Below are 224,237 nucleotides of genomic sequence, written 5' to 3' on the forward strand. Positions count from 1 at the left end.
GGTGCGGATGGCGCGCGACCAGCCGTCCGCATGCTCGATGCGCACGCCGAATTTCGCGAAGGTGCGGTCCAGCAGCGGAAAGTTGGCCGGCGCGCTGTTGCGCACGATCACGTCGCCGTCGGTGATGGCGCCGAGCGCCAAAAAAGTCGTGATCTCATGGAAGTCTTCGTCGAAGCGGAACTCGCCGCCGGTGAGCGCGCCGCCGCCGTGCACCGTCACGCGCGAGGTGCCGATGCCCTCGATGCGCACGCCGATCATCGCCATGAAGCGGCAGAACTCCTGCACGTGCGGCTCCGAGGCGGCATTGGTGAGCGTCGAGGTGCCGTCGGCCGCGGCCGCGCACAGCACGAAGTTCTCGGTGGTGGTGACCGAGGCGTAGTCGAGCCAGTGGTCGGTGGGCGTCAGGCGCCCGTCGCTGTGCACGAGCAGCGAGCCTTCGGTGCGCTCCACCTGGCCGCCGAAGCGCTGGAACACCTCCACATGCGGATCGATCTCGCGCACGCCCAGCGTGCAGCCCTTGACGTTGTCTTCGAGTCGCGCCACGCCAAAGCGCGCCAGCAGCGGCGGCACCAGCATGATCGACGAGCGCATCTCCTCGGGGAGGCGATGCAGCGCCGCGTCGAACGCGGTTTCGCGGTGGTGCAGCGCGAGCGTGCCGGTCGCGTGGTCCATCTGCACGTCGCTGCCGAGGGTGCGGAAGATGTCCAGGATCTTGCGCACGTCGGTGATGTCGGGCACGCCGAGCAGCCGCAGCGGCTCGTTGGTGAGCAAGGTGGCGCAGAGCACCGGCAGCACGGCGTTCTTGTTGGCGGAGGGGGTGATGCGGCCGCGAAGCGGCGTGCCGCCGTGCACGATGAGGTTGGACATGGAGGTGCGGGGAAACGGAAACGAGGGAATCGAGAGGAATCGAGGAGAGAAGTCGCGGAACGTCCGCAACCGGGTGCCGGGACTTTACCGTCGGCGGATGGCGCTTACGGACGGGGAAGTTGTAAGAACTTGCCGGGGCCGACGGTGCCGGGCGCCCGATTGTCCATGCATGTGAACAGTCATGCCATGAATAGCGGCTGTTGATCTTGCTCGCAAGTCCATACCATTCAGGTCATTGGACAACCGAAAGGATTGAAATGAGCAAACCCGAATTCTTCATCACCCCCGGATATGGAAAGCAATTCCTCGACAGATTGCATTACTCGCAAGCCGTCAGGATCGGCAATCGCGTCGAAACATCAGGGCAAGGCGGCTGGAGCGACGATCTGCAATTCCCTAAATCGCTTGAAGATGAAATTGCGCAGGCGTTCAAGAATGTCGAGCGGACGCTGGCAACTGCCGGCGCCAGTTGGGAGCATGTCGTTCACATCAATTCATACCACGTCGGCGGATTTCCGCCGGTGGTCAATGAAACGATGGCCAGACTTTATCGTCAGTACATGCCGAACCACGCGCCCATCTGGACGGAGTTGGATGTCGCGTCCCTCGCGCATCCGGACATGCATATCGAAATTCGCGTCACCGCAATTATTCCGTAATGGGCAGATCAACTCCGAATTTCTGAACCACCCAATCGGCGAACGCCTTCAACCTGGCATTCTGGTGCCGATTGGGGGGATAAAGAATATGAAAGGGCATTGCGGGCCTTGACCAATCCTCCAGAACCGCCACCAATTCACCCGAATCCAGATAAGGCTGGACGATGCGCCTGAAATGCTGCCCGACGCCCAGGCCCGCCAGCAGCATTTCCTTCAGGCCATTGCCTTCGTTGGTCGAGAAAACGCAATTGCCGATTTCAAATCGCTCGGCGCCGCGCTCGAAGATCAAAAGCTCCGGTTTTCCTGTCGAAAAAAAATAACACGCGGCAGCGTGATTCAATTGAAGATCGTTTGGGGAAGAGGGAATTCCCTTGCGATCCAGATAAGCTGGCGCGGCGCAGGTGACATATTGAAGTTCAGTCACCCTTCGCCCAACCATTGCTATATCGTCGAGCCTGCCGGCACGAATTACGCAATCCACGCCCTCTTCCACGATATTCAATGGCCGGTCGCTGATTCCGACTGCGATGGTAATTTCTGGATATTCGCTATGAAATTCCGGCAACTCGGGAATCAGCAAGCTGTTGGCGAATGCCGCTGGCGCATCTATTCTCAGATGCCCGCTCGGCTTGACTTTTTTACCCCGCACCGCGCTTTCGACCGAATCCATTTCGGCGATCCAGCGCATGGCGTGTCCGTAATACTCGAGGCCGTCCGATGTGGGGGTCACCGCGCGTGTGGTCCGCTGCATCAATTTGATATTCAGATGCTTTTCAAGATCGGTAATCAATTTGCTGACCGTCGAGCGCGGAAGCGCCAATTGATCCGCGGTGCGGCTGAAGGAGCCCGTGTCCACGACCCGCACGAAAGCCCGCATTGCCAGGAGTTGGTTCATTGAAATCTATTCATTCGAGCGGATAAAAAGCTGGCTCCATTGTCTATGCATGTGCGCAATGGCGGCAAGAAGCCATCGCCGCCGAGGACGCGTCGGCACGGAAACTGCAGCGCGCCTTGACCATGCCTTCCATCACCCGCTCCCTTCTCGCAGCGCTTGGCGCCGTCGCCCTCCTCGCCATATCCACGCCCTCCCCGGCCCAGGACACCTACCCCAACCGCCCCGTCAAGGTCATCGTCGCGCTGCCGGCCGGCGGCAGCGTGGACATGGTGGCGCGGCTGGTCAGCCAGCAGCTCGCGGCCGACCTGGGCCAGCCCTTCGTGGTCGACAACAAGGCCGGCGCCTCCGGCCAGATCGGCACGCCGCTGGTCGCCCGCGCGGCGCCCGACGGCTACACGCTCATGGTGTCGCCCGCCTCGTTCCTCACCACCAACAAGAGCATCTTCAGGACGCTGCCCTACAACCCCGAGGCCGACTTCGCCCCCGTCACCAAGCTGGTCAACCAGGCCATGGTGCTGGTGGTGCGCGACAAGGCGCGCTTCGCGAGCGTTGCCGACGTGCTGGCCGCGGCCAAGGCCAACCCCGGCAAGCTGACCTACGCGTCCTCGGGCGACGGCAGCCCGCAGCACCTGGCGGGCCTCATGTTCGAGAGCCGCACCGGCACGCGGCTGCTGCACATCCCCTACAAGGGCGGCGCGCCGGCCATCACCGACCTCATCGGCGGCGTCGTGGACATGGTGTTCGCCCCGCTCCCCGAAGCGCTGCCGCACATCCGCGGCGGCAAGCTGCACGCGGTCGGTGTGCTGAGCGAGAAGCGCGCGGTGTCGGCGCCCGAGATTCCGACGCTGCGAGAAGGTGGCGTCGACGGCGTGGTGCTGTCGGCGTGGATCGGCCTGCTGGCCCCGGCGAAGACGCCGCGGCCGATCCTGGAGCGGCTGGACAAGTCCGTGAAGGCACTGCTGATGCGGGGCGATGCAAGGGCGAGGCTGCTGGAAGTGGGGATGGAGCCAGCGCCGGACGACGCCAAGCCGCTGGGGCAGGTCATTGCGGAGGAGATCCGGGTGCATGCGGAGCTGGTGAAGGCCGCGGGGCTGGTGCCGCAGTAAGGCTGCATGCCGAGCGTGAAGGACGCGCTCTCGCTATTGCGAACAGTGATCGGCATCTGCATGGGCATAGCTCTTGCGTCGGCTGGTCATGTCTTCCATCGCTTCCCCCTCACGCCGACGCGCGCTTCAATCCCTGGCTGCCGGCGCCGCATCGCTCGCGCTGCCGGCCTTTGCCCAATGGCCCGATAAACCGGTTCGCATCGTCGTCACCTTTCCGGCCGGTGGCTCGAGCGACATCCTCGCCCGCGTCATGGCCGAGCAACTCGGCAAGAAGCTCGGCCAGGCCTTCGTGGTCGACAACAGGCCGGGCGCAGGCGGCACCATCGGCGGCGCGCAGGTCGCGGCCGCGCCGGCCGACGGCTACACGCTCATGCTGTCGAACACGACACCCATCGCGCTCGGGCCCTTCGCGCTCGAAAAGCAACCCTACGACCCCGTCCTGGCTTTCACGCACATCGCCTATCTGGGCTCGGCACCGCTGGTGATCATGGCCAGCAAGTCCGCGGGCATTGCAAGCTATGCGCAGCTCGATGCCCGTGCGCGCAAGGAAGGGCTGCTGAACTTCGGCTCCGGAGGCCCCGGCTCGGTCGGCCACATCCATGGCGAGTTGATCCGCAAGACGACAGGCATTCCCATGGTCCATGTGCCCTACCGCGGCGGAGCACCGATGACGACGGACCTGATCGCGAACGTGATTCCGGTCGCCATCGACGTCGTTACCGCGTATGTGCCGTTTTTCAGGAGCGGCCAGTTGGTTCCGCTGGCGGTGACGGGCAACGCCCGGTCGCCGCTCATTCCCGAAACGCCGACCGTCGCCGAACTGGGTCAGCCACAACTGGTGCTCGAGAACTTCTTTGGCCTGAGCGCGCCGGCGGGCCTGCCGCCCGATATCGTCGCCAGGCTCAACGCCGCCTGCAACGAGATCCTGGTCATGCCGCAGGTGTCGAGCAAGCTGCTCGAGCTGGGCATCGTCGGAAAGCCTGGACCGGTCGATCGCTTCGAAGAGCTGGTCAAGGCGCAAGTGGGCATTCTTGGGTCGACGGTCAGGGGGGCGAGCATCAGGCTGTGATGTCCGGCACGCTGCGGCTCTTGGCAGAGGAAGCTCAGCGGGTCGTCACAGGCAACTGCAACTGCAACGGTGTGGAGGGGCGCTGGCCCAGGGGCCAGTTCCACAGGCGCCCTTGCCTGTCGATCGCGATCGTGTCTTCCAATCCGGCCGCGACGTGCGCAACGTCCTCCATTGCCAGGCGCGGCTGAACGCCTTCGGGTCCGCCCCAGATATACAGGCTGCCATCGGGCCGCAAGGCCAGCGAATGGCGGCTGCCGGTTGCGATGGCCGCCGCGCCTTCGAAGATCACGCCCCATCGATCGGCCTTGTCACCCAGGCCATGACCGGCCAGCGGGCCAAAGCGATTGCCACCGGTGCCCAGGACCGCGCCGTCGGTGCGGCGATGCAGCGCGTGGCCCGTATGGCCGACCACTTCGCTCGCCTGCTCGGCCACTGCGGTCCAGCCGGGTTGCTCGGCCAGCCGTCCGTCGCCGTACTGGCCGCGGTGCGCGAGGCCACGCGCGTAAAGGCGGCCACCGGGGGCGATGTAGTAGTCGGCGCCATCCCCTACCCAGGTGTGCAGGGCGGCGTCGGCACTGCGGCTCCATGCGGTTTCGCCGACCCGGCGTTGCCACAGGCTGCCATCGCAGCGGATCGCCAGCAGGCCACTGTCGCCGGCCGAGATCAGCGCCACGTCGTCCAGCAGAAGATCGACGCGCGCCGAACCCAGCGGCCACGTCACCGCGCGCTGCTTCTCGTCGATTGCATAGCCGTGCGACTTGCTTACCGCGACATGGCTGGCTCCGTGCAACACGACCCTTGGTTTTTCCTGTGGACTCCGCCACTCATGGACGCGGCCGTCCAGCAATGCCAGCTTGTGGTCGTAGTACCCGGCCAGCCGGGCGCGATGCTGCGCGGCTTCTGCGCCGACTGGCGACATCTGCGCGCAGCTGGCGGCTGCAGGATTGGCCACCAGTACGGTGCAGGCAGCAGCCAGGCTCAGCAACGCACGCCAGTGTTCGGCCACGCTTTTGCAGAACAGTGATCGTTGGGGCGCGCTCGTGTGCGCGACCCGGCGCAGAAGCTCATGTTCGCAGCTGCACAAAAAGACGTGAGATGTGTTTTTCATCGGAATGAAGGAAGCAATTGACAAGGCGTTGTTAACGATCGCTTGCGTAGTTCACAAACCCGTGGTCGCCGCCGCTCTGTATTCGACTCCATATCAAGCCAAGCGCATCGGGCGATTGTTTTAACAGTGAGCCTTTGATCGTGGAAATAGCTGCTTGACTCTGAAGCGGCTCCAGGGTTCTTAATCCCTTGGCGCGCAATTTTGCGAACGCACTGAATCCAAACAGGGAAACCAAACAAATGACCAGCTGCTCACAACACCCCGGCGAACACACTCATCAGCATGGACCGTCGTGCGGCCACACCGCCATCACGCACGGCGACCATGTCGACTATCTGCATGACGGCCATTTGCACCACATGCACGATGGCCACGTTGACGAGCACACCCTTGAGGTCACGGCCGCGAATCCCGATCAATGCACGCCGAACCATCGCTGCGCGGGTCATGAGGCGGGACATGTTCACGGTCCCGACTGCGGCCATGAAGCCGTGCCGCATGGCGATCACATCGACTACCTGGTTGACGGCCACCTTCATCATCCACACGGGGACCATTGCGATGATCACGGCACGGTTAAGCTTGCCCGCTAAGCCGCTTCTTCCCGATTGATCTGTGCCCGCCTCGTGCGGGCTTTTTCTTGCCTTGTGGTGTCGATGCAGCAAAGGCTGCACAGCGCCTTGGAGTGACGGGCTCCTTCCTGGGTTCGCCCATTTCAGTCTCCATCGGCGGGGCGCACGCCACCTGGCGCACCGAGCACCGCGCGATGCAAGCGGTCCGGCACGTAGCGATCGGCCTGAATGTCGGGGGTCACGCCATGCGAGAACACTTCGTCGGTGATCGGCAGGAAATTCTGGTTCCATGCAGTCCACTGTTGGCGCAGCCGCTCGAAGACTTCCGGCTCGCGATCGCGCAGGTTGGCGCGCTCTCGCAGGTCGACGGCCACGTCGAACAGGAACTCGTTGTCGTTGATCTTGAGGTACTTCCAATCGCCGTCGCGCACGGCGCGCTGCGACTGCTCCTTGTAGCGCCAGTAGAGCTGTCGCGGATGCGCGGGCGTGCTGCCCTCCAGCACCGGCAGGATGTTCTCTCCATCGCTGGCATAGCCAGGATGCGCGGCCGCGCCCGCAGCCGCGAGCAAGGTCGGCAGCCAGTCCATCGAGATGGTCACCTGTGTCTGAACCTGCGGCGAAATCCGCTCGCGCCAACGCAGCAGCGTCGGCACGCGCAACCCGCCTTCGAGCAGTTCGGTCTTCTGGCCCGTGAAGGGCCAATTCTTGGAAAAACGCTCGCCGCCGTTGTCGCTGGTGAAGACGACGATCGTGTTGTCGCCCAGGCCGTTCTGCTCGAGCGTCGCCAGCACTTGTCCGACCGCCGCATCGAGCGCGCCGACGATCTTTCCGTAGGTCTCCAGGTTGCCGCCGTCGTAGTGAAAGAGATCCTTGAGCCCGCGCGAGACGTGCTCGTCCTCCGGCCCCTCCCAGGGCCAGTGCGGCGCCGTGAAATGCAGCGAAAGAAAGAAGGGCCTGTCGGGCGTTTCTGCACGCTCACGCGTAGGCCGCGGCCTCGTCGGCCAGGATCTGGGTGTAGTAGCCGGTGCGTTCGACCGGCACCTCACCCTCATAGAGGTCGCGCGGCAGGTGGTCGCCGACGCCCGACTTGTGCGTGAAGTAGTCGACGGCGCCGCCCAGGTTGCCGAAGAAGCGGTCGTAGCCACTGCGCTGCGGGCCGTATTCGGGGGGCCGGCCCAGGTGCCATTTGCCGATCAGGGCGGTGTCATAGCCCGCCGCCTTGAGCAGCGAAGGCAGCGTCGGGTGCTCGGGCGGCAGGCCGAGGCCCTTGCCGCTGGTGGCGATCGGCTCCTCCAGCCCTCCTCGCAGCCGGTACTGGTAACGCCCGGTGATCAGCGCAAAGCGTGTCGCCGAGCAAACGGCCGAGTTCGCGTAGGCCTGGGTGAAGCGCACACCCTCCACGGCCAGGCCGTCCAGATGCGGGGTCGCGAAGCCGGTCTGGCCGTAGACGCCGAGATCCGCGTAGCCGAGGTCGTCCGCCAGGATGAAGACGATATTGGGGGTCTTGTTGTTCATCTCGACAGGCCTCACTGCCTGGCGGCCAAGCCTGCCGCATTGGTGGGCGCCCAGAAATTCTCGAGCTGAAGTTCCTTGAGCGCACGCGCCAGGAAGCTCGGATCGGCCCAGGCGCGGGCATCGAATGTCTGGCGGATGATGCCGACCTTCTTCGCGCCGTCGATCACGTCGGCGTAGTGCGAGACGAAGCCGTCGTCCAGCAGCGGCGAGTAGCGCTCCTTGAGCGAGGCGCCCTCGAAGTCGCTGCTGAACAGCGCAACGGGATGGCCGCTGATCTCGCCAAAGCGGGCGAACAGCGCATCGCGCTTGCTGTTGTCGGACGCCGACTGCGCCTGTTTCACGATCACCTTGATCAACCGCGTGAGGGCCTCGGGATGTTGCCTGGCGAACGCGTCGGTTGCGATCACGCCCGAGTTGATGCCGTAGATCGGCCCCTTGCCGCGTGTACTGACCGGGATCTCGGCCGTGCGCGCGATCTTGAGCAACTGGAGGTCGGAGCCGCCGAAGGTCGCGTCGATGTCCTTGCTGACCACCGCCGCCTTCGAGGTCGGCCAATCGAGGTTGGTGAAGCGCACGTCCCTCTCGGTCAGGCCGGCATCTTCGAGCAGGCGGTTGAACGACAGCTGATAGGCCGTGCCGCGCAGCACCGCGACGCGTTTGCCTTTCAGATCCTTGAAGCTTCGGATGTTGCTGCCCAGCGCGGTCGCCAGATAGCTGTTGCTGTTGCGCCCGCCCGAGGCGACGAGCCGCGTCTTCAGGCCGTTGGCACGACCGATCACGCCGGCCAGGTCTCCCAGGAACACGACATCGAGTTGCCCCGTTGCCAGGGCTTCGTTGATGGCGGGACCCGCGCCCTTGAAGAACTTCCATTCGATCTTCACGCCGTCCTTCTCGAACTCGGCCTCCAGCGCCTTCTGGGCATAGACCAGCGACACCGGCCCGGCGCCGGCAAAGGACTTGCCCTGGCTGCCCTGTTCGGGGGCTGCCAGCCGGATCACCTTGGGCAGGTCGGCCGCCGATGCCAGGCTGGTGCCAAGCACGCCGGCGAGCACCGCGGCGGCAATGAACGACCTGCGGCCGCGGAAAGGAAATGAAGTGCGCATGGATGCTCCGTTTGGAAAAATCTGGAAAAAATCAGATGGCGAACAGCACGGACTCCGCGCTGCGCGACGCAGGCACGAGCGCCGGCGCCTCGGTCGGCTGTCCCGAGAATTCGGCGAGCACGCGCTCCTTGATCTCGGCGAAAGCCTGGCTCGCCCGGTTGCGCGGATGCGCGAGCGGCACCGGAACGATGCGGCGGATGCGTCCCGGGCGAGGCTCCATCACGACCACCTTGTCGCCCAGGAACACGGCCTCCTCCACGTCGTGCGTGACCAAAATGGTGGTGATGCCTTCGGCCTGCCAGATGCGCAGCAGCTCCTGCTGCAGGTGAGCGCGCGTCATCGCGTCGAGCGCGCCGAAGGGTTCGTCGAGCAGCAGTACCTCGGGCCGGTTGACCAGGGCTCGCGCGATTGCCACGCGCTGCGACATCCCGCCCGAGAGCTGATGCGGAAACGCTTTCTCGAAGCCCTGCAGCCCCACCAGCTCGATGTGCTCCTGCACCTGCACGCGCTTCTGCGCCTCGGTCAACGGCGCATTGAGCAGGCTCAGCGCGATGTTGTCCTCGACGTTGAGCCACGGAAACAGCCTGTGCTCCTGGAACACGATGCCGCGCTCCAGGCTGGTGCCGAGGATGCGGTCGCCGTCGAGCAGCAGTTCCCCCTGGTAATCGCCCTCCAGGCCGACCAGCAGCCGCAGCAGCGTCGACTTGCCGCATCCGCTGGTGCCGACGATGCTGACGAATTCGCCCGGTGCGATGCTCAGCGAGATGTCGCTGAGCACGGGCAGCGGCGTGCCCTCCACCTCGTACTGCTTGTGGAGATGCCGGATGTCCAGCGTTCCTGCGTGAGCCACGTTCGTGTTCCTTGGGTTGTCAGAATTGCGCGACCAAGCGGCCGCGCCAGGCGAGCAGGCGGGTCTCGATGCGGGTGGCGATCCAGTTGAGCGTGAAGCCGGTGAGCCCGACCACGACCACGCCGAAGATCACCAGGTCCATGTGGAAATGCTCGCGCCCGTCGATCATGGTGTTGCCGATTCCCTTGCCCGAGACCAGCAGGTACTCGGCGCCCAGCGTTGCAAGCCAGGCATAGATCAGCGCCAGGTGTATGCCCGCGAAGATCGACGGAGAAGCGCTGGGCAGGACCACGCGTGTGAGCATTTGCCAGCGACTGAACTTCAGCGCCCGCGCAACTTCGATCAGTTCGCGCGGCACGCTGCGGATGCCTTCGTGGGTGTTGAGCACCACGGGAAAGAAAGCGGCCAGCGAGAGAAAGGCCACCTTGGCGGCATCGCCCAGGCCGAACCAGACCGAGATCAGCGGGATCCAGGCGAACAGCGAGATCTGCTTGAGCGTGTGAAAGCTCGGCCCGAGCGCCCGCTCCGCCAGCCGCGACAGGCCGAGCAGGCCACCGCCCACCAAGCCCGCCGTCACGCCGATGGCGAAGCCGGCCAGGTCGCGCCACAGGCTCGAACCCAGCGCCTCCCAAAGCTCGCCGCTCGCCGTGTAGCTCACCGCGCGCTGCCACACCGCCTCGGGCGATACCAGGAAGGCCGCATTGCCCCAGCCGAGGCGCGCGGCGGTCCACCACAGCGCGAGCAGAAGCAATGGCACGACCCAGCCGCGCAGGGCCTTAGGCACGGGGTGTGCACGGCGCGCCTGCACCGCAGGTGCCGTTGGTGCAATGTGTTCACTCATGCGCTCTTCCTCAGAATCCGGGGCGTTGCCAGCGCGTGAGGCGCTTCTCGATCAGCGCGAAGATCTTGTCGAGTGCAAAGCCGACGGCACCGACCACCACGACGGCGGCCAGCACCACGTCGAGCTGGAACAACTGGCGGCCATAGACGATCAGGAAACCGATGCCCTCGCTGGAGGCCAACAATTCGACCACGACCAGCGCGAGCCAGGCATGCGTGAAGCCATAGCGCACGCCGTTCCAGATCGGCGCAAAGGCCGAGGGCAGCACCACCTTGCGCAGCAGTTGCCAGCGCGAGAACCGGAGCACGCGCGCCACCTCGATGTAGCGCGTGGGTACGCCTTGAATGCCCTTGTAGGTATTGAGCACCACCGGCACCAGTGCGGCCTTGGCGATGAGAAAGACCTTGAGCGATTCGTCGATACCCACCAGCAGCATCAACAGCGGCAGCCAACCCAGCACCGGCACCTGGCTGAATGCCTTGAAGAGGGGATAGGCGTAGTCCTTGAAGAGCGGCGACAACCCCATGGCCACGCCCAGCGCAAACCCTGCACTCAGCCCCAACGCGAAACCCGCGAACACGCGCGTCAAACTGACCTGCAGGTGACCCCATATCTCGCCGGTGCCGAACAGATCGACCAGCGTGCGCCAGACGACGGCGGGCGCCGGCAGCACCTGCGGCGCGATCCATTCAAAGTGCGCGCCGAGTTGCCACAGCAGCAACACCAGCAGCGGAAAGAGCCAGGCGATCCAGCGTGACGAGGCGACATACCGCGCCGGTGCGCGCAGCCATTGCGCCAGCGAAGCGGCATGCGGTGGGTTGGCGGCGGCAAGCTTGACCAGAGGAAGTTCGGCAGAAGGTACGGCCATTGGGCTTGGGGAACGATTGATCTTGAATGGCGGCGTGCACCTACCCGATGTGGGCGAGCAACCGGGGGTTGGTCAACGCTCAGGCGCTATGTGATGCATGCATCGCATCGAATGGCATCGGAGACAGACGGCCTGCGCCGCTGCTTTCAATGCGTGTTGTTGTAGCCCAGACATCGACGCGCTCGACCCGCAGCCAATTGCAGGCGCGAAAAGCAGCGCGTGAGTTGAAGTTCTTGATGCATTGCGATGAAGAGCGAATTTTGATTCGCCGGCAACGCATTCAGAACGAATCAAATTTCATTTTGATATAGCCGATTCAACCGATGCGCCGTTGCATACATACATATGTGACGCACGAGGTCGGGTGACCATGAGCGCGGGCTGGCTTGTCTCGGCCACCTATGTCGTCCACGCGAATTAGCGCCTTTGGTCGTGCCGCCGAGCGTTACGTCGCATGCAAGGTTTAGCGCGGTGCGTCCCTTAATCGCTCGTGCTGATCAACTCAGGCGCTGTGAAAAGAGTCGCCGAGCGAGGCTTCGTCCCAGTTGGCGCATTCACGTTTCCTCTGTTTGCCTGTTCTTCATCAACGTACAACGCAATGGCCTTGGATCTGGCTCTATGGCTGTTCGCCGCTGGAATACTCATGACGCAGCAACGAGAGTTGCACCAGGTCGTGATGCTCCCCCCACCAGAAGCCGGCCTGCCGCTGGAGCCCTTCTTCGACGAAGCCCAGTCGCCGCAGAAGCTTCAGCGAGGCTGCGTTTTCCGGATGGACCTGTGCTTCGATGCGATTCAACGCCATCGATTCGAACCCCCAAGGCAAAGCGGCAACTAGCGCCTCGGTCATCAGGCCTTCGCCCCAGGCATCGCGTGCGAGTTCGTAGCCCACGGTGCAGCTTTTCCAGTTCCTGTTCCATCGGAACAGGCCGCATGTTCCGATGAGGCGACGGTCTTGCTTGCGTTCGATCGCCCATCTGGTTCCCAGGACCGGTGGTTGCCGCCAACCCGCGAAGGTCTGCACCATCTTCTCGGCTTCCGCCAGGCTCGCGATCGGATCGTTGCCGAACCAGCGCATGGCCTCGCGGTCACCGTGGATGGCGAGCAAGGAGGCTGCGTCGGTCGGGACGATCTCGCGCAGCGTGAGGCGGAGGGTTGTCAGGGATGGGAAGGTCTCGGCTGGTGCGTCTGCGGTATTGGCGTTCGTCATGACAGGTTGCTCCCAATTTTTTGTTTGATCGACACGACGGCTTCTGCCGTCATCCACGGTGGCATCTACAAGTTGTTCCGCAAGAACGCGAGCATCTTCCGCCAGGAATCCTCACGCGCACGGGCCGTGCCGACTGGCGAGCCGCCGAGGTCTTGGTCTTCACCGGATACAGGATGCTTGAATCGCGTCGACATGGTGGAGACGTTCGGCCAGCCCAGACTGTGGCCGGCGTCGGCGTAAGACAAGTGTTCGACAGAATGGGTGAACCCTTTCCGCTTGAAGCGAGCCATTGCGAATTCGCTCAGTGGCGCAGAAGGCCAGATCTTGTCGTCCTGTGCGCTGATCAACAGCACGGGCCCGTTGATGTTCTCCACGCGGATGGAGGTCGCTTCCACGAGCGCCTCATCCCGAAGCGGAATGAGAAACCAGTCAAAGCTGTCGGGGTCGACGCGGCCTTGCGAAACGGCGAGGTTCCACTCTTCCAGGGGCATGACATCGGCATGCGGCACGTCCTTGCCATCCATCGTCCAGGCCGAGTGCCCGCTCGCCGGATAGGCGGGCCCGACGATGCCGCTTGCGACGTACGCCACCACGGCACGCACAGAGGGAAAGGTCGCCCCCAACAGAAGCGCCAACTCCCCGCCTCGGGACGCGCCACTCACGGCGATCCGATCGGGGTCGACCTTTTCCTGTTGTGCCAGCCATCCAAGCGCATTGTCGAAATACTCCAGAGGAATCCGGTCCAGCGTGGGCGGAAGGCCCTCGATGCCGAAGTAAGCCAGAGCCAACGCAACGTACCCATGCGATGCCAACAGCGCGGCCATTTCCGCTGACCATTGCACGCCCCCGCCGGACCCGCCCACGACCAGAGCCGCGGGATGACGGCCCGGTGCTTTCGGCTCGAACAAACTGCCCACGACTCCCGCCTCGCGTACCTTGCGCATTGCTACGGAGTCGTCGAAGTAACGTCTGCGGAATGCATGCGTGACAGGCTCCGCCGATTCGCTCTCGATGACAAGCAAGACGGCCATGGGGTCGTCCGCGCACCGATCTGAAAATGGCACCGCCGACGCTGGTTGCGATGAGCGGGACCAGAACAATCCCATCGCATCTACGCCCGTGTAGTCACCAGACACGGGGGCATCGCGCGCCAGATCCACATCGCCTGTGGTTGCTGCGTGAAAGCTCGCGCGAGAGGCGAGCACCGTTCCTTCGGCACCAGCGCTCAGCGCCCGCAGTGTTATCTGCTGCCCGGGCGTCAACCCATGCACGGTGATGTGCAAGGCTTCGTCCAACAGGCATTCAGCAGGGAGTGGGCCGAAGGAGATGGAAGGCATTGGGATTGTTGTGCGGTGCTGCAGATGTCTGATTTCTCTGCTGTGGATGAAGAGCTTTTCCTTGCGGGATTCTGCCGCACCATTCCCCCAGCACAGCGTCTTCTCACCCGCCTCAATAGACTGTTCCCATGCCCCAACCCAACACCCCCTTCAGCGACGCATCCGCCCTCCGCGACTACGCCGAAAAAACCGCGCGCATCGTTCCCGGCCTGCACGACTTGCAAACAATGCCTGCTCTGCTCGTCGCAGAGCGCGCACCCGAATCGGCCCACGTGCTGGTCATCGGTGCCGGTGGCGGCATGGAATTGGCGGCGCTTGCACAGGCGCGTCCGCAATGGCAATTTGTCGGCGTCGATCCGTCGCAACCCATGCTCGACTTGGCGGCAACGGCACTCGGCCCGCTTGCCGCGCGAGCCCAGTTGCACCTTGGCTATACCGACACGGCACCCGTCGGTCCATTCGATGCCGCGACGTGTCTTCTGACGATGCACTTCGTGCCCGTCGAAGAAAGAAAATCGACGCTGAAGGAAATCCATCGCCGCCTGAAGCCCGGTGCGCCGTTCGTCATGGCGCACCTCAGTTTTCCCCAGGCGGAGGAGGAGCGGGCGCTGTGGCTTTCGCGCTATGCGGCTTTCGCCATCGCTTCAGGCGTCGATCCGGAGAACGCGCGCAAGGCAGCATCCACCATCGGTTCGACCCTGCCGTTGCTCGGCCCTGAGCAAGAGGAGGAGTTGCTTCGAGAGGCCGCCTTCACGAACGTTCGGCTGTTCTATGCCGGCATGGCTTTCACGGGCTGGGTGGCGCAAGCCTGAGAAGACTTTCCGCAGCCCAGCGTCGACCATCTCAGGCAAATGAGCGACGGTATTTGACGAGACCTTTCCTTTTCGAAGTGTCAAAGCCGCATCTTTCAAAAAAACCGGGGTGAAGGAGCGTCAGATCTCGATGATGAGTTCGATGCGCACTGCGTGCTCGAAATAGTTGAGGAAAACTTCGTCTCCTCCACTGCGGCTCAGGGTTTCGCGGAGCGAAGTCTTGGACAGACTTGCTCGCATGCGGTGCGCTCGCATCTCGTTCCAAAGGATATGGAGATTGAGACTCTGACGATCGTCGTCTGGGACTACGAAGATTTCTTGTTCATTCGGTGCAAGAAATCGCCACCTGCAATTCGGGTTGGATTTCGGCCGCGCTTCCATCCTGGCGATTTCCTCTTCCGAAACAACGAAGTCGGCCGTCCTAGCCTCATCTTCGGCTGAAGCATCGTCGTCGTCGTCGTCGTCGTCGTCGTCGTCGTCGTCCAGGGAACCGTTTGGGGAGGACTCCGTTCCCTCCTCGAACGAGAAGACGAGGTGATCGCCCTTGCGCAATTCATGCGTCATTTCCCAGATCAAGAAATCGAAGGAGCCGTCGGGCCGACGCTTTCCGCCACCCGTGACAGTGAGCAGGGAACAAGCCGGTCCCCAAATGTCGGCGTGAACGTCGGCGGAAAACATCCACACATCGTTCGAACCGACGGTGCAAAGATGAATGCCGTTTTTGGTGATGCGCAGTACTGGCATTGAGGTCTAACGTGACGTAGTCATTGAACACCTTGTAGATTCACCACAGGTCTCCACAAAGCGGATGCGCGCCCCGTCCATTCGCTTCAAGGCACATACACCATGTAGATGCGAAACGCGAAGCCACCAGCGGCCTGTAGATGGTTGGCTTCATTGGTCATGCATTTGACTTGACGGAGTGAATCGGAGGCAGGCAATGAGCGTCAACCATGACTACATCGCGTAGTTGCAACCGCGTCAACGCGGCGCGGAGTTCTGCAAACGCTGCTGAACGGATTGCTTGGCGCGTGCGTTCATTTGCTGAAACTCCTCCAGCAACTTGTCGCAGGACAATTTCTGCGCCTCGCAAAGTGACGTTGTTTCTATGGAGACATCACCGTTCTCGGCGATCTTGATTCCGCGCCGGACCACGGCCGGATGCGCGTAGTGGCCCACGGGTGTAAAGGACCATTGCGTATAGGCAGGAGCAGCCTCCCTGATGATGGTCCACCTGTCTGGCTCTGTGACCGTTACCGAAGAGCCCGGCTTCTCCTTGAGTACCCGCATTGCCTCGGCGACGCTCGCATAGCCGATGACTGTTGTCCTCTTCTGCGTGTCGGCGCCCGATACGTCAGCAGGTTGCGACTGAACATCCGCACCAGCGACAAGCAACGCGCCTGCGAATATCGCGCCGAGCGCAGATCGAGATGAGGAGCGTGATCCGACTGCTCTGGCGTCAGTGAAATGACTTCTTCTCAATGAAAACTCCTTTCATGCTCACTTCGGCCCACCGCAAAGACTTCAAAAGTCGAATGATGCTCAAGGTCTGCTCCAGAAGACGAGTTGACTCGAAGAATGTCAGTTCAGGCCGATGAAATCGAAGCTTCGATTTTTCTCTTCAACCGCTGGCCAGCGAGAAGAAGAATCTTCGCGAATCGCTCATCGCTGACTGGGTCTGCCAGCCCCAACAGCACCCTCCAGTTTGCGAGAGATAAAAGGTACTCGCCCCACCTCATTCGTTCCACGACCCGGGCCACCATTCTTTGCTCGCCGCCCTGGATGTCGTAGAGCCGTGCGCAAAGACAGATCTTCGGTCTCCAGCCCAGCGGCAGCGCGGCGAAATCAAGGGAGAAGTCGGTAAAGCCGCCGCGGGAGTGACTTTCAACGGCGATGTCCACACACACATCGCCATTGCCCGGGTTTGCGACACCGGCCGCGTCCGCATACCCGAACGATTCGCCGAGGACGGCGAGAAGGCTCGGACGCAGTTCCTTGCCTTGCCGCAGCCCCGCTTCCAAGTGGCGCCACACATCCCGACGCGGCACCACGCGCACCACGCCGAGGTGAAGCTTGATCGGAGGACGGCGGCGGAACGAGAACATCTTGGGACGTGGTTGAAGTCAATCGATCGACGCCGGGCCCGGATGCCGCTCGCTGCGTGCGTCCGGATCGTAGACGTTTCGAATCTTCCCGCAAGCTTGACCCAGGTCAAGCGCCAACCCCCTCCCCCATGGCTAGCATCGAAGACAACACGAGGAGACACCGTGGAACTCGAGATACCGGAAATGCTGGCCGCTGTGCTGCAGGGTCAGGTCGGCGCGCAGTCGCCGCTTGGCTTGCAGTTGAGCGGATACGGCGCCGGCAACGGCGTGCGCATCGTCTCCAGCCAGCATTTCGACGGCCACTCGCTCAACCTGCTTTTCCAACTCGGCATGGCCGCCGGTGCGCGCGACCTGGTGTTCCAGCTGCTCGCGCTGGACAACCTCAACGGCGAACCGTTCGCGCGGCCTATTCCGAGCCTGGAGCTGATGGTCCCGGCGCTGATCGAATGGCTGCGCCGCGACCTCATCGACGGCTGGCTCTATCAGCGCGGCAAGGACGGCGCGCTGCTTCCCTGGCTGGTGCACACGGTGCGCCTGGTGAAGCCGACGGACGGCGAGGCCTATGTGCTGGTGGGCCTGCTGGCCAACACGCTGCAGGCGGCCGGCCGCGAGCCGCCCACCGAGCCGCGGCTGCGCTTCTCGGGCATGACCTGGGGGCTGAGCTTCTACGCGGAAGACCTGCCCGGCCGCACGCTGGCCGGCCTCTTCGCCGACCACGGCTTTCACAAGGAGTGCGCCGAGTTCAAGCGCGAGTACGACAAGCAGCTCGCATGCTTCACGCGGCTGCAGCCGCAGTTCGGCGCCCAGTTCAGCGTCGACGGCTGCGTCTGGACGGCCGGCGAAGGCCCGCGGGCCGGCATGTCGTGCCACCGGATGCCCGAAAGCGCGACCGTGCGCTGCGTGAACGACGAAGAGCTGCTGCGGCGCCGCTTCGACCTGGCCGCCGACGCGCACTACTGGCGCGAGAGCGGCGTGGCCAGCGGGTTCGACCGCATTCCGCAGCACTGCTACCTGCACCTGTTCCACCTCGACTGGCACCGCAACGTCTGGGTCCACGCGCAGCATGTGCAGGCGTACACGTACCAGCCCAACCTGCGCGAGCGGTTGGTGCTGCCGCAGGCGCATCGCGACCTGATCGACATCCTCACGGCCGACCGCAGCTTTCTCGTGGAAGACGTGGTGCCCGGCAAGTCGGGCGGCACCACCATCCTGTGCAAGGGCGCGCCGGGCCTGGGCAAGACGCTCACGGCCGAGGTCTATGCCGAGGTGGTCGGCAAGCCGCTGTATCGCGTGCATTCGGGCCAACTGGGCGTGACGGCCAACTCGGTGGAAGCGAGCCTCACGAAGATCCTGCAGCGCGCCGCGCGGTGGGATTGCGTGCTGCTGCTCGACGAGGCCGACGTGTACATCCGCCGCCGCGACAACGACCTGCAGCACAACGCGATCGTGGCGGAGTTCTTGCGCACGCTCGAATACTTCAGCGGCCTGCTCTTCATGACCACCAACCGTGACGGCGACATCGACGAGGCGATCCTGTCGCGCTGCATCGCGGTCATCGACTACCAGCCGCCGGGCCCCGACGACGCGCGGCGCCTGTGGTCCACGCTGTCGGCGCAACTGGGCGTGGAGCTGCCGGGCGCGGTGATCGACAGGCTGGTGGCCGACTACGCCGGTGCGAGCGGGCGCGACATCAAGGAGCTGCTCAAGCTCACGAGCAAGTACTGCCGTCGCAAGGAACTGCCGCTGTCGACGCAGGCGTTCGCGCAATGCGCCGTGTTTCGCGGCATCGCCTGCGCGTCGCAAACCGGCGCGCGGACGAGGAACGACGAATGATCGATGCCGGCAGCCTGCTGGGTGGCGCGCTCACCGGCCGCCTGGCCTTCCGGCCGGGCGCCCTGCCCGCGTCGGACCCGTTGCCGCCGGGGCGCCACGGCCTCTCGTTCGCCGAAGGACGCGAGGCCGTGCTGGTGGTGCCCGAGGGCTTGCCGCTCGATGCACCGCTGCCGCTGCTGGTGATGTTCCACGGCGCGGGCGGCGAGGCCAACCGGGTGCTGCCGCATTTCGTGGCGCATGCGCGGGCCCGCGGATTTCTTCTGCTCGCGCCGCAATCGATGTACCCGACGTGGGACATCGTGGTCGGCGGGCACGGGCCCGACCTGGAGCGGCTCGACGGCGCGCTCTTGACGGTCGCCGGGCACTTTCGCATCGACCCCATGCGCCTCGCGTTCGCGGGCTTCTCCGATGGCGGCAGCTACGCCCTTTCGCTGGGCGTGACCAACGGTGATGTGGCGAGCCATGTGATCGGCTTGTCGGCGGGCTTCATGAATGCTTTCACGCAGACCGGAAAGCCGCGGGTGTTTCTGGCACACGGCCGCGCCGACAGCCAGTTGCCCATCGAGACCAGTGCCCATCCGCATGCACGGCGGCTGCTGGAGAGCGGGCACGACCTGACGCTTCAGCCCTTCGATGGCGACCACGTCATCGTGCCGTGGGTCGTTGCGCGGGCGGTCGAATTTTTTATGGGACGGCAGGAACCGTAGCGCCCGCCTGCTCCTGGCATTGCACCTCGCGCAGCCGCTGGTGCGCATCGCCATCCCACACGATGGGCTGCTGGTTCTTCGCACGCAGGTAGTGGTGCGTGAACACGGCCAGATAGGCCTCCAGCGTTTGCTCGGCGATGTGTTCGCCCGCCAGGCTCATGCACAGGGCCGCCACTTCGCTCGTGCAGAAATGGTCGTCGCGGCCGGAGCGGCGCAGCTTGTATTGCGATATCTGCTCGGGCTCCAGGCTCAGCACCGGCAGCGCATCGAGGTACGGGCTTCGGCTGAACATCTTGCGGGCCTCGCCCCAGGTGCCGTCCAGCAGGATGAAGAGCGGGCGTTTCACTGTCGCACCATCTAGCGATTCGAGCGGCGGCGGCACGGTGTGCACCACGCGCTCGGGCGCCGCATATTGGCCGGGAAACACCACATAGGGTTGCCACTTCGGGTCGGCCAGCAAGGCCAGCAGCGCGGGATCGGTCTCGGTGCGCGCCCAGCCGAAGGCGAAGGTGTCGGGTACCACATCGGCGATCAGCCAACCCGTGTTGCTCGGCTTGAGCGGCTCGATGTCGGCCATGAGCAGGCACACGCCCGCACGCGTGGTCACCGACGGGCGCAAGGCGCACATGCAATGGCTGGGCAGCAGCCGGCAGCCCGCGCAGCGCTCGCGCTTGAAGCCGCCGCGGGCCAGGAAGGGCTTGGCGCTGCGCGCCAGGCGTGCGGCGCGAAGGAGAGAGACGGCGTGAGGCATGCCGCGATTGTCGACCCGAGGCCGGCCCGCACCGGATGCGCCGTCGCCGGCGCTCACTTGCTCACGACCAGCGGCTTCCCCTTCTCGACCAGATAGGTCGCGAGTTCCGCCGCGTTGCCGCTGCCGACGTTCTTCGCCGAGTGGACCGTACCCGCGGGAATGAACAGCGAGTCGCCGACCTTGAGCGTGATCGGCGGCTTGCCCTCGAACTGGTACTGCACCGTGCCTTCGAGCACATAGGCGATCTCTTCGCCGGGGTGCGAGTGAAAGCCGAAGGCAGCGCCCTGCGCGAAATCGACGCGCACCTGGATCGCTTCGCGGCCGGGATCGGCCAGGTCGTGCTTCAGCGATTGGGTTCGCCCGATGCCCGGAGGTTGCTGCGCGAATGCGAAATGCGGGGCCAGGGTGCTGCCGGCGAGCAGCAGCATCGCGGCCATCGTTTGGAACTTGAACGTCTTCGTCATGGGAGTCTTTCGGTGTGAGGAGTGGATGACGAAGGCGATTCTTCGGGCGGCGCACCCGGCTTTCCGCGCACACCGTATGCCTGTGTATCCGGGCATGCTTTCGCGACAATAAATTTCACGGGCCGCGTGGTGCGCACGCGCATTGATCGACCGCTCGACTGTTTCGTGCGCGGCGCCGTGGCCCCTTGTTGCGGGCGAAGTACGCGCCTAGCATGCAGCCCATCCACCACCATGCGCTTGCCAGGAGAGACCATGCAGCTTCACACCGCACGCATCTTTGTCCGCGACCTTGCCGATGCCTCTCGCTTTTATGAAGAGGTACTTGGCCTGCAACTGAAGGTCGATGGGCGCGAGCAGGGCTTCTGCGTATTCGATGCCGGACCGATGAGCCTGGTGGTCGAGCGTGTCGAGGACGATGCGCCGGAAGAAGACCGGGTACTGGTCGGACGATTCACCGGGCTGTCTTTCGACGTGGAAGACATCCAGTCGAAGTACAAGGAACTTTCGTCGCTCGGCGTGGACTTCAGCGGGCTTCCGGAGCGGCAGCAATGGGGCGGTGTTCTTGCAACGCTTCGCGATCCTGCGGGCAATGAGCTTCAGTTGGTGGAGCAGCCTCGGGGGCAGTGATGAATAAGCGCCGTTTGGTGCGGCCTTTCCCCTTCAGACGAAAGTTGAGGCTGCACTGAGCCGACGCTCGATCACGATTCAAGGTCGACGGGGCTTGCGGAGCATGGGCGTGACGAGCGGTGCCGAACCCATCTGGATCTCGCCTGTCACTTCGAAACCATGGTGCCGGTAGAACGGAATGTTCTGCGGCTTCGAAGCCTCCAGATAGGCCAGCGATCCTTCATGGTCGCAACGGGCGAGCGCGTGGCGCATCAACGCTGCCCCGATGCCTTTTCCCTGTGCGTTCGGCTCGACGCCGATTTGCGGCAAATACCAATGGGGTTCTCGAGGATGCGATTGCTCCATCTTTTCGAAGGTGGCCAGCAGATCGTCCATGTGCTCAGGCTTTGCAGTGTCGCGGAACACCTTTTCGAGCGCCCTGCCGTTCGGCTCCACGCCCGGAGGCAACCAGAGTGCAGCGCCCCGGAAGTCCGCGGACACATAGGCCGTGCCATGCTGGAAACTGCTGCCCGCGAATTCGCCGGTGGCCACGGGCATGGCCAAGAGATAGTCGTGCGGCGAAGGCCACGCAAATCGCGCAGGCGGGTCTGTGAGGAACGCGGCCACGATCGTTGAGACGACGCGCGGAATCTCATCGGACGTGGCACTGCGGATCTCGATCGACGGCTGGATCATTTCGTTCTCCTCTTGCGAAAACGCGGGCATCACCCCCACTGTAAGACTTGGGTCGCCGCTCAAACGGTAGATCCACCCCGTGCCGATGGCCGTAGGAACAAGCCGTGGTGGTGCGACCGCCATCGTTGTACTGCGAGGGGAGCGATTTCGGCGACGGGATGGTATGCGGGCAAGTTCACCGCCGCCGGTCTTCTGCCATATCGGGGCTTGCAACGGACCTCGCGATTACGCCGAAAACCGAGTGGCTCCATCTCATTTTTCGCGCTGTTCGAAAGTACGCGGGCCTGCGAACAATTGTGACCGTTCGTTTCTTCCCCGCCACGTACTCACCACTCCTCGTCAATGAAATACCTGCTCGCCCTTGCCGCCCTGACCGTCACGCTGGTCGCCTCGGCGCAGGAGAAGATCCTGATCGGCCAGTCGGCGCCTGTCACCGGCCCCGCGGCCGCGGCCGGCACGGCGTTCGTCGGCGGCGCCCGGCTCTACATCGACCAGGTGAACCGTGCGGGTGGTGTGAAGGGGCGCCTTGTCGAACTGCGCACGCTGGACGACATGTACGTGCCCGAGCGTGCGGCCGCGAACGCCAAGACCTTGGTCGATGCGGGCGCGATCAGCCTCTTCGGTTTCGTGAACACGCCGGCCTCTGTGGCCGGTGCGCAGGTTGCCGTCGAGAACCGGGTGCCGTTCATCGCACCGGCCACCGGCGTGAGCAGCCTGCGGCAGCCCGGCAACGACTACGTCTTCAATGTGCGCAGCAGCTTCAAGGACGAGACGAGCCACATCGTCTCGCACCTGCAGGTGCTGGGCATCAAGCGGATCGGGTTCTTCTCGCTGGAGATTCCCGAATCCAAGGTGATGTTCGACCACATGGGCGGGCTGCTCGGCAAGGGTGGGCAGAAGTTCTTCACCGCCGTCAACCAGCCGCCCGGCAAGGTCGACCTGAAGAAGGCGGCCGAAGAACTCAAGCCGAAGGAAGTGCAGGCCATCGTGATGTTCTGCCCCGGAAAGATGTGCGCGGACCTAGTCAGCGAAATCCGCAAGCAAGGCGGCGCGCCGACCTTCTACACCATCTCCTCGGCAGGCGACGTGTTCGGCGAACTGGCTGCCCAGGGCGTGAGCATCGCGGTGACACAGGTCATGCCCTACCCATGGACCGTGGGTGCGTTCCCGATCGTCGCCAAGTACCAGCAGGCGATGAAGGCCGCCGACGACACCCGCATCGGCTACTGGAGCCTGGAGGGCTACATCAGCGCCCAGGTGCTGGTCGAAGGGCTGCGCCGGATCAACGGCACGCCTTCGCGCGCATCGATGCTGGCGGCCATGCAGAACCTCGGCCATCTCAACCTGGGCGGCTTCGACCTCACGATCGACCAGAACGATCGCGGCGGCTCGCACTTCACGGACCTGACGCTGGCGCGCAGCGGGGGCAAGTACATCCGCTGAGCGCGGGGCGGGGCGCGATCGGTTAGCGGCGCCAAGCCCGCAAGCATCCGGGCGACACGACGGCCTTGGCGAGCCGTCGATCGCACGCCCGCGCCGACAGGCAGCGCCCCGCACACCGCCGCGATTGAAATTTATTGTTGGCCAACGCAGCCCAGATACAGAGGCATACGAAAGCCGATCGGCAAGCCGCCTTCGCATCGAAGAATCGCGCCATCCCTTCGGAGAGCGCGCGGCAACTGGTTGACGACTGCACCTCCGGAGTGTCTCAACACACACTTCCAGGAGTTCCCGATGACCGCTTCCTCCCCGCTGCTTCGCCGCTCGTTCCTCGCCAAGACCGCGCTCGGCGTCGCCGCCGTCCAGATGACTTCGATGGTGCCCGCCTTCGCCCAATCCGCCGGCACCGCCGTTGGCAGCGCGAGGCGCCTCGAGCCGCTCAAGCGCATCGAGGCCAACAGCCTGAGCGTCGGCTATTACGAAGCCGGCCCGGCGAATGGCGCGCCGGTGATTCTTCTTCACGGCTGGCCCTACGACATCCACATGTTCGTGGACGTCGCGCCGCAACTGGCCGCCGCGGGCTTCCGCGTGATCGTGCCGTACCTGCGCGGCTACGGCGCCACCCGCTTTCTCTCGGCCGACACGCCGCGCAACGGGCAGCAGTCGGTGGTTGCCGTGGACATCATCGCGCTCATGGATGCGCTGAAGATCCAGACGGCCACGGTCGCGGGTTGCGACTGGGGCGCGCGCACCGCCTGCATCATGGCCGCGCTGTGGCCCGAGCGCGTGAAGGCGCTGGTGTCGGTCAGCGGCTATCTCATCGGCAGCCAGGAGGCCGGCAAGGCGCCGCTGCCGCCCGCGGCCGAGCTGCAGTGGTGGTACCAGTACTACTTCGCGACCGAGCGCGGCCGCGCCGGCTACGAGAAGAACCGCCACGACTTCGCCAAGCTCATCTGGCAGATCGCATCGCCGAAATGGAACTTCGATGCGGCCACCTTCGATCGCAGCGCCGTCGCCTTCGAGAACCCCGACCACGTGGCCATCACGGTCCACAACTACCGCTGGCGCCTCGGCCTCGCCGACGGCGAGGCGAAGTACCAGGCACTGGAAGACCGGCTCGCCAAGGCGCCGGTGATCGGCGTACCGACCATCACGCTGGAAGGCGACGCCAACGGCGCGCCGCATCCCGAGCCGAGCGCGTACGCAAAGAAGTTCTCTGGGCGCTACGAGCACCGGCTGGCAAGCGGCGGCATCGGCCACAACCTGCCGCAGGAAGCGCCCGAGGTGTTCGCGAAGGCCGTGATCGACGTCGCCCGCTTCTGAGTCACCGGCCATCGGCAACCCCTTCGCAGGAAGAACGAACATGTGGAACATGGATCAGGCCTACATCGACGGCGCCTTCGTGCCCGTGCAGGGCACCGAACGGCTGGACATCGCCAACCCCGCCACCGAGCAATCGATCGGCACGGTGACGCTGGCCAACCGCGACGATGCCAGGCGGGCGATCGCCGCCGCGAACCGCGCGCAGCCGGGCATGGCAAGCAGCACCAGAGCCGAGCGCATCGAGATGCTCAGGCGCCTCGAAGCCGCGGTGCTGGCGCGCACCGACGAAATCCGCGACGCCACCATCGAGGAATACGGCGGCCCGCTGTCGCGCTCGCAATGGGTCAGCAACTACGCCTCGCAGTGCTTCGCCAGCACCGCGCAGGTGCTGCGCGACTACGCCTTCGAACGCCGGCTGGGCGAAGCCACGGTGGTGATGGAACCAGTGGGCGTGTCCGGCCTCATCGCGCCGTGGAACAGCGCCGCGGGCAGCATCTGCAGCAAGCTGGCTTCGGCGATTGCCGCGGGCTGCGCATCGGTCGTCAAGCCGAGCGAATTGGGACCGCTGCAGGCGCAGGTGGTGACACAGGCGCTGCATGACGCGGCGCTGCCGGCCGGCGCGGTGAACGTGCTGCTCGGGCGCGGCGCAAATGTGGGCGACGAGATCGCCACCAGCGCGGGCATCGCGAAGATTTCGTTCACCGGTTCCACGCAGACCGGAAAGCTCATCGCGCGCGCGGGCCTGGACACGATGAAGCGCGTGAGCCTGGCGCTCTCGGGCAAGTCGGCCACCGTGGTGCTGGACGACGCCGACCTGCCGACCGTGCTGCCGATGGCGATGAACGCCGCCTTCATGAACAACGGCCAGGCCTGTGTGGCCGGCACGCGCCTGCTGATTCCGAAGACGCGCATGGCCGACGCCATCGAGCGCATTCGGGCGATCGTCGCCTCGATGCGCGTGGGCGATCCGCGCGACCCTGCCACCGCGGTCGGGCCGCTCGCGAGCAAGGCGCAGTTCGAGCGCGTGCAGCGCTTCATCCGCCGCGGGCTGGCGGAAGGCGCGACCCTCGTGGCCGGCGGCGAGGGTCGGCCTGAAGGCCTGGACAAAGGCTGGTTCGTGCGGCCCACGGTCTTCGCGGGCGTACACAACGACATGGAGATCGCGCGCGAGGAAATCTTCGGGCCGGTGCTGTCGGTGATCGGCTATGGCGACGAGGCCGAGGCCATCGCGATCGCGAACGACTCGCCGTACGGCCTGCAGGCCTACGTGTTCTCGTCGCAGCCGCAGCGCGCGCTGCGCGTGGCCGCGCAACTGCGCGCCGGCTCGGTGCTGGTGAACCGCATCGCGCCCGAGCTGATCGCGCCCTTCGGCGGCGTCAGGCAGTCGGGCATCGGCAGGGAGTTCGGCGTCTTCGGGATGGAAGCGTTCCTGGAGCCGAAGACCATTGCCGCAGCGGATGGCCCGGCGCCTACATGAGTTGCCGCCCTGCGGTCAGACCAGCCGCAGCTCGCGCGGCGCCACGCCCTCGAACACCCGCCCGAGCTGCGCGGGCGAGAGCCCGTACATCCGCCTGAACAAGCCGCCGAACACCGCCCGGTATTCGTTGAGCACCGGGTAGTCGCGGTTCTGGAACAGCGTGGCCTGCGTCAGTGCCTGCTGCTCGCCGACGATGCGCCCGCCCGCCTCGGCCGAGAGGCCGCCGCCGAGCACCCAATAGACGGTGCCGTGGCCATGGTCGGTGCCGCGGTTGCCGTTCTCGCGGAAGGTGCGGCCGAATTCGCTGATGACGACCACCACGGTCTGGCGCCAGGAGTCCTCGCCCAACTCCTCTGCGAAGCCGGCGACGCCGCGGCCCAGTTCTTCGAATCGGTTGGCGAGGTAGCCGGTGGCGGCGCCCTGCCCCACGTGCGTGTCCCAGCCGCCGACGTCGACAAAGCCCAGGTCGAAGCGGTCGCGCATCAGCACGGCCATGCGGCGCGCGACGAGCTCGAAGCCCTTGGCGCTCATCGCATTGCGGCTGGCCGCGTCCATCTCGGCCTGCACCGCGCGCATGACTTCGTCGCGCACCTGAAAGCCTTCGGCCACCGGCTGCGCGAGCGATGTGTTGCGGTACATGGCCGCGATGATCTGGCTCTGCCTCGCATCGATGCCCGGGCGCGCATTGCCTGCGAGCGCCATGTTGGCGGCCTTGGCGTCGCCGCGCAGGGAGATGGGCAACTGGTCGGTGAAGGCGATGGGCGACACGTCGGTCACCGGGCCGCCGCCGAGCACGCCGGCCAGGCGGTTGAGAAAACCCGAGCGGTAGTCGCGGCGCTTGTCGAGTGCCTGGCCGAGCTCGATGCTGTCCTGCGTTTCGAAGTGGCTGCGCGTGAGGTCGTCGGTGCCCGCGAAGGCGATGAACGAGGCCTGCTTCTGCTGGAAGAGCGGCATCACGCTCTGCGCAAGCGCCGGGTGCAGGCCCCAGTTGCCATCGAGCGGCAGCGCGCCGTTGGGCTGGCCCGGTCGCGCGATGGCGATGTTCGGGCGCGAGGCGTAATAGAAGTCGCTGGCGGTCGGCACGAGCAGGCTGGTGCAGTCGTAGGCGCCGCGCAGGAACACGACGAGCAGCTTGGCGCCCTCGGCGGCGGGCGCGGCGATCAATTGGCCGGCGGCGCCCGCGAGCGGGGCGGCGGCGATCAGCTTCAGGAGTTCTCGGCGTTGCATGGCGTGGTCCTTTCTGCTCAACGACGCATCAGCTCGGGCGATGCGAGCAGGAAGGTGTTCCATTCCTGCGGGGTCTTCGCTTGCGCGAGCGCTTCGCGCGTATCGGTGCTCAGCCCGACCTGCATCGCGCGGACCGCACTCGATTCGGCCAGTGGCGGAAACGCGGGCTTCTCCAGCGGCGCCTTGTCGTCGGCGCGGAACAACACGGCCCCGTTCGCTCCGATGGCCCGCGCGATTTCGAAGCGCGTGTTCATCTGCCCCGCACTCGCCCATGCGGCCTCGTTGAGTGGATAGCCGTCGGGCGTCTCGTGCCCATACAGCGGCTCGCCCATGCGGTTGATCCAGTTGAGCATCGGGTTCACGTTGAGCACCACGCGGTCGTCGTACGCGAGCCGCACGCCGGCCATCACGTAATGCACCGGGTCGCGGAACTTGCGGCCGAGCGAAGCGGCGAACTCGGGCGATTCGAACAGCGCCTTCAATGTGATTGCGATGTCGCCATCGCTGCGCGTGAAGGCGGCAGCCATGCGGTCGATCAGCGCGGGTGACGGCTCGTCGGCGACGAAGTACACCGCGAGCTTGCGCGAGATGAGGCGCGCGGTGGCGGGCGCGCGCGCCAAGCGGTCCAGCGCCTCGTCGGCTTCCGCGAGACCACGCGCCTGTATCGGCTGGCCCAGCAACGTCTTGGCACCGTAGTCGTGCCGGTTCGGGTTGAACTCGAAGAGCCCCTTGCGCACATAGTCCGCACGCACCGCGGGCCGGATGTTCGGCGGCGCCGCGTCGAGCGGCTGCTGGCTCACGCCCACGCCGGTGAGCACGCGTGCGAGCTCCTGCACATCGGCCTGCGAATAGCCGCCGCCCACGCCCAGCGTGTGCAGCTCCATCAGCTCGCGCGCGTAGTTCTCGTTGATGCGGTTGGCGGCGTTCTGCGCGTTGTCCAGGTAGCGCAGCATCGCGGGGTGGTGCAGCGTGGCGCCGAGCAGGTCGCGGAACTTGCCGAGCGCATGCGGGCGGATCGCGTTCTCTTCGTAGTCGCCGACCAGCGCGCGGATGTTGTCCTTGCGCAGGTTGACGTTGAAGTGGTTCATCCAGAACCAGGTCATCTGCTCCTGCAGCTGGTTGGGCGAGTACAGCGCGCGCAGCACGAAGCGTTGCTGCGCCTCGCGGGCGAGCCGGGTCAGTTCCTGCTGGTAGGCCTGTCGCGCGGCCTTCTTCTGCTCTTCGTCGGGCAATGCATCGGCGGCCTTGCGCTGGGCGTCGAGGCCGATGACGAGCTGGTCGAGCGGTGTGCGCGAGATCGTCATTGCATCGATCTGCGCCTGCGCCGCGGGCGGCAGCGGCGCCGGGCGCGGATTCAACTGATCGCGCATCCACAGCGCGAGGCCGCGTTGCGCGAGCTGCGCTTCGCTGCCGGTGTTGGCGCCCCAGCTCACCCGGTCGAGCCAGCGCAGGCGCGTGGCTTCATCGGCCGGCGCGGACGGCAGCGAGACCGAGACGAGTGCCCGGCCGCTGTCAGGTGCGGTTGCGCAGGCCGCCAGCAACGCCAGGGCACACGCGCCGAGCGCCATCGACGCCCTGCGGAACGGCCACGAGTCGGCGACTGCCACCGGCGTCACTCCCTGCGCATGTCGTGGCGGCGAACATCGTCCACGGCGTGCTGCGCCGCATTGAGCGCCACGTCGACGTGCGCCAGGCCGCGCTGCTGGAACGACCGCGAGCGCGGATCGTCTTCTTCGCGCGCCACATCCGAGCGCACCTTGCGCAGCAGATCGATGGCCGCATGCAGCCGGCCTTCGCGCGGCAGCCAGACATCGGTCGGCTCGCGCCATTCGATGGGCTTGCCGTCGAGCCACGCGGCGCGCTGCAGATCGCCGATGGCCGCGCGGATCTCGTCGTGCACCACGAGTTCGTCCTGCGAGACCTGCCCGTCTTCGGGACGGCGATGGTCCACCTGCCAGGCGGCCGTGCGCAGGTCGGACAGTGCGTGCAGGTAGAACGGGTGCTTGCCGTATTCGTCGGCCAGGGCCGGCAGGGACACCGCGGCCATCAGCGCAAGCGCGGCGAACAGGTTTTTCTTCTTCATGGGACTCCTTGGGGGCAGTGACGAGGATGCTCCTCTCAACTGCCGCACCCCGCCCCGAGTTGACGCTCTTTACTTTCGTAACGCCGCGCAAAGAAGGCGCCCGCGCGCCCCGCGGTCAGGCCACGGACAGGGTCGGTGGGGCAGCGCCGGCGATCTGCTTGAGCGCCCGCTCGAACACCTCGACCGGCTGGCCGCCGGAGATCAGGTGCTGGTCGTTGATGATGATCGCGGGCACCGAGTGGATGCCGGCATCGGTGTACATGCGCTCGCGCTCGCGGGTCTCGGCGGCGTACTCGTCGCTCGCCAGAATTTCGCGGGCCCGTGCCGCATCGAGGCCCGCTTCGGTCGCCGCGCGCACGAGCACCTCGGGGTCCGAAGGGTTCTGGCTGTCGGTGAAGTAGGCCTTGAGCAGCAGCTTCTTGAGCGCCGCCTGCTTGGCCGGGCTCTCGAGCTCGGCCCAGTGCAGCAGCCGGTGTGCGTTGAAGGTGTTGTAGACCCGGGGCCGGCCCTCGGGGCTGAACTCGAAGCCGACGGCCGCGCCGCGCTGGCGGATCATTTCGCGCGCCTCTGCCTGCTGCTCCCGCGAGGAGCCGTACTTCTGGTTCAGGTGCTCGAACGTGTCCTGCCCTTCGGGCGGCATCTGCGGATTCAGCTCGAAGGGCTGGAAGTGCAGTTCCGCGGTGACCTCCGGTGCCACCCTCTTGAGCGCCGCCTCGAGCGAACTCAGGCCAACGGCGCACCAGGGGCAAGACACATCGGAGACGAAATCGATCTTGAGGTGGGATGAAGAGGTGGTCATGGCGCCATTCTTCATGGCGCCACAACCCTTGGTGCGGGCAAGGTTTTCGGGCGTCAGGCCGAGACGACCTTGCCCAGCCGCGCGTCCGACAGCGTCTGCTCGCGGAGGCGCTCGTATTCGGCCTTGTCCACCGGCACCGCGTTCGGATCACCCAGATCGCGCATGTGGATGCGGTAGGTCTCCCGCGCGCTCATCGCTGCAAGGGCCGCAAGGATGGTCACCGCGAAGGTGATCGCGCCCACGGTGAACCACACATTGGTCGAGCCCGGAGGCGCCACGGCGGCGAACAGCGCCGGCAGCAGCGCGGTGAAGGTGGTGCCGATGTTCTGCGAGATGGCCATGGCCGACACGCGGTTGCGGGTGCGGAACAGCTCCGGATAGAAGCTCGGGAAGGTCGCGTTGTAGCCCTGGTACACGATGCCCCACATCAGGAGCGACATGCAGATCGCGAGCGGCACGTTCTTGATGCTGATGGCGTACAGGTACACGAACGACAGCAGCCCCGAGGCCAGCGCGCCCACGATGATCGGCGGCTTGCGGCCGATGCGGTCCGAGAGGTTGCCCACGAACGGGATCACCAGCACCGCGAGGATGTTGCCGAGCACCGGAATCCACAGGTACACGTCTTTCTGGAAGCCGATGCCGTAGGCCGCCTGCACCGCATAGGCCGCGCCGAACACGGTGGCCACCACAGGAATCACGTTCATCAGCGCCATGCAGACCACGCGCAGCATGTCGGCCCAGCTGTCGGTGAAGGCCTGCACGATGGGCGACTTCGCCACTTCGCCCTTCTTGTCGACTTCGGCGAAAGCGGGCGTCTCGTCGACCTCGCGGCGGATGATGTAGCCGGCCACGATCACGAGGAAGCTCAAGAGGAACGGAATGCGCCAGCCCCACGAATTGAAGGCGTCTTCGGGCATGTAGTGCGCGAGCGGCAGGAACACCGCGGCCGCCAGAATCTGGCCGGCCTGCACGCCCTGCAGCGTGAAGCTCGCGAAGAAGCCGCGGCGCCCGAAGGGTGCGTGCTCCAGGATCATCGAACTCGCGCCCGAGATCTCGCCAGCCACCGCGAAGCCCTGGATGAGCCGCAGGATCACGAGCAGCACCGGTGCCAGGAGGCCGACCTGGTCATAGGTGGGCAAGAGGCCCACGGCCACGGTCGAGAAGCCCATCAGGAACATGCACAGCACCAGCACTTGCTTGCGCCCGTGCGTGTCGCCCCAGTGGCCGAGCACGAAGGCGCCGATGGGGCGCGCGACGTAGCCCACGCCGTAGGTCGCGAGCGACGCGACGATCGCGGTCGTCGGGTCGCCCTTCGGAAAGAAGATCTGCGGAAAGATCAGCGCCGCCGCGGTGGCGTAGATGAAGAAGTCGTAGTACTCCAGCGCCGAGCCGATCCAGCCGCTTGCGGCGGCTTTCTTCGACTGGTGCCTGCCTTGGGGCTCTTTGGCTGTTGTAGTGGCCATGGGGTTGTCTCCAGTGATGTCCAGTGGTGAGTCAGTGTCGAACGGGGAAAGAAATCAGTCCTGCGCCTGCGAGGCCATGCGCGCGGGTGCGTTGAGCGCACCGTAGGCGTCGTAGGCGCCGATGCGCTGCGCGACCTCGAAGAACAGGCCGCCTTCGAAGCTCTCGGTGTAGATGTGCAGGTAGTCGCCGGCCGCCGAGCGGTCGAACAGCACGCCCGCGGCGCGCATGCGTTCCAGCAGCTCGGGCGCGAGGTCGATGCGCGTGGCGAGGTCGTCGTGGTAGTTGTCCGAAATCGGCACGAAGCGCGTGCCGTTGGCGCGCAGCTTCGCGGCCGTCTCGAAGATGTCGTCGCAGTTCAGCGCGATGTGGTGCACCGCGCCGCCGCCGGTCACGCTGAGCGTGCGCGCGGTGCGGGTGCGCTGGCTCAGCGACACGTTGAGCACCAGGCGCACGCTGCGCTCCGCGTTGGCGACGCCGCGGCTGCGGATCAGGCCGAAGGGGTCGGCGAGTTCGAGGCTTTCGCCGGGCTCCAGGCCGAGCACGGCGCGCGTGAAGAGCACCCAGGTGTCGAGCTGGTCTACCGCAAGGCCGAGGGCGACGTGGTCGATCTGCTGGAGGCCCGCATCGTTGCCGGCGGTGGGCGCCTCCTCTTCGAGGATGAAGTCGGCTTCGTACAGGCCGTTCGCACCCAGCGACTCCGCCACGAAATGAATGAGGTTGCCGCCCGGCGCAACGACCGCAGGCACGCGCAGCTCGTTCGGGCCGACCGGGCTGTCGTGGCGCTTGGAACGCATCGCGGTCGCGCGCTCCACTGCTGCAAGCGGATCGGCGCAGCGCACGCCCAGCGCGCACACCGAGGTGCCGTGCGCCTCGAAGCGGTCGCGCGCAAAGGAGTCGGGCTGCGCATTCACGATGAAGTTGATCTCGCCCTGGCGGTACAGCGTCACCGCCTTGGAGCGGTGCTTGCCGATGCGGCGAAAGCCGAGTTGCCGCACCAGCGTGTCGAGCGTGAGCGCCGAGGCTTCGTCCGCCGCGAACTCGATGAACGACAGGCCGGAGAGCGCGGCCACAGGCGGCGGATTGAAGAGTTCCACACGCTGCTGCGGCTGCACCGCGGCGAGCCGCTGGCGCGCTTCGCTCTCCAGGTACAGCAGCGAGCGCATCGCATCGACGGCGGTGCGGCGGTTCGGCGTCTCGCGAAAGATGTCGTTGAAGATTTCCAGCGACAGCGGCCCGGTGTAGCCCGCGCGCAGCACCTGCGTGAAGAACCCGGTCACGTCGAAATCGCCCTGCCCCGGAAACGAGCGATGGTGCCGCGCCCACTGCAGCACATCCATCGCGAGCAGCGGCGCATCGGCCATCTGCAAAAAGAAGATCTTCTCGCCCGGAATGTCGGCGATGCCCGCCGGGTCGTCCTTCAGCGACAGCGTGTGGAAGCTGTCTAGGATCAACCCGAGGTGCGGGTGATCCGCCTGCTTCACGATGTTCCAGGCCTGCCCGTAGAGCGAGGTGTGGCGGCCCCAGGCCAGCGCCTCGAAGCCCACGCGCAGGTTGCGGCGCGCGGCACGCTCGGCCAGTTCGTGCAACTGCGCGGCGGCGAGAGCCGGGTCGTCCATGGCCAGCGGCGAGGTGTTCGAGCAGCACAGCACCATCGGCGCGCCCATCGCCTCCATCAGGTCGAACTTGCGCTCGGCGCGCTCCAGGCTGCGGCGGAACTGCGGCTCGGGCATGCCTTCGAAATCGCGGAAAGGCTGGTAGAGGTCGATAGCCAGGCCGAGGTCGGCCACGATGCCGCGCAGCTCGGTGGCCGTGCCCTTGAAGTTGATGAAGTCGGCTTCGAACAGCTCGATGCCGTCGAACCCGGCGGCCGCGACCGCTTCGAGCTTCTGGCGAAGGGTGCCGCTGAGCGAGACCGTGGCGATGGAGCGATGCATGGGAGTGGACTTTAGGAACCCAGGCCCTGCGCCACAACCAATTCGGGCCTCTTCGGGGCGATTAACGAACGCCTTCGTTCATTAATCGCACGAAATACGGGATTCACCTAGGTCCGAGCCGCCTTCGCCGGCGCTCAGAGGCTGCGCCAGTAATCGATCAGCAGTTGCGCGAATTCGGCCGGCCGCTCCACGGCGCTCAGGTGCGCGGCATCGAGGGTCGCCAGGCGCGCGCCGGGAATCGCCGCGGCCATGGCCCGCGACATGTCCATCGGCGTGGCTTCGTCCTGCAGGCCGCCGACCACCAGCGTGGGCACGGCGATGCGGTGGTTGCTCTCGCGGAAATCGATGGCGGCGACCGCGTTGCAGCTCTCGATGTAGCCCTGTGCGTCGGTCGCGACCAGCACGTCGTGCAGCGACTTGGCCGCGGCCGCGCCTTCGGGCGTTGCCGCATAGGCGGGCGTGAGCCAGCGCGCCACGGCGCCCGACGCGATCGCGCCGATGCCCTTCGCCGCCACCGTCTCGGCCCGCGCGCGCCACGGCGCCTGGTCGGGATAGTGAGCGGACGAATTGGCGATCACCACGGTCTTTAGCAGTTCGGGGTGCCGCACCGCCAGCGCCTGCGCGGTCATGCCGCCCATCGAAAGGCCGACGAAGTGCACCGGCTCACCGCCCGCCTCGCGCTGGATCAGTTCGGCCGCGTCCTGCGCCAGCGTCTCGATGCGCAAGGCGCCCGGCACCACCTCGGAGCCGCCGTGGTTGCGGTGGTCGTAGCGAATCACGGTGTGCGCGCGCGCAAGCTGCGCGGCCACGCCGTCCCACATGCGCAGGCTGCAGCCCAGCGCGTGGCTGAGCACGACGAAGGGGCCTTCGCCTTCGCGAACGACATTCAGGCGGATGGTCATGGTGCGGTTTCCTTTTTACGGATCTTTTTACGAATGCTTTGGAGGTTGAAGACGCGGGAGCCAGAGGAACGCGATGGCCAGCAGCACGGCACCCGCCACCAGCATCGGCACGACCATGGGCCATGCGCCATGGGAGTAACCGGTATCGACAAACAGCGCGGCGATTTGTCCCACGCAGAACGCGACCATCATCATGCCGAAGCCTGACCACGACACGGCCCGCCCCGCAAGATGCGGCAGGTCGCCCACCGCGCCCGCTTGTCCGCAGGGCTGATGGATGCCATGGCCGAGGCAGTACACGGCGTGGCCCACCAGCAGCGGCACGGCACTGAGCGGCATGAGCCAGCAGCCCAGCGCCTGGATGACCGCGCCCGTCATGCTGAGCGATGCGCCCAGCCGCACGGTGCGCACCGGTCCGTAGCGCCGCAGCAGCGTGCGGCACATGGTGGTGCTGAAGATGTAGACCAGCGAGCCGCCCGCCGGGATCCACCCGTACCACGCGGGCGACCAGCCGAGATAGCCGATGTAGACCATCGGCGAGAGCAGCAGAAAGCAGAAGAGCCCGCCGTAAGTCGTCGCGGCCACCGAGGCCCAGGCGCGGAACGAGCGGCTTGCGAACACCGCGCGCGTGCTGCCGCGCGGCGCGGACGATTCGCCGGTGAGCGGCTTGCGCGTTTCGCCGAACGAGCGCCAGCACATCGCAAACAGCAGCGAGGCATACACCGCCATCGCCACCATCACCCAGCGCCAGCCCGCGCCCTGCACGAGCCATGCGCCGAGCAGCGGCGCGATCAACCCGACCACGCCAAGCCCCGTGAGGCCGCGTGCCATCACATGCGGGCCCTCGTGCGCCGGGTAAAGGTCGCGCACCGCCGCGCGCGAGCACACGAGGATCGCGGCCATCGAAAAACCCTGCAGCGTGCGCCAGCCCGCGAGCAGCGCCACGCTGCCCGCGAACGCGCCGCCGAACGCGGCGATCGCGTAGCAGGCAAGCCCGGTGAGCAGCACAGGGCGGCGGCCGAAGCGATCGGCGAGCGGGCCGCAGAGCAACTGCGCAAAGCCGAAGGCCAGCACGAACAGCGTGAGGCTGGTGCTGGCCGAGCCGAGCTCCTTCGCGATGGCGGGGAGCGCCGGCAGGTAGCTGTCGGTGGCGACGGGCTGCGCTGCCAGGAGCAGCGGCAGCATCAAGGTGAAGCTGACGTCGAGGCGGCCCTTCGGGGCGACCGGCGCGCTCACTGCGCAGGCGTCGCAGGCGATGCGGGGACCGCGGGCAGCAGCCCCTTCTCGCGCAGGATGTTCGTGGCGATGCCGAACGCATGGTTGGCCACCGGCACGCCGCAGTAGATGGCGGCCATCATGATCACTTCCTTGATGTCCTCGGGTGTCAGGCGCGATTCGGGCGGGCCGTCGAGCGCGGCGCGCACGTGCATCGCGAATTCTTCGTACGCGTGGATGCCCAGCATCATCGACAGCACCATGTAGCGGCGCGTCTTGTCGCCCAGCGCGGGGCGACCCCAGATGTCGTTCCATGCATGGCGCGTGATGAGTTCCTGGAACTCGGCGTTGAAGCCGTTGCGGTTGGCGAGCGACTTGTCGACCCAGGCATCGCCGAGGACGCGGCGGCGGTTAAGGAGGCCATCTTCGTAGTCGTTGCTCGAAGCTTCGGGGGCGGTCATTGCGAGAGTTCCTTGTCTTTGAGTTGGGCTTGCAGCGCCTTCACTTCCGCCAGCGCGGTCTGGCCCGCGCCGATGGCGAGCGCAGGGTCGAACCATTCGTCGGCCGCATCGCGCGGCAGCTCGGCGCGCAGCCGGTCGATGTTGGCGCGCATGCGCGCGGCGTCCACCTGCAGGCCGGGCAGCGCGCCGGCCATGGCGCGCACGCTGCCGTGCGCCGACATCAAGAGCTGCGGCCATTCAGCCAGCTCGGCCTGCCAGGCGCCGAGCGCGCGTTCGTGTTGCTGCGGCATCGCGCCGAGCAAGGCGGCCACGCGTTGCGGTGCACGGTGCGCGGCGGCGATGGCGACCATCGAGGCCACGGGGTTGCGCTTGTGCGGCATCGCCGACGAACCGCCGCGGCCGGGTTCGCTGGGCTCGGCGACTTCCGCGACTTCGTACTGGCCGAGCAGCGCGATGTCGACGGCGATCTTGCCGAGGCTGCCTGTCATGAGCCCGAGCTCGCAGCCGAGCGCCACCCATTCGTCGCGCTGCGTGTGCCAGGTGGCGCCGGGGTCGCCCAGGCCCAGTTCCTTGGCCATGCGCTTGCGCACCGCGGCGCCCTGCCCCTTCATCTGCGCGAGCGTGCCGACGGCGCCGCCCAATTGCAATTGCAGCGCGTGCTTCGCCGCATCACGCAAGCGGATGCGGCTGCGCACCAGCGGCGCGGCCCAGCCTGCGCACTTGAAGCCGAAGCTGGTCACCGAGGCCGGCTGCATCAGCGTGCGCGCGAGCATCGGCGTCTCGGCGTGCTGCGTGGCAAGGCGCAGCAGCGCATCGGCGGCCTTGGCCAGGTCGGTCTCGATGAGCGTCACCGCCTCGCGCGTGACCAGTGCCATCGCGCTGTCGATCACGTCCTGGCTGGTGCTGCCGAAGTGCACGAAGGGCGCGGCCTCGGCATTGAAGAGGCCCACGGCTTCGCGCAGCGCCTTGACCAGCGGAATCGCCACGCTGCCCGCGCGGCCGCTCTCGCGCACGATCTTGGCCACGTCGAACAGCTCGACCTTGCAGCTGCCGACGATGGAGTGCGCGGCGCTCTCGGGGATCAGCCCTTCGGCCGCCTGCGCACGCGCGAGCGCGGCTTCGAAACGCAGCATGGCGTCGACGAACGCGCGGTCGCTGAAGGCGCCGAGCGTTTCGGATGTGGAGAGGAAGCCTTCGAAAATGCTCATGCGGGGACCTGGGTGTTCATCGTCAATATTTCAGTTGGGCCACGGCGCGCAATTCCTCGGGGGAGGCGGTGCCGAAGCCGAAGAATTCGAGGTAGGCCGGGATCATCTCGAACAGCATGTCGGTGCCGACCTGCACCGCGCAGCCCTTGGCCCTGGCGGCCTGCAGCAGCGGCGTGTATTCGGTCTTCATGACGACCTCGCCGACGAAAGTTTGGGGGTCGATGCGGTCCACGTCGAAGGGCAAGGGGTCGCTGTCCTTCATGCCGAGCGGCGTGGCGTTGACGACCACGTCGTAGCCCGCCGGGTCCTTCGAGCCGGTGCTGACCTTCATCTGCGGGTAGTGCTCGCGCAGCCGCGCGGCCAGCGCCTCGGCCGACGCATCGCTCATGTCGAACAGCATCAACTCCGCAGCGCCCGCGGCGGCGATCGACGCCGCGATGGCCGAGCCCACGCCGCCCGTGCCCGACACCAGCACCCGCGTGCCCTTGAAGAGCCGGCCCTTGCGCTCCACGCCGCGCACGAAGCCCGCACCATCGAACTGATCGCCGAGCAGCGTGCCGTCGGCGCGCTTGAGGATCGCGTTGCATGCGCCCGCGACGCGCGCCGTCGGCGTCACCTCATCGACCAGCCCCATCGTCGTGACCTTGTGCGGCATCGTGACCAGCGCACCGCGGAGGTTCGAGAACCTGAACACCTGCGGCAGCGTGGCCGCGTAGTCTTCGGGCTTCACGCCCATCGGCACCACCACTGCATCGATGCCCTGCTTGTCGAACCAGGGGTTGTAGATCATCGGCGCCTTGAAGGCCTCGGTCGGATAGCCGAGGTGGGCGATGAGGGTTGTCTTGCCGGAAATCATGGGTGAATGGAGGCTGTGGTTGTTGCTCCCTCTTCCGCGTGGCGGGAGAGGGAGCAAGAGACGAGGCGAAGCGATGACGTCATTTCAGGCGACGCTGGGCGAGTGATAGCGCAAGGGGTTCGCGATCTCGGCCTGCATCGCCGGCGGATAGACGATTTCGCGCAGGAAGTTGGCATCGGCCTGCAGCGCATCTGCCGCATCCAAGTGGCCGAAGTAGCGCAGGTAGTGCGGCATCTGCTGGATCAACATCTCGAAGCCGGCCTGCGCATTGAGCCCGCGCGCACGCGCCGCACGCACCAGCGGCGTGGGCTGGTTGCGCAAGAGGATGTCGAACAGCGCCGCGTGGCTTTCCATGCGCGACACGTCGAGCGGCAGCGCATCGCCCTCGACCAGGCCGAGCGGCGTGGCGTTGATCACGAGGTCGTAGCCTTCGGGCGCGTTGCTCTCCACCGCGACCACGGTCGCATCGAAGAAGGCATCGAGCTTGGCCGCCACGCCCGCCGCCTTGCCGGCCGCCGTGTCGAAGAAGGCGATGTGTTCCGCGCCGTTCACCGTGCCGCCCTCGGCCAGCGCCACGCCGATGGCCGCGGCGCTCACGCCCGCGCCGAGGATCAGCACGCGCTTGCCGCGGAAGGGAATGTTGCAGTGGTCGAGGGCGCCGATGAGGCCTTCGCCGTCAAACAGGTCGCCCTCGAGTTGATCGCCCTCGGTGCGGCGCACCACGTTGACCGAGCCCGCCACGCGGCCGAAGAGGCCGCAGCCGTCGAGCAGGTCGACCACCAGCGGCTTGTGCGGCGGCGCGATCACCATGCCGCGCACGTTGCGCGCGAGAAATGCCGACTTGAAGAACACCGCGAAGTCGCGCACCGGCACCTGCATCGGCAGCAGCACCGCGTCGATGCCGAAGCGCTCGAAGGTGGCGTTGAACATGCGCGGCAGCCGCACATTGCGAACCGGATCGCCCGGGATCAGGTAAGCCTGGGTGCTGCCGCTGATGGAATGGCTCATGTGCTTGCTTTCCGTTCGGAAATCGCTCTTTGGGAGGCCGGATGCCGAGCTTTATAGTCCCTTCGGCCCTTTTCCACAGCGCCAGGAAAGGCAAAACGATCGATCATCGATCTTTGAAATTCGATAATCGTTCAAACCAAGGGTTTTCACTGCCCACGAACGCAACTTGCCAGCGATCCACCGGCGGCACACTTCCGACCATGAGCAAAGAGAGCAAGGACAGCAAGGACGACTCACCCGCACCCGCGGGCCTGGACAAGCGCGACTGGATCGCTGGCTTGGAGCGCGGCGTGAGCATCATCGAGGCCTTCGACGACGCGAACCCGCGCCTCACCGCCAGCCAGGCCGGCCAGCGCACGAACATGACGCGCACCGCCGCGCGCCGCTACCTGCTCACCTTGCAGCACATGGGCTACGTGGCGAGCGACGGCAAGCTGTTCTGGCTCACGCCGCGCGTGCTGCGGCTGGGCCGCTCGTACCTCGAATCGGCCCGGCTGCCGCGCGTGGTGCAGCCCTTCCTGCAGCGGGTGGCGGCCGGCACCAACGAGATCGCGTACCTCAGCGTGATGGACGGCGACGAGGTCGTCTACATCGCGCGCAACGGCCCGAACCGCAGCATGAGCACCGGCTATGTGCTGGGCGCGCGCGTGCCGGCGCAGGTCACGGCCTCGGGCATGTTGATGCTCGCGCTGCGCAGCGATGCCGAGCTGAACGAGTGGCTGGCGACGCGGCAGCTCACCGTGTTCACCTCGCACACCATCGCGAGCATGGAGCGCATGAAGCTCGAATTGGCGCGCATCCGCGCACAGGGCTGGGCGCTGTCGGAGCAGCAGCTCGACCTCAATTCACGCGGCATCGCGGTGCCGCTGCGCGACCGGCACGGCACGCTGGTGGGGGCGCTGAACATCACGATGCCGATGGGCCACGAGAGCTCCGAGGACGCAGTGGCGCGCGTGCTGCCGGTGCTGCGCGAGACGGCGCAGGCGATGCGCAACCTGATCTGAAGCGGGCCGCTCGCGCGCTGGCGATGCCTGCGCTGTCGATGCGGCCTCACCTCACCACTTCACCCGCACACCCGCCGCCGCGTTGATCGAGCTGCCTACGCGCGCGTCGCCACCAGAAGCCCACTGCTTGCCGAGTTCGCCGTAGAGGCTCGTGCGCTGGCTCACCGACAACGTGAAGCCCGCGGCCAGCTCGGTGCTGGTGCCGCCGATCGGCGCACCCACCGGCGTGATCGCCGCCGGGTTCACGAAGCGCGCAACGTCGTTGCCCTTGGCGCTGCGATAGACGTTCAGGCGCGCATACGGCTGCAGCGTGCCGGCGCCGGTCGCGAAGCTGCCCTTGATGCGCACGCCCGCACGGCCGATCCAGCCGCTGTCGGCGTCCTGCTGCACCAGCGCGCCCGGGATGGACACGTCATCCAGCCGCAGCCGCTGGTGGATCAACTGCAGTTGCGGTTCCACCGACCAGCCGCCCGAGCCGATCGCGAAGGCCTTGCCCACCTCGATCGATGCCAGGAAGCTGTTGCCCTTGCCCTCGACGCCGCCGCTCAACAGCGGTTGCACCGTGTAGCGGTGCCGGCCGGCCTGCAGCACCGCGTCGGCATAGAAGCCGTCTTCGGTGGCGAAGGTGCCGTAGAGGCCCAGGTACTGGCTGCGCAGGTCGTTGCGGCCGGTGGCGGAATTCAGCAGGCCGCTGCCGACGCCGCGCACGCGGGTGTCGCCGTCGAGCTGGCCCACGTAGATGCCGGCGCGCCAGTCCGGGTTGGCCCACAGGTCGGTGCCGGCCTGCAGCCCGGTCACGCGGCCCTCGCTGTGCGGCGAGACGGTGCCGCCCTGGCGGATGTCCATGTCGGTGGAGATCAGCCGGCCCCAGGCGCGGCGGTAGCTGCCGTCAGTGCCCGACGAAGTGCTGCTTGCACCGCCGCGCACATCGTCGTCGCCCACGCGCTGACTGCGGCTCGCGAGCATGCCCAGGTTGCTCTGGCGCAGCTGGTTCGGCAGCGCCGCGAACAGCGAGGCTTCGGCGCGGTAGGCCGGAAGGCCCAGCCCTGCGCCCGGCGTGCCCGGGTCGGCCTGGGTCCGCAGATACCAGTTCTCGCCGCCACCGCTGGCGTCGCCCGCGTGCAGCCGGTACTCGAAGGCGCCGGCATCGACATGCCCGCCTGCGAGCACGAAGGCGTCCTTGGTGGTCTGCGCGGTGGTGGTCGCGCCGTTGCGCGCGCTCACCACCTCGATGCCCGCGCCGCTGGTGCGCGCACCCAGGCCGCCGATGTTGGCGATCTGCACGCTGGTCTTGCCGCTGGCCGCGCCGCCATCGATCACCAGCCGGTCCGATGGCCCCGCGCCGCCGTTGAGCACGGTGCCCAGCTTCAGCACGCCGTTGTTGCCGACGTAGTTGCCTTTGACCGTCAACGTGGTGCCGGGCGTAGCGCCCGCCAGTGCCACGGTGCCGCTGTTGGCGAGGCCCGCCACGGTCTGGCTGAAGCCCGCGAGGTTCAGCGTGGCGCCGCTGGCCACCACGGCGCTGGAAGCCGCGCTGAAGGCGTTGGCAGCGCCGGCCTTGAGCGTGCCCGCGGCCACGCGCGTCTCGCCGCTGTAGCTGGCCGTGCCCGCGAGCGTGAGCGTGCCCGCGCCGACCTTGACCAGCGAACCGCCGGCACCGGTGATGGCGCCCGAGATCGTGCTGTCGCCGCCGATCGCGCCGGTGGTGAGCGCCTTCGCGCCGAGCACCACATCGCCCGCGCCGCCGAGCGCGCCGATGCTCGCGCCGGTGGTGGCCAGGTCGATGCGCACCTGCGCGCCGGCCGCGTTGGTCACCGTGGCGCTGGCGGCATTCGCGCCGTCCTGCAGCCGCAGCGTGCCCTGGTTGGCGATGGCGAGCTTGCCCGCATCGGCCTTGCCGCCGAACTGCAGCGCCGCGCCCGAGGCGATGCTCACCGCGCCCGTGCCCAGTGCGCCGCTGGTGTCGGTGGCGAGCGTGCCCGCATCGACCAGCGTGCCACCGCTGTAGCTGTTGGCGCTGGCCAGCGTCAGCGTGCCCGCGCCGATCTTGCGCAGCTTGCCGGTGCCGCTCATCACGCCCGCGTAGATGCCGGCGGTCTTGTCCTGGTCGAACGCGACCTCGGCGTTGTTGACGATGGCGCCCTGCAGGCTGGTGGCGCTGCCCTGCAGCACGCCGCCCTTGACGGTGGTGCCGCCGGTGTAGGTGTTGGCTCCGCCGAGGATCAGCCGGCCCGCGTCTTCCTTCGAGATGCCGCCCGTCCCCGAGAGCGCGACATTCATCGTGGCAGTCATGTTCGCGCCCGCGGCCGTGCCGTCGCCCACGCGAATCACGGAGTTCGCGTTGTCCAGCGTGATGCCGTCGCCCTGCACCGTGTAGCCGTCGACCGCGAACTGCGCGCCCGCGATGCGCACCGCCCCGCCGCCGCCATCGACCGTGACGGTGCCGGCCTTGCCGCCGAACACCGCGAACTGGTTCTGCGCCCAGTTGGCGTTGAGCTTGCCGTCCATGTCGGTCCAGCCATCCTGCGAGGGTTGCGGGCTGCCCACGCGCCAGGTGCCGCTGCCGCCGGCCACCTGGCCGTCGTTGTATTTGCTGCTGTCGCCGCCATCCCAGAAGTTGAGCGACAGCCCCGCGCGGTTGACCAGGTTGACCTGGTTCGCCACCGAGGTCTGCACCTGCAGGTCGGCCAGCTTGGCGCCGGCCGGCGCGGTGCCGATGTCCAGCCCGTTATCGGTGAATGTGCCGCCGTAGCTCATGAGCCGGTACAGGCCCGGCCCGAAGGTACCGCCCGCCGACTGCGCGATGTTCAGCGTGCCGTCGAGTTGCAGGTTGCCGGTGACGTTGATCAGGTCGTTGAGCGCGCCGCCGGGCACGCCGGCCTGGCCGAGTTCGTAGTTGAGCGTGGAGCCCCCGGCCAGCGTGAGCGCGCCGAGCGTCAGCGTGCCGGGGCTGTTGCCCGCGGCGAGGATGCCTCCCTTGGCGATGGTGACCGCGCCCGCGATGCTGCCGCTGCCCGCGAGCGTGGCGCCCGACTGCACCTGCACGGCGCCCGTGCCGGTGCCGCTGCCGCTCGTGTTGTTCACGCGCAGCGTGCCGGCCGCCACCGTGGTGGCGCCGGTGTAGGTGTTGGCGCCTGTCAGCACGAGCGTGCCGGCGCCGACCTTGACGACCGAGCCGCCGGTGCCGCTGATGCTGCCCGACAGGGTGTTGTCGCCGCCGCTGGCGCCGAGCGTGAGCGCCTTGGCGCCCAGCACGGTCTCGCCCGCGCCGCTGAGTGCGCCGAAGCTCACGCCGGTGGTCGCCTGGTCGATGCGCACCTGTGCGCCGGCCTGGTTGATCACCGTGGCCTTGTCGGCCGAGGCGTCGCCGGCAAAGTCCAGCACCCCGCCCGCTGCGTTGGTGATGGTCGATGTGCCAGCGCTCGACTTGTCCTGCAAGCGCACCGTGCCCTGGTTGCCGATGGCGGTGGTGCCGGCATCGAAGCCGCCACCCAGTTGCAGCGTGGCGCCCGTGGCCACGTTCGCCGCGCCGCTGCCCAGCGCGCCGGTGACGTCGGTGGCCAGCGTGCCGGCATCGACGAAGGTGCCGCCGGCATGGCTGTTGGCGCTGCCCAGCACCAGCGTGCCGCTGCCGATCTTGCGCAGCTTGCCGGTGCCGCTCATCGTGCCCGCGTAGGTGCCGGCGGTCGTGCCCTGGTCGAACGCGACTTCGGCGTTGTTGACGATGTCGCCTTGCAGGCTCGCCGCGCCGCCCTGCAGCACGCCGGCCTTGACGGTGGTGCCGCCGGTGTAGGTGTTGGTGCCGCCCAGCACCAGCGTGCCCACGTCTTCCTTCACGAGTCCGCCTGTGCCGGTGAGCGCGACATTCAGCGTCGCACTGCGCGTGGTGTCGGTGCCCGAGCCATCGCCCACGCGCACCACCGTGCCCGAGGCGCCGAGTTCGATCGCGTCGCCCTGCAGCACATAGCCGTCGGCCGCGAACTGCGCGCCGGTGATGCGCACCGTGCCGCCCGCGTTGCTGACGTTGACGGTGCCGCCCGTGCCGCCGAACACCGCGAACTGGTCCTGCACCCAGGCCGCGTTGATCTTGCCGTCGGCGCCAGTCCAGCCGTCGCCCGGCACGCCCACGCGCCAGGTGCCCGAGCCGCCGGCGATCTTGCCGTCGTTGTACTTGCCGGCGTCGCCGCCGTCCCAGAAGTTCAGCGCGAGGCCCGCGCGATTGACCAGGTTGATCTGCTGGGCCACCGAGGTCTGCATCTGAAGGTCCTTGGACGCGACCGGCGCGCTGCCGATGTCCAGGCCGTTGTCGGTGAGCGTGCCGGTGTAGTCGATCAGGCGGTAGATGCCCGCGCCGAACACGCCGCCCTTGGACTGCGCAACGTTGAGCGTGCCGTCGAGCTGCAGGTTGCCGTTGACCTTGACCAGGTCGTTGAGCGCACCGCCGGCGGTGCCGGCCTGGCCCAGGTCGTAGTCGAGCACCGCGCCGGCGGCGAGATTCAGGCTGCCCGTCGTGAGCGTGCCGGCACCGCCGTTGCCGGCCGACAGGATGCCGCCCTTGGCGATCGTTACCGTGCCCGCCACTGCGCCGGTGCCGGCCAACGTTGCGCCGCCCTGGACCTGCACCGCACCGGTGCCGGTTGCGCTGCCGCCCGCGTTGTTCGCGGCGAGCGTGCCGGCCGCCACCGTGGTGCCGCCGGTGTAGGTGTTGGCGCCGCTCAACGTGAGCGTGCCGCTGCCGACCTTGACGACCGAGCCGCCCGTGCCGCTGATCGCGCCCGACACCGTCGTGCTGGTGTTCAGCCCACCCGTCGTCAGCGCCTTCGATCCCAGCAGCACATTGCCCGCGCCTTCGAGCGAGCCGATCGACAGGCCCGCATTGGTGAGGCTGTCGATGCCCAGTTGCGCACCCGCGTTGTTGACCACGGTGGCCTGGTCGGCGCTCGTGCGGTCGGAGAAGCTGATCGCCCCGCCGCTCTCGTTGACCAGCCGCGCCTGCCCGGCGCTCGCGTCGTCGAGCAGGTCGATGCGCCCGCCGTCGAAGTTCGTGATCTGCGCCTTGCCCGCGCTCGCGTTGAACCACAGCGTGGTCAGGCCGCCGCGGTTCTCGATCACCGCGTTGCCCGCGCTGGAGGTGTCGCGGAACTCGACCGCGGCGCCCTTGTTCGTCGTGATGGTCGCGTTGCCGGCCGAGCTGCTGTCGCGGAACGCGACGAAGCCGCCGTTGTCGGTCGGCGCACCGCCGCGCGCGGCCGCGGTGATGGCGAGCTTGCCCGCTTCGGCCGTGTTGGCGAAGGCCAGCGATGCGTTGTCCGCCACCGATACCGGTCCGGCGCCCAGCGCGCCCGTGACCAGCGCCTCGAGCGAGCCCGAGGCGACTTCGGTGCCGCCGGCGTAGAAATTGGCGGCGCCCAGTTGCAAGGTGCCCGCGCCGGTTTTACGGAGGCTCCCCGCGCCGGTGACCACGCCATTCAATGCCAGCGTGCGGATCGGGTCGATGTCGAAGGTGTCGACGCCTGCGCCCAGGCTCACGACACGCGTGCTGGCGGTGTCGCCGGTCACGCGCAGCGTGGCGCCGCCTTCGAGCGCGAGGCCGCCCGCGGCCGTGCCGAGGTTGGCGTCGGAGGCGATCTGCAGGATGCCTGCTTTGACCAGCGTGCCGCCGCTGTAGCTGTTGATGCCGTCCAGCACCAGCGTGCCCAGGTCTTCCTTGACCACGCCACCGGTGCCAGTGAGCTCCGAGGCGATCGTGGCCGTCATGCCCGCGCCGGCCGCGGTGCCGTCGCCCACGCGCACGGTGGTCGCTGCGTTGGCCAGCTCGATGGCATCGCCCTGCACGCGGTAGCCGTCGGTGGCGAACTGCGCGCCGGTGATGAGCACCCTGCCGCCGAGTCCGTCGACGCTGACGGTGCCGGCCTTGCCGCCGAACACCGCGAACTGCCCCTGCGCCCAGGCGGCGTTGATCTTGCCGTCGACGCCCGTCCAGCCGTCGCCGGGCGTGCCCACGCGCCAGGTGCCGCTGCCGCCGGCCACCTGGCCATCGTTGTACTTCGTGCTGTCGCCGCCGTCCCAGAAGTTGAGCGACAGGCCCGCGCGGTTGACCAGATTGACCTGCTGCGCGACCGAGGTCTGCACCTGCAGGTCGCTCACGGCGCCCGGCGCGATGCCGATGTCCAGGCCGTTGTCGGTCAGACCGCCCGTGTAGCTGATGAGCCGGAACAGGCCCGCGCCGAAGGTGCCGCCCGCGGACTGCGCCACGTTGAGCGTGCCGTCCAGTTGCAGGTTGCCGTTGACCTTCACCAAGTCGTTGAGCGGACCGCCCACGGTGTTGGCCTGGCCCAGTTCGTAGTTCAGCACCGCGCCGTCGGCCAGGTTCAGGCCGCCCAGGGTCAGCGTGCCGGGGCTGTTGCCCGCGGACAGGATGCCGCCCTTGGCGATGCTCACGGTGCCCGCGATGCTGCCGTTGCCGGCCAGCATCGCGTTGCCCAGGATCTGCACCGCGCCCGTGCCGGTCGCGCTGCCGCTGGCGTTGTTCACGTTCAGCGTGCCGGCTGCGATCGTGGTGCCGCCGGTGTAGGTATTGGCACCGCTCAATGTGAGCGTGCCGGCGCCGACCTTGACGATCGAGCCGCCCGTGCCCGAGCCCGGCGGCGTGAAGATGCTGCCCTTGTCGCTGACGGTGCCCGAGATCGTGTCGCTGTTGCCGAGGCCACCGAGCGAGAGCTGCGTGGCGCCCAGCACCACGGCGCCCGCGCCGGAGAGCGAGCCGAGCTCCACCGCGGGCTTGCCGCCCGTCGCGCCCGACACGTCGAACGTGGCGCCCGCTGCGTTGGTGACCGAAGCATTCGTGCCCGTCGCGGTATCGACAAAGCGCACAACGCCGCCGGCCGTGTTGGCGATCTGCGCGCCGCCGGCCGTGGACTTCTGGCTGAAGACAAGCAGGCTGTTGTTGCCGTTCGTGATCGTTGCCGTCCCGGCGCTGGCGTTCTCGAAGAAGTTGATCGCGCCGCCGGCGTTCGCGATGGTCGATGCACCGGCGCTCGAATCGCCGCTGAACTGCAGGCCGTTTGCGCCCGGCGCCTGCCAGCCCGTGCCGTTGAGCGTGATCTTCGAGGCGGCGGCCGTGGCGCTCTGCGAGAACGACAGCGTGTTGCCGCTGTCCGTGCTCGCGGCGCGGCCCACGGTGTATTCGTTGCTGCCGGCGCTCGCCGTGCCGAGCAACGACAGGAGCGTGCCATTGCCCTGCTGCTGCACTGCGCCGCTGCCCAGCACGCCACTCGCGGTGGTGGTGATGCTCGCGCCGTCTTTCAGCAGCGTGCCGCCGCTGTAGCTGTTGGCCGCCACAAGGCCGAATGTGCCGCCCTTGCCGGTGATGGTGAGCAGGCCAGTGCCGGTAATGGGGCCGCCCACGCCGTACAGGCTGTTCGACAGATCGATGGTGCCGCCGCCCGCGCCCAGCGAGAGCGCGCGCATGCTGAAGAACGGCGCGGAACCCGTGGCGATGCGCAGGGTGCCGCCGTCCAGCGCCAGGCCCGTGCCGTACGCGCCGAGGTTGGCGTCGGCCGAGATCTGCAGGATGCCGCCGTTGACCGTCGTGCCGCCGCTGTAGCTGTTGGTGCCGGTCAGCACCAGGGTGCCGCCCTCTTCCTTGACCAACCGGCCCGTGCCGCCGATCGCCGCGTTGATGGTCGCGGTCATGCCCGCGCTCGCGGCGGTGCCGTCGCCCACGCGCACCATGGTGTTCGCTGCGCTGATGGTGAGCGGGTCGCCGTTGACCACGTAGCCGTCGACCGCGAACTGCGCGCCGCCGATGCGCACCGCGCCGCCCGCGCTCTTGTTGTCGACCGTGACGGTGCCGGCACTGCCGCTGAAGATCGCAAAACCGTCCTGCTGCCAGCCCGCGTTGAGCGTGCCGTCGACGCCGGTCCAGCTCGTGGTCGAGCCACCCGCGCGCCAGGTGCCGCTGCCGCCGGCGATCTTGCCGTCGTTGAAGTTCGCCGGGTTGCCGCCATCCCACAGGTTGAGCGTCGCGCCGTCGAAGTTGATCAGGTTCACCTGGTTGGCAATGCTGGTCTGCACCTGCAGGTTCTTCGCGGCCGTCGGCGCGATGCCGATGTTCAGGCCGTTGTCGGTCAGCGTGCCGGTGTAGTCGATCAGCCGGTACAGGCCCGCGCCGAACTTGCCGCCGGCGGTTTCGCTCACGTTGAGCGTTCCGTCAAGTTGCAGGTTGCCGTTGACGCTGATCAGGTCGTTCAGCGCACCGCCCGACACGCCGGCCTGGCCGAGGTCGTAGTTCAGGATGGAGCCCGAGGCCAGGTTCAGGCCGCCGACGGTCAGCGTGCCCGCGCTGCCGTTGCCCGGCAACACAATGCCGTCGCCCACGCTCACAGTGCCTGCGATGCTGCCGTTGCCGGTGAGCGCTCCGCCCGCCTGCACCAGCACGGCACCACTGCCGGTGGCGCTGCCGGCCGGATTGATGACCCCGAGCGTGGTGCCCGAGACGGTCGTGCCGCCGCTGTACGTGTTGGCGCCGGCCAGCGCCACCGCCCCCGGGCCGCTCAGCGCGAGCGCGCCGCCGCCGTCGATCGTGCCGACCAGCGCCAGCGGATTCGAGCCGTCCACGTTGAGCGTCGTGCCGGCGCCCAATGTCAGGGCGTTGCCCAGCAGGGTACCCGGCACGTTGGCGCGCAGGTTCGCGTTGCCGGTCACCGCGAGTGCGCCTTGGCCCAGCGCGAAGTTATTGCCGACGTTCAGCGTGCCGCTCTTGAGCGTGGTTCCACCGGTCCAGAAGTTGGCGTTGGTCAGCGTCAGCGTGCCGCTGCCGCTGTACGAGAGGGGGCCGGCGCCCGTAATGACCCCGCCGAGTCCGATGTTGTTCGCGCCGCCGATGTCCAGGCCCGCGTTGAGCACCACCGCGTTGCCCAGGTTCACGTCCGCGCTCGCGTCGAGCGCGGCGTTGCCGTTCACCGTCAGCGTGCCCAGGCCCAGCGAGGTGTTGGTGCCCACGCGCAGCGCGCCGCTCTGCAGGTTGACTCCGCCGAAGAAGGTGTTCGCACTACCGAGCGTGAGGCGGCCCGTGCCGTTTTTCGTCAGCCCGCGCAGGCCGCCGATCGCGCCGTTGAGCGCGAGGTCGTTGCTGCCGCCGATGGTGAGCGCCGCGTTGAGGTTGAGGTTGTTGGTCAGGCTGACCGTCTTGTTCGAATCGAGCGAGCTCGCACCGCTGACCGTGACGCTGCCGAGGCCCAGCGCGGAATCGTTGCCCACGGTGAGCGCACCACCGCCGATGTTGAAGCCGCCGGTGAAGGTGCTCGCACCGTTGAGCGTGAGGCTCGGCGCACCGGCCAGGCTGATGCCCCCCGCGCCGCTGATGGCTCCGTTGAGCGTGAGCGCGCCGCCGCTGCCGCCAGCCCCGAAGTTCAGGGTGCTGTTGAGCACCACGTTGTTGGCGAGCGCGACGCCGGCCGCGCCGGTCAGCACGGAGGCGCCGTTGATGGTGAGGTCGCCAGTGCCGAGCGCCGTGTTGCTGCCCACGTCCAGCCTGCCGCCGCCCAGCGTCGTGCCGCCGCCATAGGTGTTGCTGGCGGCCAGTGCAAGGTTGCTGCCGTTCACCGTCAGGCTGCCAGCCCCCGAGATGGCATTGCCGAAGGTCAGCGTGCCCGTCCCGTCGAGCGTCAGCGCGCCGTTGAGGTGCACCTGGTTGTTGAGCGTGCCGGTGAAACCGGTGTTGAGCGCGACATTGCCGCCGACCAGGAACAGGCCCGTGCCGAGCGCACTCGCATTGCCCAGCGTCACGCCGCCGCCGTTGAGCGCAAAGCCACCGCTGAAGTTGTTGATGCCGTTCAGCGTGAGCGTGCCGGTGCCGTTCTTGATGAGGCCGGCGGCGCCACTGACGGTGCCGCCCAGCGTGAGGTCGTTGGCGCCCTGCACGAAAAGGCCGCCCGTGAGATTCACGTTCTGGGCCAGCGTGAGGCCGTTCACCGCAGCCTGGATCGCGCCGCCGTTGCCCGTCAGCGTGCCGGTGCCGAAGGCGCCTGCGTCGTCGAAGATCGCGACGCCGCCATAGAGCAAGGCGCTGCCGCTGGCGACCGCACCGTTCAGCGTCCAGGTGCCGCTGTCGACCTGGAGGTTCTCGAAGTTCAGGTACTGGCTGGCCGCGATCGTGCCCGATCCGGCGTTGCCCGAGCCGGGACCGAAGGCCACGTTGCGCAGCGTCAGCGTGTCGGTCCCGCCCGCGCCCGCGTCCACCGTGCCGCCCGCGGCAAAGCCGAGCGACGTGCCTGCCGGTGTCGGCACCGCGAGGCCGGGCAGCGGAACGCCTCCGCTGCTCACGCTCGAGCCGGTCACCGCGATGAAGGTATCGCTGCTCGCGCCGGCGCCCAGCGAGACGCTGCCGTTGATCGTGCCCGCATTGACGAAGCGGTTGCCGCCGGTGGCCGCGCCCTCGAACGCGATGCGGCCGGTGATCGTGCCCGTTTTCGCGTTCGTGAAATCGACGTTCCCGCCGCCGTAGATCCCGATGGCCATGCCGTTGGCCGGGGTCAGGAGTCCGAGCGGCGCCAGTCCGATCGCGCCCGCGTTGTTGACCGTGGTCTTGCCCTGGTTGGCAATCACCATCGCGGCGCCGTTCAGGCTGAAGGTGCCGTCGAAGGTGCCTTCGATCGAGCCCTCGTTGTTCACCGCCAGCGCCCCGCTCCCGGGCGTGAGGAGATTGCCCATGGCCAGCGCGCGCGCCAGGACCAGCGAACCGGCGGCATTGGCGTCGATGGCGCTCAGGTTGGTGAGCGTGACGCCCGTGCCGCCCAGCGTCATCGCGGTGCCGCCCGGCAGCGTGCTCATGATCGCGCCGGGCTGCACCGTGACATAGAGACCGTTCGCGTTGCTGAAGAAACTGTTCGGGTTCGGCGGCAGCAGGATCGGCACGCCGGTGCAGCTGACAGCGTCCCCATCCGCCGGCGCAGCGGGTGCGCACGCGCTCCACGCGGGCAAGGTCATGGCGAAGCCGGTGGCGGCAAGCAACGGCCCTGCGAGGCGTGCCGCGCGACCCGCGCGCCGGCTGGTGCTTCGCTTGCCGCGCGCACACGTCGCTTCAGAAACAGCTACCCATGCGCCGATCGCGGCGTTCCAGATCGTCTTGTACGCAGTATTCATCGACGGTTCTCCTCCGTAGGCAGCGTGCAGAAAGCGCTGCAGTAACAATCCAATGCAGCCGGGAACCCTGGCGCGCCGCGGCGCTGCCTGTCGTACTGCTTTTCATGGGGTCCCCTCCTGCCATGCCATCGCAAGGAGCGCATGGCATGCGCGGCATCGCTGCGCTGCCGCTTCGAGCGAAATTCTCAAGCTCGGCTCTCTTATTTGCACCTTACATTTTCTTGCAGCGGAGCCTGTTGGCACCTACGGAAACCAGTGGTTTTGCCGACGGAAAACAGGCCGGACACGCGCGTGGTTCCAGGCTTGCGGTGGTGTGGCAATGCGGCGTCGACGCGAGCGCGCATGCGGGGCAGAGGCCCGCCGGATCATTCAGGCGGCGGTGCTCAAAGCGCGATGCGCACGTTCCCCTGGAAGCTGTAGCCCTCGCCGCGCACCGCGACGATCGGCAGCTTCTCGCCACTGGCCTGCTCGGCCTTGCGACGCAGCCGCGAGACCGTGACGTCGAGGTTGCGTTCGTAGGCCTCCAGCCCGGGACGCCCCATCGCAGCAAGCAGCGTGGCCCGGTCCACCACCTCACGCGGCCGCTCGATCAGGCACTGAACGAGCCGCGCTTCCGCGCTGGACAACTGCACGCGCTGGCCGGCCGGCGACAGCAGCAGCCAGGTGGTGCCGTGATAGCGCCAAGGCGCCTGCGCCGTGGCTTCGTCGGCTGCAAGGGCATCGGGCTCGCGCGTGCCTTGTCCCTGCACTTCCTGGCTGCGCTGCAGCAGGTTGTGCAGCACCATCTCGAGCTCGCGCAGGTTCACCGGCTTGACCAGGTAGTAGTCGGCGCCGAGTCCGAGGCCATGCAGCCGATCGTTCGCCATGCCGCGCGCGGTCAGCATCACGATGCGCATGGCACTGCGCGATCGCAGCCGGGCCAGCACGCTGAATCCGTCTTCGCCCGGCAGGTTGACATCGCACACCACGGCATCGAAATCCTGTCGTGCCAGTTCCGCGTCGAGCCCCTCGGCGCTCTCCAGTCCGCGGGCCAGCATGCCGACGCCGCGCAGGTACCGCAGCAGCGTGTCGCGCAGATCGTCGTCGTCCTCGATGACCAGCACGCGGGCCGGGGTGCCCATCATCTGCAGCCTCCCTGGTCGAGCGCTACCGCGTCATGGGTACCCCGGGCTTCCGATTCCTCGGCACTTCCAAGAAGCGGCAGGGTCAGGGTCAGCACGGCGCCCTTGCCGGCTCCGTTGGAGGCGGCCACGCTGCCACCATGAACCGTGGCGACGCGGTGCACCATGTGCAGGCCCAACCCGATGCCGGGAATCCGCCGTGTACCGGCCGCGCGATAGAAGCGCTCGAAGACGTGCGACAGGTCATGCGGCATGAAACCGGGGCCTTCGTCGCACACCTGGATGTACACGCCCGGCACCGTGTCCTCGCCTTTTTTCGGAATGCCGTCGGCATGGCCGCGCCGGATTCCGGCCCTCACCACGATCGGCGAATGTGGCGGCGCATATTTGATGGCGTTGGTCAGGAGGTTGTCCAGCGCGATGTGCAACAGCGTCTCGTCCGCCAGCACCGGCAATTCGCGCGCACCTAGATGCAATGAAATACGCCCGCCACCGATGCCTTCGCTGTGCTCCTCGATCTTCTCGCGGAGGAATCCGGCGAGCTCGACCGGAACCAGGCACAGGTTGTCGCTGGACGCATCGAGCCATTCGTCGGCCAGCAGGGTGTCCACCAGATCGCGCATGCGAAGGACGGTGCGGCTGATCTTCTCGGCTTCCTTCTTGACCTCTTCGCGGACCAGGCCGAGCCGGTCGTCGGCGAGGATCTGCGCCGCGCCGCCGATCGTGCCCAGTGGCGTGCGGAACTCGTGCGACACCATGGCCAGCAGGCCGCGCTGCTCGCGCAGCGCCAGCGCCAGCTGGTCGTGCGTGCGCTGGTGCTTCGTGATCTCCTGGCGCAGATCGAGGGTGCGCTCGTTCACACGCTGTGCCAGCCGCGCGCGGTGCCGGCGGGACAGCGACAGCGCCCGCCGCTCGCGATGGCGCACACGCCAGCCCAGCGCGAAGAAGAAAGCCATGATGTGCAGGATGCTGCCGATCGCATAGCTGGACTGGGTGGCCAGCGTGTAGGGCACCCACTGCAGGTTCTTCGCAAAGTGCACCACGCCCATCAGGAGGTAGATGGCATAGCCGACCAATCCCGGCCAGGCCTGGATGTTCCGGCGCAGCGCAACGGCGCACATCGGCACGATGCAGGCCGCGAACACCACCCACATCAGGTTCAGCGGCCGCGCGATGCGCCCGTACCAGCCCGCCATGGCGAGCGCACAGGCCGCAAGGCAAACCAGCGTCATCACCTGGAAAACGCGGTTCATGCGCGGGAACTGCCGCTCCATGTCCAGCAGCACGCGGGCGAATCCGAATGCGGCGGCGCTGTGCAGGCAGACCGCGAAGTTGTGCAGGCGAACGGCGGCCAGCGGGTGGTTTTGCAGCCACAGGGACGCCGGCAGGCCCTCCGAACTTCCGAACACCAGTGCGAGCGTGAGGAGATAACCGGCGTAGGCAATGAATCGCCGGTCGGGCAAGGCGATGCCCATCATCAGGCTGACCACCGCCATCAGCAGGACCATGCCGGCGACGGCCGCATCGACGTAGTCCAGCTCCTGCTGCACCACGGCCTGCTCCCGCAGCGGCGATACGCCGCCGGCGAGGGTCAGCGAGCGGTCGCCCGCCAGCCGCACCCAGACCCAGCGCGGTTCGGTATCGGGCAGGTCGGGCAGGCGCACGGCAGGGATCGACCAGGGCAGCTCGCGCGTGGAGGCGGCGCGCATCCCGCCAAGCGCGCGGTGCGTGAAACCGCCGCTCGCGCCGTCTGCGTCGTCTGTGCCGTCGGGCCACCACACGTCGATGTAGTCGGCGTACGGCGCATTCAGCCGCAGCCACCAGCCGCCCTCGAGCGGATGCGCAATCTGTTCGGGCGAGGCCTGGATCTGGAAGCGCACCCACCAGGCGCCCCTGGCATAGCCGCCGTTGAAGACGCCCTCGACAGTCTTGAATTGCTGCTGATGGGAAGCCGATGCCACCTGTTCGCGCGTCAACAGACCGGTGGCGTCGTGAAAGGCCTGCGAGCGTCCGTCGAGGCTGCGCGCGCGGAAGCTCGATGTCGCATCGAGCCTCAGCGGCTCCAGTTGCTCCCGTTGCTCCGCATGGCCCGGCACGGGCAGGCATGCCAGCAGGAACAGGGCGAGCCCCGCCATCGCGCGGATCGCAGCGAGCCGCAACCCGAGATTTGTCAAGCAAAGCGCGATGAACAAAGTTGCCGTCCGAGTCCTCGAAAGTGCCGTTGCGGCGCCATCTACGGCGCCGTCTGCGTCGCCGCTTCGCACCGGATTCTGGTGCGTGGCCGCGGAGTTTGCACCTTACTTTTTCTTTCATCCCGCGCTGACAGCATTCCGACAGCATCGACCGGGCAGGATGCAAGCTTTCGCATCAAAAGACGGAGACACACCATGCCCGAGAACTTCCTGAACGACCAGTCCACGCGCCGCCCATGGCTTCAGGGCGGCTCCGCCCTCGCCTTGGGCGGCCTGCTGCCCTCCCTGGCCTCGGCCCAGGACGCCTGGCCCAGCAAGTCGGTGCGCTTCGTCGTGCCCTTCGCACCGGGCGGCAGTTCGGAGATCGTTGCGCGCTCCACCGCCGCCGAACTCTCGCGCACGCTCGGCCAGAGCGTCTTCGTGGACAACAAGCCGGGCGCGGCCGGCAACATCGCGATGAGCGAAGTGGCACGCTCCACCGACCAGCACACGCTGATCCTCGGCCACATCGGCACGCTGGCGGTGAACCCGTACATCTTCGCCAAGCTGCCCTACGACGCGAACAAGGACTTCAAGCCCGTGAGCCTGCTGGCCAAGGTGCCGAGCCTGTACGTGGTGCACCCCGATGTGCCGGCGAAGAACCTGAAGGAGTTCATCGCCTATGCCAAGTCCAAGCCCGGCAAGCTGAGCTACGGCTCCGCGGGCAACGGCAGCGCGGGCCACCTGGCCTTCGAGTACCTGAAGATGACCGCCGACGTGTTCATGCTGCACGTGCCCTACCGCGGCACCGGCCCGATGGTCACCGACCTGCTCTCGGGCCGGCTCGATGCCTCGGCCATTGGCGCGGCGGCGATCATTCCGTTCATCAAGGCCGGCAAGGTGCGCTGCATCGCGACCGGCTCAGCCAAGCGCCTCGCGCAACTGCCCGATGTGCCGACCGTCGCCGAGCAAGGCTTCCCCGGCTTCGAGATGACGCAGTGGTACGGCATGCTCGCGCCCGCCAACATCGCGCCCGCGAACCTGGCCAAGCTTTCGGCCGAGACGATGAAGGCGGTGAAGTCGCCCGACTCGATGCAGCGGCTCACGGCCGATGCAGCCGAGGCCGTCGGCGGCACGCCGGAGCAGTTCGCGCAGTTCATCGCGGCGGAACAGGCGCGCTGGCAGAAGGTGATCGCAAGGGCAAACATCAAGCCGGACTGAGCGTTCAAGGCCCTAGCATCGGCGCCATGCGCATTCTGCTGGCCGAAGACGAACACACCCTGGGCACCTGGCTCTGCAAGGCGCTGGAGCATGCGGGCATCCAGGTCGAATGGGTGGACGACGGCCGGCTCGCGGACCGCGCGCTGCAGCAGCGAGACCACGATGCGCTGGTGCTCGACCTGGGCCTGCCCGGCATGGACGGCCACACCGTGCTGCAGCGGCTGCGCGAACGCGACCAGCGGCTGCCGGCGCTGATCCTCACGGCGCGCGATTCGCTGAACGAGCGCGTCGCCTCGCTCAACGCGGGCGCGGACGACTTCCTCGCCAAGCCCTTTGCGCTGGCCGAACTCGAAGCGCGGCTGCATGCGCTGGTGCGGCGTGCGCGCGGCGTGGAGCATCCGCGGCTGGCCTGCGGGCCGCTGATGTACGACAGCGCGCGCCGGCATTTCGTGCTGAACGGCGAAGCGCTGGCGCTCTCGCCGCGCGAGCAGGCGGTGCTGCGCGCGCTGGTGCAGCGCAGCGGCGAGCCGTTGTCGAAGCAGCAGATTCTGGAACGCGTGTTCTCCGACGATGAGGAGGTGCACCCCGAAGCGGTCGAGGTGTTCGTCTATCGCCTGCGCAAGCGGCTCGATGGCACCGGTGTGCGCATCGTCACGCTGCGCGGCCTGGGCTACGTGCTGGAAGCGGACTAGGTGCGCGCGATGCCGAGCTTCCTGCGCCGCGCGAGCCTCTGGCAGCGGCTCGCGCTGCTGCTGTTCCCCGCCCTCTTGGTGGTGACGGGCCTCGAACTCTGGATGACGCGGCACGACGCGCTCGCCGCAGCCAACGCGGCCTACGACCGCTCGCTGCTGGGCGCGCTCAAATCCATCGACGCCAACATCTCCACAGCGTCGGGCGGCCTCTCGGTCGAGCTGCCGTACACGATGTTCGAGTTCTTCGAGCTCACGGCGAGCGGCCAGGTGTTCTTTCGGGTGGCGACTTCCGACGGGCTCGTCGAACTCGGCAGCGCCGACCTGCCCGCGCCGCCCGCCGAACTGAAGATGGGCGTGCCGGCCTTCTACGACGCGACCTACTTCGGGGAAGCCGTGCGGCTCGCGGCCTACCGGCGCGACCTGGACCGTGCGCCGGCCGGCAGCACCGGGCGCAGCGTGCTGATCCAAGTCGGCGAGAGCACGCGCTCGCGGCAGGAGTTCACGGCGCGCTTCGTGCGCAGCGCCGCGTTGCGCGACGGGCTGGTGCTCGCGTTGCTGCTGTGCGGCACCGCGATCGCGCTCGCCGCGGCGCTGCGGCCCTTGTCGCGGCTCGCGCGCGAAGTGGAGGCGCGCACGCCCGACGACCTGACGCGCATCGCCGCGACCGACCTGCCCGCCGAAGTGCGACCGCTGGTGGATGCGGTCAACCAGCAGATGTCGCGCACGCAGGACCTCGTGACGCAGCAGCGGCAGTTTCTGGACGACGCCTCTCACCAGTTGCGCACGCACCTCACCACGCTGCAGATGCAGGCCGACTACGCGAGGCGCGAGGAAGACCCCGCGCAGGTGCGCGCCGCGCTCGATGCGCTCGGCATCGAGATCGGCCGCGCCACGCGCAGCGCACAGCAACTGCTTGCGCTCGGCCGCAGCGACACGGTGGCGGTGGAGCCGGCCGAGTTCGACCTCGCGGCGCTGCTGCGCGAAGTGGCGGTCGACCTGTTGCCGCTCGCGCGCGCCAAGCGCATCGACCTGGGCATCCATGCGCCCGCGCCCGAGTTCTTCGCGGTCGCGGACCGCGGGCTGCTGCGCGAGGCCTTGAGCAACCTCGTGGCGAACGCGATCACCTACACGCCCGCCGAAGGAACCATTACCCTCTTTGCTGCGGGCGATGCCGCGGGCTGGAGCCTCAACGTCGAGGACAACGGCCCGGGCTTGAGCGACGAAGAACGCGCCGCGCTGGGCCAGCGCTTTCGCCGCGGCGCGCGCGCGGGCAAGGGCGGCTTCGGTCTCGGGCTGGCGATTGCGCGGTCGATCGCGCAGCGGCATCGGGGCGAACTGCGGCTCGAAGCGCGGGAAGCCGGCACAGGGCTGCATGCGATCATCTGGTGGCCCCGGCCGGCGGCCAGCTAGCGGCGCACACCCCATGCAGTCTCCCTTCTTCACCCGACGCGTTGCGCTTCGCGCGTTGCCCGCGCTGCTCGTGCCCGGCATCGCCACGGCGCAGGCCGGCGACCCCTCGCTGGCCGCGGCCGATTGCGTGATTCCCGCCAAGGCCGGCGGCGGCTTCGACCTCACCTGCACCCTCGCGCGCGATGCGCTGCAGGCGGTGCGCCCTTCGCGCCCGCCGCTGGGCCAGCGCTACCTGCCGGGCGGCATCGGCGCCGTCGCCTTCGACCGCATCGCCACCGGTCAGCTCGGCGGTGCGGGCACGCTGGTCGCGTTCTCCAGCGGCTCGCTGCTCAACCTGGCGCAGGGCCGCTTCGGCCCGCATCCGCCGTCGGCCGTGCGCTGGATCGCCACGCTCGGCACCGACTACGGCGTGATCGCCGTGCACCGCGACTCGCCCTACAAGCGCCTGCAGGACCTGGTCGCCGCGCTGCGGCAAGACCCTTCGCGCATGACCTTCGGCGCGGGCGGCACGGTCGGCAGCCAGGACTGGGTGAAGGCCGCGCTGCTGGTGCGCGCCGCGGGCCGCGACCACAAGGCGATGCGTTTTGTCTCCTTCGAAGGCGGCGGCGATGCGCTGGGCGCGCTGCAGGGCAAGCATGTCGATGTGTTCCCCGGCGATGCAGCCGAGGCGTTGCAGGCCATTGCGGGCGGCGCGGCGGTGCGCCTGCTGGCCGTGCTGTCGGAAGCGCGGCTGGGCGGCGCGCTCACCGGCGTGCCGACCGCGCGCGAGCAAGGCGTGGACATCGTCTGGCCGACCGTGCGCGGCCTGTACCTGAGCGCGAATGTGCCCGAAGCTTCTGTGCGCGCCTGGACCGCCGCATTCGCCGAAGCCACGGCCGCGCCGGGCTACGCGGCGCTGCGCGAGCGGCACAGCCTTTATCCTTTCGCGCTCACCGGCGCCGCGCTCGACGACTACGTGCAGGCCCGCATCAAGACCTACCAGGCGCTCGCGGACGAGCTCGGATTGCGCCGCTGGAAGCCCTGAGCACACGAAGCAGCATCTCCATGACCGAAGACGACATCACCCAACACATCATCGACATGCTCGGCGGCGGCCACTTCCAGGTCGCCGATGACAACACCTTCTTCTTTCATGGTGCGGACAACAAGTTTCCCTTCGCGACCATCGTCACGAAGGACCACGAATCCGACAACGCGTCGAAGCTGGACCGGCCGGGCGTCTTTCGCCTGAACATCGGCGTCGGCAAGGAGAGCTTTCGCGCGCTGTTCGGAGAGCAGGAACCGACAGGCATCGACTACGCCGCAACCGACCGGCTGATGCCGCATCCGGTCTACGGAAAGATGTATTGGGTCAGCGTGATCAACCCGAGCGACAGGACCTTCGACGCGGTGAAGCCGTTGATCGCCGAAGCCCGCAACCTCGCGGCCGCGCGAGACAAAACCAGGTAACCCGTCAGCGGCCGACCCTTGGTGCGCTCACGCCAAGGGGCGAGACAGCGATCTTCTCCGTAGCGGTTTCGGGGTGGATTCCGTCAAGACGCATGGCGCAGGCCTACAGCGGCGCGCAGGTTCCGCCGCTTACAACTGCAGGGACACGAATACGGAGCCTGCGCCATGAGCCTGCAACACACGATCGACACCTTCGAGGCGCGCGATGCCTCGCCGTCCCGCGCCGGCTCCGAACGGTACTGGGCACCGTGCCTTGCCGTGGCGCTGGTGGCAATGTCTCTCTTCTACGTGACGTTGAAAGACCTGGTGCACGAGAGCGCGGCTCGCGCGCCGGCCCCGCCGCCTGCGATCATGCCCGCCTATGTCGAGGCCACCCAATCGGCCGGCCGCCTCGGGTTACCGGATTCGGTGAAGCGTTCATCAGTCGAGCCGGCCATGCCGGTGTTCCAGCGCGCATCGCCGGCGAATGCGAACTTCGAAGCTTCCGCCGAGCCCGCCAAGGCAGCACCCGCCGTCACCGTGGTGAGCAAGTGCGTCATGCCCGAGGGCGATGCGATCTATTCCGACGGCCCCTGCCCCGAGGGAGCCAGCGCGAGCACGCTGCGGCTGCCGCGCGACCTGCACGCATCGGCCAGCCAGTGAGCGCAGTCAGGCGGCAGGGAGCGGGAACTCCTCCGCGCTGAAGACCGTGTGGAAAACGGTCCCGTCGAACATGTCGAAAAGTGCCTTGGAAGCTTCGCGGCTTTCGTAGCGAACGGGTGAATCGAGCGCCCGCGCGATGTCTTCGCGGGTCGCGTAGCGGATGGACAGCACCATCGCCAGTTCCGGATCGCCCACATCGCTTTCCAGCTGGCGCAGCACGCGCACTTCGAGCGCGCCGGGGAAGCGGGTCCACAGCGGCACGAGCGTCTCGTGCACATGGCGGTTGAAAGCCTGCTCCATGCCGGGCTTGACCTGCCCTTTGAAAAACGCGCAGCGGATGAACATGATTTTTCGTTTCCTTGATTGAGTTCGATGGATGTGAGTCGGTGCGCGTTCAGGACTTCTCAGCCGCGGGCATAACCGTCGAACTGCCGCATCATGGCCGCGGTGTCCTCGGGCCCGAGGCCGGCCGCCACGAAGGTGCGATGCAGCTCCGAGACGGTTCCCGCGAGCGGCAACGGCAGCCGTTGGCCCTGCGCAAAACCCTGGACCGCTTCGAGGTCCTTGAGCATGTTGTCGATGCGGCCGGTGGGCGTGTAGTCGCGCGCGGCCATCTTGGGACCGAACTCGCGCAGGATCTGGCTGTCGGCGCGGCCACCCGCGAGGGCCGCGGGCAGCTTCGAGGCATCGACGCCGCCGGCTTCGGCGATTCGCACCGCCTCGGCCACGGCCTGGAAGCCGATGGCGCAAAGCAGTTGGTTGACCAGCTTGGTGGTCTGGCCGGCGCCGCTCTCGCCCATGTGGGTGTAGTTGGCGCAGAGGCTGTCCATGACGGCGCGGGCGCGCGTCACGTCCTCGGTGCTGCCGCCCGCCATCACCGTCAGTTGCCCGAGCAGCGCCTTGGGCGCGCCGCCCGAGAGCGGCGCATCCACGAATCCCATGCCGGTGCGTTCGCGCAGCGTCTGCGCGAGCCGGCGCGTGGACGGCGGATCGATGGACGACATGTCGATCACCAGGCGCTGCGCGTCCGCCGGTGCATCGGCCACGCCGTTCTCACCGAAGAGTGCGCGTTCGACCACGGCGGCCGCGTTGAGGCTCGTGATCACGAAATCGCTCGCAGCCGCTGCATCGGCCGCTGTCGGCGCGGCGTGAGCGCCCTGCGCTTGCAGCGCTTGGACCTTGGCCTTGTCGAGATCGAACACGCTCACCGCGTGCCCGCATTCGAGCAATCGGCGCGCAATGGCCGAGCCCATGATGCCGACGCCGATCACGGCGATGCGCTGGCGGTTGAATGTCATGGTCAGAGGCTGGCGGTGATGCCGCCGTCGACGTAGAGGATGTGGCCGTTGACGAAGCTCGAGGCATCCGAGGCCAGGAAGATGGCCGCGCCGCCCAGCTCCTGCACATCGCCCCAGCGGCCGGCCGGCGTGCGGCCCGAGAGCCATGCGGTGAAGGCTTCGTCGTTCACCAGCGCTTCGGTGAGCTCGGTCTTGAAGTAGCCGGGGCCGAGGCCATTGACCTGGATGCCGTGCTTGCCCAGGTCGATGGCCATGCCCTTGGTGAGCATCTTCACCGCGCCCTTGGTGGCGGCGTAGGGCGCGATGTTGGGCCGACCCAGTTCGCTCTGCACCGAGCACACGTTGATGATCTTGCCGCGCTGCCGCTCGATCATTCGCTGCGCCACGAAGCGGCCGACGAGGAACACGCTGTCGATGTTGGTGGTGGTGATCTTGTGCCAGGCATCGATCGGAAATTCGGCGAAGGGGCCGCGGTGCTGCATGCCGGCGTTGTTGACGAGGATCTCGATCGGGCCGATCTCCGCTTCGATGCGGGCCACGCCGGCTTCCACGGCAGCTGCGTCGGTGACGTCGAAGGACACGGCCTCGGCCGCCACGCCCTGGGCGCGCAGCGCATCGCGGGCCACAGTGAGCGAGGCGGCGTCGCGCGCATTGAGCACGACGCGCGCGCCGGCCGCACCGAGTGCCGCCGCCAGCGCGAAGCCGATGCCCTTGCTGGAGCCGGTGATGAGGGCGATGCGCCCGGACAGGTCGAACAGTTTCAAGAAAAGCTCCTTGCGAAGGAAAGCGGATGCGGGATTGGTGCGTGACAGCTTTTTTAAGTTACCGGTATCTTCAAAAGCCGTCAATGGGTGAAACCTGCATTCCATCTCTCGTTCTGGGCCTCTAGAGTTACCGATACCTTATTTGCAGTTGCACCGCAGGAGAACCGTTTGACCGCTGCCACCTCATCCCCGCATGTGCTGATGCCCGGCACCTACCCCGAATGGGACATGGCGCCCCTGCGGTCGCAGTACACGCTGCATCGCCTGTGGGAGGCGCCCGACCGGCAGGCCTTCATCGCCGAACACGCGCCGAACATCCGCGCGGTGGCCACGCGCGGCGAACTGGGCGCGAACGCCGAACTCATCGCCGCCCTGCCCGCCCTGGAGCTGATCGCCTGCTACGGCGTCGGCACCGACGGCATCGACCTCGCCGCCTGCCGCGCGCGCGGCATCCGCGTGACCAACACGCCCGACGTGCTCAACGGCGACGTGGCCGACCTCGCTGTCGGGCTCACGCTGGCGCTGCAGCGGCGCATTCCGGCAGGCGATGCCTTCGTGCGCAGCGGTGCCTGGGCCAACGGCGGCATGCCGCTGACCACGCGCGTCTTCGGCCAGCGCGTCGGCATCGCGGGATTCGGGCGCATCGGCAGTGCCATCGCGCGGCGGCTGTCGGGCTTCGAGGTCGAGCTTGGCTACTTCAGCCGCACCCCGAAGACAGACAGCCCGCACCTCCACTTCGCCAGCCTGACGGCCATGGCCGACTGGTGCGATGTGCTGATCGTCATCCTGCCCGGCGGCGAGGCCACGCGCGGCATCGTCAACGCCGAAGTGCTGCAGGCGCTGGGCCCCGCCGGCTGGCTCGTGAACGTGTCGCGCGGCACCACCGTCGACGAGGGCGCGATGCTGCAGGCGCTCGAAGAGAAATCCATTGCGGGCGCGGCGCTCGACGTATTCCTCAACGAGCCGCGCATCGACCCGCGCTTCGCGGCGCTCGACAACGTGGTGCTGCATCCGCACCATGGCAGCGGCACCGAACAGACGCGCCGCGCCATGGGCGAGCTGGTGCGCCGCAACCTGCAGGCGCACTTCGGCGGTCTGCCTCTCATCACCCCCGTCGCCTGAAGGAAAAATTCCATGCGTATGCGTTGTATGTGTCTCGTGATCCATGCCCCGGACGACCTCCGGCTCGACGAACAGGACGCCGGCGAAATCGGCCCGGGCCAGGTGCTGGTGAAGGTCGGCATGGGCGGCATCTGCGGCTCCGACCTGCACTACTTTCACAACGGCGGCTTCGGCACCGTGCGCATCAAGGAGCCGATGGTGCTGGGCCATGAAGTGGCGGGCACCGTGGTCGCTGTGGCGCCGGGCGTGGAGAGCGTGCGCATCGGCGACAAGGTCGCCATCAACCCGAGCCGGCCGTGCGGCGCCTGCAAGTTCTGCCTCGAAGGCCTGCCCAACCAGTGCCTGGAGATGCGCTTCTACGGCAGCGCGATGCGCACGCCGCACGTGCAGGGGGCGTTCCGCAACATGCTGCTGTGCGAGGCCACGCAATGCGTGAAGGTGGCCGACCATGTGCCGCTTCGCCTCGCGGCATTGGCCGAGCCGTTTTCGGTGGGGCTGCACGCGGTGTCGCGGGCCGGTTCATTGCTGGGCAAGCGCGTGCTGGTGTCAGGCTGCGGCCCCATCGGCGTGCTGGCGATCGCGGCGGCGCGCGTGCACGGCGCTGCCGAAATCGTGGCGACCGACGTGGTCGACGAGCCGCTCGCGATCGCACGCGCCATCGGCGCCGACGGTACTGTCAACGTCGCACAGGACAAGACCTGGGTGTCGCGCTACGCGGCCGACAAGGGCACGTTCGACGTGATGCTCGAATGCTCGGGCAACGAGCGCGCGCTGCGCGACGGGCTCGAAGTGATGCGCCCGCGCGGCATCGTCGTTCAGTTGGGCCTGGGCGGCGACGTGAGCATTCCGCAGAACATGGTGGTGGCCAAGGAGCTGAGCATCTGCGGCTCCTTCCGCTTTCATGCGGAGTTCGCGCTCGCGGTGCAGCTCATCAACGAAGGACGGATCGACCTGTCGCCGGTGGTCTCGCACACCTTCCCGATGTTGAAGGCGCGCGAAGCCTTCGAGCTGGCGAGCGACCGGAAGCAGGCGATGAAGGTGCTGATCGATTTTGCGGACGTGGGGGAAGCCGCAACCGCCTGAGCTTGCCCTGGAGCGGCCTCAGGAACTCTCGCGCTGGGTGATCTGGAACGGGATCATCACCGTCTCCGGCGGCGGGCGATGGCCGTCGACGGCGCCATCCATCACGCGCAGCAGCAGCTCGCCGGCCGCCTTGCCCAGGCCCACGCAATCCACCGCCACGGTGGTGATGCGCGGATGGCAGGCGCGCGCGACCTCGAAGTCGCCGAAGCCCGCGATCGCGATGCGGCCCGGCACACTCCAGCCGCGGCGTTGGCACTCCATCAAGGCCCCGAACGCCGAGAGGTCGGACACGCAGAGCACCGCGTCCACGTCGGGCCACTGGCGGATCAACTGCGCCACCGCTTCGCCGCCCTGCGCCATCGAGATGGGCGGCTGGCCGAAGCTGATCACGCGGCCGTCTGGCAGACCGAGTTCGCGGATCGCCTGCGCGTAGCCGCGCTGCCGGTCGGCACCGCGCGTGTCGCGGTTCGAGGTGCCGCCGATGAACGCGATGCGCCGGTAGCCCTGGCCATGCAGGTGCCGCACCATGGCGCCGGCCGCCTCCGCATTCGAGAAGCCGACCGTGTGCTCCACCGGTTGGTCGGGCAGGTCCCAGGTCTCGACCACCGGCACGCCGGCCGCTTGCAGCATGGCGCGCGCGGCCGGGGTGTGCGAGCCGCCGGTGAGGATCACGCCTTCGGGCCGGCGCGCGAGCATGGCGCGCAGCAGGCGCTCTTCGTTCTCCACGCGGTAGTCGGTGTAGCCGAGCAGCACCTGCAGGCCGCGCGCTTCCACGGCCGCGGTGATGCCCTGCGCGGTTTCTGAAAAATTGGAGTTGTTGAGCGACGGAATCAGCACCGCGATGAAGCCCGAGCGCTTGCTCGAGAAGGTGCGCGCCGTCTGGTCGATCACATAGCCCATGTCCTCGCAGGCCTGCAGGATGCGCTGGCGCAGCGCCTCGGAGGTTGCGCGGTCGCTGCCCGCGCTGCGGTTGAGTGCGCGCGACACCGTCATCTTCGAGACGCCGACGCGCGCGGCCACGTCGGCCATCGTTGCCGGGCGGGACGGGGGAGCGGGGACTTTGGTCGGGGGCAAGTTGCTCTCTCTGGAATGGGGTCTGAGGATATGCGAGGGATGCGAATGAGTCGGCAGATACCGATAACCAAAAATCCGCTTCCTTGATTCGATCCTCCGACCTCTGAAATTGCGGAAATTCTAGAGTGATGAACGGCTGCATCCGTGTCCGGGAAAAGCCTAGGTTACCGGTATCACTTTCGATGCCAGACTTCGGCCATGACCATCGAAGTCCTCGACGCCCGTTTCGCATCCGTGGCCCATGGCTCACCCCCAATCGAACGCCTGTGCACCGGGGCCGCATGGAGCGAAGGCCCCGTGTGGATGCACGAGGACGACTCGGTGCTCTGGAGCGACATCCCCAACAACCGCATGTTGCGATGGCACGCCGAGAGCGGCATGACCGTGTGGCGCGAAGGCGTGGAGTTCACCAACGGCCACACGCGCGAGGCCGACGGCGCCCTGCTCCATTGCTCGCACGGCCGGCGCGCCATCGTGCGCACGCGCTTCGGCCCCGGCCTCGTGCCATTGGCCGACGAAGTGGTGGTCGACCGCTACCAGGGCCGGCGCCTCAACTCGCCGAACGACGTTGTCGTGAAGCGCGACGGCAGCATCTGGTTCACCGATCCGCCCTACGGCATCGTCTCGGACCATGAAGGCCACAAGGCCGAGAGCGAGCTGGGCCGCAACCATGTCTTTCGCTTCGACCCAGCCACCGGCGCACTGCGCTCGGTGAGCGACTTCATCGAGGAGCCGAACGGCCTGGCCTTCTCGCCCGACGAAAGCATTCTTTATGTGAGCGACACCTCGGCCGCGCTGCGCACCGACGGCTCGGGCCACCACCACATCGTCGCGTTCGATGTGATCGGCGGGCAGGACCTCGCCAACCCGCGCGTGTTCGCGGTAGTGAACCCGGGGCTCTCCGACGGCTTTCGCATCGACGTGCACGGCTTCCTCTATACGAGTAGCGCCGACAGCGTGCAGGTCTACCACCCCGACGGCACGCGCATGGCACGCATCGCCGTGCCGGAAAAGGTGGGCAACCTCAGCTTCGGCGGCAGCGACGGCAACGTGCTCTACGTGTGCGCCTCCACCTCGCTCTATCGCATCCACCTCCACACACGCGGAGCGACACGCCCATGAACGCGCCCCTGCTGCAATTCCAGTCCCTCTGCAAACGCTTCGGCGGCACGCAGGCCGTGGACAACGTGACGCTCGATGTGCGCGCCGGCGAAATCCTCGCGCTGCTCGGCGAGAACGGCGCGGGCAAGTCCACGCTCATCAAGCTGCTCGCGGGCATCTATCCCGCGGACCAGGGCGAAATTCTTTTCGACGGCCAGCCGCAAGCCGCATGGCGGCGCACCGACCGGCGGGAGCAACCCGTCGCCTTCATTCACCAGGACCTGGGCCTCGTCGAATGGATGACCGTGGCGGAGAACGTGGGCCTGGGCACCGGCTACCCGCGCCGCTTCGGGCTCATCGACTGGTCCGCCGCGAACGACACCGCGCGCCGGGTGATGGCGCGCGTGGGCTGCGACATCGACCCCGGCCGCCGCGTGTTCTCGCTCACGCGGGCCGAGAAATCGTTGCTCGCCATCGGCCGCGCGCTCGAAGTCAAGGCGCGCCTGCTGGTGCTCGACGAACCCTCGGCCAGCCTGCCGATGAGCGACGTGGAACGCATGTTCAGCGTGCTGCGCGAACTGCGCCGCCAAGGCATGGCGATGCTCTACGTGTCGCACCGGCTCGACGAAGTGATGGCCATCTCCGACCGCGCGGCCGTGATGCGCGACGGCAAGCTGGTGGCGGTGAAGACCACGGCGCACACCAACGAAGGCGAGCTGGTCGGGCTGATCGTCGGCAAGGCGCTGTCGGCCTCGGTGCCCAAGGCGAACGTTCCGGCAGACAGCGCGCCGGTGCTGCAACTGGACGGCGCGGCCAGCGGCAATGCCGGCCCGCTGAACCTCTCTGTGCGCCGCGGCGAAGTGCTGGGGCTCGTCGGCCTGCGCGGCGCGGGACACGAGGCCATCAGCCGCGCGATCTTCGGGCGCGAGCCGCTGTCGGCCGGCCGCATGCGGCTCCTGGGCAACGACTGCGCGTTCACCTGCCCCGCCGATGCCATTCGCGCCGGCGTGGCCTACGTCGCAGGCGAGCGCCTTGAAGAAAACCTCGCCGGCTCGATGACGGTGCTGGAGAACCTGTTCCCCAACGCCGCGCTGCATGGCGATCGCGGCCTGGCCTTCGACCGCCCGCGCCGCGAGAACGACAGTGCGCTCGCATTGATCCGCCGCTTCGACATCAACCCGCCCGCGCCGTCGGCCGAGGTCCAGCAGCTCTCGGGCGGCAACCAGCAGAAGGTGGTGCTGGCGCGCTGGTTTCACCTCGACAAACCGCTCGTGGTGCTCGAAGAGCCCACGGCGGGCGTCGATGTCGGCGCCAAGCGGCAGATCTACGGCGTGCTGCGCGAGCGCGCGGAGGCCGGCACCGCGCTGGTGGTGGTCTCCACCGACTTCGAGGAAATCGCGACCGTGTGCACCCGCGTGCTCGTCTTCCGCGACGGGCTGATCGCCGCCGAACTGACGGGCGATGCGATCACGGTGGAAAAACTTTTGGCATTGGCAGCAGGCGCCGTCGTGGCGCACGAGGAAATTTCCGCATGAGCAGTTCGATCAAATCCACCGCCCTCGAGCCCGACAAGTCGCTCGACGGCGAGGCCGCTTCCCTCGCACAGCGCATCGGCCGCGCGATGCCGGTCTATGGCCTCGTGGCGCTGATGGTGGGGCTCGCCCTGCTGTTCTCGCTGCTGCTGCCCGACACCTTTCCGACGCTGTTCAACCTGCGCGCGATCCTGGCGGACAAGTCTGTGATCGCGCTGTTGGCGCTCGCCGCGACCATTCCGATGATCACCGGCAAGATCGACCTCACCGTGGGCTACGGCATCGTGCTGTGGCACATCCTGGCGATCAGCCTGCAGACGCAACTCGGTCTGCCCTGGCCGGCGGCGGTGCTCATCGTGTTGCTGTGCGCGGCCTTGTTCGGCGTGCTCAACGGCCTGCTGGTCGAGCTCGCGCAGATCGACTCCTTCATTGCCACGCTGGGCACCGGCACCGTGATCTATGCGGTCGCGATGTGGCACAGCGGCGGACGCCAGGTGGTGGGCGACCTGCCCGACGGCTTCGTCGGCATCGCGGGCGGCAGCCTGCTGGGCCTGCCCATCGGCGCGTTCTACGTGCTCGCGGTGAGCGTCACGCTCTGGGTCGTTACCGAGTTCACGCCGCTGGGGCGGGCCCTGTATGTGATCGGCGCCAACCCGAAGGCGGCGCAGCTCAACGGCATCGCGGTGCGCAAGCACGTGATGGGCGCCTTCGTCGCCTCGGGCCTGCTCTCGGGCTTTGCGGGCGTGCTGCTCGCCTCGCGCCTGCAGATCGGGCAGGCCAGCGTGGGACTCGAATTCTTGCTGCCGGCGCTGGTCGGCGCCTTCCTCGGCTCCACCACCATCCGGCCGGGCCGGGTGAACGTGTGGGGCACGCTGGTGGGCGTGGCGATTCTTGCGATCGGCATCTCGGGCATTCAGCAGTTCGGCGGCGCCTTCTATGTCGAGCCGCTGTTCAACGGGCTCACGCTGCTGGTGTCCATCGGCATCGCGGGCTGGGCACAGCAGCGGCGCAACCGCTCGATCAAGCGACGCATCGCCGAGCGCCAGCTCGACCATGCGCAACAACCGGTTCCCTCAACGCCGTCGAAGTGACGGTTCACCGCAACGACTGGAGACAAGCATGAAAAAGAAGAGTGAGAAGAGTGTGGTTCCCGCGCGCGCCGTCGCGGCCGCCGTGCTGGCGCTGTGCGCCGCCGCGCTGGCACCCAAGGCGATGGCCGACGACTTCCTGGATGCCGCCAAGAAGAAGGTCGAGATCGCCACCATGACCAAGGAGAAGTGGGACGGCCCCACCACCGGCCCCAAGGCCGCCGCGGGCAAGACCATCGTCTTCGTCGCGGGCGACATGAAGAACGGCGGCATCGTGGGCGTGAGCAAGGGCGTGGAGGAAGCGGCGCGCGCCATCGGCTGGACGGTGCGCGTCATCGACGGCCAGGGCACGGTCAGCGGGCGCACCGCGGCACTCAACCAGGCGCTGGCCGTCAAGCCCGCGGGCATCGTGGTCGGCGGCTTCGACACCACCGAGCAGAAGGCGGCGTTCGCTGGCGCGGCCAAGTCGGGCATTCCGCTGGTCGGCTGGCACTCGGGCGAGCAGCCCGGGCCGAACGACAAGGCCGGCCTCTACGCCAACGTGACCACCGTGACCGACGACGTGGCCGACGTCGCCGCCTCGTGGGTGGTGGCCGATTCGGGCGGTAAGGCCGGCGTGGTGATCTTCACCGACTCGCAGTACGCCATTGCGCTCTACAAGGCGCGCGCCATGGAGGCGGTCATCAAGAAGTGCGGCGGCTGCACCGTGCTGAGCTTCGAGGACAGCCCGATCTCCGAAAGCTCCACGCGCATGCCGCAGCTCACCACTTCGCTGCTGCAGCGCTTCGGTGACAAGTGGACGCACTCGCTGGCCATCAACGACCTGTACTTCGACTTCATGGGCCCCTCGCTCACCGCGGCGGGCAAGAAGGGCGACGGATCGCCCAAGGCGGTGTCGGCCGGCGACGGCTCCGAGGCCGCCTACCAGCGCATCCGCACGCAGCGCTACCAGGCCGGCACGGTGCCCGAGCCGCTCAACATGCAGGGCTGGCAGATCGTCGACGAACTGAACCGCGCGTTCGCCAAGGAGAAGTGGTCGGGCTATGTGCCCAAGGTGCACCTGGTGACGACGGGCAACGTGGGCAAGGACGGCGGGCCGAAGAACGTGTTCGATCCGGACAACGGCTACCGCGCGCAGTACAAGGCGGTGTGGGTGCCCGCGCCGAAGTAGGCGCCATCGGTGGTGGCGGAAAGGGCCACGCCGCCAGCGAAGCTTTCGCTTCGCAAGGTCTGCAGGCCGCGCTCAGGCCGCTTTCAGGAACACGTCGTGGTCGGGCGCGAAGTTGGCGTGCAGCGGCAGCATCGCCCCGCCGAGCGCACAGGCCTGCGCGCCTACCCTGCCACCATGCAACTGCGGAGGCCATAGCCCTTCCCAGTTGCATTGCGCGAGCGCGGCGCGCGTCTGATCGAGCAGCGCCTGCAGCAATGCGCGCGACATGGAACCGTCCATCACCACGTCGGCCAGATCGAGCACCGCGGTGCTGCTGACGATGGCGTGCGCCAGTGCCAGCGATGCGGAGCCGAGCCAGGCCTGCGTCGCGGCGGCAAAAGGCGGCTGCAGCGCGCGGTCGTCGTAGGCAGCGGTGGGATCGAGCCCTTCGCCTTGCAGGCGCTGCTCCAGCTCCCACAGCGAGGCCTCGGCCATCACCTGCGGCGGCAGTGCGCCATCGGCTCGCACCGACTGCATCGGCAACGAAGCCAGCGCGCCCGCGTTGCTGTGCGCGCCCGTGTGCAGGTGCGAGTTGATGACCAGTCCGCCGCCCACGAAGGTATCGACGAAGATGTAGAGAAAGCTCTTCAGGTCGTGCCCGCGTCCGCCGACCAGTTCGGCCACGCAGGCGGCTACCGTGTCGCGCGCGAAGCTCACCGGCACCTCGGTGCGCGCCCGCACTTCGGCCAGCAGGTCCATCTGGTTCCACTCGTCCGACTGCGCCTTCGAGAGGCCCAGCGTGCGATGCCAACCGCCGAGCAGGAACGGCGCGGCCAGGCCCACGCCGACATTGCGCGCGGCCAGCGGGCCGAGCCCATCACGCAGCCGATGGATGTGCTCGGCAATCGCCGGCAGCAGCGCATTCGCATCGGGGAAGTCGTAGCTCATCGCATGGCGCTCGCGCACCTGCGCGGTGAAGTCGATCAGCAGCCACTCCGCGCCGCGCCGCCCCACCTTGATGCCGACGGCGAAGGCGCCATCGGGGTTGAGCGCCAGCGGCACCGAGGGCTGCCCGATGCGCCCGCGCACCCGGCTCTGCTTGACGATGAGTTGGTCTTCCTCGAGCCGCGCAGTGATGAGCCCGATGGTCTGCGCGCTCAGTCCGGTCAGCCGCGCGAGGTCGGCCTTAGGCAGGCTCGTGTGAACGCGCAGCGCCTGCAGCACCACGCGCTCGTTGAACTGGCGCATGCCGACCTGGTTGGAGCCGCGCGGACGCAGCAGGTCGGGCGGACGCGCAGAAGAAACTTCTGCATCAGGCATGCGTCTCCGCGGGCAGTTGGTCGGCAGTCATGGCACCGGTCATCACGGCCACCGTGTCGCTCATGCTGATCTTCTTGGGGTTGAGCACCGCCGCGCGCTTGCCCAGCCGCGCGACGTGAATGCGATCGGCCACCTCGAACACGTGCGGCATGTTGTGGCTGATGAGCACCACCGGCAGGCCGCGGTCGCGCACGCGGCGGATGAGCTCGAGCACCATGTTGCCCTCCTTCACGCCGAGCGCCGCGGTCGGCTCGTCCATGATGACCACGTGCCGCGCAAAGGCCGCGCTGCGCGCGACCGCCACGCACTGGCGCTGTCCGCCCGAGAGGGTTTCGACCGCCTGCGTCATCGACTGGATGCCGACCTTCAGGTCCGCCATGCGCGCTGCGCTTTCCTGCAGCATCTTCTTCTTGTCGAGCATGCGCAGCACGTTGCCGAGGAACCCGGGGCGACGCAGTTCGCGGCCCAGGAACAGGTTTTCGTAGATGGTCATCGCAGGCGCGACGGCCAGGTCTTGGTAGACCGTCTCGATGCCCGCACGCCGCGCATCGAGCGGATTGCGAAAGTGCACCGGCGCGCCGTCGAGCAGGATCTCGCCCTCGTCGGGAATGGTCGCGCCCGAGAGCGCCTTGATGAGCGAGGACTTGCCCGCGCCGTTGTCGCCGATCACCGCGAGGATTTCGCCCTCGCGCAGTTCGAAGTCGACACCATCGAGCGCGGTGACCTGGCCGTAGCGCTTCACGAGGCCCTTGGCCTGCATGACGATCTTTGGGTTGGCTACGGTGTTCATCAACGTGCTCCCTTGCGCGAGAGTTGATCGGCCGCCACCGCAAGAATCACGAGCACGCCCGTCACCAGCACCTGGTAGATCGACGACACGCCCATCAGCGTGAGCCCGTTGCGGAACACGCCCACGATCAGCACGCCGATCAGCGAGCCCAGCACGATGCCGCGGCCGCCGAAGAGGCTGGTGCCGCCGAGCACCACAGCCGTGATGGCGTCGAGGTTCTCGGTCTGCCCGGCGTTGGGGTCGCCCACGCCGGTGCGCGCCACCGACAGCAGCGAGGCGATGCCATACAGCACGCCCGCCGCCACGTACACGCCCAGCAGCACGCGCTGCGTCGGAATGCCCACGAGGCGCGTGGCCTCGGCGTTGTTGCCCACCGCATAGATGTGGCGGCCCGCACCCGTCTCGCGCAGAACGAACCACGCGAGCCCGTAGAGCGCCACCATCAGCACCGAGCCCCACGCCACTTCGGCGCTGCCGATGGCGAAGGTGGTGCCCAGACCGGTGAGGCCGGCGGGCAGGTCGGTGATGGTCTGCGACGACGAATAGAGCTGCGTGATCGCGAACGCGATGTTCAGCGTGCCCAGCGTCACGATGAAGGGCGGCAGCTTGATGCGCGTGACCAGCAAGCCATTGATGAGCCCGAAGAGCGTCGTCACGCCGATGCCGCAAAGAATGGCGATCGGCACGGGCATGCCGAGCTCGGTCGCGAACTTGGTCATGATGATCCCGCCCAGCGCCATCACCATGCCGCACGACAGGTCGATGCCGGCCGTGAGGATGATCAGCGTCTGGCCGATGGCGATCACGCCGACCACCATCACCTGCTGCAGGATGAGCGACAGGTTCTCGCCGGTCAGGAACCGGTCGGACTGCGTCGCGAAGAAGATGCATGCGCCGAGCAGGGCCAGCCACGGCCCCAGGGCGCCCCACGGAATGTGGTGCGTTGCTGCTGCGGATTTCGCCATCGATGTGTTCTCTCTGGGACTACCCGCCGCTTACTTCTTGCCCCAGCACAGTTCGGCGCCGGTCTTGGTGTCCTTGCTGTCGACGCCCGCCACGCTCTTGCCGGCGATCAGCGTCACGCCGGTGTCGACGTAGCCCGAGGCCTTCTTGCCGGTCTTGGCGAACTCGACGCCCGCGGCCACGCCCATGGCGGCCATCTTCAGCGGGTACTGCTGCGAGGTCGCGGCGATGATGCCGGCGTTGGTGTCCTTGATGCCTTGGCAGCCGCCGTCGACCGAGACGATCAGCACGCCCTTCTCCTTGCCCGCGCGCTTGAGCGCGTTGTAGGCACCGGCCGCGGCGGGTTCGTTGATGGTGTAGACCAGGTTCACTTCGGGCGCTTTCTGCAGGCAGTTTTCCATCACGGTCTGCGCCTTGGCCTGGTCGCCGAAGCTGTCGGCCATGCAGACGATTTCGGGCGCCTTCGAGAGCTCGTTCGACTTCGCATCGTTGGCCGCGAGACCGAAGCCCTTCATGAAGCCGTTGTGGCGCTGCGCGCCCACCGGGTGGCCCGGCAGCAGGTCGAGCGCGACGATCTTGGGCGTCTTGCCGGCCATCGCGGCCTTGGCGTATTCGCCGATCAGGACGCCGGCGGTGTAGTTGTTGGTGGCGAAGAGCGCATCGGTCGCATCCGGCGGATCGGCCGGGCTGTCGAGCGCGATCACCATGATCCCCTTGTCGCGCGCCTTCTTGATCGCCGGCACGATCGCCTTGGCGTCGCTCGGCGTGATGAGGATGGTCTTGGCGCCGGCCGCGATCATGTTTTCCATCGCGGTGATCTGGCCCGCGTTGTCTCCGTCGGCCTTGCCCGCGCCGGAGAGCAGCTTGGCGCCGAGCTTCTTGGCTTCTTCCTGCGCGCCCTCTTTCATCTTCACGAAGAAGGGGTTGGTTTCGGTCTTGGTGACGAGGCCGATGACCGGCTCGCCGGCAGCGAAGGCCGTGGATGCGGCGACGGAAAGGATGGCGAGGGCCAGGGTGGAGCGGCGGCGGCTGCGCGAACTGAACATGGTTGGTCTCCTTGGCAGGCAATGCGCCTGTGGCTTGTTGAACGGGGCCAACTATGTTTCAGGGAGCCGACTAAATCAAGTGCTTGTAGTTATCGGAAACCCGCACTCGCGGCGCACCGCGAACAGCCGCTCGCCGCTCAGCCTTGCACTGTCAAGCCGCTTCGTTCGACCTGCTCCAGCTTCACCACGCGCCATGCGCAAAGGCTGCCCACCACAGCCAACACCGCCGCCGCGGTGAACATCGCCCGATAGCCAAATTCCTGCGCCACGGCCCCACCAAGCAGCACACCCAGAACCCCGCCGAACCCATAACCGATCACCGTAAAGAGCGCCTGCCCTCTCCCCCGCAACCGCCCCGGAAAGCGCCGCGACACCACGGCGATGCACGTCGTGTGATGCGCCGCGAAGCTCAGCGCGTGCAGCCATTGCGCGACGACCAGCGCGCCAATGAAGCCACCCAGCCCCGCGGTGAGCCCCAACCGCGCGACCGCGGCGATGCTGCACACCAGCATCCACCGCGGCATCGGCAACAAGCCGATGAGGCGGCCCTGCAAAAAGAACCACACGATCTCCGCCACCACCGACAGCGCCCACAGGAGGCCGATGGTGCTCTTGCCGTAGCCGATGGAGTCGAGGTACAGCGAGAAGAAGGCGTACACAGAGAAGTGCGACATCACCTGGAAGAACAGCGACGCGAAGAACCACCGCACCACCGGGTTGCGCAGCACGGGGCCGATGGGCTCCTTGATGGCGTCGTGCGCAGCCACGGGCTCGCGCACGTCGGGCAGCTTCATCGTCGCGATGAGCACGATGGCCAGCGTGCCGGCCGCCCAGGCCGGAAAGTGCTTCATGCCGAAGCGCTCGAACCACTCGCCCGCGAAAAACACCGTGACGAGGAAGCCGGCCGAACCGCAGAGCCGGATGCGCCCATAGCGACCCCAGTCGCCGGCCACCAACTGCGCCATGGCCGCTTCGGTGAGCGACATCATCGAGCTGGTGTGGGTGAACATCACGAGCAGCACCAGCGCAAGCCACCACGCGCCGCCGTGCCACCAGAGTCCGAACGAGCTGACCAGCGCCACGGCCGCGCTGAAGCGCAGCAGCATCACGCGGTGGCCGGTGTGGTCGCTGAGCGCGCCCCAGGCATAGGGCGCAAACACGCGCGTGACCGACTGCACCGAGGCCAGGAGGCTGATCGTGAAGATCGGCAGCCCCAGGTCCTTGAGCCACAGCGGCAGGTACGGATTGAAGAAACCGATGTGCGCGAAATAGCTGGCCGACAGACCAGCGAATGCCAGCAGGTGGCCGCGCTGAGCGACCACGGGTGGCAGGGCGGACACTAGAGGAAAGACGCCTGCGGGGACGCGGCTTCGGTCTTCTGGGCGTCGGTCTGCACGTCGCCGCATTGGGCGCGGTTGCGCAGCACGTGCTCCATCACCACCAGCGCGAGCATCGCCTCGGCAATCGGCGTGGCGCGGATGCCCACGCAGGGGTCGTGGCGGCCCTTGGTGACCACCTCGACGGGGTTGTTGTTGACGTCGATGGACTGGCGCGGGCTGATGATCGAGCTGGTGGGCTTGATCGCGATGCTCACCTCGAGGTCCTGCCCCGAGCTGATGCCGCCGAGGATGCCGCCCGCGTTGTTGGTGACGAAGCCGGTCGGCGTGATCGAGTCGCCATGCGTGGTGCCGCGCTGGGTGACGCTGTCGAAGCCCGCGCCGATTTCCACTGCCTTCACCGCGTTGATGCCCATCATCGCGTAGGCGATTTCGGCATCGAGCTTGTCGAAGAGCGGTTCGCCAAGGCCGATGGGCACGTTCGTCGCGGTGACGCGGATGCGCGCGCCGCACGAATCGCCGGCCTTGCGCAGGCGGTCCATGTAGTCCTCCAGCGCGCTCACGTCGGCGATGGGGGCGAAGAAGGGGTTGTGGGGCACGTGGTCCCAGCTCTCGAAGGGAATCGCGATTTCGCCGATCTGCGTCATGCAGCCGCGAAACACCATGCCGTATTTTTCGGCCAGCCACTTCTTGGCGACCGCGCCGGCCGCCACCATGGGCGCCGTGAGCCGCGCCGAAGAGCGCCCGCCGCCGCGCGGATCGCGGATGCCGTATTTCTTCCAGTAGGTGAAGTCGGCGTGGCCGGGGCGGAACTGCTGGGCGATCTGCCCGTAGTCCTTGCTGCGCTGGTCGGTGTTCTGGATCAGGAGGGCGATGGGTGTGCCGGTGGTCTTGCCTTCGTACACGCCGGAGAGGATCTGCACCGCGTCGGGTTCGTTGCGCTGCGTGACGTGACGGCTGGTGCCGGGGCGGCGGCGGTCCAGATCGCCCTGGATGTCGGCCTCGCTCAATGCCATGCCCGGGGGGCAGCCGTCGATGACGCAGCCGATGGCCGGGCCGTGCGATTCGCCGAAATTGGTGACCGCGAAAAGTGTTCCGAAAGTGTTGCCGCTCATGGCCGGGATTATCCCTACAAAGCGGCCGCCCCTCAGTTGGCCGTGCTTTCGGACGCGCCTTCGAGGCGCTTGGCGAGCGTGCCCAGCTGCAGCTCGATGGAGAACAGCCGCTCGTTCAGCACGGCCGTCTGCAGGCGGATGGCCTCGACGATGGCCTTGGTCTGCGGGTCGGTGGTGTTCTCGGCCAGCTCCGCCAGGTCGTGCAGCTTCTTGCGCAGTTCGTTGCTCATGGAAGGCTCCGGTGGTCTCGTCGTGGAAGCCCCAGTATGGGTGTTCGTCAGCGCTCCGGCAATGCGGCGGCACCCGGTGTCTGAGGGGCATTGGCCCCCCCTGCCCCGCGCAACCGGAAGGCGACGAGCCCGGCCACGACCAGCAGCACGGCCGCGCAGATGCCGGCCGTCAGGCGCAGGCCGTGCAGCAGCGCGGCGCGGCCCGCGTCGAGCAGTTCGGCGCCCGCGCTCCCGGAGAGCTGGGCCGCCAATGCGACCGCGCCGCCCAGCGTGCTGCGCGCCGCTTCGACCTCGGCCGCACCCGCCAGCCCCACGGGCACCGCGTCGGCCATGGTGCTGCGATAGATCGCCGCGCCGATGCTGCCGAGGATCGCGATGCCCAGCGCCCCGCCGAATTCGGAACTGGTTTCCGAAATGGCCGAAGCCACGCCGGCCCGCTCGGGCGGCGCGCTGCCCACGACCACGTCGGTCGCGAGCGTGAACACCGGCGCGAGGCCGAGCGAGGAGATGACCGCGCTGGCCACCAGCCAGGCGAGCCCACCTTGCGCGGAGGACGCGGGTAACACGACGAGCATCGCGAACCCCAGCGCCGCCACTGCCAGTCCGCCGCCCATCACGTAGGCCGGCCGCATGCGCCGCACGAGCGCCGACACGACCATCGACCCCACGATGAAAGCCCCCGCCCCCGGCACGCTCCAGAGCCCCGCATGCAGCGGCGACAAGCCGAGCACAAGTTGCAGGTACTGCGCGTTGTAGAGAAAGAGCCCGAACATCACGAAGCACGCCAGCATGTAGGCCGCGAGCGAGACGGTGAAGGCCGGCAGGCGAAAGAGCTGCAGGTCGATCATCGGATTCGCGAGCCGCTTCTGCCGCCGCGCGAAGACCCAGCCGAGCACGACACCCACCGCGATCGACAGCGCCGGCACCACGTCGGGCCCGTGCTCGGCGATCTGCTTGATGCCGTAGATGACGGCCAGCACCGCACCCAGCGACAGCGCCACGCTGGGCAGGTCGAGCCGCGCCGCCTCAGGGTCGCGGTATTCGGGCAAAAGGATCGGCCCGAGCACCAGCAGCAGCAGCATCACCGGCACGCCGATGAGGAACACCGAGCCCCATGGAAAGAACTGCAGCAGCACTCCGCCCACCACCGGGCCGATGACGGCGCCGGCCGAATAGCTCGATATCCACACGCCGATGGCCACGGTGCGCTGCGCCGGATCTAGGAACATGTTGCGGATCAGCGAGAGCGTCGACGGCGCAAGCGTCGCCCCCGCCACGCCGAGCAGCGCGCGCGTGGCGATGAGCATGTTCGCGCTGGTGGAGAACGCCGCCAGCACCGACGCGATGCCGAACGCGGCAGCGCCGATCAGCAGCAGCCGGCGCCGTCCGATGCGGTCGCCCAGCGTGCCCATGGTGACCAGCAGGCCCGCCACGAAAAAGCCGTAGATGTCGACGATCCAGAGCAACTGCGACGCCGTGGGCTTGAGCTCCTCGCTGATCGCCGGAATCGCGAGGTTCAGCACCGTGAGGTCCATCGAATAGAGCATGCACGGCAGCGCGATGACGGCCAGGCCGGTCCATTCGCGCACCGTGGCGCGGGCGGGCGTTGCCGCGCTCATGGGGCGGCGCTGCCGTGCAGCCAACGGTCGAGCTTGACGAGCGCGCCGCTCCAGCCTTGTTCGTGCGCGTTGCGCGCGGGCTGGTCGAAGAACTGCTCATGCATGAGCACGAGTTCGCAGCCGTCGCTGTTGCCGTCGCCGTCGGGCTCGATCTGCACCGTGACGCGCGATTCGCGCTCGGGCGTGCTGCGCCAGGCCCAACTGAAGACGAGCTTGCGGTTCGGCACGATCTCCAGATAGGTGCCGCTCACGTCGTGCGTCTCGCCGTCATCGGCCAGCATCGTCACGCGAAAGCGGCCGCCAACGCGCAGGTCGATTTCCACGAGCGGCACCGAGACGATCTCGCCCGGGCCGAACCAGAGCTTCAGCGCTTGCGGGTCGGTCCAGGCGCGCCACACTTTGTCGGGTGCGACGCGGTAGTGCCGGCGGAGGGTGAGCGAGGGGCGCTCTTGTTCTTCGGTGTCTCGGTCGGCAGGTTTTGCCATTCGGTCTCCTCCTGGTGGTAGAGAAAGCGCGCCAGTGCATCGAGGCGCCCGGTCCAGAATTTCTCGTAGCGCGACAGCCACACGGCGGCCTCTTGCATGGGCCGGGGCGAGAGTTCGCAGCGCACGATGCGGCCCTCTTTCGTGCGCGAGATGAGGCCGGCGTTCTCGAGCACGCGCAGGTGCTTCATGAAGCCGGTCAGCGACATGCCGTGTGGCTCGGCAAGCTCTGTCACGCTGAGGCTGCGCTCGCCCAGGGTTTCGAGCACGGTGCGGCGCGTGGAATCGGACAGCGCGGCGAAGACGGCGTCGAGGGTCGCGGCTTCAGGAGGGGCGGTTGGGTGAACCATGCGGTTGAGTATGGAAAGCGCCCACCAAGGCGTCAAGGATTGACCCCAGCCGTGAGAGCGCGCGGAGATCAGCGCGCAGAAAGTCACGGATGCCTTCGCCCACAAACCAAAGACCTCGGCTCAGGAACGCTTTATGCGTGCTGCGGCGCAACACAACCACCCTGCGAAGGAGCGCCCCATGCTGGACCGTACCGCCACCCAGTTCTCCCACGTCAAGCCCGGTGACACAGAGTTCGTCTCGGGGGGCCTGCGCGATTTCTTCCTCTACCGCGACCTGGGCGTGGCCGAGGCCACCAACGGCAAGGTCATCGCGCATCTGGTCAAGGCCAACATGGCACCGGAAACGGGCACCGGCTGGCACCGCCACGAGGCGGACTTCCAGATCGTCATCATGCTCAAGGGCTGGGCCCGCTTCATGTACGAGGACAAGGAAACGCTGGTCGAGGCCGGCGACGTGGTGCACCAGCGGCCCGGCATCCGGCACTTCCTGTTCGACTATTCGCCCGACATGGAGTACCTGGAGATCGTCTCGCCGGCGGACTTCAAGAGCATCGACGTCGAGCCGGTGTGCGAGATTCCGCCGCCCACGCCCTGGCCCTGAAAACGCACTGTTGGGCGCCGGGAAGGGCGCCGATAAACTCCTCGCGTCTCACAAAAACCGACAACAACCGAGGAGAGAGAACTTGCGTATTCATACTGCCCGCCTGACGGCCGGCTTGCTGCTCGCGTGCGCCCTTGCGGCCACCAACACCGGCAACGCCGCATCACCGACCACTTCAACGGCTCCGGCCACTGCCTCTACAGCGAACTCGCTGGAAGCCGAGCAGGAAGCCGCCTTCAAGGCCGCCAAGGCCGTGCAGAAGGCCGGCCCCGCCGACATTCCCTTGCGCGACCAGGCCCACTTGAAGCTGCCGGCCGGCTACATCTGGGTGCCGACGCCCGCGGCCGCGCAGCTCATGCACAGCATGGGCAACCGCACCGACGACACGTTCATCGGCGCGATCTTCCCCGCCAACGACGACGCCGACTGGATGGCCGTCGTCAAGTTCGTGAAAGAGGGCTACATCAAGGACGACGACGCGAAGGACTGGAACGCCGACGACCTGCTGAAAAGCCTAAAGGAAGGCACCGAGGCCGCGAACGAAGAGCGCGCCAAGCGCGGCATCCCGGGCATCGAGGTCACGGGCTGGGCGCAGAAGCCGCAGTACGAGGCCGGGACGCACCGCCTCGTGTGGTCGGCCCTCTCGAAGAAGAAGGGCTCCACAGGAGACAACCAGGGCGTCAACTACAACACCTATGCGCTGGGCCGCGAGGGCTACCTGAGCCTGAACCTCATCACCAACGCCAAGGACCTGGACACCTACAAGCCCGACGCCGCCAAGCTCTTGGCCGCGCTGCAGTACGACGACGGCAAGAAGTACGCGGACTTCAACTCGTCCACCGACAAGGTCGCGGCCTATGGCCTCGCCGCGCTGGTGGCCGGTGTTGCGGTCAAGAAGCTGGGCTTGTTCGCGCTCGCGCTGGCGTTCCTGGCCAAGTTCGCGAAGATCGCGGTCGTGGCCGGCGGCGCTGCGATCTGGGGCATCGCGAAGGTCTTCAAGAAGAAGACCCCCGAGGCCTGACAAGCGCCGAAGCGTCGGTGCCAGGCATGGCGAAGCTGCTGCCGTCAGGCCGCAGCCTGCCCGGCGGATGAACCTCAGCGGCCCGTGAAACGCGGCGCCCGTTTCGCGACAAACGCCGCCACGCCTTCCCGCGCATCCGCACTGCCCGCGCGTTCGTGCAGCAGCTTCTGCTCCATCGCGAAATGCGCTTCGATCGGCCGGCTCGGCGCACCGCTGCACAGGGCCTTGATGCCCGCGAACGTCGCGCTCGCACCAGCGGCCAGCCGCATGACCAGCGCCTCGGCTGCAGCAGCGAGCTCCGCATCCGGATACACCGCATCGACTGCACCCGTCGCGAGACAGCGCTGGCTGTCGATGGGATCGCTCAGCATCAGCCATTGCTGCGCCCGCACCGGCCCCACGCGGCGCGACAGGAAGTACGAGGCGCCCGCATCGGGCGAGAGGCCGATGGCCGCATAGCCCGTGCGCAGCTTCATCGACTCCGCCGCCAGCACGAAATCCCCGCACAGCGCGAGCCCCACGCCCGCGCCGCCCGCCGGACCATTCACCGCAATGACCAGCGGCGCCGGGCTCGTCACCAGGCGCAGCAACGCGGGATGAAGCCCGTCGAGAATTTCATTCACCAGTTCGGGCAAGCGCTCGCCGGCCGCGACGAACTCGTCGATGTCGCCGCCCGCGCAAAAGGCCTTGCCCTCGCCCGTCACCAAAATGGCACGCGGCTTCTGTTCGAGCACCTCGTCGATGGCGCGGACCAGCACGCGCAGGCTGGTCGATGTCAGCGCGTTCGCGCTGCCGGGCCGCTTCAGCACGATGCGGCCGACGTCGTCGCGTACGCCCCAGGCGATGCCTTCGACGGTGTCCATATCAGATGCCGGTCAAGCCGCCGGTGCACATCAGCGTCTGACCGCTCACATAGTCCGACTCGGGCGCGCACAGCAGATACACGGCACCGGCTGCTTCCTCGGGTGTGCCGCCGCGGCCGAGCGGAATCGACTGCTCCATCATCGCGAGTAGCCCGGGGTTCACGCCGACCTTGATCTCGCGGCCCTCGATGTTGGCCGTGGCCGCATCGGCGGTGCTCGCGGTCAGTCGGGTCTGGATGAAGCCGAACGCCACGCAATTGACCGTGACGTTCATGCGCCCCCATTCCTTGGCGAGCGTCTGCGTCATGCCGACGATGCCGGCCTTGGCGGTCGAGTAGTTGGTTTGCCCGGCATTGCCGAAGAGCCCGGCCACCGACGAGATGTTGACCACCTTGCGCACAACGCGCTGGCCGGCCTCGCCCTCGGCTTTGGAGAGCGCGCGGATCACCGGCTGCGCTGCGCGCAGGATGCGGAACGGCGCGGTGAGGTGCACGTCGATCATCGCGTACCACTGCTCGTCGGTCATCTTCTGAACGACGCTGTCCCAGGTGTAGCCGGCGTTGTTCACGACGATGTCGAGGCCCTTGTATTCGCTCACCGCGGTGCCGACGAAGCGCTCGGCGAAGTCCGGTGCCGAGACGCTGCCGACGCAGGCCACGGCCTGCCCGCCCGCGGCGCGGATGGCCTCGACGGTTTCTTCGGCAGGTTCGGCATCGAGGTCGTTGACCACGATGCGCGCGCCTTCGGAAGCGAGCTTGAGCGCGATCGCACGGCCGATGCCGCGGCCCGAGCCGGTGATGAGGGCGACCTTGCCTTCGAGCTTGAGTGTCATATTGATTTTTTCTTTCGTTGGAATGGATCGGTCAGCGCAGCGCCACCAGCGCTTCGCCGGCGATGCGGGCCTGGCCGTACTGGTTGGCACTCAGCACCTCGACGCGCACGCAGCGCTCGCCGTTGTGTTCGAGCTTCTCGACCACGCGGCCGGTGCAGCGCACCGCATGGCCGATGTGGGTGATGCCCTGAAAGCGCACGTCGAAGCGGCGCAGTTGCGACTGCGGCGCCCACTGCGTGACGAGGCGGCCCAGCCATGCCATGCCCAGCATGCCCTGCGCGAACACGTCGGGCATGCCGGCCTTGCGCGCGAAGTCGGTGTCGATGTGGATCGGGTTGTGGTCGCCCGAGGCGCCCGCGAAGAGCGCGAGCGTGGTGCGGTTGACTGGCGGCAGTTGCAATGCGGGCAACTCGTCGCCGATCTGGACGTTGTCGTAGGTGATGGTGGTCATCGTGCGTTCCTTCGTCAGTGGCGGCAGACGATCACCGTGCGCAGTTCGGCCACGAGCTCGTCGCGCTGGTTGGTGGCGCGCGAGGTCTTCACGACGAATTCGAGCGCGCCGTTCTTCTTGTCGTAGATGTCGCTGATGGTGGAGCGCACCGTCACCGTGTCGCCCACGCACGCCGGCCGGTGGTAGCTGAAGCTCTGCTCGCCGTGCAGCAGCTTCGACAGCGGGATCTGCAGGTCGTCGAGCATCCGGCCCGAGGCGCCCGAATCCAGTTCGGCTGCGAACAGGAATGTCGGCGGCGCGGGCAGGTCGGGGTAGCCCGCATCGCGTGCGGCGGCGGCATCGGTGTAGACCGGATCGGTCTCGCCGATGGCCTTGGCGAAGAACTGCAGCCGCGTGCGCTCGATGGGGAGCACCGAGGCGGGCAGCTCGTGGCCGATCCATTTCTTGTCGATCATGTTCTGCCTTGTCCTCAGACGCGTTCGTACAGCGTGACCACGCACGCGCCGCCCAACCCGAGGTTGTGCTGCAGCGCCATCCGCGCACCTTCGACCTGCCGTTTGTCTGCCGTGCCGCGCAGCTGCTGAACCAGCTCCGTGCATTGCGCAAGCCCCGTCGCCCCGAGCGGGTGCCCCTTCGACAGCAGCCCGCCCGAGGGATTGGTCACCACCTTGCCGCCATAGGTGTTGTCGCCATCGACCACGAACTTCTCCGCGCCGCCGGCCGGGCAGAGGCCCAGCGCCTCGTAGCTGATGAGCTCGTTGTGCGCGAAGCAGTCGTGCAGCTCGACCACCTGGATGTCCTGCGGCCCGACGCCGGCCGCGTCGTACACCTTCTGCGCGGCTTCCTGCGCCATGCTGAAGCCGACGACCTCGCGCATGTCGCGGCTCTCGAAGGTCACGGGGCGGTCGGTGGTCATGGCCTGCGCCTTGATGCGCACGCTGCGGTCCAGGCCGTGGCGTTCGGCAAAACGCGGCGAGCACACGATGGCCGCGGCCGCGCCGCAGGTGGGCGGGCAGGCCATGAGCCGCGTCATCACGCCGGGCCACATGACGGGGGCAGCCATCACCTCGTCTTCAGTGACGACGGTGCGGAACAGCGCCACCGGGTTGTTCGACGCATGGCGGCTGGCCTTGGCGCGGATCTTCGCGAAGGTGGACATCTGCGTGCCGTACTGCTGCATGTGCGCGAGCCCCGCGCCGCCGAAGTAGCGCAGCGCAAGCGGCACCTGCTCGTTGCCGACCAACTCGTCGGTGATGCTCTCGAAATTGTCGAAGGGGCTCGGCCGGTCGTTGAACACCGCGCCCAGCGCGCCGGGGCTCATGTGCTCGAAGCCGAGCGCGAGCACGCAGTCGGCGGCGCCGCTGGCCACGGCCTGGCGTGCGAGGAAGAGCGCGGTCGAGCCGGTCGAACAGTTGTTGTTGACATTGACGACCGGGATGCCCGTCATGCCCACCTCGTACAGCGCGCGCTGGCCGGCGGTGGAGTCGCCGTACACATAGCCCACGTAGGCCTGCTGGATCAGCTCGTAGCCGATGCCCGCATCCTTGAGCGCAGCATTCGTCGCGTGCGCCGCCATCTGCGGATAGGGCTGGTTCGCGCCCGGCTTGGTGAAGGGGATCATGCCGACCCCGACCACATAGACGTCTTGACTCATGAAGGTCTCCTTGATGTTCGGATTGGAAAAATGCTTTGGAAAATCTCAGGCCACGCTGCGTTGGCGGTCGCGCCAGAACGGTTCGCGCAGCTTGGTCTTGAGCACCTTGCCCGCGCCCGAGAGCGGCAGCGCATCGACGATGGCCACGCTGCGCGGGCACTTGTAGCCCGCGATCAGTGTCTTGCAGTGCGCGATGAGCTCGTCGTCGCGAATACCCTGCCCCGGCTTGAGCACCAGCGCCGCGTGCACCGCCTCGCCCCACTCCTCGCTCGGGATGCCGATGACCGCGCAGGCCGCCACTGCGGGGTGCTGGGTGATCGCGTTCTCGACCTCGGCCGAATAGATGTTCTCGCCGCCGCTGATGATCATGTCCTTGAGCCGGTCGACCACGAAGACGTAGCCGTCGCTGTCCATGTAGGCGCCGTCGCCGGTGTGCATCCAGCCGTCGCGCACGGCGGCGGCCGTTTGCTCGGGCTTGTTCCAGTAGCCCTGCATCACGTTGGGGCCGCGCACCGCGATCTCGCCCACGGTGCCGCGCGGCACCTCGGCGCCGTCGGCATCGACGATGCGTACCTCGGTGCAGTAGCTCGCACGGCCGGCCGCGCGCAGCTTGCCGAACTTCCGGCCCTCGGCCGTGTGGTTGCGCGCAGGGTTGATGGTGGCCAGCGGCGAGAGCTCGGTCATGCCGTAGGCCTGCACGAAGTCCACGCCCGGGAAGGCATCCATCGCGCGGTTGAGCACCGCCTCGGAGATGGGCGATGCGCCATAGGTGATGCACTTCAGGCTCGACAGGTCGCGCGGCTCCCGCATCGCGGGGTGGTCCACCAGCATCTGGATCATGGTGGGCACCAGCAGGATGTGAGTGACGCGGTCTTTCTCGACGGCGTTGAGCACGCCCTCGGGGCTGAACATCGGGATGATCGAATGCGTGTTGCCTTCGAGCCAGTGCGGCGTGGCCAGGCCCATGTCGGCCAGGTGGAACATCGGCGCGGCGTGCAGGTAGCAGCCGCCGGACGGCGCCAGGCGCTCGGCATGCAGGGCAAGGCCGGAACTGCCCATGTTGGTGTGGCTGAGCATCACGCCCTTGGGGAAACCGGTGGTGCCGCCGGTGTAGAAGATGCCGGCCAGGTCTTCGTCGCGGCGCGCCGCGTCGGGCACGGGTGCCGCAGTGTCGAGCAGCGCTTCGTAGCTGTGCATGCGCGCGGGCAACGCGCCGTCGCCGCAGTAGATGACCTCGCGCAGGCTCGTTGCCTGCTCCCGCATCTGCTCGACCATGGGGCGGAAGGTCTCGTCGACCAGCAGGATGGTCGAGCCCGAGTCTTCCAGCGAATAGAGGATTTCCGCGGCCGACCAGCGGATGTTGCAGGGGTTGAGCACCCCGCCGCCCCAGGGCACGGCCATCTGGTATTCGAGGTAGCGGGCCGAATTGAGCGAGAGCATCGCCACGCGGTCGCCCGTCTGCATGCCCAGCTTCTGCAGCGCGCCCGCCAGGCGCGCGACGCGTTCTCCGTATTCGCGAAAGCTGAGGGTGCGGCCGGCAAATTGCACGGCTGGTTTGTCGGGGTGCTGCTGCAGGCTGCGGTGCAGCGGCTGGGTCATGTACATGGCGATGTCTCCGTCTCTCTTTTGGTGTTGCCGGATGGTAGAAATCCGGCCCCCGCCCGGCGATTGCGCTTCGCTTCGATCGCATTGCAGAAAACGTCAATCGACACGGTGGCATGCTTGGTGTCTGATCGCTGCGTCCCTATGCTGCAACCACCCGTCACCATTCCGATCGCCTTCGTCCTGGGCATGCTGTCGGGCATTCGAGCCCGGGGTGCCGATGCGCCCGTCGACATCGGCATCGCGCTGGAAGACGCCGGCATTGCGCCGTCGCTGCTCGAAGAAACCGCATCGCGCGTGACCGCCGAGCAGTATGTGGCCCTGTTCGCCCTGCTGATGAAGCGGCTGGACGACGAGGCCCTGTGCTTTCTCACGCGGCGCCTGCGCTGCGGCAGCTTCGCGCTGATGCTGCGCTCCACGCTGGGCGCACCCACCTTCGAAGTGGCGCTGCGGCGCGTGGCGCACACCTTCAGCCTGTTGCAGGACGACCTCTCGCTGGTACTGCTGCACGAGGGCCCGCTCGCGGGCTTCGGCCTGCGGCTGAACAACCTGCAGGCGCCGCACCAGAACTTCCTGCACGAGCTGATGCTTCGTGTGTACTGGCGGCTCTTCGCGTGGCTGCATGGAGGCCGGCTGGTGGCACGGCGTTTCGATTTCGGCTTCGAGCTGCCGCCGTACGCCGACGGCTACGCCAAGGTGTTTCCCGGCCCGCTGCAGTTCGGCCAGCCGCTGACGGCCATGTGGTTCGACGCGAGCGCACTCGCCACGCCGATGCATCGCGACGCGCACGCGATGCAGGTCTTCCTTTCGGCCTCGCCGGCCAACGTGATCCTGCCCCGGCTGGCCGAGCAGGCCGTGAGTGCGAAGGTGCGCGCGGTGCTGCAGCAGAACCGGCCCGCGTGGGCCGATCTCGCGACCACGGCGAACAGCCTGCACATGTCGGTCAGCACGCTGCAGCGCCATCTGGCGACGGAAGGTACGTCGTTCCAGTCGCTGAAGGACCAGCTGCGGCGCGACGTGGCCATCGTGCGGCTCAACACCAGCAGCGTGCCGCTCGCGGCGTTGGCCGAGGAGCTGGGCTTTGCCGACAGCGCAGCCTTCCAGCGGGCCTTCAAGACGTGGACCGGCGGTGCGCCGGGGTCGTACCGATCGGCCGCGGCGCGCGCGGCGCCTCGGGCAGGCAACAGCCCGCCCGCCGGCTCAGGCTAGTAAGAAACAACCATGCCGCTGACCAGCAACGCCGCGAACAGCGCGAACACGCCGCGCCACGATGCCGGGCGCGCCTCGACCCAGCGGTAGAGCAAGGCCGCCGCCGCCACGGAAAGTCCGAAGGTCGCCACCATGCCCAGCAGGTCGACCCACGGCCCGTGCGGCGCGAGGTTCGCGACGAGGGCATTCATCGCGAGAAGCACCGGAAAGTGGATGAGGAACAGCGAGTACGACATGCGCCCCAGGCGCTGCAACGGCACCGCTGCCAACGGCCACTTCGCAGGCGACAGCCAATGTCTGTGCTGCGCGAGTGCGATCAGCAGCGCCGTGACAAGCGCCGTCGCGATGCGGCTGCGCCATTCGATCGCCAGCGCGCCCGCGCCGACCAATACCAGCAGCGCCACTGCGCCCTGCCAGGTGCTGGCACGCGTCGCGCGGCCGATCCAGAACACCAGCATGCCGAGCCCGTAGGCGCCGAAGAAATACAGCGCGGTGTCGTCGAGGGCGGCGTTCCGGTTGAAGAGCACCAGCGAGGCCACGGCCAGCGCGAGCACCAGCAGCACGGGCATCCATCGCGACGACGGATGCACGACGCCCGGTGCGGGCGGGCTCAACATGGCCGGAAGGCCGACCAGCATCAATGCGAGCGCGAACAACTGGAAGTCGATGGCCACGTACCAGACGCCGGTGGAGAGCGATTCGTAGCCCAGCAGGTCCTGCAGCAGAAACCCGTGCGCGAAAAGCTGCCCGATGCTCGGCGATGCCGGCACCACGTCTTCATCGAGCCATGGCCGCACCAGCGCGGCCACCAGCACGCAGACGGTGAGCGCGGCCAGGTACGGCATCACCAGCCGTCCATAGCGCTGCAGGATGCGCGCGATAGGCCGGTCGACGCGCAAGAGGCCGTCGGGCGCAAGGCTCGCCGCCGCGAGGAATCCGGCGATCACGAGGAACACCTGCACCGCGAGCCGGCCGTCGTCCGCCAACCAGCCGAAGAAATCGGGCGCGAGCCCGTAGGCGCCCGCCGGCATCGGTCCGTAGCGCGAGAGGTGATGCCCCACGATCACCGCGCAGGCGATGCCTTTCGCGGCGTCGAGCAGCGGCATGCGCCCCGGCGACGGAGGCGCGATGGCGGAAGCCATGGTCAGCCGAGGCTCAGAGTGCGAGCCGCTGCCGTGCTTCCTGGTATTCGCGCTTGAGCTTGTCGATGAACGCCGCGGCGCTGGCCACTTCGGTCACGGCGCCGATGCCCTGGCCCGAGCCCCAGATGTCTTTCCAGGCCTTGGCCTTGCTGCCATCGCCGCTCGCGAAGTTCATGGTCTTGAGATCGCCTTCGGGCAGGTTCGCCGGGTCCATGCCCGCCGCAACGATGCTGGGCGCGAGGTAGTTGCCGTGCACGCCGGTGAAGAGGTTCGAATAGACGATGTCGTCCGAGTTGCCGTCGACGATGGCCTGCTTGTACTCGTCGCTCGCACGCGCCTCTTCGGTGGCGATGAAGGCAGTGCCGATGTAGGCGAAGTCCGCGCCCATGGCCTGCGCCGCGAGCACTGCACCGCCGGAAGCGATGGAGCCCGACAGCGCGATCGGGCCGTCGAACCACTGGCGGATTTCCTGCACCAGCGCGAACGGGCTCTTCACGCCCGCATGGCCGCCGGCGCCCGCGGCCACGGCGATGATGCCGTCGGCGCCCTTTTCGATCGCCTTCTGGGCGAACTTGTTGTTGATGATGTCGTGCAGCGTCACGCCGCCGTAGCTGTGCACCGCGTCGTTCACGTCGGTGCGTGCGCCCAGCGAGGTGATGACGATCGGCACCTTGTACTTCACGACCATCTCCATGTCGTGCTCGAGGCGGTCGTTGCTCTTGTGCACGATCTGGTTGATGGCGAACGGCGCGGCGGGCTTGTCGGGATTGGCCTTGTTGTAGGCCGCGAGTTCTTCGGTGATCTCGATCAGCCACTCTTCGAGTTGCGCCGCGGGGCGTGCGTTGAGTGCGGGCATCGAGCCGACCACGCCGGCCTTGCATTGCGCGATCACGAGCTTGGGGTTGCTGATGATGAACAGCGGCGAGCCGATGATCGGCAGCGGCAGGTTCGCGAGGACGGGGGGCAGCTTGGACATGTTTGTTGTCTCCGGGAATGGGTTCGGTTTTATAAGAGAGGAAGGCCCGTGCCGCCGGTCAGGTGGGCGACACGGAACGCAGCTCAGAACGCGTCGAGCGCCAGGCCCGTGACGCTCTCGGCGCCATCGACGATGCTGTCGCGGATGCCCGGCGCCTTGTTGAGGATGTGCTCGGCGTAGAAACGCGCGGTCGCGATCTTGGCGAGCATGAAATCGGTGTCGAAGCTGCGCGAGGCGAGGTCTTCCGCAATGATCAGCGAGCGCGCAAGCTGCCAGCCGGCCACGAGGTTGCCCGCGAACATCAGGTACGGCACGCTGCCCGAGAACACCGCGTTCGGCGATGCCTTGGTCTGACCCGCGACGAAGTCGACCACTTCGATGAAGGCTTCGCGTGCGGCTTTCAGGCGCTTGTGCACGGACGCGGCGGCAGCGCTCTCGCTCTTGGCCAGTTCGGCTTCGGTCTTCTCGATCTGTGCCGCAATCGCCTTGGCGGTCTGGCCGCCGTCGCGCGCGGTCTTGCGGCCCACGAGGTCGTTGGCCTGGATCGCGGTGGTGCCTTCGTAGATCGTGAGGATCTTCGCGTCGCGGTAGTACTGCGCCGCGCCCGTCTCCTCGATGAAGCCCATGCCGCCGTGCACCTGCACGCCGAGCGAGGTCACTTCGAGGCTCATCTCGGTGCTGTAGCCCTTGACCAGCGGCACCATGAATTCGTAGAAGGCCTGGTTCTGCTTGCGCGCGTCCGCATCGGGGTGGTGATGCGCGGCGTCGTACGCGGCGGCGGCCACCGAGGCCATCGCGCGGCAGCCTTCGGTGTAGGCGCGCATCGTCATCAGCATGCGCTTGACGTCGGGGTGGTGAATGATCGGCGCGCTGGCGTTGATCGAACCATCGACCGGGCGGCTCTGCACGCGGTCCTTGGCGTAGGCCACGGCGTGCTGATAGGCGCGCTCGGCGATCGCGATGCCCTGCATGCCCACGGCGTAGCGGGCCGAGTTCATCATGATGAACATGTACTCGAGGCCGCGGTTCTCCTGGCCGACGAGGTAGCCCACGGCACCGCCGTTGTCGCCGTACTGCAGCACGGCAGTCGGCGAGGCCTTGATGCCCATCTTGTGTTCGATGCTCACGCAGTGCACATCGTTGCGCTCGCCGAGGGCACCGTCCTTGCCGACCATGAACTTGGGCACCACGAACAGACTGATCCCCTTCACGCCTTCGGGCGCGCCGGTCACGCGGGCCAGCACGAGGTGCACGATGTTCTCGGCCATGTCGTGCTCACCGTAGGTGATGAAGATCTTGGTGCCGAACACCTTGTAGGTGCCGTCGGGCTGCGGCTCGGCGCGGCTGCGCACCATCGCGAGGTCGCTGCCGGCCTGCGGCTCGGTGAGGTTCATCGTGCCGGTCCACTGGCCGCTCACGAGCTTTTCGAGGTACACGGCCTTGAGCTCGTCGGAGCCGGCTGTGAGCAGTGCTTCGATGGCGCCATCGCTCAGGAGCGGGCACAGCGCGAAGCTCATGTTGGCCGAGTTGAGCATCTCGCCGCAGGCCGCACCGATGGTCTTCGGAAGGCCCTGGCCGCCGAAGTCCGCCGGATGCTGAAGACCTTGCCAGCCACCCGAGACGTACTGCGCGAAAGCGTCCTTGAAGCCCGGCGTGGTGGTGACTTCACCGCCCTTGAACGACGAGGGATTGCGGTCGCCTTCGATGTTCAACGGCGCGACCACGTCCTGGTTGAAGCGCGCGCATTCCTCGAGCACGGCCTGTGCTGTTTCGAGGCCGGCGTCCTCGAAGCCCGGCAGCTTGGCGATCTCGCCGATGTTGGCCAGGTGCTCGATGTCGAACAGCATGTCCTTGAGGGGGGCGGTGTAGCTCATGTCTTGTCTCCAGATACAGCGGATACGAAAAGGGCATCGCGAACGATGCCCTCCGGCTCAATGCGGCGATTCGGTCAGAGCGCCTTGACCAGCTCGGGCACAGCCACGAACAGGTCAGCCACGAGGCCGTAGTCGGCCACCGAGAAGATCGGCGCTTCCTCGTCCTTGTTGATCGCCACGATCACCTTGGAGTCCTTCATGCCGGCCAGATGCTGGATCGCGCCCGAGATACCGGCTGCGATGTACAGCTGCGGCGCGACGATCTTGCCGGTCTGGCCCACTTGCCAGTCGTTCGGGGCGTAGCCCGCATCGACGGCTGCGCGGCTGGCGCCCAGGCCCGCGTTGAGCTTGTCGGCCAGCGGTGCCATCACTTCGGTGAACTTCTCGGCGCTGCCGAGGGCACGGCCACCGGAGACGATGATCTTGGCGGCGGTCAGTTCGGGGCGTTCGCTCTTGGTGACTTCGCGGCCGACGAAGCTGCTCTTGCCGCTGTCTGCGACGCCTTCGGCGGTTTCGACGGTTGCGCTGCCACCCGTGGCGGCTGCGGCATCGAAGCCGGTCGTGCGCACGGTGATCACCTTGGTGGCATCGCTGCTCTGCACGGTAGCGATGGCGTTGCCGGCGTAGATCGGGCGCTCGAATGTGTCGGGGCTGTCCACCTTGGTGATGTCGCTGATCTGCGCCACATCGAGCTTGGCGGCCACGCGCGGGGCGACGTTCTTTCCGTTGGCGGTCGAGGGGAACAGGATGTGGCTGTAGTTGGCTGCGATCGCGAGGACTTGAGCCGCCACGTTCTCGGCGAGGTTCTCGGCAAGGCTCGGGCTGTCGGCGGCGATGACCTTGGTCACGCCAGCGATCTGGGCTGCAGCCTTGGCGGCTTCAGCTGCATTGGCGCCGGCCACGAGGATGTGCACGTCGCCGCCGCAGGCCAGCGCTGCGGTCACGGTATTCAAGGTAGCCGGCTTGATGCTGGCGTGGTCGTGTTCGGCAATAACAAGTGCGGTCATGTTCAGATCACCTTCGCTTCGTTCTTCAGTTTGTCCACCAGCGTCGCCACGTCAGGCACCTTGATGCCGGCACCGCGCTTGGGAGGCTCGCTGACCTTCAGGGTCTTCAGGCGGGGCTTTACATCCACGCCCAGGTCTTCGGGCTTGAAGATGTCGAGCGTCTTCTTCTTGGCCTTCATGATGTTGGGCAGCGTCACGTAGCGAGGCTCGTTCAGGCGCAGGTCGGTCGTGATGACCGCGGGCAGCGTGAGCGTCAGCGTTTCCATGCCGCCATCGACTTCGCGCGCCACGGTGACCTTGTCTGCGGCGAGATCGACCTTCGAGGCGAAGGTGGCTTGGGGCAGGTCAGCCAGTGCAGCGAGCATCTGGCCCGTTTGATTGGCGTCGTCATCAATGGCTTGCTTGCCCAGGATGATGAGCTGGGGCTGTTCCTTGTCGACCAGCGCCTTGAGCAGCTTGGCCACGGCCAGCGGCTGCAGCTCTTCGGTGGTCTCGACCAGGATGCCGCGATCGGCGCCGATGGCCATCGCGGTGCGCAGCGTTTCCTGGCACTTCGCATCGCCGCACGAGACGGCGATCACTTCAGTGACCACACCCTTCTCCTTCAGCCGAACCGCTTCTTCGACAGCGATCTCGTCGAAGGGGTTCATGCTCATCTTGACGTTGGCAATATCCACCCCGGTGCCGTCGCTCTTGACGCGCACCTTCACGTTGTAATCGACGACCCGTTTGACAGGCACAAGAACCTTCATTGACTTGACTCCATTGGATTGCAAAAAGGGGGCTTCGAGGGCAACCGGTCATTCTAGGACGCGACCTTTGCAGCCTCTCCGTTCTTCCTGTCGGCACTGCGGATCCGAAAAAAGAACGATCGTGCTTTTCAGCGATTATAAGACAGCGTCGGGCGCCGGCGCGATGCCCGGCGGCAAAGATTCCACCCGCAGCACGCGCTGCGGATAGGGAATGTCGATGCCCGCGCCTCGCAGTCCTTCGAGAATCGCGATGTTGATGGCCGAGCGCAGGTTGTCCTTGCCCTTGTCCGGGTCGGCCACCCAGAAGTGCAGGCTGAACTCGAGCCCGTCGGGTGCGAAGTTCACGAGGTAGGCCACCGGGGCGGGGTCGGTCATCACGCGCGGCTGCGCCTTGGCGGCGTCGCACAGGATCGTCTGCACCTGCGCCACGTCGCTCTCGTAGCCGACCACGATGTTGGTCGTGATGTTGAACTTGCGGTCGGCCAGCGAGAGGTTCTCCACCCGGCTGGTGATCAGCGATTCGTTCGGCACGATGGCCTCGCGCCCGTTGCCTGCGCGGATGAGCGTGTAGCGCGTCTTGATGTCGGTGATGCGGCCTTCGAAGGTGTCGACCTTCACGTTGTCGCCGATGCGGATCGAGCGCTCCAGCAGGATCACAAACCCGCTCACGTAGTTGGCCGCCAGCTTCTGCAGCCCGAAGCCCAGACCCACGCCGAGCGCACCGCCCAGCACCGAGAGCGCCGTGAGGTCCACGCCCACCGCCGACAGCGCGAACAACAAACCGATCAGCAGCAGGAAGGCGCGCACCGCGTTCGACGCCACCTTGCGCATCGAGAGGTCGGTGACGGCCTCGCGCAGGATGCGCTTCTCGATGGTCGAGGCGATCCACAGCGCAATCACCAGCACCAGCCCGGCCGACAGCACGCCCTGGAAGATGGTCTGCACGCTCACGCGCGTCTTGCCGAAGGCCAGCGTGATGTTGTCCAGCTCGGCCAGCACGGGGGGCAAGAGCCCGACGATCCAGAGCACAGCAGCGATCCAGGCCAGCCACGAGATCGTGCGTTCGATCAGCCGCACCAGGTTGGAGGTGGGAAACACCGCCCTGAGCACCCGCGCGAAAAGCCGGATGACAGCGAGCGAAAGGAACACCGATACCGCGATGCGCAGCACCAGCACCGCCTGGAAATCAATGACCACGCGCCGCGCCAGATCGGTGAACACCAGCGAGAGCAGCGGGAACAGGAGCCCGTCGAAGGTGCTTTCGCCGAACCAGATGGAGTCCTTGGGCTGGTCGCGCCCGAACCATTTGCAGACGGCCCAGGCCAGGGCCACGCAGGCCACGAGCACGCTCAGTTCGATGCCGATGCCGGTCGCATCGACCAGTTTCAGGCGTTGTTGGAAGTCGTTGAAATTCATCGGTTCGGAAAACATGGCGCCGTGCTCGCGCCTGTGGCGTTACAGATCGGCCAGGACGCGGATGTGCGCTTCCACGCTGCGCGCCAGCGCATCGAGGTTGTAGCCGCCCTCGAGCATCGACACGATGCGGCCGCGCGCATGGCGCTTGGCGACATCGTGGATGCGGCTGGTGATCCAGGCGAAGTCGTTCTCGGTGAGGCCGAGTTGTCCCAGGTCGTCCTCGCGGTGGGCGTCGAAGCCCGCGCTGATGAACACCATCTGCGGGCGGAACTCTTCGAGCCTCGGCATCCACGCGGCCTCGATGAGTTCGCGCACGTCCATGCCCCGCGTGTACGCCGGGATCGGCAGGTTCAGCATGTTCGAGGCCGGGTGCTCGGTACCGCTGTACGGATAGAACGGGTGCTGGAAGAAGCCGACCATCAGCACGCGCGGATCGTTCGAGAGGATGTTCTCGGTGCCGTTGCCGTGGTGCACGTCGAAATCGACGATGGCCACGCGGTCGTAGCCATGCACTTCGAGCGCATGCCGTGCGGCGATGGCGATGTTGTTGAAGAAGCAGAAGCCCATCGCCCGCTCGCGGCAGGCGTGGTGACCCGGCGGGCGCACCGAGCAGAACGCGTTCTCGATATCGCCGGCGATCACCGCATCGGTCGCGGCGATGGCCGCGCCGGCACCGCGGCGTGCGGCCAGCAGCGTGAAGCGATTCAGGGAGGTGTCGGGGTCGAGCTGCGCGTGGTCGGGGCCGCCGGCGGGTTCATCGGCCACAAGGCGCATATGAAGCTCTTCGAGGAGCTCGACGTGCTCCACGCTGTGGGCCCGGGTGAGCTGTTCCAGGGTGGCCAGCGGCACTTCGCAGTGCTCGAGCGCATCACTGACGCCCGTAAGCAGCAGCCGGTCTTCGATGGCATCCAGCCGCTCGGGACACTCGGGATGACCCCGGCCCATGTCGTGCTTCCAGAAGTCGCGGTGTGTGAAGTAGCCTGTCTTGCCCATGTGTCTCTGTCGCCACGTCTAGACCTCACGCGGCATGGGGCCGCCAGGTCTTACGGTATCGTTTGCATATGGATACAAATATGGACGTTGCTGCGAAGCTTGCCACTTTGCTGAGTCAGCTTAACACGGTGATTGTCGGCAAAGAGGCGCAGGTGCGCGACTGCGTAGCCTGCCTGCTCGCTGGAGGACACCTCTTGATCGAGGATGTGCCGGGGGTCGGCAAGACCACCCTCGCCCATGCGCTTTCGCACACATTCGGTTTACAGTTTTCGCGGGTCCAGTTCACTGCCGACCTGATGCCGGGCGATCTTTCGGGCGTCGCGATCTACGACCGGGGCCAGCAGGCCTTCGTCTTCCACCCCGGTCCGATCTTTGCGCAGGTGCTGCTGGCGGACGAAATCAACCGAGCGAGCCCCAAGACCCAGAGCGCCCTGCTCGAAGCGATGGAAGAAAAGCAGGTCACCATCGAAGGCGAGACCCGCCCGTTGCCGACGCCCTTCTTCGTGATCGCCACGCAGAACCCGCAGGACCAGCTCGGCACTTTCGCGCTGCCCGAATCGCAGCTCGACCGCTTCCTGATGCGCATCTCGCTCGGCTACCCCGACCGCGCCGCCGAACGGCTGCTGCTCTCGGGCGCGGACCGGCGCGAGATGCTCGCGAGCCTGCCCGCGATGCTGACCGCCGGCGAACTCACCGCCATCCAGCAGCGCGTGCAGCAGGTGCATGCCTCCGAGCCGCTGCTCAACTACGTGCAGGACCTGATCGCCGCCACGCGCTCGGGCCGCTGGTTCCTGCAGGGCTTGTCGCCGCGCGCCGGCATTGCAGTGCTGCGTGCCGCCAAGGCGCAGGCGCTGCTGGCCAACCGCAACTACGTTGCGCCGGACGACGTGCAGTCCGTGCTGCCGCAGACGATCGCGCACCGGCTCACGCCCGTGGGCGATGCGGGCCGTGGCGCCGTCGAGCAGGTGCGCGCGATGATCGCTGCCGTACCGCTGCCGTGAATCCCGTCGGCGCCCTGCGCTCGCGCATCGACGGCTGGTTCCTGTCCCGGCGGCCGCCGTCGGACACGCTGGAGCTCACCCAGCGCAACGTCTACATCGTGCCCACGCGGGCCGGCTGGACGCTGGCGGCCACGTTGCTCGTGCTGCTGGTCGCGTCGATCAACTACCAGCTCAACCTCGGCTACCTGCTGACCTTTCTGTTGGCCGGCAGCGTCGCCGTGGGCATGCACGTGTGCCACGCCACGCTGCGCGGCCTCGCGATGCGCATGATGCCGCCCGAGGCGCATTACGCCGGTGCCGCCGCCGTCTTCCGCGTCGTGCTGCACAACGAGCGGCGCAGCGTGCGCTATGGCATCGGGATGGCGGTGCGCGGCAGCGGGCAGTGGGCCTGGACCGATGTGCCGGCCGAGGGCACATCCACCGTCGAGATCGCGTTCCTGCCCGAGCGGCGTGGACTGCATCCGGTGCCGCCACTGACCGCGGAGACGCGCTTTCCGCTCGGCACGTTCCGCGTGTGGACGGTCTGGCGCCCCGCGGCGCAGATGCTGGTGTATCCAGCGCCCGAGGCGCATCCGCCGCCTTTGCCGGCCGGCGAGCCTTTGTCCGGGCCGGCAGCCATTTCGGCTGCGCAGCGCGCGCATGGGGCTGGGGAGTACGACGGCGTGCGTGCGTACAGGCGCGGGGATCCGCTCAAGCTGGTGGTTTGGAAGAAGGCTGCGCGTGCGCAGGCGGCTGGGTCGGAAGACCTTGTCAGCCGCGATACGCAGCACACGCAGCGCGAGGAGCTCTGGCTCGATGCGCAGGCTTCTGGGCTTGCTGACACCGAGGCTCGGGTGTCGCGGCTTTGTGCGTGGGTGTTGATGGCGGATCGGCTGGGGGTGGACTATGGGGTTCGGATTGCTGGGCGGGTGGTGAAGCCCTCTCAGGGGGAGGCTCATCGGAGGGCTTGCCTGGAGGCGTTGGCTTTATGTTGAGGTTTTGTGGGTTTTCTTTCCGAGGCCGGGTCTCGCCCCGGCAGGCGACTTACTTTCTTTTGCTTCGCCAAAAGAACGTAAGCAAAGAAAAGGCGACCCTGCTGTCTGCGACCCTTCGCTGCGCTACGGGCAACCTGCGGTGCTCACGTTTCGCGGGGTCTCGCCCAAACTCGCTTCGCTCAAACAAGGGCGAGCCCTTGTCCGCGAAACGCTCCGCTCCTCGGCGCATACAGAAGGGCTTTCGGACGCGCCATCGCTGCGCTCGGCATTCAGAACATTTCGGGCCAACGCTTCGCTTGGCCTTGCCTCCGGCACAACACCGACACCCAATTCAAGGCAGACACGCACCAGCGTGTCTGCCCCTCCGGCCGAGCGAAGCAAAGGCCCGTTTGGTCTCCACTCCCCTCTGGCTGCGCCGAGGAGCGCAGCGGTTCGCGGATCAGGGCTCGCCGCTGTCTGAGCGCAGCGAGTTCGGCGAGCCCCCGCGAACCGCGAGCACCGCAGGTTGCCCCGTAGCGAAGCGCAGGGGTCGCAGACAGCGGGGTCGCCTTTTCTTTGCTTACTTTCTTTTGGCGAAGCAAAAGAAAGTGAGTCGCCCGCCGGGGCGAGACCCGGCCTCAGCCCCCTGCCAGGGGCACCCCGCATGAACAAGCTGATGCTCAAGCTCGCAGCCCTCCCAAGGGATGCAAGAGACACCCTCTTCCTCCTGACAGTCATCGCATTGATAGTCCTGCCGCAAGTAGAAAACCTGCCCTGGTGGTGCACAGCCCTGACAGCCCTGGTCCTCCTCTGGCGCGGCTCGCTCGCCATCGAGGCCCGCCCGCTCCCCGGCAAATGGTGGCGAATCGCACTGCTCGCGCTCGCACTCGCGGGCACCTACGCCACCCACCGCACCCTGCTCGGCCGCGACGCAGGCGTCACGCTGATCGTGATCCTGCTGGCCCTCAAGACGCTGGAGCTGCGCGCCCGCAGAGACGCCTTCGTCGTTTTCTTCCTGGGCTTCTTCGCGATGCTCACGAACTTCTTCTATTCGCAGTCGCTGCTGACGGCCTTCACGATGCTGCTCGCGCTGCTGGGCCTGCTCACGGCGCTGGTCAACGCGCACATGCCCGTCGGCAAACCGTCGCTGCTGCAGGCCGCGCGCGCGGCCGGATGGATGGCCCTGGCCGGCGCGCCGATCATGCTCGCGCTGTTTCTGCTGTTCCCGCGCTTCGCGCCGCTCTGGGGCACGCCGAGCGATGCGATGGCCGGGCGCATGGGGCTCTCGAACACGATGCGCGTCGGCACCATCGCCGAGCTGGCGCTGGACGACAGCATCGCGGCGCGCATCAAGTTCGAAGGCGATCGCTCGCCGCCGCAGAGCCAGCTCTACTTTCGCGGCCCGGTGCTCGGGCAGTTCGATGGCCGCGAGTGGTCGGCATTGCCAGCGTGGGCACGCGGCGGCCAAGGCTCTGCCAACCTGCGCGTGACCGGCGAGCCGGTGCGCTACGAAGTCACGCTCGAACCCAGCAACCGGCCCTGGCTGCTGACGCTCGATGCAGCGCAGAAAGCGCCCGAAGCCCCCGGCCTCGAAGTCATGGGCACGCCCGACCTGCAGTGGCTCTCGAACCGCCCCGTCACCGACCTGCTGCGCTATCGCGCGGAGAGCTATCCGCAATTCCAGAGCGGTCCGGTGCGGCGCATGGGCGGGCAGCTGCAGGCTTACCTCGCCTTGCCGCCCGGCACGAACCCGCGCACCGCGGCGCTCGCGGCGGAAATGCGCAACGACCCCGCACTCGCCGGTGCCGCCACGCCCGCCCTTGTCCAGGCCGCGCTGCGACGCCTGCGCACCGGGGGCTACACCTACACGCTGGAGCCCGGCGTCTACGGCAACGACACGGCCGACGAATTCTGGTTCGACCGCAAGGAGGGCTTCTGCGAGCACATCGCCTCGGCCTTCGTGGTGCTGATGCGCAACCTGGGCATTCCCTCGCGCATCGTGACGGGCTACCAGGGCGGCGAGCTCAACAGCATCGACAACTACTGGATCATTCGCCAGCGCGACGCGCACGCCTGGGCCGAGGTCTGGCAGGAAGGCGCGGGCTGGGTGCGCGTGGACCCGACGGCCTCGGTCGCACCCGGCCGCATCGGCCAGTTGCAGCGGCTCGTGCCGCAGCCGGGCCTCTTCGCCGGCGCGTTCGGCGCAATGAGCCCGACGCTGGTGCAGAACCTGCGCGCCGCATGGGAGGCGGTGAACAACGGCTGGAACCAGTGGGTGCTCAGCTACACGCAGAGCCGCCAGTTGAACCTGCTGAAGAACCTCGGCTTCGACGCGCCGAGCCTGGAAGACCTCGCCTACGTGCTGCTCTACCTGGTTATCGCCGCGAGCCTGGCCGGCGCAGGCTGGACGCTGTGGGAGCGCAGCCGGCACGACCCGTGGCTGCGCCTTCTCGGCCAGGCCCGCGCGCGCCTCGCGAAAGCCGGCCTCGCGGTGCCCGAGACCGCCCCGCCGCGCCAGATGGCCGCCCAGGCCGATGCACGCTTCGGCCCCGCCGCGCAACCGGTGCGCGACTGGCTGCTCAAGCTCGAGGCACAGCGCTATGCAGAGGCTGCGCCCGGAACGCTCGCGGCCCTGCGCGCGGAGTTCCGGCGGCTCGCCTGGCCTGTCGCAAATCCACGCGGCTGAAACCACATGTGTCCCGCCGGCAGCCCCGCGCGGGCGGGCGGCACAATCGGCCGATGCGATTCCTTCTCCCCAAGCCCTCTCGTGCCTGCGCCGCCATCGTTCTTCTCATTGCTTGCTGCGTAGGTTCCACAGGGGCTTCGGCCCAGAAATCCGCCAGCGGCCGCAATGGCGCCTCGAACCCCGTACGCGGCAGCACCCCCTACGCCACGCGCGACGACGCGATGCAGTTCGCGGACGACGTGGCCGCACGCCGCGGCCTTGACCGCGAATGGGTGCGCGCCACCATCGGCAGCGCGCGCTTCCTGCCGAACGTGCCGCGCCTGATGCTGCCGGGCCCGGTGGGCACCGTGAAAAACTGGCAGACCTACCGCAGCCGCTTCATCGACCCGGTGCGCATCGCGGCCGGCGTGCGCTTCTGGCGCGAGAACGCGGCCACGTTGGCGCGTGCCGAGCAGGTGTACGGCGTGCCGCCCGAAATCGTCGTCGGCATCATCGGCGTGGAAACCATCTACGGCCGCAACATGGGCAACTTCCGGGTGATCGATGCGCTGGCCACGCTGTCCTTCGATTTCCCTCAGGGCCATCCGCGCGCGTCCGAGCGCGAGGCCTTCTTTCGCGGCGAGCTCGAAAGCTTTCTCAGCACCGAAAGCCGCACCGCCGAAGACCCGCTCGTTCCCCTCGGCAGCTACGCCGGTGCCATGGGCATGCCGCAGTTCATGCCCAGCAGCATCGCCAAGTACGCAGTCGATTTCGATGGCGACAGCCGCATCGATCTGGTCAACAACCCTGCCGACGTGATCGGCTCGGTCGCTAGCTACTTCAAGGGCTTCGGCTGGACGCCCGGCATGCCCGCCACCTACCCGGTGCATTTCGAGGAAGCGCGGCTGAAGAAGTCGCTGCTGCTCGCACCCGACATCCTCCCCACCTTCAGCGCCGACAGCTTCGTGGCCGCCGGTGCGGTGCCCGAGGGCGAAGGCATCCGCCACAAGGGCCTGCTCGCGCTCGTCGAGCTGCAGAACGGCGCCGACGCACCGCCGACCTACGTGGCGGGCACGCGCAACTTCTACGTGATCACGCGCTACAACTGGAGCAGCTACTACGCGATGTCGGTGCTCGACCTCGGCCAGGAGGTCAAGGCCGCCATGGACCAATAGCGCTCACCCATGATGACGCCTGAGGCGCTGCTTGCGAACTGGACCGAGGCCTGGCGCGCCCTGGGCATCGAAGCGCCCGACCTTGCCCTGTGCGCCGAGCTGCAGCGCCGCTATGGCGAGCCGCAACGCCGCTACCACACGATGCAGCACCTCTGCGAATGCCTCGCCTGGTTCGAGCGCGCGAAAGCGCTGGCCGAACGCCCCGGCGAAGTGGCGCTCGCCCTCTGGTTCCATGACGCGATCTACGACGTGCACGCGCACGACAACGAAGCACGCAGCGCCGACTGGGCGCGTGAAGCCGTGCGGGCTGCGGGTGCGCGCGACGAAGCGGCCGAACGTATTCATTCCCTCGTGATGGCCACGCGCCACGATGCGGTGCCCGAAGGTCGCGATGCCGAACTGCTGATCGACATCGACCTCTCCATCCTCGGTGCCGAGCCGGCGCGCTTTGCCGAATACGAGCGCCAGGTCCACGCCGAGTACGCCTTCGTGCCCGACGAGGTCCGCCTGCCGCGCCGGCGCGCAATCCTGCAGCGCTTTCTCGATCGCGACGCCATCTACGCCACGCCCCGGATGCACGCGCTGCTCGAGGCCCGCGCGCGCACCAACCTCCAGCAGTCCATTTCCCAAGCGCCGCGGCGCTGACCGGCTCGCAGCGCGAAGGCTCAGGCCGGCACCAGCCGCCACCATTCGGTGCGCGGCAATTCCTCGTTGCGCTCTTCCTCGACGATGCCGAACAGCAGGCCGTCGCACGAAGCGCCGAGCTTCGCCAACTGCAGCAGGCGCTCGGGATCGCGGCACAGCATGAAGCTCGCATCGCCCTGCCATTCGAGGCAGCGGCCGACCTCGGCGAGCATCAGCGCCGGCTGGCTCTGCATGAAGGTGAACGGCATCGGGAGACCCGCGTCGAGCTGCTCCAGCCCCGTGTAGGTGGCGCCCCATGCGCCGCGTTTGCTGGCGACGCGCAGGCGTGCGCCCTGCGGCAGCGCGGCTTCGTCCGCCATGTCGAGACAGCGGCGCGCGCCGAACATCGCCAGCTCGGTCCACAGGCCGACGCGGCGCGGCCGACGGCCCAGGCGACGTGCCAGTTCGTCGCGCCAGTCCGCGGGCGGCGGATGAACGACGAAATGGGCGACGGTGCGCCAGGCAGTGTCGATTCCGGCACTCATGGAGATATCTCTGGGCAAGGCATTCATTGATGCACCCTTGGCGCTGCGCGCCGTCCTGCCAAGCGGGAGCGAGCTTGCTTGGGGCGGCCCGGCGCGGCGCTCATGCCTGGCAATCCTTCAGCAGCAACGAGGCATGCCCGCCGCCGAAGCCGACCACGTTGAGCAGGATGTTGCGCAGCTTCGCGGGCGGTTCGGTGCTCAGCGTGATGCCCAGCGTCTCGTCCAGCGGATAGTCGGTCGAGGGCCAGGCGCCGCCCTCGATGCAGCCGACCAGGAGGGCCAGCTCGGCTGCACCCGCCGCGCCTAGCGTGTGGCCGAGCGACGACTTGAGCGACACCAGCGGCGGCAGCTGCTCGAACACCTGCTTGAGCGCTTCCACCTCGATCGCGTCGTTGACCGGGCTGCCCGCGGCCTGAACCTTGATGAGGTCGATGTCTTCCGGCCGCAGCCCGCTCTGCGCAAGCGCCGCCTGGCACATGGCGCGCACGGCGCTGGCCTCGGTGCCCGACGGGTTGCGCCCGTCGACCACGTTCGCGCCGCCCGTGATGCGCCAGCGCGTCGGTCGCGCGCAGAGGCGCAGCGCGGCCACGGCTTCGCCCAGCACCAGCCCTCGGCGCTCCGCGCCGAAAGGCTGGGCGTTGCCCGGTGCGAGCAGCTGCATCGCGCGAAAGCCGGCGGCGGTGAAGCGGTTGTCCAACTCGGCGCCGAGCACCAGCGCCTCGTCGGCGCCGCCGCTCCTGATCAGATCGGCGGCCGCGAGCACGGCATTCAGCGCCGAGGTGCACGCCGTGGAAATGGTGAAGACCGGACCTCGCCAGTCGAGCGCCTCGGAGACGATGGTGGCGAAGTCCTGCAGATCGCCACCGAGCCGCAAGTCCGGCTTCGCGTACTCCATGTAGCCGATGTCGAGCGAGGACGACGCGACGAAGAGCGGCGCGCTGCGATCGCCCCATTCGCCGGTCTGTGCGACGACGTTGCGCGCGGTGCGCCGCACGCGCTCCAGCCAGCTGCCTTCCTGCGGCGGCAGCTTGTAGACCGGCCAGCCGTTTCCCTTGGCGATGCTCACCGGCGTCGGCGGCACACCGCCGCGCCGCAATGCGTCGAGCGCGTCGGGCATGTCGTTGCCGAGCACACAGGCAAGGCCGGTAGAACTCAGGTAAACGCCGCCACTCATGGGCGCACTCCTGGCGCTGCTGCGCTCATGCTTTCCCCGCCTGCACGAGGTGTTCCGCCAGATGCGCGATGGAGGTCAGCGCGCGGCGCGTTTCCTTGCTGTCGGGCATGCGCACGCCGAACTGCTGCTGGATCGTCATCGAGACCTGCAGTGCATCGAGCGAATCGAGGTCCAGCCGAGCCTCGGGGCCGAACAGCGGCTCGTCGTCGCCGAGTCCGCCGGGGGGCGCATCCCGCTCGACGGCTTCGAGCACCATCGCCTTGAGGCTGGCTATGAATTCAGGGGTCACGCTACTCACGGGGTACTCACGATGTGCGCCTGCGAAACAGAAAGACTGCGAGAAGGAACATGGCGGCCGCAAACGCGACCAGCCGGCCGACCTGCGGCAATGCATCGGCCACGCCGCCGCCGCGCAACAGCACGGTCAGCAGCGCCTCGAGGCCCCAGTTCATCGGCGAGACCTCGACCAGCCGCTGCATGAAGCCCGGCATGACGAACTTGGGCACCATGATGCCGCCTGCCGCCGCCATCAGCACGTTGACCATCGGTCCGAGCGTAGCCGCTTGTGCATGGGTTCGCACGAGGCATGCCAGCGCGAGCGACAGGCTCACCGCGGCAAGGCTCACGGCCGCGAGCGACAGCAGCAACGCGGCCCAATGGATGCCCGCGAGCGAGAGCGCATCGCCGCCGATCAGCGGCATGAACCAGATGCCGGCCGCGAGCATGAGCAATGCCTGCAGCGCGTTCACGCCGAGGTAGGGCAAGGCCTTGGAGGCCAGCAGCATCGTGCGCGACACGCCCAGGCTCTGCAGGCGGCCGAGCGCGCCCGAGCCGCGCTCCTGCACGAACAGGCTGGAGAGCGAGGCCACCACGAAGAACATGCCGAAGACAAGCCACGCCGGCACGTTCTGCTGCACCGAAGTGGGCCGCGGGCCGGCGGTGGAGAAGCGCTCGGCCTGCACCATCGCCTGGATGGAGGCATCGGGCGCCGGGCTGGCGGTGCCGGGCACGGCCAGCGCGAGGCGCGCCTTCAGCTCGCCCGATGCGCCGATGAGTTCCGCGCGCAGTGCATTGAAGAGATTGGCGTCGATGCCCGGCTCGGCCAGCAGCCGGATGTGCGCCTTGGTCGAGAGCGCAGCCGATTCCAGCTCTTCCGACAGGCCCGGCTCCAGCACGATCACGTACTTGAGCGACCCGTTGCGAAGGCGCTCCTGCCAGTCCGCGCCGAGCGGCTGCGGCGCACCATGACTGCGCTGCCAGATCTGCAGCAGCCACTTGGCGGGCGTTGCCGTGTCGCGCGCATCGACCGCGTAGGTGAGTTCGGCGAGCGGCGGGCGGTAGATGTCCTTCAGCGTGAGCGACATCAGCACGATGAAGACCATCGGCATCAGGAACAGCACGGCGAGGCCGTGCATGTCGCGTACGAGGGCGAGCAGTTCCTTCTTGATGAGCGCGGGCAGCATGAAGTCGATCTGTCTTTCAGTCGCGCAATGAACGATGCGTGAGGGCCATGAAGAGTTGCTCGAGGTCATGCCGGCCGAACTCGGCGTGGCGCACTTCGATGCCGGAAGCTTCGAGTGCCGCCAGCACCGGGCCGGGGCCGCTGCCGGGGTTCAGGTGGATGCGCCACTGCGCCGCCCCCTGCTCCACCGTGCCGAAGCGCGACAGCATCTCCACATCGAGCCCGTCGGCGGCCAGCGTGAGAAGCATCGCACTCCTGGACAGCAGATCGTCGAGAGACCCTTCGCGCAGTACGCGCCCATGGTCCAGGATGGCGACACGGTCGGCAATGGCCTCGATCTCTTCCATGTAATGCGAGGCGTAGATCACCGCCGCACCGGCTTGCGCGAGGCTCTTGATGGCATCGAGGATGAACGCGCGCGACTGCGGATCGACGCCCACGGTCGGCTCGTCGAACAGCATGAGTTCGGGCTCGGGCAGCAACGCGATGGCAAGGTTCAGCCGGCGCTTGAGGCCGCCCGACAGCCGGTCGGCGCGCACGCCAGCGAACGACTCGAGCTGCGAGAAGCGCATGCAGGCGTCGATGCGCTCGCGCTTCCGCGCCCCCGAGAGCCGGCTCGCCGCGGCAAAGCAAGCGAGGTTCTCGGCCACCGTGAGCATCGAATAGAACGCCTGGTCCTGCGGCGCGACCGCGATGCGCGTGGGCGTTTTCGCGCGCACCTGCCGCAGCGTCTGGCCGTCGATCAGGATCTCGCCCGACTGCACGGCGAGCGCGCCCGAGAGGTGCGAGATCAGCGTGGTCTTGCCCGCGCCGTTCGGACCGAGCAGCCCCAGCACGCAGCCCCGCGGCACGGCGAGCGAGACATCGGCCAGCGCGGGGGCCGTGGCGTGCGGGTAGCGGTGTCCGAGATGCTTCAGCTCAAGCATTGTTCAGGCGACGGCAGCCTTCAGGTCGCGAAAGAACGTCTCTTCCTGCTGCGCCTGCTCCCGCAGCTTGCCCGCGAGCGCGGCCGGATCGACGGGTTCCCGCCCCTTCACCATGCGCGCCGCCTTGAGCGCGAAGGCGCGCCAGTCGTCGCCGATGGCAATGAGCCGCTCCGACATCTGCGTGAGCTGCGGCTTGCCGAGCAGCTGCGCGGCCTCTTGCAGGAAGCCCGCGTAGATGAAGCGAAAGCCCGCCCCGCCGGTGCCGATTTCTTCCTGCATGCGCACCAGGTGGCCGATGAAATCGACGCTGCGCGGATCGCCGGCCGGCAGCCGCTGCATCCGGTTGGCCAGCGTGCGCATGCCGCGCACGCCCACGATGGGAATGGGCGCGAGCATGTTGCGCACCGTCTTGCGGATGGCCTTGGTCACCGAGGCCGGATCGACCGCCTTGCGATCGATGGCCTGCGGGTAGTACATGAGCCCCTTGGGCGCGAGCACGCCCTTGGCGAAGCGCGCGCGCGAGAGGTCGGCGCTCGCGCAGCGCACGGGCTCTTCGAACACCGGGTCGCTGATGAGGTAGTCGTCGCCGTCCTTGCCGTAGACCAGGAGGTTGTGCGCGTTGAAGTGAAAGCGCATGTTCGGCGGAAAGTACGGCAGCCAATACACCGAGGTCTGCAGGCCCACGAGCCGGCCGTCGGCCAGCAGCGCATCGAGCCGCTGCTGCCCGGCCTCGGGGCTGCGGAAGGTCTCGAAGCTGAAGCGCGCGGCCATCGGCGCCAGGAGGCCCTTGATGATCGCCTTGGGCGGCATCCGGTACGAGATGAGCGGCAGGCCCGACAGCTTGATGAACGGCAGGTAGGCGAACGACAGCGCCGACGACAGGCCCAGCGCCATGCTCTCGGTCATCGGCGCGCCATGATGGCGCATGAGGCTGGAGATGACGCCGCTTTCGCAGTGCGCCGCCTGTTGGTGTTGGAAGTTCACGGCAGGCCCTGCAAGGTGGAAATCGGAAGGCCCAGCGCCTCGGCGTAGCGCGCCAGGTGCGCCTGGGACAGCGCCGAGAAATGCCGCGGCTGCAGGTGGCGCCGCACGCGCCATTGCCAGAAGCCGCTGGTCTGCGAGAGCAGCGCCACGTCCATGCGGCGCTCGTACATCCAGTATTCGAGCGGCGATGCGAAGCCTGCCTTCGCCCGCTCTTTCGCTTCCTTCGCCTGCTCGACCAGCACGTCGACCGCATGGCTGGTGACGATCTCTTCCGCCTCCCAGCCGCGCGAAGTAGTGGTGACGACGCGGCCTTGTGCATCGCGTGCGTACATCAGCTTGGAATGGCCGTCGAGGGTCGCGTTGCCCTCTTGCGGAACAGCGTCGAGGTCCATGGCTACACCGCTTCCATATAGATGAAGCCGCTAGAGAAACGGCCGCTTTCGGGCACGAACATCAACAGCTTGTGGCCGGGCTTTATGAGCCCGGAACGGAACAGCTCGTCGAGCATGATGTACGGCGATGCCGACCCGGTATTGCCCTTGCGCGCGAGGTTGCTGAACCAGCGCTCGCGCGGAATCGAGAAGCCCATGGCATCGAGGCAGCGACTCACCGGCTCGACGAAATAGTTCGACGAGAGATGCGGCAGGAACCAGTCGATGTCCTGCGCCTTGAGCCCGCGCTTCTCGATGACGGCGGCGAGCGGCTCGGCCAGCGTGGCGCGCACGATGTTGTCGTTGAGCAGGCGCACGTCCTGCTTGACGGCGAAGGTCGAGTCGCGGTGCCAGTCGGCGGCGTCGGTGCGAGCCCAGCCGTCGAGGCCGCCATCGGCGTTCTTGTCGGCGCCGGCGTACATGCACACCGGCAGTTCGTGCGCGGCGGACGACAGGTCGATCCAGTCGATGCGCAGCGAGAGCGGTCCGCGCGGCTCGTGCTCCAGCAGCACCGCGCCGGCGCCGTCGGACAGCATCCAGCGCAGGAAATCTTTCTCGAAGGCCAGCTCGGGGCGTTCCTCGAGCGCTTCGAGCTTGTGCTCGAGCTCGGCCTCGAAGCGGGAGCCGCGCATCACGGCCGATGCCAGCTCCGAACCCGTGGCCACCGCACGGCGCGCATCGCCCGAGCGCACCGAGAGCCACGCGTGCTTGAGCGCCGCGGTGCCCGCGAGGCAAATGCCCGCGCAGGCCACCACTTCGAGCCGCGGCCAGCCCAGTTCGCCATGCACCATCACCGCGTGGTTGGGCATCAACTGGTCGGGCAGCGAGGTGCCGGTGGCCAGGCAGTCGACCGGGCCGATGTCGTCGCCCAGCCCGCGGATGGCCGAGGCGGTGAGCTGCGCATTGGTCATGGCCAGTTGGCCGGTGGCGCGGTCGATGGCGTAGTGGCGCGACTGGATGCCGTTGCTGCGAAGAATCAGCCGCCGCGCGCGCGACGCCTTGCCGCCGATGCGGCCGAGCACTTCTTCGATGTCTTCGTTGCTGACCGGCGAAAAGGGCAGGAAGGCGGCGGTGCGGGTCAGGAAGACATCAGTCGTCATAGAGATGGGAGCGGTCCGTGGCGGAGCCCGACGGGCACTCGAATTGGGCCGTCATTTTAGTCAGCCACCCCTTGAACAAAGGTCGCAAAAGCGCCTGCAGCGTCAGGCTCACCGGCACGACCGTGACGATGAGCGCGAGCAGAAACACCACATAGAGCAACAGCAGCGGCTTGCGCGCCCAGGCGCCGGGCCCGCCGGCCGCCATGATGAGCTTGCCCCATAGGAAGAAGCTGCGGGTGCCGGCCTTCTCGCTGATGAGCAGGCGCGCATTGGCCTGCACTGCGCCCAGGCCCGCCAACAGCGGCGCGGTGCCGCGCTCCAGATCGCCATGCAGCGCATCGCGCAGCGCACGGCCGAAGCGGCCCGAGCTGCGAATCTGCGTAGCACTGAGACCCGCATCGGGCATGCCCCAGAAGCCGCGCTTGCGGCCCCAGATGAGCCACGCCGGCGTGGTGAAGAAGGTGGCGAGCGTCGGGCCGGGGTCGGTCAGCACCACGTTGTCGATGAGGCGCGCGCCCACGTTGTCGAGCATGCCCTTGAGCTTTTCATGGGCCAGCAGCCACATGTTGCGGCAGGCAATGACGGTGACCACGGGTTTGCCCTTGAGCAGCCGTGCAGCCAGCGGATGCTTGAGGAAAGCGGTGACCGGCTGCGAAGGCGCCAGGAACCACACCTGGTACGGGAGGATGACGAGGTCGAAATCCTCGTCGCCCGTGAGCGAGAGCGGCGCAAGCGGCGGCGGCTTCAGGTGCGCCGATTCCGGGAAGGCGTCGAAGAAACTGATGAAGGGCCACGGGAACGGAAACGGCGCCAGCGGACGCAGGGTTTCCTCGTGCACCTCGATGGCCGGGTCGGCCCTCAATGGCGCGACGATCTGCTCGGCGACGCTGTCGAGCTGCCCGGATTGGGAGTAGTGGATCACCAGGACGCGTTTGGGACGTGCGGCAAGGCTGGCGGAACTGAGAGAGCTGGAGGTCACTGGGTGGGCGGTTTCGAGGGCCGTCGAATGTAAGCCAAGCATTGACAAAACGCATCTGCCATTGGTCATGCCGTCGCGCCGATCCCACGACCGGGGCAGCGGCCCGTGTCGCTCCCCATGGTCCCGGTAGCAAAAAAGGGGCCGCACCCTTCGGCGCGGCCCCTTTCACTGAGGGATCAGGCAGTTCGGGCAGGCGCGCGCTCAGCGCACCTTGCCTTCCTTCCAGGCGCCCAGCAGCTTGTTGTAGTCGATGGTCTCGCCCTTGGGCTTTTCGTTGGCCAGCTTCTTCCACGGGGCGTGGTCGTCGCTCAGGTACTTGGCCGGATCGCCCTTGGGGTTCAGCTTGGGCGCGCAATGGGCCATGCCGGCGCGTTCCAGGCGCGCCATCACGTTGTCCATCTCGTCGGCCAGGTTGTCCATCGCCTTCTGCGGGGTCTTCTCGCCCGTCACGGCCTCGGCCACGTTCTTCCACCAGAGCTGCGCGAGCTTCGGATAGTCGGGCACGTTGGTGCCGGTCGGGGTCCATGCCACGCGCGCGGGGCTGCGGTAGAACTCGATCAGGCCGCCGTACTTGTTGGCGTTCTGCGTGAAGTAATCCGAGCGGATGTCGCTGTCGCGGATGAAGGTCAGACCGGTGATCGACTTCTTCAGCGACGTCGTCTTGGCGGTGATGAACTGCGCGTAGAGCCAGGCGGCTGCCGTCTTGTTGGCGTCATGGCCCTTGAAGAAGGTCCATGAGCCCACGTCCTGGTAGCCGTTCTGCATGCCCTGCTTCCAGTACGGGCCGTTCGGGCCGGGGGCCATGCGCCACTTGGGCGAACCGTCCTCGTTCACGACCGGCAGGCCCTTCTTGGTCATGTCGGCCGTGAAGGCCGTGTACCAGAAGATCTGCTGGGCGATCTGGCCCTGCGCCGGCACCGGACCGGATTCGCCGAAGGTCATGCCCATGGCTTCCTTGGGCGCGTACTTCTTCATCCAGTCGATGTACTTGGTGAGCGCGTACACGGCGGCCGGCGAGTTGGTGGCGCCACCGCGCGAGACCGAAGCGCCCGTGGGGGTGCACTTGTCGGCGGCGACACGAATGCCCCACTCGTCGATCGGCATGCCGTTCGGAATGCCCTTGTCGGCCGCGCCGGCCATCGAGAGCCACGCATCGGTGAAGCGCCAGCCGAGCGACGGGTCCTTCTTGCCGTAGTCCATGTGGCCGTAGATCGGCTTGCCGTCGATGGTCTTCACGTCGACGCTGAAGAACTCGGCGATGTCTTCGTAGGCGCTCCAGTTGAGCGGCACGCCCAGGTCGTAGCCGTACTTGGCCTTGAACTTGTCCTGCAGGTCCTTGCGTGCGAACAGGTCGGCGCGGAACCAGTAGAGGTTGGCGAATTGCTGGTCGGGAAGCTGGTAGAGCTGGCCGTCGGGCGCGGTGGTGAAGCTGGTGCCGATGAAGTCCTTCAGGTCGAGGCCCGGGTTGGTGAACTCCTTGCCGGCGCCCTTCATGTAGTCGGTGAGCGACATGATCTTGCCGTAGCGGTAATGCGTGCCGATCAGGTCGGAGTCGGAGACCCAGCCGTCGTAGATCGACTTGCCCGACTGCATCGAGGTCTGCAGCTTCTCGACCACGTCGCCTTCCTGGATCAGGTCGTGCTTGACCTTGATGCCGGTGATTTCCTCGAAGGCCTTGGCCAGCGTCTTCGATTCGTACTCATGGGTGGTCAGCGTTTCGGAAACGACCGACACCTCCTTCACACCCTTGGCTTGCAGCTTCTTGGCGGCGTCGATGAACCACTTCATCTCCTCCATCTGCTTGTCCTTGGACAGGGTCGACGGCTGGAATTCGCTGTCGATCCATTTCTTGGCCTCGGCTTCGCCGGCCGACGCAGCGCCGTGCGCGGCGAACATCGCCGCTGCCAGTGCCAGTGCCGTGTAGCGCATCTTCATGAATGTGTCTCCTCGGTTGTGCTTCCCCGGTTTTTTCATCGCGGCTCCGGGGAGGCGGAGAGCCGGACGCGTTTGCGAAATTGGTAGGGCTTAGCCTTTGCGCATCACAAGGGCCAGCACGAACATCGACAGCACGAAGCTGATCCAGATCGAGGGCTCGGCTTCCAGGCTCATCCATTCCTGGAACTTGCCGGCCAGGCCGATGAAGATCAGGTTCACGTAGGCCGCAGAGAGCAGCCCGATGAAGAGCCGGTCGCCGCGCGTGGTGGCAATCGGCAGCCAGCCGCGCCGCATCGTGGTGGGCGACTTGAATTCCCACACCGTCATGCCGACCAGCATGAGCGCGATGCAGATGAAGAACACGGCCACCGGGGTGGTCCAGACCATCCAGTCGAACATCTTTGGACCTCCTTAAACGCGGCCCATCGCGAAACCCTTCGCGATGTAGTGACGCACGAACCAGATCACGATCGCGCCCGGCACGATGGTGAGCACGCCCGCTGCTGCGAGCGTCGCCCAGTCCATGCCCGAAGCGCTCACCGTGCGCGTCATCGTCGCGACGATGGGCTTGGCATTCACGCTGGTGAGCGTGCGCGCCAGCAGCAGCTCGACCCAGCTGAACATGAAGCAGAAGAACGCCGCCACGCCCACGCCCGCCTTGATGAGCGGCAGGAAGATCGTCGCGAAAAAACGCGGGAACGAGTAGCCGTCGATGTACGCCGTCTCGTCGATCTCGCGCGGAATGCCGCTCATGAAGCCTTCCAGAATCCACACCGCCAGCGGCACGTTGAAGAGCAGGTGCGCAAGTGCCACGCCCAGGTGCGTGTCCATCAGGCCGACCGTGCTGTAGAGCTGGAAGAACGGCAGCAAAAACACCGCGGGCGGAGTCATGCGGTTCGTCAGCAGCCAGAAGAACACATGCTTGTCGCCGAGGAACGAATAGCGCGAGAACGCATAGGCCGCCGGCAGTGCCACGGTGAGCGAGATCACCGTGTTGATCGCCACGTAGATCAGGCTGTTGATGTAGCCCGAGTACCACGACTCGTCGGTGAAGATGCGCGCGTAGTTGGCCCAGGTCAGGTGCTGCGGGAAGAACGAGAAGCTCGAGAGAATCTCCTCGTTCGTCTTGAAGCTCATGTTGATCATCCAGTAGATGGGCAACAGCGCGAACAGGATGTACAGCACCAAAAAGATGCTGCGCTTGTGGAATCTTTTCTCAGTCATGTTGACCTCCTTGGCGCTGCGCGCCTTCCCCCCGAGGGGGAGCATCCGCCTTGAGGCGGCTCGGCGACGGATTCATTTCTCCACCTCGACTTCCTGCGTACCCACCCGCTGCATCCAGTTGTAGAGCACGAAGCAGAACAACAGAATGATCAGGAAATAAATCAGCGAGAACGCAGCCGCCGGCCCGAGGTCGAACTGCCCCACCGCCTTCTGCGTCAGGTACTGGCTGAGGAAAGTCGTGGCATTGCCTGGCCCGCCGCCCGTCAGCACGAAGGGCTCGGTGTAGATCATGAAGCTGTCCATGAAACGCAGCAGCACCGCGATCATCAGCACGCCGCGCATCTTGGGCAGCTGGATGTAGCGGAACACCGCGAACTTGCTTGCGCCGTCGATGCGCGCAGCCTGGTAGTAGGCGTCGGGAATGGAGCGCAGGCCTGCGTAGCAGAGCAAGGCGACGAGCGGCGTCCAGTGCCACACGTCCATCACCAGCACGGTGAGCCACGCGTCGGTCGCGCTGCCCGTGTAGTTGTAGTCGATGCCCATCACCTGCAGCGCGTGGCCCAGCAGGCCGATGTCGGCGCGGCCGTAGATCTGCCAGATGGTGCCGACCACGTTCCAGGGAATCAGCAGCGAGAGCGCCACCACCACCAGCACCGCCGACGACTTCCAGCCCTTGGCCGGCATCGAGAGCGCCAGGCCGATGCCCAGTGGAATCTCCACCAGCAGCACCGACAGCGAGAAGCCAAGTTGCCGCCACAGCGCCTGGTGCAGCTCGTCGTCGCGCATCACCGAGGCGAACCATTCGGTGCCCACGAACACGCGGCGCTCGGGCGAGATGATGTCCTGCACCGAGTAATTGACCACCGTCATCAGCGGCACGATGGCCGAGAAGGCCACGCAGATCAGCACCGGCAGCACGAGCCACCAGGCCTTTTGGTTGATGGGTTTGTTGGTTGCGTTCATGCCACCAGTTCCTCGTCTTTGTAATAGCAGGTGTGGGCATCGAGCACCCGCAGCCACACCGTGTCTCCCACTGCGGGCGGCTGCTCGTCGGAGTGCAGCCGCACCTTGATCACGATGCCGTCGACTTCGGCGCTCAGCATCGCGTGCGTGCCGACGTCCTGCACCTGCTTGACCACCGCCGGCACGGCGCCGGCGGCACCGGCGTTCGACAGCCGCAGGTATTCGGGGCGAATGCCGATCTTGAGCGCGCCCTGCGGCAGCTCGCGCGTCGGCACCAGCGGCGTACCCGCCACTTCGAGCGCGCCGTTCGCGCTGGTGGCCGAGAGGAAGTTCATGCCCGGCGAGCCGATGAAGTGACCGACGAAGGTGTGGGCCGGCCGCTCGAACAGCGCCTCGGCGCTGCCCACCTGCACGGCCTTGCCGCGCGTCATGACCACCACCTCTTCGGCGAAGGTGAGCGCTTCGACCTGGTCGTGCGTCACGTAGATCAGCGTGAGCTTGAGCTCGCGATGGATCTGCTTCAACTTGCGACGCAGCTGCCACTTCAGATGCGGATCGATCACGGTGAGCGGCTCGTCGAAGAGCACCGCCGACACGTCGCTGCGCACGAGGCCGCGACCCAGAGAAATCTTCTGCTTGGCGTCGGCCGCAAGACCCGCCGCGCGCTGGTTGAGCTGGCCGCTCATGTCGAGCATTTCGGCGATTTCGCCGACGCGCTTCTTGATCTGGTCTTCGGGCACCTTCCGGTTGCGCAGCGGAAACGCGAGGTTCTCGGCCACGGTCATCGTGTCGTAGATCACCGGGAACTGGAACACCTGCGCGATGTTGCGTTCCTGCGGCGTGGCGCGCGTCATGTCGCGGCCATCGAAGGTCACCGTGCCATGCGAGGGCACGAGCAGGCCCGAGATGATGTTGAGCATGGTCGTCTTGCCGCAGCCCGAGGGGCCGAGCAAGGCGTAGGCGCCGCCGTCGCGGAAGCTCATCTTCAACGGCAGCAGCGCGTAATCGCTGTCCTGCGTGGGGTTGGGGCGGTAGGCGTGGGCCAGGTCGAGATCGATGCGTGCCATCTCAGTTTCCCTTGCGCCATGCAGGCGCGAGCGCCAGCTTTTCGCCGGCATCGAACACATAGGCTTGCGACGCGCTGAAGTACAGCGTGATCGAAGCGCCCAGCTCGAAGCGATGCACGCCGGTGAGCTGCGCCACCAGTTCGCCCACCGCGGTGTGCACGTGCACGAAGGTGTCGGAGCCGGAGATTTCGGCCAGCTCGACCTTGCCGGGCAAGGCGATGTCGCCCTCGCCCGCATTCACATTCAGCGCACTTGCGCGGAGGCCGACTGTGACCGCGCCCGACACGCTTTCGGGCAAGGCCATCGCCAGTGCCGGGCCGCCCGCGAGTTGCACCTGGCCGGCGGTTGCGGTGGCAGCCAAAAGGTTCATCGGCGGATCGCTGAAGGCGCGCGCCACGCGCAGCGATTGCGGCGCATGGAACACCTCGGCGGTCGGGCCGTATTGCAGCAGTTCGCCCGCGTCCATCACCGCGGTGTAGCCGCCGAGCAGCAGCGCCTCGCCGGGTTCGGTGGTGGCGTAGATCACGGTCGAGTCGCCGGTGGCAAAGAGTTGCGTGAGCTCTTCGCGCAGGCCCTCGCGCAGCTTGTAGTCCAGGTTCACCAGCGGCTCGTCCAGCAGCATCAGCGGTGCGTTCTTGGCCAGCGCGCGCGCCAGCGCCACGCGCTGCTGCTGCCCGCCCGACAGCTCGGCCGGCAGGCGATCCAGGAACATGCCAATGTGCAGCTTGTCGGCCAGCGCCTTCACGCGCGCATCGATGTTCTTCTCGCCGCGCAGCTTGAGTGGCGAGGCGATGTTGTCGCGCACCTTGAGCGACGGGTAGTTGATGAACTGCTGGTAGACCATCGCGACGTTGCGCTCGCGCACCGGCATCCCGGTCACGTCCTTGCCGTCGACCAGCACCTTGCCCGTCGTCGGCGTGTCCAGCCCCGCCATCAGGCGCATCAGGCTGGTCTTGCCGGCCTGCGTGGCGCCCAACAGCACGGTCACCGCACCGCTCTTGGGGGCGATGCCCTGTTCATAGAGCCATGTCTGCGCGCCGACCTTCTTGGTGACGCGCTCCAGAGTCAGCTGCATCAGCTCACCTCCACTTCCACTTTGTCGTTGTTCTTCGCGTTGGCCTGGAGCCAGGCCGCAACCTGTTCGCGCTCGGCCGGCGTGTAGTGCAGGCCGAGCTTGGAGCGGCGCCAGAGCACGTCGTCCGAGCTCACGGCCCACTCATGGGTTTGCAGAAAGCGCAGTTCGCGCTCGTGCAGGTCGGGCGCCACGGCGGGGCCCAGGTCGGCGAGCGACTTCGCATCGCCGAGCAGCTCCGACACCCGGGCGCCGTAGGCACGCGCGAGGCGGCGCGTGAGCTTGCCGTAGAGCCACGGGTATTTCGCCTGCACGGCCGAGACGAAGCGCTCGAAGTCGTCGTCGGGCCGCTTCGCAGCGCCGATCCACGCCGACAGGTCGCCGCCGGCGAGGAACGCGCCGTCGGTCCACGCGGGACGCTGCGCGTTCGACTGGCCCAGCATCTTGCCGACCTCGTCGGCCGCGTCTTCCGCGAGCTTGCGGAAGGTGGTGATCTTGCCGCCCCACACCGACAGCAGCGGCGCGGCGGTGGTGTTCGACTCCAGCATGTAGTCGCGCGTGACGGCCGAGGGGTCGCCCGAGGCGTCGTCCAGCAGCGGGCGCACGCCCGAATAGGTCCACACCACGTCGGCCGGCACGATGGGCTTCTCGAAATAGCGGCTGGCCTGCGTGCAGAGGTAGTCGATTTCTTCCTGCGCGATGCGCGCGGCGCCGGGGTCGTCGCCGTTCAGTTCGATGTCGGTGGTGCCGATCAGCGTGAACTCGTCCTGGTAGGGAATGGCGAAGATGATCCGCTTGTCGGGGTTCTGGAAGATGTACGCGTGGTCGTGCTCGAACAGGCGCGGCACGATGATGTGGCTGCCCTTCACGAGGCGCAGGCTCTTGGTGGCCAGCGATTCGCCCTTGGCCGATTGCGCGACGCCGCGCAAGAACGATTCGGCCCACGGCCCGGCGGCATTCACCACGGCGCGGGCGCGAACGGTGCGTGTGCCCTGCGGGCTTTCGAGCGTGGCGGTCCAGCCGTCGGCATCGCGCCGTGCATGGGTGCAGCGGGTGCGGGTGAGCACCTCGGCGCCGCGCGCCTTCGCATCGAGCGCATTCAGCAGCACGAGGCGCGCGTCGTCGACCCAGCCGTCGGAATAGATGAAGCCGCGCTTGTACTGGTTCTTCAGCGGCTTGCCGGCCGCATGCTTGCGCAAATCGACACTGCGCGAGCCCGGCAGCACTTCGCGCTTGGCGAGGTGGTCGTACATGAAGAGGCCGATGCGGATCATCCAGGCCGGCCGCATCGACGGGTCATGCGGCATCACGAAGCGCAGCGGCCACATGATGTGCGGTGCGCTCTTGAGCAGCACCTCGCGCTCCTGCAGCGCCTTGCGCACCAGCGAGAACTCGTAGTACTCCAGGTAGCGCAGGCCGCCGTGGATCAGCTTGGTGGAAGAGGACGACGTGTGCGAAGCGAGGTCGTCCTTCTCGCACAGCACGACGCGCCAGCCGCGGCCGGCGAGGTCGCGTGCGATGCCGCAGCCGTTGATGCCGCCGCCGACGATCAGCACGTCGCAATCGGTGGTGGGCAGCGGCGGATGGGAGGAGGAATCGCTCACAGGCAATGGGTCCGTAGAAGCGTGACTTTGGTCACTGAAGGGCGCCATTGTATTTTCGTGTTTTTTCATTTGGATTCCTTTTGGCGCGATTTTCCTCCGAGTTTTCCCTTAGTCGGGTTCGTTTTGGTTCGCTTTAAAGTGACGCGCCCTGTACCCTCACCTGCACTCCCCCGCAGTCTTTACGCACTCCACGACGCTTTTGTGAATTCCAACCCGCGCCAGATCAACCTCCTGGACACCGTGCGCACGCGCGGCTCCGTCACCGTCGAGCAACTCGCCGACATGCTGGGCGTGACCCTGCAGACCGTGCGGCGCGACGTGCAGCGGCTGGCCGACGAGGGGCTGCTCACGCGCTTTCATGGCGGCGTGCGCATGCCGAGTTCGACCACCGAGAACATCGGCTACCAGCAGCGCGAAACCCTGAATGCCGAAGGCAAGGCGCGCATCGCGCAGCGCGTGGCCGAGCTGGTGCCCAACGACTGCTCGCTGATCCTGAACATCGGCACCACCACCGAGGCCATCGCCAAGGCGCTGATGCGCCACACGGGCCTGCGCGTGATCACCAACAACCTGAACGTGGCGACCATCCTGAGCGGCAACAGCTCGTGCGAGGTGATCGTGGCCGGCGGCTCGGTGCGTGCGCGCGACCGCGCCATCGTGGGCGAGGCCACCATCGATTTCATCCGCCAGTTCAAGGTGGACATCGCGCTCATCGGCGTTTCGAGCATCGAGGCCGACGGGTCGCTGCGCGACTTCGACCTGCGCGAGGTGAAGGTCGCGCAGACCATCATTGCGCAGGCGCGCGAGGTGTGGCTCGCGGCGGATGCGAGCAAGTTCAACCGGCCGGCGATGATCCAACTGGGCACGCTCTCGCAGATCGACCGGTTGTTCACCGACGCCGCGCCGCCCGCGCCCTTCGCCGACCTGCTGCATGCGGCGCAGGTGCGCCTCGAAATCGCGCGCGGCCACTAGAAGACAAGCAACGAGATTCGAAGAATGACGACCACCTACCTCCTCGCCCTCGACCAGGGCACCTCCAGCTCCCGCAGCATCGTCTTCGACCGCGAAGGCCACATCGTCGCGATCGCGCAGAAGGAGCTCACCCAGATCTACCCGCAGCCCGGCTGGGTCGAGCACGATCCGATGGAAATCTGGCGCAGCCAGCTCGCCACAGCGCGCGAAGTGCTCGCGAAGGCGAAGCTCAAGCCCACCGACATCCACGCCATCGGCATCACCAACCAGCGCGAGACCACGGTGCTGTGGAACCGCAAGACCGGCCAGCCGGTGCATCACGCCATCGTCTGGCAGGACCGCCGCGCCGAGCCCTTGTGCGCGCAGTTGCGCGACGAAGGCATGACGGACACGATCCGCGAGAAGACCGGCCTTGTGATCGACGCGTACTTCTCCGGCACCAAGCTGCGCTGGCTGCTCGACAACGTGCCCGGCGCCCGCGCCGAGGCCGAGCGCGGCGAGCTGGCCTTCGGCACCGTCGACAGCTGGCTCATGTGGCAGCTCACCGGCGGCAAGGTGCATGTGACCGACGTGAGCAACGCCTCGCGCACCATGCTCTTCAACGTGCACACGAACGAGTGGGACTCCGACCTGCTGGCCGCGCTGAAGATTCCGGCCGCGCTGTTGCCCAAGGTGCAGCCTTCGAGCTCGCACTTCGTCGACACCGATGCCGCGCTGCTCGGCCACAGCCTGCCCGTGGGCGGCGTGGCGGGCGACCAGCAGAGTGCCCTCTTCGGCCAGGCCTGCTTCGAGGCCGGCATGGCCAAGAACACCTATGGCACCGGCTGCTTTTTGCTGATGCACACGGGCGCCGCATTCCAGCCCTCGCACAACGGCTTGCTCGTGACGAGCGCCGCGCAGGTCGATGCGACGCCGCAGTACGCGATGGAAGGCAGCGTGTTCGTCGGCGGCGCCGTCGTGCAGTGGCTGCGCGACGGGCTCAAGGCGATCAAGGGCAGCGCGGAAGTGCAGTCATTGGCCGAGAGCGTGCCCGATGCGGGCGGCGTGATGATGGTGCCGGCCTTCACCGGCCTCGGCGCGCCCTACTGGGATGCCGATGCGCGCGGCACGATCACCGGGCTCACGCGCGGCACGACCGTCGCGCACATCGCGCGCGCCGCGCTGGAAAGCATCGCCTACCAGAGCGCCGCGCTGCTGCAGGCCATGAGCCGCGATGCGGTGGCCGCCGGCGGCAAGCCGGTCGCCGAGCTGCGCGTGGACGGCGGCGCGAGCGTCAACGACTTGCTGATGCAGTTTCAGGCGGACCTGCTGGGCATTCCGGTGGTGCGGCCCGAAGTCATCGAGACCACCGCGCTCGGTGCCGCATACCTCGCGGGGTTGGCGACCGGCGTCTACACCGATGCGCGCCAACTCTCGAAGCTCTGGAAGGTGGAGCGGCGCTTCCTGCCGACCATGGGCCGCGCGCAGGCCGAGGAATCGATGGCGCGCTGGGAGCGCGCCGTGCGGCAGGCCACTGCCACCTGAAGCGCCTTGCCGGCTACCAGCCCCAGACCAGGCGCCGCGCCACCCATCCGGTGCCGCCGCCTTCGTGCGTGACCTTGACCCAGTCGCCGCGGCGTTGCAGGGTTCGCAGCACATCGCCGTAGGCTGCGCGGCGCACGACCGGGCTGCGCGTATTCGGCGACTTGCGCAGCACGACCGCCTTCGCCTTCACCACGTGATGCGGCGTCTTGCTTGTCATCGGACGGTAAATCCAGGCCTTGTCGTTCTCGAAATCGCTGACATGCAGCCAGTTGCCCTTGCGGCCGATGACGCGGAACGGATAGCCCTTGCTCACGGTCCAGTGGGATTCGTAGCGCTGGCCGGGGCCGGTGCGCATGTTCAGTGTGCCGACCGCGGCGCTGACCATCTGTCTTTGGGGTGCGGCCGACGCGGAAGGCAAGGCCATCCAGGCGAGGGCGAAGGCAAGCAGGAGCGCGGGCAGGCGACTGAATCTGGACATGGAGAGAGGGTTCCTTTCTAGGAGGATCGGGAGTTTCCGGCGAGGTCGAGCCTTGCCGGGCGAGCCCGTCTGGGACCATCGAGCGAGATAAGTTCCGTGAGGGATATCCCCGACTCATCCCCGACTCGCGGCTGCCATGGCCCCCTCGGGCATCGGGACACTGGGCCTTGCAGCGCATGCGCGGACGCAGAATCCGCACGCCGTCGACTCGCCTCGCTGACCCGTTTGACTTCTTCCCCTTCTGACACGCCCGCCCTGCGGGACGCATCCCGCCACAGCGCCCTGCTCGCCTGCGGCGTGGTCGGCGCCACCTTGCTTGCGCTGATCGCGCTCGGCCACGACGGCCGCCGCATCGCCCAGCTCGCGGTGCTCGCCTCGCCGATGGTGCTGTGGCTTGCATGGCCGTTGCGCAGCGTGCGCATGCAGCGCCTGCGCACGCTGCTCGTGTGGCTCTGGGCCATGGGCTTTGCGCTCGACGCCGCGGTGCGCGCCTACCTGCTCGACACCTACCAGGCCGCGCCCGACGGCGCGATGGTGCTCGGCGCCGCGGCCAACACCAATGCGCGCGAGAGCACGGAATACCTGTGGATGCATTGGCGCTCCGCGGTCATCTGGTCAGGCGCGCTCGTGGTGGCCGGCGTGCTCGTGGGCATGTTCGCGCGGCGCGGCGCGGCCTTCGATGCGGGTGCGTCTTCGGTGCGCGCGCCGCGGTCGCCCTTCTGGGTCCGATCGCTGGTGCTCGTTCTCTTGCTGGTCGCCTGCATGGCCTATGCGAGCAAGCCGTGGCGCCGGCTGCATCCTGCGATCTTCTGGGCTGGCTGGTCGCAGTCGGTGCACGCGCAGCGCGCCGCCTGGGTCGGTCAGGAGAAGGTGCGCGACCGCTTGATGGCGCAGGCGAAGGCCATCGCCCCCGTCGCGTTACGGGCTGGCCCGTCGACGGTGGTGCTGGTCATCACCGACAGCATCAACCGCGACAACATGGCGCTCTACGGCTACGGCCGCCCGACCACGCCGCGCCTCCTGGCGCACAAGGCACAGGCCGGCGAGCAGATGGCGGTGCTGAAGAACGCGTGGTCGGTGGACGCGAGCACCCTGCCCGCGCTGCGAAACATGTTCCATTTCGGCCTGCCCGAGAAGGAGAACCCGCCGCACCTTCTGGCACTGGCGCGCGCCGCCGGCTACAAGGTCTGGTGGATCAGCAACCACGACGACCTCGCCATCGAGCAGCAGCATGCGCGTCTGGCCGACGTGGTGGACATGGTCAACCGCACGCCGGGCCGCGCCAGCGCCTCGCTGGACGGCGAGATCCTCGACTGCGTGCAGGAGGCCTTTGCGGACACGAGCACCGACCGCAAACTCATCGTCGTGCATCTGATGGGCGCGCACCCGCACTACAGCCTGCGCTTTCCCGAGAATGCCAATCCCTTCGACGACGACGTCGATGCGGTCGAGAACGGCCTCGTGAAGGACGGCCGCTCGGCCTGGGTGCGCCGCTTTCGCCAGGAGTACGACGCGGCGCTGCTGTATCACGACTTCGTGGTGTCCGAGCTTTTGCAGCAGACGCGCAGCGCGGGCAAACCGGGCGAGGACCGCGCCTGGATGTATTTGTCGGACCACGGCCAGGAGGTCGGCCACGGCAGCGATCGCGCGGGCCACAGCCCGTCGACCGCTTCGGGCTACCGCATTCCGACGGTCATCTGGCGCAACCGGGAGCCGCTGCCGAACGCCGCCGCGCAGCAGCAGCCCTTTCGCGCGGACTGGACCGGGTGGGCGCTGATGGACCTGCTCAAGATCCAGTGGAGCGGGCAGGTGCCGGAGCGCAATGTGCTGGGCGATGCCTACCGTTGGCAGGCGCCGCAGATCCCGGTGGCCGTCGAGTCGTTTTCACGCTAGCGACGCCGCAGATTTGCCATCTGTCCGCGCTTGCCTGCCTGCCTGCCTGTGGCTTCTACTTCCTGTTGACGATTTCCTCTGGCCCGGAATAGGTGTACGACTCGACCTTCTGTCCCTTGCACAGTGACTGCAGGTCGCGCGCAACGGCTGGCAGAAGGTTGTTCAAGCCGTAGTTAAGCGTGGTCACGTATTCCGAGTCCGCGCCCCACATGTTCGATTTGTCGCCGTGGGCGCGGTAGTACTTCTCTTGAAGCACGCCGTTGCGGTCGATGAACTGGGCCTTGAGTGCGACCATGCTGAAAATCTTGACGCTCAGGTGCCATGTGTAGGCACGGGTCAGGCTGGTCTTGACCGTAATGCCCGTGGCCGGTGGCTCCAGGCTTTTGGTTTCATCGACCACGTAACCGTAGTCCTTGAGCGCGCCAAGGCCATCGGCCACCCAGCGGCTGACGCCACCGGCCAGGAGTGCGCCGCTTCCCGACTGCCCGATGGTTTCCTTGTTCTGCCGAGCGTCTTCCGTGAGCACGATGTGGACCGGGCAAGTGCTCCTGTAGGGTTCGAGTGCGAAGGTTTCGCGCGCGCCCCGGTCGTACTTCATGTCGATCTTCGCACCGTAGTCGGTGGTCGTTGCCGAGGCAGAAGACGTGACGACGAAGAACAGTACAGCGGCAATGCGCAGGCCAGCGGAGGCATTCTTTTTCATGTTTTCACCTGCAGTCATTTAGCGGCAGCCGTGCTCGTGCTTGCGGCTGCACTCGCGGAAGTGCTTGTCCTCGGCAGCGAGTAGAGCTTCTGGTCGCTTGCAAGCAGGATCGCGCGGGTGTCGCCGTTCTTCACGACCTGACCCTTCAGCTTCGTAGTGATCACGCCATTGTTGAAGGAGAACTCTTCGAGATTTCCTCCCTTGGCCGCAGGCTCCGCCGCCACGTCGAGATCGATCATGGCCATGCGCAAGGTCTCTGTGATCGACTCGCGCATGGCGCTGCGAAACAGCTCCGCGTTCTGCGCTCCCCAGAGGTCCAGCGATTTCCTGCCGCCCGTGCCGACGGATTGCGATTGAAAGTACAGCACGCTGCGCTGAATCGGGGTGTTCATCCCGCCTGCCGCACTGGGGCTGTCCGAGCGGGCCCACATCGACACCTGCGACTCCGAATCGAAGTTCCGGAAATCCGCCGTCAATGAATAGCGCGGATAGATCAGCAACAAGGCCTGGCCCGGCGGAAGCTGGTTGCGCAGCTTGGCAAGGATGTCCATGTTCAGGGCGCGTGGTGTGGTCGTGACCGTCGCCACCTTGATCTGATAGTTGGCCAGCTCGCTGCGGATCGCTTCGTTGAACTCCTTGCGGTAGTCGACGTCCTCGATCACGGTATAGAAGGAACCAAGCGCCTGCTGGGACTCCTTGACGCGGCTGTTGGCGATCGATGCATCGATCATGGCGCCGATCAACCCTCCACCCGAAGCTGCGCCGGCATTGGGCGCGTGGACTGCGGCGATCACCTCGTCCTGCACCACGACAACATGGGCCGCAAGCGCCGTGATCTTGCTTCTGTCTTCGGGCTTCAGTCCAATTCGCATGGGCATCGCACAAGCGCCCAGCATCGTCGTCACGCAAAACAACATGAAAACGCGCAGCAGGCGCGTCGATGGCAATCGCATTGAATCCTCCCTTTGTTCACCCAAATGTAATAAGGATGATACGGAGGCACTTCAAATTTCCAACACTGGTGAAACTACCTGTGCCGCGGCGTTCCGCCGTCGGCACAGGAAACCTCCACGCCGGACGGCTTGGCTCTGCTCAATGCGCCGGGACGAGGAAGTCCTGGCTGATGCGCCCGCCGAGTTCGTTCACCCGGTCGAGGAACTGCGTGAGGTACGCATGCAGCCCCGTCGCAAGAATCTCATCGACCCGTGCGTACTGCAGGTCGGCCAGCAGCTTGCCGGCGCGGCGCTGCGTCTCGGCGCTCTGCTCGTTCTGCACCTTGGCGAGGTTGCTCACCACTTCGGCCAGGCTGGCATGCAACGAGCGCGGCATGTCGGCGCGAAGGATCAGCAGTTCGGCCACGCGCTCGGGCTTGATCACGTCGCGGTACACCTTGCGGTAGACCTCGAAGGCCGAGACGCTGCGCAGGATCGCGCTCCAGTGATAGAAGTCGTACTCCTGGTCTTCCTCGGTGGCGGCGCCGAAGAACTCGCTGTTCAGCGCATGGAACTTCACGTCCACCAGCCGCGCGGTGTTGTCGGCGCGTTCGAGGAACGTGCCCAGGCGCGAGAAGTAGAAGGCCTCGTCCTGCAGCATGGTGCCCAGCGTCACGCCTCGCGAGAGGTGCGAGCGGAACTTGACCCATTCGAAGAACTGGCCCGGGTCGCGCTCGAAGTCGCCCTGGCGCAGCATGCGGTTCACTTCGAGCCAGGTCGTGTTCTGCGTTTCCCACGCTTCGGTGGTGAGCGCGCCGCGCACGGCACGCGCGTTCTCGCGCGCGGCCTTGAGGCAAGAGACGATCGATGAGGCATTGCTCTCGTCCTTGACCATGAACTCCATCACCTCGTTGGGCGTGATCTGCTCGTACTTCTTGTTGTAGAGCGGCAGCAGTTCGCTGATGGACAGCACGCCCTGCCAGCCGTACTTGGCCACTTCGGCCGACTGCGGAAGCAGCGAGGTCTGGTAGTTGACGTCGAGCATGCGCGCGGTGTTCTCGGCGCGCTCGGTGTAGCGGGACATCCAGTAGAGATGATCGGCGGTGCGTGAAAGCATCGTTTGTTCTCCTAAATTCTTGCTTGCACTCAGGCCGATGCCGATGGGCTCTGCGACTGGGATTGGGATTGGGACTGTGATTGCGTCTTGGGCGCGCGCTCGGCTTCAAGGATCCAGGTGTCCTTGGTGCCGCCGCCCTGCGAGGAGTTGACCACCAGCGAACCTTCCTTCAGCGCCACGCGCGTGAGGCCGCCGGGCACCATCTGCACTTCCTTGCCCGAGAGCACGAAGGGCCGCAGGTCGATGTGGCGCGGTGCGATGCCGGCATCCACGAAGGTCGGCGAGGTCGACAGGCTCAGCGTGGGCTGCGCGATGTAGCCATCGGGCTTGGCGATGACTGCCTTCTTGAAGTCCTCGATCTCGGCCTGCGTGGCGGCCGGGCCGATCAGCATGCCGTAGCCGCCCGCGCCGTGCACTTCCTTCACGACCAGGTCCTTCATGTTGTCGAGCGTGTACTGCAGCTCGTCCTTGTTGCGGCACATGTAGGTGGGCACGTTCTTCAGGATCGGCTTTTCGCCGAGATAGAACTCGATCATCTTGGGCACGTAGGGGTAGATCGACTTGTCGTCGGCCACGCCGGTGCCCACTGCATTGCAGATCACGACGTTGCCCGCGCTGTAGGCACGCATGAGGCCGGCCGTGCCGAGCGTGGAGGTGGAGCGGAACACGTCGGGGTCGAGGAAGTCGTCGTCCACGCGGCGGTAGATGACGTCGACGCGCTTCGGGCCGCGCGTGGTGCGCATGTAGACGAAGTCGTCCTTGACGAACAGGTCCTGCCCCTCGACCAGCTCGATGCCCATCTGCTGCGCGAGGAACGCGTGCTCGAAGTAGGCGCTGTTGTACATGCCGGGCGTGAGCACCACCACCGTGGGCTCGGCCGTGGCGGGCGGCGCGCTGGCACGCAGGGTTTCGAGCAGCAGGTCGGGGTAGTGGGCGACCGGTGCGATGCGGTTCTGGTTGAACAGCTCGGGAAAGAGCCGCATCATCATCTTGCGGTTCTCCAGCATGTAGCTCACGCCGCTGGGCACCCGCAGGTTGTCTTCGAGCACGTAGTACTCGCCGTTGCCCTGTGCGTCGGGCGCTCGCACGATGTCGATGCCGGCGATGTTCGAGTAGACGTTGTGCGGCACGTTGACGCCCATCATCTCGGGGCGGAACTGCGCGTTGTTCAGGATCTGCTCGGCCGGAATGATGCCGGCCTTGATGATTTCCTGGTCGTGGTAGACGTCGTGCAGGAAGCGGTTGAGCGCGGTGACCCGCTGCACCAGCCCCTTTTCCATGCTGTCCCACTCGTGGGCGGGAATGATCCGCGGCAGCAGGTCGAATGGAATGAGCCGCTCGGTGCCCGAGCCGTCCTCATCCTTGGCGCCATACACCGCGAAGGTGATGCCGACCCGGCGGAATATCAGTTCCGCCTCTTCGCGCCGCGATCGCATCACCTCGCCGGGTTGCTTCGCAAGCCATTGGTCGTAGCGCTTGTAGTGCTGTCGGATTGCAGCCCCCGTATAGGGCAACTGCTCATACATCTCATCGAATTTGTGCATGGAACGACCAATCTCCTTGTTCCATAGCTTAGCAAGTTCAAGGCCAGTAGAACCCCTTATGCGAAGCCGAAAGGCTTGTGAAAGGCCGGAATCGCTCGCCCCGGTGCTATCCCTTCTTGCGGGCTGCGAGGAATTCCTTGATCCGCTTGCCGCTTTCGTCGCTGTAGAGGCTCTCGACGAGCACGCCGCGCTCGGCGTCGAGTTGTTCGCGGCGGCTGCGCCCGCGGGCCGAATGGACCAGTTCCTTGATGCGCGCCTGCACATCGAACGGGCCTTGTGCGAGCTTCTGCGCCCAGGCGAGCGCGGCGGCGTACGCGGTACCCCGCGGCACGATGCGGTTCACCACGCCCCAGTCGTGCAGCCGCCGGGCGTGCTGGACCGAGCCGCCCAGCAGGATCTCGATCACCGCCTGCGGCGGCAGCGAGCGCGCCAGCGAATCGGTGCCGCCGCCATCGATCGACAGGCCGAAGTTGACGTTGGACATCACGAACTCCGCATCCTCGGCCGCAACGATCAGGTCGCAGGCCAGGCAGAGCGAAAAGCCGCTGCCCGCCGCCGTGCCCTCCACCGCGGCGATCACGGGCTGGGGCGCTTCCTGCATTGCCATGACCCATTCGTTCAGGGCGTCGGAGTGCGCCATCTGCTCGGCCTGCGGGAGCTTGCGCTGCCGCACGAGCCGCCGCAGGTCGCCGCCGACGCAGAAATGCTCGCCCTCCCCGGTCAGCACGATGGCGCGCACGGTGCGAAAGCCGGAAGTGGCGCGTATCGCCTTGGCGGCGGCGCGGTAGATCGATGGATTGACGGTGTTGCGCGCCGCAGGGTTGCTGATGGTCAGCACGAGCACCGCCCCCTCGCGGTGCATCTGGAGTTTGGCGGCGGGCGCTGAAGAAGCCGCTCCGGCGCTGGTCATGGCAGGTACGGCGGCGGACGTCATGACGCCTGCCTGCCAATGAATCCGCGCTGAAGCTTGTCTCTGCCGTGCATGGCGCTCCCTCCGTGTTGTTTCCGGACGATACAACGCATCAGGCGCCTCAAAGCGCGACGTGGCAACCAGCCAGCGACCCTTCATTTAACAATTTATTCACGATTTTGAAGAGTTCTCCGGTGCGGCTCGACCGACGCGTCGGCGTGTTTTCAAGGTACGCGGTGGTGCCAGTAGCGGGCACGGTGCTCGCGCTCACAGGCCAACTCGGTGGGCCGCTCGCTGACCCAGTGCGCCGCGCCGCAGCGCGCGCTTTCCACCAAGCGCACGCCCCGCTCCGTGTAACGCGCGACCACCTCCCCGGCGGGGTGCCCGAAGCGGTTGCGATAACCCGCCTGGACCAGCCCGATGCGCGGGCGCACCGCATCGAGCAGCGCCTCGCTCGACGACGTCTTGCTGCCGTGGTGCGGCACCAGCAGCACGTCGGCCCTCAGGTGCGCCTCGGCCGTTCGCGCGACCAGCGCAGCCTCCTGCAGCCGCTCGACGTCGCCGGCCAGCAGCACCGTCGCACGGCCGTTGCCGATGCGCAGCACGCACGAGACGGCATTGGGCCGGGTGAAGCTGCGGTAGTCGGTATCGAAGGGATGCAGCACCTCGAAGCTCACCCCGTCCCAGGTCCAGCGCTGGCCCGCTTCGCACCGCTGCGTCGGGCGCAGCGCCTGCAGCGGATGGGTGGCTTCGATCGAACTGAGCAACGCGGCCTGCGGCTGCATCGCGAGCACCGCGGGCGCGCCGCCGGTGTGGTCGGTGTCGCGGTGGCTCAGCACCAGCATGTCGAGCCGTTCGTCGAAGGCGCGCAGCAGCGGCACGAGCACGCGGTGGCCGGCATCGCTCTCCAGGCTGTAGCGCGGTCCCGTGTCGTAGAGCAGGCTGTGCGTGGCGGTGCGGACCAGCACCGCGTTGCCCTGTCCGATGTCGGTCGCGAGCAGTTCGAATTCGCCGGACGCGGGCCGCGGCATCTGCCACAGCAGCACGGGCAAGAGCAGCGGCAGGCCGAGCGCACGCATCGACCAGGGCAGGTGCATCGCGAGCAACGCGCCGCCCGCCACGCCGCAGGCGGCCATCCACCACGGTGGCGCGGCCATCGAGAGCGTTGCGAAAGGCAGCCCCGCCAACCACTGCAGCAGGGCGGCGAGCGCCTGCACGGCCCCGGCCGCAACGTCCCACAGCGGCGCCACGACCGCGCCCCCCATGGCCAGCGGCGTGACCACGAGCGTGACCCACGGAATCGCGATGGCGTTGGCCAGCAGGCCGACCAGCGACACCTGCTGGAACAGCAGCAGGCTCAACGGCGTGAGCGCAAGCGTGATCACCCATTGCTCGCGGAAGAACAGGAAGAGCCGGCTCGCGGCGGTTGGGTTTCTCTCGCCCGCGTCCGTCGAATCGGTGGCGAAAAGCACGCCCACCGCCACGAAGCTGAGCCAGAAGCCCGCCTGCATCAGCGCCCAGGGATCGAGCGCCACCACCACCGCAGCGGTCAACAGCCAGACATGCGGCCACGGCCAGCGCCGGCCGGTCAGGCGCAGCAAGGCGATGGTGGCGAGCATCCACACGGTGCGCTGCGCGGGCACGCCCCAGCCGCTGAAGAGCGCATAGAGCGTGGCGAGCAGCACGCCGCCGATCAAAGCCGCCTGCGGCACGGGCAGCCGCAGCATCAAGCGGCCGCTGCGCCGCCACAGCGCGCCGACGACGTGCGCCGCGAGCCAGGCGAACATCGTGATGTGCAGGCCCGAGATCGACATCAGGTGCGCCACGCCGGTCGCCCTGAACACATCCCAGCCGGCACGGTCGATGGCACGCTGGTCGCCGGTGACCAGCGCGGCGATCACACCAGCCTGATTGCGGTCGGCCACGCGCTCGAACACGGCGTCGCGCACGGCCTCCCGTGCGCGCTCGATGGGGTGCCGCCATGTGCTCGCCACATACGCCGGCGCGGCATCTCGCGTGCCGGTCCTCACATAGCCATTCGCATGCACGCCCTGCTCCCACAGCCAGAGCTCGCTGTCGAAGCCATGCGGATTGAGATTGCCGTGCGGCGCCCTGAGCCGCGCCGTGAGCTGCCATCGCTCGCCGGCATGCAGTTCGCCGACGACGGCTGAGGAAGTTGCCCGCCCCTCGACGGCATGCCCCCAGATCCCGGTGTTCTCGCCATACCAGCCCAGCGCGATGCGCGCTGGCACTGTGGGTGACGCGTCGTTGCGGGCATCGGCCCATCGAACGGATTCGACATCGAGATGAAACCGCGTTCCGGTCTCGTTGCGTTGCGGCATCTGCGAGACCACGCCGGTCACGCGCAGGTCGCGCCCCTCGAACGACGGATCGAGGGCGCCGTCCGCATAGGCGACGGCACGCCAGCCCGCGAGCCCCGCGCCAGCCGTCGCGCCGCAAACCAGCGCAGCGACCAGCAGCAGCGGCCCGAAAGCACGCCGCCACCACAGTCCCGCCGCGCCTGCGAACAGCAGGGCCACATAGACGCCCATCGCCCACAACGCAGGCTGATGAAGCTGCAACGCCGCACCGGCCAGCGACCCCGCCAACGCCACAAACGCCCACGACCCACCCCTGCCGGACGCACGCGACGGCGTCAGCACACAACCTCACGACACATGATGCAAACCCTCCCCGAACCCGCACTCGATGGCGCGTTAATTGCTTGTTATCTCGGCTAGTATGCGTCTCACAAGAGACATCTTTTCGATGCAATCTCGCAGTACTGCACACAAAAACGCATGTCCATTCACGCCGCACTCCACCACGTCACCCACTACAAATACGACCGCCTAGTGCAGTTGGGCCCGCAGGTCGTGCGCTTGCGGCCCGCGCCGCATTGCCGCAGCAACGTGATCTCGTACTCGCTGACGGTCGAGCCGGCCGAGCACTTCGTCAACTGGATGCAGGACCCGTTCGCGAACTACCAGGCGCGACTGGTGTTTCCCGAGAAGACGCGCGAATTCAAGGTCACCGTCGACCTCGTGGTCGAGATGGCGGTCTACAACCCCTTCGACTTCTTCCTCGAACCGCAGGCCGAGAACTTTCCGTTCAAGTACACCGCCTCGCAGGCCGAAGAACTCGCGCCCTACCTCGTGGCCGACCCGGTCACGCCGCTGGTGGAGGCCTACCTCGAGAAGATCGACCGCAAGGAACAGCGCACCATCGACTTCCTGGTGGGCCTGAACCAGCAGGTGCAGCAGGACGTCAACTACCTCATCCGCATGGAGCCCGGCGTGCAGACGCCGGAAGAAACGCTCACCAACGGCAGCGGCTCGTGCCGCGACTCGGGCTGGCTGCTGGTGCAACTGCTGCGCCACATGGGCCTGGCCGCGCGTTTCGTCTCGGGCTACCTGATCCAGCTCACGCCCGACGTGAAGGCCCTCGACGGCCCGAGCGGCACCACGGTCGACTTCACCGACCTGCACGCCTGGTGCGAGGTGTTCCTGCCCGGCGCCGGCTGGATCGGCCTCGATGCCACCTCAGGTCTCATGGCCGGCGAAGGCCACATCCCGCTCGCCTGCACGCCCACGCCGTCGAGCGCCGCGCCCATCGAAGGCGGCGTCGATGAGTCCGAGGTCGAGTTCGGCCACGAGATGAAGGTCACGCGCATCTACGAATCGCCGCGCGTCACCAAGCCCTACACCGAAGAGCAATGGGCCGAGGTTCTGTCGCTCGGCGATGCCGTCGATGCGCGCCTGAAGGCCGGCGACGTGCGCCTCACGATGGGCGGCGAGCCCACCTACGTGGCCACCAGCGACCGCGACGCGCCCGAGTGGAACACCGACGCGCTCGGCCCCACGAAGCGCGGCTACGCGACCGAACTCGTTCACAAGCTGCGCGCCGAATACGGCAACGGCGGCTTCCTGCATTTCGGGCAGGGCAAGTGGTACCCGGGCGAGCAGTTGCCACGCTGGGCGCTTTCGATCTTCTGGCGCGCCGACGGCCAGACGCTCTGGCAGGACCCGGCGCTCTTCGCCGACGAGCGCTTCCCCACGCACTACACAAGCGAAGACGCCCAACGCTTCACCGCCACGCTGGCCGGCAACCTCGGCCTCACCGAGCGCTACATCCAGCCCGGCTACGAAGACACGTACTACTACCTCTGGCGCGAACGCCGCCTGCCGGTGAACGTCGATCCCTTCGAGTCGAAGCTGGACGACGAACTCGAACGCGTGCGCCTGCGCCGCGTGTTCACGCAGAAGCTCGATGCGGTGATCGGCTACATGCTGCCCATCGAGCCAGGCAATGCAGATGGCGATGCGCCCGCGCTCGCCGGCCCCGGCTGGAAGACCGGCCCCTGGTTCCTGCGCGACGACCGGCTCTATCTCATTCCGGGCGATTCGCCGATGGGCTACCGCCTGCCGCTCGACTCGCAACCGTGGGCAAGCAAGGGCGACTACCCCTACCTGATCGAGCGCGACCCGACCGCGCCGCGCGGTGCGTTGCCGAGCGCGGCCGACTACCGTGCGCGCTACAGCACGGGCGCTGTCGGTGTGGCCGGCGCAGCCGGGGCGAACCTCGGCGACGTGCCCTACACCTTCGGCACACCGCCGGTGGTGCCTGCCTCGCTGCGCATGCAGAGCCCCGGCGATGCGTCGAACGGGGATGCCGCAGCAGCGGCGGCAGCGGCTTTCGCAGCCGCGAACGCCGCCGCCACGCCAGCGACCCGCCAGCCCCTGCGCGGCGAATCGGCCCACTGGGTCACGCGCACCGCGCTGTGCGTCGAGGTGCGCGACCCGCGCCGCGCCAACGGTCCGTCGGCCGAGAAGAAGGGCAGCGCTTCCGGCGTGCTCTACGTCTTCATGCCGCCGCTCGCGCGCCTGGAGGACTACCTGGACCTCGTCGCCGCCGTCGAAGCCACAGCGTGGCAACTGGGCATGCGCATCGTGATGGAAGGCTATCCGCCGCCGCGCGATCCGCGCCTGAAGATGCTGGCCGTCACGCCCGACCCGGGCGTGATCGAAGTCAACATCCACCCGGCCCACAACTGGAAGGAACTGGTCGCGCACACCGAGTTCCTCTACAACGCCGCGTTCGAGACGCGCCTGTCGGCCGAGAAGTTCATGACCGATGGCCGCCACACCGGCACCGGCGGCGGCAACCATTTCGTGATGGGCGGCGCCACACCGGCGGACAGCCCGTTCCTGCGCCGGCCAGAGCTGCTTGCGAGCCTCTTGCTCTACTGGCACAACCATCCGTCGCTGAGCTATCTTTTCTCGGGCATGTTCATCGGCCCGACCAGCCAGGCGCCGCGCGTGGACGAAGCGCGCAATGACCAGGTCTACGAGCTCGAAATCGCTCTGCAGGAAATCGCGAAGAACCGGGAGATCTACGGCCAGAACATGCCCGCGTGGCTGGTTGACCGCACGCTGCGCAACATCCTGATCGACGTGTCGGGCAATACGCACCGCAGCGAGTTCTGCATCGACAAGCTCTACTCGCCCGATTCGAGCACCGGCCGCCTGGGCCTGCTGGAGTTGCGCGCCTTCGAAATGCCGCCGCATGCGCGAATGAGCATCGCGCAGCAACTCCTGATTCGCGCGCTGGTCGCCCGCTTCTGGGACGAGCCCTACAAGGCGCCCGTCACGCGCTGGGGCACCGAGCTGCACGACCGCTTCCTCTTGCCGACCTTCGTGAAGATGGACTTCGACGACGTCATCAGCGAGATGCGCCAGGCCGGCTTTGCCTTCGACCCCGACTGGTTCGCGCCGCACTTCGAGTTCCGCTTTCCGCTCGTGGGCCAGATGCAGGCGATGGGCGTCGAACTCTCGCTGCGCAACGCGCTGGAGCCGTGGCACGTGATGGGCGAGGAAGGCTCGGCGGGTGGCACGGTGCGCTATGTCGATTCGTCGCTCGAGCGCATCGAGGTGCGCGTGACCGGCCTCAACGAGAGCCGCCACGTCGTCACCGTCAACGGCAAGGTTCTGCCGCTGCAGCCCACGGGCGTGACCGGCGAATTCGTTGCTGGCGTGCGCTACAAGGCGTGGAATCCGCCCTCGGCGCTGCATCCGAGCATCGGCGCCCATGCGCCGCTGACCTTCGACCTGGTCGACACCTGGATGAAGCGTTCGCTGGGCGGCTGCCAGTACTTCGTGGCCCATCCGGGCGGACGCAACTACGACAGCTTCCCGGTCAACGCCTACGAGGCCGAGAGCCGCCGCCATTCGCGCTTCACGCGCATGGGCCACACGCCCGGCCTCATGCGCACGCCGCCGGCCACCATCGAGCTGCCGGGCAGCCGCGAATTCCCGTTCACGCTGGATCTGCGCCGATAAGGGGTCATTTAGCACACTGCCGAAGCGGCCTCGCCGTGACGGCGGTGTGACAATCCCCCACCTGTGGAACCTTTGAACGAATCCCTGTTCGACGCCCAAGCTCTGGAGTTTCCAGCGGCCTTGGCGTCGACGCTCGCACCGGCCGCCCTGCCCGGCCACTTCGATGAATTGCGTGGCGGGGCCACGCCGGCGGCGCCTCTGCGGCCCGCATCGCCGGGTACGGCCCCGGCGGCAAGTGCCCCGCTGCTGTACGACGCGGCGGCGGAACGCCCGGCAGCCACGCAATCTCAATCGCAATCCCAATCTTCCACATCGCAGTCTCAGAGCCAATCGCAGTCGCAGCAACCAGCGGCGCCTAGCGAAACCCCACCGCTCACCCCCGCCTGGAACGCCTTCTTCGACCAGCTCGGCCCGGGCGGCTTCAACGACCTGCCGCGCCGCGCGGTCAGCCTGGAGCGGCAGATCCGCGACAACGGCGTCACTTACAACGTCTACGCCGATGCCACCAACGGTCCGCAGCGGCCCTGGTCGCTCGACCTGTTCCCGCTGATCGTTTCGCCCGAGAGCTGGAGCCAGATCGAGGCCGGCGTGCTGCAGCGGGTGCGCGTGCTCGACCGGGTGATGGCCGATGTCTACGGCCCGCAGCAACTGCTGAGCGAAGGGCTCATTCCGCCGGCGCTGGTGCGTGGCCATCCGGGCTACCTGCGTGCCCTGCACGGCGTGAAGCCGCCGGGCGACACCTGGCTGCACATCGCGGCCTTCGACCTCGCGCGCGGCCCCGACGGCAACTGGTGGGTGGTGTCGCAGCGCACCCAGGCACCTTCGGGCCTGGGCTACCTGCTGGAAAACCGGCTGGCCATCACGCGGCAGTTTCCGCAGGCCTTCGAGGCGCTGCACGTGCAGCGTCTGGCCGCCACCTACAGCGCCATGATGGACGGCCTGCAGCGCATGTGCCCGGCCGGCGTGCCGCCCCACATCGCGCTGCTCACGCCCGGCCCGTACAACGAAACCTACTTCGAGCACGCGTACCTCGCGCGCTACCTGGGCGTGACGCTGGTCGAGGGCAGCGACCTCACGGTGCGCGACCAGCGGCTCTACCTCAAGACGCTGCAGGGCCTGCGCCCGGTGCACGGCCTCATCAAGCGGCTGGACGACCAGTTCCTCGACCCGCTGGAGCTGCGCCCCGATTCCACGCTCGGCGTGCCCGGCCTCCTGCAGGCGATCCGCGCCGGCAACGTGCTCGTGGCCAACATGCCGGGCTCGGCCTTCCTCGAATCGCCCGCGCTGCTCGGCTTCCTGCCGGGCCTGGCGCGCCGGCTGATCGGCGAGAAGCTCAAGCTGCCAGCCCTGCCCACCTGGTGGTGCGGCGAGCGCGCCGCGCTCGAGGCGGTGCTGCCGCAACTGGGCGACTGCTTCATCAAGCCCACCTACCCCGGCATCGACGGCCGCACCAGCTTCGACGCGGTGCTCGGCAGCCAGCTCGGGCGGCGCGAACTCGACGAGTGGGCCGGCCGCATCGTGCGCGAGGGCGATGCCCACACGGTGCAGAGCTACCTGCCGCTGTCGCAGATTCCCACCTGGGCGAGCGACCTCGGCCCCGGCCACATCGCGCCGCGCGCGGTGCTCCTGCGCGTGTTCGCGGTGAGCGACGGTGCGCAGTCGTGGCGCGTGCTGCCCGGCGGCCTCGCCCGGCTCGCGGGCGCCGATGCGCAGATCGCCTCGATGCAGCGCGGAGGCAGCAGTGCCGACGTTTGGGTGCAGACGCACGGCGAGGTCGATCGCACCACGCTGCTGCAGCCGCACGCCACGCCGGCCTCGCTCGCGCGGCACCGCGCGCCGGTCACCAGCCGCGCCGCGGAGAACATGTTCTGGCTCGGCCGCTACACGGAGCGCGCCGAGAACGCGGTGCGCCTGGCGCGCCTCACGCTCAACCTGCTGGGCGGCGAAGACCAGTCGTCGCGTCCGCTGCTCGAATGGCTGCACCGCATGGCCGTGCGCAATGCGCTGGTGCCGGCCGAGGCGCCGAGCGCGCCGCAATCGCGCCGCGTGTTCGAGCGCGCGCTGGTGGCCGAGCTCGGCGATGTCGATGGGGGCGGCAGCGTCGGCTACAGCCTCCGCTGCATCCGCCAGGCCGCGGCCGCGGTGCGCGAGCGGCTCTCGCAGGACAACTGGAACCAGATCGTGCGCGCCGAAACCGAGTTCCTGCGCCGCGCCGCCGAGCAGGCCGGCGAAGGCAGCTTTGCCGCCAGCGCCGCGCTGCGCGCGCTTGAATCCGCCAGCACCGCGCTGGCCGCCATGACCGGCGCGCAGACCGACCGCATGACGCGCGACGACGCCTGGCGCCTGCTGTCCATCGGCCGCCACATCGAGCGGCTGGGCTTCCTGTCGAACGCACTCGAAGTCGGTTTCGGCAACGGCGCGGTGCACGAGGTCAGCGGTTTCGAGGCGATGGTGGCGCTGTTCGACAGCACCATCACCTTCCATGCGCGCTACCAGCAGCGGCGCGACGTCGCCACGCTGGTCGACCTGCTGGTGCTCGATGCCGAGAATCCGCGCTCGCTGGCCTGGGTCACGCAGACCCTGCGCGGGCGCATCGCCCGGCTCGCGGGCAGCGCACCCGGCAAGCTCACAGCGCTGTCGTACGAACTGCCCGATCCGGCCACCTGGACGCTCGAGCACCTGTGCGCCGCGGGGCCGGAGGCCAACTATCCCGCGCTGATCCAGTTGCTCGCCAATTGCGAGACCGCGGCCTACCATGTGTCGGACGCCATCGGCACGCGCTACTTCACGCTCACATCCGAATCGCTGCGCTCCGTCGGCGCCTGATCGATTCCAGAACGATATTTCGAAGGAGGCACTTCCATGTCGGGCATCGCCATCAACCGCCGTCTCACACTCTCCGTCGCTGCACTTGTCGTCGGCCTCGCGCTTGCCGGCTGCGGCAAGCAGGAAGCCGCCGCACCCGCCACCGCTTCTTCGACACCGCCACCACCGGCCGCGGCGCGCGTGCTGGTCGTGGGCACCGACGCGGCCTATGCGCCCTTCGAATCGCAGAACGAAAAGGGCGAGGTCGTGGGCTTCGACATCGACGTGGTGAAAGCCGTTGCGCAGAAGGCCGGCATCGAGGTGAAGTTCGTCAACACGCCGTGGGAAGGCATCTTCAATTCGCTCGACCAGGGCGACCGCGACCTCTTGGTGTCGTCCATCACCATCACCGACGAACGCCGCCAGACCATGGACTTCTCTCAGCCCTACTTCGAGGCGCGCCAGCTCATCGCGGTGAAGAGCGATTCGCCCGTCGCGAAGTTCGACGACATCAAGACCCTGAAGGTCGGCGTGCAGAACGGCACCACCGGCGACGAAGTCGTGGGCAAGCTGCTCGGCAAGTCGAACACAGCCATCAAGCGCTTCGAATCGACACCGCTCGCGCTGAAGGAACTCGAATCCGGCGGCGTGCAGGCCGTGGTGGCCGACAACGGCGTGGTGGCGCACTACCTCGCGAACAACGCGGGTGGCGGCTTCAAGACGGTGAGCGATGCGGGCTTTCCGTCGGAGCAATACGGCATCGCGGTGAAGAAGGGCAATGCCGAGCTCCTGGCAAAGATCGACAAGGGCCTCGCGGACATCAAGGCCGACGGCACCTACGCGAAGATCTACGCATCGCACTTCGGCGCCGCGTCGAAGTAAGAACCCGATTGCCGACGCCATGCTGCTGCACGTCACCCACGAAACCCGCTACGAATACGCGCCGCCCGTCGAGACGGCGCAGCACCTGGCCCACCTGAAGCCGCTGGCCACCGGTTCGCAGCGGCTCGTGAGCCACCTGCTCACGATCGATCCGCCGCCGGCCCAGCGCGGCGAGCTGCCCGATGTCTACGGCAACACCCGCGCCTTCTTCGCGCTCGAAGCCACGCACGACCGGCTGGTGGTCACGGCCGAGAGCGTGGTCGATACCTCGGTGCCAATGCTCTCGGACGCCATCGCCCGCGAGCTGCCCTGGGAGACTGTGCGCGAGCGTTTCCGCTTCCGCAAGGACGCCACCTTCGACGCGGCCTCCGAGTTCGTCTTTCCCTCGCCCTACGTGCCGCGCCACGACGACTTTGCCGCCTACGCGCGCACGAGCTTCGCGCCCGGACGGCCCACCTTCGACGTGGCGATGGACCTCACCGAGCGCATGTACCGCGACTTCGACTACGACGCCGACAGCACCGAGATCAACACCCCCGCCGTCGAGGCGCTGGCCCAGCGCAAGGGTGTGTGCCAGGACTTCGCGCACATCATGATCGCGTGCTTTCGCACGCTGGGCCTGCCCGCGCGCTACGTGAGCGGCTACCTGCTCACGCAACCGCCGCCGGGCCAGCCGCGTCTCGTGGGCGCCGATGCCTCGCACGCGTGGGTGTCGGTGTACCTGCCCGGCGAGAGCGGCGAAGGCGACGGCGGCTGGGCCGACTTCGACCCCACCAACGGCCGCCAGCCGGGCGAGGACTACGTCACGCTGGCCATCGGCCGCGACTACTCCGACGTCTCGCCGATGCGCGGCGTACTGCATGGCGGCGCAAGGCACACGCTCAGCGTCGGGGTGACCGTGCAGCCGGTGGGGGAAGTGGTCCAGCTCGCCTCGCAAAGCCAGACACAATCGACATCCCAAGACAAGGAGTCTCCATGAGCGTTTACGACAAACTTTCCAGCCTCGGCATCACCCTGCCCCCGGTCTCGGCCCCCGCCGCCGCCTACGTGCCTTTCGTGCAGACCGGCAACCTCGTGTTCCTGTCGGGCCACATCGCCAAGAAGGACGGCAAGGTCTGGGCCGGCCAGCTCGGCGTGAACATCACCACCGAGGAAGGCAAGCAGGCCGCACGCGCCATCGCCATCGATCTCCTGGGCACGCTGCACGCGGCCGTGGGCGACCTCAACAAGGTCAAGCGCATCGTCAAGGTGATGAGCCTCGTGAACTCGGTCGGCACCTTCACCGAACAGCACCTGGTGACCAACGGCGCGAGCGAATTCTTCGCCGAAGTCTTCGGCCCCGAAAAGGGTGCGCATGCGCGCAGCGCGTTCGGCGTGGCACAGATCCCGATGGGCGCCTGCGTCGAGATCGAACTGATCGCCGAAGTCGGTTGATCCGACTGAGAAAAAATGCCCCGCCGGTCGGGGCTTTTTCTTTTTTGAAGCCTTCAACGCCATGAACATCGTCCTGCGCACCTTCGCCTCGACTGCGCTTTTGCTCGCTGCCCTGCAACCGGGCGGCGCATCCGCGCAATCGCTCAGTTGCGGCGGCTTTCTCGCAGGCGTCGGCGAATCGAAGTTCTCCGTGCTCAACAAATGCGGCGAGCCGGTCTTGAAGGACATCGTCTGTGTTCCTCGCCCGCAGGTCGAAGTGATCGTCGCGCCGGGCCTGCGGGGCGGCGGCACGCGGCAGATCATCAGCCAGCAGTGCATTCCGATGGAAGACTGGACCTACCACCGCGGCCAGGGCAACTTCCTCGGGATCGTGCGGTTCTATAACGGCGCGGTCGAATCAGTGCGAGACGGCGATCGGGTGCAGTGACCTAACTGCCGAAGCTCTCCTCCAGAAACTCGATCAACGCCTGTACCCGCGCCGTGCGCCCCTTGCGGGTCGGCACCAGCAGCACGACCGGTGCGCTGTCGAACTCCCAATCTTTCAGCACCCGCACCAGCGAGCCCCGTGCAATCGCGTCCGCCGCGTCCCATTCGGAGCGCAGCACCAGCCCCATGCCTTGCTCGGCCCAGTGCCGGGCCACGCTGCCGTCGTTGGTGACGAAGGCCGGCGCGATGCGCAGCGTTTCGCGCGCACCGGTGCGTCGTTGCGCCTTCGGCTTTGCTGCGCGGCGCACATGCCACAGCGTGACGTCTTCGTCGTTCTCGCGGATGACGATGCAGTCGTGCCCCACCATCACGTCGCGTGGAACGCGGGGCCTGCCGCGTGCGCGCAAGTACTCGGGGCTCGCGCACAGCCAGCGCTCGTTGGTGCTCAGCGTGCGCGCGACCCACGACGAATCGCGCACCGCGCCGATATGGATGATCGCGTCGGCATCGTGCCGGTCGGGCCACGGCGTCTCGCGCAGGTCGAACTGGATGTGCAGGCCCGGATGCAGCCGGGCGAAGCGCGCGAGCATCGGCGCCACGTACTGCCGGCCGTAGCCGAAGGGCGCGGCGATGCGCAAGGTGCCGGTGAGCCGGCGATCGTCGCGCAACATCGATTCGCGCAGGCCCTCGATCTGTCCGAGCAGCGCCGCGGCCTCGCGCGCGAAGCGTTCGCCCTCGGCCGTGAGGCTGAGGCGCCGCGCCGTTCGGGTGGCCAGCGACAGGCCGAGCGTGACTTCGAGCTTGCGCAGACGCATCGACAGCGCGGGCGGCGTGACGTCGAGCGAACGTGCCGCGGCGCTCAACGAAGGCTCGCGCAACAGGGCCGCCGCAAGTTGCATGTCTTCGATCTGGATCATTAAGCTGTGCTGAACGATTGATGAGTTCGCATTGAAGCACAACGATGGTCTCAAACCGTACAGTCGATACGCATGCAAGCCCCCATCACCTCACGCAGCGCCTACCCGCCCGCCGTGCTCTTCGACCTGCTCACCGCCCTGCTCGACTCCTGGACCGTCTGGAATGCCGCTGCCGGCTCCGAAGAGAAAGGCCGCGCGTGGCGCGCCGAATACCTGCGGCTCACCTACGGCTGCGGCGCCTATGTGCCCTACGAGCAGTTGGTGAAAGACGCCGCCCGCCGCACCGGCATGGCCGACACAGCACCCGACGCGCTCGAAGCGCACTGGGACGAACTGCCCGCATGGGACGGCGCACGAGAACTGCTGCTGGCACTCAAGCCGCACTGCAAGCTCGCGGTGGTCACCAACTGCTCGCGCCGTCTCGGCCATCGCGCGGCTGCGTTGCTCGGCGTCGATTGGGACGTGGTCGTCACCTCCGAAGAAGCCGGCTTCTACAAGCCCGATCCGCGCCCCTACCGCATGGCGCTCGACCGGCTGGGCGTGCAGGCCAGCGACGCCGCCTTCGTCGCCGGCTCGGGCTACGACATGTTCGGCACCTCGGCCGTGGGCCTTCGCACCTTCTGGCACAACCGCGTCGGGCTCGCCTTGCCGAACGGCGCGCCGCCGCCCGAGCAGCAAGCCGCCATGCTCGCGCCGGCGCTGCCGTGGCTCCAATCCTTCGCCTCGAACACCTGAACGGACACACCATGAACACCCTCGCCACCCTCGCCACCATCGACACGCCCGCCGCCATCGTCGAGCGGCCGCGCATGCAGCACAACATCGCGCGGATGCAGGCGCGCATGAACGCACTCGGCGTGCGCTTCCGCCCGCATGTGAAGACCAGCAAGTGCATCGACGTGGCGCGTGCGCAGCGCGATGCGGGCGCGCAGGGCATCACCGTCTCCACGCTGAAGGAGGCCGAACAATTCTTCGTTGCGGGCTTCACCGACATCCTCTACGCCGTCGGCATGGCACAGCGCCGGCTGCCGCACGCGCTCGAACTGCGCCGTCGCGGCTGCGCGCTGTCGATCATCACGGACGGCGTCGCATCGGCGCGCGCCATCGCCGAGTTCGGCCGCGCGAACGGCGAGGCCTTTGACGTGTTGATCGAAGTCGACACCGACGGCCACCGCTCCGGCATCCGCCCCGACGACGACGTGCTGCTCGAGGTCGCCCATGTACTGCAGGACGGCGGCATGCGCTTGGCCGGCGTGATGACGCACGCAGGCTCCAGCTACGACCTCGACACGCCAGAAGCGCTCCAGGCCATGGCCGAGCAGGAGCGCGCCGGCTGTGTGCGCGCCGCACAGCGGTTGCGCGATGCCGGCCTGCCCTGCCCCATCGTCAGCGTGGGCTCCACGCCGACAGCGCTGATGGCCGAGCGCCTCGATGGCGTGACCGAAGTGCGGGCCGGCGTCTACGTGTTCTTCGATCTCGTGATGCGCAACGTCGGCGTCTGCAGCACCGACGAGATCGCGCTGAGCGTGCTCACCACAGTGATCGGCCACCAGGTCGAGAAAGGCTGGGCCATCGTCGATGCGGGCTGGATGGCGATGAGCCGCGACCGCGGCACGCAGAAGCAGAAGCGCGACTACGGCTACGGGCAGGTCTGCGGCCTCGACGGTGCAGTGCTCGACGGCTATGTGCTCAGCGGTGCGAACCAGGAGCACGGCATCGTGTCGCACGAAGGCGCGTCCGACACCGACATCGCGACGCGCTTTCCGATCGGCACGCGCCTGCGCATCCTGCCCAACCATGCGTGCGCCACCGGTGCGCAGTTCCCGGAATACCAGGCGCTTGGCGAAGACGGTGCGTTGCAGACGTGGGGACGCTTCCACGGCTGGTGACACGCTCAGGCCGCCGCGCGGCAGGGAAAACCCGCAGCGCCTCGGCGGGCTGCATACCTTCGAGCAGCGGGAAAACGCTAACTGCCTGCCTGCACGTTCTTCCTACAGTCGATCCCGCCCGACTGGACGCACAACAAAAGGAAGACAAGCGCCATGGAATTCGACTACGTGATCGTGGGCGGCGGCTCCGGCGGCGCCACGCTGGCCTCCCGCCTCAGCGAAGACCCAGGCGTGACGGTCTGCCTGATCGAAGCCGGTGGGGACGGCCGCGGCATCCTGGTGCGGGCACCCGCCGCCACCGTGGCGATGCTGCCGGGACGCCCGCCCATCAACAACTACGCCTACAAGACCGTGCCGCAGCCAGGCCTCGGCGGACGCAGCGGCTACCAGCCGCGCGGGCGCGGCCTCGGCGGATCGAGCGCGATCAACGCCATGCTCTACGTGCGCGGCCATCGCGACGACTACGACGACTGGGCGCGCGCCGGCTGCGAGGGCTGGTCGTTCGACGAGGTGCTGCCGTACTTCAAGCGCGCCGAGGGCAACGAGCGCGGCGAGAGCGTGCTGCACGGCGCCAGCGGGCCGCTGCAGGTGTCCGAGCAGCAGAGCCCGCGACCGATCACCGAAGACTTCATCCGCGCGGCTGCGGAGTGCGGCATTCCGCGCAACGACGATTTCAACGGCGCCGAGCAGGAAGGCGCGGGCCTCTATCAGGTCACGCAGTTCCATGGCGGTACGAAGAATGGTGAGCGCTGCTCGGCCGCCGCGGCGTACCTGCATCCGGTGATGCATGCGCGGCCCAACCTCACGGTGCTGACCGGTACGCAGGCCCTGCGCGTAGTGCTTGAGAACAGGCGCGCGACCGGCGTGGAAGTTCGGCGCGGTGGCAGCACCGAGGTCATTCGCGCCCATCGCGAAGTGGCGCTGTGCGGCGGTGCCTTCAACTCGCCGCAGCTGCTGATGCTCTCGGGCATCGGCGACCCGGCAGAGCTGGGCCGCCACGGCATCGCCGTGCGGCATGCGCTGCCGGGCGTCGGGCAGAACCTGCAGGACCACACCGACTTCATCCTCGCCTACACCTCGAAGGACATCGACCTCTTCGGCATCGGCGTGAAAGCCGGGTTGAAGCTGATGAAGGCGATCTTCGAGTGGCGCAAGAGCGGCAAGGGCATCGTCGCGACGCCCTTTGCCGAAGGCGGCGCCTTCATCAAGTCGTCGCCCGAGTTGCGCCGGCCCGACCTGCAGCTGCACTTCGTGATCGCGATCACCGACGACCATGCGCGCAAGCTGCACATGGGCTTCGGCTTCTCATGCCACGTGTGCGTGCTGCGCCCCAAGGGCCGGGGCGATGTGCGGCTGAACGACGCGAACCCGCTGTCGGCGCCGCGCATCGACCCACGGTTTCTGTCCGATGCCGAAGACATGGCGCTGCTGCTGCAGGGCGTGAAGAAGATGCGCGAGATCCTGCGCGCACCGGCGCTCCAGAAGTACCGGCACCGCGAGGTCTACACGGCCGATGCGCACACCGACGAAGAACTCGTGCAGCACATCCGCGCGCGCGCCGACACCATCTACCACCCGGTGGGCACCTGCAAGATGGGCGTGGATGCGATGGCGGTGGTCGACGCGCAACTGCGCGTGCACGGCATCGAGAACCTGCGCGTGGTCGACGCCTCGGTGATGCCGACGCTGATCGGCGGCAACACCAATGCGCCGACGATCATGATCGCCGAGCGTGCGGCGGATTGGATGCGCGGGCCGATCACGTTCGACCGCGCGGTAGTGGACGCTAGAGCGCCTGCGACGATCCCCGCACCATCAGTTCCCCTGGAAGCAGCAGTTGGCGCGGTGCTGAGTCCAGCCCTCGCAGCCGCTCGATCAGGCATGTAGCGGCGGTGCGGCCGATGGCGTCGGTGGGCTGTGCCACGGTGCTCAAGCCCGGGCCGATCAGCGAGGCCCATTCGGGATCGTCGAAGCCGACGAAGCCCAGGTCATTGCCGAACTGCAGGCCGAGCCGCGCCATCGCCTGTGCCACGCGCAGCGTGACCACGGCGTTACCCGCAACCACCGCGGCGCGGCGGCCGCGCTTCGCACGCTTGCGCAAGGCGGTCAATGCGGCATCGAGCGCATCGTTCTCGCCCTCGACCGATTCGAACACCTCGCCCGCCACACGAGGCTCGTGCGCCGACACGCAGGCACCGAACGCGGCTGTGCGCTCGCGCCGCGAGCTCACGCCCTTCTGCGGTTCGGTGACGTAGAGCAGTTCGCGGTAGCCGCCTTCCAGCAGATGCCCGCAGGTGGCCTGCATCGCCGCGTGGTTGTCGAGCGAGACGAAGTCGGTGTGCATGCCGGTGTGGCGCCGGTCGACCAGCACCGCGGGCTTGCCGTGCAGCGTGACCGCATCGACCACGTTGCTGCCGCGCCCGAGCGTGTTGAGGATGAAGCCGTCGACTTGGTAGCCCGCGAGCGCATCGATGGCCTCGCGCTCGCGTTCGCTCTCGTTGCCGAGGTTGAACAGCATCACGAGGTAGCCCGCGTCCTGGCAGGCCTTCTCGGCACCGCGCAGCACCGCGACCGAATACGGGTTCGTGATGTCGGCCACGATCAGACCGATGAGCCGCGAGCGGCCGTGGCTCAGGGCCTGCGCCATCGGGCTGGGCGAGTAGGCCAGTGCCGCAATTGCCACCTCGACGCGGGCGGCGATGTCGGGGCTGAGCAATCGCTCGCGGTGGTTGAGGAAGCGCGAGACGGTGGCTTTGGAAACGCCCGCCGCTTCGGCGACATCGGCGATGGTGGCGCGGCCCGTGGGCTTCATGCGTCGGTCTCGCTCCCTCTCCCCTTGGGGAGAGGGTTGGGGTGAGGGCCGGCGGCGGTGGCGAGGGCAGCGCTTGCACGACGGCCGCCACCCTCACCCCAACCCTCTCCCCAAGGGGAGAGGGAGCAATACACGGTGTTCATGCGGCGGCCGTGTCGTACGGCGCCGTCGGCTTCTCGCCGGCCAGCACCTGCAGCAGGTTGGTCGTCGCGAGTTCGGCCATCGCATGGCGCGTCTCGTGCGTGGCCGAGCCGATGTGCGGCAGCGGCGTCACGCGCGGGTGCGTGCGCAGCGGCGAATCGGCCGGCAGCGGCTCCTTCGCGAACACATCGAGGCCGGCGGCGCGCAGCGTGCCGTGGTCGAGTGCGTGGAGCAGTGCCTTTTCGTTCACCGTGGCGCCGCGTCCACCATTGATGAACGATGCGCCCGGCTTCATGCGCGCGAAAAAGGCGGCGTCGATCATGCCGCGCGTGGCGTCGGTCAGCGGCAGCATCGCGAGCACGATGTCGGCGCGCGCGAGCAGGTCGTCCAGCGGCGTGTGCATGGCGCGGCCCTGCAGCTCGGGCGCCTGCGTGGCCAGATCGACCGGTCGGCGCGCGTGATAGAGCACCGGCATGCCGAACCCCAGCGCCGCGCGCCGTGCCACCGCCTGGCCGATGCGGCCGAAGCCCAGGATGCCCAGCGTCTTGCCGTGCACGTCGGTGCCGAAGAGTTCTTCGCCGATGTTCTTGTTCCAGCGGCCTTCGCGTACGAGGTTCGAGAGCTCGACGACGCGGCGCTGCGTCGCCATGAGGATCGCGAACACCGTGTCGGCCACCGTCTCGGTGAGCACGTCGGGCGTGTGGCACAGCACGATGCCGCGCTTGTGCAGCTCGGCGAGCGGGTAGTTGTCGACGCCCACCGACACGCTCGAGATCACTTCGAGCTTCGGCGCCGCATCGAGCAGCGCGGCATCGACCGTGTGGCTCGATCCGATCAGGCCGTTTGCGGTGGCGAGCGCGGCGGCGAAGGCGTCGGGCTCCTTGCGCGGATCGGCCACGGTGACGTGGTGCGCGGCCTGCAGGCGCGCCAATTGGTCTTCGGGCAAGGGCCGGAAAACAAGCACGTTCTTTTGCTGTGTCATGGTCTTCAGAGTCCTGCTTCTTCGAGTTCGGCCCGCGTCGGCAGGCCTTCGGTATCGCCCAGCACTTGCACCGCGCGGGCGCCGATCCAGGCGCCGCGGCGCACCGCCTCGGGCACGCTCCGGCCTTCGAGCAAGGCGCTCACCACGCCGGCCGCGAAGCCGTCGCCCGCGCCCACGGTGTCGATCACTTCCTTCACCGGGAAGCCTTCGACGCGGCCGGTGCCGGCCACGTCGCTGTCGTAGTAGGCGCCCTCCGCGCCGAGCTTCACAACCACCAGCTTCGCGCCGCGCTCGCGGTAGAAGCGCGCGACGGCTTCCGGCTCGTCATGGCCGGTGAGCAGCAGTCCTTCTTCGATGCCGGGCAGCACCCAGTCGGCGCGCGAGGCGAGTTCGTTGATCCAGTGGCGCATCGTCTCGGTGGAAGACCACAGCGTAGGGCGCAGGTTGGTATCGAACGAGATGGTGCGGCCCGCGGCGCGCATCACCTCCATGGTCTTGAGCGCGGCCTGCAGGCTGGCCTCGGAGATCGCGGCGAACACGCCGGTTGCATGCAGGTGGCGCGCTGAGCGCAGCCAGGCTTCATCGATATCGGCCGGGCCCATCTGGCTCGCGGCCGAGCCCTTCCGGTGGTACTCGACCGGCGGGTCGCTGCCGTCGGTCACGCGGCCCTTGAACTGGAAGCCGGTGCGCTGCGTCGGGTCGCAGATGACGTGCGAGCAGTCGATGCCCTCGCCCTTCATCGTCGCGAGCAGCGCGCGCGCCATCGAGTCGGTGCCCAGGCGGCTCGCCCAGCCCACCTTGAGGCCCAGGCGCGACAGGCCGATGGCCACGTTGGTCTCGGCACCGGCGGTGCGCTTGTGGAACGACTGTGCGTCCTCCAGCGGCCCGGGCCGGTCCGCCACGAGCAGCATCATGGCCTCGCCGAACAGGGCGACATCGAAAGCGGTGGGTTCTGGCATGTGTGGTGGGTTCTACGCCCGTGCGGCGCGGATGAAGTCGATTTGCGAGCGGGTGACGGCCAGCAGGTCGTCACCCACCAGAGGGTATTCGATGGCGTGGGGCACGTCGGCGGGCAAGGCGCGCAACACCGCGCGCCACGGTGCGACCGAATCACCGAGCGGCACCGCCACCCATTTGTGCGGCAGGCGCTGCGCGCCCTTGCAGTGCACATAGCGCACGCGGTGGCCCAGCGCCTGTGCCGCCTGCAGCGGGCATTCGCCGAGCCAGTGCCAGTTGCCCATGTCGAAGGTCATGCCGAGCGGGATGCCGGCGCGGTCGGCCGCATCGAAGAAAGCCTGCAATGCGGGCAGCGTGCCGGCGCGCACGGTCTGGTCGTTCTCGATCAGCAGCTCGACGCGGGTCTCGGCAAGCTCCACCTTCAGACCCCAGAGCGAGCCATGCGAAGACGCCTGGAAATCGCCGATGGACATCTTGAGCCGCTTCGCGCCGACGCGCGTTGCAGCGGCGATGCCTCGCTTGAGCGCCGCGCTGTCGAGCCAGCCGCCCTCGGCCCACAACCCCTCGGGGCTGGAGTACACGGAAGCAAGACCTTTGAGCGCGGGCAACTCGGCCTCCGCATCGCGCAGCATCTCGCCGCGCACTTCCACCGAATCGGCACCAGCGGCGCGCGCAAGCTGCGAGCACCAGAGCTGGCCGTGCCGCCCCACCTCGGCCGCGCCGAAGGACGACAGAGAAATCAGGACCTCGAAGGACATCGGTGGGCGATCAGTGGGCTTGGTGAGAACTGAGAATCTGGCCGAGGAACTGGCGCGTGCGCTCGTCCTTCGGGTTGCCGAAGAATTCTTCGGGCGGTGCCTGTTCGACGATCTTGCCTTCGGCCATGAAGATCACGCGATCGGCCACGCTGCGGGCAAAGCCCATCTCGTGCGTCACGCACAGCATGGTCATGCCGTCTTCGGCCAGGCCGATCATCGTATCGAGCACTTCCTTGACCATCTCGGGGTCGAGCGCCGAGGTGGGCTCGTCGAACAGCATGATCTTGGGCGCCATGCACAACGCACGCGCAATCGCCACGCGCTGCTGCTGGCCGCCCGAGAGCTGGCTCGGGTACTTGTTCGCCTGCTCGGGAATGCGCACGCGGGTGAGGTACTTCATCGCCACCTCTTCCGCCTGCGCCTTGGTCATGCCGCGCGAGCGCATCGGCGCGAGCGTGCAGTTCTGCAGGATGGTGAGGTGCGGGAACAGGTTGAACTGCTGGAACACCATGCCGACTTCGGCGCGCACCGCATCCACGTTCTTGCCGCCCGCGGTGAGGTCGATGCCATCGACCACGATGCGGCCCTTCTGCACCGTCTCCAGCCGGTTGATGCAGCGGATGAGCGTCGACTTGCCCGAGCCCGAGGGCCCGCAGATCACGATGCGCTCGCCCTGGCGCACCGACAGGTCGATGCCGGTCAACACCTGGAATTCACCGTACCACTTGTTGACCGCTTCCATGCGGATGATCGATTCCGTCGTCATGCCAGGGATTCCTTCAAGCGCTTTTGGCTTATTGCATCTTCGGCAGGTCGGCCTGCAGCCACTTTTGATAGAGCTTGTTCAGCTCGCCATTGGCGGTGTTCTTCGCAACGAAGTCGTTCACCGCCTTGGTCAGCTCTTCCTGGCCCGGACGCATCGCAATGCCCATCGACTGCTGCACCAGCGTGAACTTGTTTTCGTAGGTGCCGGCAGGCACGCGCTTGGCGATCTGCGCAGCGACGGTGACCGAGCAGCCGATCGCATCGACCTGGCCCGAGATCAGCGCCTGCATGGCGGAGGCGTCGTCGTCGAAGCGGCGGATCTCGGTGCCTTCGGGTGCGGCCTTGGTCACGGCCACGTCTTGCGTGGATGCACGGGCCACGCCCACGCGCAGGCCCTTCAGGTCGGTCGCTGCCTTGATGGGTGTCTTGGTCGCGCCGTACAGCACGATGGTCGCGGCCGCATAGGGCTGCGAGAACTGCACCTGCTTCGCGCGCTCGGGCGTCACGGCCAGCGAAGCGACCAGCAGGTCGACCTTGTTGGTCAGCAGGAACGGTATGCGGTTCGGACCGGTCACCGGCACGATGTTGGCCTTCACGCCCCAGTCCTTGGCCAGGAGCTTGGCCACGTCGGCGTCGTAGCCGTCGGGCTGGTTCTTCGCGTCGGTGGTGCCGTAAGGCGGAAAGTCGACCAGCATGCCGATGGTGATCTCGCCCTTCTTCTTGATGTCGGCCACGCTCTGCGCCGACGCGAAGGGTGCGAACACGGTCAATGCGGCGCCGAGGCCGAGGGCTGCGAGCGCTGCGCGGCGGGTAGAGGTACGGGTCATGGGTTGTGTCTCCTGAATTAAGAAAGGAAGCGACGAGAAAAACGAAAAACGAAATTGGGTCAGCGTGCGAGGGCGCGAGCGCGCTTGCGCTCCATGCGTGCGGCCAGCAACGACAGCGGCCAGCAGATCACGAAGTAGATCGCCGCCACCACCGAGAACACGATGAGCGGCTGGAAGGTGGCGTTGTTGATGATCTGCCCCGCGCGGGTGATCTCGGTGAAGCCGATGATGGCCGCGAGCGAGGTGCCCTTGATGATCTGCACGAGATACCCCACCGTGGGCGCGAGCGCGATCTTGAAGGCCTGCGGCAGCACCACATCACGCATGCGCGCACCGTACTTGAGGCTCAGCGCCTCCGCCGCTTCCCACTGGCCGCGCGGAATGGCTTCGATGCAGCCGCGCCAGATCTCGCCGAGGAACGCCGCGCTGTTCAGGATGAGCGCCACGCCTGCCGCGATCCACGGGTTGATGTCCAGCCCCAGCACCGGCGCGCCGAAGAAGATCAAGAAGAGCTGCAGCAGCAGCGGCGTGCCCTGGAACACCTGGATGAAGACCATCGAGGCGTTGCGCGCCCAGGTCGAATCGGAGGTGCGCATGAGCGCGATGATCAAGCCCAGGATCGCGCCGCCGACGAACGCGATGGCCGACAGCGCCAGCGTCCACTGGGCCGCTTCGAGGATGAAAAGGAATTCGGGAAAGCCGAAGGTACGCATGATGTTGTCTTCCGTGCGGCTCGCGTTACCGGCGGTCCGGATAGTTGAGCGTGCGCTTGTAGATCAGCTTGAACATCGCCGAGAACGCCAGCGCCAGCGCCAGGTAGATGGCGGCCACCACGATGTAGATCTCGAAGCTGCGGAAGGTCTGCGACTGCAGGTTGGCGGCCACCGAGGTCAGGTCGTCCGCCGAGATGACCGACACCACCGCCGAGCTCAGCATCAAGAGGATGAACTGGCTCGTGAGCGCCGGATAGATCGCCTTCAGCGCGGGCTTGATGATGACGAAGCGGAAGATCTCCCAGGGCTTGAGGTTCAGCGCCCTGCCCGCTTCGATCTGCCCCTTGGGAATCGACTCGATGCCCGCGCGGATGATCTCGGTCGCATACGCGCCCAGGTTCACCACCATCGCCACCAGCGCCGCCGTCTGCGGCGACCAGCGCAGGCCGATGGCCGGCAGCGCGAAGAAGAAAAAGAACAGCTGCACGAGGAACGGCGTGTTGCGGATCACCTCGATGTACGCATTGACGATGAAGCGCAGCCACCCCGGCCCCGAGGTCTTGCCCCAGGCGCAGAAAATCGCGACCACGAGGCCCAGCACCGTCGCGATGAGCGAGAGCTGGACCGTGATCCACGTGCCCTTGAGCAGCAGCGGCCAGGCAGCGAAGACGGCATCGAATTGAAACTGGTAGTTCATGGTTTGGCGTGCACGGAAGGGCCGTGCACAGGCCTCCAAAAGAATGCTTGCAGCTTATATGAAACCGGTTTCATAAATGACTAGGGATTCCCCTAGGTGGGCGTTTTGACCTACCTTCTGCCTACACTGAGCGATGCTGAACCCACACGCAGCCGCCCGGCCCACAGAGGCTCATGCACCTGTCTCGGGTGCGCCCGTTGTTCAGCATTTCAGGCAGGCACTGCTCTGGCCCCTTCGGCTGATGCCCTCGCCCGATGCCAAGCCCACGCACCACGGCCCCTGGCAAGTGCTGCGCGACATGGGCGATGCCTCTCCCTGGCGCGAAGAGGTCGACGAATACACCGGCGACAGCAGCCGCTTCCACGAGCGGCACTACAACGAGTTCGTGAGCTTCCTGCCGTATGTGCAGCGCTTTCTCTACGGCGAAGGACGCTCGCGCAACAAAGGCGACGACTCCGCCTCCGGCAACGATGGCGATTCGCCGATGCGCATCTTTCGCCGCCACGACATCGCCGCTGTGCGCGTGGTGTCGCAGCCCGGCGATGCGCCGATCACGCTCGACGTGGTGCACTGCGACCTCTACTTCTTCTTCGACATCGACGTGGTGCTGCTCAACCTCGAAGTCGGTGTAAACAACCTGAGCCTCGCAGAGGCGCAGGACATCCTTTACCGCTTCGGCCGCGCCTACCCCTCGGGCTGGGAGCCCGACGGCTCCGCGCTGCATTGCATGGCGAGCGTCGAATGGCTGGGCGCCGACCGCCGCGTGCTCGCGAGTTCCGATGCGCAGCAGCGCGAACACTTTCTCTCGCATGTGGCGCAGCATCGCGCGCCGCGCATCTCCTCGCACTGGGCCTACCTGATGCAGCCGCTGGTCAGCGACCATTCGGAAGACCCCGGCACGCTGCGCTATCGCCAGATCGAGTACTACCGCATGCCGGTGATGGCCTACCTCTCGATGGACGACCCACGCCGCCTCACGCGCGACGACTTCGTGCGCCTCGCGCTGGTCACGGGCGCAGGCACGACCGACGCCCACCTGCCCTACGCCGATCACCACCTCGCCGACTTCGAGCACAAGTACTGCTACGACCGCTTCTGGGTCGACGCGGGCGCCGCACCCAACACGCGCTACCTGTGCAACGGCCACGCGCTGATCGTGGTGGGCGATGCGCACTCCGAGTTCTTCTGCTGCCGCGACCGCGGCGTGCTCGCGCAGTTCAGGCACCAGCACTTCCTGCTGTTCCTCATCGCGCATTTCCAGAAGGCATCGCTCCTGATGTTCTCGGACCAACTGGTCGAGGCGCTCAAGCGGCTGGACATCCGCAGCACGCCGAGCGTGAAGCAGTTCAAGCGCGCGATCCGTTCGAGTTTCGAGCGGTTCCTGCGCTTCACGCACCGCTACTGGTTTCACGAGATCTCCGAACAGGCGCAGGTGCGCGCGCTCTCGCACATGTGCGCCGCGCACCTCGGGCTCGACCCGCTGTACGACGAAGTCAAGGCACGCATCGCCGACATGAACACCTACCTCGATGCCGACAGCCTGCGCCGGCAAGCGAGCACCGTCGTGCGGCTCACGGTGGTCACGCTGTTCGGGCTGATCGGCACCGTCACCACGGGCTTTCTCGGCATGAATCTGCTGGCTGAAGCCGATGCGCCGCTCTGGCGCAAGGCGATCTGGTTCGGCGTGGTGTTCGTTGCGACCACGTGGCTCACGATCTACACGATGGTGAAGTCGCAGCGGCTGTCGGACTTCATCGATGCGCTGTCGAACGATCGGCTCGGGTTTCGCGGAAAGCTGGCTGCGCTGGCGCGGGTGTGGCGCCCTGGGTCTGATTAAGTCCGTCCTGTTCAGGGCGGCGATCACCGGTCGATCGGCCAGCACCACGACAGCGCCTTGTGCGCGCAGGGCATCGGGTGCTCCCCGCAGCGAAATCAAGGAGGAGGCGAAGCCGGGGGACATTCGCGGAGGGGAGTACCCGGTGGCCTGTGCGCACGCCCCGAACACCCATGCGAGCAAGACCGAACGCGAACTAAGATCGCGCCCTCCCCGCTTCCTGCACAGGCCCAAGAATGCGCATCGCCTTCGTCTCCGACATCCACGGAAACCTCCCCGCACTCGAAGCCGTGGTCGAGGACATCGAACGCCGCGGTGTGGACGACATCGTCAACCTGGGCGACAGCCTCTCGGGCCCGCTGATGCCGCTGGAGACCGCCCAGTTCCTGATGGCGCAGGACTGGGTGCAGCTCGCCGGCAACCATGAGCGCCAGTTGCTCACCGTACCCCCAGACAAGCGCGGCGCATCCGATGCATTCGCGCACGCACGGCTCGGTGCGAAGGAGTTCGATTGGATGGCATCGCTTGGGCATACGCACCGCTTCAGCGCGGACGTGATGCTCTGCCACGGCACACCGGCGAGCGATCTCGAATACTTCCTGGAAACCGTCGAGCCCGACGACTTCCGCACGGCCACGCAGGCGGAAATCGATGCGCGGCTCGGCGACATCGACGCAGCGTTGATCGCCTGCGGGCACACGCATGTGCCGCGCGTGGCGCGTGCGTCCAGCGGACAACTGATCGTCAACCCAGGCAGCGTCGGCCTGCCGGCGTACGGCGACATCCATCCCTATCCGCACGCCGTCGAAACCGGCTCGCCCCATGCGCGCTACGCCATCGTCGAACAGCGCGACGGCGACTGGACCGCCAGGCTCATCACCGTTCCGTACGACCACACGGCCATGGCGAAACTTGCATTGGAGAACGGACGGCCGGACTGGGCCCATGCGCTCAAGACAGGGCGCATGCCCTGAAGATCAATCGCTCAACACGATCTTCGCGCTGTCGACCGCGCTGATGCGCACGCCGAAGCTCGTGATGTCTACCAGCGTCGCGTTGTGGTGCGCGCGGATGAAGGCGCCGGTGGCATGCGGCTTGTCGTGCGAGGTGTGCGCATCGGCCGCGAGCACCACTTCGTAGCCCAGTGCGGCCGCGCGGCGGACGGTGGTGTCCACGCAGAATTCCGACGAGTAGCCGCAGACCACCACACGTCGCACGCCCTGCCCCATGAGCCACGCTTCGAGCGGTGTGCGGAGGAACGAGTCGGGTGTGGTCTTGCGGATCCGGGTGTCGGCCGCATCGACTTGCAGCGCATCGGCAAGCTGCCAGCGTTCGGAATCGAATTCCAGATCGACCGCGTTCTCGTGCTGGATGAAGGCCACCGGTGCGCCAGCCGCGCGGGCCCGCACGGTGAGCGCGTTGATGCGCTCGATCACTTCTCCGGCCTCGTGCGGTCGCGGCGGGTCGTCGCAAAGGCCGCGTTGCACATCGATGACGAGAACTGCAGTTTTCATGGTGCTGGTTAGAAGGCAATGCCCTTGACCGACCAGAGGATGGCACCGGACAAGAGAGTGGAGATGATTGCAACGACCGCACTGGCACCGAACGAGGTGCCGATGCCGATCTGGAAACCCAGCGTGTAGGCCACGAAGAGCCCCGCCATCACCGCGATCGCGGGCAGCCCCTCGACATGGTGAATGCCGGTTCCGCTGGAGAAGCTCATGTAGACCAGCAACACCAGCGCCACCAGCAGGGATGCATAGAACACCGACTTGAACGACTCGCCCAGGCTCGGCGACACGCCCGCCACGACCTGCGCCGAGACCTTCACCACCACCGTCACGAACAGCACCAGCGCGCAGACCGCGACAGCGAGCTTGAGCGGCGTCATGAACGCGAAGAAGATGAGCGCGCCGACGAAGAGGAGGTAATGCATGTGAGGTGCGATTGTGGGGCCGGGGGCATGCGTTGCGGCCTCTCAGCCTCTCAACTCCAGGCGCTCACTTCCAGCCGCACCTTGCCGGAGATGCCCGGCGCTGCCGCCGCAGCACCGAGGCTGGAGAGCGGCACGACGAACTGCAGCTTGCCGCCGGCCAGTTGCTTCGGACTGATCGGCAGCGACGCCTGCCCCGCCGTGTCGGTCTGCCAGCCGTACTTGAGGTTCCAGTTCTGCGCCGGGTCGTCGGCCTGGGGCGGCGCGATCTCGATGACGAGCGTGTCGCGAAAGAGTGAGCTTCCTTCGTAGTGCCCGTCGAGCCAGAACTTCTTGTTCACCTGGTAGTCGGGCACGCGCACGCCCAGCGTCATGGCGTAGGCCAGCGTCGGGCGGTCCTGGTTGACGCGGGCCTTGTTGGCCAGGAACACGGTCGAGAGATAGATCGAGCGGCGCTCGGGCTTCTTCGGATCGGTCAGCTCCTTGTGCGTGCGGCAGGCGGGCGAGTCTTCTTCGGCCACGCGCCGGCTCAGGTACCAGCGCTTGCCGCGCGGCGCGGCCAGCAGCTCGACCTGGTAGAGCGCATCGATGTCGGCGTCCTTGGGCAGATCGGGCGGCAGGGTCACGCCGTCGACATCGAACCAGAGATCGACGCGCACATCGCCGAAGAGAAAGCGCACGAGGTTCTGATAGGCCTCCTCGGAGTTGACGATGCCGAAGTAGCCCGAATGCGAACGAAAGGCGTAGGCGGTGGCCACGGGCTGCGTCTTCTTGTTCGCGTCGATGGACCAGAGCGAGGCGTTCTCGATGCGCACCAGCCCGTCGCTGCCGTGGCCCGCGAACATGCGCGAGAGCCCCTTGGCGGTTTCGTAGTCACCCCGGTTGGAGCCGACCATGCAGAAGAAGCGCTCGGCCGGGAAGGCGGTGGCCGGCAGGTAGTCCATGCGGCCGTTGATGGCCGGCGTGGCGAGGAACTCGGACATCTTCTCGCGGTTGAAGGTGTTCATCTCGTTGGCCGTGAGCCAGGCCGGGATGTTGACGCCGCCCATGTCGATGCCGTTGTGCGGCGTGGCATAGGTGAACACCTTGTCGACGCAGGCCCGCGCGGCGGGGTCGCCCAGCGCCGGGTTCTGCAGGAAGGCGCGCACCACCAACCCGCCCATCGAATGCGCCACGAGGTAGCAGCGGAAGTCGGCTGCCGCGGCGGCCCCTTCGCGCTGCCCCACGAGGTCGCGCACCCGCAGGATCAGTTTGCTCAAACCCTGCGCGTAGAACTTGATGTTGCGCGCCTTGCCGTCACCCAGCAGTTCGGAGCCGGTGTCGTAGTAGCGGTAGATGATGACCGAGGCGGAGGGGATGCCGTCCACGTCCTTGCCGGTTGCGTCGGGCGAGGGCTTCCAGTCGTCGTCCAGGATGTCCAGGCCGTTCTGATAAACGCTCTGGTACTGGAAGTCGGCCAGGAGGCGCACCACCGGCGACTCGAAGACGAACTTCTGCGCGGGCGCGTCTTTCTTGACGGTGGCGCGGTAGACCGTGGAGCCCACGTTGAAGCCGCAGAACGGATCGGCCGCGGTCTCGTCGCGCTCGGATTCGGTCATGGCGTAGCCACGCACGTAGATGATGGGATAGCGGTTGCCGCTCATTTTTGTATCACCTTCTCCTGGCCCATGAAGGCCACGAGTGTGCCGCGCCGAAGCGGTGCGTGCCATAGGGCGCATGGCCTACGGACGGGCTTGGCTGGGCATGGCGCGCCTGTCTTGAAATTCCCCTGCCCGCCGAATGTTTCTGTCGCTGAAACCATTGAAACATTGGCTAGGGATAGTCTCGCGCCTCACCACAAACACACGTCCAGAGGTTCTTTCCATGGCTGACGATTCGGCTTCGCAGGGGTCCTACCTGCCCCAACTCCTGCGCCGGGGCACGGCGCTCGCCGCGGCCGGCTGCGCCTTCGTCGCGGGCTGCAGTGCCGCCGGCGGCGGTGAAACGCGCTACGAGAACTCGCCGCAGTTCCGGGACGGCGTGTTCCAGAACATGGCCAACCCCGACGAGAAGCCCTCAGCCAGCGCCTGGCGCATCTGGTCGCGGTTCATCGTCGGCAGCAAGGTCGACACGGTGCCGGTCGATGCGATTCCTGTGCGCGAAATCAGCACGAAAGACCTGGACGCGCTCGACGTCAAGGCCAACCACGTGGTGCGGCTTGGCCACTCGTCGCACCTGCTCAAGCTGCAGGGCAAGTACTGGCTGATCGACCCGGTGTTCAGCGAGCGCGCATCGCCCGTGCAATGGGCCGGGCCGAAGCGCTTTCACAAGCCGCCGCTCACGCTGCAGCAGTTGCCGCCCATCGAAGGCGTGATCCTCTCGCACGACCACTACGACCACCTCGACGTGGCGACCATCGAATACCTCGCCAAGAGCGTGAAGCGCTATTTCGTGCCGCTGGGCGTGCGCTCGCGGCTGGTGGTGATGGGCGTGCTCGCCGACCGCGTGACCGAACTCGACTGGTGGCAGGACGCCGAGCACGACGGCGTGAAGCTCACGGCCACGCCCGCCCAGCATTTCTCGGGCCGCACGCTCTCCGACCGCGGCCGCACGCTGTGGGCCTCATGGGTGGTGCAGAGCGGCGAGCAGCGCATCTTCTACAGCGGCGACTCGGGCTACTTCCAGGGCTTCAAGCAGATCGGCGACCGCTTCGGCGGCTTCGACCTCGCGCTGATGGAAAACGGCGCCTACGACGCCTACTGGCCCGGCGTGCACATGACGCCCGAACAAAGCGTGCAGGCCTTCGAGGACCTGCGCGGCAAGGTGTTCTTCTCGGTGCACAACAGCACCTTCGATCTTTCGTTCCACACCTGGCACGACCCGCTGGACCGCATCGCGAGCCTCACCGAGGCCAAGAGAATCGAGCTGGCGACGCCGGTGATCGGCGAAGTGGTGACGGTGGGGCAGGCACGGACCAATACGCGGTGGTGGCAGGGGCTGCGCTAGCCCCTCGCCTGCACGCCCGGCCTACCTGCCGCCTTCGCGCCGCTCGCGCGCCCGGCGCACCTGCCGCGTCTCGATGGCCTGCGCCGCGGCGCGGTCCTTCTCGCGCCGCTTGGCCGCCCGCTTCATCCGGAAGTGCCGGCCCACCAGGAAGCTCGCGAGGCCGGTGACCACTGCGATGAACAGGCCGATGACGCTGATGTCGATGCCGCCCATCACAGCACCCGCACGATGCTGGCCGGCTTGAAGCCCAGGTCGGCCGCCTTGCCCTTGCGCGCACGGGTGCCGCGTGCGTTGTTGAGGGTGCGGATTTCCAGCGTCTCGTCGCGCTCCTTGCCGCCGCGGCCGATGCCTTCGATCTTCACGCTGCGCGTGTAGGCCGCGGCGCCCGCGAGGGTGTCCTTGGGTTCCAGGTCGATCAGCGTGAGGCCGCGGCCGCCCTTGGGCAGGCTCTTGAGCTCGGCGATGTCGAAGGTCAGGATGCGGCCGCCGGTCGAGGCGCAGGCCACGTGCGTGGCGGCCGGCATCGGCTCGGCGCCGCTTGCGCCGCCCACCAGCGAGGGACGGCAGAGCTGTTCGCCCTCGCCCACGTCGATGAAGGCCTTGCCACCGCGCTGGCGCGACATCATGTTCTCGACCGTGGCGATGAAACCGTAGCCGCCGGTGTTGGCCAGCAGCACGCTGGCGCCCACCGGGCCCGCGAAGAAATGCGTGACGTGGGTGCCGGCATCGAGCTCGATGAGCGTGGTGACGGGCTGGCCGTCGCCGCGCGCGCCGGGGAGCGACGCCACGGGCACGGTGTAGACGCGCACGCTCTTGTCCTTGGAGGAGCCGAAGACCAGCAGCGTGTCGACGCTGCGGCATTCGAAGGCGCCATAGAGCGTGTCGCCCGACTTGAAGCTGTACTCGGGCGCGGTGCCGCCGTTGCCGGCAGCCTTCTCGCTCGCCCAGCCCTTCTGCGCGCGGACCCAGCCCTTCTGCGACACGATCACGGTGACGGGTTCGTCGACCACCTTCACTTCGGCCACGGCGCGCTTCTCGGCCTGGATCAGAGTGCGGCGCGGGTCTTCGAAGGTCTTGGCGTCGGCTTCGATTTCCTTGATCAGCAGGCGGCGCAGCGTGGCCGGGCTGCCGAGGATGTCTTCGAGCTTCTTCTGCTCTTCGCGCAGGCCCTTGAGCTCCTGTTCGATCTTGATGGCTTCGAGCCGCGCGAGTTGGCGCAGGCGGATTTCAAGAATGTCCTCGGCCTGCCGTTCGCTGAGATTGAAGCGCGCGATGAGCGCCGCCTTCGGATCTTCCGCCGCGCGGATGATCGCGATCACCTCGTCGATGTTCAGCAGCACCAGTTGCCGGCCTTCGAGGATGTGGATGCGCTCCAGCACCTTGTTCAGGCGATGCCGCGAGCGCTTCTCGACGGTGATCTCGCGGAACGCGATCCACTCGTTGAGCATCTGGCGCAGCGACTTCTGCGTCGGCTTGCCGTCGATGCCGACCATCGTGAGGTTGATCGGCGAAGAGGTTTCGAGCGAGGTCTGCGCGAGCAGCGTCGTGATGAATTCTTCCTGGCTGATGCGCGAGGTCTTGGGCTCGAACACCAGGCGCACGGCAGCGTCCTTGCTCGATTCGTCGCGCACCACGTCGAGCACAGACAGCATCGCGGCCTTCAGTTGCGTCTGGTCGGCCGAGAGCGCCTTCTTGCCGGCCTTGACCTTCGGATTGGTGATTTCCTCGATTTCCTCGAGCACCTTCTGCGTGCTGACGCCCGGCGGCAGTTCGTTGACCACGAGCTGCCATTGGCCACGCGCGAGATCTTCGATCTTCCAGCGCGCGCGCACCTTGAGCGAGCCGCGGCCGGTGCGGTAGGCGTCGGCGATATCGCTCGCGCCGCTGATGATCTGCGCCCCGCCCGGGTAGTCGGGGCCGGGCACGATGGCGAAGAGCTCTTCTTCGCTCAGCTTGCCGTTCGACTTGATCAGCGCGACGCAGGCGTCGGCGATCTCGCGCAGGTTGTGGCTCGGGATTTCGGTGGCCAAACCCACGGCGATGCCGCTCGCGCCGTTCAGCAGCGTGAACGGCAGCCGCGCGGGCAGGAGGCGCGGCTCTTCGGTGCTGCCGTCGTAGTTGGGAATGAAATCGACCGTGCCTTCGTCGATCTCGTCGAGCAAGAGGCTGGTGATGCGGGCAAGCCGCGCTTCGGTGTAGCGCATGGCCGCGGCGCCGTCGCCGTCGCGGCTGCCGAAGTTGCCCTGGCCATCGACCAGCGGGTAGCGCTGCGAGAAGTCTTGCGCCATGCGCACCAGCGCGTCGTAGGCGGCCTGGTCGCTGTGCGGGTGGAAACGGCCGAGCACGTCGCCGACCACGCGCGCGCTCTTGACGGGCTTGGCGCCCACGGTGCCATTGGTGCCGCCGAAGCCCAGGCCCATGCGCGACATCGAGTACAGGATGCGCCGCTGCACCGGCTTCTGGCCGTCGGACACATCGGGCAACGCCCGGCCCTTGACCACGCTGAGCGCGTATTCGAGGTAGGCGGTCTGCGCGTAGTCGGCCAGTGTGAGGGTGGTGTCGCCGTCGGTCGGGCCGCCAAGGTCGAGCGGAGGTTGGGAATCCATCGTCTGTCGTTTCCGGAAGATTTTTGTTGCTGTCTATTTATTCGGACATGGCCACCGAAGGCGCGCCCGTCATGGACGAGACCGGCACTTCGGGCATGTAGGGAGAGGTTGGCACGTCGGCCGCTTCCGGCAGAACGGGCGCGGCAGGCTTGGTGGCAGGCGAAGCAGCCGGCAGCCAGGGCCGGTCGGGCGGCATGTTGCCGCGGCCGACGGCACCGCCCATTTCCATGCGGATGCGGCCAGGCGACTTGCCGCCGCCACCGATGCGCCCCCCGGTCGCGCCGGGCTTCAGGTACGCGTAGAGCTGCAGCACTGTCTGCACGTAGTTCTGCGTTTCCTTGTAGTTCGGGATCTTGTTGCCCGCGCGCTGCACCGCCCCTTCGCCCGCGTTGTAGGCGGCCAGCGCCAGTTCGATCTGCCCAGGGAACATCGCGATCAGGTCGCGCAGGTAGCGGGAACCGGCGGCGATGTTGATGCGGGGGTCGAACAGCTTTTTCTCGATGCTCGTGCGCTTGTCCGCCGCAACGCCGTAGCGCTGCGCGGTCGCGGGCATGAGCTGCATGAGGCCCATCGCGCCTTTGGGCGAGACGGCCTGCGCATCGAAGCCGGATTCGGTGGCGATCAGCGCCTGCAGCAGTTCGTAGTCGATCGAATGCTTGTTCGACGCATCGCGCAGCGCTGCCTTGGCCGTCTTGTAGCTGGGCGAAGCCTCGAAGAGCGCCAGCAGGCTCTGCGACGCCGGCGGCACCTTGCCGTCGAACTTGCGCCCGCTGCGCGAGAGCGGCGAGATGCCCTGCGCGGTGTCGAAGCTCTGGCCGCCGCGAAAGAAGATCTGATAGCGCTCGTCGACCTTCTCGGCGGCGAAATGCGCGACGCCTTTGCTGTCGATGTAGCCGTAGATGTCAGCGGCGTGCGCCATTCCCTGCTGCAAGCACAGCAGCAAAGCCAACAGCAACGGACGCATGAAATCTGTGAGGGTCACGGGGGTCAAACATCGATGTCGACGTCGTCGGCGCGCAGTTCCATCAACTCGCGCCGGGCGGCCGCTTCGCCCTTGCCCATGAGCTTGGTGATCTCGCCTTGGGTAGATGTGAAGTCGAAGCGTCCCAGCTGCACCTGCATCAGGCGCCGGGTATCGGGATTGAGCGTGGTTTCCCACAATTGTTCCGCGCTCATCTCGCCCAGGCCCTTGAAGCGGCTGATGCTCCAGGCGCCTTCGCGCACGCCATCCTTGCGCAGCTTGTCGAGCGTGGCGGTCAGCTCGCCCTCGTCGAGCGCATAGACCTTGGAAGCCGGCTTCTTGCCGCGCGCGGGCGCATCGACCCGGAACAGCGGCGGCTTCGCGACATACACGTGGCCGGTTTCGATGAGTTTCGGAAAGTGACGGAAGAACAGCGTGAGCAGCAGCACCTGAATATGCGAGCCGTCCACGTCGGCATCGGAGAGGATGCAGATCTTTCCGTAGCGCAGGCCGCTCATGTCGGGCGAGTCGTTGGGACCGTGCGGATCGACGCCGACCGCCACCGAGATGTCGTGGATTTCGGTGTTGGCGAAGAGCCGGTCGCGCTCGACTTCCCAGGTGTTGAGCACCTTGCCGCGCAGCGGAAGGATGGCCTGGCTTTCCTTGTCGCGCCCCATCTTGGCGCTGCCGCCGGCGGAGTCGCCCTCGACCAGGAAGACCTCGTTGTGGCTGATGTCCTTGCTCTCGCAGTCGGTCAGCTTGCCGGGCAGCACGGCCACGCCGGAACCCTTGCGCTTCTCGACCTTCTGGCCGGCGCGCTGGCGGGTCTGTGCGGCCTTGATGGCGAGTTCGGCGAGCTTCTTGCCGTAGTCGACGTGCTGGTTGAGCCAGAGTTCGAGCGCGGGGCGCACGAAGCTCGACACCAGCCGCACCGCGTCGCGCGAATTCAGGCGCTCCTTGATCTGGCCCTGGAACTGCGGATCGAGCACCTTGGCGCTCAGCACGTACGAAGCGCGCGCGAACACGTCTTCCGGCAACAGCTTCACGCCCTTGGGCAGCAGCGAATGCAGTTCGATGAAGCCCTTCACCGCGGTGAAGAGACCATCGCGCAGGCCGCTCTCGTGGGTGCCGCCGGCGCTGGTGGGAATCAGGTTGACGTAGCTCTCGCGCACCGGCTGGCCGTCTTCGGTGAAGGCCACGCACCAGTCGGCGCCCTCGCCTTCGGCGAAGTTGTCGGCGTTCTTGTCGGCATGGCCGCTGCCCTCGAAGAGCGGGATCACCGGGTCGCCGTTGAGCGTCTGCATCAGGTAGTCGCTCAGGCCGCCCTTGTACAGCCACTGCTGGGTTTCCTTGGTCTTCTCGACCGTGAGCGTGACGCTCACGCCGGGCATCAGCACCGCCTTGCTGCGCAGCAGGTGCGTGAGTTCGCTCATCGGAAGCGCGGCGGTTTCGAAGTACTTGGCGTCGGGCCAGGCGCGCACGGTGGTGCCCTGCTTGCGCTCGCCGGCTTCGAGCTTGCGGATTTCGAGCGCCTCGATCACGTCGCCGGCGCTGAAGGCCAACCTGGCGATCGAGCCTTCGCGGTGGGAGGTGACTTCGAGCCGCTTCGAGAGCGCATTGGTCACCGACACGCCCACGCCGTGCAGGCCGCCCGAGAAGCTGTAGGCGCCGCCGGAGCCCTTGTCGAACTTGCCGCCGGCATGCAGGCGGGTGAACACCAGTTCGACCACGGGGGCTTTTTCCTCGGGATGCAGGCCGAACGGAATGCCGCGGCCGTCGTCTTCGATGCTCACCGAGTTGTCGGCATGCAGCGTGACCTTGATCTTCTTGCCATAGCCGGCCAGCGCCTCGTCGGCGGCGTTGTCGAGCACTTCCTGGATGATGTGCAGGGGGTTGTCGGTCCGGGTGTACATGCCCGGGCGCTGCTTGACGGGCTCGAGGCCCTTGAGCACGCGGATGGAGCCTTCCGAGTAGCCGGAAGCGGAGTCTGAGGTTGTCTTGGGAGGAGTCGCCATGGGGGCGGATTGTAGTCAGTCGCCGCCAAACAACTGGATACCCATACAGCAGGCGCTTTGATGCCGGATGCGCATTGAAACGGCGCCGATAAATCATCAATGGCTGGGGCCGCCTGCCTGCCTGCCGCAGCACGCAAATGGCTACATTCGACGGCATGCAAGCCTCCACGCCCACTCTCTCGATCAAGCAGGTGCTGTTCTGCGGCGCCATGATCGTCACGCTCTCGATGGGCATCCGCCACGGCTTCGGCCTCTGGCTGCAGCCGATCACGCAGGCGCAGGACTGGAGTCGGCAGACCTTCTCCTTCGCGCTCGCGATCCAGAACCTCTCCTGGGGCATTTTCGGGGTGTTCGCGGGCATGCTGGCCGACCGTTTCGGCGCGTTCCGGGTGCTGATCGGCGGTGCGATCTTCTACGGGCTGGGGCTGCTGGGCATGGCGCATTCGCCCACGCCGCTGCTGTTCACACTGAGCGCAGGCGTGCTGATCGGCGCGGCGCAGGCGGGCACGACCTACGCGGTGATCTACGGCGTGATCGGGCGGCAGATTCCGGCCGAGCGGCGCTCCTGGGCGATGGGCGTGGCCGCGGCGGCCGGCTCGTTCGGCCAGTTCCTGATGGCGCCGATCGAGGGCCGCCTGATCGGCCAACTGGGCTGGCAGACCGCCTTGGCCGTGCTCGCAGTGCTGGTTCTGGTGATCGTGCCGCTGGCCTTCGGCCTGCGCGAGCCGAAGACGGCGGCGCTCGCCGGGCACCGCGACCAGTCGGTGCTGCAGGCGGTGGGCGAAGCCTTCCGCTATCCGAGCTTCGGCCTCCTGATGGCGGGCTATTTCGTCTGCGGCTTCCAACTGGCCTTCATCGGCATCCACATGCCGACGTACCTGCGCGACCGGAGCCTGTCGGCCGATGTCGCCGGCTACGCGCTGGCGCTGATCGGGCTCTTCAATGTATTCGGCACCTACACGGTCGGCCTGCTGGGGCAGACGCTCGCCAAGCGCAAGATCCTCGCGGCGATCTACTTCGCGCGCGCAATCTCGATCGCGCTGTTCCTGATCGTGCCGATCTCGCCGATGAGCGTGTATGTTTTCTCGGCGGCGATGGGCTTCCTCTGGCTCTCGACGGTGCCCGCGACGAATGCGATCGTGGCGGGCATCTTCGGGGTGGCGCACCTGTCGATGCTCAGCGGCTTCGTATTCCTGAGCCACCAGGTCGGCTCGTTCCTGGGCGTGTGGCTCGGCGGCTACCTGTACGACACGACGGGCAGCTACGACATCGTCTGGTACATCGCGATTGCGCTGGGCGTGTTCGCGGCGCTGATCAACCTGCCGGTCAAGGAGCACGCCATCGCCCGCGCGGCGCGGCCGGCGGCCGTGCCGGGTTGATTGCGGGCAGACAATCGCACCATGACTCCGCAGATGCGCCATCACCTCGCACACGCCGGCTGGCTTGCGGCCGTAGCGGCGGCGCTGGCGGGCGTGTTCATGCTCTATACGCACCCGGAATTTCTCGTGACGCTGGTCGACCAGGTGTGGTCGTGCTTCTGAAGCAGGCTGAATTGCTATGAAAGATGTAGCGCCATTGCACGGCACGGGCACGCCTTCGGAATGGATCGTGCGCTGGTCGCACCTGCTGGCCGCCAATGCCACGGTGCTCGACGTGGCCTGCGGCGCAGGCCGGCACATGCAGTGGTTTGCCGGGCGCGGCCACCCTGTCACAGGCGTCGACCGGTCACCGGAAGCGACCGAGGCAGCCGGCGCCTTCGGGCAGGCGATCACGGCCGACATCGAATCAGGCCCCTGGCCCTTCACCGGCCAGACCTTCGGCGCAGTGGTCGTCACCAATTACCTGTGGCGCCCCCGCATGGCCGACATCGTGGCGGCCGTGGCCCCTGGCGGCGTGCTGCTCTACGAGACCTTCGCCGCCGGTAACGAAACGGTGGGCAAGCCGTCGCGAGCCGACTTCCTGCTGCAGCCCGGCGAGCTGCTCGCGGCCTGCGCGGAGCTGCGCGTGGTGGCCTACGAAAACGGGTTCCTCCCCGAACCGGCGCGCTTCGTGCAGCGCATTGCCGCCATCCGTGTGCCCGCGTCCCTTGCGGGCCCTCCGCTGCGCGCCCTCCTTAAGGGAAACTGAGGGGGCCGGGGGCGCTGCCTTGGCGGTGCCCGGAGTAAGTAGAATCGGCGCTTTCGTCCACCGACAAAGAGATTCCCCCTTGGAGCAACTGACAGGCAGCATCGTCGCGCTCGTCACGCCGATGCACGACGACGGCAGTGTCGACTACCCCGCCCTGCGGCGACTCATCGACTGGCACATCGACGAAGGCACCGACTGCCTTGGCGTGGTCGGCACCACCGGCGAATCGCCGACGGTCGATGTCGAAGAGCACTGCGAAATCATCCGCGTCTCGGTCGAGCAAGCCAAGGGCCGCGTGCCCGTGATGGCCGGCTGCGGCGCCAATTCGACCAAGGAAGCCATCGAGCTGGCCAAGTTCGCCAAGGGCGTTGGCGCCGATTCGCAATTGCAGGTCGTGCCCTACTACAACAAGCCCACGCAAGAGGGCCAGTACCAGCACTTCAAGGCCATCGCCGAGGCCGTGGGCGACTTGCCCATCGTGCTGTACAACGTGCCCGGCCGCACCGTCGCCGATATGGCGCACGACACGGTGCTGCGTCTCGCGCAGGTGCCCGGCATCATCGGCATCAAGGAAGCCACCGGCAACATCGAACGCGCCCAATGGCTCATTCGCGATGTGCCCAAGAACTTTGCCGTGTATTCCGGCGACGACCCGACCGCCGTTGCGCTCATGCTGTGCGGCGGCCAGGGCAACATCAGCGTCACCGCCAACATCGCGCCGCGCAAGATGCATGAACTGTGCGTGGCTGCCATCGCCGGCGACGTGAAGCGCGCGATGCAGATCCAGTTCGAACTCATGCCGCTGCACCGCAACCTGTTCGTCGAACCCAATCCGATTCCGCTCAAGTGGGCCATGGCCCGGCTCGGCCTCTGCGGCGGCGCCCTGAGGCTGCCGCTCACCGAACTCGGCGAAGCCAGCCGTCCGGCGGTCGAGGGCGCCCTGCGCGCCACCGGCCTGCTCAAGAACTGAGCCAATCCCCAATACGCCTGCGATCCGCTTTTTCCCTGGCCGCAACAAGGTTAAGCAACCTTTTGCCCGAACCGTGCTCAGAGATGGCGGGCACTGCGGCCCATAGATTGATCGAACCATTCCAACAAGGAAGACGACGTTGAAGAACCTTTCGCAACTTTCGCGATATGCACTGCTGACCACCCTGGTTGCCAGCCTCGCCGCCTGCTCCGTGCTCGAGAGCGACAAGATCGACTACAAGAGCGCCGGCAAGGCCCCAACGCTCGAAGTCCCGCCCGACCTGTCGCAACTCTCGCGCGACAACCGCTATGCGGTGCCCGGCGGCGCCGTCAGCGCCAATTCTTACCAGACCGGCATCGCCAATGCGCCGGGCGTGCCCACCGCCGTCGCCAACATCGGCGACGTGCGCATGGAACGCGCGGGCACGCAGCGCTGGATCGTCATCAACCGCACGCCCGACCAGCTCTGGGAGCCGGTGAAGGACTTCTGGCAGGAAAGCGGCTTCCTGCTGACCACCGAGCAGCGCAACCTCGGCATCATGGAAACCGACTGGGCCGAAAACCGCGCCAAGCTGCCGCAGGACATCATCCGCGGCACGCTGGGCAAGCTGGTCGACTCGGTCTACTCGACCGGCGAACTCGACCGCTTCCGCACCCGCATCGAACGCACGACCAACGGCACCGAGATCTTCATCAGCCACCGCGGCATGCAGGAGGTCTACAACAACTCGCGCCAGGACCAGACCGTGTGGCAGCCGCGCCCGAGCGACCCTGAACTCGAAACCGAGTTCCTGCGCCGCCTGATGGTCAAGCTGGGCGTCTCGCAAGAGCAGTCGAAGATCCTGGCCGCCACCTCGGCACCGGCAAAGACCGCGACCATCGCCAGCGTGGGCAACCAGCCCGTGGTGCAGATCAGCGAAGGCTTCGAGCGCGCATGGCGCCGCGTCGGCCTCGCCCTCGACCGCACCGGCTTCACCGTGGAAGACCGCGACCGCAGCGCCGGCATCTACTACGTGCGCTACGTGACGCCGAACCCCGACAAGAAGGAAGAAGGCTTCTTCGGCAAGCTGTTCAGCAGCTCGTCCAAGGACGAAAAGCCGATCAAGTTCCGCATCCTCGTGAAGAGCCAGGGCGAGTCGACCACCGTCTCGGTGCAGAACGAAGCCGGTGCGCCCGAAACCTCGGCCAACGCGCAGCGCATCGTCAAGGTCATCGCCGACGACCTGAAGTAACCCGCATGCTCCGCTTCCGAAGCCTCGGTAGCGGCAGCACGGGCAATGCCGCGCTGGTCGAGGCGACCAGCGCTGGCCGCACCTCCCGGCTCCTCGTCGACTGCGGCTTCGGCATCCGGCAGCTCGATCAGCGGCTGGCCCAGGCGGGGCTCGTCGCTGGCGACATCGACGCCATCTTTATCACCCACGAGCACGGCGACCACATCGGCTGCGCCCACACGCTCTCGCGGCGCAACCGTATTCCCGTCTGGATGAGCGAAGGCACCTGGCTCGCCACGGGTGGCCGCGACTTCGAGGGCCGGCTGAACCTGGCGCGCGACGACGCGGAGTTCGCCGTCGGCGATATCGGCGTGCAGCCCTTCACCGTGCCCCACGACGCGCGTGAGCCACTGCAGCTTCGCTGCACGGACGGCGCACGCACGCTGGGCGTATTGACCGACCTGGGCCACGCCACGGCCCACGTGCTGAATCGCCTGGCCGGCGTGCATGCGCTGCTGCTCGAGTTCAACCACGACAGCGATCTCCTGGCCAATTCGGCCTACCCGCCTTTCCTCAAGCTGCGCGTCGGCGGCAACTACGGGCACCTGTCGAATGCAGCGGCGGCGGAGATCGCGCGCGCGGTGCGCCACGACGGCCTGCGCCACGTGGTCGCAGCGCACTTGAGCGAGCAGAACAACCGGCCCGACATCGTGCGGCGCCTGATGGCCGAGGCGCTGGGTGGCCATGAGGCGGAAATGCTTACCGCCACCGCGGCCGAGGGCTCGCCCTGGCTCGATGTCTGACCGCCAGCTGACCTGTAGGCGACCCCAGTAGAAAAGCCGCCCTCGGGCGGCTTTCTGCTTGGTGAAGGACCTGGCTTATTGCTTGGGTGCTTCGTTCTTCTTCGCGGCCTCTGTCGCGGCATTTGCAGCGTCCAGCGCCGACGATGCGGCGGGTGAAGGTGCGCTCGCAGCCGATGAAGGTGCCGGCGCGGCGGCAGGCGGCGCCGCGGGTTCGGTCACGGGAGCGGGCGGAGGCGTCACGACCGCGGGAGCGGCGTCCTCTTTCTTGCCGCAGGCAACGAGTGCGGCAGCGGCGATCAACGAGGCAATCAGGACGGACGACGACTTCTTCATGAGAACTCCTTTGGCAAAGAATGTCTGGAACGAAAAAATTCTAGACCCGCATCTCCGCCTGAATGTGTCTCGCGGCCGCATTCGCGGCATTGGCTTACAAGCCGAGTGTCGATGCCGGAAATGCCGGCCGGCCCACACGCCAGCTCTCGTCGATGGCTTCGCGCAGTTCGCGGCGGGCGCGCGGATCGGCGCCGCAGACGCCGCGGCAGCGCTCGGGGTCGATGCGGTGCGCAAACCAGGTCGGCGTCCAGATCGCGCTCGGCACCTCGGTGCCGGCCGCCTTGGCGGCGGAACGGCATTCGATGATGTGGTCCCACATGCGGCGCCAGGGCACGAAGCGCGCATGGCCACGTTCGATCACGTCGAAGCGCTGCGCCAGCAGCACGAAGCGCCGGCCGCTGGCCGACCAGGCCTGCAGCGCCTCGATGCTGGCGCGCTCGCCCAGGGGCCAGTCGGCGAAGTCTGGATCGCTGAAGACGATTTCCTTCCAGCCTTCGCGCGCGGCGGCCGAGAGCGCATGGCGAACGATCGCGCCGAAAGCCTCTCGGCCGTCGAAGCGGCCCTCGGGCAACAGCGGCAGCGGCGAAGTGCTGTTGCCGTCAGTCGGCATGAACCCAGCCCGCCTCACACCACTCGCCCAGCAGCGCCAGCGCCCCTTCGCTGGCCCGCGCCAGCTCGCGCGGGCCGAGCGCGCGTCGGTCGGCCAGCTTGCGCATCAGCGCGGCATCGGCGCCACCTGCGCGGAAGCTCTCGCCGTTGATGTAGATGTGGCGCGTGTCGTAGAGCATGCGCGTGCGGCGGTCGAGCGCCACCTGCTGCATCGCGTCGGGCACGTCGCCGCCTTCGTCGAACCAGATGTTGGCCTTGGGCTCGGTCAGCGATTCGCCGAGGGCGCGGTCGATAGCGTCCGGGTCGCGCAGCGCGGCTTCGACGGCCTTGCGTGCGAAATCCTGCAGCGCGGTGGGCATCGCGGCCGGCGCGTCGACCGCGGGCTGCGTCGGATCGCGGTAGCGCGCCAGCTCCGCTGGGCCGGCGTCCTCGAGGTCTTCCGAATAGGCCTGCGCCATGCGCGCAAGCAGATCGGCGCCGAGCTCGCCCAGGGCAGACGAGCGCAGGCCGATGGAAAAGGTCATGCAGTCGTCGCCGACCGCGACGCCTTCATGGGCGTACTTCGGCGGCAGGTAGAGCATGTCGCCCGGCTCGAGCACGAAGGTCTCTTCCGGCTCGAAGTTCTCGAGGATCTTGAGCGGCACGTCCGGCTGCAGGCGCAGGTCGCCCTGCTTGCCGATGGACCAGCGACGGCGGCCCTGGGCCTGCAGCAGGAACACGTCGTAACTGTCGAAATGCGCACCGACACCGCCGGTGTCGCTCGCGTAGCTGATCATCAGGTCGTCCAGCCGCGCATCGGGCAGGAAGCGAAACTGCCGCAGCAGGTCGTGCACGCCGTCGTGGTGCAGGTCAACGCCTTGCACCAGCAGGGTCCAGGCGGGTTGCTTGAGGGGTGGCAGGGCACGTCTTGGCAGCGGGCCGTGCTTGAGCGACCAGCCGGCCTTGCCGTGGCGGATGAGGCGCGATTCCACCTCTTCGCGCTCGGCCAGCGCAAACAGCGCGCTGCGATCGATCGGTGGCACCATGGCGGGAATGGCCTGGCGGACCAGCAGCGGCTTCTTCTGCCAGTACCGCCGCATGAACTGCGCGGCGCTCAGGCCGCCGAGCAACGGCAGCGGTTGTGTAATCTCCATGGGAGAATTCTGCAATGGAAATCTCTGAACAATGCGTGGTCGGTTTGACCTGGACGATGAAAGACACGCTCGGCGACGTGCTGGATGTGCTCGACGAGCCGGTCGAATTCATGGTGGGCGGCGACGATCTTTTCGACGTCATCGAGGCGGCCTTGCAGGGCCATGAGCCTGGCGCCCGTGTGCAATTGCAGGTCGAACCCGAACAGGGCTTCGGCGACTTCAACGACCAGATGCTCTTCCTCGAGCCGCGCTCGTTGTTTCCCGAGGGCACGGAAGAAGGCATGACCTTCGACGGCTCCGCCCTGCCGAAGGGCGTGAGCGACAGCATCCCTCGGGACGCGCTCTACACGGTCGCCGAAATCTACCCCGACCACCTGGTGCTCGACGGCAACCATCCGCTGGCCGGGATCGCGATCCGCCTGGACATCACTGTGCGCTCGGTGCGCGAGGCGACGGAGGAAGAAGTCGGCCGCGGCACGGCCGGTACGGCCTTCTTCAAGGTGCCGCCGATGGCACCGGGCAACCAGATGCTGCACTGAGGACTGCAGACGTAAAAAAACCGGGCACTGCCCGGTTTTTTTACGTCTGCATAGACCGCTTACATGCGCGAAATCTGGCCGTTGTCGATGCGCACGCGGTCGCCGATGCGCAGGTCGCCCGGGCTTTGCACGTCGAACGCCCGATAACCGCCGTGGTCGGTCTGCACCGACACCCGATAGCTCTCGTAGGCACGCGGCCCGTTCTGCTGCGCCTCGATGGTGTTGCCCAGCAAGGCACCGCCCACGATGCCCAGCGCGGTCGCCGCGGCCCGGCCGTTGCCGCGCCCGAACTGGTTGCCGACCACGCCGCCGATGACGCCACCGGCGACAGCACCGCCGCCGGAAGTACCGGTGCCGGCAGTCTCGCTGCGCAGCACCTCGATGTTGGCCACATGGCCGTATTCGACGTGGGAAGCTTCGCGGTACTGGATGGCTTGCGGCGGCGCCTGGTAGGGATAGCGGGAGGTCTGGTAGACCGGCATGGGGGCGACACAGGCCGTGAGCGTGGCCAGGGCCAGCACGGAAGCGGTGACGGATACGAAGCGCATTGATATCTTCATGTTGGGAGGCTCCTCGAATAGAACTGCGCGAGAAAGTGCGCTGCCTGTGAATAACGCCGCAGCTTTCGCTGCGATGACGCAAGACACATGCTGAAACTTTCGAGCGCGGCGCCGCTGCGGCGGTTCCGCTCTTTACCCCTCGCTTACCTGGCAGTTACTCAGGCTGGCTTCAGCTTTTGGTGCTCGCTCAGTGCTTGCCCGTGGAGCCGTAGCCGCCCTCGCCGCGCTGCGACGCCTCGAATTCCGTGACCACCCGGAACTGCGCCTGCACCACCGGCACGATCACCAGTTGCGCGAGCCGCTCCATCGGCTGCAGCACGAAGGGCGTGTCGCTGCGGTTCCAGGCGCTGATCTTGAGTTCGCCCTGGTAGTCGCTGTCGATCAGCCCGACGAGGTTGCCCAGCACGATGCCGTGCTTGTGGCCCAGCCCCGAGCGCGGCAGGATCAGCGCCGCGAACGCCGGGTCGGCCAAGTGGATCGCGATGCCGGTGCCCACCAGTTGCCAGCCGTTGGGCTCCAGCGTGATCGGCGCATCGAGGCAGGCCCGCAGATCGAGGCCGGCGCTTCCGGGAGTGGCATATGCGGGCAATTGATCCACCATGCGTGGATCGAGGATACGAACGTCGACTTTCACTTACTTGCCTTGCTTTTGTTGCTGCTGTTCTCTTTGCTTGCGGGTGGCCTCTTCGAGCACCTGCTGCCACTTGGCCACGCCCGGCGTGAGCTTCAAACCCTTGAAAAAACTCTTGCCGAACCAGGCCGCCACGGCGAACCCTGCGACCAGCACGAAGAACGGCACGCCGATCGACCACAGCACCAGGAACACCAGCGCTCCCACCGCGCCCAGCACCTTGAGCAGCACCGGGTCGAACGCGCCCGGCTCCCGTTTCGGCACCGCGCCGTTCGGCAGGTCGGCGCGCTGCATCGCGGCCGAAACTGGGCCCTGCTGGCCGGGCGACTGGTTCATGCCGACATCCAGCCCGGGCTCCCCCGGCTGCGCCGGCCGTTTCGGCAGTGCCGCCCGCGCCGAAAGCTGCTCGACGTAGCGGGCGAAGTCGCCATTGGGCGGCGTGTTCGATTCGGTGTTCATCAGGCTCTCCAGTCGGGAAGTCGTGCGGCAATCTCCGTCATCAGTTCACGCGCCAGCGTGAGCTTGGGTGCGCGGGGCAGTTCGCGCACGCCCTTGGCGTCCACGAGCAGCAGTGCGTTGTCGTCCTGCCCGAAGGTCAGCGGTCCGATATTGCCCACCAGGAGCGGAATTCCCTTGCGCTCGCGCTTGGCCTTGGCGTGTTCGACGAGGTTCTCGCTCTCGGCCGCGAAGCCGACGCAGAACAGCTTCTTGGCCTGGGCCCGCTCGCTCTTGGCGACCGTGAGCAGGATGTCGGCGTTCTCGACGAAGTTGAGCACCGGCGTCTTGCCACTGCCGTCCTTCTTGATCTTCTGGTCGCTGTGCGTGGCCGGGCGCCAGTCGGCGACGGCGGCGGTAGCTACAAAAATGCTAGCGCTCTGCGCTGCGCGGGTGGTGGCTTCGAGCATGTCCTCTGCCGAAAGCACATCGACGCGGGTCACGCCGCGCGGCGTCGGCAGGTGCACGGGGCCAGCCACCAGCGTGACTTCGGCACCGGCCTCGCGGGCGGCGCGGGCAATGGCAAAACCCATCTTGCCGGACGAGTGATTGGTGATGCCGCGAATCGGGTCCAGCGCCTCGAAGGTCGGGCCCGCGGTGACCAGCACCTTCTGCCCTGCCAGCAGCTTGGGCTGAAAGAAAGCCGTGATGTCCTCGAGCAGTTGAGCCGGCTCGAGCATGCGCCCGTCGCCCGTTTCGCCGCAGGCCTGCCAGCCGCTGCCCACGCCCAGCACGGTCGCGCCGTCGGCCGACACCTGCATCAGGTTGCGCTGGGTGGCCGGGTGGGCCCACATCTCGCGATTCATGGCGGGGGCGATCAGGAGCGGAATGCGGTCCGTCGGGCGGGCCAGGCACATCAGGCTCAGCAGGTCGTCGGAGCGGCCCTGCACGAGGCGGGCGATGAAGTCGGCGCTGCATGGCGCCAGCACGATCGCATCGGCCTCTCGGCTCAGGTTGATGTGCGGCATGTTGTTCGGCTCGCGGGTGTCCCACTGCGAGGTGTAGACCGTGCGGCCGGAAAGCGCCTGCATCGTCACCGGCGTGATGAACTGCTCGGCGGCCTCGGTCATCACGACCTGGACGGTGGCGCCGGCCTTCACGAACAGCCGGCAAAGCTCGGCCGACTTGTAGCAGGCGATGCCGCCCGTGAGTCCCAGGACGATGTGTTTTCCAGCGAGATCTTGCATGGGCCGTATTGTGTATTGTTGCTCATAGGCCATCGAACAAATGGCAACAAGCCCCCAGCGGAAGGTGTCGCAAAGGGCACACCTATAATCGCAATTTCCCACTGCCCGGATTCACGCATCCGGAACTGGCATGACCAAATTTGTCTTCGTCACCGGTGGTGTCGTATCTTCCCTTGGCAAGGGAATCGCCTCCGCCTCTCTCGCTGCGATCCTCGAATCGCGCGGCCTCCAAGTCACCCTCATCAAGCTTGATCCGTACATCAATGTCGACCCCGGCACGATGTCGCCCTTCCAGCATGGCGAGGTGTTCGTCACCGATGACGGCGCCGAGACCGACCTCGACCTCGGCCACTACGAGCGCTTCATCAACACGCGGATGCGCAAGGCCAACAACTTCACGACCGGCCAGATCTACAAGACCGTGCTCGAGAAGGAGCGCCGCGGCGACTACCTCGGCAAGACGGTGCAGGTGATCCCGCACATCACCAACGAAATCCAGGAATACATCAAGCGCGGCGCCGGCATCGGCACCTCGCACGAGGTCGACGTGGCCATCGTCGAGATCGGCGGCACGGTCGGCGACATCGAGTCGCTGCCCTTCCTGGAAGCCGTGCGCCAGATGAGCCTGCGCAACGGCCCGAACAACTCCGCTTTCGTGCACCTGTCGTACGTGCCCTGGATCGCCGCCGCCGGTGAGCTCAAGACCAAGCCGACGCAGCACACGGCCAAGGAACTGCGCGCCATCGGCATCCAGGCCGACGTGCTGCTGTGCCGCGCCGACCGCCCGATTCCGGACGACGAACGCGCCAAGATCTCGCTGTTCTCCAACGTGCCCGAATGGGGCGTCATCTCCATGTGGGACGTGGACACCATCTACAAGGTGCCCCGCATGCTGCACGAGCAGGGCCTGGACGGCCTCATCTGCGACAAGCTGCGCATCAACACTCCGCCCGCCAAGCTGCAGCGCTGGGACGACCTGGTCTACGAGGTCGAGCATCCGCAGCAGGAAGTCTCGATCGCCATGGTCGGCAAGTACGTCGACCTGTCCGACAGCTACAAGTCGCTCAACGAGGCGCTGCGCCACGCCGGCATGAAGAACCATGCGCGCGTGAAGATCGACTACATCGACTCGGAAACCATCTCCGCGCAAGACGTGTCTCGCCTCGCGAAATACGACGCCATCCTCGTGCCCGGCGGCTTCGGCCAGCGCGGCGTGGAAGGCAAGATTTCCGCGGCCCGATTCGCCCGCGAAGGCAAGGTGCCGTACCTGGGCATCTGCCTGGGCATGCAGGTGGCCACCATCGAATACGCACGCCACGTGGCGGGCCTGAAGAACGCCAACAGCACCGAGTTCGACCCCGAGACGCCCACCCCCGTGATCGCGCTGATCACCGAATGGAAGGACGCCGACGGTACCGTGAAGACGCGCGATGCGAAGTCCGACCTCGGCGGCACCATGCGCCTAGGCGCGCAGAGCTCCGACGTTTCGCCCGGCACGCTGGCCCACAGCATCTACGGCGACGTGGTCACCGAGCGCCATCGCCACCGCTACGAAGCCAACGTCAACTACCTGGACGAGCTGCGCGCCGCCGGCCTCGTGATCTCCGCGCTCACGCAGCGCGAGCACCTGACCGAAATCGTCGAGCTGCCGCAGGACGTGCACCCGTGGTTCATGGGCGTGCAGTTCCACCCCGAGTTCAAGTCGACGCCGTGGGGCGGCCATCCGCTTTTCAACGCGTTCATCAAGGCAGCGCTCGATCACAAGGCCCAGGGCGCGGGCGGCTCGAAGAGCCTGAAGGCTGTTGCATGAGCCGTTGGGCCGCTTCGAAGGCGAACACCGCAGTGCGCAGCGTGGAGGCGTCCGAATGAGGCTCTGCGGGTTCGACGTCGGGCTGGACCAGCCCTTCTTCCTGATCGCCGGCCCCTGCGTGATCGAATCCGAGCAGCTGCAGATGGACACCGCCGGGACGCTGAAGGAAATCACCTCGGCGCTGGGCATTCCGTTCATCTTCAAGAGCAGCTTCGACAAGGCCAACCGCTCCTCGGGCACGAGCTTTCGCGGCCCGGGCCGCGACAAGGGCCTTGAAATCCTCGCCAAGGTGAAGCGCGAACTCGGCCTGCCGGTACTGACCGACGTGCACACCACCGAAGACATCGCCGAGGCCGCCAAGGTGGTCGACGTGCTACAGACGCCCGCGTTTCTCTGCCGCCAGACCGACTTCATCCACGCTGCGGCGCAGTCGGGCAAGCCGGTCAACATCAAGAAGGGCCAGTTCCTCGCGCCGCACGACATGAAGAACGTGATCGACAAGGCGCGTGCGGCCGCCAAGGAAGCGGGCCTGGACGAAGACAGCTTCATGGCCTGCGAACGCGGTGCGAGCTTCGGCTACAACAACCTCGTCTCGGACATGCGCTCGCTCGCGATCATGCGGGAGACGAAGGCGCCCGTGGTGTTCGACGCCACCCACTCGGTGCAGCTTCCCGGCGGCCAGGGCACGACCTCGGGCGGCCAGCGCGAGATGGTGCCCGTGCTCTCGCGCGCGGCCGTGGCCGTGGGCGTGGCCGGCCTCTTCATGGAGACGCACCCCGATCCCGCCAAGGCATTGAGCGACGGCCCCAACGCCGTGCCGCTCAAGCACATGAAGGCCCTGCTCGAGACGCTCGTCGCGCTCGACCGGGTCACCAAGAAAAACGCTTTCCTCGAGGACATCTTTCAGCAATGACCAGCGCCTACATCATCGCCAACGTCGAAGTCACCAACCCGGTGCAGTACGAGGACTACAAGAAGTGGTCCACCGAAGCCATGAAGGCGCACGGTGCCGAGGTGTGCGCGCGCGGCGGCAAGGTCGAAGTGCTCGAAGGCGACTGGGCGCCGCAGCGCATCGTGATCCTGAAGTTCCCGAGCGTCGAAGCCGCAAAGAAATTCAATGAATCGCCCGAATACGGCAAGGCGCGCACAGCGCGTCAGGGCGCCGCGATCATGCGCATGATCGTTGTCGAAGGTGTGTGATCCGTTTTATTTGAGAAAGACAAAAGATGAGTGCAATCGTTGACATCGTCGGCCGCGAAATTCTCGACAGCCGAGGCAACCCCACCGTCGAGTGCGACGTGCTGCTGGAGTCGGGCACCATGGGCCGCGCGGCCGTGCCCTCGGGCGCATCGACCGGCTCGCGCGAAGCCATCGAGCTGCGCGACGGCGACAAGAGCCGCTATCTCGGCAAGGGCGTGCTGAAGGCCGTCGAGAACATCAACACCGAGATCTCCGAAGCCGTGCTCGGCCTCGATGCCAGCGAACAGGCTTTTCTCGATCGCACGATGATCGACCTGGACGGCACCGACAACAAGGCGCGCCTGGGCGCCAACGCCACCCTCGCCGTCTCGATGGCCGTGGCCCGCGCCGCGGCCGAAGAATCGGGCCTGCCGCTGTACCGTTATTTCGGCGGCATGGGTGGCATGCAGCTGCCAGTGCCGATGATGAACGTCATCAACGGCGGCGCGCACGCCAACAACAGCCTCGACCTGCAGGAATTCATGATCATCCCCGTGGGCGCCAAGAGCTTCCGCGAGGCCGTGCGCTATGGCGCCGAAGTGTTCCATGCCCTGAAGAAGATCCTGGGCGACCGCGGCATCAGCACGGCGGTCGGCGACGAGGGCGGCTTCGCCCCCAGCGTCGAGAGCCACGAAGCGGCCATCCAGCTCATCCTCGAAGCCATCGACAAGGCCGGCTACACCGCGGGCGAGCAGATCGCTCTCGGCCTCGATTGCGCCGCCAGCGAGTTCTACAAGGACGGCAAGTACGTGCTGTCGGGCGAGAACCTCTCGCTCTCGGCCGAAAGCTGGACCGACATGCTCGCCAACTGGGTCGACAAGTACCCGATCATCAGCATCGAAGACGGCATGCACGAAGGCGACTGGGACGGCTGGAAGCACCTGACCGAGCGTCTGGGCAAGCGCGTGCAGCTGGTGGGCGACGACCTGTTCGTCACCAACACCAAGATCCTGCAAGAAGGCATCGACAAGGGCATCGCCAACTCGATCCTGATCAAGATCAACCAGATCGGCACGCTCACCGAGACCTTCGCCGCCATCGAGATGGCCAAGCGCGCGGGCTACACGGCCGTCATTTCGCACCGCTCGGGCGAAACCGAGGACAGCACCATCGCCGACATCGCCGTTGGCACCAACGCCGGCCAGATCAAGACCGGCTCGCTCTCGCGTTCGGACCGCATCGCCAAGTACAACCAGCTGCTGCGCATCGAAGAAGACCTCGGCGACATCGCCAGCTACCCCGGCCGCGGCGCGTTCTACAACCTCAAGTGATGCCAGCCACCCGGCTCGCCAGGCCACGCACTTCGCCGCTCCATCCGGAACGGCAGCGCGGCGGCCTCGGCGTGCGGGTGGCGTAGACAGACATTCACTCATGCGCGCGCGCTTCGTTCCTCCCATCGTCCTGCTGCTCCTGCTGGTCGTTCTCCAGTGGCAGCTGTGGAACGGGCGCGGCAGCGTGCGCGACGTCGCGCAACTGCAGACCAAGCTGACCGACCAGAAGGAAGCGAACGCCAAGGCCACGATCACCAACGAGCGGCTGGCCTCGGAGGTCAACGACCTGAAGGACGGGCTCGAGATGGTCGAAGAACGTGCGCGAGCGGAACTCGGCATGGTCAAGCCGAACGAAGTGTTCGTGCAAATCGCGCATTGACCCTTCAACACCCCGCCTGCTGATGCCCGAGTTCCTCTCGGCCCCCGCCTTCGCGCTCTGGGGCTCCCCCGTCAGCTGGCTCGAACTCGTGGCCGCCGTCCTCGCGCTCGCGATGGTCGGCTGCAACATGCGCGAGATCCACTGGGGCTGGCCGCTGGCCATTTTCAGTTCGCTGCTCTATGTCGTGGTCTTCGCCAAGGCGCGCATCTACGGCGATGCGTCGCTGCAGGTGTTCTTCGCCTTCGTCGCGCTGTGGGGCTGGTTCCAATGGCTGAGCGGCCATCGCAGCGACGGCAGTGCGCTGCATGTCAGCCGGCTCTCGTCGCGCGGCATCACGCTGACCCTTGCCGCCTGCGCCATCGCATGGCCCGCGGTCGCCCTTTTTCTTCGCCGCTTCACCGACACCGATGTGCCATGGTGGGACGGTTTCGCCACGGGCCTCAGCCTCGTCGGCCAGTTCCTGCTCGGGCGCAAGTTCATCGAGAACTGGCTCATCTGGCTGGCGGTGAACGTCGTGAGCGTGGGCCTGTTCATCCACAAGGGCCTGTGGCTCACCGTCGGCCTGTACGCCGTGTTCGCGGTGCTCAGCGTGGCCGGTTACCTGGCATGGCGGCGGCGCCTGCCGGCGCTGGAACGCGCATGACGCCGATGCTGCCGACCGGTTGCGTCATCGCGGTGCTGGGGGCCGAGAGCACCGGCAAGACCGAACTGGCGCGCGCCATCGCGCAGCGCCTGCAGGAGCGCGGCATTCCGGTGACGCTCGTGGGCGAGTACCTGCGCGAATGGTGCGATTGCGAAGGCCGCACGCCGCGCCCGGACGAGCAGCAGGCCATTGCCGACGAACAGACGCGCCGCATCGACGCCGCCGCCGCAACCGGCGTGGCGATCGCCGACACCACCGCGCTCATGACCGCGGTCTACAGCGAGCAGCTCTTCGACGACCGCTCGCTCTACGCTGGTGCCCTCGCAGCCCAGCGGCGCTACGCCATCACGCTGCTGACCGCGCTCGACATTCCCTGGGTCGCCGACCACCTGCGCGACGGCCCCCATGCCCGCCAGCCGACCGACACGCTCGTGCGCGCAGCGCTGACGGGCGCGAAGCTCTCGTTCACCGTCGTGCACGGCACCGGCGGCGAACGCCTGGCCAACGCGTGGAACGCCATCAACTCGATCGCCAGCGGCGAAGACCGCGAAACCCGTGCGCGTGCGCGCGGCAAGGCCGACGCAAAGCCCGCCGCGTGGACATGGCCTTGCGAGAAGTGTTCCGACCCGGAATGCGAACATCGGCTTTTCACAGACCTGATCGGGCGGCGCGAATAAGCACGCCGCCGTTCTTCTTCAACGGAGACCTGATGCCCCTGCACCCCGCCCCGCGCACCGCCTCCCTCCTGCCCCTCTTGCCCCTTTTCATCGCCGCGCTGCTGTCGGCCGGCCCGGCCCTCGCGGCGCCCGTCGCCGCCACCATCGAGAACGGCACCACGACCACGGCCTGCGCCGAGGAAGACAACGTCTCCATGGTGCTGCGCGGCGAGGGCATCCGCCACATGCGCATCGAGGCGCTGCAGCCCGACTACCTCGACAAGATCGGCAACGACGTCACCGCGCCTGATTTTTCGGGCTGCAATTTCGATGGTGGCGCGCATCCCACCGACCCCGCGCACCGCTTCAAGAAGCGCACCGTGGTGCTGCTGGACAACGCCGAGTGGCGCATCGTCGGCATGACGCTGCCCACCTTCTGGCGGCCGCAGCGCGTGCCGGTGCAGGTAGGCAAACGCAGCGACCGCGGCTTTCATCTGCTGCAGGTGTTCAAGAAGGAGAACGGCAAGGCGCTCGAGGCGATCGTGCTGTACCCGTCCGACGGCTACTGGCGCCTGAAGCCGCTGCCCGAGGCGCGCTTCGGCGATGGTGTGTACGGCTCGTCGTTCCTGCTGGGGCCGGTCGAGCAGGCCGGGCGGCCGGTGGTGAACATCGCGTCGATCCGCGTGGTGCCCAAGCCGCTGGCGATCCACCTGCGCTTCACGAACGGCGGCAGTGCCGTGGCGCGCGTGGACGAAATCAGCCGCAAGCGCACGGCGCTGGATGTGACGCTGTCGAAGCCCACCGCGAGTGCGCAACCCTTCGCGGTGTTGCGCTCGATGTACGTCACGCCCGACAACGCCGATATGAGCGAAGTGCGCTGGCAGGAGTCGCCGGGCGCCGCGCCGCAAGCCAAGCCTTTGCCCGAAGTGAAGTCGCTCAGCGCCACGCAGGTGCGCTTCGGCCGCAGCCTGCCTTCGAAGCACAACACGAGCGCGCCGGACATCGAGTTCAGCGGCTTCGACAACAACGGCGAAGCCCGCTAGGGCAGAAGGCAGAGCCAGCCGCCGCGCTGCGCCTTACTGAACGATCGAACTGCCCGGAATCTGATCCGTAGGCGGCCTGAAAATCTGCGCCGCATCGACCGCATCGAAGCGGTACTGCTTGCCGCAGAAGTCGCAGCCGACCTCGATGTCGCCGCGCTCGGCGAGGATCTCCTCGGCTTCTTCCACGCCGAGCCCGCGGATCATCTGCGCCACGCGCTCGCGGCCGCAGGTGCATGCGAAGTGCGGACCCTGCGGGCCGGCCTGCGGCTCGAAGCGCAGCAGCTTTTCTTCCCAGAACAGGCGGCGAAGAATGGTCTCGATGTCGAGCGTGAGCAGCTCGTCGCGCGTGAGGCTGGAGGCGAGGATCGAGATGCGGTTGTAGTCCTCGTTCAAGCCGATCTGGTCTTCGTTGGCCTGATCGCGGTCTTTGTCGGACGTGCCTTCGAGGTTGCCCTCGCCCTTCACGGGCAGGCGCTGGATCAAGAGGCCGGCCGCGACCTTGTCGTCGGCTGCGAGCACCAGCGTGGTGTCCAGCTGTTCGCTCTGCAGCATGTAGTGCTGCAGCACGTCGCTGAGTTTGCCGAGCTTCTCGCCTTCGTCGTCGAAAAGCGGCACGACGCCCTGGTAGGGGGTGGCGCCCGGGAGCTTGTCCTTGGGATCGAGCGTGATCGCACAGCGGCCCTTGTTGCTCACGTTGACCATGTCGGGCAGGCGCGCATCGGCCGGCAGGTCGCCGATCACCTTGGCGGTGGCGCGCAGGCTCAGGTCGGGCTTGGCCTCGGCCACGGCGACCTTGACGGGGCCGTCGCCGAAGATCTGCAGGATCAGCGCGCCGTTGAACTTGATGTTGGACTGCATCAGCGTGGCCGCAGCGGTCATCTCGCCGAGCAGCTCGGCCACGGGCGGCGGGTAGGCACCGGTGGCGGTGTTGGAGGCGCGCCGCGCAAGGATCTCCTGCCACGCATCTGTCAGGCGCACGATCATGCCGCGCACCGGCAGGCCATCGAACAGGAATTTGTGCAGCTCGCTCAAAACGGATTCTTTCTATTGGGCCTGCGCGGGGTCAGGCAATTTTCTTCAAGCCCTTCGCATAGCGAACGGCGTTTTCGACGTAATGGTCGGAACCATGGCGCAGGCGGGCGGCGTCTTCGTCGCTGATCGTGCGCATCACCTTGGCGGGCGAGCCGAAGATGAGGGAGTTGTCAGGAAACTCCTTGCCCTCGGTGACCACGCTGCCGGCGCCAACGATCGAATTGCGGCCGATCTTCGCGTTATTCAAGACCACCGCCTGGATGCCGATGAGCGAGTTGTCGCCGATGGTGCAGCCGTGCAGCATGACCTGGTGGCCGATGGTGACGTTCTCGCCCACGGTGAGCGGACTGCCGGGGTCGGAATGCAGCATCGACATGTCCTGCACGTTGCTGTTGCGGCCGATGGTCATGGTCTCGTTGTCGCCGCGCAGCACGGCGCCGAACCAGATGCTGGCGTTCTCGCCCAGCTTCACGTTGCCGATCACTTCGGCGCTGTCGGCGACCCAGGCGCCTGTGCCAAGTTGTGGCGCAACGCCGTCGAGTTCGTAGAGGGCCATCGTGGGGTCTCCGGGGGCAAAAACTAGAATTGTAGGGATGCACCCCCGATTGAGCGCGCTGGCCGCGCTGCGACTCTCCGATCCTGAACAAAAGGTGGCTGCAACACGCGCCACCGCAGCGCTGGCCGCTACCGATTCCATAGCAACCGACCCAATCCGCACCGAAGGCGACGACCTGGGCGTGCCGGGCCGCCCCGAGAAGCCCGTGCGCGTGTCCGCCACCGCGGTGCAGAAGCGCTCGCCCTTCACGCCCGAAGGCCGTGCCTCGCTGATCCATTCGATCTGCCACATCGAGTTCAACGCGATCAACCTCGCGCTCGATGCGGTCTGGCGCTACGACGGCATGCCCGAGGCCTACTACCGCGACTGGCTGCGCGTAGCCGACGAGGAGGCGCTGCACTTCACGCTGCTGCACACGCACCTGCGGGACATGGGCTGGCGCTACGGCGACTTCCCCGGCCACGACGGCCTGTGGAACATGTGCGAGAAGACCAAGGACGACGTGCTCGCCCGCATGGCGCTGGTGCCGCGCACGCTGGAGGCGCGCGGGCTCGACGCCACGCCGCTGATCCAGGCGAAGCTCCGGCGCGTCAACACGCCCGATGCGCTGCGCGCGGTGGAGATCCTGGACATCATCCTGCGCGACGAGGTGGGCCATGTCGCCATCGGCAATCACTGGTATCGCTGGCTCTGCGATCGCACGGGGCTCGATGCCGAAGCCAACTACCCGGCGCTCGTGGCGCGCTACGATGCGCCGCGCATCAGGCCCCCATTCAATCTCGAAGCCCGCAAGCGCGCGGGCTTCACCGCCGAAGAACTGCGCATGCTGGCAGCCGGCTCCGACACATCGACATGACCACCACTGCCTCCGTGATTTCCGACCAGACCTGGTCCCGCGCCGACCTCGTCGCCTGCCTGCAAGGCCGCGACGCACCCCTGCACTTCGAACGCTGCAACTTCGACGAAGCGGACCTGTCCCGGCTCGACCTGCGCGGCGCGCAATTCACGCTGTGCAACTTCGCCGAGACATCGTTCGACCGCGCACTGCTGTCGGAAACCCGCTGGGCCGGATGCCGGGCACGCCAGGCCGACTTCGGTCTCGCAGATCTCACGAACGCGCGCTTCCAGGACTGCGACCTCAACAACACGCAGTGGACCCGCGCCAAGCTGGCTTCCGCGCTCTTCAGCGGCGTGAAGCTCACGGGTGCGCACTTCGCCGAAGTCTCCGCGCTGGGCATCGTCTTCAAGGATTCGCTGCTGGTCGATGCGCACCTGCGCAGCCTGTCGTTCCGCAAGCAAACGCTCGCGCAACTGGACTTCTCCGAAGCCGACCTCTCGGGCTGCGATTTCCGCGAGGCCGTGTTCGAAGGCGGGAGCCTGCGCAACGCGCACCTGAAGCTCGCGCGCTTCGAAGGTGCGGACTTGCGCGATGCCGACCTGGGCGGCCTGCGCCTGGCCAACGCCGCGCAGTTCAAGGGCGCGACCATTTCGCACCGGCAGGCCGCGTCGCTGGTCGAGGAGCTCGGCCTGCGCGTGGTCTGAGTCCGGCAGGTCAGGCCGCTGTGGGCCTGCTGTGCACCACCAGCTTCGGCGTGAAGTACTGAACCACCTCGCCGCGCTGATTGCGCGTCTGGCAGCGCATCGTCACCATCGCGCGGCCGGGCTTGGAGCGCGAGGGCGTGATGTCGACCACCTCGCTCACCACATGCAGCACGTCGCCGGGCCGCGTCGGCTTGGGCCACTGCAGCTCGCCACCCGAGCCGATGATGCCGTCGGCCAGCGGCACGCCGCTCTCCACCAGCAGCTTCATCGTGAGCGCCGCCGTGTGCCAGCCGCTCGCCGCGAGGCCGCCGAAGAAGGTGTGCTTCGCGGCCTCTTCGTCGGTGTGAAAGGGCTGCGGATCGAACTGCAGCGCGAAGGCCTTGATCTGCGCCACGTCGAGCGTGTGTTCGCCGCTCTGGAAACGGTCGCCGACCGACAGGTCTTCGAGGTACAGCGCGCGCTTCGCGCCGGTGTCAGTGGATGCGGTCATAGGGTCTCCTTGTCGTGGGTTCGCGCATGAGCGCATTTTCGAACTTTCCTTCGGTCAGACGCGCTCCAGGATGGTCGCGATGCCCTGCCCGCCGCCGATGCACTGCGTGGCCAGCGCATAACGGCCCTTCTCGCGCACCAGCAGTGACGCCGCCTTGCCCGTGATGCGCGCGCCGGTCGCGCCCAGCGGATGGCCGATCGAGAGACCGCCGCCGTCGAGGTTGATCTTCGCGGGGTCGAGGCCGAGATCGCGGATGCACGCGAGCGCCTGCGACGAGAAGGCTTCGTTGATCTCGATCACGTCGAGGTCCGCCGCGGTCAGGCCCGCACGAGCCAGTGCCTTGCGGGTCGCGGGGATCGGACCGATGCCCATGACGGCCGGGTCCACACCCACGGTTGCGAACGACTTGATGCGCGCGAGCATCTGCAGGCCATGCTTCGCGGCGAAGGCATCGCTGGTCACGAGCACGACGGCCGCGCCGTCGGTGAGTGGCGACGAGGTGCCGGCCGTCACCACGCCATCGGGGCGGAACGCGGGCTTGAGGTTGGCCAGCGCTTCGGCCGAGGTGCTCGGGCGGATGCAGCCGTCCGCATCCACCACGTCGCCCGAAGCCAGGCGCACGGGCACGATCTCGCCTGCAAGCCGGCCTTCCGCGCGCGCGGCGGCCGCTTTGCGGTGCGAATCGACCGCGAACGCTTCCTGGTCGGCGCGGCTCACGTTCCAGCGCTGCGCGACGTTCTCCGCCGTCTCGCCCATCGAGATGTACGCGTCGGTATTGGCCAGCAGTTCGGGGCTGGGCGAGAAGTTGAAGCCACCCTGCGGCACCATCGTCATCGACTCGACGCCCACGCAGAGGAACCCCTCGCCCATGCCCGCCTCGATCTGCGCCGCGGCGATGTGCACGGCCTGCATCGACGAGCCGCAGAAGCGGTTCACCGTCATGCCGCCCACCTCGTGCGGCAACCCGGCCAGGAGGCCGACGATGCGCGCGACGTTGTTGCCCTGCGAGGCTTCGGGGTACGCGCAGCCCAGGATGATGTCTTCGAGCAGCGCGGGGTCGAGGTCGGTGCGCTGCAGCAGGCCCTTCACCACGCCGGCGGCCAGGGTGTCGGGGCGCACCTCGGCGAGGGCGCCCTTCTTCGCAAAGTGGAACGGCGAGCGGGCGTAGGCGGAAATGACGGCTTTCATGAAAATGCTCCTTGAGAAAATCTACCATCCAATCGGTAGGCTGATGGGTCAAAAAATAGGCACGTCGATGCGTGCCTTGCGATGCCGCCCGGCCGTCAGCCGGGCAATGAACTCCTGAGTTGCGCGATGGCTTCGTCGAAGTCTTCGACACGCCCCGTCATGCGCGATGCGAGCAGCGCGCCCTGGCACACCGAGAACACATAACTGGCCTGCGCAGCGACCGAGGGAGCGCCCTTCTTCCGCGCCCCTGCCGGCGCCAGCGCGCCCAGCACGCCGGTGAGCCACAGCACCTGCGTGTGGCGCAGCTCCTGCACCGCCTGGCGCAGCTCTTCGTTGATGCAATCCCACCCTGGCGCCAGCGAGCCGGCGGGACACATGCCCGAGCCGGCCTTCAGCGTGTTGCGGTACATGCGGAAATACGAGTCGAGCGCGTCCTGGGGTTCGCGCTCGCGGGCCGCATCCCAGTCCTTGAAGTACTGCGTGGCCTGCCGGATCACCGCGATGCCCAGCGCTTCCTTGGTCGGGAAATGGTGGTACAGGCTCGCCTTGCGAATGCCGACCGCATTGGCCACATCCTGGAAGCTGAAGCCCAGGTAAGAGCGGGTTTCGATCAGGCCGCGCGCCACGCCGAGGATCTGGTCCCGGGTGCTGCCGGCGGCAAGCGCGGCGGGGGTGGCGGTGGCGTCGTTCATCTACCTACTATAAGGTAGGGAAATTCCAGACACAAGCCTCAGGGTCATTCCTCAATCCGCCTTGATGTTCGCGGCCTTCACGATGCGCCCGTTGCTCTCGAACTCCGAGGCGATCTCCTTGGCGAAGGCCGCGGCCGTGCCGCCGGTCGGCACGTTGTCGGTGGCCGTGAGCTTGGCGCGCAACTCGGGGCTCGCCAGCGCCTTGTTGATCTCGGCGTTGTATTTCGCGACAAGTGCGGGCGGCGTGGCTGCCGGCGCGAACACGCCGAACAGCGAGTTGATGTTCGCCGCGTTGTAGCCCAGCTCGCCCAGCGTGGGCACCTGCGGCAGGCTGTCGAGACGCGCGGGCGCGCCCACCGCCAAGGGGCGCAGCTTGCCCGACTGGATGTGCGAGGTGAGCGTCGGGCTCGCGTTGGTCGAGAGGATCTCGAACTGCCCGCCCAGCGCATCGTTGAGCTGCTGGCCGCCGCCCTTGTAAGGCACATGCGTGATGTCCACACCGGTCGCCGCCCTCACCTGCTCCAGCACGATGTGCCCGAGCGACGCCGGCCCCGACGTGGCCCAGCGCACGGCGCCGGGCTGCGCCTTGGCATCGGCAACGAGTGCGCGGAAATCCTTCGCCTTGCTGGCCGGCGTGGCGATCAGCAGCACCGGTGAATACATCACGCTCGCGACCGGCGCGATGTCCTTCAGCGGATCGAAAGGCAGCTTGCCCAGGTGCGGGCTCAGCACCAGCGGGCTGATGGCCGAGAAGCCCAGGGTCGCGCCATCGGGCGCGGCCTTGGCGACCGCGTCCATGCCGATGGCGCCGCTCGCGCCGGCGCGGTTGTCGACGACCACTGTGGTGCCCATCTGCGCGGCGAGCCTGTCGCCGAGCGCGCGTGCGACCACGTCGCTCACGCCGCCTGCGGGGTACGCCACGATGAGGCGGATTGTCTTGGGGATGGATGGGGCCTGTGCCTGCGCGCCGGCAGCGCAGAGCGCGGCCGCAGCGAGAAGAAGCCACGACGGCTTGAACTTGAAATGCATGTCTGTCATGAGGAGGGGAAATCAGTCGAGTTGCAGCTTGCGCTCGCGGATGAGCTTGGACCACTTCTCATTGTCCGACTTGACGAAGGCCGCGAACTCGGCCGGGCCGAGCGAATGCACCTCGGCACCCGCCGTCGCGAACTTGGCCTTGATCTCGGGCTGCGCGAGCGCACGGGCCAGCTCGTTCGAGAGCCTGTCAACCACGTCCTTCGGCATGTTTGCCGGCCCCACCAGCCCCTGGAACCCAACCGACTCCATGCCCGCCAGGCCAAGTTCCTTCACCGTCGGCACATCGGGCAGTTGCGGATCGCGCACCGGCCCGGTCACTGCCAGCGCCTTGAGCTTGCCGCCCTTCACCTGCGGCAGCAGCACGCTGCCCGCGTCGATGAGGATCTGCGTCTGCCCGCCGAGCAAATCCTGCACCGCGGGCGCGCTGCCCTTGTAGGGCACATGGGTCATGTCCAGGCCCGTCACCTGGTTCATCAGCTCGCCGTTCAGGTGCGTCGAGGTGCCATTGCCGCCCGAGGCGAAATTGACCTTGCCCGGCTGCCCCTTGGCCCAGGCGACGAACTCCTTGAGGTTCTTCGCCGGATGGTCGGGCCGCGTCACCGCGATGTAGCTGCCCTGGCTGATCTGGCCGATGTAGGTGAACTGCTTGATAGGGTCGTACGGCGGCTTGCTCTGCAGGTACGGCGCGATGGCAAAGGGACCCGTGTTGGCCAGCAGCAGCGTGTAGCCGTCGGCCGGCTGGCGCGTGAGTTCGGTTGCGGCGATCATGCCGCTCGCGCCGGGCTTGTAGTCGACCACCAACTGCTGCTTGAGCGCCTCCTGCAGCGGCACCTGCACCGTGCGCGCCGCGAAGTCGATGCCGCCGCCGGGCGGATAGCCGACGATCAGCCGAATGGGCTTGGCAGTGGGAAAGCCTTGCGCCGCGGCGAGCCCGGCGGCGGCAGCCAGCGCAACGCCGGCGCAAAGTCTGCTGAATTTCATGGGTATGTCTCCTCGAATGAATCAGCGATTTTGTAACAGCCGCGCCAAGGTCATCGCGTTGCCGACCGCTGCGCCGCCCGCCGTGTTGTCGAGGATGCACCAGCACGCGGCGCCCTCCTCGCGCGCGCTGCAGACGCGATGCGAGCCGCTCCAGCAGCGCATCGTCGTAGGCCGACCAGTAACGGCGCGGCGACCCGTGCAACCGCAGGTAGACAAGCCCCGGCCATCCGCCGGGCGCCGCCGCTTCGTCGAACAGCACCGGATCGGCCAGCACGCGACCGACCTCGAAGCGCGACAGCAGCGACTCGGCCACCGGCACGAACCAGCTGCGATGCCTCGGCTCCAGTGCCACGGGACCGGTGTGCCTCTGCCGCACATCGGCGAGAAACCGGCGAACCACGGCAGCATCGAAAGCGAGGCTCGGCGGCAGTTGCACGACCAGGCACCCGAGCCTGTCGCCCAGCCCCACGACCTGCGACAGAAATTCATCGAAGGCCGGCATCGCGCCGGCCAGCCGCTGCTCGTGCGTGACGGTCTTCGGCAGCTTGACCGCGAAGCGAAATCCGCTGGGTGTGCTCGCGGCCCAGCGCTCGTAGGTCTCGCGCTTGTGAGGCCGATAGAACGAGGTATCGATCTCCACCGCATCGAAGCGCTGCGCATAGCGCTCGAGGTGCGTGCCCTCGGCGGGAAACGCCGGCCACAGGTCACGGGGCAGGCTCCAACCCGCGCACCCGATGCGCGGCATTCCGGGAATGATCTGCGTCATCCCCGCATCGTAAGCAGGTCGCCCGTTCAGCCCCAGGGCATCGTGAAGGTCTTGCCGTTGGTGAACGACTTGATCGCCTCCTGCACCCCTTCCTTGTAGCCCAGCCCCGAGTCCTTGATGCCGCCGAAGGGCGTGAGCTCGATGCGGTAGCCCGGCACCTCCCACACGTTCACCGTACCCACCTTCAGCTCGTTGGCAAAGCGGGTCGCGTAGTCCATGCGGTCGGTGCAGATGCCCGACGACAGGCCGTAGGCCGTGCCGTTCGAGATCGCGATCGCCTCGTCGATGCTGCCGAATCGGATGATCGGCGAGACGGGGCCGAAGGTCTCCTCGCGCACCACCGTCATCTCGGGGCGCACGTTGTCCAGCACGGTCGGCGAATAGAGCGCGCCCTCGCGCCGGCTGCCCACGAGCAGCCGCGCACCCAATGCCACCGCCTCGTCCACCAGCAATTCGAAGCGGCGGGCCGCGGCCTCGTCGATCACCGTGCCCATGTCGTTGTTCGCATCCGCGGGGTCGCCGTATTTCCAGCGCTTCGTCTTCTCGACCACGCGCTCGGTGAATTCGCTCGCCACATCCTTGTGCACCAGCATGCGCTTCACCGCCGTGCAGCGCTGGCCCGAGTTCTTGTACGAGCCCTGCACCGCGAGGTCGGAGGCGCGGTCGAGGTCCGCGTCTTCCATCACGATCAGCGGATCGTTGCCGCCCAGTTCCAGCACGATGCGCCGATAGCCGGCCTTCGCCGCGATGTACTTGCCGATGGCCACGCCGCCCGTGAAGGTGACCAGGTCCACCTGCGCGTTCGTGATGAGCTCGTCGGCGATCTCGCGCGGGTCGCCCGTCACCACCTGGAACATCTCGGGCGGCAGCCCCGCTTCGTAGAGGATGTCGGCCAGGTAGAAGGCCGACAGCGGTACCTTCTCCGAAGGCTTGAGCACCATGCGGTTGTTGGTCGCGATGCTCGGCACCACTTTGTGCGCCACCTGGTTCATCGGATGGTTGAACGGCGTGATCGCGGTGATTACGCCCAGCAGCGGCTCGCGCAACGTGATGACCTTGCGCTTCTTGCCGTGCGCGGTGAGGTCGCAAGAGAACACCTGCCCGTCGTCGCGCAGCGCCTCGGTCGCGCCGAAGGTCAGCACGTCGGCGACGCGGCCGATCTCGTAGAGCGCATCCTTCTTGCACAAGCCCGATTCCATCGTGATGATCGCGGCCCCTTCGTCGGCCCGTGCGCGCAGCAATGCGCAGGCCCGCTGCAGGATGCTCGCGCGCTCGTAGCGCGACAGCGTCGAGCGATACGCATGGCCGATGCGGAAGGCCTCGCGCACATCGTCCACCGAAGCGAGCGGCACGGTGCCCACGCGCTCGTTGGTGTAGGGGTTGAACACATCGAGCGTGCGCTCGCGCCGCACGCGCTCGCCGCCGATGCGCAGGGACTCGGCACGAAAGCCGGCGCTGTCACGGTGCGGTGTCGAAGTCGTCGTCATGCCTGGTTCTCCGCAAGGTCATTGCCGATGAAGTTCTTGCCGCGCGCACCGCCCTGGGCGTGCAGCAGCATCTCGCGGGCTTCGTCGTCGCCCACGCCGTAATCGGCGAAGCGCGTCTTCACGCCCAGCGATTCGATGAAGGCCGCCAGTTGCTGCGGCGCCTCCGCGAGCGGCATGCCAAGGGCTTCACGCAGCACCGCATCGCGGTCGGCACGCCGGCCGATCGCACGCTCCAGCACCATCGGCAGCAGGAACGAACAGGCGATGCCGTGCGGCAGGCCGTAGCGCAGCGTCATCTCGTAGGAGATGGAATGCGCGAGCGCCGTCTTGGTGTTGGAAAACGCCATGCCGGCCTTGAGCGCCGCGAGTGCCATGCGGCCTCGCAGTTCAACGTTGTCGAGCTGACCCATCAACTGCGGCAGCACCTCGAGCGTGTCACGCACGGCGGAGACGGCGAACGTGTCGGACAGCGGATTCGCATTCACGTTCCAGATCGCCTCCAATGCATGCGACAGCGCATCGAGCCCGCTCTGCAGCGTGACGGCCGCGGGCAGCGACAGCATCAGCTCCGGGTCGACCACTGCATAGCGCGGCCAGGTCTCGGGCAGGTGCAGCGAATACTTCTTCTGCCGCTCGCGGTCCCACACCGTGGCCCAGGGCGTGACCTCGCTGCCGGTGCCGGCGGTGGTGGGCACGGCGATCAGCATCTTGCTGCGCGTGGGCACGAAGGGCCGCTCGCCGGCAAGGCCCGCCACCAGATCGGAAAAACTCGCCGCATCGTTTGCGACCATGAGCGCCTTCGCGGTGTCGATGGCGCTGCCGCCTCCGACCGCGATGAGCACCTCCACATCCGCATGCTCGCGCCAGAACCACTCGTAGAGACTCGCCAGTTCAGCAACGTCGGGGTTGGGCCGCGTCTGATCGATGGTGCAGGCCAATGCGCCCTGCAGCACAGACTCCAGCCGGCCCAGCAGGCCGATGGCGCGGGCCTCTGGAAAGGTCACCAGTGCGGCGCGGCGGCCATCGAGCAGTTTCGGCAGGGACGACAGGGCCCCTGCCCCGTACACGCTCTGTACGGGGTTGTGGTAGTTGGCGCTCATGGGTTTCTCGTCAGGTGGCGGCAGGTGCCGCGTGGACCGCAGGGATCGCGTGATTCAGTGCCAGGTCGAAGATGTCGAAGTTGCGCAGCCGCCGCTTCGGATCGACGCCCTGCAGTTGCCGGTTGAACAGCAGCGGCACCTTCTGCTCGGACAGCCCGCCGTGCGAACGCAGCGGCACCGTGAGGCCGCTCAAGTCGTGCTCCGAGGCGCGCGTGCCGATCACGGCGAGGTGGTCGGACACCACCACGAGATCGCCGATGCGGTCGGGCGGCAGCTCGAAGCGTTGAGCCGCTTCGTCGCGCGTGAGCACCTGTTCGATGCCATCCGTTCCGCGCAGCGCTTCGACCAGCGCGGGCACATCGACACCCGCTTCGAGGTACACGGTCGCAAAGGAACCGAGCGCGCCGTGATGCACCACGTACGGATCGGTGATCGGCAGGATCACCCGGCCGCGCCCCGCGCCGAGGCGCTCATCGAGCACCTCCTGCAGGAACACGATGCGCGGGTTGCCGGCCGCATCGGTCTTGGGGCTCATGCCGTGGTCGGCGGTGAGCGCGATGGTCGCGCCCAGTGCGTCGAGCTGCGCGAGGTAGCCGTCCATCATCGCGTAGAAGTCGTTGGCGCCGGCCGTGCCCGGCGCGCACTTGTGCTGCACATAGTCGGTGGTCGAGAGGTACATGAGGTCGGGCCGCTGCGTCTCCATCAGCTTCACGCCGGCCGCGAACACGAACTCGCTCAGGTCGGCGCTGTAGACCGAGGGCACGGGCTTGCCGACCAGCGCCAGCACATCGTCGATGCCGCCGTTGGCGCGCGTCGCCTGGTCGGCCTTCTCGGCCGAGAAGCAGATGCCTTCCATGCGGTGGCCGAGCAGCGTGCGCAGCTTGTCCTTGGCCGTGATCACCGCGACCTTCGCGCCGGCTTTGGAGAACACCGCCAGCAGCGTCTCGGCACGCAGGTAGGCGGGGTCGTTCATCATCACTTCCTTGCCCTGGGCGGTGTCGAGGAAGTAGTTGCCGCAGATGCCGTGCACCGAGGGCGGCGCGCCGGTCACGATCGAGAGGTTGTTCGGGTTCGTGAAGCTGGGCACCACGCAGTCGCCCACCAGTGAACTTCCAGCGGCCAGCATCTTCTTCATGAAAGGTGCGACACCGGCCTGGATTGCCTGCGTGATGTAGTCGGGCTCGCAGCCATCGACGCACACCACGACGACGGGTTGCGCGGGCGACCTGTAAGTGCGGCCGTTCACCGAGACATCCGGAAGGGTGGGCTTGCTGCTGGTCATTGATGCGCTCCTTGCTGAATCCATGCGCGCAACTTGGTCGACAGGTAGTCGGCCGTCATCACCATGACGACGATCACCAGGATGCAGGTCGCGGTGTCCTGGTACTGGAAGAGCTTCATGCTCCCCACCAGTTCGAAGCCGATGCCGCCCGCCCCCACCATGCCCAGCACCGTGGCCTGGCGCAGGTTGGTCTCGAAGCGGTAGACGATGACGCCGATCCACGCGGTCACGACCTGCGGGATCACGCCGAAGATGATGGTCTGTATGGGGCCGGCGCCGGTGGCGCGCAATGCTTCGAGCGGACCCTGGTCGATCTCTTCAATCGATTCGGCGAAGAACTTGCCGAGCATGCCCGCGCCATGCAGCGCCAGGGCCAGCACGCCGGGGAACGGCCCCAGGCCCACAGCCGCCACGAAGATCAGCGCGAGGATGATCTCGTTGATGCCGCGCGTGATGTTCAGCACCTGCCGCATTGCATGGAACACCGCGAGGTTCGGCGAGATGTTGCGCGCCGCGAAGAAGCACAGCGGCACCGCAAGAATCACCGACAGCAGCGTGCCCCAGAGCGCGATCTGCACCGTCTCGATGGCCGGCTTCACCAACCGCTGCATGAACTCCCAGTTGGGCGGCAGCATGCGGCCGAGGAAGTCGGCGATCCACGGCATGCCCTTGGCCAGTTCGCTGAAGCTCACCTGGCTGCCGATGGCGGCCCACCACATCACGCCCAGCGCACCGAGGCCGACGAGGGCGTACTTCCACCAGCCCGGGTTGCCGCCGCTCTTGGCGACCAGCAGGTTGTAGCGTCCGATGGCGATCATGATTGCTCCAGGGCGAGTTGCTGGGCGGGGCGCACCGCGGCCACGGGAGCGGCTGCGGGCGATGCGGCGGGTGCGGTCGGCTCGATCGGGCCGTCTTCCAGGCCACCCGGGTAGATGCGTTGCAGCACCTCTTCGGTCAGCTCGTCGGGACGGCCTTCGAACACCACGCGGCCGCCCGCGACACCGATCACGCGCTGCGCGAATTCGCGGGCGTAGTCCACCTGGTGCAGGTTGCAGATGACGGTGATGCCCGCTTCGCTGCTGGCCTGCTTCAGGTAGTTGAGCACCTTGCGCGAGGTCTTCGGATCGAGGCTCGCGACGGGCTCGTCGGCCAGGATCACCTTGGGCTGCTGCGCCAGCGCACGGGCGATGCCCACACGCTGCTTCTGGCCGCCCGAAAGCGTGTCGGTGCGCAGGTCCGACTTGTGGTCGAGCTCCACGCGGCGCAGGCATTCGCGGGCAATCGCGATGTCCTTCGCAGGGAAGATCTGGAACCACGAGGCGATGGCCGGCATCGAGCCGAGCCGCCCGGTCAGCACGTTCTTCAGCACCGACAGGCGCGGCACCACGTTGTAGTGCTGGAAGATCATCGCCACGTCGCGGCGCACCTTGCGGAGGCCGGCGCGGTCGCCACGCGAGCGCTCGCCATCGACATGGATCTCGCCCTCGCTCGGCTCGGCCAGGTGGTTGATGCAGCGAAGCAAGGTGGACTTGCCCGCGCCCGATGCGCCCAGGATGACGACGAACTCGCCCTTGCCCACCGTGAGGTCGACGCGGTGGAGCGCGGTGAAGTCGCCGTAGCGCTTGCAGAGGCCGCGGATTTCGATCATTTCATTTTCCTCAGGTCGAGGTTCAGCACCTTGGCCGTGTCGCGGATGATGTTGTAGGCCGCGTCGTTGGTCGGGTGGAAACCGTTGAGCTCGCCCTGGTCGGACCAGGGGATGTTCTTCACCTGCAGGAAGGCAGCCTGCACGCGCGTCTTGAGGTCGGCGGGCAGGTCCTTGCGCCAGACGGTGGGCGACTCGGGAATCGGGTCCGACTTCCAGACTTCGACCAGGTCTTCGCGCTTGACGAGACCCTTGGAAACCGCGGCATCGAGGATGCGGTCGGCAATCGCCGCGGCGTCCACCTTCTTGTTCTGCACCGCGATCGCGCTCGAGTCGTGCGAGCCCGAGAAGATCACGCGGCCGAAATCCTTGTCGGTGTTGAAGCCCAGCTTCATCAGCCCCGCCTTCGGGAACAGGTGGCCCGACGTGGAACTCGGGTCGACGAACGCGAAGGTCTTGCCCTTCAGGTCGGCCACCGTCTTGATGCCGGTGTCCTTGTGCGTGACGATCTGGCTGTAATAGAAGGTGCGTCCGGCCTTCTTGGTTTCGGCGACGGCGAAGGCCTCGATGTCGGCGACCGTTGCGCCCAGCACGTACGAGAACGGGCCGAGGTAGGCCACGTCGAGACGCTTGGAACGCAGCGCCTCGATCACGCCGTTGTAGTCGGCCGCCACGAAGGGCTTGACCGCGAATCCCAGGGCCTTGGACAGCATGTCCATCATGGCCTGGCTGTTGGCGATCATGGCGCGCGAATCCTCGGAAGGAATCAGCCCGACAGTGAGAACCTGCTGTGCCCGTGCCATCGGCACGAAGGCGGACGCTGTGACGGCTGCAGTGCCGAACAGCAACTTTCTGCGCTTCATCATGGTTGTCTCCAGTGGTCTGTGTTGCATGAATTCCTCCTGGTGTTTTCGAAGGGCAAAAGCGCCCGTTCCGAGTCTTCCAGTGCTTCGTGTCGTGGTCATGACATTGAGAGGATTTCGGGACGTCCGGCGTATTTCTGTCGCTGCCTGGTCCGTCTTGAAGCGGAGTAAATCACCGAGGCTCGTATCGAACAAATTCAAATTTTTTCAATGATCTATATACTGAATCTATAGATTCAAAGGGTCTTCCCCATGCGCCTCACACAGCTGCGTTCTTTCTATGCCGTGGCCCGCGAGGGCAGCTTCACCAAGGCCGCCGAACACCTGCATGTGAGCCAGCCCACCATCACCACGCAGGTGCGGTTTCTCGAAGAGGCCTATCAGGTGGAGCTCTTTCACCGGCGCGGCCGGCGCGTGCAGCTCACCGAAATCGGCGAACAGTTGATGCAGCTCGCGCAGCAGATCTTCAGCCTCGAAGGCGATGCGGTTGCGCTGCTTGGCGATGCGGGCACGCTGCGCACCGGCCACCTGCGCGTGGCGGCCGTGGGGCCGTATCACGTGACCAAGATGCTGGTCGACTTCAGCCTGCGCTACCCCGGTGTGAAGGTCACCGTAAGCACCGGCAATTCGCAGGACGTACTCGACAGCCTCGTCGACTACAGCGCCGATGTCGGCGTGCTCGCGCAGATGGTGCGCGACGACCGGTTCCTGTCGGTGCCGTTCAGCCAGCACCCGGTCGTGATGTTCGTTCCATCAACGCATCGCTTTGCGCGCCGGCGCAACATCCGGCTTGCGGAGCTGCAGGGCGAGCGGCTCATCATGCGGGAGCAAGGATCGACCACGCGCAAGGCGCTCGAACTTGCGCTCGCCAAGGCGAAGGTCGAGGTCGATGTGGTGATGGAGATCAGCAGCCGCGAAGTGATCCGCGAAGCCGTGTCGCAGGGCCTGGGCATCGCGGCGGTATCGAGCGTGGAGTTCGTGCCGAGCCCCGACCTGCGCATGGTGGGCTTCAGCGACACCGAGATCTTCACGTACGCGCACGTGCTGTGCCTCGCGGAGCGACGCGAGATGCGCATGGTCAGCGCCTTCTTCGACACGCTGGTGCCGGCCATCGAAGCGCGCAAGCGCAAGGCCTGAACCGCCGCGGGCTCAGCCGCGCGGATGGTGCGCCGCGTGCAGCTGCTTCAGGCGCTCGCGCGCCACGTGCGTGTAGATGGTGGTCGTGGAGATGTCGGCATGGCCGAGCAGCAGCTGCACTGCGCGCAGGTCCACGCCATGGTTCAAGAGGTGCGTGGCGAAGGCATGCCGCAGCGTGTGCGGCGACAGCGGCACATGGATGCCGGCAGCCGCGGCCTGCTTCTTCACGATGATCCAGAACATCACGCGCGTCATGCCCGCGCCGCGCGCGGTCACGAAGAGGTCGGGCGTCTGCTGTCCATCGAGGATGACGGGCCGCGACTCGTCGAGGTAACGCTCGATCCAGCGCCGCGCCTCGCCGCCGAAGGGCACGAGCCGCTCCTTGTTGCCCTTTCCGAGCACGCGCAGCACGCCGTCGTTGAGGCTCATGTCGATGACCTTGAGCGCCACCAGTTCGCTCACGCGGAGGCCGCTGGCGTACATCACCTCGAGCATCGCGCGATCGCGCAGGCCCAGCGGCGTTTCGACGTCGGGTGCGGCCAAGAGGTCATCAACCTGCTTCTCTGATAGCGTCTTGATGGCACGCGGCATCTGCCGTGCGGGTGCGAGCCGGATCGTCGGATCCGCCGTGATGCGGCGCTCGCGCAGCGCCCATCGGTAGTAGCGCTTGAACACGGTGAGCCGCCGGTTGGCCGAGGTGGCCTTGCCCTTTGTGGAGAGGCGCACGCCCATGTAGGCCTGCACGTCGGACTCTTGTGCGGTGTCGAGCGCGACGCCGCTGCGCTGCTTGCCCAGCCACTGCGAGAACAACGCGAGATCGCGCCGGTAAGCGGCCAGCGTGTTCTTCGAGAGCCCGTCCTCGAGCCAGAGGGCATCGATGAACTCGTCGATCTCAGGGGTGGGTGCTGCGGCGGCCTCGGTCATGCGGTGCAAGATAACAAAAGAAAAAGCCGCCCCGAATGCGGGCGGCTTCTGCGGGGTGAAGGCGGATCAGTCGAGCTTCAGGTTCTGCTTCTTCACGACTTGCTTGTACACGTCGTACTCGGCCTTGATCTGCGCTGCGAACTGCTCGGGCGTGTTGGCCACGATCAGCGAGCCGGTGTCCTCGATGCGCTTCTTCACGGCCGGATCTTCGACCGCCTTCTTCACGCCGGCGGCGACCTTGTCGACCACGTCCTTGGGCAGGCCCTTCGGGCCGAGGATGCCGTAGTAGGCCATGCGGTTCACCGGCTCCAGACCCACTTCCTTGAAGGTCGGCACATTGGGCAGCGCGGCCAGGCGCTGGGGCGCCGAGACCACGATCGGGATCAGCCGGCCGCTGGTGATGAAGGGCATCGCCGAAGGGATGTTGTCGAACATGATCGGCACCTGGCCGGCCACCACGTCGTTCAGCGCCGGGCCCGCGCCGCGGTACGGGATGTGCGTGACGAAGGTGTTCGTCAGGCTCTTGTAGAGCTCCATCAAGAGGTGACCGATGCCGCCCGTGCCCGACGAGGCGTACGAATACTTGCCGGGGTTCTTCTTCAGCTCGGCCACGAACTCGGCGTAGTTCTTCGCCGGAAAGCTCGGGTTCACCGCAATGATGTTCGGCGTGGCCGCGATGTTGGTGATCGGCGTGAAGTCGTTGATCGGGTCGTACGGCGTCTTCGGGTTGATGGCCGGGTTGGCCGCCGTGCTCGACACAGTGGCCACGCCCAGCTTGTAGCCATCGGGCGTGGCGCGTGCGGTTTCGGCCGCGCCGACGATGCCGCCGCCACCGGCGCGGTTGATTACCACCACGGGCTGGCCCAGGATCTTGCCCAGCGGATCGGAAATGACGCGCGCCACGATGTCCGTCGTGCCGCCCGGAGCGAACGGCACGCTCAGTTCGACCGGCTTGTTGGGATAGCCCTGCGCAAAGCTCTGGCCCGCGACTGCGGCCAGGGCGACTGCCCCCATCAGGGCGTTCCATTGACGACGTTGCATCGAATAACTCCTTGAATTGACTGGCTTTGACTGACGAATGTCGAAAAAAGCGAAGCCCGGATGCTAGCGGCTCCGGCGCCGGCCTCGTGCTCTGGATTACCCATGGTCCGTGCGGTTTATGCTCGAAGCGGTGAACTACGCGCAGCTGCTTTTCCCCGACTTCTCCCTCATCGCCATCGGCTGGCTCCTGTGCCGCTACACCGCGCTCGACCGCCGCGTGTGGGACCAGGTCGAGAGCCTCGTCTACTACTTTCTTTTTCCGGTGCTGCTGTTCCATTCGATCGTGCGCAGCCCGCTCGACTTCGGCGCCACCTCGAGCCTGCTGACCGCGGGTGTCGGCGTCGGGCTCTGCGGCATCGCGCTGGCCTACGCCCTGCCCTTCGTGCCCGGGCTCGGTACGCACATCGACCGGCGGGACCATGCCGCGAGCGCGCAGGTCGCGTTCCGCTTCAACTCCTTCATCTGCCTCGCGCTGGCCGACCGGCTCGCGGGCCCTGAGGGCCTCTTGCTCATCGCGGTGCTGATCGGCGTGTGCGTGCCGATGTTCAACATCGCCGCCGTGTGGCCGATGACGCGGCATGCGCAGACCGGCTTCGTGCGGCAACTGGTGCGCAATCCGCTGATCGTGGCCACGGTGGCCGGGCTGCTGGCGAACCTGCTGGGGTTCACGGTGCCGACCTGGCTCACGCCGACGCTCACGCGCATCGGCGCAGCCTCGCTCGCATTGGGCCTCCTGGCCGCCGGCGCGGGCATGCAGTTCGCCACGCTTGGGCGCGGCAAGGTGCTCGCGGTGTCGGTGCTGGCGATACGGCACCTGATCCTTCCGCTGGTGGCGTGGGGACTGGCGCGCGCGCTGCGACTCGACGGGATTCAGGCGTCGGTGCTGATGGCTTTTTCGGCAGTGCCGACCGCTTCGAGCGCCTATGTGCTCGCGGCGCGCATGGGCTACAACGGGCCGTATGTGGCGGGGTTGGTGACGCTGTCGACGGTGCTGGGGGTGGCGAGCCTGCCGTTTGCGCTGGCGTTGCCGCGATAGCTCAGCGCTGCATCAACGCCGGCACTGCCGACCCCAGCATCGCAACACCCGATGCGGTGAGCAACCCCAACACCAGCTTCCTGAACGCCGTCTCGCTGATCCCGATATAAAGCCGCGCCCCCAGCAACACCGGCACCGCGACGGCCAGCGCCACGAGCCCGAGCAGCGGCACCATCGAAGGCACGATGCTTCCGCTGAACAGATGGATCGCAAACGCCACCAGCAGCATCGAGAGATTGAAGTTCTGGATCACCGCGCGCTGCGTGTCGCGCTGAAAGCCGCGCAGCGTGCACCAGAGCGTCGGGATCGTTCCGGAGAAGCCCCCGATACCCGCCATCGCTCCGCCGATGGCGCCAACGATGCCATCCGCCACGCGGCCACCGAAGGTGATCTTCGGCAGGTGCTGCGACATCAGCATCGCCGGGCACCACAGCACCAGCAGCGTGCCCAGGCACACCTTGAAGACCACGAGATCCAGATGCGGCAGCAGCCACACGCCGAACGGCACGCCGACCAGGCCGCCGAGCACGAACGGCCAGAGCAAGGATTTGTCGAAAGCACGCCGCACCGTGACGGCCGCGATCACCTGCCCCGTCAGCGCACCGAACAGCGCGAGCACCGCGGCGAGTTGCGGCTCGAGGGTCCAGGCCCAGACCGACATCGCGACCAGTCCGAACGCAAAGCCCGAGAGGCCCTGCACGAATCCCGCCAGCACGGCGCCGACGATCACATAGACATACAAGGCTTGCATGCGGCCGATGATAGAAGCCGCCGCACTGCGCCCGCCTCAGCGCGTGGGCGCTGGAGATATTTCAATCAGGCCGATGCCGGCACCAGCGCCGTGCGGCGCACCCGCGTGACGTTGAACGCGCTCGCGATCAGCACGCCCTGCACCAGCGCCAGTCCGACGATCACGCTCGTGTACTGGCCATGGTCCATCAGGCGGCCGAACACCAGCGGTGCGAGCGCCTGGCCGATGTCGAGTCCTGCGTACACCACGCCGTAGACGCGGCCCGTGGCGTTGGGCGGCGTCGAGCGCTTGACCAGCAGATCGCGCGACGGGCCGGCCACGCCCGAGACGAAACCCATCGCGCCGAACAGCACCGGCACGAGGATCGGCGGGAACTGCGCGAAGGCCAGCACCAGCGCCAATGCCGCCGCGATGCCGAAGCCCGCGCCCACGATGCGTTCGCAGCGCGACGGGTCGGAGGCAAGAAAGCCCCCCACCACCATGCCGGCCGCGCTCGCCACCATGTAGACCGTGAGGCACACCGCCACCAGCGCCACCGGCACGGCATGCAAATGGCCCGCAGCCACCGGCGCGAAAGTCTGCACCACGCTGATCACCGCGGCATAGAAGAAGAAGAAACCGAAGCACATCCACACGGCCGGGATGCGCAGGAAATCGAACTCGCCGCCGATAGGCGCCGGCTCGCCCTGCCCCGTGGCCTTGTGCACGGCCGCGACGTCGAGCGACAGCACGCTGCGGTAGACCCACAGCACCAGCAGCACCAAGATGGCCAGCACGCCGGCCGATGCCAGCGCCACGCGCCACGAGAACGCAATGGCGATCGGCACGACGAAGGCCGGCGCGAGCGCCCAGCCCAGGCTGCCGGTGATGCCGTGCACGCTGTAGGCATGGCCCAGGCGCGTGGGTGCGACCTTGCGGTTGAAGAGCGTGTAGTCGACCGGGTGGAACACGCCGTTGCCGATGCCGCCGACCACGGCGCACACCAGCAGCATCCAGTAGCTCTGCGCCATCGCATAGCCGAAGGCGGCGAGGCCGAGCGCGCCGAGGCCGACGAACAGCACCGGGCGCGGGCCCAGCTTGTCGACGATGAAGCCCGAGGCCGCCTGCACGATGCACGAGACCACGAAGAACACCGTGAGCACCGCGCCCAGTTCGGTGTAGCTCACGTTGAAGGCGTCCTTGAGCCAGGGGAACAGCGGCGCCAGGATGAGCTGGCTGAAGTGGCTGATCGCGTGGGCCAAGCCGACAAGGCCGATGAGCTTCGCGTCGGAGCGCAAGGAGGTCGCTGGGGAGGTGGTGGTCGCGTGGGAAGACATGGATTGCTACAAAAAACCGGGGCAGGCACCGATGCTATGCCCGCGGGGAGCGGCAGAATGGCGATACAGCGACAACATTTGTCGAAACCATGCCACGCACCGCTTCCGCCTCCTTTCCCGCTCCGGTCACCAGCGTTGCCTCGCTCACGCCGCACCTCTTCGCACCCGACGCGGTGCGTCCGCTACGCGCCAAGGAACACTTCCTGAGCGCCGACACCTTCGTCGAACTGCACCAGCATCCGTGGCCGCAGCTCACCTTCTCCACCCGCGGCGTGATCCGCCTGAGCACCGAGGACGGCAGCTACATCGTGCCGCCCTCGCGCGCGCTCTGGGTGCCGGCGAACATGCCGCACAGCATCATGCTCATCGAGGACGCCGAGCTGCGCACCATCTACCTGCACGCCTGGCTCGCGCCCTCATGGGAGAAATGCGAGGTGCTCGAGATCAGCCCGCTGATGCGCGCCCTGATGCTCGCGCTGGACACCACGCCCGACGGCATGCCGCCGGCCGATCCGCAGGCGCCGCAGCGCGAACGCATGATCGCGCCGCTCCTGGTCGACGAGATCGAGCGCGCCACGCAGATCCGCATCGACGTGCCGCTGCCCACCGACAAGCGCCTGCGCCAGCTGTGCGAGGCGCTGCTGCGCAACCCGGCCGACCGCTCCACGCTGGCCGAGCGCGCGGCCACCATCGGCGCGAGCGAGCGCACGGTGGCGCGGCTGTTTCGCGACCAGCTCGGCATGAGCTGGCAGCAATGGCGCCAGCAGGCGGTGATGGCGCATGCGCTGCCGCTGCTCGCGCGCGGCATGGCGGTGAGCCAGGTGGCGGCCGCCAGCGGGTACGCCACCGACAGCGCGTTCTGCGCGATGTTCAAGGCGGCGACGGGGCGCTCGCCCACTTCGTTCCAGCACAAGAAGCGATCCGCCGCGACCGCTTGAGCCTTTGAAATGCAAGGGCGTCACGACGCTCTGGCAAGATCGGCGAGCCCCAAGAACCACGGACCATCCATCGATTCGCACATGGCATCGCCTCCCCGACCGCAGACCTGGACCGCCGACATCGGCCTGCGCATTCGCCGCCTTTTCCTGCTGAAGGCGGTCGGGACCACGGCCTTTACCTGGCTGTTCTTCATCGGCTACTTCCACCTGCTGCGCAACCCCTCCTACCCGGTCGCGGTGATGCCGCTCACGGCGCTGGACCACCTGATTCCTTTCCAGCCCTACACGCTGGGCGCGTACCTCTCGCTCTGGGTCTACGTGGGCATCGCGCCGGGGCTGCAGCTCACCTTTCGCGAACTGGTGGTCTACGGGCTGTGGATCGGCGGGCTGTGCCTCACCGGCCTGGGCCTCTTCTATTTCTGGCCGACGCAGATACCGCCGCTGACGATCGACGTCTCGGGCTACCCGGGGTTCGCGATGCTGCAGGGCGTGGACGCGGCCGGCAATGCCTGCCCGTCGATGCACGTGGCGGTCGCGATCTTCACGGCCCTGTGGATCGAGCATTTGCTGCGACAGGCGCGCACGCCCATCGTGCTGCGCATCGTCAACTGGGCGTGGTTCGCGGCCATCGCCTATTCGACGCTGGCCGTGAAGCAGCACGTGGTGCTGGACGTGGTGGCGGGCGCGCTGCTCGGCATGGCGTTTGCATTTCCCTCCCTGCGCTGGCGGCCGGGCAAGCGTTTGCGAGGGGATTCCCCTCTGGTTGGAGCGGATATCATTAGCCATCACTGACCAACACAGGCCGAGCGAGGAAGGGATCGACCCCATGGCACACCCCTCAAAGGTTGCATCGATCGATCAACGGCGGCACAAGACGACAGGCATCGCACGATGAGTTCGCTGAAGGAATTGCAGGACCTGATTCACGAGAAGTACGGCATCGAACCGTCCAAGCTCGACCCCAACGCCTCGATGCGCGAAACCGGCGGCCTCGATTCGCTGGCGCTGGCCGAATTCCTCTTTGCCATCGAAGACCACTTCGGCATCACCATGCCCGACGAGGACGCAAGCATCGACACCCTGGCCGAGCTCGCGCAACTGGTCGACAAGGTCCGGGCCGCGAAGCCAGCGTGAACCACCACGAGGTTGCCGTCACCGGGCTGGGCGTCATGGCGCCCCATGGCGACGAGCCCGGCGCGCTGTTTGACGCGCTGCTGCAGGCCCGATCGGCCATCCAGCCCGTTTTTCCTGAACTGCCCAAGCCGGCCGCCGCCGCCACGGTGGCTTTCGACGAGACGCGCTGGTTCACCAAGCTGCAGCTCGCCGGCGTCGACCGCGTCAGCCAACTCGCAGTGGCCGCGGCCGATCTCGCGCTGCGCGATGCGAACCAGCCCCTGGCCGATGCCGACCTCGAACGCGTCGGCGTCTACGCCGGCTGCGGCATGGGCGGCGCGGCGGCGCTCGAAGCGGCTTATCGCGGCAACGGGCGCGTGTCGCCGCTCACCATTCCGGCCTTCATGCCCAATGCGCCCGCGGCCCACGTGGCGATGCGCAACGGCGTGCTCGGCCCCGTGCTCACCTACTCCGTCGCCTGCGCGTCGTCGTCCGTCGCGATCGCCGAAGCGGCCAAGGCCATCGAGCGCGGCGAAGTGGACGTCGCCATTGCCGGCGGCAGCGAGGCGCTGATCGTGCCGGGCGTGGTGTTGGCCTGGCAGGCGATGCAGACACTGGCCACCTTTCAGCCCGGCGAAGCGGCCGGCGCGGTGCGGCCGTTCGCGAGCGATCGCAGCGGTTTCGCGCTCGGCGAAGGCGCGGCCTTCCTCGTTCTCGAATCCGCCGAGCGCGCACGCAATCGTGGTGCCCGCAGCTACGCCACGCTGGCCGGCTGGGGTTTGAGCAGCGATGCCACCCACCTCACCAAACCCGACGCACCCGGCCAGGCGCGCGCATTGCGCCAGGCGCTGCGGCAGGCCGCCCTGCAACCACGCGACGTGGGCTACTGCAATGCGCACGGCACGGCCACGCGCATCGGCGACGTGGTCGAGCGCAATGCGCTGGCCGAGGTGTGGGGCGACGATTTCGACGGTTTGCGCGTGAGCTCGACCAAGGCGCTGCACGGCCACATGCTCGGCGCGGCGGGCGCCATCGAGGCACTGATCACGGTGCTCGCGCTGCATCGCCGGCAATTGCCGCCCAATGCGAACTGCAGCGAGATCGACCCGGCCTGCCACATGAACCTCGTGATGCAGGACGACAGCGCCGCACCGAGGCTCGAAGCGGCGATGAGCAATTCCTTCGCCTTCGGCGGCACGAACTCGGTGCTGCTTTTCCGCCGCGCTGACTGACTAGGCAGACGGCTGCGACGCGGCCCCCGCCTCGCAGAGCCATTCGACGAACGCCTCCGCCAGCGGATCGGCCGTGCGAGTCGGCGCCATGAACACGCTGTAGCCGCGGCTCGACGGCGCACGGTGCGCGCATGCGAGCTGCAGCTCTCCCGAACGCAGCTCGCGCTCGACGTAGTACAGCGGCACCAGCCCCACGCCGAGATCGGCCCGCACCGCCGCAACCAGCGAAGAGAAGAGATCGAAGCGGTGTCCGGTCACCAGGTTGTCGGGCGGTTGCGCATGCGGCGTCTGCGCGAACCATTCTTCCCACGCCCCCATGCGCGTGCGCAGTTGAAGCAGCGGCGCGACGCGAAAGTCGCCGCGCCCCATCGCGGCCCGGCCCTTCGCGCGCGGGGAACACACGGCCACGCAGAACTCGCCCATCAGCGGCCGCGCATCGGCGCCGGGCCACACCGCGTCGTCGTACTGCACGCCCACATCGAACGGCATGTCGGCCATATAGAGATCGGTCGGAAACACCTGCAGATGCAGGCTGCAGCCCGGATTCCGTGCGATGAACTGCGGCAGCAGCGGCGTGAGCCAGCCCTCCGCGAGCACCGGCACCGCGCCGACGATCAGCCTGAGGCCGTCGACGCGCTGCGCCATGGCTTCGAGCGTGTGGTTCTGCAGCCGCATCAGGTCGCCCGCGATCTGCCCGTGGTAGCGGCGACCGGCGTCGGTGAGCTCGGTGCCGCGCGCGGTGCGCTGCACCAGCCGCACGCCGATCTGCGATTCGAGGAGCCGCAGCTGCTGGCTCACGGCGCTGTGCGTGAGGCAAAGCTCCTCGGCCGCCTTGCCCACGCCGTGATGGCGGGCCACCGCATCGAAGATCAGGAGCGCTCGGGTGCTCGGAATGTGGCGGCGCATGGCGGTGTTCGTAAGAAAAACTGACAAGGCCAAAGATTAAACCAGAGCAGGCGCCTCACTTGCCCCTAAGAATTGCTGACGGCGCCGCGCCGGCGGCGCCCTCCCGCGCCTTCTCAACCTTCAAGGACAAACCACCGCCATGCCTCGCTCCGCGTCATTCCGCCTTGCCCCGATCGTCCTCGCCCTGGCCTGCGCCGCCGGGGTCGCCCAAGCCCAGAACGCGGCCGTCGCGGCCACGCCCGCGCAGGTCCGGCCCGAGATCGACAAGGCCTACACGCAGCTGATGGCGGCGCCCGCGATCCAGAAGCTGCTCGATGCGGTGAAGGCCGACCACGAACGCTCTGTCGAAGACCTGAAGATGCTCACCGAAATCGAAGCGCCTCCGTTCAAGGAACAGAAGCGCGCCGAAGCCTTCCTCGCGCGCATGAAGGCGCTGGGCCTCGCCGACGCGAAGATCGACGCCGAAGGCAACGTCGTCGGCCTGCGCAAAGGCTCGGGCAATGGGCCGAAGCTGCTGATCTCCGCGCACCTCGACACCGTGTTCCCCGCCGGCACCGACGTGAAGGTGAAGGAGCGCGACGGCAAGCTCTACGCGCCCGGCATCTCCGACGACACGCGCGGCCTCGCGGTGCTGCTCTCTTGGCTCAAGGTGCTCAACGACAACAAGATTCAGACGGTGGGCGACCTCCTGATCGTCGGCAACGTCGGCGAAGAAGAGCTGGGTAACCTGCGCGGCATCAAGGCGATCTTTCGCGACCACCTGGACATCGACGGCATGGTCGGCCTCGAGCCGGCGCCCGACGGCACGGTGCTGATGCTGGGCACGGGCAGCCACCGCTACGAAGTCACCTTCAAGGGCCCGGGCGGCCACAGCTTCGGCGCGTTCGGCCAGGTGCCGAGCGCGATCCACGGCATGGGCCGCGCGATCGCGAAGATCGCCGAAGTCCGCACGCCGACGTTCCCCAAGACCACCTTCACCGTCGGCACCGTGGGCGGCGGCACCTCGGTGAACACCATCGCGCCGGACGCACGCATGGCCATCGACATCCGCTCCGACGAAATGGCGCCGCTGCTGGAGACCGAAAAGAAGATCCTCGCGGCCATCGACGAAGCGGTCGAGGAAGAGAACAAGCGCTGGAACGTGACGACCCTGAGCGCGAGCCGCAAGCTGATCGGCGATCGGCCCGGCGGCCGCACGCAATCGGACACGGTGGTCGTCGAAGCGGCCACGCGCGCGAACAGCGCCTTCGGCCACAAGACCCTGCTGACGGGCGCGAGCACCGATGCCAACGTGCCGATGTCGCTGGGCATCCCGGCCATCATCATCGGCGCCGGCGGCAAGACGGGCGGCTTCCACGCGCTGTCGGAATGGATCGACGTGACCGATGGCTGGAAGGGCGCGCAGAACTCGCTCGTGACGGTGCTGGGCCTGGTCGGGGTGCAGGGCACCAGCGAACCCCTGCTGGAGAAGCGCGCGCCGCGCAAGAACTAGCGCGAGCCCGGGGGCCATGCCCCCGGAAACGCCGGGGACTCTCCGGTATGCTGGCGGGCGCTTCTCCCCTTTGCTTTCCAAGGAGACCACCATGCATGCCCGCTCCACACTCATTGCCCTGGCCCTGCTCGCCGCAGGCGCCTCGGCACAGGCCAACGACCTGCTCGACCAGCTGAAGGAAAAGGCCGGCGCCGCCGCCAGTTCGCAAGGCAGCAACCTCGGCTTCAAGATGCCCGCCATCGGCTCCAGCACCATCGGCAGCGCTGCCGGCGTGCTGCAGTACTGCGTGAAGAACAACTATCTCGGCGGCGACGCGGCCTCGGTGAAAGACAAGCTGCTGGCCAAGATCACCGGCCAGAAGCAGCAGGAAAAGAACTTCGAAAGCGGTGCGAAAGGCTTGCTGAAAGGCGGCGACGGCAAGACGCTCAACATGAAGATCCTGTCGTCGAAGGTGAAGGAAAAAGCCTGCGACTACGTTCTGAAGAACGCCACCTCGCTGATCTGACACCGCTCCCCGCATTGCCCCCGCGCGGCGCACCGCGCATGTGCTTGCCTGTTTCTCCCCGTGCGCGCGTAACGACTCCATGACCCCGGCTGCCTCCCCCTCTTCCCTGCGCCAGCGCCTCGCGCGCTGGGTTCCCTGTCTTGCATGGCCCCGTCCTTCCGCGGGGCTGCTGCGCAGCGAGGCGATGGCCGGCATCACCGTGGCGCTGATGGTCATTCCGCAAGGCGTGGCGTATGCGGCGCTCGCCGGCATGCCGCTGGTCACCGGCGTGTATGCCGCGCTGTTCCCCGCGTTGATCGCGGTGATGTTCAGTTCGTCGCAACGGCTGTCGGTCGGGCCCACGGCGCTCACCAGCCTGCTGGTCGGCGCCTCGCTCGCGCCGCTTGCGGTGGCGGGCAGCGACGAATGGGTGGCGATGGCGGTGTGGCTCACGCTGATGTCCGGAACGATCCAGATCGTGCTGGGTGCGGGGCGCTTCGGCTGGCTGCTGCGGCTGGTCAATTCACCGGTGCTGATCGGCTTCACGCAGGGCGCGGCGGTGCTGATTGCGATCTCGCAGTTGCCGTCGCTGCTGGGCTTCACCGGGCGCACCATTCCGCAGGTGCTGCAGGGCGGGCCGCTGCCCGATCTCGTGGCCATCGCCTTTGGCCTCGGCAGCATCGCGGTGCTGTGGCTGGGCAAGCGGTTCATGCCGCGTTTTCCGACCACGATGGCATTGGTGGCCGGCGCTGCCGCCATCAGCTGGGTCATGAACTACGCGCTGCGCGGCGGCGCGGTGGTCGGCAGCCTGCCTTCCGGCTTGCCCTCGTTCTACTGGCCCGGCCTGCTCCCGTTGAGCACCTTCAGCGCGCTGGTGCTGCCCGCGCTGATGATCACGCTGGTGAGCTTTCTGGAGACCGCCTCCAGCGCCAAGGTCGACAACGCACGTGCCGGCACGCTGTGGAACGAAAACCAGGACCTGATCGGGCAGGGCCTCGCCAAGCTGGCCTCGGGTTTCACGGGCGCTTTCCCGACCAGCTCGTCGTTCTCTCGTTCGGCCATCACGCTCTATGCGGGTGCGCAGACCGGCTGGGCGACGCTCTTCAGCGTGGTGGTGGTGGCCGGTGCGCTCCTGTGGCTGATGCCGCTGCTCTATCACGTGCCGCAGGCGGTGCTGGCGGCCGTGGTGGTCACGGCCATCCTGGGACTGGTGAAGCCGGCGAGCTTCACGGCGCTCTGGCGCGTCTCGCGCATCGAGGCGGGCATCGCCTTCGGCACCTTCGTTCTGACGATCGCGACCGCGCCGAGCATCTACTGGGGCGTACTCGGCGGCCTGCTCGCGAGCATGGCGCATTACATGTACCGCCACCTGCATCCGCGCATCATCGAAGTGGGCCTGCACCCCGACGGGAGCCTGCGCGACCGCAACCTCTGGAAGCTGCCGCCGCTCGCGCCGCAGCTCTATGCGCTGCGCATGGACGCCGAACTCGACTTCGCCTCCGCCTCCACGCTCGAACGCGCGCTCACCGTCGCGCTGGCCGAGCGCCCCGACCTCACCGACGTGTGCCTCTTCGCACAGCCCATCAACCGCATCGACATCACCGGCGCCGAAGTGTTCGGCTCGATCCGCCGGATGATGGAAGCCAAGGGCGTGCGCCTGCACCTGAGCGGCATGAAGCTGCCGGCGATGGAGGTGCTGGAGCGCGCCGGCCTCCTTGCGCCGGGCCCGATGCTCTTCAGCTACCGCACCGACGGCGAAGCGCTTGCGGCGCTGATGCCGCGCATCGAGGTGCCGACAGAGACCGAGACCGCAGGCTGACGGCACGAGCAGCCGCCCCATGAAAACCACCATCGAAGAACTCGTCGCGTTTCGCACGGTGGTGGACACCGGCTCGATCACCGCCGCGGCCGAGCAGCTCGGCCACACGGTCTCGGGCATCAGCCGTGCGCTGAGCCGGCTCGAACAGAAGCTCGATACCACGCTGATGCGCCGCACCACGCGGCGACTCGAACTCACCGAAGAAGGCGCGGCCTTTTTGCAGCGCACCCGCGCGATCCTCGATGCGATCGACGATGCCGAAGAGCAGATGGCCGCGCGCCGCGAGCAGCCTGCCGGCCGTCTGCGCGTGAACGCTGCCTCGCCCTTCATGCTGCACGCCATCGTGCCGCTGGTGCCCGAGTTCCGGAAGCTCTACCCGCAGATCAGCCTGGAACTGGACACCGACGACCTGCCCATCGACCTGCTGGAGCGCCGCACCGACATCGCGATCCGCATCGGGCCGCTGCGCGACTCCACGCTGCATGCGCGGCCGCTGGGTACGCACCGCCTGCGCGTGCTCGCGAGCCCGGCGTATATCGAAGCGCACGGCAAGCCGCGCACCACCGCCGAGTTGGCCGATCACGCGCTGCTGGGCTTCACGCAACCCGAGTCGCTCAACCGCTGGCCGCTGCGCGGGGCGCATGGCGACGAATGGGCCATCGCGCCGACGCTCGCCGCATCGAGCGGCGAGACGCTGCGCCAGCTCGCCTTGGCCGGCGCAGGCATCGTGTGCCTCGCGGACTTCATGACCGCCGCCGACCGCGCGAGCGGTGCGCTGGTGCAGGTGCTCGCGAAGGAAACGGTGGATGTGCGCCAGCCGGTGAACGCGGTGTACTACCGCAACACGCAACTGTCGGCGCGGATCACGTCGTTCCTGGACTTCCTGTCGCAGCGAATGACGTGAATGCGGTCGCTTATTTCGGCTGGGCCGGAACGAAGCGCTCCACCGCCGCCGACTTGATCTCGTACCCGCTCACGCCCATGTCCGCCGAGGCGTAGCGCGCGGCCTTCAGGACGCCGCTGACCTTCACCGTGTCCATTGCGTGCAGCCCCTTGAAGGCCTGGTCGGCAATCACGTGCACGATCTGGTTGGCGGGCGGGGGCGGCGTGTGGATGCAGGCGCCGAAGTACGGCACGAGAAGGAATTCGCGGATGCCGTCCTGGGTGCTGTCGAGCGGCACCACAAACCCAGCGAGCTTGGCCGCGGTGCCGTCGAGCGCCACGTTGACCGGCGCGTTGTCCCAGACGGCGCGCATCTCGTCGAGCATCTGGATCGCGCGGGGGTCGTTGTCGCGCAGGGCTTCAAGGCTGATGTTGCGGTAGCGCTTGGTCGGATCCCAGCTCTTGGGGATGAGTTCGTCCCAATTGAGCTCCGGGGCCGAGGCGACGCTCGCATTGCTGGCGGTGGCGGACCCGGGTCCGCAGCCCGTGAGCCCGAAGGCCGTGAGGGTGAGGAACAGCGCCGTCAGGGCACGCGCGAGGAAAACTGTCATGGCGTCGATTGTGCTTGGAAGATGTTTCAGACCCATAACGCGAGGCCGAGTTGCCTCTTTTTGAAGCCAATGGCACAAATTCCGGTCAACGCGCCAGAATGCCGCACCACGATATCGAGGAGATCCGCATGGCAGCTACAGGATGGCTGGGACTCACGTCCCTCGGCTTGGTTCACACCGCGATCAGCCTGGTCGCCGTCTTCGCGGGGATCGTCGCCCTGCTGCGCTACAAGGAAATCACCCTCCGCACCGGGTGGGGCCAGGTCTTCGTCTGGACCACCGTGCTCACCTGCCTGACCGGCTTCGGCATCTTCCAGCACGGCGGCTTCGGCAAGCCGCATGCGCTGGGCATCATCACGCTGGCTGCGCTGGCGGTCGGTGCACTGGCCGGCCGGGGCAGCCTCGGGAAGCACTCGCGCTACATCGAGGCCGTCGCCTATTCGGCGAGCTTTCTCTTCCATTGGATTCCGGCTTTCACCGAGACGCTGACCCGGCTCCCGCTCGGTGCGCCGCTGCTGTCGAGCGCCGAGGCGCCCGAACTGAAGGCGATCACCGGCGTGCTGCTGGTGCTGTACCTTGCCGGCGTGGCACTGCAGATCCGCCGGCTGCGCGGCACCGCCGCCGCGAGCCCGCTGGCGGCGACGACCGGCGCCTGAGCTTCAGCTGCCGGTGAAGCGCGGCGGGCGCTTCTCGGCCCAGGCGCGCTGGCCTTCGCGCAGGTCGGCGGACGCGGCCGAGCGCGCCATGTCGTGCCGCAGCGCTTCTGCATCGAGCGTGCCGCGCGCGATGTGGTTCAGGTGCTTCTTCATGCCGACGAGCGGAATCGGCGCCATGCCCGCCAGCGTTGCCACGAGGCGCTGCCCCGCCGCCGCGAGTTCGGTGGGAGGCACGAGGTGCGTAAGAAAGCCGATGGCCTTCATCTCCCCGGCATCGATGCGCTCGGCCGTGAGGAACAGCCGCTTCGCGTGGTCCAGCCCGAGCCGCGTGACGTAGCGCTCCAGCCCCCGTTGGTAGAAGTGAAGCCCGAGTCGCGCGGCCGGCATGAACATGTCCATGCCCTCGACGCCGAGCCGGAAATCGCAGGCCAGCGCGAAGTCGGTGGCGCCGCCGTAGACGCTGCCCTGCATCAGCGCGATGGTGACGGGGCGCGCATCTTCAAGTGCGTTCACCACCTCGTCGAACGCCACGTCGCGCGAGGCGCCGATGCGGCCGATGTCGTAGCCGCTGCAGAAATACTTGCCCTCGGCCTGCAGCACGAGCACCAGCACCTCGGGCCTGGCGTTCACTTCTTCGATGTGCGCGGCGATGGCCGCGAGGTCGTCGGGCTCGAGCCGGTTGGCCTGCCCGGGGCGCCGCAGCGTGATGTGCGCGACCGCGCCGTCGATCGTCAGTTTGGGAATGCCCATGCTCAGCGTCCTTTGAAATGCGGCGTGCGCTTGTCCATGAAGGCACGGCGGCCCTCGCGGTAATCCTCGCTGTCGAAGCAGCGGTTGACCAGCTCCTCGATCGCCTCCGCCTCGGGCGTGGCCGAGTAGCGCTCGAAGGCGCGCACCGCGGCCTTGGCCGCATGGACAGTGAGCGGCGCGTTGCCCGCAATGCCCTGCGCATAGGCGCGCACCTGCTGGTGCAGCTGGCCGTCGTCGGCGATGGTGTTCACGAGCCCGATGCGCAACGCCTCGTCGGCCGCGAGAAAGCGCGCGCTGAAAAGGATGTCCTTCGCCGCGGACGGCCCCACCAGCCGCGCGAGCGCCGCGATGCCCGCGTACTCGTAGCCCAGCCCGAGCTTTGCCGCCGGAATGCCGAAGCGCGAGCCCGCGGTGGCGATGCGCACGTCAGCGGTCAACGCCAGCGCGAGGCCGCCGCCGATGCAGAAGCCTTCGATCATCGCGATGAGCGGCTTGGTGAGCTGCGCGAGCCCGAGCTGGCCGCGCGCGGCGATCTTTCCGTAGGCCTCCTTCTGCTCGGCGTTGGCGCGGAACTGCTCGAACTCCGAGATGTCGGCACCGGCCGCGAACGACTGGCCGCCGGCTCCGCGCATGACGACCACGCGCACCTGCGCATCGGCCTCGAAGGCCTCGGCCGCGTCGCCAAGGCCCTGCCACATCTCCAGCGAAACGGCATTGCGCCGCTCGGGGTTGTTGAAGGTGAGCCAGCCGACGCCGTCCTCGACCTCGGCCACGATCTTCGAAGTTGCCAGCGGCAGGCGGCGCGCGTTGGAGGTGCCGGGCGCGCTCATGCCACGGCTCCTTCGGCGCGCATCGCCGCAATGGCGCCGTCGTCGTAGCCCAGCTCCTGCAGCAACGCGTCGCTCTGCTCGCCGGGGTCGGGGCCCGCCAGGTGAAAGCGCGGCGGATGCGGCACCGCCGAGAGATTGATCGGCGAACGCAGAAGCTCGATGTCGCCCAGCACCGGATGCCGGGCGGGCCGCGTCATGGCGAGGTGCTTCACCTGCGCGTCCTCGAAGGCCTGCCCGATGTCGTAGATCGGTCCGCACGGCACGCCCGCCGGATTGAGCCGCGCCACGAGTTCGGCCGTGTCGAAGCCCGAGGTGATCTCGTCGATGTCGGCGTCCAGTTGCGCGCGGTGCGCGAGCCGCGAGGCGGCCTCCTGGTAGCGGGCGTCGGCGAGCAGCGACCGCGCATCGAGCGCCTCGCAGAAGCCAGCCCACATGCGCGCCGTGGTGGCCGCGATGTTGACCATGCCGTCGCGAGCGCGGTAGGTGCCCATCGGCGCGAGCGTGGGGTGCGCATTGCCCTGCTGGCGCGCCACCTCGCCGTCGACCGTGTAGCGCGCACCCTGGAAGTCGAGCTTGTTGAGCATGCTCTCGATCAGCGAGGTGTGGACCCATTGCCCCTCGCCCGTGTGCTCGCGATGCAGCAGCGCGAGCAGGATGCCCTGCCCGAGGAACATGCCGGCGGTGGTGTCCGAGATGGCGATGCCCACGCGCACCGGCCCGCGCCCGGGCTCGCCGGTCACCGAGCTCAACCCGCACATGCCCTGCACGATCTGGTCGACGCCGGGCCGGTCGCTGTACGGGCCGTCCTGCCCGAAACCCGAGATGCTCGCGAGGATGACGCGCGGGTTGATGCGCTGCAACTGCGCATAGGTCAGGCCCAGGCGCTCCTTCACGTCGGCGCGGAAGTTCTCCACCACCACGTCGCTGCGCGCGATGAGCCGCCGCAGCACCTCGGCGCCGCGCGGCGACTTCAGGTCCAGGCACAGGCTGCGCTTGTTGCGGTGCAGGTTCTGCTCGTCGGAGCCGCGGCGCCGTCCGGTGACGGAGCCGCGGTCCTGCGCGGGCGGCGGATCGACGCGCGTCACGTCGGCGCCCCAGTCGGCCAGGAGGCGCACGGCCACGGGGCCGGCGCGGGCGATGCTGAGGTCCAGCACCTTGTAGCGGGAGAGCGGAAGTTCGGCGGGCTGGATGTCGGTGTCGGTGTCGGCCATGGCGATGTGCTTTCGGTGGTCGGTGTGTGTTCGCCCGCGCCTCAGCGCGCGGCCCAGTAAGTGCGGAAGGCCTGGCGCGGATCGTCCTCGGCACGCGTGCGGCTGCTGTCGCCCTGGAAGACCAGCGTGCCGCGCCGCTGCGCCGTGTAGGCCGGCCACTGAGGCGTGCGTGCGTTGTTCGGATCGCCAGTGGCTGCGAAGGCGACCCAGGCGCCCGCGAGCTGGTCGGCCAGCCGCACGCTCTCCGCGCTCGGGCCGTTCAGGCCGTGGCGGATGTCGTGCAGGCTCGGCCCGATGTCGGTGCCATGCGGCGCGCCGTAGCGCCCGCCATAGGCCGGGCTCGGAATCTTCCAGAGGTAGGCGTAGGCCGGCGCGGCACCCGCGGCTGCCGCGGCGGCCTTGCGCTCGGCCTGCAGTTGCGCAGCCCGGCGGAAGGTCATGTCGGTGTCGATGCGCGCCTGCAGCACATAGGGCGACGCGGACGGGTCCTCGTCGCGGTACATGGCCACGAGGCGGCGCGCATCGTCGCCCACGCGGGCTTCGGCGAATTTCAGGAGAGCCGCCTCGTCGGCGTTGAAATCGATCCGGCGATAAGCCCTCTCGTCGAGCGTGGTGCCCACGATCATTGGCACCGCGGCCGAGAGCGCGGGCGCGTCCGGATCGAACGGATGCCGCGCGATGGCCGTGCCGTCGAGCACCGGCGAGAAGGCGCGCGGCGCCTCGCCCTTCGCGCGGTCGGCGTTCTCCATGGTCACCTGCGCCGCGAGCAGCGTGTGCATCGGCAATGCCTGCAGCCGGGCGATCGGGTCCTTGCCGAGGCCCAGCGATGCGACGAACTCGCCGGCGGCCTTGCGGGAGGCTTCCTGCGGCGCCACGCGCAGGCCCGAGCCGCTCATCACGCCCGCGCGGTGAAAGAGCCCGCGCGCCGAGGGCATTGCCATCAGCACGCTGGTCTTCAAGCCGCCGCCGGACTGGCCGAACACCAGCACGCGCGACGGGTCGCCGCCGAAGGCCGCGATGTTCTCCTTGATCCAGCCGAGCGCCGCGACGATGTCGAGCATGCCCGCCGCGCCCGACTGCGCCATGCGCGCATCGCCCAGCCCCGAGAGGTCGAGGAAGCCGAAGGACCCGAGCCGGTGGTTGAGCGTGACGACCACCGCGTCGCCGAAGCGCGCGAGCATCTCGCCGTCGAACTGCGGCGAGTTGCCCGAGCCCGCGTAGTAGCCGCCGCCGTGCAGGTGCACCATCACCGGCCGCCGGCTGCGGCCCGAGGGCGAGGCGGAAGGCGTCCAGATGTTCATCACCAGGCAGTCCTCGCCCATGCCGCCCGGCTGCAGGTCGTACATGATGAGATCGGCATAGGCGCGGCGCCGGTCGGCCGGCATCTGCGGCGCGTAGTTGCCATAGGCGGTCGCGTCGCGCACGCCGGCCCAGCGCGCCACCGGCGCGGGCGGCATGAAGCGGTTGGCGCCCGAGGTGTCGGCGCCGTAGTGCACGCCCTTGAACACGGCGATGCCGCCGGACATGAGCCCGCGCAGCCGGCCGTTCGCCGTCTCCACGACAGGAAAGATCTCGCCCTCGGTCATGGCGCGCGCGCCCCTGGCGCACCACAGCGCGCCGGTGGCGACGGCCGCGCCGAGCAGGCCGCGGCGGTTGAGAAAAGGCGTTGATCGAGGTTGCTGCTGCATCGTCACGTCGGAGGTCTTTCTGTTGTCGTTGCGTGGATTCGCCGTCAGCTCACGACGGCTACGCCGCGCGGGTCCACCGACAGCGCCGATTCGTGCCCGATTTCCAGCACGCTGGAGGGCGGCGCATGCACCTTGAGCGTGTCGCCGCCGCCCAGCGGCCGCACGACGTAGTCCCAGTACTCGCCCAGGTAGGTGCGCGACACGACGGCCACCCGTCCCATCGGCAGCGCGCCCAGCACGTCGGTGCCCAGGTAGAGCGACTGCGGGCGGATCGACACGCGCGCATCGGCGCGGTCGCGCGCGGCCTCGTCCTGGATCGGCACCTCGCCGTGCAGCCCGTCCAGCGTGATGCAGCCCGCGCGCAGCGTCGCGCTCACGAGGTTGGTGCGGCCGATGAAGCCGGCCACGAACGGCGTGTGCGGACGGTTGTAGAGGTTCCAGGGCGTGTCGATCTGCTCGAGACGGCCGAGGTTGAGCACCGCGATGCGGTCGGAGATGGTCATTGCCTCCGACTGGTCGTGCGTGACGTAGACCGTGGTGAAGCGGAACTCGTCGTGCAGCCGCCGGATCTCGTTGGCCATTTCCTCGCGCAGGTTGGCGTCCAGGTTCGAGAGCGGCTCGTCCAGCAGCAGCACCTCCGGCCGCACGACCATCGCGCGCGCGAGCGCCACCCGTTGCTGCTGGCCGCCCGAGAGCTCGGCCGGGTAGCGGTGCGCCAGGTGCCCGAGGTGCACCACCTCCAGCATCTCGCCCACGCGCCGCTTCGACTCGGCGGCCGGCGTGCGCCGCACGTCGAGGCCGAAGCCCACGTTTTCGGCGACCGTCATGTTCGGCCAGATCGCGTAGCTCTGGAAGATCATCGACATGCCGCGGTGCTCGGGCGGCACCGTGCGGCACGCGCCGGAGATCTGCTGCCCGTTCATCTCGATCGAACCGGCCGTGAGTTCGATGAAGCCCGCGATCATGCGCAGCGTGGTGGTCTTGCCGCAGCCCGAGGGGCCCAGCAGCGTGACGAGCTCGCCCTGGCGCAGCTCCAGGCTCAGGTCGTTCACCACGGCGGTGGTGCCGTAGTTCTTGTGGATGTTCTTCAGGTGCAGCTTGGACATGTTGGACGTGTTGGGCATGTTGGGCATGGCGTCGGTTCTCTTTCCTTGTGTCTCGGTTCTTCAGGGCCGGCGCAGCATGAAGTCGCGCCCGGCGATGCGCATGCCCGCGGCCACCACCAGCGTGGTGATCACCACCAGCACCACGCCCATCGCGGCCAGCGTCTCGTAGTTGCCCTGCTCGCTCAGGTCGAGCGTGAGCACCGAGACCACGCGCGAGGCCGGGCCGGTGAGGAACACGGCGGTGGACAACTCCTTCGTGCAGATCACGAAGACCAGGATGAAGACGCCCACCAGCGTGGTCTTGAGCAGCGGAAACACCACCCGCGCAAGCACCGTGATGCGCCCGCCGCCGAGCACGCGCACCGCCTCTTCGAGCTCGGGGTTGAGGGAGCGCACGGCTGCCGCGCAGGCGGTCACCGCGATGGGCAGGAAGCGCGTGGTGAAGGCCACCACGATCAGCGCGCCCGTGCCGTAGAGCGAGAACGGCGGGCCGGCGTAGGCGGCGTAGAGGCCGATCGCGAGGATGAGCCCCGGCACTGCCACCGGCGCCAGCGCGAGGAACTGCACCACGCCCGGCCAGGGCGTGATGCGCCGCTGCACCGCGTAGGCCACGCACAGCCCCATGAGCACGCAGACCAGCGCGGTCGCGCCCGAATAGAGCACCGTGTTCACGATGGCTTCGCGCACCGTGAGCTGCTGGAAGAAGATGTCGTAATAGTTCGCCAGCGTGAGGTTGCCCGTGGTCACGCCGCGGCCCCAGGCCTTGGAGAGCGACGCGAGCACCAGGATGGCCAGCGGCATCACCACCGTGAGCAGCGACACCAGCGCTGCATAGGCCAGGAGCGGCCACTTCCACCAGCCGATGTCGAACGGCCGGCGCTCGCCGCCCTTGCCCGACACCGAGACGAAGCCCTTGCGCGAGAGGAGCCTGCGCTGCACCCAGAGCATGACCACCGTGAGCACCAGGATCGGCATGGAGAACGCCGCCGCCTGCTCCACCCGCAGCGGGTATTCGAAGAAGGACACGATCTGCGTCGTCGCGAGGTTGATGCCCGCCGGAATCGCGATGAGGGCGGGCGTGCCGTAAAGCGCCACCGACTCCAGGAAGATCAAGATCGCCGCGCCCACGATGGACGGCATCACCAGCGGCAGCGTGACGCGCGTGAGCGTTCTGAACTTGCCCGCGCCGTGGATCGAGGCGGCGTCCTCCAGCTCGGTGGAGATGAGGTCCAGCGCCGACTTGGTGAACACGTAGATCAGCGGGAAGGTGTAGAGCGCGATGACGAACGCGAGCCCCCAGAAGCTGTAGATGTTGAACGGGCCCCTGTCATCGCCCGCGCCGCCGAACACCTCCAGCCACAGCCGGTTGAGCCAGCCCGCGTTCGGGCCCGCGAGCAGGATCCACGCGATGGCGCCCAGGAAGTTCGGCATCACGAACGCGGCCAGCACGCCCATGTGCGTGAGGTTGCGGCACGGCATGTTGGTGCGCGAGACGGCCAGCGCGAGCGGCACCCCGAGCGCGAGCGCGAGCACCGTGACCGCACCGCCGAGGTAGAGCGAATTCAGCAGCGCCTGCAGGTTGCGGCTGCGCCCGAGCGCGCTCGTGTAGTTGCGCAGCGTGGCGCCGCCGTCGGCGCTGCTGAAGCTGTCCCACACCAGCCGCAGGATCGGGTTGGCCACCAGCAGCACCAGCGCGACGACCAGGATGCCGAAGAGCCAGAGCGCGGGGTCGGCCAGCCGCGAGGGCACGGCCATGCGCACCGGCTGGGCCGATTGCGGTGCCACCGCCTCAGACGCCGAAAGCATCGCGCCACAGGTCGATGACTTCGGGCACGCCGTCCACCGACTCCTGCGGGTCGGGGCGCAACGCGGTCTTGCTGTCGTCCAGGCCCAGCACGCCGGGGCGCGGCTTGGCACCGGCGCGCTTGGGCACGCCGAAGCGGTCGATCGAGAGCATGTCGACGTCCTCGCTGCCGAGCAGCCATTCCATGAAGAGCTTCGAGGCGTTCGGGTGCGGCGCGTTGGCCATGACGGCCGAGGGCGAGAGCATGAGCACCGGCCCTTCCTTCGGCGCGACGATCGCGAGCGGGTTGCCCTTCTCGGCCATCATCGCCGCGAGGTTGATGGGACCGGCGCCGATGGAGCGCTCGCCCGAGGTGACGGTGGTGACCGTGTCGATGATCGAGCGGCCCACCTGCGGCTTGTTGGCCGCGAGCTTCTTGAACCAGCCATCGCCGTAGAGCTTGCGCATCTCGATGGCCCAGACGCCCACGAAGCCGCTGAAGCCCGGATGGCCCACCGAGGCGAGGCCGCGCCACTTCGGATCGACGAGGTCGTTCCAGCTCTTGGGCGCATCGGCGGCCTTGACCTTCTGCGTGTTGTAGACGAGCCCGACCATCGCGACGCTGGCCACGTGGTAGTAGCCATCGGGGTCGAGGTTCTGCAGCCGCTTGTCCATGGTGGCGGAGGCCGCGGGCACGTACTTCATGAGCAGCTTGCGCTTCTTCAGATCGAGGTAGTGCGCGATGTCGGTCGAGGAGAAGACGTCGCAGTTGGCCGTCTTCGCCTTCAGGTCCTGGTTCAGGCGCTGGAACGCGACCTGCGCGGTGGTGCGCACCACGTTCACCTTCACGCCCGGGTAGCGCGCGGTGAAGGTGCGCGACATGAGTTCGGCGTCTTCGGAGGGCAGGTAGACGATGTACCAGGTGAGTTCGCCCTCTTTCTTCGCGGCTTCGTGCAGCGCGTCGAGCGAAGTCTGGGCGCTTGCGCTGTGCCACGGCGCGAGCGCGGCCGCCGAAGCAGCGGCGCCGGCCAGGGCATGGAAATGGCGTCGGTTCAGTTGCATGAATGTCTCCATGGCCGGATCTGTGGATGAATGCGCCGGCTCCTTTTCAGTGTATTCATGAGTCTCATAAAAATACATATCTCGTTTCTACGTATTTTTATGAAGCGCCTGCGTGCACGATGATGTTTAGAATCCAGCGCATCGGAGACCCTTCATGCCCCCATCGCCACGCATCAATCTAAGCGACAAGATTCGCGCCGCCCTTGAAGCGGAGATCACGTCAGGCCAGCTCGTGGCCGGCTCCCGCATCGACGAGCAGGCGCTCATGGACCGCTTCGAGGTGTCGCGCACCCCGGCGCGCGAGGCTTTGCTGCAGCTCATGTCGGCCGGCCTGGTGACCACGGTGCCGCGCCAGGGCGCGGTGGTGGCGAGCCTCTCGCTGCCGGAATACGTGGCGATGCTGGAAATCCTCATGGAGCTCGAAGGCCTGGCCGCCCGGCTCTCGGCTCGCCGCATGCCCGCCGTGCAGCGCAAGCAACTGGCGTTGGCCGACCAGGCCTGCCGCGACGCCGCCGCGAAGGACGACGCCGAGCTCTACGGCGCGGCCAACAGGAGCTTCCACGAGATCATTTACGACGGCAGCCTGAACGAGGTGCTGGCCCGCCAGCTGCGCGCGATGCGGCTGCGCATGCGGCATCCGCAGCGCACCCTCTTCGATCGGCCGGGGCGCATCCGCAATTCGCTGGTGGAGCACAAGCAGGTGCTCGATGCCATCCTGAACGGCGACGAGGACGCCGCCTATCGCGCGATGACCGGCCACATCTCCAGCGGCGGCAACGTGTATGCCGACGCCATCGCCAGCATGCCGCACGGCGTGCCGGTCGCCGCGCCCGTGGCCACACCCGAGGTGGCGGCCGATGCGCTGGCGGTCACGGAGCGTGCCGCGCGCGGGCGCAAGCCCACGGCCAAGTCGACCAGCAAGGCCTGACGCAATGCGCACGCAGGCCATTCGCATCCAGGCCCACGGCGGCCCCGAAGTGCTCGAACAGGTGGAGGTCGAGGTGGGCGATCCCGGACCGGGCGAAGTGCGCATCCGGCAGTCGGCCATCGGCCTGAACTTCGCCGACATCTACCAGCGCCGCGGCTCGCACGGACCGCATGCGGTCACCGCGTTTCCGGTCGTCCTCGGCGCGCAGGGCGCGGGCACCATCGATGCGATCGGACCCGAGGTCGAGGCGGGCCTGCACGTCGGGCAGTCGGTGGCGTACTTCCACCCCGGCGCCTACCAGGCGGTGCGCAACATCCCGGCGCACCGGGTGGTGCCGCTGCCGGCGGGCGTGTCCGAGGAAGTCGCGGGCGCCACGCTCCTGCGCGGGCTCACGGCCGAGTACCTGCTGCGGCGCCTCTATCCCGTTGCGCCCGGCGAGGCGGTGCTGGTGCATGCGGCGGCCGGCGGCATGGGCGTGATCCTCTCGCAGTGGGCCCGCGCACTCGGCGCCACGGTGATCGGCACGGTCGGCTCCGAGGCCAAGATGGCGATCGCGCGCGCGCACGGCTGCCATCACGTGATCGACTACCGCCGCGAGGACTTCGTGGCGCGCACGCTCGAATGCACCGGCGGCCAGGGCGTCTCGGTGGTCTACGACGCGGTCGGCAAGGACGTCTTCCTGCCCTCGCTCGATTGCCTCAAGCCGCTGGGCATGGCGATCAACTACGGCACCGCATCGGGCGACGTGGAGGCCTTCGACCTGCAGCGGCTGCATGCGAAATCGCTGAGCGTTTCGCGGCCCACGCTGCGCACTTTCATCGCCACGGCGGCCGACCTGCGGCGCGGCGCGGCGGCGTTGTTCGACGCGGTGCTCGGCGGCCAGGTGACGCTGGAAGTGGGCCACCGCTATCCGCTCGCCGAGGCGCGCCGCGCGCACGAGGAACTCGAAAGCCGCGCCACCACCGGCGCCGCTGTGCTGATCCCCTGAAGGAAACCTTCGCCATGAAGCTCTACCACGGCTGGCTCTCCAGCGCGTCGCGCCGCGTGCGCCTGTGCCTCGCCGAAAAAGGCCTCGCCTACGAAAGCATTCCCATCGACATGGGCAAGCAGGAGCATCATTCGCCCGCCTACCTTGCGATGAATCCGAACGGCGTCGTGCCGGCGCTGCGGCTGGACAACGGCGCTTCGCTCTACGAGAGCTCGACCATCTGCGAGTACCTGGACGACGTGCATCCGCAGCCCCCGCTCAGGCCGGCCGATGCATTCGACCGCGCGGTGATGCGCAACTTCGTGCGCTGGACCGACGAGAAATCCCTGCCGCATCTCCTCGTCCTGAACTGGAGCATCGCGCTGCAGCCCGGCGCGAGCCAGTGGAGCGACGCGCAGCTCAAGGAGCGCCTTGCACGCATTCCGACGCCCGAGCGCCGCGAGGCCTGGACACGCATCGCGCGGCAGCCCTATACCGACGAAGAGAAAGCGGTGGCGCTCGAGAAGCTGCTGGCGCTGCTCGGCAAGATGGAAGCGATGCTCGCGGACAGCGGCGACTGGCTGGTCGGCGGCGCCTATTCGCTGGCCGACATCGCGGCCGTGCCGTTCGTGGCGCGCATCACCGAACTCGCACCGGATGCGGTGTCGCACGACCGCTGCCCGCGCACGGCCGGCTGGTGGGCGCGCGTCCAGCAGCGCCCCGCCTTCGCGCTCGCACGCTTCGATCGCTTCGACGCCGCGCTGCGCCAGCGCGACGCGGCGGCTGCGCTCAGTCCTGCACCCGCCCGCGCAGGCTCTTGATCTGCGAACGCTGGCTCTTGCCTTCGAGCCGGCGCTGCTTCGAACCGTAGGTGGGCTTGGTGGCGCGCCGCACGCGCGGCGGCGTGGCCACGGTGTCGACGACCGCCTGCAGCCGCGCGAGCGCGTCGGCACGGTTCATCTCCTGCGTGCGGTGCTGCTGCGCCTTGAGCACGAAGACGCCCTCCTGTGTGATGCGGCTGTCGCGCAATGCGAGCAGCCGCTCCTTCACATCGGCGGGCAGCGAACTGGCGTGGATGTCATAGCGCAGGTGCACCGCGCTCGACACCTTGTTGACGTTCTGCCCACCCGCGCCCTGCGCACGGATGGCGCTGATCTCGACTTCGTCGGGGTCGATCAGGATGGGTGGGCGGAGCATGTCCGCAAGTGTGCCCCGAACGCGCTCAGACGCGCTCGAACACAGCCGCAATGCCCTGCCCGCCGCCGATGCACATCGTGACCAGCGCATAGCGCCCGCCCGTTCGGTGCAGCTCGGCGATCGCCTTCGTCGTGATGATCGCGCCGGTCGCGCCCACCGGGTGGCCGAGCGAAATGCCCGAGCCGTTCGGGTTCACCTTGGACGGATCGAAGCCCAGCTCCTTGATGACCGCGCAGGCCTGCGCCGCGAAGGCTTCGTTCGACTCGATCACGTCGAAGTCGCTGACCTTCAGCCCCGTGCGCTCCAGCACCTTGCGCGTGGCCGGCACCGGGCCGATGCCCATGTACGCAGGTTCGACGC

The 224,237-nt window shown here is 67.3% G+C and carries 209 protein-coding genes and 2 pseudogenes (2 of these 211 cut by a window edge); 77 read left to right on the top strand and 134 right to left on the bottom strand.

All coding sequences use genetic code 11. From position 1 onward, the window contains the following. Positions 1–867: the 5' portion of a UDP-N-acetylglucosamine 1-carboxyvinyltransferase gene (locus QFZ83_RS17075; RefSeq protein ID WP_307508342.1), read on the bottom strand. 435 nt of this gene lie to the left of the window's left edge; 867 of the gene's 1,302 nt are visible here — the first part of the coding sequence; its start codon is at positions 865–867; its stop codon lies off the left edge, out of view. Between the two features lie 257 nt (positions 868–1,124). On the opposite strand from QFZ83_RS17075, the gene QFZ83_RS17080 reads away from it, so the two are divergent. Further along, a complete protein-coding gene (locus QFZ83_RS17080; protein ID WP_307508344.1) occupies positions 1,125–1,526 on the top strand; it encodes a RidA family protein in 402 nt (133 codons plus the stop codon). Here QFZ83_RS17080 and QFZ83_RS17085 read toward each other — a convergent pair. Then, positions 1,516–2,421: a LysR family transcriptional regulator gene (locus tag QFZ83_RS17085; protein WP_307508346.1), complete on the bottom strand. Its 906-nt coding sequence runs from the start codon at positions 2,419–2,421 to the stop codon at positions 1,516–1,518. The two genes, QFZ83_RS17080 and QFZ83_RS17085, sit on opposite strands and share 11 nt — an antisense overlap. Before the next feature lie 122 nt (positions 2,422–2,543). Between QFZ83_RS17085 and QFZ83_RS17090 the strand changes: the two genes are divergently transcribed. After that, on the top strand, positions 2,544–3,527 hold the full coding sequence (locus tag QFZ83_RS17090) for a tripartite tricarboxylate transporter substrate binding protein (RefSeq protein WP_307508348.1): 984 nt from the start codon (positions 2,544–2,546) through the stop codon (positions 3,525–3,527). A gap of 88 nt (positions 3,528–3,615) precedes the next feature. Beyond that, the gene (locus tag QFZ83_RS17095) at positions 3,616–4,596 is read left to right on the top strand and encodes a tripartite tricarboxylate transporter substrate binding protein (RefSeq protein WP_307508350.1); all 981 of its coding nucleotides are present in this window, start codon (positions 3,616–3,618) and stop codon (positions 4,594–4,596) included. Between the two features lie 34 nt (positions 4,597–4,630). Here QFZ83_RS17095 and QFZ83_RS17100 read toward each other — a convergent pair whose 3' ends face one another. The 9 genes and pseudogenes from QFZ83_RS17100 to QFZ83_RS17140 all read right to left on the bottom strand — a co-directional run bounded on the left by QFZ83_RS17100 (position 4,631) and on the right by QFZ83_RS17140 (position 13,997). Beyond that, positions 4,631–5,704, bottom strand: a complete 1,074-nt coding sequence (locus QFZ83_RS17100) for a hypothetical protein (RefSeq protein WP_307508353.1) — start codon at positions 5,702–5,704, stop codon at positions 4,631–4,633. Positions 5,705–5,955: 251 nt separating this feature from the next. After that, positions 5,956–6,369, bottom strand: coding sequence for a hypothetical protein (locus QFZ83_RS17105; RefSeq protein ID WP_307508356.1), 414 nt, complete (start codon positions 6,367–6,369; stop codon positions 5,956–5,958). 50 nt (positions 6,370–6,419) lie between these two features. Beyond that, positions 6,420–7,791 (bottom strand): annotated as a pseudogene (locus tag QFZ83_RS17110) (sulfatase). An 11-nt stretch (positions 7,792–7,802) separates the two neighbouring features. Beyond that, positions 7,803–8,894, bottom strand: coding sequence for an ABC transporter substrate-binding protein (locus QFZ83_RS17115; protein ID WP_306877283.1), 1,092 nt, complete (start codon positions 8,892–8,894; stop codon positions 7,803–7,805). Positions 8,895–8,925: 31 nt separating this feature from the next. After that, complete coding sequence (locus QFZ83_RS17120) at positions 8,926–9,744, bottom strand: ABC transporter ATP-binding protein (protein ID WP_307508358.1); 819 nt, start codon at positions 9,742–9,744, stop codon at positions 8,926–8,928. A 19-nt stretch (positions 9,745–9,763) separates the two neighbouring features. Further along, the gene (locus QFZ83_RS17125) at positions 9,764–10,585 is read right to left on the bottom strand and encodes an ABC transporter permease (RefSeq protein WP_306877285.1); all 822 of its coding nucleotides are present in this window, start codon (positions 10,583–10,585) and stop codon (positions 9,764–9,766) included. 10 nt (positions 10,586–10,595) lie between these two features. Next, positions 10,596–11,453, bottom strand: a complete 858-nt coding sequence (locus QFZ83_RS17130; protein ID WP_307508360.1) for an ABC transporter permease — start codon at positions 11,451–11,453, stop codon at positions 10,596–10,598. 616 nt (positions 11,454–12,069) lie between these two features. Continuing rightward, positions 12,070–12,660: a GNAT family N-acetyltransferase gene (locus QFZ83_RS17135; protein WP_307508363.1), complete on the bottom strand. Its 591-nt coding sequence runs from the start codon at positions 12,658–12,660 to the stop codon at positions 12,070–12,072. Positions 12,661–12,725: 65 nt separating this feature from the next. Further along, positions 12,726–13,997, bottom strand: a complete 1,272-nt coding sequence (locus tag QFZ83_RS17140) for an acyl-CoA thioesterase/bile acid-CoA:amino acid N-acyltransferase family protein (RefSeq protein WP_307508364.1) — start codon at positions 13,995–13,997, stop codon at positions 12,726–12,728. A 128-nt stretch (positions 13,998–14,125) separates the two neighbouring features. Between QFZ83_RS17140 and QFZ83_RS17145 the strand changes: the two genes are divergently transcribed. Continuing rightward, positions 14,126–14,809, top strand: coding sequence for a class I SAM-dependent methyltransferase (locus QFZ83_RS17145; protein ID WP_307508366.1), 684 nt, complete (start codon positions 14,126–14,128; stop codon positions 14,807–14,809). Between the two features lie 120 nt (positions 14,810–14,929). Here the strand turns inward: QFZ83_RS17145 and QFZ83_RS17150 are convergent, their stop codons facing one another. From QFZ83_RS17150 to QFZ83_RS17160, 3 genes are all read right to left on the bottom strand, one after another. Further along, complete coding sequence (locus tag QFZ83_RS17150; RefSeq protein ID WP_307508368.1) at positions 14,930–15,553, bottom strand: hypothetical protein; 624 nt, start codon at positions 15,551–15,553, stop codon at positions 14,930–14,932. Between the two features lie 237 nt (positions 15,554–15,790). Further along, positions 15,791–16,291, bottom strand: a complete 501-nt coding sequence (locus QFZ83_RS17155; RefSeq protein ID WP_307508370.1) for a hypothetical protein — start codon at positions 16,289–16,291, stop codon at positions 15,791–15,793. A gap of 104 nt (positions 16,292–16,395) precedes the next feature. Next, complete coding sequence (locus QFZ83_RS17160; protein WP_307508372.1) at positions 16,396–16,914, bottom strand: hypothetical protein; 519 nt, start codon at positions 16,912–16,914, stop codon at positions 16,396–16,398. A 162-nt stretch (positions 16,915–17,076) separates the two neighbouring features. On the opposite strand from QFZ83_RS17160, the gene QFZ83_RS17165 reads away from it, so the two are divergent. Both QFZ83_RS17165 and QFZ83_RS17170 read left to right on the top strand, forming a co-directional pair. Then, positions 17,077–18,747, top strand: a complete 1,671-nt coding sequence (locus QFZ83_RS17165; RefSeq protein WP_307508375.1) for an ATP-binding protein — start codon at positions 17,077–17,079, stop codon at positions 18,745–18,747. Beyond that, entirely contained in the window at positions 18,744–19,454 is a 711-nt protein-coding gene (locus tag QFZ83_RS17170) for an alpha/beta hydrolase (protein WP_307508377.1), read from the top strand. Before QFZ83_RS17165 ends, QFZ83_RS17170 begins: the two co-directional genes overlap by 4 nt. Here QFZ83_RS17170 and QFZ83_RS17175 read toward each other — a convergent pair. Together QFZ83_RS17175 and QFZ83_RS17180 are read right to left on the bottom strand one after the other, a co-directional pair. Continuing rightward, a complete protein-coding gene (locus QFZ83_RS17175) occupies positions 19,432–20,205 on the bottom strand; it encodes a tRNA-uridine aminocarboxypropyltransferase (RefSeq protein WP_307508380.1) in 774 nt (257 codons plus the stop codon). The genes QFZ83_RS17170 and QFZ83_RS17175 overlap by 23 nt on opposite strands. A gap of 53 nt (positions 20,206–20,258) precedes the next feature. Beyond that, the gene (locus QFZ83_RS17180; RefSeq protein ID WP_307508383.1) at positions 20,259–20,669 is read right to left on the bottom strand and encodes a cupin domain-containing protein; all 411 of its coding nucleotides are present in this window, start codon (positions 20,667–20,669) and stop codon (positions 20,259–20,261) included. A gap of 252 nt (positions 20,670–20,921) precedes the next feature. Here QFZ83_RS17180 and QFZ83_RS17185 point away from each other — a divergent pair, with 252 nt between their 5' ends. Further along, complete coding sequence (locus tag QFZ83_RS17185) at positions 20,922–21,296, top strand: VOC family protein (protein ID WP_307508386.1); 375 nt, start codon at positions 20,922–20,924, stop codon at positions 21,294–21,296. A gap of 78 nt (positions 21,297–21,374) precedes the next feature. Here QFZ83_RS17185 and QFZ83_RS17190 read toward each other — a convergent pair whose 3' ends face one another. Beyond that, on the bottom strand, positions 21,375–21,971 hold the full coding sequence (locus QFZ83_RS17190) for an N-acetyltransferase (protein WP_307508388.1): 597 nt from the start codon (positions 21,969–21,971) through the stop codon (positions 21,375–21,377). 342 nt (positions 21,972–22,313) lie between these two features. Between QFZ83_RS17190 and QFZ83_RS17195 the strand changes: the two genes are divergently transcribed. The 3 genes from QFZ83_RS17195 (at position 22,314) to QFZ83_RS17205 (ending at position 26,211) form a co-directional block, all read left to right on the top strand. Then, a complete protein-coding gene (locus QFZ83_RS17195; RefSeq protein ID WP_307508390.1) occupies positions 22,314–23,414 on the top strand; it encodes an ABC transporter substrate-binding protein in 1,101 nt (366 codons plus the stop codon). Between the two features lie 291 nt (positions 23,415–23,705). Further along, positions 23,706–24,734 (top strand): alpha/beta fold hydrolase, encoded by a 1,029-nt coding sequence (locus tag QFZ83_RS17200; protein WP_307508394.1) that lies wholly within the window; start codon positions 23,706–23,708, stop codon positions 24,732–24,734. Between the two features lie 40 nt (positions 24,735–24,774). Further along, positions 24,775–26,211, top strand: coding sequence for an aldehyde dehydrogenase family protein (locus tag QFZ83_RS17205; RefSeq protein WP_307508397.1), 1,437 nt, complete (start codon positions 24,775–24,777; stop codon positions 26,209–26,211). A 15-nt stretch (positions 26,212–26,226) separates the two neighbouring features. Here QFZ83_RS17205 and QFZ83_RS17210 read toward each other — a convergent pair whose 3' ends face one another. From QFZ83_RS17210 to QFZ83_RS17265, 12 genes are all read right to left on the bottom strand, one after another. After that, a complete protein-coding gene (locus tag QFZ83_RS17210) occupies positions 26,227–27,438 on the bottom strand; it encodes a DUF1501 domain-containing protein (protein ID WP_307508401.1) in 1,212 nt (403 codons plus the stop codon). Between the two features lie 17 nt (positions 27,439–27,455). Then, positions 27,456–29,006: a DUF1800 domain-containing protein gene (locus QFZ83_RS17215; protein ID WP_307512736.1), complete on the bottom strand. Its 1,551-nt coding sequence runs from the start codon at positions 29,004–29,006 to the stop codon at positions 27,456–27,458. A 44-nt stretch (positions 29,007–29,050) separates the two neighbouring features. Continuing rightward, on the bottom strand, positions 29,051–29,521 hold the full coding sequence (locus tag QFZ83_RS17220; RefSeq protein WP_307508404.1) for a hypothetical protein: 471 nt from the start codon (positions 29,519–29,521) through the stop codon (positions 29,051–29,053). A gap of 115 nt (positions 29,522–29,636) precedes the next feature. Then, the gene (locus QFZ83_RS17225; protein ID WP_307508407.1) at positions 29,637–30,320 is read right to left on the bottom strand and encodes a DsbA family oxidoreductase; all 684 of its coding nucleotides are present in this window, start codon (positions 30,318–30,320) and stop codon (positions 29,637–29,639) included. 53 nt (positions 30,321–30,373) lie between these two features. Beyond that, the gene (locus QFZ83_RS17230; protein WP_307508409.1) at positions 30,374–31,786 is read right to left on the bottom strand and encodes an MFS transporter; all 1,413 of its coding nucleotides are present in this window, start codon (positions 31,784–31,786) and stop codon (positions 30,374–30,376) included. Positions 31,787–31,840: 54 nt separating this feature from the next. Further along, entirely contained in the window at positions 31,841–33,721 is a 1,881-nt protein-coding gene (locus QFZ83_RS17235) for a bifunctional sugar phosphate isomerase/epimerase/4-hydroxyphenylpyruvate dioxygenase family protein (RefSeq protein ID WP_307508412.1), read from the bottom strand. Between the two features lie 134 nt (positions 33,722–33,855). Then, positions 33,856–34,623, bottom strand: a complete 768-nt coding sequence (locus QFZ83_RS17240; RefSeq protein ID WP_307508416.1) for an alpha/beta fold hydrolase — start codon at positions 34,621–34,623, stop codon at positions 33,856–33,858. Between the two features lie 27 nt (positions 34,624–34,650). Further along, positions 34,651–35,808 carry an MFS transporter gene (locus tag QFZ83_RS17245; protein WP_307512737.1) on the bottom strand — a complete coding sequence of 386 codons (1,158 nt, stop codon included), beginning with the start codon at positions 35,806–35,808 and terminating at the stop codon, positions 34,651–34,653. A 47-nt stretch (positions 35,809–35,855) separates the two neighbouring features. Next, a complete protein-coding gene (locus QFZ83_RS17250) occupies positions 35,856–36,299 on the bottom strand; it encodes a carboxymuconolactone decarboxylase family protein (protein ID WP_307508418.1) in 444 nt (147 codons plus the stop codon). Next, positions 36,296–37,507: a 3-carboxy-cis,cis-muconate cycloisomerase gene (gene pcaB, locus QFZ83_RS17255; protein WP_307508420.1), complete on the bottom strand. Its 1,212-nt coding sequence runs from the start codon at positions 37,505–37,507 to the stop codon at positions 36,296–36,298. Before pcaB ends, QFZ83_RS17250 begins: the two co-directional genes overlap by 4 nt. 22 nt (positions 37,508–37,529) lie before the next feature. Further along, a complete protein-coding gene (locus tag QFZ83_RS17260; protein ID WP_307508422.1) occupies positions 37,530–38,363 on the bottom strand; it encodes a shikimate dehydrogenase in 834 nt (277 codons plus the stop codon). Positions 38,364–38,447: 84 nt separating this feature from the next. Continuing rightward, positions 38,448–39,371 carry a shikimate dehydrogenase gene (locus QFZ83_RS17265; RefSeq protein WP_307508424.1) on the bottom strand — a complete coding sequence of 308 codons (924 nt, stop codon included), beginning with the start codon at positions 39,369–39,371 and terminating at the stop codon, positions 38,448–38,450. 200 nt (positions 39,372–39,571) lie between these two features. On the opposite strand from QFZ83_RS17265, the gene QFZ83_RS17270 reads away from it, so the two are divergent. After that, positions 39,572–40,375 carry an IclR family transcriptional regulator C-terminal domain-containing protein gene (locus QFZ83_RS17270; RefSeq protein WP_257859097.1) on the top strand — a complete coding sequence of 268 codons (804 nt, stop codon included), beginning with the start codon at positions 39,572–39,574 and terminating at the stop codon, positions 40,373–40,375. A gap of 51 nt (positions 40,376–40,426) precedes the next feature. On the opposite strand, the gene QFZ83_RS17275 is transcribed toward QFZ83_RS17270, so the two are convergent. From QFZ83_RS17275 to QFZ83_RS17285, 3 genes are all read right to left on the bottom strand, one after another. Beyond that, the gene (locus QFZ83_RS17275; RefSeq protein WP_307508430.1) at positions 40,427–51,520 is read right to left on the bottom strand and encodes an autotransporter-associated beta strand repeat-containing protein; all 11,094 of its coding nucleotides are present in this window, start codon (positions 51,518–51,520) and stop codon (positions 40,427–40,429) included. Between the two features lie 383 nt (positions 51,521–51,903). After that, entirely contained in the window at positions 51,904–52,644 is a 741-nt protein-coding gene (locus QFZ83_RS17280) for a response regulator transcription factor (RefSeq protein WP_307508433.1), read from the bottom strand. Further along, entirely contained in the window at positions 52,641–54,776 is a 2,136-nt protein-coding gene (locus QFZ83_RS17285) for a sensor histidine kinase (RefSeq protein WP_307508436.1), read from the bottom strand. Before QFZ83_RS17285 ends, QFZ83_RS17280 begins: the two co-directional genes overlap by 4 nt. A gap of 252 nt (positions 54,777–55,028) precedes the next feature. Here QFZ83_RS17285 and QFZ83_RS17290 point away from each other — a divergent pair, with 252 nt between their 5' ends. The 6 genes from QFZ83_RS17290 to QFZ83_RS17315 all read left to right on the top strand — a co-directional run bounded on the left by QFZ83_RS17290 (position 55,029) and on the right by QFZ83_RS17315 (position 60,226). Continuing rightward, positions 55,029–56,033 (top strand): tripartite tricarboxylate transporter substrate binding protein, encoded by a 1,005-nt coding sequence (locus tag QFZ83_RS17290; protein WP_307508440.1) that lies wholly within the window; start codon positions 55,029–55,031, stop codon positions 56,031–56,033. Positions 56,034–56,059: 26 nt separating this feature from the next. After that, positions 56,060–56,725 (top strand): response regulator, encoded by a 666-nt coding sequence (locus QFZ83_RS17295; protein WP_307508442.1) that lies wholly within the window; start codon positions 56,060–56,062, stop codon positions 56,723–56,725. Positions 56,726–56,734: 9 nt separating this feature from the next. After that, complete coding sequence (locus tag QFZ83_RS17300) at positions 56,735–58,135, top strand: sensor histidine kinase (protein WP_307508445.1); 1,401 nt, start codon at positions 56,735–56,737, stop codon at positions 58,133–58,135. Between the two features lie 13 nt (positions 58,136–58,148). Further along, the gene (locus QFZ83_RS17305) at positions 58,149–59,159 is read left to right on the top strand and encodes a tripartite tricarboxylate transporter substrate binding protein (RefSeq protein ID WP_307508447.1); all 1,011 of its coding nucleotides are present in this window, start codon (positions 58,149–58,151) and stop codon (positions 59,157–59,159) included. 20 nt (positions 59,160–59,179) lie between these two features. Continuing rightward, positions 59,180–59,584, top strand: a complete 405-nt coding sequence (locus tag QFZ83_RS17310; RefSeq protein ID WP_307508451.1) for a DUF6194 family protein — start codon at positions 59,180–59,182, stop codon at positions 59,582–59,584. A 165-nt stretch (positions 59,585–59,749) separates the two neighbouring features. After that, positions 59,750–60,226 (top strand): hypothetical protein, encoded by a 477-nt coding sequence (locus tag QFZ83_RS17315; protein ID WP_307508453.1) that lies wholly within the window; start codon positions 59,750–59,752, stop codon positions 60,224–60,226. Positions 60,227–60,232: 6 nt separating this feature from the next. Here the strand turns inward: QFZ83_RS17315 and QFZ83_RS17320 are convergent, their stop codons facing one another. The 3 genes from QFZ83_RS17320 to QFZ83_RS17330 are packed head-to-tail and all read right to left on the bottom strand — an operon-like array spanning position 60,233 to position 62,288. Then, a complete protein-coding gene (locus tag QFZ83_RS17320) occupies positions 60,233–60,571 on the bottom strand; it encodes a hypothetical protein (protein WP_307508455.1) in 339 nt (112 codons plus the stop codon). Between the two features lie 59 nt (positions 60,572–60,630). Beyond that, a complete protein-coding gene (locus QFZ83_RS17325; RefSeq protein WP_307508457.1) occupies positions 60,631–61,524 on the bottom strand; it encodes an NAD(P)-dependent oxidoreductase in 894 nt (297 codons plus the stop codon). Between the two features lie 2 nt (positions 61,525–61,526). After that, positions 61,527–62,288 (bottom strand): SDR family oxidoreductase, encoded by a 762-nt coding sequence (locus QFZ83_RS17330; RefSeq protein WP_307508459.1) that lies wholly within the window; start codon positions 62,286–62,288, stop codon positions 61,527–61,529. A gap of 168 nt (positions 62,289–62,456) precedes the next feature. Between QFZ83_RS17330 and QFZ83_RS17335 the strand changes: the two genes are divergently transcribed. Then, the gene (locus tag QFZ83_RS17335; protein ID WP_307508462.1) at positions 62,457–63,410 is read left to right on the top strand and encodes a 2-hydroxyacid dehydrogenase; all 954 of its coding nucleotides are present in this window, start codon (positions 62,457–62,459) and stop codon (positions 63,408–63,410) included. A gap of 12 nt (positions 63,411–63,422) precedes the next feature. Beyond that, a complete protein-coding gene (locus tag QFZ83_RS17340; protein ID WP_306877332.1) occupies positions 63,423–64,493 on the top strand; it encodes an L-idonate 5-dehydrogenase in 1,071 nt (356 codons plus the stop codon). An 18-nt stretch (positions 64,494–64,511) separates the two neighbouring features. On the opposite strand, the gene QFZ83_RS17345 is transcribed toward QFZ83_RS17340, so the two are convergent. After that, positions 64,512–65,522: a LacI family DNA-binding transcriptional regulator gene (locus QFZ83_RS17345; protein ID WP_306878064.1), complete on the bottom strand. Its 1,011-nt coding sequence runs from the start codon at positions 65,520–65,522 to the stop codon at positions 64,512–64,514. Between the two features lie 243 nt (positions 65,523–65,765). Here QFZ83_RS17345 and QFZ83_RS17350 point away from each other — a divergent pair, with 243 nt between their 5' ends. From QFZ83_RS17350 to QFZ83_RS17365, 4 genes are read left to right on the top strand one after another with little or no spacing between them, the layout of a single operon-like run. Beyond that, positions 65,766–66,689, top strand: coding sequence for an SMP-30/gluconolactonase/LRE family protein (locus QFZ83_RS17350; RefSeq protein WP_307508465.1), 924 nt, complete (start codon positions 65,766–65,768; stop codon positions 66,687–66,689). Continuing rightward, the gene (locus QFZ83_RS17355; RefSeq protein WP_306877334.1) at positions 66,686–68,203 is read left to right on the top strand and encodes a sugar ABC transporter ATP-binding protein; all 1,518 of its coding nucleotides are present in this window, start codon (positions 66,686–66,688) and stop codon (positions 68,201–68,203) included. The genes QFZ83_RS17350 and QFZ83_RS17355 overlap by 4 nt, the downstream gene beginning before the upstream one ends. Further along, the gene (locus QFZ83_RS17360) at positions 68,200–69,291 is read left to right on the top strand and encodes an ABC transporter permease (RefSeq protein ID WP_306877336.1); all 1,092 of its coding nucleotides are present in this window, start codon (positions 68,200–68,202) and stop codon (positions 69,289–69,291) included. The genes QFZ83_RS17355 and QFZ83_RS17360 overlap by 4 nt, the downstream gene beginning before the upstream one ends. 28 nt (positions 69,292–69,319) lie before the next feature. Next, on the top strand, positions 69,320–70,459 hold the full coding sequence (locus QFZ83_RS17365) for a substrate-binding domain-containing protein (RefSeq protein WP_306877338.1): 1,140 nt from the start codon (positions 69,320–69,322) through the stop codon (positions 70,457–70,459). 72 nt (positions 70,460–70,531) lie between these two features. Here the strand turns inward: QFZ83_RS17365 and QFZ83_RS17370 are convergent, their stop codons facing one another. The 10 genes from QFZ83_RS17370 to QFZ83_RS17415 form a co-directional block, all read right to left on the bottom strand. Beyond that, on the bottom strand, positions 70,532–71,758 hold the full coding sequence (locus QFZ83_RS17370; RefSeq protein WP_013540711.1) for an ROK family transcriptional regulator: 1,227 nt from the start codon (positions 71,756–71,758) through the stop codon (positions 70,532–70,534). Continuing rightward, positions 71,751–72,548, bottom strand: coding sequence for an ATP-binding cassette domain-containing protein (locus QFZ83_RS17375; protein WP_306877339.1), 798 nt, complete (start codon positions 72,546–72,548; stop codon positions 71,751–71,753). Before QFZ83_RS17375 ends, QFZ83_RS17370 begins: the two co-directional genes overlap by 8 nt. Continuing rightward, on the bottom strand, positions 72,548–73,513 hold the full coding sequence (locus QFZ83_RS17380) for an ABC transporter permease (protein ID WP_013540709.1): 966 nt from the start codon (positions 73,511–73,513) through the stop codon (positions 72,548–72,550). The genes QFZ83_RS17375 and QFZ83_RS17380 overlap by 1 nt, the downstream gene beginning before the upstream one ends. Before the next feature lie 30 nt (positions 73,514–73,543). Beyond that, on the bottom strand, positions 73,544–74,557 hold the full coding sequence (locus QFZ83_RS17385; RefSeq protein ID WP_307508468.1) for a sugar ABC transporter substrate-binding protein: 1,014 nt from the start codon (positions 74,555–74,557) through the stop codon (positions 73,544–73,546). Positions 74,558–74,694: 137 nt separating this feature from the next. Beyond that, positions 74,695–75,897, bottom strand: coding sequence for an MFS transporter (locus QFZ83_RS17390; RefSeq protein ID WP_306877344.1), 1,203 nt, complete (start codon positions 75,895–75,897; stop codon positions 74,695–74,697). Then, positions 75,897–77,009 carry a chorismate synthase gene (gene aroC, locus QFZ83_RS17395; RefSeq protein WP_306877346.1) on the bottom strand — a complete coding sequence of 371 codons (1,113 nt, stop codon included), beginning with the start codon at positions 77,007–77,009 and terminating at the stop codon, positions 75,897–75,899. The genes QFZ83_RS17390 and aroC overlap by 1 nt, the downstream gene beginning before the upstream one ends. A gap of 32 nt (positions 77,010–77,041) precedes the next feature. Further along, the gene (locus QFZ83_RS17400) at positions 77,042–77,239 is read right to left on the bottom strand and encodes a hypothetical protein (RefSeq protein ID WP_307508470.1); all 198 of its coding nucleotides are present in this window, start codon (positions 77,237–77,239) and stop codon (positions 77,042–77,044) included. A gap of 47 nt (positions 77,240–77,286) precedes the next feature. Beyond that, positions 77,287–78,858 carry an MFS transporter gene (locus QFZ83_RS17405; RefSeq protein WP_307508472.1) on the bottom strand — a complete coding sequence of 524 codons (1,572 nt, stop codon included), beginning with the start codon at positions 78,856–78,858 and terminating at the stop codon, positions 77,287–77,289. Beyond that, positions 78,855–79,256, bottom strand: coding sequence for an SRPBCC domain-containing protein (locus QFZ83_RS17410; RefSeq protein WP_307508475.1), 402 nt, complete (start codon positions 79,254–79,256; stop codon positions 78,855–78,857). Before QFZ83_RS17410 ends, QFZ83_RS17405 begins: the two co-directional genes overlap by 4 nt. Further along, entirely contained in the window at positions 79,223–79,690 is a 468-nt protein-coding gene (locus QFZ83_RS17415; RefSeq protein ID WP_306877355.1) for a helix-turn-helix transcriptional regulator, read from the bottom strand. Before QFZ83_RS17415 ends, QFZ83_RS17410 begins: the two co-directional genes overlap by 34 nt. Positions 79,691–79,868: 178 nt before the next feature. On the opposite strand from QFZ83_RS17415, the gene QFZ83_RS17420 reads away from it, so the two are divergent. Together QFZ83_RS17420 and QFZ83_RS17425 are read left to right on the top strand one after the other, a co-directional pair. Continuing rightward, on the top strand, positions 79,869–80,291 hold the full coding sequence (locus QFZ83_RS17420) for a cupin domain-containing protein (RefSeq protein WP_257859067.1): 423 nt from the start codon (positions 79,869–79,871) through the stop codon (positions 80,289–80,291). Between the two features lie 82 nt (positions 80,292–80,373). Further along, positions 80,374–81,312, top strand: a complete 939-nt coding sequence (locus QFZ83_RS17425; RefSeq protein ID WP_306877357.1) for a DUF2167 domain-containing protein — start codon at positions 80,374–80,376, stop codon at positions 81,310–81,312. 74 nt (positions 81,313–81,386) lie between these two features. On the opposite strand, the gene QFZ83_RS17430 is transcribed toward QFZ83_RS17425, so the two are convergent. From QFZ83_RS17430 to QFZ83_RS17455, 6 genes are read right to left on the bottom strand one after another with little or no spacing between them, the layout of a single operon-like run. Continuing rightward, a complete protein-coding gene (locus QFZ83_RS17430) occupies positions 81,387–82,175 on the bottom strand; it encodes an enoyl-CoA hydratase/isomerase family protein (protein ID WP_307508478.1) in 789 nt (262 codons plus the stop codon). 1 nt (position 82,176) lies between these two features. Further along, positions 82,177–83,007, bottom strand: coding sequence for an SDR family NAD(P)-dependent oxidoreductase (locus tag QFZ83_RS17435; protein ID WP_307508481.1), 831 nt, complete (start codon positions 83,005–83,007; stop codon positions 82,177–82,179). A 31-nt stretch (positions 83,008–83,038) separates the two neighbouring features. Further along, positions 83,039–83,458 carry a MaoC family dehydratase gene (locus QFZ83_RS17440; RefSeq protein ID WP_307508484.1) on the bottom strand — a complete coding sequence of 140 codons (420 nt, stop codon included), beginning with the start codon at positions 83,456–83,458 and terminating at the stop codon, positions 83,039–83,041. A gap of 14 nt (positions 83,459–83,472) precedes the next feature. Then, on the bottom strand, positions 83,473–83,913 hold the full coding sequence (locus QFZ83_RS17445) for a MaoC family dehydratase N-terminal domain-containing protein (protein WP_306877361.1): 441 nt from the start codon (positions 83,911–83,913) through the stop codon (positions 83,473–83,475). A gap of 14 nt (positions 83,914–83,927) precedes the next feature. After that, positions 83,928–85,112 (bottom strand): lipid-transfer protein, encoded by a 1,185-nt coding sequence (locus QFZ83_RS17450; RefSeq protein WP_307508485.1) that lies wholly within the window; start codon positions 85,110–85,112, stop codon positions 83,928–83,930. Positions 85,113–85,157: 45 nt separating this feature from the next. Next, the gene (locus QFZ83_RS17455; RefSeq protein WP_307508486.1) at positions 85,158–86,717 is read right to left on the bottom strand and encodes a long-chain-fatty-acid--CoA ligase; all 1,560 of its coding nucleotides are present in this window, start codon (positions 86,715–86,717) and stop codon (positions 85,158–85,160) included. Between the two features lie 141 nt (positions 86,718–86,858). Between QFZ83_RS17455 and QFZ83_RS17460 the strand changes: the two genes are divergently transcribed. Continuing rightward, a complete protein-coding gene (locus QFZ83_RS17460; RefSeq protein ID WP_307508488.1) occupies positions 86,859–87,923 on the top strand; it encodes an AraC family transcriptional regulator in 1,065 nt (354 codons plus the stop codon). Here QFZ83_RS17460 and QFZ83_RS17465 read toward each other — a convergent pair. From QFZ83_RS17465 to QFZ83_RS17495, 7 genes are all read right to left on the bottom strand, one after another. Then, the gene (locus QFZ83_RS17465; protein WP_307512739.1) at positions 87,920–89,029 is read right to left on the bottom strand and encodes an acyltransferase; all 1,110 of its coding nucleotides are present in this window, start codon (positions 89,027–89,029) and stop codon (positions 87,920–87,922) included. The two genes, QFZ83_RS17460 and QFZ83_RS17465, sit on opposite strands and share 4 nt — an antisense overlap. A 49-nt stretch (positions 89,030–89,078) precedes the next feature. After that, on the bottom strand, positions 89,079–90,041 hold the full coding sequence (locus tag QFZ83_RS17470) for a nitronate monooxygenase family protein (RefSeq protein ID WP_280809997.1): 963 nt from the start codon (positions 90,039–90,041) through the stop codon (positions 89,079–89,081). 83 nt (positions 90,042–90,124) lie between these two features. Further along, positions 90,125–91,915, bottom strand: a complete 1,791-nt coding sequence (locus QFZ83_RS17475) for an acyl-CoA dehydrogenase (RefSeq protein ID WP_307508492.1) — start codon at positions 91,913–91,915, stop codon at positions 90,125–90,127. Positions 91,916–91,989: 74 nt separating this feature from the next. Then, positions 91,990–92,922, bottom strand: coding sequence for an electron transfer flavoprotein subunit alpha/FixB family protein (locus QFZ83_RS17480; protein WP_307508495.1), 933 nt, complete (start codon positions 92,920–92,922; stop codon positions 91,990–91,992). 2 nt (positions 92,923–92,924) lie between these two features. Continuing rightward, positions 92,925–93,674, bottom strand: a complete 750-nt coding sequence (locus QFZ83_RS17485; protein ID WP_307508497.1) for an electron transfer flavoprotein subunit beta/FixA family protein — start codon at positions 93,672–93,674, stop codon at positions 92,925–92,927. 135 nt (positions 93,675–93,809) lie between these two features. Next, the gene (locus tag QFZ83_RS17490) at positions 93,810–95,090 is read right to left on the bottom strand and encodes a mechanosensitive ion channel family protein (RefSeq protein ID WP_307512741.1); all 1,281 of its coding nucleotides are present in this window, start codon (positions 95,088–95,090) and stop codon (positions 93,810–93,812) included. A gap of 39 nt (positions 95,091–95,129) precedes the next feature. Further along, entirely contained in the window at positions 95,130–96,083 is a 954-nt protein-coding gene (locus QFZ83_RS17495) for a histone deacetylase family protein (RefSeq protein WP_306877373.1), read from the bottom strand. An 80-nt stretch (positions 96,084–96,163) separates the two neighbouring features. Between QFZ83_RS17495 and QFZ83_RS17500 the strand changes: the two genes are divergently transcribed. From QFZ83_RS17500 to QFZ83_RS17520, 5 genes are all read left to right on the top strand, one after another. Then, on the top strand, positions 96,164–97,084 hold the full coding sequence (locus QFZ83_RS17500; protein WP_307508500.1) for a MoxR family ATPase: 921 nt from the start codon (positions 96,164–96,166) through the stop codon (positions 97,082–97,084). Further along, positions 97,081–98,058, top strand: coding sequence for a DUF58 domain-containing protein (locus tag QFZ83_RS17505; RefSeq protein WP_307508503.1), 978 nt, complete (start codon positions 97,081–97,083; stop codon positions 98,056–98,058). Before QFZ83_RS17500 ends, QFZ83_RS17505 begins: the two co-directional genes overlap by 4 nt. 643 nt (positions 98,059–98,701) lie before the next feature. After that, entirely contained in the window at positions 98,702–100,723 is a 2,022-nt protein-coding gene (locus tag QFZ83_RS17510) for a DUF3488 and transglutaminase-like domain-containing protein (protein WP_307508505.1), read from the top strand. 53 nt (positions 100,724–100,776) lie between these two features. Continuing rightward, positions 100,777–101,877, top strand: coding sequence for a lytic murein transglycosylase B (mltB, locus tag QFZ83_RS17515; protein ID WP_307508507.1), 1,101 nt, complete (start codon positions 100,777–100,779; stop codon positions 101,875–101,877). A gap of 12 nt (positions 101,878–101,889) precedes the next feature. Next, entirely contained in the window at positions 101,890–102,522 is a 633-nt protein-coding gene (locus QFZ83_RS17520) for an N-methyl-D-aspartate receptor NMDAR2C subunit (RefSeq protein ID WP_307512743.1), read from the top strand. A gap of 20 nt (positions 102,523–102,542) precedes the next feature. Here QFZ83_RS17520 and QFZ83_RS17525 read toward each other — a convergent pair whose 3' ends face one another. From QFZ83_RS17525 to glpD, 16 genes are all read right to left on the bottom strand, one after another. Continuing rightward, the gene (locus tag QFZ83_RS17525; RefSeq protein WP_307508510.1) at positions 102,543–103,046 is read right to left on the bottom strand and encodes a hypothetical protein; all 504 of its coding nucleotides are present in this window, start codon (positions 103,044–103,046) and stop codon (positions 102,543–102,545) included. 100 nt (positions 103,047–103,146) lie between these two features. Continuing rightward, positions 103,147–104,220 carry a beta-ketoacyl synthase N-terminal-like domain-containing protein gene (locus QFZ83_RS17530; RefSeq protein WP_307508512.1) on the bottom strand — a complete coding sequence of 358 codons (1,074 nt, stop codon included), beginning with the start codon at positions 104,218–104,220 and terminating at the stop codon, positions 103,147–103,149. A gap of 25 nt (positions 104,221–104,245) precedes the next feature. Continuing rightward, positions 104,246–104,476 (bottom strand): acyl carrier protein, encoded by a 231-nt coding sequence (locus QFZ83_RS17535; protein WP_049794401.1) that lies wholly within the window; start codon positions 104,474–104,476, stop codon positions 104,246–104,248. A 49-nt stretch (positions 104,477–104,525) separates the two neighbouring features. Next, positions 104,526–105,683, bottom strand: coding sequence for an ABC transporter permease (locus QFZ83_RS17540; protein ID WP_307508516.1), 1,158 nt, complete (start codon positions 105,681–105,683; stop codon positions 104,526–104,528). A 16-nt stretch (positions 105,684–105,699) separates the two neighbouring features. Continuing rightward, a complete protein-coding gene (locus QFZ83_RS17545) occupies positions 105,700–106,608 on the bottom strand; it encodes an ABC transporter ATP-binding protein (protein ID WP_307508519.1) in 909 nt (302 codons plus the stop codon). A 3-nt stretch (positions 106,609–106,611) separates the two neighbouring features. Further along, positions 106,612–107,592 carry a BtrH N-terminal domain-containing protein gene (locus QFZ83_RS17550; RefSeq protein WP_306877386.1) on the bottom strand — a complete coding sequence of 327 codons (981 nt, stop codon included), beginning with the start codon at positions 107,590–107,592 and terminating at the stop codon, positions 106,612–106,614. Then, entirely contained in the window at positions 107,589–107,984 is a 396-nt protein-coding gene (locus QFZ83_RS17555; RefSeq protein ID WP_307508521.1) for a hypothetical protein, read from the bottom strand. The genes QFZ83_RS17550 and QFZ83_RS17555 overlap by 4 nt, the downstream gene beginning before the upstream one ends. A 2-nt stretch (positions 107,985–107,986) precedes the next feature. Then, entirely contained in the window at positions 107,987–109,123 is a 1,137-nt protein-coding gene (locus tag QFZ83_RS17560) for a beta-ketoacyl-ACP synthase III (protein WP_307508523.1), read from the bottom strand. Further along, positions 109,113–110,144: a dialkylrecorsinol condensing enzyme gene (locus QFZ83_RS17565; RefSeq protein ID WP_307508525.1), complete on the bottom strand. Its 1,032-nt coding sequence runs from the start codon at positions 110,142–110,144 to the stop codon at positions 109,113–109,115. The genes QFZ83_RS17560 and QFZ83_RS17565 overlap by 11 nt, the downstream gene beginning before the upstream one ends. A 159-nt stretch (positions 110,145–110,303) precedes the next feature. Next, complete coding sequence (locus QFZ83_RS17570; protein ID WP_307508528.1) at positions 110,304–112,037, bottom strand: ABC transporter substrate-binding protein; 1,734 nt, start codon at positions 112,035–112,037, stop codon at positions 110,304–110,306. 90 nt (positions 112,038–112,127) lie between these two features. Next, positions 112,128–112,436, bottom strand: coding sequence for a DUF2160 domain-containing protein (locus QFZ83_RS17575; protein WP_013540669.1), 309 nt, complete (start codon positions 112,434–112,436; stop codon positions 112,128–112,130). A gap of 12 nt (positions 112,437–112,448) precedes the next feature. Beyond that, positions 112,449–113,261, bottom strand: a complete 813-nt coding sequence (locus QFZ83_RS17580) for a carbohydrate ABC transporter permease (protein WP_307508530.1) — start codon at positions 113,259–113,261, stop codon at positions 112,449–112,451. A gap of 72 nt (positions 113,262–113,333) precedes the next feature. Continuing rightward, a complete protein-coding gene (locus QFZ83_RS17585) occupies positions 113,334–114,224 on the bottom strand; it encodes a carbohydrate ABC transporter permease (RefSeq protein WP_093434003.1) in 891 nt (296 codons plus the stop codon). Then, entirely contained in the window at positions 114,221–115,291 is a 1,071-nt protein-coding gene (locus tag QFZ83_RS17590; RefSeq protein ID WP_307508532.1) for an ABC transporter ATP-binding protein, read from the bottom strand. Before QFZ83_RS17590 ends, QFZ83_RS17585 begins: the two co-directional genes overlap by 4 nt. A 1-nt stretch (position 115,292) precedes the next feature. Then, positions 115,293–116,366 carry an ABC transporter ATP-binding protein gene (locus QFZ83_RS17595; protein ID WP_013540665.1) on the bottom strand — a complete coding sequence of 358 codons (1,074 nt, stop codon included), beginning with the start codon at positions 116,364–116,366 and terminating at the stop codon, positions 115,293–115,295. Continuing rightward, positions 116,366–118,036 (bottom strand): glycerol-3-phosphate dehydrogenase, encoded by a 1,671-nt coding sequence (glpD, locus tag QFZ83_RS17600; protein ID WP_307508535.1) that lies wholly within the window; start codon positions 118,034–118,036, stop codon positions 116,366–116,368. Before glpD ends, QFZ83_RS17595 begins: the two co-directional genes overlap by 1 nt. 132 nt (positions 118,037–118,168) lie before the next feature. Between glpD and QFZ83_RS17605 the strand changes: the two genes are divergently transcribed. Both QFZ83_RS17605 and glpK read left to right on the top strand, forming a co-directional pair. Then, positions 118,169–118,939 (top strand): DeoR/GlpR family DNA-binding transcription regulator, encoded by a 771-nt coding sequence (locus QFZ83_RS17605; protein ID WP_013540663.1) that lies wholly within the window; start codon positions 118,169–118,171, stop codon positions 118,937–118,939. A 24-nt stretch (positions 118,940–118,963) separates the two neighbouring features. Further along, a complete protein-coding gene (glpK, locus tag QFZ83_RS17610) occupies positions 118,964–120,463 on the top strand; it encodes a glycerol kinase GlpK (RefSeq protein ID WP_307508537.1) in 1,500 nt (499 codons plus the stop codon). A gap of 13 nt (positions 120,464–120,476) precedes the next feature. Here the strand turns inward: glpK and QFZ83_RS17615 are convergent, their stop codons facing one another. After that, the gene (locus QFZ83_RS17615; RefSeq protein ID WP_307508540.1) at positions 120,477–120,941 is read right to left on the bottom strand and encodes an SH3 domain-containing protein; all 465 of its coding nucleotides are present in this window, start codon (positions 120,939–120,941) and stop codon (positions 120,477–120,479) included. A 225-nt stretch (positions 120,942–121,166) separates the two neighbouring features. Here QFZ83_RS17615 and QFZ83_RS17620 point away from each other — a divergent pair, with 225 nt between their 5' ends. Then, positions 121,167–122,834 carry a phosphoethanolamine transferase gene (locus QFZ83_RS17620; RefSeq protein WP_307508542.1) on the top strand — a complete coding sequence of 556 codons (1,668 nt, stop codon included), beginning with the start codon at positions 121,167–121,169 and terminating at the stop codon, positions 122,832–122,834. A 55-nt stretch (positions 122,835–122,889) separates the two neighbouring features. On the opposite strand, the gene QFZ83_RS17625 is transcribed toward QFZ83_RS17620, so the two are convergent. The 6 genes from QFZ83_RS17625 to QFZ83_RS17650 form a co-directional block, all read right to left on the bottom strand. After that, a complete protein-coding gene (locus QFZ83_RS17625) occupies positions 122,890–123,537 on the bottom strand; it encodes a hypothetical protein (RefSeq protein WP_307508544.1) in 648 nt (215 codons plus the stop codon). 14 nt (positions 123,538–123,551) lie between these two features. Beyond that, positions 123,552–124,490, bottom strand: a complete 939-nt coding sequence (locus QFZ83_RS17630; protein ID WP_306877409.1) for a hypothetical protein — start codon at positions 124,488–124,490, stop codon at positions 123,552–123,554. Between the two features lie 139 nt (positions 124,491–124,629). Continuing rightward, positions 124,630–125,586, bottom strand: a complete 957-nt coding sequence (locus tag QFZ83_RS17635) for an alpha-E domain-containing protein (protein WP_013540657.1) — start codon at positions 125,584–125,586, stop codon at positions 124,630–124,632. Positions 125,587–125,615: 29 nt separating this feature from the next. Next, complete coding sequence (locus tag QFZ83_RS17640) at positions 125,616–127,130, bottom strand: circularly permuted type 2 ATP-grasp protein (protein WP_307508545.1); 1,515 nt, start codon at positions 127,128–127,130, stop codon at positions 125,616–125,618. A gap of 106 nt (positions 127,131–127,236) precedes the next feature. Next, positions 127,237–128,064, bottom strand: coding sequence for an oxepin-CoA hydrolase, alternative type (locus tag QFZ83_RS17645; RefSeq protein ID WP_307508547.1), 828 nt, complete (start codon positions 128,062–128,064; stop codon positions 127,237–127,239). A 200-nt stretch (positions 128,065–128,264) separates the two neighbouring features. Next, positions 128,265–130,592 (bottom strand): DNA internalization-related competence protein ComEC/Rec2, encoded by a 2,328-nt coding sequence (locus tag QFZ83_RS17650; protein WP_373457529.1) that lies wholly within the window; start codon positions 130,590–130,592, stop codon positions 128,265–128,267. A gap of 249 nt (positions 130,593–130,841) precedes the next feature. Here QFZ83_RS17650 and QFZ83_RS17655 point away from each other — a divergent pair, with 249 nt between their 5' ends. From QFZ83_RS17655 to QFZ83_RS17680, 6 genes are all read left to right on the top strand, one after another. Continuing rightward, the gene (locus QFZ83_RS17655; protein WP_307508549.1) at positions 130,842–134,378 is read left to right on the top strand and encodes a DUF2126 domain-containing protein; all 3,537 of its coding nucleotides are present in this window, start codon (positions 130,842–130,844) and stop codon (positions 134,376–134,378) included. Positions 134,379–134,441: 63 nt separating this feature from the next. Then, positions 134,442–137,204 carry a circularly permuted type 2 ATP-grasp protein gene (locus QFZ83_RS17660; protein ID WP_307508552.1) on the top strand — a complete coding sequence of 921 codons (2,763 nt, stop codon included), beginning with the start codon at positions 134,442–134,444 and terminating at the stop codon, positions 137,202–137,204. Between the two features lie 36 nt (positions 137,205–137,240). After that, positions 137,241–138,065 (top strand): basic amino acid ABC transporter substrate-binding protein, encoded by an 825-nt coding sequence (locus QFZ83_RS17665; RefSeq protein WP_307508555.1) that lies wholly within the window; start codon positions 137,241–137,243, stop codon positions 138,063–138,065. Positions 138,066–138,084: 19 nt separating this feature from the next. Continuing rightward, positions 138,085–139,044, top strand: a complete 960-nt coding sequence (locus QFZ83_RS17670) for a transglutaminase family protein (RefSeq protein ID WP_307508558.1) — start codon at positions 138,085–138,087, stop codon at positions 139,042–139,044. Further along, the gene (locus QFZ83_RS17675; protein ID WP_013540649.1) at positions 139,041–139,499 is read left to right on the top strand and encodes a RidA family protein; all 459 of its coding nucleotides are present in this window, start codon (positions 139,041–139,043) and stop codon (positions 139,497–139,499) included. The genes QFZ83_RS17670 and QFZ83_RS17675 overlap by 4 nt, the downstream gene beginning before the upstream one ends. A 61-nt stretch (positions 139,500–139,560) precedes the next feature. Then, complete coding sequence (locus tag QFZ83_RS17680; RefSeq protein WP_307508562.1) at positions 139,561–139,926, top strand: DUF2845 domain-containing protein; 366 nt, start codon at positions 139,561–139,563, stop codon at positions 139,924–139,926. A 1-nt stretch (position 139,927) separates the two neighbouring features. On the opposite strand, the gene QFZ83_RS17685 is transcribed toward QFZ83_RS17680, so the two are convergent. After that, positions 139,928–140,842 carry a LysR family transcriptional regulator gene (locus QFZ83_RS17685; RefSeq protein WP_307508565.1) on the bottom strand — a complete coding sequence of 305 codons (915 nt, stop codon included), beginning with the start codon at positions 140,840–140,842 and terminating at the stop codon, positions 139,928–139,930. 72 nt (positions 140,843–140,914) lie between these two features. Between QFZ83_RS17685 and QFZ83_RS17690 the strand changes: the two genes are divergently transcribed. From QFZ83_RS17690 to QFZ83_RS17700, 3 genes are all read left to right on the top strand, one after another. Then, positions 140,915–141,577 carry an HAD family hydrolase gene (locus QFZ83_RS17690; protein WP_307508568.1) on the top strand — a complete coding sequence of 221 codons (663 nt, stop codon included), beginning with the start codon at positions 140,915–140,917 and terminating at the stop codon, positions 141,575–141,577. Between the two features lie 11 nt (positions 141,578–141,588). Further along, positions 141,589–142,731: a DSD1 family PLP-dependent enzyme gene (locus QFZ83_RS17695; RefSeq protein ID WP_307508572.1), complete on the top strand. Its 1,143-nt coding sequence runs from the start codon at positions 141,589–141,591 to the stop codon at positions 142,729–142,731. 153 nt (positions 142,732–142,884) lie between these two features. Beyond that, positions 142,885–144,618, top strand: a complete 1,734-nt coding sequence (locus tag QFZ83_RS17700) for a GMC family oxidoreductase (RefSeq protein WP_307508574.1) — start codon at positions 142,885–142,887, stop codon at positions 144,616–144,618. Here the strand turns inward: QFZ83_RS17700 and QFZ83_RS17705 are convergent. The 8 genes from QFZ83_RS17705 to QFZ83_RS17740 form a co-directional block, all read right to left on the bottom strand. Next, positions 144,518–145,543, bottom strand: coding sequence for a LacI family DNA-binding transcriptional regulator (locus QFZ83_RS17705; RefSeq protein ID WP_307508577.1), 1,026 nt, complete (start codon positions 145,541–145,543; stop codon positions 144,518–144,520). The two genes, QFZ83_RS17700 and QFZ83_RS17705, sit on opposite strands and share 101 nt — an antisense overlap. 139 nt (positions 145,544–145,682) lie before the next feature. After that, on the bottom strand, positions 145,683–146,666 hold the full coding sequence (locus QFZ83_RS17710) for a D-glycerate dehydrogenase (RefSeq protein ID WP_307508580.1): 984 nt from the start codon (positions 146,664–146,666) through the stop codon (positions 145,683–145,685). Between the two features lie 5 nt (positions 146,667–146,671). Beyond that, positions 146,672–147,625 carry a sugar kinase gene (locus QFZ83_RS17715; RefSeq protein ID WP_307508583.1) on the bottom strand — a complete coding sequence of 318 codons (954 nt, stop codon included), beginning with the start codon at positions 147,623–147,625 and terminating at the stop codon, positions 146,672–146,674. 12 nt (positions 147,626–147,637) lie between these two features. Then, entirely contained in the window at positions 147,638–148,381 is a 744-nt protein-coding gene (locus QFZ83_RS17720) for a sugar phosphate isomerase/epimerase (protein ID WP_306877427.1), read from the bottom strand. Positions 148,382–148,391: 10 nt separating this feature from the next. Then, positions 148,392–149,147 carry an amino acid ABC transporter ATP-binding protein gene (locus tag QFZ83_RS17725; RefSeq protein ID WP_013540639.1) on the bottom strand — a complete coding sequence of 252 codons (756 nt, stop codon included), beginning with the start codon at positions 149,145–149,147 and terminating at the stop codon, positions 148,392–148,394. Between the two features lie 28 nt (positions 149,148–149,175). Beyond that, the gene (locus QFZ83_RS17730; protein WP_307508587.1) at positions 149,176–149,973 is read right to left on the bottom strand and encodes a transporter substrate-binding domain-containing protein; all 798 of its coding nucleotides are present in this window, start codon (positions 149,971–149,973) and stop codon (positions 149,176–149,178) included. Positions 149,974–150,032: 59 nt separating this feature from the next. Then, on the bottom strand, positions 150,033–150,686 hold the full coding sequence (locus QFZ83_RS17735; protein WP_013540637.1) for an amino acid ABC transporter permease: 654 nt from the start codon (positions 150,684–150,686) through the stop codon (positions 150,033–150,035). A gap of 25 nt (positions 150,687–150,711) precedes the next feature. After that, positions 150,712–151,383, bottom strand: a complete 672-nt coding sequence (locus tag QFZ83_RS17740) for an amino acid ABC transporter permease (RefSeq protein WP_013540636.1) — start codon at positions 151,381–151,383, stop codon at positions 150,712–150,714. A 133-nt stretch (positions 151,384–151,516) separates the two neighbouring features. Between QFZ83_RS17740 and QFZ83_RS17745 the strand changes: the two genes are divergently transcribed. Together QFZ83_RS17745 and QFZ83_RS17750 are read left to right on the top strand one after the other, a co-directional pair. Beyond that, complete coding sequence (locus QFZ83_RS17745) at positions 151,517–153,220, top strand: hypothetical protein (protein WP_373424061.1); 1,704 nt, start codon at positions 151,517–151,519, stop codon at positions 153,218–153,220. Between the two features lie 233 nt (positions 153,221–153,453). Next, positions 153,454–154,191, top strand: a complete 738-nt coding sequence (locus tag QFZ83_RS17750) for a metallophosphoesterase (protein WP_307508592.1) — start codon at positions 153,454–153,456, stop codon at positions 154,189–154,191. A gap of 3 nt (positions 154,192–154,194) precedes the next feature. Here the strand turns inward: QFZ83_RS17750 and QFZ83_RS17755 are convergent, their stop codons facing one another. The 3 genes from QFZ83_RS17755 to QFZ83_RS17765 are packed head-to-tail and all read right to left on the bottom strand — an operon-like array spanning position 154,195 to position 156,793. After that, positions 154,195–154,731, bottom strand: coding sequence for a cysteine hydrolase family protein (locus QFZ83_RS17755; RefSeq protein WP_307508594.1), 537 nt, complete (start codon positions 154,729–154,731; stop codon positions 154,195–154,197). An 8-nt stretch (positions 154,732–154,739) separates the two neighbouring features. Next, the gene (locus tag QFZ83_RS17760; protein WP_307508598.1) at positions 154,740–155,153 is read right to left on the bottom strand and encodes a hypothetical protein; all 414 of its coding nucleotides are present in this window, start codon (positions 155,151–155,153) and stop codon (positions 154,740–154,742) included. Between the two features lie 50 nt (positions 155,154–155,203). After that, positions 155,204–156,793: a triacylglycerol lipase gene (locus QFZ83_RS17765; protein WP_307508599.1), complete on the bottom strand. Its 1,590-nt coding sequence runs from the start codon at positions 156,791–156,793 to the stop codon at positions 155,204–155,206. Between the two features lie 220 nt (positions 156,794–157,013). On the opposite strand from QFZ83_RS17765, the gene QFZ83_RS17770 reads away from it, so the two are divergent. Then, positions 157,014–158,135, top strand: a complete 1,122-nt coding sequence (locus QFZ83_RS17770; protein WP_307508601.1) for an MBL fold metallo-hydrolase — start codon at positions 157,014–157,016, stop codon at positions 158,133–158,135. Between the two features lie 21 nt (positions 158,136–158,156). Here the strand turns inward: QFZ83_RS17770 and QFZ83_RS17775 are convergent, their stop codons facing one another. From QFZ83_RS17775 to QFZ83_RS17790, 4 genes are read right to left on the bottom strand one after another with little or no spacing between them, the layout of a single operon-like run. Then, positions 158,157–158,348: a hypothetical protein gene (locus QFZ83_RS17775; RefSeq protein WP_013540629.1), complete on the bottom strand. Its 192-nt coding sequence runs from the start codon at positions 158,346–158,348 to the stop codon at positions 158,157–158,159. Next, a complete protein-coding gene (parC, locus tag QFZ83_RS17780; RefSeq protein WP_307508604.1) occupies positions 158,348–160,741 on the bottom strand; it encodes a DNA topoisomerase IV subunit A in 2,394 nt (797 codons plus the stop codon). The genes QFZ83_RS17775 and parC overlap by 1 nt, the downstream gene beginning before the upstream one ends. A 37-nt stretch (positions 160,742–160,778) precedes the next feature. Continuing rightward, positions 160,779–161,705: a lytic transglycosylase domain-containing protein gene (locus QFZ83_RS17785; protein WP_013540627.1), complete on the bottom strand. Its 927-nt coding sequence runs from the start codon at positions 161,703–161,705 to the stop codon at positions 160,779–160,781. A gap of 23 nt (positions 161,706–161,728) precedes the next feature. Then, the gene (locus QFZ83_RS17790; RefSeq protein ID WP_306877445.1) at positions 161,729–163,717 is read right to left on the bottom strand and encodes a DNA topoisomerase IV subunit B; all 1,989 of its coding nucleotides are present in this window, start codon (positions 163,715–163,717) and stop codon (positions 161,729–161,731) included. Positions 163,718–163,872: 155 nt separating this feature from the next. Between QFZ83_RS17790 and QFZ83_RS17795 the strand changes: the two genes are divergently transcribed. The 6 genes from QFZ83_RS17795 (at position 163,873) to QFZ83_RS17820 (ending at position 168,827) form a co-directional block, all read left to right on the top strand. After that, on the top strand, positions 163,873–165,096 hold the full coding sequence (locus tag QFZ83_RS17795) for an MFS transporter (RefSeq protein ID WP_307512747.1): 1,224 nt from the start codon (positions 163,873–163,875) through the stop codon (positions 165,094–165,096). Between the two features lie 21 nt (positions 165,097–165,117). Then, positions 165,118–165,258, top strand: a complete 141-nt coding sequence (locus QFZ83_RS17800; RefSeq protein WP_307508605.1) for a hypothetical protein — start codon at positions 165,118–165,120, stop codon at positions 165,256–165,258. A 16-nt stretch (positions 165,259–165,274) separates the two neighbouring features. Continuing rightward, positions 165,275–165,844 carry a bifunctional 2-polyprenyl-6-hydroxyphenol methylase/3-demethylubiquinol 3-O-methyltransferase UbiG gene (locus tag QFZ83_RS17805; RefSeq protein ID WP_307508608.1) on the top strand — a complete coding sequence of 190 codons (570 nt, stop codon included), beginning with the start codon at positions 165,275–165,277 and terminating at the stop codon, positions 165,842–165,844. A 43-nt stretch (positions 165,845–165,887) separates the two neighbouring features. Further along, positions 165,888–166,814, top strand: a complete 927-nt coding sequence (gene dapA / locus QFZ83_RS17810; protein WP_373424068.1) for a 4-hydroxy-tetrahydrodipicolinate synthase — start codon at positions 165,888–165,890, stop codon at positions 166,812–166,814. Between the two features lie 139 nt (positions 166,815–166,953). Continuing rightward, complete coding sequence (gene bamC, locus QFZ83_RS17815) at positions 166,954–168,045, top strand: outer membrane protein assembly factor BamC (protein ID WP_306877447.1); 1,092 nt, start codon at positions 166,954–166,956, stop codon at positions 168,043–168,045. A 5-nt stretch (positions 168,046–168,050) separates the two neighbouring features. Next, complete coding sequence (locus tag QFZ83_RS17820) at positions 168,051–168,827, top strand: MBL fold metallo-hydrolase (RefSeq protein WP_307508610.1); 777 nt, start codon at positions 168,051–168,053, stop codon at positions 168,825–168,827. 75 nt (positions 168,828–168,902) lie between these two features. On the opposite strand, the gene QFZ83_RS17825 is transcribed toward QFZ83_RS17820, so the two are convergent. The 3 genes from QFZ83_RS17825 to QFZ83_RS17835 form a co-directional block, all read right to left on the bottom strand. Further along, positions 168,903–169,160 (bottom strand): hypothetical protein, encoded by a 258-nt coding sequence (locus QFZ83_RS17825; protein ID WP_013540619.1) that lies wholly within the window; start codon positions 169,158–169,160, stop codon positions 168,903–168,905. Positions 169,161–169,254: 94 nt separating this feature from the next. Next, on the bottom strand, positions 169,255–169,770 hold the full coding sequence (locus QFZ83_RS17830; RefSeq protein ID WP_307508614.1) for a hypothetical protein: 516 nt from the start codon (positions 169,768–169,770) through the stop codon (positions 169,255–169,257). Next, positions 169,760–170,902 carry a cupin domain-containing protein gene (locus QFZ83_RS17835; RefSeq protein WP_307508617.1) on the bottom strand — a complete coding sequence of 381 codons (1,143 nt, stop codon included), beginning with the start codon at positions 170,900–170,902 and terminating at the stop codon, positions 169,760–169,762. The genes QFZ83_RS17830 and QFZ83_RS17835 overlap by 11 nt, the downstream gene beginning before the upstream one ends. A 14-nt stretch (positions 170,903–170,916) precedes the next feature. Here QFZ83_RS17835 and QFZ83_RS17840 point away from each other — a divergent pair, with 14 nt between their 5' ends. After that, complete coding sequence (locus tag QFZ83_RS17840) at positions 170,917–171,441, top strand: peptidylprolyl isomerase (RefSeq protein WP_306877453.1); 525 nt, start codon at positions 170,917–170,919, stop codon at positions 171,439–171,441. Between the two features lie 59 nt (positions 171,442–171,500). Here QFZ83_RS17840 and QFZ83_RS17845 read toward each other — a convergent pair whose 3' ends face one another. From QFZ83_RS17845 to coaBC, 4 genes are all read right to left on the bottom strand, one after another. Continuing rightward, complete coding sequence (locus QFZ83_RS17845) at positions 171,501–172,001, bottom strand: glycine zipper 2TM domain-containing protein (protein ID WP_306877455.1); 501 nt, start codon at positions 171,999–172,001, stop codon at positions 171,501–171,503. A 187-nt stretch (positions 172,002–172,188) separates the two neighbouring features. Next, positions 172,189–172,635 (bottom strand): dUTP diphosphatase, encoded by a 447-nt coding sequence (dut, locus tag QFZ83_RS17850; RefSeq protein ID WP_306877456.1) that lies wholly within the window; start codon positions 172,633–172,635, stop codon positions 172,189–172,191. Then, entirely contained in the window at positions 172,636–173,091 is a 456-nt protein-coding gene (locus tag QFZ83_RS17855) for a hypothetical protein (RefSeq protein WP_307508620.1), read from the bottom strand. It lies immediately after the preceding gene. Next, on the bottom strand, positions 173,091–174,314 hold the full coding sequence (gene coaBC, locus QFZ83_RS17860) for a bifunctional phosphopantothenoylcysteine decarboxylase/phosphopantothenate--cysteine ligase CoaBC (protein WP_307508623.1): 1,224 nt from the start codon (positions 174,312–174,314) through the stop codon (positions 173,091–173,093). The genes QFZ83_RS17855 and coaBC overlap by 1 nt, the downstream gene beginning before the upstream one ends. Before the next feature lie 130 nt (positions 174,315–174,444). On the opposite strand from coaBC, the gene QFZ83_RS17865 reads away from it, so the two are divergent. The 8 genes from QFZ83_RS17865 (at position 174,445) to QFZ83_RS17900 (ending at position 181,355) form a co-directional block, all read left to right on the top strand. Next, positions 174,445–176,124 carry a CTP synthase gene (locus QFZ83_RS17865; RefSeq protein ID WP_013540611.1) on the top strand — a complete coding sequence of 560 codons (1,680 nt, stop codon included), beginning with the start codon at positions 174,445–174,447 and terminating at the stop codon, positions 176,122–176,124. Between the two features lie 55 nt (positions 176,125–176,179). Beyond that, positions 176,180–177,037: a 3-deoxy-8-phosphooctulonate synthase gene (gene kdsA, locus QFZ83_RS17870; RefSeq protein ID WP_307508626.1), complete on the top strand. Its 858-nt coding sequence runs from the start codon at positions 176,180–176,182 to the stop codon at positions 177,035–177,037. Continuing rightward, a complete protein-coding gene (locus QFZ83_RS17875) occupies positions 177,034–177,324 on the top strand; it encodes a DUF1330 domain-containing protein (RefSeq protein WP_013540609.1) in 291 nt (96 codons plus the stop codon). Before kdsA ends, QFZ83_RS17875 begins: the two co-directional genes overlap by 4 nt. Positions 177,325–177,350: 26 nt before the next feature. Continuing rightward, entirely contained in the window at positions 177,351–178,634 is a 1,284-nt protein-coding gene (gene eno, locus QFZ83_RS17880) for a phosphopyruvate hydratase (RefSeq protein ID WP_013540608.1), read from the top strand. Between the two features lie 100 nt (positions 178,635–178,734). Beyond that, positions 178,735–179,013: a cell division protein FtsB gene (gene ftsB, locus QFZ83_RS17885; RefSeq protein ID WP_306877462.1), complete on the top strand. Its 279-nt coding sequence runs from the start codon at positions 178,735–178,737 to the stop codon at positions 179,011–179,013. A 22-nt stretch (positions 179,014–179,035) separates the two neighbouring features. Then, on the top strand, positions 179,036–179,656 hold the full coding sequence (pnuC, locus tag QFZ83_RS17890; protein WP_306877463.1) for a nicotinamide riboside transporter PnuC: 621 nt from the start codon (positions 179,036–179,038) through the stop codon (positions 179,654–179,656). Further along, the gene (locus QFZ83_RS17895) at positions 179,653–180,333 is read left to right on the top strand and encodes an ATP-binding protein (RefSeq protein WP_307508628.1); all 681 of its coding nucleotides are present in this window, start codon (positions 179,653–179,655) and stop codon (positions 180,331–180,333) included. Before pnuC ends, QFZ83_RS17895 begins: the two co-directional genes overlap by 4 nt. A 32-nt stretch (positions 180,334–180,365) precedes the next feature. Further along, the gene (locus tag QFZ83_RS17900; RefSeq protein ID WP_306877465.1) at positions 180,366–181,355 is read left to right on the top strand and encodes a hypothetical protein; all 990 of its coding nucleotides are present in this window, start codon (positions 180,366–180,368) and stop codon (positions 181,353–181,355) included. Positions 181,356–181,388: 33 nt separating this feature from the next. Here the strand turns inward: QFZ83_RS17900 and QFZ83_RS17905 are convergent, their stop codons facing one another. Both QFZ83_RS17905 and QFZ83_RS17910 read right to left on the bottom strand, forming a co-directional pair. Further along, complete coding sequence (locus QFZ83_RS17905; protein ID WP_013540596.1) at positions 181,389–182,387, bottom strand: Hsp33 family molecular chaperone HslO; 999 nt, start codon at positions 182,385–182,387, stop codon at positions 181,389–181,391. A gap of 31 nt (positions 182,388–182,418) precedes the next feature. Next, the gene (locus QFZ83_RS17910) at positions 182,419–182,943 is read right to left on the bottom strand and encodes a gamma carbonic anhydrase family protein (RefSeq protein ID WP_013540595.1); all 525 of its coding nucleotides are present in this window, start codon (positions 182,941–182,943) and stop codon (positions 182,419–182,421) included. 37 nt (positions 182,944–182,980) lie between these two features. Here QFZ83_RS17910 and QFZ83_RS17915 point away from each other — a divergent pair, with 37 nt between their 5' ends. Both QFZ83_RS17915 and QFZ83_RS17920 read left to right on the top strand, forming a co-directional pair. Further along, a complete protein-coding gene (locus QFZ83_RS17915; protein ID WP_306877466.1) occupies positions 182,981–183,799 on the top strand; it encodes a ferritin-like domain-containing protein in 819 nt (272 codons plus the stop codon). Beyond that, a complete protein-coding gene (locus QFZ83_RS17920; RefSeq protein WP_307508630.1) occupies positions 183,796–184,485 on the top strand; it encodes a pentapeptide repeat-containing protein in 690 nt (229 codons plus the stop codon). The genes QFZ83_RS17915 and QFZ83_RS17920 overlap by 4 nt, the downstream gene beginning before the upstream one ends. Before the next feature lie 10 nt (positions 184,486–184,495). On the opposite strand, the gene QFZ83_RS17925 is transcribed toward QFZ83_RS17920, so the two are convergent. The 12 genes and pseudogenes from QFZ83_RS17925 to phnD form a co-directional block, all read right to left on the bottom strand. Further along, on the bottom strand, positions 184,496–184,975 hold the full coding sequence (locus QFZ83_RS17925; protein ID WP_306877468.1) for a MaoC family dehydratase: 480 nt from the start codon (positions 184,973–184,975) through the stop codon (positions 184,496–184,498). Positions 184,976–185,029: 54 nt separating this feature from the next. Beyond that, complete coding sequence (locus QFZ83_RS17930; protein WP_307508632.1) at positions 185,030–186,163, bottom strand: thiolase family protein; 1,134 nt, start codon at positions 186,161–186,163, stop codon at positions 185,030–185,032. A gap of 95 nt (positions 186,164–186,258) precedes the next feature. Next, positions 186,259–186,855 carry a TetR/AcrR family transcriptional regulator gene (locus tag QFZ83_RS17935; protein ID WP_307508634.1) on the bottom strand — a complete coding sequence of 199 codons (597 nt, stop codon included), beginning with the start codon at positions 186,853–186,855 and terminating at the stop codon, positions 186,259–186,261. Between the two features lie 51 nt (positions 186,856–186,906). Further along, positions 186,907–187,893 carry a tripartite tricarboxylate transporter substrate binding protein gene (locus QFZ83_RS17940; RefSeq protein WP_307508636.1) on the bottom strand — a complete coding sequence of 329 codons (987 nt, stop codon included), beginning with the start codon at positions 187,891–187,893 and terminating at the stop codon, positions 186,907–186,909. A 12-nt stretch (positions 187,894–187,905) separates the two neighbouring features. After that, positions 187,906–188,874 carry a tripartite tricarboxylate transporter substrate binding protein gene (locus tag QFZ83_RS17945; protein ID WP_307508638.1) on the bottom strand — a complete coding sequence of 323 codons (969 nt, stop codon included), beginning with the start codon at positions 188,872–188,874 and terminating at the stop codon, positions 187,906–187,908. Positions 188,875–189,016: 142 nt separating this feature from the next. After that, positions 189,017–189,640, bottom strand: a pseudogene (locus QFZ83_RS17950) (DUF72 domain-containing protein); the annotation flags it as partial. 26 nt (positions 189,641–189,666) lie between these two features. Beyond that, positions 189,667–191,127, bottom strand: coding sequence for a phosphonoacetaldehyde dehydrogenase (gene phnY / locus QFZ83_RS17955; RefSeq protein ID WP_307508642.1), 1,461 nt, complete (start codon positions 191,125–191,127; stop codon positions 189,667–189,669). Further along, positions 191,124–192,227, bottom strand: coding sequence for an iron-containing alcohol dehydrogenase PsrA (psrA, locus tag QFZ83_RS17960; protein WP_307508646.1), 1,104 nt, complete (start codon positions 192,225–192,227; stop codon positions 191,124–191,126). The genes phnY and psrA overlap by 4 nt, the downstream gene beginning before the upstream one ends. 10 nt (positions 192,228–192,237) lie before the next feature. Continuing rightward, positions 192,238–193,509 (bottom strand): phosphonoacetate hydrolase, encoded by a 1,272-nt coding sequence (phnA, locus tag QFZ83_RS17965; RefSeq protein WP_307508649.1) that lies wholly within the window; start codon positions 193,507–193,509, stop codon positions 192,238–192,240. Continuing rightward, entirely contained in the window at positions 193,506–194,327 is an 822-nt protein-coding gene (phnE, locus tag QFZ83_RS17970; RefSeq protein ID WP_307508653.1) for a phosphonate ABC transporter, permease protein PhnE, read from the bottom strand. The genes phnA and phnE overlap by 4 nt, the downstream gene beginning before the upstream one ends. Next, positions 194,324–195,157 carry a phosphonate ABC transporter ATP-binding protein gene (phnC, locus tag QFZ83_RS17975; RefSeq protein ID WP_307508655.1) on the bottom strand — a complete coding sequence of 278 codons (834 nt, stop codon included), beginning with the start codon at positions 195,155–195,157 and terminating at the stop codon, positions 194,324–194,326. The genes phnE and phnC overlap by 4 nt, the downstream gene beginning before the upstream one ends. Next, positions 195,154–196,017: a phosphonate ABC transporter substrate-binding protein gene (gene phnD, locus QFZ83_RS17980; RefSeq protein WP_307512749.1), complete on the bottom strand. Its 864-nt coding sequence runs from the start codon at positions 196,015–196,017 to the stop codon at positions 195,154–195,156. Before phnD ends, phnC begins: the two co-directional genes overlap by 4 nt. A gap of 252 nt (positions 196,018–196,269) precedes the next feature. Here phnD and QFZ83_RS17985 point away from each other — a divergent pair, with 252 nt between their 5' ends. Continuing rightward, the gene (locus QFZ83_RS17985; RefSeq protein ID WP_013540580.1) at positions 196,270–197,154 is read left to right on the top strand and encodes a LysR substrate-binding domain-containing protein; all 885 of its coding nucleotides are present in this window, start codon (positions 196,270–196,272) and stop codon (positions 197,152–197,154) included. A 12-nt stretch (positions 197,155–197,166) separates the two neighbouring features. Here the strand turns inward: QFZ83_RS17985 and xerD are convergent, their stop codons facing one another. After that, complete coding sequence (xerD, locus tag QFZ83_RS17990) at positions 197,167–198,078, bottom strand: site-specific tyrosine recombinase XerD (protein ID WP_307508658.1); 912 nt, start codon at positions 198,076–198,078, stop codon at positions 197,167–197,169. Positions 198,079–198,144: 66 nt separating this feature from the next. Next, the gene (locus QFZ83_RS17995) at positions 198,145–199,119 is read right to left on the bottom strand and encodes a tripartite tricarboxylate transporter substrate binding protein BugE (protein WP_307508660.1); all 975 of its coding nucleotides are present in this window, start codon (positions 199,117–199,119) and stop codon (positions 198,145–198,147) included. Between the two features lie 118 nt (positions 199,120–199,237). Between QFZ83_RS17995 and QFZ83_RS18000 the strand changes: the two genes are divergently transcribed. After that, a complete protein-coding gene (locus tag QFZ83_RS18000) occupies positions 199,238–200,155 on the top strand; it encodes an AEC family transporter (protein WP_307512751.1) in 918 nt (305 codons plus the stop codon). A 1-nt stretch (position 200,156) separates the two neighbouring features. On the opposite strand, the gene QFZ83_RS18005 is transcribed toward QFZ83_RS18000, so the two are convergent. Then, positions 200,157–200,906, bottom strand: coding sequence for a sulfite exporter TauE/SafE family protein (locus tag QFZ83_RS18005; protein WP_307508662.1), 750 nt, complete (start codon positions 200,904–200,906; stop codon positions 200,157–200,159). Positions 200,907–200,971: 65 nt separating this feature from the next. Then, positions 200,972–202,222: an MFS transporter gene (locus QFZ83_RS18010; RefSeq protein WP_307508665.1), complete on the bottom strand. Its 1,251-nt coding sequence runs from the start codon at positions 202,220–202,222 to the stop codon at positions 200,972–200,974. Positions 202,223–202,311: 89 nt separating this feature from the next. On the opposite strand from QFZ83_RS18010, the gene QFZ83_RS18015 reads away from it, so the two are divergent. From QFZ83_RS18015 to QFZ83_RS18030, 4 genes are all read left to right on the top strand, one after another. Beyond that, positions 202,312–203,160 (top strand): helix-turn-helix domain-containing protein, encoded by an 849-nt coding sequence (locus QFZ83_RS18015; RefSeq protein WP_013540574.1) that lies wholly within the window; start codon positions 202,312–202,314, stop codon positions 203,158–203,160. 81 nt (positions 203,161–203,241) lie between these two features. Beyond that, a complete protein-coding gene (locus QFZ83_RS18020) occupies positions 203,242–203,952 on the top strand; it encodes a phosphatase PAP2 family protein (protein WP_307508668.1) in 711 nt (236 codons plus the stop codon). A 99-nt stretch (positions 203,953–204,051) separates the two neighbouring features. After that, positions 204,052–204,294, top strand: coding sequence for an acyl carrier protein (locus QFZ83_RS18025; RefSeq protein ID WP_013540572.1), 243 nt, complete (start codon positions 204,052–204,054; stop codon positions 204,292–204,294). Then, positions 204,291–205,505, top strand: coding sequence for a beta-ketoacyl-[acyl-carrier-protein] synthase family protein (locus QFZ83_RS18030; protein WP_307508669.1), 1,215 nt, complete (start codon positions 204,291–204,293; stop codon positions 205,503–205,505). Before QFZ83_RS18025 ends, QFZ83_RS18030 begins: the two co-directional genes overlap by 4 nt. Here the strand turns inward: QFZ83_RS18030 and QFZ83_RS18035 are convergent, their stop codons facing one another. After that, the gene (locus QFZ83_RS18035; RefSeq protein ID WP_307508670.1) at positions 205,506–206,411 is read right to left on the bottom strand and encodes a LysR substrate-binding domain-containing protein; all 906 of its coding nucleotides are present in this window, start codon (positions 206,409–206,411) and stop codon (positions 205,506–205,508) included. A gap of 139 nt (positions 206,412–206,550) precedes the next feature. On the opposite strand from QFZ83_RS18035, the gene QFZ83_RS18040 reads away from it, so the two are divergent. The 4 genes from QFZ83_RS18040 (at position 206,551) to QFZ83_RS18055 (ending at position 211,110) form a co-directional block, all read left to right on the top strand. Beyond that, complete coding sequence (locus QFZ83_RS18040; RefSeq protein WP_307508672.1) at positions 206,551–207,903, top strand: M20/M25/M40 family metallo-hydrolase; 1,353 nt, start codon at positions 206,551–206,553, stop codon at positions 207,901–207,903. A 91-nt stretch (positions 207,904–207,994) separates the two neighbouring features. Then, a complete protein-coding gene (locus tag QFZ83_RS18045) occupies positions 207,995–208,408 on the top strand; it encodes a DUF2501 domain-containing protein (RefSeq protein WP_306877487.1) in 414 nt (137 codons plus the stop codon). A gap of 79 nt (positions 208,409–208,487) precedes the next feature. Beyond that, complete coding sequence (locus tag QFZ83_RS18050) at positions 208,488–210,206, top strand: SulP family inorganic anion transporter (protein WP_307508675.1); 1,719 nt, start codon at positions 208,488–208,490, stop codon at positions 210,204–210,206. Positions 210,207–210,225: 19 nt separating this feature from the next. Beyond that, entirely contained in the window at positions 210,226–211,110 is an 885-nt protein-coding gene (locus tag QFZ83_RS18055; RefSeq protein ID WP_307508678.1) for a LysR family transcriptional regulator, read from the top strand. Positions 211,111–211,120: 10 nt separating this feature from the next. Here QFZ83_RS18055 and QFZ83_RS18060 read toward each other — a convergent pair whose 3' ends face one another. Then, the gene (locus tag QFZ83_RS18060) at positions 211,121–211,699 is read right to left on the bottom strand and encodes a DUF3299 domain-containing protein (RefSeq protein WP_307508681.1); all 579 of its coding nucleotides are present in this window, start codon (positions 211,697–211,699) and stop codon (positions 211,121–211,123) included. A gap of 128 nt (positions 211,700–211,827) precedes the next feature. Between QFZ83_RS18060 and QFZ83_RS18065 the strand changes: the two genes are divergently transcribed. Further along, positions 211,828–212,355 carry a hypothetical protein gene (locus QFZ83_RS18065; RefSeq protein WP_307508683.1) on the top strand — a complete coding sequence of 176 codons (528 nt, stop codon included), beginning with the start codon at positions 211,828–211,830 and terminating at the stop codon, positions 212,353–212,355. 3 nt (positions 212,356–212,358) lie between these two features. Here QFZ83_RS18065 and QFZ83_RS18070 read toward each other — a convergent pair whose 3' ends face one another. Genes QFZ83_RS18070 through QFZ83_RS18100 form a run of 7 tightly spaced genes read right to left on the bottom strand, consistent with a single transcriptional unit; the run spans position 212,359 to position 220,785 of the window. Then, positions 212,359–213,105 carry an enoyl-CoA hydratase/isomerase family protein gene (locus QFZ83_RS18070; protein ID WP_307508685.1) on the bottom strand — a complete coding sequence of 249 codons (747 nt, stop codon included), beginning with the start codon at positions 213,103–213,105 and terminating at the stop codon, positions 212,359–212,361. A 2-nt stretch (positions 213,106–213,107) separates the two neighbouring features. Further along, a complete protein-coding gene (locus tag QFZ83_RS18075) occupies positions 213,108–213,935 on the bottom strand; it encodes an enoyl-CoA hydratase (protein ID WP_307508687.1) in 828 nt (275 codons plus the stop codon). Next, positions 213,932–215,146 carry a CaiB/BaiF CoA-transferase family protein gene (locus QFZ83_RS18080; RefSeq protein WP_307508689.1) on the bottom strand — a complete coding sequence of 405 codons (1,215 nt, stop codon included), beginning with the start codon at positions 215,144–215,146 and terminating at the stop codon, positions 213,932–213,934. The genes QFZ83_RS18075 and QFZ83_RS18080 overlap by 4 nt, the downstream gene beginning before the upstream one ends. A gap of 41 nt (positions 215,147–215,187) precedes the next feature. Beyond that, positions 215,188–216,834 (bottom strand): carboxylesterase/lipase family protein, encoded by a 1,647-nt coding sequence (locus QFZ83_RS18085; protein ID WP_307512753.1) that lies wholly within the window; start codon positions 216,832–216,834, stop codon positions 215,188–215,190. A gap of 44 nt (positions 216,835–216,878) precedes the next feature. Next, the gene (locus QFZ83_RS18090; protein ID WP_307508690.1) at positions 216,879–217,967 is read right to left on the bottom strand and encodes an ABC transporter ATP-binding protein; all 1,089 of its coding nucleotides are present in this window, start codon (positions 217,965–217,967) and stop codon (positions 216,879–216,881) included. Positions 217,968–218,000: 33 nt separating this feature from the next. Further along, positions 218,001–219,746, bottom strand: a complete 1,746-nt coding sequence (locus QFZ83_RS18095; protein ID WP_307508692.1) for an iron ABC transporter permease — start codon at positions 219,744–219,746, stop codon at positions 218,001–218,003. Beyond that, on the bottom strand, positions 219,730–220,785 hold the full coding sequence (locus QFZ83_RS18100) for an ABC transporter substrate-binding protein (protein WP_307508694.1): 1,056 nt from the start codon (positions 220,783–220,785) through the stop codon (positions 219,730–219,732). Before QFZ83_RS18100 ends, QFZ83_RS18095 begins: the two co-directional genes overlap by 17 nt. 154 nt (positions 220,786–220,939) lie before the next feature. Here QFZ83_RS18100 and QFZ83_RS18105 point away from each other — a divergent pair, with 154 nt between their 5' ends. From QFZ83_RS18105 to QFZ83_RS18115, 3 genes are read left to right on the top strand one after another with little or no spacing between them, the layout of a single operon-like run. Then, positions 220,940–221,713, top strand: coding sequence for a GntR family transcriptional regulator (locus QFZ83_RS18105; protein WP_013540556.1), 774 nt, complete (start codon positions 220,940–220,942; stop codon positions 221,711–221,713). Positions 221,714–221,717: 4 nt separating this feature from the next. After that, a complete protein-coding gene (locus QFZ83_RS18110; RefSeq protein WP_307508696.1) occupies positions 221,718–222,701 on the top strand; it encodes a quinone oxidoreductase in 984 nt (327 codons plus the stop codon). Positions 222,702–222,715: 14 nt separating this feature from the next. Further along, on the top strand, positions 222,716–223,501 hold the full coding sequence (locus QFZ83_RS18115; RefSeq protein ID WP_307508698.1) for a glutathione S-transferase family protein: 786 nt from the start codon (positions 222,716–222,718) through the stop codon (positions 223,499–223,501). Here QFZ83_RS18115 and arfB read toward each other — a convergent pair. Next, positions 223,470–223,877 carry an alternative ribosome rescue aminoacyl-tRNA hydrolase ArfB gene (arfB, locus tag QFZ83_RS18120; RefSeq protein ID WP_013540553.1) on the bottom strand — a complete coding sequence of 136 codons (408 nt, stop codon included), beginning with the start codon at positions 223,875–223,877 and terminating at the stop codon, positions 223,470–223,472. The two genes, QFZ83_RS18115 and arfB, sit on opposite strands and share 32 nt — an antisense overlap. A gap of 25 nt (positions 223,878–223,902) precedes the next feature. Then, on the bottom strand, positions 223,903–224,237 hold the 3' end of the coding sequence (locus tag QFZ83_RS18125; RefSeq protein ID WP_307508703.1) for an acetyl-CoA C-acyltransferase family protein. Its footprint extends 850 nt past the window's final position; 335 of the gene's 1,185 nt are visible here — the last part of the coding sequence; its start codon lies beyond the right edge, outside the window; its stop codon occupies positions 223,903–223,905.

Origin of the sequence: Variovorax sp. W1I1, from assembly GCF_030815625.1 — a bacterium.
Taxonomy (GTDB): Bacteria; Pseudomonadota; Gammaproteobacteria; order Burkholderiales; family Burkholderiaceae_C; genus Variovorax; species Variovorax paradoxus_C.

Bases quoted from the DNA above. Each gene is read 5' to 3' on its own strand.
- QFZ83_RS17305 (WP_307508447.1), top strand. From the start codon at position 58,149: ATGCAGTCTCCCTTCTTCACCCGACGCGTTGCGCTTCGCGCGTTGCCC.
- QFZ83_RS17150 (WP_307508368.1), bottom strand. From the start codon at position 15,553: ATGCCAGTACTGCGCATCACCAAAAACGGCATTCATCTTTGCACCGTC.
- QFZ83_RS17525 (WP_307508510.1), bottom strand. From the start codon at position 103,046: ATGAGTGCCGGAATCGACACTGCCTGGCGCACCGTCGCCCATTTCGTC.
- QFZ83_RS17125 (WP_306877285.1), bottom strand. From the start codon at position 10,585: ATGAGTGAACACATTGCACCAACGGCACCTGCGGTGCAGGCGCGCCGT.
- QFZ83_RS17530 (WP_307508512.1), bottom strand. From the start codon at position 104,220: ATGAGTGGCGGCGTTTACCTGAGTTCTACCGGCCTTGCCTGTGTGCTC.
- QFZ83_RS17685 (WP_307508565.1), bottom strand. From the start codon at position 140,842: ATGATCCAGATCGAAGACATGCAACTTGCGGCGGCCCTGTTGCGCGAG.
- QFZ83_RS18015 (WP_013540574.1), top strand. From the start codon at position 202,312: ATGCCACGCACCGCTTCCGCCTCCTTTCCCGCTCCGGTCACCAGCGTT.
- QFZ83_RS17830 (WP_307508614.1), bottom strand. From the start codon at position 169,770: ATGCCGACTGACGGCAACAGCACTTCGCCGCTGCCGCTGTTGCCCGAG.
- QFZ83_RS17655 (WP_307508549.1), top strand. From the start codon at position 130,842: ATGTCCATTCACGCCGCACTCCACCACGTCACCCACTACAAATACGAC.
- QFZ83_RS18080 (WP_307508689.1), bottom strand. From the start codon at position 215,146: ATGGCCGACACCGACACCGACATCCAGCCCGCCGAACTTCCGCTCTCC.
- QFZ83_RS18095 (WP_307508692.1), bottom strand. From the start codon at position 219,746: ATGCTTTCGGCGTCTGAGGCGGTGGCACCGCAATCGGCCCAGCCGGTG.
- kdsA (WP_307508626.1), top strand. From the start codon at position 176,180: ATGAGGCTCTGCGGGTTCGACGTCGGGCTGGACCAGCCCTTCTTCCTG.
- QFZ83_RS17310 (WP_307508451.1), top strand. From the start codon at position 59,180: ATGACCGAAGACGACATCACCCAACACATCATCGACATGCTCGGCGGC.
- QFZ83_RS17535 (WP_049794401.1), bottom strand. From the start codon at position 104,476: ATGGTGCTCGAAGCCGTCGAGCGGGATGCGCCCCCCGGCGGACTCGGC.
- QFZ83_RS17665 (WP_307508555.1), top strand. From the start codon at position 137,241: ATGTCGGGCATCGCCATCAACCGCCGTCTCACACTCTCCGTCGCTGCA.
- QFZ83_RS17590 (WP_307508532.1), bottom strand. From the start codon at position 115,291: ATGGCACGCATCGATCTCGACCTGGCCCACGCCTACCGCCCCAACCCC.
- QFZ83_RS17385 (WP_307508468.1), bottom strand. From the start codon at position 74,557: ATGTTCAGTTCGCGCAGCCGCCGCCGCTCCACCCTGGCCCTCGCCATC.
- QFZ83_RS17540 (WP_307508516.1), bottom strand. From the start codon at position 105,683: ATGCTGCCCGCGCTCATCAAGAAGGAACTGCTCGCCCTCGTACGCGAC.
- phnA (WP_307508649.1), bottom strand. From the start codon at position 193,509: ATGACCAGCAGCAAGCCCACCCTTCCGGATGTCTCGGTGAACGGCCGC.
- QFZ83_RS17175 (WP_307508380.1), bottom strand. From the start codon at position 20,205: ATGCCTCACGCCGTCTCTCTCCTTCGCGCCGCACGCCTGGCGCGCAGC.
- QFZ83_RS17715 (WP_307508583.1), bottom strand. From the start codon at position 147,625: ATGCCAGAACCCACCGCTTTCGATGTCGCCCTGTTCGGCGAGGCCATG.
- QFZ83_RS17205 (WP_307508397.1), top strand. From the start codon at position 24,775: ATGTGGAACATGGATCAGGCCTACATCGACGGCGCCTTCGTGCCCGTG.
- QFZ83_RS17865 (WP_013540611.1), top strand. From the start codon at position 174,445: ATGACCAAATTTGTCTTCGTCACCGGTGGTGTCGTATCTTCCCTTGGC.
- QFZ83_RS17230 (WP_307508409.1), bottom strand. From the start codon at position 31,786: ATGGCCACTACAACAGCCAAAGAGCCCCAAGGCAGGCACCAGTCGAAG.
- QFZ83_RS18115 (WP_307508698.1), top strand. From the start codon at position 222,716: ATGAAGCTCTACCACGGCTGGCTCTCCAGCGCGTCGCGCCGCGTGCGC.
- arfB (WP_013540553.1), bottom strand. From the start codon at position 223,877: ATGCTCCGCCCACCCATCCTGATCGACCCCGACGAAGTCGAGATCAGC.
- QFZ83_RS17765 (WP_307508599.1), bottom strand. From the start codon at position 156,793: ATGAGCGGCAACCGCTATCCCATCATCTACGTGCGTGGCTACGCCATG.
- QFZ83_RS17260 (WP_307508422.1), bottom strand. From the start codon at position 38,363: ATGATTTCCGGCAAGACAACCCTCATCGCCCACCTCGGCTATCCGACC.
- QFZ83_RS17235 (WP_307508412.1), bottom strand. From the start codon at position 33,721: ATGCATCGCTCCATCGCCACGGTCTCGCTCAGCGGCACCCTTCGCCAG.
- QFZ83_RS17750 (WP_307508592.1), top strand. From the start codon at position 153,454: ATGCGCATCGCCTTCGTCTCCGACATCCACGGAAACCTCCCCGCACTC.
- QFZ83_RS17240 (WP_307508416.1), bottom strand. From the start codon at position 34,623: ATGACCATCCGCCTGAATGTCGTTCGCGAAGGCGAAGGCCCCTTCGTC.
- QFZ83_RS17775 (WP_013540629.1), bottom strand. From the start codon at position 158,348: ATGGGCGGCATCGACATCAGCGTCATCGGCCTGTTCATCGCAGTGGTC.
- QFZ83_RS17670 (WP_307508558.1), top strand. From the start codon at position 138,085: ATGCTGCTGCACGTCACCCACGAAACCCGCTACGAATACGCGCCGCCC.
- QFZ83_RS18090 (WP_307508690.1), bottom strand. From the start codon at position 217,967: ATGCCCAACATGCCCAACACGTCCAACATGTCCAAGCTGCACCTGAAG.
- QFZ83_RS17995 (WP_307508660.1), bottom strand. From the start codon at position 199,119: ATGCAACGTCGTCAATGGAACGCCCTGATGGGGGCAGTCGCCCTGGCC.
- QFZ83_RS17315 (WP_307508453.1), top strand. From the start codon at position 59,750: ATGAGCCTGCAACACACGATCGACACCTTCGAGGCGCGCGATGCCTCG.
- QFZ83_RS17805 (WP_307508608.1), top strand. From the start codon at position 165,275: ATGAAAGATGTAGCGCCATTGCACGGCACGGGCACGCCTTCGGAATGG.
- parC (WP_307508604.1), bottom strand. From the start codon at position 160,741: ATGGATTCCCAACCTCCGCTCGACCTTGGCGGCCCGACCGACGGCGAC.
- QFZ83_RS17455 (WP_307508486.1), bottom strand. From the start codon at position 86,717: ATGTACATGACCCAGCCGCTGCACCGCAGCCTGCAGCAGCACCCCGAC.
- xerD (WP_307508658.1), bottom strand. From the start codon at position 198,078: ATGACCGAGGCCGCCGCAGCACCCACCCCTGAGATCGACGAGTTCATC.
- QFZ83_RS17925 (WP_306877468.1), bottom strand. From the start codon at position 184,975: ATGACCGCATCCACTGACACCGGCGCGAAGCGCGCGCTGTACCTCGAA.
- QFZ83_RS18110 (WP_307508696.1), top strand. From the start codon at position 221,718: ATGCGCACGCAGGCCATTCGCATCCAGGCCCACGGCGGCCCCGAAGTG.
- QFZ83_RS17270 (WP_257859097.1), top strand. From the start codon at position 39,572: ATGAGCAAAGAGAGCAAGGACAGCAAGGACGACTCACCCGCACCCGCG.
- QFZ83_RS18040 (WP_307508672.1), top strand. From the start codon at position 206,551: ATGCCTCGCTCCGCGTCATTCCGCCTTGCCCCGATCGTCCTCGCCCTG.
- QFZ83_RS17700 (WP_307508574.1), top strand. From the start codon at position 142,885: ATGGAATTCGACTACGTGATCGTGGGCGGCGGCTCCGGCGGCGCCACG.
- QFZ83_RS17495 (WP_306877373.1), bottom strand. From the start codon at position 96,083: ATGGGCAAGACAGGCTACTTCACACACCGCGACTTCTGGAAGCACGAC.
- QFZ83_RS17100 (WP_307508353.1), bottom strand. From the start codon at position 5,704: ATGAAAAACACATCTCACGTCTTTTTGTGCAGCTGCGAACATGAGCTT.
- phnD (WP_307512749.1), bottom strand. From the start codon at position 196,017: ATGAAGCGCAGAAAGTTGCTGTTCGGCACTGCAGCCGTCACAGCGTCC.
- QFZ83_RS18055 (WP_307508678.1), top strand. From the start codon at position 210,226: ATGAAAACCACCATCGAAGAACTCGTCGCGTTTCGCACGGTGGTGGAC.
- QFZ83_RS17195 (WP_307508390.1), top strand. From the start codon at position 22,314: ATGAAATACCTGCTCGCCCTTGCCGCCCTGACCGTCACGCTGGTCGCC.
- QFZ83_RS18045 (WP_306877487.1), top strand. From the start codon at position 207,995: ATGCATGCCCGCTCCACACTCATTGCCCTGGCCCTGCTCGCCGCAGGC.
- QFZ83_RS17285 (WP_307508436.1), bottom strand. From the start codon at position 54,776: ATGGCGGGGCTCGCCCTGTTCCTGCTGGCATGCCTGCCCGTGCCGGGC.
- QFZ83_RS17645 (WP_307508547.1), bottom strand. From the start codon at position 128,064: ATGACGTCCGCCGCCGTACCTGCCATGACCAGCGCCGGAGCGGCTTCT.
- QFZ83_RS17190 (WP_307508388.1), bottom strand. From the start codon at position 21,971: ATGATCCAGCCGTCGATCGAGATCCGCAGTGCCACGTCCGATGAGATT.
- QFZ83_RS17350 (WP_307508465.1), top strand. From the start codon at position 65,766: ATGACCATCGAAGTCCTCGACGCCCGTTTCGCATCCGTGGCCCATGGC.
- QFZ83_RS17440 (WP_307508484.1), bottom strand. From the start codon at position 83,458: ATGACCACCATCACCTACGACAACGTCCAGATCGGCGACGAGTTGCCC.
- QFZ83_RS17595 (WP_013540665.1), bottom strand. From the start codon at position 116,366: ATGCAGCTGACTCTGGAGCGCGTCACCAAGAAGGTCGGCGCGCAGACA.
- QFZ83_RS17575 (WP_013540669.1), bottom strand. From the start codon at position 112,436: ATGTTCGACTGGATGGTCTGGACCACCCCGGTGGCCGTGTTCTTCATC.
- QFZ83_RS17370 (WP_013540711.1), bottom strand. From the start codon at position 71,758: ATGCCTGATGCAGAAGTTTCTTCTGCGCGTCCGCCCGACCTGCTGCGT.
- mltB (WP_307508507.1), top strand. From the start codon at position 100,777: ATGCGATTCCTTCTCCCCAAGCCCTCTCGTGCCTGCGCCGCCATCGTT.
- QFZ83_RS17340 (WP_306877332.1), top strand. From the start codon at position 63,423: ATGCGTATGCGTTGTATGTGTCTCGTGATCCATGCCCCGGACGACCTC.
- aroC (WP_306877346.1), bottom strand. From the start codon at position 77,009: ATGAGCGGCAACACTTTCGGAACACTTTTCGCGGTCACCAATTTCGGC.
- QFZ83_RS17210 (WP_307508401.1), bottom strand. From the start codon at position 27,438: ATGCAACGCCGAGAACTCCTGAAGCTGATCGCCGCCGCCCCGCTCGCG.
- phnE (WP_307508653.1), bottom strand. From the start codon at position 194,327: ATGATCGCCATCGGACGCTACAACCTGCTGGTCGCCAAGAGCGGCGGC.
- QFZ83_RS17450 (WP_307508485.1), bottom strand. From the start codon at position 85,112: ATGAGTCAAGACGTCTATGTGGTCGGGGTCGGCATGATCCCCTTCACC.
- QFZ83_RS17900 (WP_306877465.1), top strand. From the start codon at position 180,366: ATGCCCCTGCACCCCGCCCCGCGCACCGCCTCCCTCCTGCCCCTCTTG.
- QFZ83_RS17475 (WP_307508492.1), bottom strand. From the start codon at position 91,915: ATGAGCTACACCGCCCCCCTCAAGGACATGCTGTTCGACATCGAGCAC.
- QFZ83_RS17375 (WP_306877339.1), bottom strand. From the start codon at position 72,548: ATGAACACCGTAGCCAACCCAAAGATCGTCATGCAGGCCAAGGGCCTC.
- QFZ83_RS17735 (WP_013540637.1), bottom strand. From the start codon at position 150,686: ATGCGTACCTTCGGCTTTCCCGAATTCCTTTTCATCCTCGAAGCGGCC.
- QFZ83_RS17755 (WP_307508594.1), bottom strand. From the start codon at position 154,731: ATGAAAACTGCAGTTCTCGTCATCGATGTGCAACGCGGCCTTTGCGAC.
- QFZ83_RS17820 (WP_307508610.1), top strand. From the start codon at position 168,051: ATGCTCCGCTTCCGAAGCCTCGGTAGCGGCAGCACGGGCAATGCCGCG.
- QFZ83_RS17760 (WP_307508598.1), bottom strand. From the start codon at position 155,153: ATGCATTACCTCCTCTTCGTCGGCGCGCTCATCTTCTTCGCGTTCATG.
- pnuC (WP_306877463.1), top strand. From the start codon at position 179,036: ATGCCCGAGTTCCTCTCGGCCCCCGCCTTCGCGCTCTGGGGCTCCCCC.
- QFZ83_RS17405 (WP_307508472.1), bottom strand. From the start codon at position 78,858: ATGAGCGCGGCAACGCCCGCCCGCGCCACGGTGCGCGAATGGACCGGC.
- QFZ83_RS17325 (WP_307508457.1), bottom strand. From the start codon at position 61,524: ATGACATTCAACCGCCAGCGCATCGCCGTGATCGGCGTCGGCATCATG.
- QFZ83_RS17785 (WP_013540627.1), bottom strand. From the start codon at position 161,705: ATGCGTCCGTTGCTGTTGGCTTTGCTGCTGTGCTTGCAGCAGGGAATG.
- QFZ83_RS17840 (WP_306877453.1), top strand. From the start codon at position 170,917: ATGGAAATCTCTGAACAATGCGTGGTCGGTTTGACCTGGACGATGAAA.
- coaBC (WP_307508623.1), bottom strand. From the start codon at position 174,314: ATGCAAGATCTCGCTGGAAAACACATCGTCCTGGGACTCACGGGCGGC.
- QFZ83_RS17855 (WP_307508620.1), bottom strand. From the start codon at position 173,091: ATGAACACCGAATCGAACACGCCGCCCAATGGCGACTTCGCCCGCTAC.
- QFZ83_RS17695 (WP_307508572.1), top strand. From the start codon at position 141,589: ATGAACACCCTCGCCACCCTCGCCACCATCGACACGCCCGCCGCCATC.
- QFZ83_RS17625 (WP_307508544.1), bottom strand. From the start codon at position 123,537: ATGAAAAAGAATGCCTCCGCTGGCCTGCGCATTGCCGCTGTACTGTTC.
- QFZ83_RS17180 (WP_307508383.1), bottom strand. From the start codon at position 20,669: ATGACGAAGACGTTCAAGTTCCAAACGATGGCCGCGATGCTGCTGCTC.
- QFZ83_RS17295 (WP_307508442.1), top strand. From the start codon at position 56,060: ATGCGCATTCTGCTGGCCGAAGACGAACACACCCTGGGCACCTGGCTC.
- QFZ83_RS17465 (WP_307512739.1), bottom strand. From the start codon at position 89,029: ATGCCGCTGCTCGACGCCGCGAAAGGCATCGCCTGCGCGGTGATCGTG.
- QFZ83_RS18010 (WP_307508665.1), bottom strand. From the start codon at position 202,222: ATGTCTTCCCACGCGACCACCACCTCCCCAGCGACCTCCTTGCGCTCC.
- QFZ83_RS17740 (WP_013540636.1), bottom strand. From the start codon at position 151,383: ATGAACTACCAGTTTCAATTCGATGCCGTCTTCGCTGCCTGGCCGCTG.
- QFZ83_RS17355 (WP_306877334.1), top strand. From the start codon at position 66,686: ATGAACGCGCCCCTGCTGCAATTCCAGTCCCTCTGCAAACGCTTCGGC.
- QFZ83_RS17140 (WP_307508364.1), bottom strand. From the start codon at position 13,997: ATGCCTTCCATCTCCTTCGGCCCACTCCCTGCTGAATGCCTGTTGGAC.
- QFZ83_RS17710 (WP_307508580.1), bottom strand. From the start codon at position 146,666: ATGACACAGCAAAAGAACGTGCTTGTTTTCCGGCCCTTGCCCGAAGAC.
- QFZ83_RS17730 (WP_307508587.1), bottom strand. From the start codon at position 149,973: ATGACCCGTACCTCTACCCGCCGCGCAGCGCTCGCAGCCCTCGGCCTC.
- QFZ83_RS17790 (WP_306877445.1), bottom strand. From the start codon at position 163,717: ATGGCGACTCCTCCCAAGACAACCTCAGACTCCGCTTCCGGCTACTCG.
- QFZ83_RS18070 (WP_307508685.1), bottom strand. From the start codon at position 213,105: ATGGGCATTCCCAAACTGACGATCGACGGCGCGGTCGCGCACATCACG.
- QFZ83_RS17910 (WP_013540595.1), bottom strand. From the start codon at position 182,943: ATGGCCCTCTACGAACTCGACGGCGTTGCGCCACAACTTGGCACAGGC.
- QFZ83_RS17095 (WP_307508350.1), top strand. From the start codon at position 3,616: ATGTCTTCCATCGCTTCCCCCTCACGCCGACGCGCGCTTCAATCCCTG.
- QFZ83_RS17290 (WP_307508440.1), top strand. From the start codon at position 55,029: ATGCCCGAGAACTTCCTGAACGACCAGTCCACGCGCCGCCCATGGCTT.
- QFZ83_RS17650 (WP_373457529.1), bottom strand. From the start codon at position 130,592: ATGGGCGTCTATGTGGCCCTGCTGTTCGCAGGCGCGGCGGGACTGTGG.
- QFZ83_RS17580 (WP_307508530.1), bottom strand. From the start codon at position 113,261: ATGACTGAGAAAAGATTCCACAAGCGCAGCATCTTTTTGGTGCTGTAC.
- QFZ83_RS17380 (WP_013540709.1), bottom strand. From the start codon at position 73,513: ATGGCGAAATCCGCAGCAGCAACGCACCACATTCCGTGGGGCGCCCTG.
- QFZ83_RS18085 (WP_307512753.1), bottom strand. From the start codon at position 216,834: ATGCAGCAGCAACCTCGATCAACGCCTTTTCTCAACCGCCGCGGCCTG.
- glpD (WP_307508535.1), bottom strand. From the start codon at position 118,036: ATGAAAAAACACGAAAATACAATGGCGCCCTTCAGTGACCAAAGTCAC.
- phnY (WP_307508642.1), bottom strand. From the start codon at position 191,127: ATGACGACGACTTCGACACCGCACCGTGACAGCGCCGGCTTTCGTGCC.
- QFZ83_RS17570 (WP_307508528.1), bottom strand. From the start codon at position 112,037: ATGAAGATGCGCTACACGGCACTGGCACTGGCAGCGGCGATGTTCGCC.
- QFZ83_RS18000 (WP_307512751.1), top strand. From the start codon at position 199,238: ATGCTCGAAGCGGTGAACTACGCGCAGCTGCTTTTCCCCGACTTCTCC.
- QFZ83_RS17500 (WP_307508500.1), top strand. From the start codon at position 96,164: ATGGACGTTGCTGCGAAGCTTGCCACTTTGCTGAGTCAGCTTAACACG.
- QFZ83_RS17220 (WP_307508404.1), bottom strand. From the start codon at position 29,521: ATGAAGAAGAAAAACCTGTTCGCCGCGCTTGCGCTGATGGCCGCGGTG.
- QFZ83_RS17185 (WP_307508386.1), top strand. From the start codon at position 20,922: ATGCAGCTTCACACCGCACGCATCTTTGTCCGCGACCTTGCCGATGCC.
- QFZ83_RS17675 (WP_013540649.1), top strand. From the start codon at position 139,041: ATGAGCGTTTACGACAAACTTTCCAGCCTCGGCATCACCCTGCCCCCG.
- QFZ83_RS17845 (WP_306877455.1), bottom strand. From the start codon at position 172,001: ATGAAGATATCAATGCGCTTCGTATCCGTCACCGCTTCCGTGCTGGCC.
- QFZ83_RS17225 (WP_307508407.1), bottom strand. From the start codon at position 30,320: ATGACCACCTCTTCATCCCACCTCAAGATCGATTTCGTCTCCGATGTG.
- QFZ83_RS17690 (WP_307508568.1), top strand. From the start codon at position 140,915: ATGCAAGCCCCCATCACCTCACGCAGCGCCTACCCGCCCGCCGTGCTC.
- QFZ83_RS17245 (WP_307512737.1), bottom strand. From the start codon at position 35,808: ATGCTGCCGCTGCTCCTGGCAGCGCAGCCCGTCGCCACCGACAGCTAC.
- QFZ83_RS17400 (WP_307508470.1), bottom strand. From the start codon at position 77,239: ATGAGCAACGAACTGCGCAAGAAGCTGCACGACCTGGCGGAGCTGGCC.
- QFZ83_RS17160 (WP_307508372.1), bottom strand. From the start codon at position 16,914: ATGTTCTCGTTCCGCCGCCGTCCTCCGATCAAGCTTCACCTCGGCGTG.
- QFZ83_RS18025 (WP_013540572.1), top strand. From the start codon at position 204,052: ATGAGTTCGCTGAAGGAATTGCAGGACCTGATTCACGAGAAGTACGGC.
- QFZ83_RS17720 (WP_306877427.1), bottom strand. From the start codon at position 148,381: ATGTCCTTCGAGGTCCTGATTTCTCTGTCGTCCTTCGGCGCGGCCGAG.
- QFZ83_RS17275 (WP_307508430.1), bottom strand. From the start codon at position 51,520: ATGAATACTGCGTACAAGACGATCTGGAACGCCGCGATCGGCGCATGG.
- QFZ83_RS17430 (WP_307508478.1), bottom strand. From the start codon at position 82,175: ATGGACACCGTCGAAGGCATCGCCTGGGGCGTACGCGACGACGTCGGC.
- QFZ83_RS17435 (WP_307508481.1), bottom strand. From the start codon at position 83,007: ATGACACTCAAGCTCGAAGGCAAGGTCGCCCTCATCACCGGCTCGGGC.
- QFZ83_RS18035 (WP_307508670.1), bottom strand. From the start codon at position 206,411: ATGCGCCGCCACATTCCGAGCACCCGAGCGCTCCTGATCTTCGATGCG.
- QFZ83_RS17480 (WP_307508495.1), bottom strand. From the start codon at position 92,922: ATGACCGCACTTGTTATTGCCGAACACGACCACGCCAGCATCAAGCCG.
- QFZ83_RS17680 (WP_307508562.1), top strand. From the start codon at position 139,561: ATGAACATCGTCCTGCGCACCTTCGCCTCGACTGCGCTTTTGCTCGCT.
- QFZ83_RS18105 (WP_013540556.1), top strand. From the start codon at position 220,940: ATGCCCCCATCGCCACGCATCAATCTAAGCGACAAGATTCGCGCCGCC.
- QFZ83_RS17915 (WP_306877466.1), top strand. From the start codon at position 182,981: ATGCACCCCCGATTGAGCGCGCTGGCCGCGCTGCGACTCTCCGATCCT.
- QFZ83_RS18020 (WP_307508668.1), top strand. From the start codon at position 203,242: ATGGCATCGCCTCCCCGACCGCAGACCTGGACCGCCGACATCGGCCTG.
- QFZ83_RS17560 (WP_307508523.1), bottom strand. From the start codon at position 109,123: ATGACGACTGATGTCTTCCTGACCCGCACCGCCGCCTTCCTGCCCTTT.
- eno (WP_013540608.1), top strand. From the start codon at position 177,351: ATGAGTGCAATCGTTGACATCGTCGGCCGCGAAATTCTCGACAGCCGA.
- QFZ83_RS17920 (WP_307508630.1), top strand. From the start codon at position 183,796: ATGACCACCACTGCCTCCGTGATTTCCGACCAGACCTGGTCCCGCGCC.
- QFZ83_RS17280 (WP_307508433.1), bottom strand. From the start codon at position 52,644: ATGATGGGCACCCCGGCCCGCGTGCTGGTCATCGAGGACGACGACGAT.
- QFZ83_RS18065 (WP_307508683.1), top strand. From the start codon at position 211,828: ATGGCAGCTACAGGATGGCTGGGACTCACGTCCCTCGGCTTGGTTCAC.
- QFZ83_RS17115 (WP_306877283.1), bottom strand. From the start codon at position 8,894: ATGCGCACTTCATTTCCTTTCCGCGGCCGCAGGTCGTTCATTGCCGCC.
- QFZ83_RS17635 (WP_013540657.1), bottom strand. From the start codon at position 125,586: ATGCTTTCACGCACCGCCGATCATCTCTACTGGATGTCCCGCTACACC.
- QFZ83_RS17985 (WP_013540580.1), top strand. From the start codon at position 196,270: ATGCGCCTCACACAGCTGCGTTCTTTCTATGCCGTGGCCCGCGAGGGC.
- QFZ83_RS17130 (WP_307508360.1), bottom strand. From the start codon at position 11,453: ATGGCCGTACCTTCTGCCGAACTTCCTCTGGTCAAGCTTGCCGCCGCC.
- QFZ83_RS17460 (WP_307508488.1), top strand. From the start codon at position 86,859: ATGCTGCAACCACCCGTCACCATTCCGATCGCCTTCGTCCTGGGCATG.
- QFZ83_RS17170 (WP_307508377.1), top strand. From the start codon at position 18,744: ATGATCGATGCCGGCAGCCTGCTGGGTGGCGCGCTCACCGGCCGCCTG.
- QFZ83_RS18060 (WP_307508681.1), bottom strand. From the start codon at position 211,699: ATGACAGTTTTCCTCGCGCGTGCCCTGACGGCGCTGTTCCTCACCCTC.
- QFZ83_RS17135 (WP_307508363.1), bottom strand. From the start codon at position 12,660: ATGACGAACGCCAATACCGCAGACGCACCAGCCGAGACCTTCCCATCC.
- QFZ83_RS17615 (WP_307508540.1), bottom strand. From the start codon at position 120,941: ATGTCCAGATTCAGTCGCCTGCCCGCGCTCCTGCTTGCCTTCGCCCTC.
- QFZ83_RS17320 (WP_307508455.1), bottom strand. From the start codon at position 60,571: ATGTTCATCCGCTGCGCGTTTTTCAAAGGGCAGGTCAAGCCCGGCATG.
- QFZ83_RS17640 (WP_307508545.1), bottom strand. From the start codon at position 127,130: ATGCACAAATTCGATGAGATGTATGAGCAGTTGCCCTATACGGGGGCT.
- QFZ83_RS17485 (WP_307508497.1), bottom strand. From the start codon at position 93,674: ATGAAGGTTCTTGTGCCTGTCAAACGGGTCGTCGATTACAACGTGAAG.
- QFZ83_RS17745 (WP_373424061.1), top strand. From the start codon at position 151,517: ATGCTGAACCCACACGCAGCCGCCCGGCCCACAGAGGCTCATGCACCT.
- QFZ83_RS17555 (WP_307508521.1), bottom strand. From the start codon at position 107,984: ATGGACCTCGACGCTGTTCCGCAAGAGGGCAACGCGACCCTCGACGGC.
- QFZ83_RS17825 (WP_013540619.1), bottom strand. From the start codon at position 169,160: ATGAAGAAGTCGTCGTCCGTCCTGATTGCCTCGTTGATCGCCGCTGCC.
- QFZ83_RS17080 (WP_307508344.1), top strand. From the start codon at position 1,125: ATGAGCAAACCCGAATTCTTCATCACCCCCGGATATGGAAAGCAATTC.
- QFZ83_RS17415 (WP_306877355.1), bottom strand. From the start codon at position 79,690: ATGGTTCACCCAACCGCCCCTCCTGAAGCCGCGACCCTCGACGCCGTC.
- QFZ83_RS17630 (WP_306877409.1), bottom strand. From the start codon at position 124,490: ATGCGATTGCCATCGACGCGCCTGCTGCGCGTTTTCATGTTGTTTTGC.
- QFZ83_RS17510 (WP_307508505.1), top strand. From the start codon at position 98,702: ATGAACAAGCTGATGCTCAAGCTCGCAGCCCTCCCAAGGGATGCAAGA.
- glpK (WP_307508537.1), top strand. From the start codon at position 118,964: ATGACGACCACCTACCTCCTCGCCCTCGACCAGGGCACCTCCAGCTCC.
- psrA (WP_307508646.1), bottom strand. From the start codon at position 192,227: ATGAGCGCCAACTACCACAACCCCGTACAGAGCGTGTACGGGGCAGGG.
- QFZ83_RS17420 (WP_257859067.1), top strand. From the start codon at position 79,869: ATGCTGGACCGTACCGCCACCCAGTTCTCCCACGTCAAGCCCGGTGAC.
- QFZ83_RS17800 (WP_307508605.1), top strand. From the start codon at position 165,118: ATGACTCCGCAGATGCGCCATCACCTCGCACACGCCGGCTGGCTTGCG.
- QFZ83_RS18075 (WP_307508687.1), bottom strand. From the start codon at position 213,935: ATGAGCGCGCCCGGCACCTCCAACGCGCGCCGCCTGCCGCTGGCAACT.
- QFZ83_RS17215 (WP_307512736.1), bottom strand. From the start codon at position 29,006: ATGGCGCTCGGCGCGTGTGCCCTGGCGTTGCTGGCGGCCTGCGCAACC.
- ftsB (WP_306877462.1), top strand. From the start codon at position 178,735: ATGCGCGCGCGCTTCGTTCCTCCCATCGTCCTGCTGCTCCTGCTGGTC.
- QFZ83_RS17835 (WP_307508617.1), bottom strand. From the start codon at position 170,902: ATGGAGATTACACAACCGCTGCCGTTGCTCGGCGGCCTGAGCGCCGCG.
- QFZ83_RS18100 (WP_307508694.1), bottom strand. From the start codon at position 220,785: ATGCAACTGAACCGACGCCATTTCCATGCCCTGGCCGGCGCCGCTGCT.
- QFZ83_RS17565 (WP_307508525.1), bottom strand. From the start codon at position 110,144: ATGCTTGGCTTACATTCGACGGCCCTCGAAACCGCCCACCCAGTGACC.
- QFZ83_RS17940 (WP_307508636.1), bottom strand. From the start codon at position 187,893: ATGACAGACATGCATTTCAAGTTCAAGCCGTCGTGGCTTCTTCTCGCT.
- QFZ83_RS17875 (WP_013540609.1), top strand. From the start codon at position 177,034: ATGACCAGCGCCTACATCATCGCCAACGTCGAAGTCACCAACCCGGTG.
- QFZ83_RS17895 (WP_307508628.1), top strand. From the start codon at position 179,653: ATGACGCCGATGCTGCCGACCGGTTGCGTCATCGCGGTGCTGGGGGCC.
- pcaB (WP_307508420.1), bottom strand. From the start codon at position 37,507: ATGAGCATTTTCGAAGGCTTCCTCTCCACATCCGAAACGCTCGGCGCC.
- QFZ83_RS17300 (WP_307508445.1), top strand. From the start codon at position 56,735: ATGCCGAGCTTCCTGCGCCGCGCGAGCCTCTGGCAGCGGCTCGCGCTG.
- QFZ83_RS17200 (WP_307508394.1), top strand. From the start codon at position 23,706: ATGACCGCTTCCTCCCCGCTGCTTCGCCGCTCGTTCCTCGCCAAGACC.
- QFZ83_RS17545 (WP_307508519.1), bottom strand. From the start codon at position 106,608: ATGCTTGAGCTGAAGCATCTCGGACACCGCTACCCGCACGCCACGGCC.
- QFZ83_RS17445 (WP_306877361.1), bottom strand. From the start codon at position 83,913: ATGATCGACAAGAAATGGATCGGCCACGAGCTGCCCGCCTCGGTGCTC.
- QFZ83_RS17945 (WP_307508638.1), bottom strand. From the start codon at position 188,874: ATGAAATTCAGCAGACTTTGCGCCGGCGTTGCGCTGGCTGCCGCCGCC.
- QFZ83_RS17085 (WP_307508346.1), bottom strand. From the start codon at position 2,421: ATGAACCAACTCCTGGCAATGCGGGCTTTCGTGCGGGTCGTGGACACG.
- QFZ83_RS17585 (WP_093434003.1), bottom strand. From the start codon at position 114,224: ATGAACGCAACCAACAAACCCATCAACCAAAAGGCCTGGTGGCTCGTG.
- QFZ83_RS17470 (WP_280809997.1), bottom strand. From the start codon at position 90,041: ATGTCCAAGCTGCCCCCCGTCCTCGCGAACCTGCCGCTGCCGATCATC.
- QFZ83_RS17935 (WP_307508634.1), bottom strand. From the start codon at position 186,855: ATGAACGACGCCACCGCCACCCCCGCCGCGCTTGCCGCCGGCAGCACC.
- QFZ83_RS17770 (WP_307508601.1), top strand. From the start codon at position 157,014: ATGGCTGACGATTCGGCTTCGCAGGGGTCCTACCTGCCCCAACTCCTG.
- QFZ83_RS18050 (WP_307508675.1), top strand. From the start codon at position 208,488: ATGACCCCGGCTGCCTCCCCCTCTTCCCTGCGCCAGCGCCTCGCGCGC.
- QFZ83_RS17795 (WP_307512747.1), top strand. From the start codon at position 163,873: ATGCAAGCCTCCACGCCCACTCTCTCGATCAAGCAGGTGCTGTTCTGC.
- phnC (WP_307508655.1), bottom strand. From the start codon at position 195,157: ATGATCGAAATCCGCGGCCTCTGCAAGCGCTACGGCGACTTCACCGCG.
- QFZ83_RS17365 (WP_306877338.1), top strand. From the start codon at position 69,320: ATGAAAAAGAAGAGTGAGAAGAGTGTGGTTCCCGCGCGCGCCGTCGCG.
- QFZ83_RS17345 (WP_306878064.1), bottom strand. From the start codon at position 65,522: ATGGCCGACGTGGCCGCGCGCGTCGGCGTCTCGAAGATGACGGTGTCG.
- QFZ83_RS17250 (WP_307508418.1), bottom strand. From the start codon at position 36,299: ATGACCGCCCCCGAAGCTTCGAGCAACGACTACGAAGATGGCCTCCTT.
- QFZ83_RS17520 (WP_307512743.1), top strand. From the start codon at position 101,890: ATGACGCCTGAGGCGCTGCTTGCGAACTGGACCGAGGCCTGGCGCGCC.
- QFZ83_RS17090 (WP_307508348.1), top strand. From the start codon at position 2,544: ATGCCTTCCATCACCCGCTCCCTTCTCGCAGCGCTTGGCGCCGTCGCC.
- QFZ83_RS17490 (WP_307512741.1), bottom strand. From the start codon at position 95,090: ATGAATTTCAACGACTTCCAACAACGCCTGAAACTGGTCGATGCGACC.
- QFZ83_RS17265 (WP_307508424.1), bottom strand. From the start codon at position 39,371: ATGAGCCATTCCATCAGCGGCAGCACCCAGGCTTACCTGATCCCGGGC.
- QFZ83_RS17725 (WP_013540639.1), bottom strand. From the start codon at position 149,147: ATGACGACGGAATCGATCATCCGCATGGAAGCGGTCAACAAGTGGTAC.
- QFZ83_RS17930 (WP_307508632.1), bottom strand. From the start codon at position 186,163: ATGAAAGCCGTCATTTCCGCCTACGCCCGCTCGCCGTTCCACTTTGCG.
- QFZ83_RS17360 (WP_306877336.1), top strand. From the start codon at position 68,200: ATGAGCAGTTCGATCAAATCCACCGCCCTCGAGCCCGACAAGTCGCTC.
- QFZ83_RS17145 (WP_307508366.1), top strand. From the start codon at position 14,126: ATGCCCCAACCCAACACCCCCTTCAGCGACGCATCCGCCCTCCGCGAC.
- QFZ83_RS17705 (WP_307508577.1), bottom strand. From the start codon at position 145,543: ATGAAGCCCACGGGCCGCGCCACCATCGCCGATGTCGCCGAAGCGGCG.
- QFZ83_RS18005 (WP_307508662.1), bottom strand. From the start codon at position 200,906: ATGCAAGCCTTGTATGTCTATGTGATCGTCGGCGCCGTGCTGGCGGGA.